Raw genomic sequence first — 182,026 nt, forward strand, 5'->3', positions numbered from 1 at the left:
GACACCCGACATCACCACCCGGCCCACTGACCCCAAGCAGAAGCCGGCCAAACCCGTCGACGGCCCGGGTCCGTCCGTCGACGGCACAGGTCCGTCCGGCGGCGTCCTGTCCAGCACGGGCAGCAGCACCGCCGTCATCCTGGCCACGGGAATCCTGACCCTGACCGCTGGAATCCTCATCCTGGCTGGCCTCCGCAAGAGCCGGGGAGCAGCACACCGCCCCCGCACCAGATAACGCCCGGAATCCTGACCCCACCGGGGGCCGGCGACCGGAGTGCACGCACAGCGCCGCCACTCCGCCGCCGGCCCCCATCCATCACTACAGGCACCGGCCATACGCGGGCCCCGCAAAACCCGATATACACTTAACGGCCCACCTCCCCTTGCCACAGGCAACAAACATCGGCATAAACCATCAGATGTCTGAAAGCACCATCGGCACAGGAAAATCCATCATCAGACAGGGAAGATCCCGGCCCGTATGGTCACAGGTCCCTTCCGAAGGTCGGGAAACGGCGCCGGTCCCGGATTGAGTCGGTCGCCGCTTGCGCGAACCGTTGTATTTTGTTGACCTTAAACCAACTCAAAGTCGTACAGTTAGACCGTGATAATGATCCCGCGAGGTGCCAATGACAAAAACGGTGTATGACAACCGATATTTCGAAGGAGAGCGGTCCCTGTTCGGCGAGTGCGATGCCACCCTGACCGGGACCACTTTCGGACCGGGCGAATCCCCCCTCAAACATGCACGGAACCTGACCCTGGACAGGGTGATCTTCCAGTGGAAGTACCCACTGTGGTATTGCAGGCACGTAGATGCGCGAAACATGGTTTTCGAGGAGATGTCACGCTCGGGCGTCTGGTACACCGATGACATCACGCTGACCGACAGCAGCATCCAGGCACCCAAGCTCTTCCGCCGTTGCAAGGGGGTCACTCTGGAGGACACACACTTCTCCGATGCCGCTGAAACCCTGTGGACCTGCCGGGAGGTGACCATGAACAGGGTCCAGGTCAACGGAGATTACTTTGGCAAGGACAGCAGCGGAATTAAGGCCGACCATCTGGATCTTGTCGGCAACTATGCATTCGACGGAGCCAGCGACGTGACCATCAGCCACTCGCGTCTGATAAGCAAGGACGCATTCTGGAATTGCCGGAACGTGACGATCACCGACTCCTTCATCGACGGCGAGTACCTGGGGTGGAACACCAGTAACCTGACCCTGGAGAACTGCACCGTGGAGAGCGACCAGGGCCTGTGCTACATCGACAAGCTGGTCATGAGGAAATGCAGGCTCATTCACACCGGTTTGGCCTTCGAATACTGCTCCGACATCGATGCCGAGATAGACTCGGAAGTGGACAGTATCAAGAACCCCATCAGCGGGGTCATCAGGGTCGGCGGTGTCGGCGATCTGATCATGGACCCAGCCAGGATCGACCCCTCGCGGACCGACATCCACGTGAGATCTTGAACAGCCTTGCATCAAGGCCGGAGCTGTGCATCCGATCCTGTTTTCATCGGGTGCCTGCGAGACGATGAAGACATGACAAAGACGGAAAGGGCTGAGATGGACGAATTTGATTTTGCCGATGCACCGGACCGGCGCCACTCCGATTCTGTCAAGTGGGACGTGGCCCCCGGTGAGCTGCCCATGTGGATAGCGGACATGGACCTGCGCACGGCGCCTGCGATCATCGAGGCCATGCAGGACAAAGTGGCAACCGGTGTCTTCGGCTACGAGGAACCGCATGAGGATTACTTTGATGCGGTCGCCGACTGGTACGTCCGAGAGCATCGGGCCCGGCCGCTGACCTCGTGGATGACCTTCTGCACCGGGGTGGTGCCGGCCATATCGTCCATTGTTCGAAGGGTCACGAACGTCGGCGACCAGGTGTTGGTCCAAGAACCGGTCTATAACATTTTCACTAATTCGATAGTCAACAACGGCAGGCACAAACTGTCCAGCGACCTGGTGTACGACCGGACCAGCCTCACCTATTCGGTTGATTGGGCTGATCTCGAGGCCAAACTGGCCCAACCTCTGACAACCCTCATGATCCTCTGCAACCCCCACAACCCGACGGGCCACGTCTGGTCACGGCAGGAGTTGGAACGGACGGCCGGTCTCTGTCTGAAACATCACGTGGTCCTCCTCAGCGATGAAATCCACGGGGACCTTGTCCTGCAAGGACCTGACTACACTCCGGCATTCAGCCTGGACGAATCGCTGAGGGGAGACACCATCACCTTGGTCTCACCCAGCAAGACCTTCAACCTGGCGGCCCTCCACGCCGCCACGGTCATCACCCCCGATCCGTATCTGCGGGCGCTGGTCGACCGGGGACTCAACACCGATGAACTCGCCGAACCCAACCTCCTGGCCATACCCGCCACCATCGCCGCCTATACCAAAGGCTCCGCCTGGCTGGAATCACTCAAGGCACAACTCCGCGCCAACCGTACCAGACTGGGCCAGGCCCTCGGGGAGTGCCGAACGGACGTCAAGCTGGTGCCTGCACAAGCCACCTATCTGGCCTGGCTGGACTGCACCGCCCTCACCTCCGACTCCGGGGAGATGTGCACGCAGCTGCGCAGACGTACGGGTTTATGCCTGTCTCCCGGGTCTATCTACGGAGGCAACGGCAACGGTTTCCTGCGGATGAACATAGCCTGCCCACCCTCCATGTTGGAAGACGGGCTGGCAAGGTTGACCTCTTTCCTCACGGTCTGACCCGCATAGGGAAAAGGGACCTGCAACCGGGTCAGACCGTCGGCAGCAGTGACCGGTTCCCCTGCTTATCGGGATGACAGGCCTCCATGTGGGTGGTCGGCGCGTTCGCCACGCAAGCGGATTGCGGGTGGACAACCCGATTTACTTCCCGCTGAATACCGGGAAGCGTTCGTCCTTGCCATAGCCTCCAAAGGACGTCATACACTTGAGCGCTTCCATGTCATCCGCGGAGATGTCGAAGTCCACGTCGACGTTTTCACGCATGTGGTCCGGGTTTTCCGCCTTTGGCAGGGGAAGGGCGCCGAGCTGCAGATCGTAGCGGATGCAGAGGCGGGCCGGAGTCACCCCATAGCGGGCCGCCATGGCAGAGACTTTGGGGTCGTCCAATATGGCTCCATGTGCCACCGGGGAGTATGCCTCCATGAGGATGCCCTCCCGATGGCAGTAGTCCATCAGATCAAGTGGGGTATGGCCTATGTGCATGAGGACCTGGTTGACCATGGGCCTGACCGTGCACGAGGAGAGGATGTTCTCGATGTCGGCCTGTGTGAAGTTGGAGACTCCTATGGCCCTGATCGAGCCTGATTCATAAGCCTCCTCCAGGGCCCTCCAGGCCTGGCGGTTGCCTTCGTCATAGTTCCCGCCCCGGAAGTCATCCCAGGGCTGAGGGCTGTGGATGATCATGAGGTCGATGTAGTCCAGGTCCAAATCCCGCAGCGAACCTTCTATTGCCTGTGCCGCCTGGTCATATGTCTTGGCCTCGGCAGCCAGCTTGGTGGTGACGAAGAGGGCGCTGCGGGGCAACCCGCTCTCACGGACCCCCCGTCCCACGCCTCGTTCGTTGCCGTAGGCCTCGGCCGTGTCTATATGCCGGTAGCCGATGTCAATGGCCTGGCGCACGGCTCCGGCCACCCTGTCCTCGTCGATGAGCCAGGTGCCCAGACCCAGTTTGGGGATTTCCACCCCATTGGACAGGTGGTAGTGCTCGTCAATGACCTTGTCACCCATGAAGCCCTCCTTGCAGCATGTCTCAGATCGGGATGGCCTCGTTCCGGCCGCCGTCACCAGGGAAACCGCAATGATTCTATAACCTCAAGCGGGCTTGAGGTCAAGCGACCGCCAAGGAGGCAAGCAGCCATCCCCGGTCCCGACGAGACGATTCCTCACAGCCGCTCACCCCACGTCCAGGAACACCCTCATCTCGTTCTCACCCCTGTTGGACCAAGCGAAATAGGGAATCAGAAGGGCCGTGGCCGGCTCGTGGACGACAGGACCCCACGGTTCATATAGGGGCCTGGTCTCCGCCTGCGAATCGGACTGCCTCCATGCCGGTACCCGGAGCCTGACCATGGGCCTGCTCACCTGGTCGACATGCCCTGCCGCACCAGGGTCGTCGGGGGCGGAACCGGCCATGAAGGTGAAGGGCTCCACCTCCACCTGTCCTCCATGGGCCTTGTCGATCCCCCTGCCGTCCGTCAGTAAAGCACGGCCATCAAGATGCAGGAGGTGGAGGTTGGCGCCGTTGTCGCGTTCCTCGGCGCAGAAGACGATCGGCCCCCTGACCAGTGCGACCCTGCCGGCATCCTGACTGACCAGGGGGTTGGCGGCCATGGCCCGTACGGGCATGTCGAAGTCGAAGTCGATGCCGTCGCCATCCCTCCAAGGTCCGGAAAGGTAAAGATACCCCTGGCTGACCCTTTTCGTGATGGGCGCATCGTCAGCGCAGGACCGGTGGACCTTTACGCAATCCGCTGCCGCTTCTCCCCCGGCCCAGGCCGGCAGGCGGAAGGCCAGGGTGCACTCCCGCGCGGTCAGGCTCCCGCCGCCACCACCGGCACCCAACCTGACGGTCGCGCAGGCTCCTCCGCTCCAGGGCAGGTCCGAATGCATGCAAAGGGTCAAAGGTCCCCCTGCAAGGTCAAGGCTGACCTGGCCGCCGATGTAGAGGTGGGTGAATACGGTGGCCCCGTCCTCGCCGACCGTGTAGGCATAATCCTGCACGGATTCCACCAACCTGGCCAGGTTTGGCGGGCAGCAGGCGCAACCGAACCACTTCTTGCGGACGATGGGGACGTAAGAGTACCTGGGGTCATGGTTCCGTCTGGTCTGCGGTCTGACCTCCAGGGGGTTGCCGTAGAAGAAGCTCTTGCCGTCCAGGGCCATCCCGTCCAGCACATTGTTGTAGAGGGCCAGCTCCATCACATCCCCATATTCGGCCCTGGGGTCGAGTTCCAACATCCGCCGTGCGAAGAAGACCAGGGCCACCGAGGCGCAGGTCTCGCAGTACCCGGTGTCATTGGGCAGGTCGTAGGCGTAGGAGTGGGACTCCGAATCGGCGTTTGCACCGACTCCCCCGGTGATGTAGAGCTTCCTGTCAACTATGTCCCGCCAGAGGGCATGGACCGCTTCATCAAGGGCGCCGTCACCGGTCAGCCGTGCCACATCGGCGGCACCGGCGTAGAGGTAGCCGGCCCTCACCGCATGGCCCACGGCCTGGCGCTGGTCCGCCACCGGCTCATGTGCCTGATAGTAGGCATATGGACGGGGCCAGTCCGTGTCGGGCTGGTATTCGACCCCGTCGTGCTCCGCCCGCTCCCGGTCCTCCTGCTCGAAGTAGAGGGGTTCGGTCCCGCGCTGATTGATGAAATAGGACGCGAGGTCCAGGTATCGGCGGACCCCAGTCGTCTCATAGAGGCGGACCAGGGCCATCTCGGCGATTTCATGCCCCGGGTACCCATGCAGCCTGCCGGGTTCCGGCCCGAAGACCGAGGCCACGTAGTCGGCGAAACGCTCCGCCGCGTGGAGCAGCCTGGTCTTGCCCGTCCCCTCGTAGTAGGCGATGGCCCCCTCGATCAGATGGCCCATGCAGTAGAGCTCGTGATGGTCCTTCAGGTCTGTGAAGTGGCGGTCCATCCCGTTGAGGATGTAGTAGGTGTCGAGGTAACCGTTCTCCAGCTGGGCGGCGCAGACCGTTTCTATGGCCTCGTCGGCGGTGCGTTCGAGTTCCTCGTCCGGGTGGTGGGCCAGTGAATATCCCACGGCCTCGACCCACTTGGAAAAGTCGGTGTCCTGGAATACATAGCCATAGAACTTGTCGGGATCAGGGTGGGAGGGGTCCTCGGGAAGGCAGTTGAACCCCCTGTTGGTGTAGGTGGGGGCATTCCCCCTGCCGTCTTTGCTGGCCTGGGCCGACAAACGTCTGTTCTGCGCGGCCGCCGCCCTGAAATTGTGCATGCAGTAGCTGGGTGCCGCTCCCGGAACCTGATCGTTCAGGGCCTTCCACTGGTAGGGCAAGACGGCCGTCCTCACCAGCTCCTGTTCGGCGGACCAGAAGGCGTCGTCCACACTGGCGGACCTGATGCCGATGGGCCTGCTGCACACCGACCCCACCGGCTCCGCGTCCCTGGCCGATGTCAGGTCCAACCCCTTTACTCTTTCTGTCCTTTCGCTTCCGGTCATGCCTTCATCTCCCCTTCAATGCGACGGCTGAAGACGACCAGGATCAGGCTGACCACGACCAGGGCGCCTGCGACGATCGGGAAGAGGTAGACCTGCTGGTCGGCCGTCTGGAAGAATTTGAAGAAGATGATGGCGATGGCGTTGCCGATGGCGGCCGTCTGGTTCCAGGCGGTCTGGAGCTGCGTCTCATAGGAGTCGGGCGACAGGCCCGAAACCAGGGAACTGCCGATGGGGCCCACCAACTGATCCGACAGGGCCATGAAGAAGTAGTAGACCAGCACCCACCAGAGGCTGTACCGGGCACCCGTACCGCCCCCCAGAATCAAGGCGGGGATTGTCAGGGTGAAGAAGGCCAGGGCTGTGACCAGGAGGCCTGCGCTGTACTTGTAGGTGGTCCTGATCTTCCCGGCCCTGGTCTTGGTCCACAGGAAGATGAAGACCGGCCCGGCTATCAGGTCCATGACCGTGTAGATCACCTGGACGGAACCGGGGGCGATGGTGAAGCCGAAGACCACCCGGTCGACCTTCTTATCGAGGAAGATGGCTATGGCGCTTGTCAGGAGGGTGCCGCTGAGGGCCATGACTATCTGCGCCATGAAGAACCAGAGGAAGGCCCGCAGATGGGTATGGTCCCGCTTGGTCAGGTCCTTCTTGTTGAAGAGGTTGACCAGGAAGCAGAGGGGGACGATGAAGGCGAAGGTTGTCACGGCGTTGATGACGCTGTTGAGGTTGAAATGGCCGCTGATGACCAGGACCGCGATGGCTGCGGCGACCACTGCCGCCACGATGCCGCCCCACTTGAGCACCCGCCTGCTCTCTTCCTTCGAGAGGGGCTTGATGGGGGCCTCGCCGAGGGGGCCGAAGAACTTGTACTGGGTGAAGAAGATGGAGGCCCCGTACAGGAGGGCGAAGACCCCGGCGACGGCGAACCCGATGTGGAAGTTCTTCAACCCTATCTGGGCGACGACGACGGGGGTGATGATGCCAGCCACCGTATTGGCGAATTGGTGGATGGTGAAGGCCGCATCCCGTCGGCGTGCGTCATCCTTGCGGTACATCTGCCCGGTGAGGGAGGCGTTCGACATGCCCATGATCGGCATGGACAGGAGGACCAGGGAGATGTAGGCCATGGTCTGCCCTATCATCTGGCTGGTCGCTGGTATCGCCAGTATGAAGAAGGCGAGGGCCTTCAGGAGGTTCCCCAAGACCAGGGCCTTGCGCATGCCCAGAACCCTGTCGGAAAGCCAGGAACCGACGATGTTGAGCAGGCCGTTGGCCGCCCCCATCCCCGCGATCATCAGCGCCGCATCCCCCTGCGAGAAGCCCAGCCCCTGGGAGAAGGGCGTGTAGAGGTAGTAGATCATCAAGGCGTAGAAGGCACCCCAGGCGGCCGAGTTGCAGAAGTTCCCCAGGGCCAGGGTGCCGACACCTCGTGGGTGTCCGAAGAAGCGGGTGTCGTCTCTGACTTCCTCGATGGTGCTCTCTATATGTTTCATGGTTCTACCGCTTTTCTGGAATGGTGGGCAATATATAGAAAAGGTGTATTATTTTGAGGTTTACTTTGTTTACTCACACGGGGTGCCATCTGCATGGTCAGCCTCGGTTGAAATAGACGGAGTACCTCTCGTGGTCCACGGCGAAGAGGGGGATCATCGTCATGCCGTCTACGTGGAAGACCAGGGTTCCCGGCTCCCTGGTGACCCTCTTCGCCAGTTCTTCGGCGTCGTGGGCGTGGAGGTCGGCCATGCCCCCCTCCTCCTGGTCGATGGCCGCGAGGATGTAAGGCCCGTATGCCACGCTCACAAGGGAGGGGACATCTGGAGTGGGAACGAAGCGGAGGGTAGGTTCGAAGGCCAGTTCCACGATGTCTCCGGCGGACAGGTCACGGTCCACCCTCATGTAACGGTCCTGTTCCGTCGTCTCCACCTCCGAGCCGTTGACCCGGACGCTCATACGACGGCTCCAGGCGGGATGGCGCAGGATCAAGGGCTCGGAGAGCCTGCCGACATGGATGGCCACCCGACCGGGGTCAGCCATGTCCGCTTCGATCGCCAGATCCGCCGTTTCGGTCTTCAGCCGTGACGGGACATACAGGGCGACCAGGAGGCCGGCGCCGCTTTCGTAATAGATGCTGTCTCCATACTGGAACTGGCTCTCAAGACCGGTGCCATGGCAGCAGGTGTTGTCGGTGTCGAAGGTCTTGGAAGCCCCCGCCTGTGTGCCCATGAAGTAGATGGTGCCGCCGATGCCCTCATGATCGCCCGTGCCCAGCACGTGGTTGACCATGGTGTTTTCGTAGTAATCCATCTTCTCCACGTCGGGCTCGTAGGGGAAGAGGTCCCGGGTGAGCTTGAGCATGTTGTATGAGGCGCAGGATTCGGCCGAGTTCTCATTGAGCCTGGTGCCGATCACATCCGGCTGTTGGAACATCTCGCCGTCCCCCGTGCCGCCGAACGAGTATATGTGGTGTTCCACCACGCTGTTCCAGAAAAAGCGGGCGATCTGGTAATACCGTTCCTCATGCCCTGCCTCATAGGTCTTGAGGGCTCCCACGATCTGCGGAATGTGTTGGTTGGCGTGGAGGGAGCCCAGGGCGTCTATGTGCCACTCCATGGGTACGAAGAGTTTGTCGTTGTCGAAGAAGCGCGCCGCCTCCAGGTAGGTGTCGTCACCGGTCAACCGGGCCAGGGTGGCCAGGGATTCGTTCATTCCCCCGAATTCCCCTGCTATATACAGGCCCCACATCTTTTTCCGGTGACTGGGATCGAGGCGCTTCAACCGGGCATGGGTCCAGTCGCCGATCCCCCTGGCTATTTCGAGGGCCTGGGGAAGGCCGGCGACCTGGTAGGCGTCCAGCAGACCGGCCAGTATCTTGTGCAGGGTGTAGTAGGGCGCCCATATCTTCGGGTAGGTCGTGAATTGTTCGAGCAGGTCGAACTGCCGCTCGTCATAGGCGCTGAGGAAGCCCGGATGGATTCCGGGCCGCGCGGCGAAGGCCTCCTGGACGGTGCCGAGTTCCGATACCATGTATCCGAGCTTTCCAAGGATCCCCTGATCGCCGGTGGCCCCATAGGCCTGGGCCAGGGCGCTCAGATAGTGGCCTGTGGTATGCCCTCTCAGGTTGGAATCAGGCGTATCCCAACCGACCATGTCCGGGGCCCCCTTGGTGTCCAGGCCAGCGGCCCGCCGGAAATTGACCAGCATCTGATCGTCGTCGACGCTCTTGAGGAACCGCAGGCGCAGCCCCTGGGCCCTTTCGAAGGGGCTGCCGGGGGTCAGACGGACGGCCTGCATGGGGAAGGGGCGGACCTTCATCTTCCTGTCACTTGTCTTCGCGGCCAGGTGCTCTTTGATGACCACCCTTCCGGCGACCTGATAATCCGTTGCGTCCACATGCCCCGTGACCCGGTGTTCTCCCACCTGGTCATACCGCCGCCGTTCACCCCCGTCCCAGACGACGACCTGGGGCAGCACCTCCCCCTTGTCCGTCTTCACAACGACGACCTGGGGCAGGTAGAAGGTCTCGCCGACCGCATGCTCCAGCTCTATCGGATGGATCGCGTCGATGACGATGTGGTTGCGCTCCTCCAGTACATTGACCTCGTACACGACCTCTTCATCGACGCCGTCCTTTGAGAAGGTGGCCGTCAGGTTCACCGTCCGGTCCCCGATGCCATACGCCGGACGGGTGACCTTCCCCGTATCGGTGACATATCGGTCGTCGCCGGACTTCCAAGTGATATGGGACCCGTTCTTCCCCGAGGAGGGAAGATCCAGGTCATATTCGACCGTCCGGAGATTGCCCAGGTAGAGGCTTTGAATGTCATCCTTGACCGTGCGTTCCGCTTCCGTGACCATCGGCGCATCTCTCCTTCGACCGTACGCTTGCTACCCTGCTGCCAATGGTTCCATCGTAACGGCTGCCCCGGTTCCGACCGGTGTAGTAGAATCCAGAATAAGTAGATTATTTTTACTGATTGCCACAAGGTCAGGGTCGATTATAATGACATACTTCTGCGATGAGGAACCCCACCCCCTGCCTGAACTCATTTCGGCGGGCACCTTCATCGGCGAAGCCGGATGGAAGCACGACAGGCGGGTCATCAACAGCTATGAGATAATCTGCCTGACCCAGGGGGTCCTTCCCATCCAAATCGGCGATGACCGGTATATGGCCGGCCCCGGCACCTTTCTCCTGGTCCCCCCTCTGGTCGAGCATCAGGGGTTCCGACCCATCGGCGGAGGGTTGAAGTTCGATTGGTTCCACTTCAGCCTGACCGGCCTGCACCCCGCGGACCAGCCCGGCTCGGGTGACGGGGCACCGGACCGTCCCTCCATCCTGCTGCCGGGATACAGCGAGGAGCTGGTCATGGACAGGATCCATGTCATCACCAACCAGCTCCTGGACGTCTATGAAATGGGAGGGGACCAGGAGTACCTCAATTGCATACTGGCCTGCATTCTGCATGAGGTGACCATGCAGACCAGGAGGACCTTCCGGGAGCAGCCCATGGACCCCCACGGGCTGCAACCGGTCCATGACTGGATAAGAATCCACGCCCTGGGGCCGATCAGTCTGGAGCAGATCGCCGATTACTTCAATTACAACAAGAGCTACCTGTCACGCATATACAAGAAAAGGTTCGGCATCAACATCTCCCGGGAGATCGAACGTTTCCGGATGGAGGCGGCCAAGTCCCTCCTGGTCGAAACGGACGACACCGTCGACGAAATCGGCTCGATCGTCGGGTACAACGATGCGAAGTACTTCATGAAGACCTTCAAGCGGAACACCGGCATCACCCCCACCCGTTACCGCAGGACCTTCAATCAGAGGCATTTCAACTCGCACTAGGTCCCCGGCCCCGGCAGGCGGCGGACCGCCGGCAGGGTGAAGCATCGGGAACAATCGGTGGCTTTTCTTGACGCAACCGCGCCCGGCGATGGCCCTCCACCGCCACCCGACATAGGATGGAAGGTGCATGGAGGTTCCGCAATGAAGGGAGATTCCGAAATGCCGCACGTCGAACAACCCAAGTTGATTTTCAGCCAGATGATAGATCCCCGCCGCATAGAACTCTATTGGGACCAGGAGGTCGAGGGCGCCGCCGATCCGGACAATTTCCGCGTGGCCCTGGACGCAAGCCCGGTCGACCTGATGAACGACGAGGATGTGGAGTGGAACCTTCTCAATGTATATGAGCCGATAAAAAAACGGACCACCCTGATAACGCGGCATCCGCTGGACCACCGTGCCCTGGGGCGGCTCACTGTGCACACCGGATCCGCCATTCGGAACCGGCACGGGCAGCAGGCCGACCCCGATCGTACCTACGTGGTCAACAACTGGAAGGACTACTACACGCAGTTCACCAACTGCCGTTGTGGCATCGCCATCAAGTCCTCCGACGATGTGAGCCACTACACCCGGCTCCTCGCCGCTTCTCTCATCGACACCATGCTTTCGAAGGCGCCCGACATCGCACGGGCCATGGTCGCACAGGGGGCTGAAGTCGCCATCTATGGATTCCACGAGGATGTCTATGACATCCCCGAGCACAGGGGAGGGGCACAGATCATGGACCGTCCGGTCGAGGGGTACGGCGGCATGGTGGAAGACCCGGTCACCTCGATATCGGCGAAGAACATCCAAAGGATCACGGAGGGGATCGACCAGACCCGCTACCTCAATGAATCGATACTGGCGCACGAGTTCGGACATGCCATACACCTGCTGGGGATCAACCAGCTGGAGGACCGGTCGCTCGCCCATGAACTCGAAGAAGCCTACCGGCATGCATCCCGGACCGGTCTGTGGCCCTGCACCTACCTGATGGGCAACATCGAGGAGTACTTCGCCACCCTGACCTCCATGTGGTTCAACGTCATGGCCGAATCCGCCACGGACACATGGGACGGGGTCCGCGGCCCCCTGAACACCCGCAGCGAGTTGCGGGAATACGACCCCCAGGCCTATGCCCTGCTGGACCGGATATATCCGGCTGTGAATCTGCCATACCCCTGGAACACCAATCCCGTCAACCACGACTACTCGGGCCATATGGACCAGGTCCCCAAGCCCCCGGCACAGAGCCCCGACCCGTCGCTGTGACCGGTGAAAGGGTCGGGGGCGGCAAGGTGGCTTTCCAGGATGCAGACCCCTTGGATGGGCGTCCCCACCGGTGTGGCGTCCCCTGTGAAGCGTAGACTGCAACCTGACGATTTTCATAGAGCAGTGAGCACCCGGCTTCGGCCCGGCTCCGTATTGCGGGCGACAGAGCCCGAACGGGGCCTTCTTGTCATGCCATTGACATGTTCCATCAAGCCGTATGCAAATGTGCCGCTGCGGCATCGTCCTCAGAACGATGCCACCTTCAAGGGAAAACCCATCCACCGAATCATAGGAAAGAACGAAACATGACCGACAGAACACATGCCCCTTCCAGCGACGTCAGCGACAACCGGGAGAACTGGAACGACCGGGCCGAGATCCATGCACAAGGAGGGTACGGCGACCTGGGAGCCTTCGCCGACGATCCGACCGCCCTCACCCCGGTGGTCATGAAAGACATGGCCGTGCTCAGGGACCACCTCCCCGACCACACGGTGCGGGGACGCCGCCTCCTCCACCTCCAGTGCCACATAGGCGATGACACCCTGACCTGGTGGAGGTTGGGGGCCAGGGAGGTCCACGGGCTGGACTTCTCCCCCGCCGCCCTCAACCACGCCCGTCGGCTGGCCGCCCGTGCCCACGCCCCCATCACCTACGTCGAAGGTGATGCCCGTTTCGCCTCCGAGGCCATGCCCGACAAGAAGGGTTTCTTCGACCTGATCGTCACATCGGTCGGCACCATCACCTGGCTGCCCGACCTCCGGGAGTGGGCACAATCCATCGCCTCCCTCCTGGCACCGGGAGGCATCTTCATGATCAGGGACACCCACCCCCTCCTTTTCGCCCTGGACGAGGACGGCCTGACCATCGTGCAAGGTTGGTTCAGCGGGACCGAAATCACCTACGAGACCGATCAGACCTACACGATGAGACAGGATGACGGCGAGGAGGAAAGGACAGGAGGCATCGTCGGGAAAGCCGACACCCCGGGCCCCAGAATCACACACACGACCAACCACAACTGGGCGCACGACTTCCAGGAGATGACCGGGGTCCTCATCGACGCAGGCCTGACCATCAGGGCCCTGGGAGAGCATGACATCAGCGACTGGAAGGCCCTCCCCATGCTGGAGTACGACAAGGGGCGCCAGGGTTGGGTCATGCCTGAGGGCCTTCCCAGGATCCCCCTGACCTTCTCGCTGGTGGCGCAGAAGCCGGAAACCCTATAAGGACGTCGGCCCGGATGCCGCAGACCGGGCATCCGGGCCGACACCGCCACGACCGGCAGGGCCAGCCGAAGCCAGCCGGGAATCCCCATCGGGGCCATGGCCATCGGGATGAAACGGCCCCGGCGTTCTCACATCCGGCAGTGACGACGTTCCATAGTCCCTCTTGTCTATACCCCGGAGATGATTCGTTAGGTAGCTAATGAATCATAAGGAAGAAGGTCGGACTTGTCAGAAGACAAAAAACAGGGGGACTACGGCAAACAAATCAAGCGGGCCGCCAATCTGATGGCCAGGTCAATGGATGCCTATGCAAGGGGGTATGGCCTGACCGGAAGCCAGATGTCGATCATCGACTTCCTTGGTGACGGGCGGGACCATACCCAGCGGGACATCGAGGCCGAATTCGACATCCGAGGGTCAACAGCCACGGTGATACTGCGACGGATGGAGGCGAAGGGACTGGTCGTCACCCGACGGTCACCCGACGACGGCCGCCAGAAAACCGTCAGCCTGACCGAAGGCTCCAAGCCCATCCGAGCTGCAGCAGGAGCTTACATCCAGGCCCAGAGGGAGGCCATGACCGACAACTTCAGCAGGCAGGAACTCGACACCTTCCTGCGGGTGCTCTCCTACTTCATCCACTTGAACTCACAACCGGGCGAAAAAGAGCGACAGGGGGCCGAGACGACGCAAAGACCCTCGGTCGTATCCGGAAACGACGACGAGGGACGGGAGGGAAGATGAGGGCCGTGGAGAGCATGCCATCCGGAAACGAAACCGGCATATCCAAGAGGGTCGTGGGAGCGGTCATGGCCACGGGGATCATGTCCTTCTGCGGGGTGATCGTCGAGACGGCCATGAACATCACCTTCCCCACCCTGATGGACCAGTTCCACGTGGGGACGGGCAGCGTCCAATGGATGACCACCCTTTACCTCCTGGTTGTGGCCTCCGTCACCCCGCTCTCGGCCACCCTCAAACGGCGGTTCAGCAGCCGAACCCTCTTCCTGTGCTCCAACCTCCTCTTCCTCGCCGGACTGGTCATCGACGGCCTGGCACCCTGGTTCTGGATGCTCCTGGCGGGACGGGCCGTCCAGGGTCTGGGCACCAGCATCGCCCTCCCCCTCATGTACAACATCATCCTGGAGGAGGTTCCGCCGCGTCGCATCGGCACGATGATGGGCGTGGGAACCCTGATCACGGCCATAGGGCCGGCGGTCGGCCCCACCTTCGGAGGGCTGGTGGCGACCACCATAGGGTGGAGATACGTCTTCGCCATCCTCGTCCCCCTCCTGATCATCTCCCTGGTGCTCGGCCTGACCTGCATCCCCTCCAGGCCCGTGACAGGCAGGACCGCTTCCGTGAACCCTCTCGACCTTGTCCTGATCGTCCTCGGATTCTGCGGCATGATCTTCGGCATCAGCAACGCCCCGGCCGGGCCGTCGTCCTGGCGGTTCACGGGTGCTCTGGCGGCGGGCCTGTCCTGCCTGGTCTGGTTCACCTGGCGAGCTGCCCATGAGACCGGAGCCGTGATAGATGTCAGGCTCTTCACCGACGGCAGGTTCACCATGCAGGTCTGCGCCTTCATCCTCTTTGAAATCAGCGCCCTGGCCCTTTCATTCATCCTGCCGAATCATCTGCAACTGGTCAACGGGCTCACCGCCCTGCAAGCCGGACTGGTCGTCCTGCCGGGGGCTGCGGTTGGGGCCGTTCTGGCTCCACTGTCAGGCAGGCTGTATGACCAGCTCGGACCCGTCGTCCCGATCGTCAGCGGAAGCCTGATCTCCCTGTGCGGTCTGTTCGGGTTCGCCCTCTGCGGCCGCCACCTGTCCGTGACGCTGATACTGTGCCTCTACATCCTCTTCATGCTGGGCATCGGGTTGAGCTTCGGCAACATCATGACCAACGGCCTCCGTCGATTGACCGATGACCAGCAGGCGGACGGGAACGCCATATTCAATACGGTCCAGCAGTTCGCGGCCGCCGTCGGCAGCAGTCTGGCAGCCACTCTGGTGGCCGCCGGCCAGGCCACGACGAGCGACCGTCGATTGGGCACCATCGCCGGTTCCCGCAATGCCCTGCTCCTCCTTCTGGTACTGGGAACCCTGGAAGCCATCCTGGCCGCATGGGCGATACGGCGACACAGGGTTGAAACGGCCGGATGAACCTGCGGGTCGACCGATTGCGGCGCACGGGGCTCCCAGCGGGGCGCCACATCCCGGCGGCCGGAGGCTGGACGGGGCCGTCGTGGACTTCTCGACTATGCCACATCCCGGCGGCCGGGAGGGAACGACGAATACGGCCTCCAGGCAGGGTTCCCGACAGGGGCGCCATGCAAGAGGTGACACGGCCCCGTTCGAGGGGGTTGATAACCCCCCCCGTCTTGCCACATCTTGACTGCCGCCAGCCGGCACCCTATAATCCGAACCACCATCTTTCAACATGGAAAGTGGCTTCCGTATACAAGGAGGTGACGGATCGAGAGGGCACAAGCACCAATCCGGAATACAACTGCGGACAGGGCGTGTATCCAAATGATGTCATGCTGTCCTTGCGGACCATCACATACATGAGATTCTGAATCACCGACTTCACGAGGAGGGGGCCCGCATCACTCCTGAGGAATGTCGCTGCCGACGGTGTCGAATCAACGGAGAGGACGAAACGCATGATGCATCGTATCAGTCAACGAGTCAGGGCTTCCGTTTACATTCTGCTATCACTTGTCCTGATTGCCTCCGGCGCGGGTTGTTCCCGCTTGGATGCTTCGAGGAAAACCGTTGCACTCGACCAGATAGACATCTCCAAGGTGTACGCAGCTGCCTATCTGGTCCCGCAACGGGCCAGCGCCACCATTCCGGAAAACACCTACATGGCCTTTATCTATGCCGACGGATCCTACAGACTGGTCAAAACCAAGGATATGGAATACGGCAAGGTGTCTTGGACGCCAAAAGGCCTGTTCTTCGCCGACAAAGACAACGATTACTGGCTGGCAGAGGGGCAAAAGCCAAAAGTCGTACCCAGCCCCAAAGTCGACACGCAGGACACGCTTGGTGTGTTGCAAGACAACATAACCCATGTCGGAGTCTATAACGGGGGCTTCACCGAGGACGGGAAGGGATACAACGAGGACATCGTCCTTTTCGACGGTCAGAAAGCCGAAAAGCATCGCTTCCTGACGGACCACCCTGTTCCAAGCATCAGTGTTTGCGGAAGCTCCGTCTACGCCTATCAGCTTACCGACGATGGCGTCAATCTCAGCAGAGAGTTGATCCGCTTCTCATCTTTGATAGTTGACAATCACTATCACCCGAGAACGATAAGAACACGTGACAATATCCTGTCATCCGATAATGGCATCGTTCATAATGCCCCTTGCAGTAATGACAGCATCGTCTTTATCTCCGGCCAAGGAGGCAATTCTTCGACAATAAAACAGAAGCACAATGATCTGGATTATGATCTTCGCCGCTTTCTCACTGCCGAAGATACCGAAGGCGACAACTTTTCCTATGCAACCATAGAACAGTGGGATGCAAAAACAGGAAATCGTCGTGTCCTGCCCCTCGTCGACGAGGAGGCCAGACCGGTGCATTTCCAGGAAAACCAGATAGGATATTCACAGTATGATTCCCACTCACTGCACGGCGACCAGTTCTACTGGTGGTATGGGGACGGCGGCCTTTTGAGGACTGACGTCAACTCAGGAAAGACCGTCAGACTGAACAGAACCCATTACCAAAAGGACAATTGGTCCAGATCATGTTTCTGGGCCTCTTTCTCCGACAAAACCGTGGACGTCTGGTATCACCACATCAATGAACCCAACCGGGTGACGATCACCCGCCAGGATCTTGACACCGGCAAGACCATCAACACCATCGAGGTCAAGGGTCTGGAGAAAATCATCCACGGGGCCGGTGATTCCAACACCATCGACAGGAGCTTCGCCGTCAACCCCCGTGCAGAAAAGCTCATTTCAGGCCAGAAGGTGTGACATGGCCTCCGGCCTGTACTAAACTGGAGCAAAGCGAAGAAGCAGCAGGGGCGCACAACCGCAAGAGCATGGCGCACGAAGCCAGAGAGGGCCGACGCACGATGAAGAGCAAGACGAGGACAGACGAAGAGGGTCATTCCGCGAATGGGCGGACACGAAGGAATCATCGCGTGCGTATCGCCGGTTTTGCGGGCCTGGTCCTGATGCTCCTGGTCGGCCTGGCCTGGGCCGCCCTGGATTCCCTGTATCCAACGGACCATGGCCTGGGCGTGGTCAAGATGGACAAAATTAACATAGACCAGGTCTACGCCGTCACTTACCTGCAGGCCGACACCTATTCCCTCCTGCCACCCAACAAGTCGGGATATCTGGCCTTCATCTACCCCGATGGCACTTACAATCTGGTCAAAACAGAAGGAATCGGCAACACACTTGTCTCCTGGACCGACAAGGGCCTTTTCATCTCCGACAACAGCACCGCCACCTGGTTCAAGCCGGATGGCACGACACAGGCCACGCGTAAACCGACACCCGGCACACGGTCGCAGTTCGGACAGTATGCCTATGCCCCCCTGTCCGACGGAATCAGACACGTCAGCTTGAACGGCGGCGACTCCACCGACAACGGCAGGAGAGAGCAGGACATCGTCTACCTGGACAAGACCGGTGGGATCGGACGGCAGACCATCGAACGGCAGACCTTCGTCGCCGCCTCCAGCGAGCCATCCCTCTCCGCCTGCGGGGATTCGGCCTACGTCTTCGACATGCCCGAGACCAACAGTGACGACTCCAGGACCCCGGACAGGACCCGGATCAGCTCACTGGTCAAAGCCGGGTCCTTTCAGGCTGCGACGATCAAGGAAGTCGAGAACCCCCTCTCTCAGACCTCCATCGCGACACAGTCACCTCTTCCATGCTCCGGCGGAAAGATAATCTTCCTCGCCAATGAGGGCGGAAACGCCGACCAGGTGGGGAAGATGTCCAAACTGGGGCTGTCGCAAAAGGCCATTCAAACCCTGACCAAAGGCAAGAAGGGCGATGACTATGTAAGCCTGGTCGCCCTTGAGCAGTGGGACCCGCGAACGGGGGAACGCAAGGTCATCCCCCTGACCACCGAAGACGGTCAACCGATAGCACCCCGCGAGGGAGAGCGCACCGTCATGGATTCCACAGGCCTCTCCCTTCAAGGCCGGACCATGTACTGGCGTTATAAGGACGGTTCCCTCATGGCCACCGGCACAGGTGACGGGAGGACCAGGACCATCACACGGGATCAGAAGCTGAACGATCTGAACTCCATTAACAGCCTGACAACTTTCAACGACGGTTATGCCCACACCTGGTGGCTGTCCCCCGACAAGTCGGGAGACAAGGCCGATGCCGGCCACGTCGAACTGGCGAGAATCAACCTGTCCACCGGTTGGAAAGACAAGGTTCTTCCGGTATCCGGCCTGGGCAGGAACGTGTCGGGAAGACAGGCCTTCTCCTTCTTCATCGCGAAGGACATGATCATGAACCCCAAGGCCGACTCGATGATAATCGGCCCTGACACAACCACTCAACATGAGGTGAACCCTATGAGAACGACCGATTGGATCTGCATAATCGGGGCCCTGGTGGCCCTGGCCCTGGGAATCTGGATAGCCTTCCAACCGGTGACGTCACGTCGCCTGGTTGGAGCACTCTCGGGCATCATCGGACTGATGGGTCTGCTGACCGCCTTCAGCATCATCCCGGTCTATGGGGGTGTTCTGGGCGCCGTTTCCGGACTGCTTGCCCTGGCGGCAGGCTTCATGCCGGACAGGTCACACCCCGACCGGGACAGAGTGGAGGTGACGGGAGGCGGGGCCGGGACCGGCCCTGCCGCTGCCGATACCCCCGGCTCAGCGCAGGAACAGCTGTGATGAGGACGTTGGCACCCGATGGAAGGCCAACAATGACTTCAAGGTTCAAGGAGTAAACAATGCCTGTAAATTCACCGATCATGGCCTGGGTGGCCTCACTCGCCATCGTCTTCGCCGCCTGCCTCCTCCTATGGGTGGCCATAAACCCCCGTCTTCCCCGCCGCCTGTTGGGTGTCGTAGCCCTGGTGGTGGGCCTCATCTCACTGGTCTCGGTCTTCTCCCCGGATCCGGTGGGATCGGGGATCCTGGCCCTGACGACGGGCGTGCTGGGACTGGCCGCCGGTTTCCGCAAGGAGTGACAAAGGCTCCACGCCACAGCCCGCTCCTCCCGGTCCCCCGCTTTTCCACCTCCGCCGTATAGACTGGCAACGGTGGCCTGGCCCGAAGTTGCGACCGGCCCCATAGACAGGAACCAACGAGGTTAGGAAGAGACAAATGAGCGATAACAAGGTAGCTGTCGTCACCGGTTCGGCCAGGGGAATCGGGAGGGGTATAGCCCTCCAGCTGGCCCAGGACGGCTTCGACATCGTCGTTGCCGATCTGGAGGGCCAGAGGGAGTCGGCCGAGCAGACCGTGGCCGAGGTGGAGAAGATCGGCCGCCGGTCCTTCTTCCACCCCACCGATGTGTCAGACAGGGACCAGGTGTTCAACCTGGTCGATGAGGCCGCATCCAGGCTGGGCTCCTTCGATGTGATGGTCAACAACGCCGGCATCTGCCAGATCGTCCCCTTCACCGAGATCACCCCCGACCAGCTCGAACAGATTTCGAAGGTCAACATCTTCAGCGTGGTCTACGGCATCCAGGCCGCAGCGGCCAAGTTCCAGGAGCTGGGCAAGGAGCACGGCCACATCATCTCCGCATCGTCAATCGCAGGTTTCGAGGGCTTCCCGATCCTGGCCGCCTACTCGGCCACGAAGTTCGCCATCAGGGGCCTCACCCAGACGGCAGCCCAGGAGCTCTCGCCAAGGGGAATCACCGTGAACGCCTACGCCCCCGGCGTGGTGGACACCCCCATGTGGGGCTACATCGATGAGGAGATGGGCAAGCTCAACGGCAAACCCAAGGGGCAGAACCTTCAGGACATGAAGGACAGCATCGACCTGGGCCGTTTGGAGACCCCCGCGGACGTGGCCGGCGCCGTCTCATTCCTGGCCAGCGACAGGGCCAACTACGTGACCGGACAGACCCTGATCGTCGATGGCGGCATGCAGTACCGCTGACCCGTCAGTCACCGGCCCCGCCCCCATTGCCCCCTTCTCGATGAAGCAGGGCACTGGGGGCGGTGCTTTACCCCTATTCATGCAGGAGGAAATCCCAACCGCCCTGCCTGCCGGCCTCCTTGCCGGCCGCCACGATCAGCCCGTGGAACTCACACAGATCATCAAGACCGAACGAATCCAGGTCGATGAACCCCTCCTCGTGGCGGCGGGCCTGTTCGTAATCGCCCAGGTGGTCGTAGCCAAGCTCCCCCAGAAGACGGCGGGCGTATGTGTCCCAGATGAAGCACTTCTGGTCGAAGGCGTACAGACGGATGACATCGGCTGTTTCGGGTCCTATGCCAGGCAGGGAGATCAGCTGGTCCCTGAGACCGGGGTCGTCGCTGGCCTCGACATCGGCACCGGCCGTCCCCCTTCCCACCAACCAGGCAGACAAACCCAACAGGGCCCGGGCCTTGGCCTTCATGAAGCCGCTGTGGCGGATCAGATGCTGCAGACGGTCCGGCTCCACGCCGGCCATGGCTCCGGGGTTGAGCAGGTCTTCGGCCCGGAGCCGGTCAAGGGAAAGGCTCACGTTGCCCCAGGCGGTGTGCTGCACCAGAATGGACCCGACCATCATTTCGAAGTCGCTCTCGGCCGGCCACCAATCCTGCCTTCCGTAACGGCCCAGAAGTCGGTCGAAGAGCTCAAGGGCCCCCATCCGGCGGTCATGGTCTTTCCGATGGACCCCTGACGGGTCCGGTGACGAGACGGCCCCCCACCTCCTCGATGTCGGCTTCGACACGGTCCGCCCGGAGGCTCCCGTTGCAGGCATGGCCCTTGCCACACTTCCCCCTGTCGAAATCAGGTGCTCCACGGTATTTCAGCCTTCTGACCGCAGACCACAGGACCGTCCCTCCCCTGCAGGAACGGAAGGGCAGGCCGGGGAACGGGCTGCGACACCCGTTCCACACTCAACCTGCCCTTTTTACAGTCCCTTTTCCAGAAGCGGTCATTCCTGGCTCACAGCCGACCAATCCGACCGGTTGCGGACCAGGCCTGAATCTAACCGCAACCGGTCAGATACCGAAGGTTTCCTTTGCGATTTTCTCTATCGTATCGCCGCTGAGTTCGGCGGCATCGTTCTTGGTCTGATTGATTCTGCCGAAGAGGCGGTCCGCTTTGTCGTAATCCAGGGGCTTGCCCAACTCCTTGCTCAGATCCACCAGCTGATCGATGGTCTCCAACTTGCCCAACCTGTCTACCAGGGTCTTCTCATCCATAGCAACACCTCTGTTTCCGTAGGGTCCTTGTTGACACATCCATTCTAGTGCGGTCGCCACGGTTGGGGACAATCCGGGTGGCGCGCACAGCGGCGACTGCCGTCAGATCAGGTCGTAGGAGAAGCGCCTGATCCGTTCGAGGGTCTCTTGGCTCTCCTCCAGCCAGCTCATGCAGACCGGGTAGACATGCCCCAGAGAGACCCCCTTCGCCGGTCTCACGTCGTGCAGCTCGAAGACCTTACCCTGCCTGCTCAGAGCGAGCGCCAGGGCCAGACTGTTGTCCTGGATGAAGTCGTCGCTGCTGGTGTTCAGGAAGAGCGGCGGGAAATCCACCTGGCCTGCCATCCTGTCCAGATCGACATACCGCCTGGCCCCGGTGGCACCGAAGGACCTGAAGAACCAGGGGGACATGAAGGCCAGCGTATCCACAGGGGAACCGGTCCTGTCGAAGTCACCCTCGGTCAGGTCCACGTAACCGGTCAGATCGAACAGGCCCGATATGAAGGCCCCACCCGTGAAGTGCAGTCCGGAGGGTACGATCCCGATGGCCTGGGCGAAGTCTTGGGAACACTCGACAGCAAGTGTGTACAGGCCCAGGGTTCCCCCGGCCGAATCACCGGTGAGGAAGACCTTCCCCGGGTCCACGGGGTACTCACCCATATGGTCCCTTATCCAGGCCAGGGCCAGATTCACGTCCCTGAGCTGGTCCATGAAGTCCTTCCTTGGCGCCAGGCCATAGTTCAGCGAGAACACGGCGAAACCTTCCTTGGCCAGGTGGGTGCAGAAGTTCCGGTTTAGCTCCTTGTATCCATAGACGAAACCACCCCCGTGGATGTCGATGTAGACCGGGGTGGTCCTGCCGGCTCGGACGACCGACTCGTGAGGCAGGTAGAGGTCTAGGAGGTGGGGCCGTGACCCGTCATCCACATAGGGTATGTCGTTGATGCAGTCTATTCCCTCGGGCACCGACCAGTAGGGGCGGCGGGTGTTGTCCAACCTGGCCGTCCCCACCCTGGAGGAGACCGCCATCCGCTCGATCGCCGTGGGTTCCGGACCGATGTCCCCATCCACCTCGGTCCACTGGGAGAAGAGCCTGCGTTCCTCATCGCTCATTGTCATGTCATCCATGCTTCCGCCTTCATATGTCTGCCGGGAGCCGCCCACATCGGTGCCGCCCTGGGTCTCCACCATGGAGATCTCGCCGGCTCAGCCACTACCAGTCTATGACAGGAACCCCCCTCAGCCTCTCCACGCCCTGGGATGGCCGGAACGCACACAGGACCGGTCTCCTACAATGGTAGGAATACACAAACCGCCGCAGGCGGTCACGACGAAGGGATGGGTGGTCGACGATGACAATAGCGAGCTGTCTGGGGGTATCAGCCACGACCTTGGACCTGCCTGTGGGATCCGCCATACCTGCCGACAAGAGCCTCCTGCCCCTGGCGGCCTTCTATACCCGGCCGCCGGTGTCCACCAGACTCAAGCAGCACTTCATCAACGGAATCGAGTCCGTGACCATGCTCTCCCTCCTCCGACCCTCCACCACAGGTTTGGATGAGGGCAAGAAGATAAAGGAAGTCCTGGTCCTCGGGGTCCAGCTGAAGACCGGGAGTCTGCCCATGGATGCCTTGGAGCACATGGCCATGCTCCGTCCGCCCGGAATCCTCTTCGTCTGCGTCCGCCAGGCCGCCCTGGCCGGTGACCCCCAGGCCGAGGTGGCTCCCGACGGGACAACCGGTGACGGTACGGCCGGGGGAACCTGCTGCCTGGTCGTCAGACGGCCCCTGCCCACCAAGGTGGGGCACGAGGCCCGTCATGCCATGTATTCCAGCCCCTGGTCCCCCTCCGACAAGACCAGGCTGACCATGTCCGGCAACGACATGGACGGACTGTGGGAGAGTCTGAACGCCCAGGTGATCCTTGGCAGCGATGACCCGGAGGACCTTGACGCCCGCGTGGCCAACCGCGACCACATAGCCGACCTGCAAGCCCAGGAGCGCAAGCTGGCGGGGGACCATGCCAGGGCCAGATCCACCGCTCAACGGAACGAGATATACGCCAAACTCCACAAGGTGAGAACAGAGCTGGAGGGTCTCGGGGGGCAGGCCGAATGACCCTGGCCGACGTTCACAAGGAGGCAGGAGGTGGCGTACCCCAGGGCGTCAGGCAGGGATGCCGCACGGGGTGGCAAAAGCAGACGGCAGACAGCAGATGGCCAGACAGCAGATAGCAGACGGCAGACAGCAGATGGCCAGACAGCAGACGGCAGACGGCAGACGGCAGACGGCTCGGTGAGGGCAGGACGGGGCCGCGAACGCCTTTCTGAGGACGACAGGTCCTGCGGCTTCGATTCTGGGCTGGACATGAAAGGGCCGGCCCCGTTCGGGGGCCGGCCCTGAATCCGGCTATCGGCCGTCAGGTCGTGGATCAGTCGAATTCGGTGATGACGGAGCGGATGACCTCGCCCCTGATCAGCTGCTGATAGGCCTCGTTGATCTGGCTCAGCTTGATGTGCTGGCTGACGATGTCATGCATGTTCAGCCTGCCGTCCACGGCGAAGTCCGCATACATGGGGATGTCATGCTTGATGTTGGTCGACCCCATCCAGACCCCCTTGAAGGCACGCTGATGGACGAGGAGGTCGGCCGGATTGATCTCGAGGCTGACCGTGGCATCCGGCTTGGCCAGTCCGATGCAGTAGGCGGTGCCGCCCACGCCCAGCATGTCCCAGGCCTGCTTCATGGTCGAGGTCAGCCCGATGGCCTCGAAGGCCTGGTCCACTCCCCCGTCGGTCAACTGCCTGACCTTGGCGACCGGATCCTCGTTCTTGGAGTTGATCACATCAGTGGCGCCGAACTTCTTCGCAAACTCAAGCTTGCTGTCGAACACATCGATGGCGATGATCCTCTTGGCCCCGCAGATCCTTGCCCCGGAGATGATGTTCAGACCGATGCCGCCGGTGCCGATGACCGCTACGGTGTCGCCGGGACGCACATGGGCCGTGTTGATGACAGCCCCGGCTCCGGTGATGGTGGCGCAGCCGATGCAGGCCGCCTCGGACCAGTCCACCTGATTGTTGACGACGGCCAGCTGGTTCTCATGGATCAGCGCCTTCTCGGCGAAACCGCCGGTGCCGAAGGCCTGGGTGATGGGACGGCCATCAGGGAAGGAGAGGCGGGGCTTCTGTCCCGGGGCACGCACGCACTCCTGCTGCTGCGTGCAGGATTGCGGCTGCCCCTTAAGGCAGTTGGCGCAATGCCCGCAGACCTGCTCCAGGGAGGCCACCACGTGGTCACCCACCTTGATCCCCGACACCTCGGGCCCCACGGCCTCTACTATGCCGGCCACCTCATGGCCTATGACAGCCGGGAAGGGGAAGAACTTATCGTCATCCTCAACCAGATGGAGGTCTGAATGGCACAGGCCGGAAGCCTGGACGTCGACAAGGACCTCCGCACCGATGGGGTCGTCGATGACGATCTCCTCAGGCTGGGCGAAGCCCTTGCCTATTCCATAAGCCACCGAGGCCTTGATTTTCTGAGGCATGCGCAGTCTCCTTCATACAGTCGCGTCGTCTTTGCACGCACACGCGAACAACCGTCGGATGAACAATATCTGCAACATCCGGTGGGCTGCGCCCAGGTGATCGGTGAAACCGCCGGCCCCTGCGCTGCAGCCCCTCACGAGAGTCAGTATAAGCGGCCCGAAAAGCCGGGAGGGGCAATGAAACCGATTTGTTAGCAAGCTCAGCGTTTCGCAATCATCAATGAACAGGAAATGTTAGGCAAATGCAAGGATGGTCACACGAACGTACAAAGATTCCTGCCTCCCCTCCCCGCCTGCCGCCTGCTGCATCCCGCTGGATACGGGGTCCCGACCCGCACGCCCGGCCGTTCAGACCCCGCCCTCGTCCCCTGGAGATAGAATCGTCGCCATGTGTGGAAGATTCGCCGCAGCCCTTGATTACAGCCAGTTGGCAGCCAGGTTCCACGCCCGGCCTGCCCAGGGGCTTCCGGCCGCCTCCTGGAACATATCCCCAGGCAGCCAGATCGCCATCATCGCCCAAGATGCGAGAGGGGTCCGCCACTTGAACCCGGCCACATGGAACCTGGTACCCACCTGGTCGCCGACCGACCGCATGGACTATCCGACCCACAACGCCCGTGTGGAAACGGCTACAGACAAACGGACTTACTCAGAGGCGGCCCGGTCCCACCGGGCCATCATCCCGGCCACCGGCTACTACGAGTGGGATGGGGATCACAGACCTTTTTACTTCTCATCACCCGAGGGCGGCCCCCTCCTCCTGGCCGGACTATACAGCTGGTGGAGGGCCGATGAGGGGTCAGCCTGGAAACTGACGGCGACCATACTGACCACCCGGGCCGAAGGAGGCGCCGCCCGGGTGCATGACCGGATGCCGGTCCTTTTGGATGACGACCTCTGCGACGATTGGTTGGACCCTCAAGTGGACGGCGGGACGATCCTCCCCCGGGCCGCCGGCGCGGGGGCCCGCTTGTCAACCCGCCTGTCCATGCGCCAGGTGGCCCCTGTCAAGGGCGACGGCCCCGATCTGATCGAACCGATCGCACTCAGATACTGAAGCCCAGCTCCTGAGAGGCTTCCGTCGGGACCGGGTCGAAGGCCCAGTACTCGCTCAGGTTCTCGTCGGAGGACAGGCTGCGGATTTCGGCCTTGTCGATGTAGACCTCCCCCGACAGGTGGTCCGTCTCATGCTGGAAGATGCGTGCAGGCCAGCCGTGCATGACCTCCTCGTGCCGCTTGCCGGAGACGTCCTGCCAGGTTGCCTTGATGTCCAGCCAACGCCTGCGGACCGCCTGATACCCCTCGAAGGAGAGGCAGCCCTCATAGAAGGAGGCCTGGGTCTGGCTCACGGGTTCATAGGAAGGGTTGATGATGGCCCTAAAGGGAAGCTCGGCTATCTCACGGGGGTCGTCCTCATCGTCCCTGATATGGTCCTCGATGACGGCCAGGCGCAGGCCCAGGCCGATCTGCGGGGCCGCCAGCCCCACCCCCGGGGCATCCAGCATGGTCCGGTGCATGCACTCGACCAAGCGGTTGAGGGTCTTCTTGGACAGCTGTCCCTTGTAGTCGGCCGCCGGCTGGCGCAGGACGGGCTCACCCATCTGGACGATGGGGAGGATGCCGTCCCCTCCCACCTCGGACAGCATCCGGTCGATCTCCCGGCTCAGCTCCACATCGACCTTGTCCTTGCTTGCAAACATCGCACACTCCTGAATTCTCCGTGGCCCCGAGGGGCCTGATTGATCAGCCGCCGGTACAAGGCGGCCGGGGGTCGGCCGGGCACCGTCGAAATCAGATGGACAACTCGTCCGCAACCACCTGGGCCAGGCGGCGGCAGACCTGGTCTGCCTCCTCCTGGGTTGCGGCCTCGACCATCACCCTGACCAGGGGTTCCGTTCCGGAGGGCCGCAGGAGGACCCTGCCCGTGTCTCCAAGGGCGGCCTCCTCCCGTTCCACCGCGGCCTGGATCTTGGCGTTGGTCCTGGCTGCTGCCTTGTCCACGTGGGGGACGTTGATCAACTGCTGCGGCAGCTGGGGGAAGTCCGCCGCCAGCTCCTTGAGGCTCTTGCCCGAACGGACCACCTCCTTGGACAGGGTGAGGGCGGTCAGGGTCCCGTCGCCGGTGGTGGCGAACTCACGATTGATCACGTGCCCGGACTGCTCCCCGCCTAGGGTGTAGCCCCCTCGCAGCATCTCCTCCAGGACGTACCGGTCGCCCACGGCGGTCTGGACCGTGGCTATGCCCATCTCCCTCAGGGCCAGTTTCAAGCCCAGGTTGCTCATGACGGTGACAACCAGTGTGTCGTTGGCCAGTTTGCCTTCTCGCTGCTTGGCCCGGGCCAGGATGCCCATGATCTGGTCCCCGTTGACCATGTTGCCCTCTTCATCCACGGCCAGGCAGCGGTCGGCGTCCCCGTCGAAGGCCACCCCCATGACCGCATCGGTGGCCCTGACCATGGCCTGAAGCTGTTCCGGGTGCGTGGATCCGGCTTTCTTGTTGATGTTGTAACCGTCAGGCGATGCATTGATGACCACCACGTCGGCCCCGGCCCTCCGCAGGGCCTCGGGAGCCACAACGGAGGTGGCCCCGTTGGCGCAGTCGGCCACGATCTTCAGGCCCTTGAGGGGCATGGGTTGGGTCTTGTCGGGAGCCACAGGGGCCACGGCCTCGACCAGGTGGTCTATGTACATGTTGGTGGCAGTGGCGGAATCCTGGGAGATCCGGCCCACGCCGTCACCGGTTGGCCGGTCCCAGTCCTGCCCGAGGACGTTCTCGATCTCGTCCTCCTTGCTGTCCTGGAGCTTGAAGCCGCCCCTGGCGAAGAACTTGATTCCGTTGTCTGGCATGGGGTTGTGGGAGGCGGAGATCACCGCCCCCATCTCCACGTTGAGGACCCCGGTCAGGTAGGCGATGCCGGGGGTGGGGATGATGCCTGCATCGATCACGTCGAATCCGCCCGCGCTCATGCCGGCGGCCAGGGCCGAGGCGAGGAAGTCGCCGGAAACCCTGGTGTCGCGACCGACCAGGGCCCTCCTGCGACCCTTGTCACCCTGGGATCCCTGCCCGAGCACGCGCACGGCCGCATCGCCCAGATCCAGGGCCAGCCGGGCGGTCAGATCCCTGTTGGCCAACCCACGCACACCATCGGTACCGAATAGTCTTGGCATTCCGCTCCTCAATCCAATTGGAAGGCCTGTACAACCCACCTGTGTCAATGAAACCAATGATACCCGCAGTCCGCCCGGAAGAAGGCCCGGACAAGACGGGAGCCCGGTGGGGCGGGGCCGCATGGACCCTGCCCGCCCGGGCTCCCGTTGCGGCCCTCAGTTCAGGCGTTCGTTGTAGGCCCGGACCTTGAGGGTCCGGCGGGAGTCCTCCACGTTCTGGATGATCATCCCGCGCAGGGCCTTGTCGGCTTCACCATGGGACTCCAGCCACTCGTCTCCCCCCTTGGCCAGGGCCACGGGGTCGGCCAGGTAGGGGTAGAGGCCCCCGGTCGACAGGGGGTTGATCAGGGTCTCGGCCATGTGGAAGGTCTTGTGCTCCCAGATCCAATCCACACTCTGGTAGAACTTCGACACATAGGGGGCGAAGAGGTCCGCGTCTCCGGACAGGGAGAACCCGTTGGCCACGGCCTGCATCTGGGAATTGGTCAGCCCCTCGTCGTGCAGGGCCTCGTCCCAGGCCCAGGCCTTGGCCTTCTGTGTGGGGAGGCTGGCAGAGGCGCCTGCGGCGAACTCCCGGTTCACGATGGTGTCGCGGGCTGCCAGCTCCCGGTCGATCTCCCCGTCGTCCAGGAGGTCATGGGAGGCCAGGGCGGTGATGATCCCCCAGCGGGCGTTGTTGTCGACCACGAACCCGTCCAGGCTCAGGTTCCCGCTGAGCAGACCCCGGGCATTGTCCTCGAAGTCCGCGTCCTCCCCATAGGAGAGGTAGGCGTTGACCAGCTGGAACTGCTCATCCGAACCGGGCTCGGCCTTACGGGCCAGATCCCATAGGCTGGATGCCACCAGCTGGCGGACCGGCCGGCGACGGCGTCCCGCCACGTAGTCCCGGGAGGCTTTGCCGATGGAGGCGATGATATAGCGGAAGCTGGTGGACTGATGCTCGGTGGAGAGTGCCTTCAGGGACACGCTGATGAAACGCTCGGCCGGGTAGTCGCCGTCACGGGTCATGTCCCAGAGGTTGAGGCTGAGCAGGGCCCTGGTCAGGGAGTCTTCGACCTGGTAGAGGTGGTCCTCGACAAACGCGAGGGAAACCGGGTCGAGACGGAGCTTGGCATAGGTCAGGTCATCATCGTTGACCAGGATGAGACCAGGGCGCTTCAGCCCCTTCACAGCTGCCACCTCGGTCTGCTCCCCGTCCACATCCAGCTCGAAACGATTGGTTCGGACCACCTGGCCCTGGTCATTCAGGTCGTAGAAGCCCACGGCCAGACGGTGGGGGCGGAGGACCGGGTGATCCTCCGGAGCGGACTGCCCGATGGTCATCGATGTGATGACCCCCTGGTCGTCTGTGGACACCTGGCTGGTCAGGGTGTTCATGCCCGACTCCTCCAACCAGAGCCTGGACCACTGTCTCAGGTCACGCCCGCTGGTCTTCTCCAGCTCTCTCAGGAGGTCGGCCAGAGTGGCGTTGGAGAAGGAATGGGCCACCAGGTAGTTGTGTATGCCCTGGAAGAAGCGGTCACGGCCCACGTAGGCGACCAGCTGCTTGAGGACGGATCCTCCCTTTGCGTAGGTGATTCCGTCGAAGTTGACCTCCGTGTCGTGCAGGTCGTTTATGGGCGCCACAACCGGGTGGGTGGTGGGAAGCTGGTCCTCATTCAGGGCCCAGCCCTTCTCCCCCATGCAGAAGGTGGTCCAGTCGTCGGACCACTCCGTGGCCTCGGCCGTGGCCAGGGTCGACATGAACTCCGCGAACGATTCGTTCAGCCACAGGTCGTTCCACCACTTCATGGTCACCAGGTCACCGAACCACATGTGGGCCAGCTCGTGCAGGACGGTCTCCACCCGCCGGTTGATCTGGGCGCCGGTGGCCTTCGACTCGAAGATGTAGCTGTCACGGATCGTGACCAGGCCTATGTTCTCCATGGCCCCGGCGTTGTATTCGGGCACGAAGATCTGATCGTACTTGGCCCAGGGGAAGGGGACGTCCCAGGTCTTGGCGTAGAAGGCGAAGCCCTTCTTGGTGATGTCGAAGAGGTAGTCGGCATCCTTGGCCAGGGCCTCCTTGAGGGACTGGCGGCAGTACAGGCCCATGGGTATGGTCCTGCCGTCCTCGTTGGCGTACTCGGTGGTCCAGGCGGCATAGGGGCCGGCCGCGAAGGCGGTCAGGTAGGAGCTCATGACCGGGGTCGTCTGGAAGGTCCAGCGCTTGGCCGTCTCCTTCCTGCCGCCCTCCAGCGTCCCTTCCGCGGTCTGGGCGTCCAGGTCCTGGACACGGTCGGCCGGCATGTTGGACAGGACCGTCCAGGAGGCGGGGGCGGTCACGGTGAAGTCGAAGGTGGCCTTGAGGTCGGGCTGGTCGAAGACGGCATAGACGCGACGGGCGTCCGGCACCTCGAACTGGCTGTAAAGGTAGACCTGGCCGTCGGCGGGATCGACACTGCGGTGGAGGCCTTCACCGGTGTGGGAGTATACGCACAGGGCACGCACCTTGACCGTGTTCCGGGCAGCCAGGTCCTTCAGGATGATCCTGCTGTCCTGATAGGCCTCTGACGGGTCGATCCGGCTCCCGTTGAACTCGATCAGGCTCACCTCGTCGGCGATCAGATCCAGGAAGGTGGACTCCCCCGGTTTGGCATCGAAGGCGATCTCCGCCTCGGAGGTGAAGGTCTTGGGCCCCTTGGTCAGATCGAGGTCCACGGTGTACTTGACATTGGAGACGACGATGGACCTCTCCTCGGCCTCGACTCGCGTCAGATTCGCTCCTGGCATGGTTTCCTTTCGTTCAAACAGATGCTTGTTCGCGCCCTCCCCGCCTGCCGGGGTTGCGGGGTGTGAGGGGATGGCCGCAATCATTACAAGTCTATCCGCACCTCTGCCTGACATCCGGCTGCAGGGGGCCCGTTTCATGGAGGGGGGCCGGCCCGGAAAGGAATCCGGACCGGCCCGCATATGCACCTTTCGCCCCTGCCCGGCCTCAGCTCTTGGGCTGGACGTCGGTGGCTATGTCGGCCACGACCGGGACGATCATCGGGCGGCGGTGGAGCTTGCGCGAAATCCAACCTCCCAGGGTCCTGCGCATGAGCTGCTGGAGCTGGTAGGTGCCGGTGGTCCCCTGGGCCATGGCCTCCTCCAACTGGTCCACGATCTGGGAGCTGATGGCCTTGAACTCGCTCTCGTCCTCGGCCACGGCGTTCAGATAGAACTTGGGCTGGGAGACCACCTGGCCGGATTCGGTGTCCACCACGGCGAAGGCGGAGACGAAGCCCTCCGTGCCCAGGATGCGGCGCTCTTCCAACTCGTCGTCGGTCAGCTCGCCCACGGAGTCCCCGTCGACGTAGACATACCCGCAGGGCACGGAACCCACCACGGCGGCCTGGCCGTGGTAGAGATCCACCACGTCGCCGTCCTCGGCCAGGACCACGTTCTGGGGGTCCACGCCGGTCTTGACGGCGATCAGGCCGTTGGCGACCAGGTGGCGGTTCTCCCCGTGGATGGGCATGGCGCACTTGGGCTGGATGATGTTGTAGAAGTGGAGGAGTTCACCCTCGTCGGAGTGGCCAGACACATGGATGGCCGCGTTGTCGCGGTTGACCACCTTGGCCCCCATGCGGACCAACTTGTTGATCACCTTGTAGACCTCGTGCTCGTTGCCGGGGATCAGGGAGCTGGCCAGGATGACCGTGTCGAACTCGTTGACGGTGATGTCGCGGTGGGTGCCGTCGGCGATCCTGCCCAGGGCCGCCATTGGCTCGCCCTGGGAACCGGTGCACATGTAGACCAGCTTCTCGTCGGGGATGTCATGGGCGTCCTTGAGGTCGACGATGGTGTTCTCGGGCAGGTGGAGGTAGCCCAGGTCCGACGCGATGGACATGTTGCGGACCATGGAGCGGCCGGCGAACACCACCTTGCGGCCGTACTTGTGGGCCACGTCGACCACCTGCTGGACGCGGTGGACATGGCTGGAGAAGGAGGCCACGATGATCTTGCGCTGGGCTTCGGCGAAGGCCTTGTCCAGGGCAGGGGCGATCGAGATCTCAGGCTTGACGAAGCCGGGGACCTCGGCGTTGGTGGAGTCCGCCATGAGCAGGTCCACGCCTGATTCGCCCAGCCTGGCGAACTCGCGCAGGTCGGTCAGCCGGTGGTCCAGCGGGAGCGGATCGATCTTCATGTCGCCCGTGTCGATGATGTGGCCGGCTGGGGTGCGCACGGAGACGGCCAGGGCATCGGGGATGGAATGGGTGACGGCCACGAACTCCAGGTTGAAGGGGCCGACCTTGAGCTTGTCGCGGCCGTTGACCTCGACCTCGGTGGGCTTGAGATGGTGCTCCTCGCACTTGGCGTTCACGAAGCCCAGGGTCAGCTTGGACCCGATCAGGGGGATGTCCGGACGCAGTTTGAGCAGGTAGGGCACCCCGCCGATGTGGTCCTCATGCCCGTGGGTCAGGACCAGGGCATCGACCTGGTCCAGCTTGTCCTTGATGTAGCTGAAATCGGGCAGGATCAGGTCCACGCCCGGCTGCTCCTCCTCGGGGAAGAGGACGCCGCAGTCAATCAGGAGAATGTGACCGTTGTACTCGATCACGTTCATGTTGCGGCCGATTTCACCCAGACCGCCCAGGGGGACTATGCGCATGGACCCCTTGCGGTACTTCGGTGGCGCCACCAGCCTGCCCTCGGTCTGCGTCCCCTTGCCGCGCTGAATGGCGCCTGAGGAGCGCCTGCGGGTCGCGGAACGGTCCTTGCCGGAACCGTTGCCGCGACCGTTGGCCGCCTTGGCGCCCTTGCGGTTACGGCTGCGGTTGCGGTCGCCCGCCTGCTGGGATTTGCGCTTGTTGGTCTGTTCTTCTGTTTTCTTTGCCATTTCCACTTGGATTTCTGTTATCTGTGCCCCCGCCTCTGCGGGGACGACGTTATTCCGGTCCCGCCCTTCCTGCGGACGGCACCACGGTTGTAAAGGTCACATCGGTCCTGATTGCCGGCCCAACCGGACCGGAGCCACCCTCCCCCTCCTGGGCGCAAGGCCCCGGCCCGGCACCGGACGGCCGGCATCCCCGGGGTTGTGGCCGCACATGCTCATAAGGCTCACGCTACCTTCATACGGGGACGCAGCCCCATCACGATCTCAGGGGGTCGGGTCAGGCACGGCCTGTCTGCGTCGGCTCAGAGCCCAGCCGGCCAGGGCCAGCGGTATGGCGCAGAAGGTCACGATGGCGGGGATGGTCATGCCGCCATGGGGGCCGAAGCGGTCCAGGGCCACACCGGCCAGGGTGGAGCCGAAGGAGGTTCCGATGGAGCCGCCGGTGGACAGCCAGGAAAGACCCTCGGTCAGGGTGCGGGAGTCCACGCTCTCACGGACGATCAGGTTGCCGGTCGCGAAGATGGGCGAGACGCATAGCCCGGTCACCACCTCCGCCAGACCCAGGTAGACCAGGTTGTCCATGACCAGGCGGAAGACCACGTACCCGGTCGTCAGCAGGCAGAGGAAGAGGACCAGGTAGCGCCAACGGGACCCCTTGAGCCTGACCGAGCCGAAGATGACGGCCCCGCACAGGGAGCCCAGGGCGAACAGGGCCAGCTGGAGGCCGACGGCCCCCTCCCTCCCCAAGGACTTGGTCAGGGCCGTCACCGAGACATCGACCGCGGAGAAGCTCATGTTGAAGACGATGAACACCACAACCAGGAGGGCGACTCCCGGGTAGAGGAGGGCGCTGCGGGCTCCTCCAAGCCTGTCACCCCTGCCCGGCAGGACCGCCCCCGACCCGTCGACCGGGGATTCGGCCCCCTCGTCAATCTGGCCAGGGACCACCTTGACGATGGCCGGGGGTTCCGTGGAACGCATGGAGAAGAAGGCCAGGCCGCCTGCCAGAAGGGCCGCGGCAGGAACGAAGAGCTGGGCGACCGGGTTGACCGAGGTGGCCAGGTAGGCCGAGAGGATCGGGCCCAGGATGAAGACGCACTCATCCAGGCCCGATTCCAGGGCGTATGCCGTGTTGAGCAGGTTGGTCCTGTCGTCACGCAGGACCCAGGCCCAGCGGGTGCGGACCAGGGCTCCGAAGGCGAACTGGGTCAGGCCCATCAGGGCGGCCAGCAGGAAGAGGAATCCCAAGGGCACCCTGTTCATGGCTCCGAAGGCGAAGGTGAGGATGGCGGCCGCCTGGACGAGGAGGGCCGCCAGACCGACCCGGCGCTGGCCGAACCTGTCGAAGAGGCGGGCGTAGACAGGGGTCACCACCGCCGCCGAAAGGGTGTAGACGGCGCTCATCATGCCGGCCGAGGTCCATTCGTCATAGATGTTGTTAAGGGCCAGGACGATGCCCAGTCCCATCATCCCCAGGGGGACGCGGGCCAGCACGGCCGCCAGGCAGAAGCCCCTGGCGCCCGGATAGGTGAAGAGTCTGACGAAGGGCGATCGCTCTGCCTCCATGGTCATCTCCCCCGCCTGATCTGGTCGCGTACGGAACCGGCGTAGATGAAGATGTCATCGACGCCCTCATAGAAGTCGCCCTCGGGGCGCAGATTGCCGCCGGCCGCTTCCTTGCCGGCAGCAGCCCCCATCCGCCTGGCGAAATCGGGGTAGTCACCGCTCTTCAGCTCCGCCAGGCGTTCCATCCCCTGATGGTCGTAGTAACCCACATCGCAGGAGGAATCGGTATGGAGATAGAAACGTTCCACGCGGTGGCCGGCCAGATAATCCAGAAGGTCGGACCAGAGGGTCCTGCCCACCCCATGTCCCCGGGCTTCCTTGGCCACCAGGAAGAGCTTGAGTTCGGCGCCCTCCGGACCGTCCAGGCCGACCTGGCCCTCCAGTGCCACCTCCGTGTCACGCCAGGCGACGGCATCGGCCAGGAACCTGGTGCCAAGCCCGGTCCGCCCAAGCTGCCGGTCCACCTGGGGCAGGAGGTCGGCGGCCCGGTCGAAGAGGACCGGGTCCCCCTTCACGCCCAGGAGGGTGACGCCCATGAAACGGCCGTCAAGTGTGGCGACCGCCCCCCTGGTCGTCTCAGTCAGGTACTGGAGGATGAAGTGGGCGGCGCTCAGCCGGGAGACCTCGCCCCCCTCAGGCTCGTCGACCTTCCATGTCCGGTCGAATTCACCGACAAGGCTGTCCACGTCATCCCACACCAGGGGGCGCACCGCCACCCTCCTGTCGGCCTTCGCGGTCCTTCCGGAATCCAGGTCCGTCATCTTTCCCACACCTATCCCCGGGCCAGGGCAGGAGGAAACCCCCGTCAGGGTCTTGTTCGCTCTCCTGCCATGCCCGGCATACATCGGGCACCCGTCGCCGACGATCGATCGGCGGGGTCTGCCCGGTCATCCCCAGGTCTCTTCGGCCGGGATGCGCCTTCCATGTACACGCCCTTCACAGGACGAGGACCGCCCGTCGATCCCTGATCGCACGGGCGGCCCTCACCGGTTCAGTCGTCGTCACTGGCGGGCGGGAGCCCGTCGCGGAGCTGACTTATGATTCCGTCCTCATCTCTGGGTAGGGCCCTGATGAGACGGTCATCCGGTTCTTGCTCACTTACATAGTAAAGGCAGGCATCGATGGAGGCCAGGTCGATTCCCTCCAGGCGAGAAAGCAGAAGGCGGTAGAGGTCAAGCTGCTCCAGTCTGATCTCCTCCTGGCCGGCCGAACGGGGCCTGCGCCCCGTCTTCCAATCCACGATGGTGTAGGCCTTGCCTTCTTCGCCATCCAGGCCTCCGAAGAAGACGGCATCCAGTTTGCCCTTGACAAGCCGGCCGTCCAGGAGTGCCACGATGGGGCGTTCCACCCATGCCGGGGTCCTTCCCGCCCAGGGGGAATGGACCAGCCTCTCCTCCCAGGTGACCAGGCTGTTCTCCACCTCATGGTCTGCGGACTGGACCCCGGCCCTGTCCGACCCTGTCCTGCGATCCGCAAGTTCGGCCTCCATCCTGGCCCGCTCAGCCATGACCTCGGGGGGCAGACCGGACAGGGGGGCCTGCCCGCCGCCGGCCCCTGCGCCAGGCTCGTCGGCCGAGTCCGACGTGGACGGCCCCTCTTCGGGAAGGTCAAGCAGGCCGGAAGAGGGCGGTATGTCAGGCAGGATGTAACGACGGGCCCAGTCGTGGAAGAGGGTGCCAGCCTGGGCCAGGGGGGAGGCGACCCTGGGAATCGGCCTGACCACACCCTGCCAGAAGGCCCGCTCCTCCTCCCCATCTTTGAGACCCGAGAGGGCCTGAAGGGAGGTGACGCTTTGGATTCCGCCGCTCACAAGGCCTCGTCCCACCCTTCGCAGGGCATCCATATCCCTCTCCAGAAGATCACCGCCAACCCCCAGGCGGCCCACCTGCTCCTGGGTGATGTAACGGGCATATTGGGACAACCCCCAGGTGGAGACGTCCACGCCCGCCCTGCGGCCGGCCGCTGAAGAGTCCTGCCCGGTCTGGTCCTGGACCCGGTTCCTTCCCCGGCCCGGGTCATCATCTTGGGGCCCGTCCACGGCCGGCGCCGGGAGCCGGCTCCCGGACTGGATTCCGGGTCGGGACCGGACCTGGGAAGCCCAGATGGCGCTCTGCCCCAGGGCCTGCCTGGCGCGCGGGCCCAAGGTCAGGGGCCAGACCAGGTCCTCCTCCTGTCCGCGATCGGCCAATTGTTCGGCTTCTGCCAGGGCCGAGCCGACCACCGCCTCCCGGTAGTCATGGGCATGTTCCCCGGCGAAGAAACCGATAGGAGGCAAGACGGAGGCATCTCCAGCCTCCAGGTAGGCCTCATAGCCCGTGGACTCCCTGTCGGGCAGGTCGCCAAGGGCCTGCTCCAGTTCGGTCCAGAAGTTGGAGGCCGATTGACGGACCCGCTCATAGAACGATTCCGGATCTTCCTGTCCGGCCCCCTCCCCTTCCTTGCCGACCTCCTTCAGGGAGGGTTCGAAATCCTTGGCCCTGTCGCTGTATGTGAGCAGGAGGTCGTGGCGGGCCCTGGTCATGGCCACATAGGCCAACCTGCGTTCGTCCCGGTGGAGGCGTTCCCCGTATTCCTCCATCTGGGTCATGTAACCCCCATCGGACTCTTCCAGGGGCCGCCCCTGGTCGTCCACCCCGGTCTGCCTGATGTCGCCGGCCGACTCGTCCTCCAGCGCAGCCAGGTCCATGGCCTCCAAGGCCTCTTCCGGGGTCAGATCGTCCGGGCTGTCGTGCGGGAAGCGCGGGAGGATGTCGGCATCGGCACGGACCGGTGCGGGGACTGCGGTGGGGTTGTCCAGCCAGGTCTTTGCCGTGCTCTCGTACCTGGGCAGCCCGCCCGGGTCCTCACCGAGGAAGCTGATCTTAAGATTGTCCCCCTGATTGCTGGGGAAGGTCTTCGTCTTGAGTCCAACGACCGCGACGGCCTCCCATTCCAGGCCCTTGGCCTGGTGGATGGTCATGAGCTCGACGTCGGTGCGCAGCCCCGATGTCTGGTCCGCCTGTTCCGGGCTGCGGTCCATGGCATCCACCCAGGCCATGAACCCGGTCAGGGTGGGTGCCGTCCCGGCAGGCAGCTCCGATATATACGTGTCGACCTGGTCCATGACGGCATCGATCGCGGCCTTGGCCGAACTGGGATGAAGGGGGGAACTTGGGTCCCTGACGGCCTCTCCCACGACCAGGTCCACGTCCAGCCCCAGGGCTTCGACAGCCCCCATGACCGCCTGACGCAGGGGGGCGGAGGCTTGTGCCTGGGCCTGCCTGACCACCTGGCGGGCATGCAGGAGGAGGCTGCGCCCTCTCGCGCTGATCGCGGCTCCCGGCCCATGGCCGAAGGAGGATTCCAGGTCGTCTTCCATGAGGGTGTCCACCAGGAAGACGGTGGAGGGCATGCGGTCCCGATACCGCCTGATGGCCGCCCGCCGCTGGTCCTGGTCCGCATCGGAATCGGCCAGGCCGGAGGCGACCAGGGCACGGAACTGCCGGTCCTCGTTGATCTGGGATGCGAGCGCGGCAAAGGCGTCCAGGTCGGAGGGGTCCATGTTGAAGCGGGCCGAGGCCAGCAGGCGCATCAGGGAGTCGGAATCGGTGTGATCGCAGACCAGGTGAAGGAGGGCGAGGAGGTCCATGACCTCGGGCCTGTCCAGAAGGGCCGAGTAACCGACCACCCGGCAGGTGAGTCCGGCCGCTTCTAGGGCATCACGGAAGCGGGGCATGTTGGCCTTGGAACGGAAGAGGACAGCCACCGTCGACTCCTGCCTGTCTTCCGCCTGCCGCCCGTAGAGGCGGCAGGCCAGGCGGGCGAAGCGGACCACCCCGTCGATCTCCTGGCCTGCCCTGTCATAACCCAGGAGTCCCACGGTCCCCCTGTCGGCACCGTCACGGGCCTGGAGGGGGTTGACCCGGACCTCCTCCATCCTGGCACTGGAGGGCCGCCCCCCCTCGTGCCCGGCCCTGAGAAGCCCGGTCAGGGAGTTGGCGGCCTGGAGGACCAGGTCGGAATTCCTGAAGGTCTGCGACAGGGAATGGAGGTGATCCTCCTCACGCGACCCGTATACCGGCACCGAGGCCGGAGCCTTTCCTGATGCCGCCGCCCGTCCGCCCGTCAGGCCGAACTGGGAGAGGAAGGTCATGAAGGCGCCCGGGCTGGCCCCCCTCCAGGCATAGATGGATTGGAAGGGGTCGCCCACGGCCGTCACGGCCGAACGTCCCGGCCGCGACAGACGGTCTGCGGCGCGGTCCGGCGGCAGGGCCCCGACCGGCCCCCGGCCGGCCGGGGCCGATTGTTCCTCCTCCTGCCCCCGGTCATCATCCCTCCGGTCCGGATGGAAGATGGCAGAGAGGAGGAGGGCCTGAGTAGTGGAAGTATCCTGGTATTCATCCAGGAAAACGTGTGTGTAGCGGCGCCGGTACTGGGCACCCACCGAGGGGAAACGGGTGACCAGTTGGAAGGCGGCAACCGTGAAGTCGCCGAACTGGGCCATGTTGGCCTCGCGCTTGGCGGCCTGGAAGTACTCGGCAAGGGTGAGGAGCTTCTCACGGGTCCTGGTCACCCTGCGCAGCCTGTCGGCCTGGACCAGCCTCACCTCCCTGCGGCTGTCGCGCATGTCCTCCATCCTCACGGCATAGGTCTGGTCGGTGTCCTTCTCGGTCCTCTTGGGGAGGTTGAATTTCCCCTTCGACGGCGACTTCGGCGGAATGGGGGCGTCACCTATAAGATCATCCAGATGGTCTATGAACGCCCGGTCCCAGGAACGCACCCGGTCCACGGCCCTCTCGAAGTCGGGGCAGTCCCGGCTGATCATGGCCGTCGTGCAGGCCTGGGTGATGTCCAGCACCTGCCTGACGGTGGTGGCAAAGGCCCCGGACCCGACATCGTCCAGATCCTGATCGTCCTGCGTGGCCCTCAGCGAGGCCAGGGATGATGCCCCGGGAGTGGCGGCCGAATACCCGGCAAGGGGGTCGTCCACGTCCAGGGGGGCCTGCGCGGAGCGCAACTGGGAGCGGCTGGCGGGGAAGACCAGGTCTATGTGGTCCGCCACGACCCCGGCGGCCAGCTGGTATGCCCCGGCATCGCTCAGGGGCTTGGTGTCCTGGCTCATTCCCACCAGGAGGCCGTACTGGCGGACTATGGATTGGAAGAAAGCGTCGTATGTGAAGACGGAGGGTTTGAGGAAACCGCTGTCAGGATCGATTGGTCCGCCGACCCCGGTCGAGGCACCCTCCTCGGCGACCGCTGCCGAGACCCTTGAAAGGAGTTCCGCCGCTGCCTTCCTGGTGAAGGTCAGTCCCAGGATCTGCTCGGCGGGTACCCCGCCGCGGATCAGGGCTATGATCCGGTTGGTCATCGTGGTCGTCTTGCCGGAACCGGCCCCGGCCACCACCAGGAGGTCGTCCTCCGGCGGGGCCTGGACCACCGCCATCTGATCGGGTGTCACCTTCATCGTCCATCCTCCATGATGTTGGGCAGGAGCCGTTTGTAGGCAGGGCAGAGACCGTCACTGTCGGGATCGTGGCAGCGCCCCTGTTCGAAGAGGGAATCGGGCCGTGCCGCGGAGAGTTTGACCCCGGCCGCGTAGAAGACCCTGGCGATCATGGTCAGGGCCCAGACGGCCTGGCTCCCCCTCTCCTTGAGGACCAGGTTCCAGGTCGGAGCGGACACGCCGTCCGGCGGCTCCTCCCCCAATGGGGGAAGGTCGGAGAACGTGCCTACCGTCTTTGCATGATAACGAGGTTGGAAGGCTGGGTTCAGCCCCAACCGCGTCCCCGGCCTCCGTCCGGCGAAGAGGGCGGGCTGGTAGGCGTTCTCAACTCCATAGAAACAGGACGGCCCCTCGTGTTCGGCCACGTAGAAGAGACCCGCCTGGTTGACGGGGGCGGCCGTGGTGGGCCGGGCGGCCATCTGCTCGTCTGTCAGCCAGCCTCCCCCCTCAGCCAGGCCCGCCGGCTCGGGGAACATGTATGCCAGACCCAACTGGTAGCAGACCAGCTGCAGGTCGTTGAAGGCGTAAGTTCCCGGCTTCACGTTCCCCGTCTTGTAATCGACCAGACGCGCGTGGACGCCATCCGAGAGGGAGCGGTACTCCAGCCGGTCGATCCGGCCGGTCAGACGGACCCGGACCTCCGGGGTCAGGGCAGGGGGGAAGCCGCCTGCCAGGGCGGACATGAGGGAGAAGAGTTCCTGGGAACCCAGGCGGTTGGAAGGGTAGGTGGCCGCCCAGAGGTCGACCATCTCATCCATGCCCAGGCTGGCATCGAAGGGGCGCTCGCTGTCCACCCCCACCAGGGTTCCGACCTCTATGGGGGCGCTCTTGTACTGGGCGTAGCCCGGCGAGGTGCTGAGCACGTAGTAGGAGGCCAGGTTGTGCAGGATTCCGGCAGCCTGGCTGTCCCGCCTGTGGATGTCATAGATGCGGGAGGGGTCGTTCTGGGCCTGCCACTGGGGCAGGAGCTCCCGATAGATGTCCATGAGGGCATCCGTGGTCCTGCCTATGCGCACCTCCGGGTCACCGCCGGACCCTTCAGGGTCGGGCCGGTCGAGCTGGCGGATGGTGGCCTCCTGGGCCACCTTGTGGATGAAGCTGCCGAAGGCGGTGGCCACGCCGCCAGGCGATGGGCCGGCAAATTCATTGTCGAGGACCCATTCCAAGGGGCAGAGCCAGATGCCGTCAACGGCGGAGGGCGACAGGGCCACCGTGCCGGCCTCGCCCGGTCCGGTCCGGGTTTCTGCCGGGGCCGGGTCAGATGGGCGGCCTGTCCCCCTGTCCTTTCCGGTGGCCGGCGGGGGGGCCTGGACGGTCGTCTGCCCGGTCGATGGAGCGTCACCCTCCCCACCTGTCTCCGCTGCCTTCAGGAAGTCGGGACCGGTCCCATCGGCATAGACAAAGGGCCAGTTGGCGCAGTCGGCCTCCGAAATCCCCTGGCCGGAAAGGATGGAGAGGGCCCTGGCGGCATCCTCGACCGCCAGGACGTCGCGGGTTCCATCATCGGCCAGGGCCTGCCGGACGAGGAGGGAACGGGCGGCGGCCGTCAGACCCCTGGCCCCCAGTTCCAGGCCCGCATATCTGCCCTGCCGGCCACCCTGGCCTCCGACAGGAGAGAAATCGACCTGACCTGGATCGGGCCTGCGCTCATACATCTCCGGGAGGAAACCGTAGAGGAAGTCCGAGGGGACCAGGTCGTCGTTCCAGACGGCGCTGACCCGGACCTGCTCGGTCGCCCTGGTCATGGCCACCAGAAGGCCCTTTTTCTCCGCGTAGAGGATGGACTGGAGCTGGGGGTCATGGACCAGGGAGCCTGAACCGGCCCTGCGGATGGCGTTGTGCAGGATGAGGTCGGCCAGGTCATCGGCCCCGAACATGGTGTCACGCGGGGCCAGGTTGGGCCAGACCCCCTCCTGGAGGGCTGGAATCCAGACCAGGGGCCAGACCTGGGCACCGGCCGAGGCGCCGGCCGGGGTCGTCAGGGTGACGGCGTGTTCCACCGGGCCTATGTGGGCCAGCGAGTCCGCCTCGATCTGCATGGAACGCACCTGGGCGATGAAGGGGCGGATCCCGTCGAATTGGCTGGAACCCTCCGCATACTGGAAAAGCCTCATCATGGCATCCAGGCGGTCGTTGGCCTCCTCCCCGGCCGCATCGGCCCTGAGAGCCTCCGTCTGCCAGTCATCGGCCACCCCGGCGGCCTGCCAGGCCTCCCAGAGGACGTACTGGGGTTCGGCCGTCGGCAGGGTCCGTATGCCCGCCGCCGTCCTGTCGACCATTCTCAGGACCCTGCGCAGGGCCTTGACATCTGCATCGGCCCCCCTGCCGGCCACTGCATCCAGGTCTGCCAACACCAGGTGGCGGGCCCCCTTGTCGGTTGCACCTGCCGAAACCGGGGGATCCAGGATGAGGAGCGCATAAAGGGAGTCGATGTCGGGCAGGTCCCCTCCCTCCCCCCTGTCAGCGGTCAGAAGGGAGTCATCCACACTGATTCCCCTTCCGGCATCTCGGGCGGCCTTCGCCTCCCTTTCCGCCTGGGCGTAGGTCCGCCAGGCTGAAGCCAGGGCCGTGATCCGGTCCGACCCCATCCCCCCGTCGGCGGCGGGCTGCCGGTCAGGAGATTGCCCGTCAGCTGGTTGACCATCCGCAGGTTGACCATCCGCAGGTTGACCATCGGACGGATGCACGCCGGCAGACGGCGACCCGACGGTCGGGCAGACATGGGCGGTCTGGGCGGAGTCAGACTGTTCTGCCTGTGGTTCAGGGCCTTCTTGGGCGCGGATGGAAACCAGGGAACAGATTGTATTGCACAAGTCATCCAGATGCTGGACCCTCACCGTCCTGGACCGGCCGTCTGCAGCAGTCTCGGCACGAATCAGGGGACTGGCCAGGAGGACCTTCACCTCCCGCCTGATCAGTGCGGCCCGCTCGGCCACCGTCATGTCGGCCAGGACGTCCGGGTCGCAAAGAACCTCCGCCAGGTCTATCAGGGAGAAGAGCCCCTGGATGGCCGGTTCCTCCTTGAGTGGGCGGGTGATGGTCGAATACCGTACGGGGACCCCCTGGAGGCGGAGCTTCCTGCCGATGGAACGGATGGTGGCGTTGTCATGGGCTATGACGGCCATGTCGTTCCAGTCCCGTTTTTCTGTCAGGGCCTCCTGCTTGACCTGCCAGACCAGGTCGTCCTCCTCCTCGGCCGGGGTGTGGAAGAGGCGGGCCGTCACGCTCCCGTCCCCCGGCAGGCCCTCCTCGTCATATTTCGCGATGGGCAGGGCCCCCTTCCAAGCGGGCATCTTCCCAGGGCGGGCAGGGACCCCTGTCTCCCCCTCCTCTTCGCTGTGGATGCCCAGGGAGATCCTGGCCACGGCCAGGTCCGCATAGGAGGCGGGCCCCTCGGCGAGCCGCCTGCCACCGATTGGGCGTCCGACGATGGGGCGGGCGGCCAGCGTGACCTGGACGCCCCCCAGGCAACCGAAGTCATCCGCCAGGAAGGGGGCGGCATCACCCTGGTCCTCAACCCGGTCCCTGGTGACCCTGTTGGACAGATATTCCGGGTAGGACCCACGGAAGGATTGGACGGACTCATCGCAGTTGCCGACCAGGACAAGACGGCAGCCCGCCCGGTTGAGCGCCTGCAGGAAGCCCATGCCGGCCAGTGTCACGTCCTGCCAGTCATCCAGGACCAGGAGTGAGGGGATGTCATCGACCTGGCCGACGGCCCGGCCACCCTCCACCATGAGCATGGACGGGTCCAGACGGTACTCACCCGGGTATGCGGAGACGATCCTGCCCCCGTACTCCTTGCGTAGGGCGAAGGCCAACCGCCACTGCAGGCCCAGTCGTTCCCGCTCGTCCCTGTCGACAGACTGCCAGGAAAGTGCATCCAGGACACGGTCCTCGTCCCCATCGGCCACGCCCAGTTCGGTCATCCTGGCGAACATGTCGCGCAACTGGCCGATGAAGCGGTCGTCCACATGCCCACCGTCATCGCCGGGGAGGTCCTCCCCCCTCACCAGGACCGAGGACCAACCCCCCTCGCTGGCGAAGTACCGTTCCAGGAGGGTGCAGACCTGGCAGGAGTCCCCGGCCTCGACATGGGCCACATGCTCAGCCATCACCTGGCGCAGAAGGGCATCCTGTTCGGCCCCGTTCAGAAGGCGGGGAAGGGGGTTCCCGACCGGTCCCTCCCCTGGGCCCGTCCCGACGGAGACCGCCTTCGCCCGGCAGACCATGCGGAAGGCCAGGGCCTGGAGGGTCCCCACGGGCCTGGTTCGCCCCGAAGACCCCCTGGCCCGGACCACCTCCCGGCTGACGGAATCGGCCGCCACCCTGCCGGAGACGGCCATGAAGGCCCGCTCGTCGCCGAAGACCCCCATTCCTTTGAGGAGGGTCCGTAGGGCCAGCCTGGTCTTCCCGCTGCGCGGGGGCCCCGCCACCACCAGGCAGGTGGACGGACGACCATCCGTGCGGCGTAGGCGATCGCCCAGGAGGTCGTCCACCGCCTGGAGGGTTTGACTGTCATCTGCCTGCCTGGACTCGTTCATACCTTCAGATTAGGTCCCGCCCTGGCCGTAGGGAAAACAGGAACCGGCGGAATCAGTCCTCGACCAGGACCCGACGCAGGGTGTCGATGTCGGCCTGGTCCGCCCCCATCTCCAGGAGGTAGCCGGCCACGGACCCGTAGGATTCATCCAGCCGGTCCAGTATCTGCGTGATCAGCTCGGGTGGGGTCAGGACGATCATCGGGCGCAGACGGGCGGGCATCTGGACGCCGGCCCGGCTGATCTGGTCCAGCATGGACCGCTCCCACGCCCCTGAAAGGTTGGCCTGGGAGGATGCATAGTCCGCGATGACCGCCCCCCTGTCGGCCCCCACCAGATCAAGGAGGAAGGCGATGGAGGTGCCTGTCCTGTCCTTTCCGGCGGAGCAATGGATCAAGGTCCCTGCCCCCTGGGCGGCCATGGCGGCGGTTCTGTGGAGGACCTGGACGTAGTCGGGCCCGTTGTTGGCGATCAGCGAGAGATAGGCCTGCCGGAGGAGGCCTGCGGCATCCAGGGACGACCTCTCCCTCCTTTGCTCGTCATCGGCATCCAGGGGCATGGACCCGTCCAGCATGGGGATGTTGACGTTGTCTATGCCGGCCAGGTCGGGGTCGGGCATGGCCTTGACCTCCTGCCCGGCCCTCAGGTCCAGGACCAGACGGACCGGGGAGGCCTCCATCTGCCGCTTCCCCTTTTCGGTCAGACCCGCCAGGGCCTCCGACCGGAAGAGGAGGCCCCGGCGGATCCGTCCGCCTGAGGTCGGCATGCCGCCCAGATCCCTGAAGTTGTACAGTCCGTCGATTGCGGTCTTGTCCTCTGTCATGCCTTGCCCCTCCTGGTCGGTACCCCTGCTGTCGCATGTTTGGCAGGCACATGCCTGGCCACGCTCCAGTTTAGGTTCCCGCATGACCGGGAGGCCCGGCGGCAGGTCCGGCTCCCCTGCCGCATAGCATCTGCGGCTTTCACATCATCCATGCGCCTGGGCCTGCGGGCCCTGGCCCGTACGGAAAACGAAAAGCCCCGCCCTCCGCAAGAAGCGGGGGCGGGGCTTTGGGTTACTCCAGTCACTGGGGGACCTCACACCGGTGGGGACCGCATCGGGCGGCCGCGGTCACCGGCCGTTGAGATCCTGTCCGCCGGCCCCGGCGGGCCTGGACCTCACCGGGGAGGGCGACCTCACTGGTTGGAACCGGAATCGGCCGAGGAGAAGGTGGCGCTGCTGTCGGGGCCGGCAGGCTTGTCCTGCCCGTCACCTGCGTCGTCACCCTCGGAGGCCTGGCCGTCCGCCTCCTTCGAGGTGCTATCGGAGGGGGCTGCACCTTCGGCGCCGTCCTGGCCGGATCCGGTGGTCGGGGCCAGGGGGTCGCCCAGGTTCATCCCGAAGGACTGGTCAGCGGAGTCAAGGTGGTCCTGCCCGCCCTGGTCGTTGAGGAAGTCATCCGGGTTGAAGTCGTCGCCCAGCTTCAGATCTCCGAAGTCGATGTTGGAGAAGTCCACATCGCTCAGGTCGGCGTCGCTCAGGTCCGTATCGTCCCCGTTCAGACCGAAGTTGGGGTAGATGGTGTCCCTGATGGCCTTGTCCGGCTCCACCGTCGCGTTGCGGTAGCGGGCCAGACCGGTGCCTGCCGGAATCAGCTTGCCGATGATCACGTTCTCCTTGAGACCCTTCAGATCGTCGACCTTCTGGTTGAGGGCGGCCTCGGTCAGGACCCTGGTGGTCTCCTGGAAGGAGGCTGCGGACAGCCAGGAGTCGGTTGCCAGGGAGGCCTTGGTGATGCCCATGAGCTCGGGACGGCCGGCCGCGGGCTTGCCGCCCTTCTTGACGACCTCTACGTTGGCCGCCTTGAACTTGGCCTGGTCGACCAGCTCGCCCGGCAGGAGGTCGGTGTCGCCAGAGTCGATGACCGTCACGCGGCGGAGCATCTGATGGACGATGACCTCGATGTGCTTGTCGTGGATGTCCACGCCCTGGGAGCGGTAGACCGTGTGCACCTCGTTGACGATGTTGACCTGGGCCGCACGCGGACCGAGGATGCGCAGGATCTTCTTGGGATCGACGGAGCCTTCGATCAGCTGGGTTCCGGCATCGACGTGCTGCCCGTCCTTGACCAACATGGGGGCACGACGGGTGACCGGGTAGGTCAGCGGGTCGATCGAGGAGTCGTCGGGGGTCAGGGTCACCTGGCGACCACGGTCGGTGTCCTCCACCTTGACGGTGCCAGGGAACTCTGCGATCGGGGCCTCGCCCTTAGGGGTACGGGCCTCGAAGAGCTCCGTGACACGGGGCAGACCCTGGGTGATGTCGGAGGCCGAAGCCACGCCACCGGAGTGGAAGGAACGCAGGGTCAGCTGGGTGCCGGGCTCGCCGATGGACTGGGCGGCCACGATGCCCACGGCCTCGCCCACGTCCACCAGTTTGTTGGTGGCCAGGGACCAGCCGTAGCACTTGGCGCACACCCCGCGGGAGGACTCGCAGGTCAGGACCGAGCGGGCCTTGACCTCCTCGACACCGTGGGCGACCATGTCTCGCAGGACATCCATGGACAGGGCGTCGCCGCGCTTGTAGAGCACGGTCTTGCCGTCCTTGGGGTCGATCACATCGGCTGCCAGGAGGCGGGAGTATGGACCGCCGTCGGCGGCCTTGACCAGGACCAGGTTGCCCTGTTCGTCGCGCTCTGCGACCTTCATGGTCAGGCCACGCATGGTCCCGCAGTCCTCCTCGCGGACGATCACGTCCTGGGAGACGTCGACCAGGCGGCGGGTCAGGTAGCCCGACTCCGCCGTACGCAGTGCCGTGTCGGCCAGACCCTTGCGGGCGCCGTGCTGGGAGATGAAGTACTCCAGGACCGACAGGCCGTCGTGGTAGTTGGACTTGACCGGTCGGGGGATGATCTCTCCCTTGGGGTTGGCCACCAGGCCTCGCATGCCTGCGATCTGGCGGATCTGCATCCAGTTGCCACGCGCTCCGGACTGCACCATGATGTTCACGTTGTTGTCCGGGGTGAAGTGCTCCTGCATGGCATCAGCCACCTTGTCGGTGCACTCGGTCCAGAGGTTGATCAGCTCCTGGCGGCGCTCCTCGTCGGTCAGCAGGCCCATGTCGTACTGGGAGTTGACCTTGGCGGCCTGGCCCTGGTAGTCGTTGACGATCTCGGAACGCTCGGGGGGCACCACGATGTCGGAGAAGGCCATGGTCACGCCCGACCACTGGGCCCTGGTGAAGCCCAGATCCTTCAGGGCGTCCAGGGTGGCGGCCACCTGGGCGGTGGAGTACCGGGTGGCGATGTCGTCGACGATCCCGGCCAGCTTGCCCTTGGGCACCTGCTCGTTGATGAAGGGGTAGTCCACAGGGAGGGTCCGGTTGAACAGGAACCTGCCGTAATTGGTGGCGAAGAGCCTGGAGCCGTCCTTGAAGACCTCCTCCTTGACCACGTCCGGGCAGCCGGGTTCGGGGTCGATGGCCTTGAACTCGCCCGGCTCCCAGTCCTTGGGCATGACGAAGTCGGCGGGGACCCTCATCAGGATCCGGGCCTGCATGTCGATCTCACCCAGGTCCAGGGCCATGCGGGCCTCGGCCAGGCTGGAGAAGATCCGCCCCTGGCCCTTGGCCCCCTCGCGGACGGTGGTCAGATAGTACAGACCCAGGATCATGTCCTGCGAGGGCATGGTCACCGTGTGGCCGTCCGCCGGCTTGAGGATGTTGTCCGAAGCCAGCATGAGGGAGCGGGCCTCGGCCTGGGCCTCGGCGGACAGGGGAAGATGGACTGCCATCTGGTCGCCGTCGAAGTCGGCGTTGAAGGCCGCGCAGGCCAGCGGGGGCAGGTGGATGGCCTTGCCCTCGACCAGGATGGGCTCGAAGGCCTGGATGCCCAGGCGGTGCAGGGTGGGTGCACGGTTGAGCAGGACGGGGTGCTCGGAGATGACCTCTTCCAGCACCCCCCAGACCTCGGGGTCGGCGCGGTCGACCAGGCGCTTGGCGCTCTTCATGTTCTGGGCGTAGTTCAGGTCGACCAGGCGCTTGATGACGAAGGGCTTGAAGAGCTCCAGGGCCATGGGCTTGGGCAGGCCGCACTGGTGCATGCGCAGGGAGGGGCCGACCACGATCACGGAACGGCCGGAATAGTCCACACGCTTGCCCAGCAGGTTCTGACGGAACCGCCCCTGCTTGCCCTTGAGCATGTCGGCCAGGGACTTCAGGGGCCTGTTGGAAGCTCCGGTGACAGGACGGCCACGACGGCCGTTGTCGAAGAGGGAGTCCACGGCCTCCTGGAGCATGCGCTTCTCATTGTTCAGCATGATCTCCGGTGCGCCCAGCTCGATCAGCCTCTTCAGCCTGTTGTTTCGGTTGATCACGCGGCGGTAGAGGTCATTCAGGTCGGAGGTGGCGAAGCGGCCGCCGTCCAGCTGGACCATGGGGCGCAGGTCGGGGGGGATCACGGGGATCACGTCCAGGACCATGGCCTCGGGTTTGTTGCCGGTGTTCAGGAAGGCGGAGACCACCTTCAGCCTCTTCAGGGCACGTGCCTTGCGCTGGCCGGAACCGGTGTCGATCTCATGGCGGAGTTCCTTGGCGGCCCCCTCCAGGTCGAAGTCCTGCAGGCGCTTCTTGATGGCCTCGGCTCCCATGCAGCCGTCGAAGTAGTCCCCGTAGCGGTCCTGCATCTCCCGCCAGAGGTCCACGTCACCTTCCATGTCACCGGGCTTGAGACCCTTGAACCGGTCGAAGACGGCTGTGATCCTCTGGATCTGGTCGTCGTAACGCTTGCGGATGGCTGCCATGTCGCGCTCGGCCCCGTTGCGCAGGCGGGTCTTCATGGAGCCCTTGGCCTCGTCGGACTTCTCGAGTTCGGCCAGGTCCTCCTCCATCTTCTTGGCGCGCTTGTCGATGTCCAGGTCCCTCTTCTTCTCCAGCTGGGAGACCTCGGTGTCGAACTCCTCCTGGAGGTCGGGCAGGTCGTCGTGGCGCTGCTTCTCATCCACGCTGGTGACCATGTAGGCCGCGAAGTAGATGACCTTCTCCAGGTCCTTGGGGGCTATGTCGAGCAGATATCCCAGGCGGGAGGGAACACCCTTGAAGAACCAGATGTGGGTGACGGGGGCGGCCAGCTCGATGTGGCCCATACGCTCGCGGCGGACCCGTGAACGGGTCACCTCGACCCCGCACCGCTCGCAGACGATCCCCTTGAAACGCACGCGCTTGTACTTGCCGCAGGCGCACTCCCAATCACGGGTGGGGCCGAAGATCTGCTCGCCGAAGAGACCGTCCTTCTCAGGCTTCAAGGTACGGTAGTTGATGGTCTCGGGCTTCTTGACCTCTCCATAGCTCCAACCGCGGATGTCGTCGGCCGTGGCCAGTCCGATTCTCAATTTGTCAAATGCATTGACGTCCAGCACTCTATGTCCTGTCTTTGATCTTGTAACTGCTGTGAAGTTCTCTGCCGGACCAGGACCCGGACCTGCCGACACCGACCGGTGGGGCGGGCGAGCTGATCCTGGCGGGTGAAGGCCGGGCGGTCACAGGGGCCGCCCGGCGGTCGGATCAACGGAATTCCGGCTCGGGCACGCTCTGATCGGCCTTGGCCGCCGCATCGGGACGGGCCCCGATGTTGAAGCCCAGGTCGTTGGAGGCGGCGTTGGGGTCGTCGTCCTCGTCCTTCATCTCGATGGCCTCGCCTTCGGCGTTGAGGACCTCGACGTTCAGGGCCAGGGACTGCATCTCCTTGAGGAGGACCTTGAAGGACTCCGGTATGCCTGCTGCCGGCAGGTTCTCCCCGCGCACTATGGCGCCATAGGCCCGGACACGGCCATCCACGTCGTCGGACTTCGTGGTCATCATCTCGTGCAGGGTGTATGCGGCACCGTAGGCTTCAAGGGCCCAGACCTCCATCTCGCCGAAGCGCTGGCCGCCGAACTGGGCCTTGCCGCCCAGGGGCTGCTGGGTGATCATGGAGTAGGGGCCGGTGGACCGGGCGTGGATCTTGTCGTCCACCAGGTGGTGGAGCTTGAGCATGTACATGTAACCCACGGAAATCGGCTTGGTGAAGGGCTCGCCGGTACGGCCGTCATAGAGGACGGCCTTCCCGTCGTCGCCCACCAGACGCTCCCCGTCCCTGTTGGGCAGGGTGGTGTGCAGGAGGCCGTTCAGGGCGTCCTGGCGCACACCGTCGAAGACGGGCGTTGCCACGGGCGTGCCGGGATCGGCCTTCTCGGCGCCGGCCGGGATGTGCTTCTTCCACTCGGCCTCCAGGTCGGGATCGAGGCTGATGTCCCAGCCGGAGTGGGCTATCCACCCCAGGTGGAGCTCCAGGACCTGCCCGAGGTTCATACGGGAGGGGACGCCCAGGGGGTTGAGCATGATGTCGATCGGGGTGCCGTCCGCCATGAAGGGCATGTCTTCCTCCGGCAGGATCCGGGAGATGACGCCCTTGTTGCCGTGGCGGCCGGAGAGCTTGTCTCCCTGGGTGATCTTGCGGTGCTGGGCGATGTAGACCCTGATCATCCTGTTGACGCCGTTGGGCAGCTCGTCGCCGTCCTCCTCGGCATCCTCACGGGTGATCTCCTTGACCTCGATCACGGTGCCGGTCTCCCCGTGGGGGACCCTGAGGCTGGTGTCACGCACCTCGCGGCTCTTCTCGCCGAAGATGGCCCGCAGGAGCCTCTCCTCGGGGGTCAGCTCGGTCTCGCCCTTGGGGGTGACCTTGCCGACCAGGATGTCGCCGGCCTCGACCTCGGCGCCGATGCGGATGATGCCGCGCTCGTCCAGGTTGGCCACGGCGTCCTCGCCCACGTTGGGCAGGTCGCGTGTGATCTCCTCGGCGCCCAGCTTGGTCTCACGGGCGTCCGTCTCGTACTCCTCGATGTGGATGGAGCTCAGGGTGTCGTCCTGGACCAGGCGCTGGGAGATGATGACCGCATCCTCGTAGTTGTAACCGTTCCAGGGCATGAAGGCCACCAGGAGGTTCTTGCCCAGGGCCATCTCGCCCTTCTCCGTGGCGGGGCCGTCGGCCAGGACCGTGCCGGCCTCGACCCGCTCCCCGTCCTTGATCAGGGGGACCTGGTTGTAGCAGGTGGTCTGGTTGGACCGCTGGAACTTGGCCAACTTGTAGGAGGACTGGGTCCCGTCGTCGTTCATGACCCGGATGATGTCGGCGGACACGTAGATGACCACGCCGGGCTTCTCGGCGAGGACCACGTCACCCGAGTCGATGGCGGAACGCCACTCGGACCCGGTGCCGACCAGGGGCCGCTCCGACTTGACCAGGGGGACGGCCTGACGCTGCATGTTGGTGCCCATCAGGGCTCGGTGGCCCTCGTCGTGCTCCAGGAAGGGGATCAGGGAGGCGCCGACGGAGACCATCTGCCTGGGGGAGACATCCATCAGGTCCACCTGGGAGACGGGCACATCCTTGGCCTCGGCCTCGGCGTCACGCACCAGGGCTTCGTCCTCGACGAAGTGTCCCGTATCGTCGATCTCCTGGTTGGCCTGGGCGATGGTGTGCTCGGACTCCTGGTCGGCGGTCATGTAGACCACGTCATCGGTCACCCGGCCGTCCACCACCTTGCGATAGGGGGTCTCGATGAAGCCGAAGGGGTTGACCCGGGCGAAGGTGGCCAGGGACCCGATCAGACCGATGTTCGGGCCTTCGGGGGACTCGATGGGGCACATGCGTCCGTAATGGGAGGGGTGCACGTCGCGCACCTCCATGGAGGCGCGGTCGCGGGAGAGGCCGCCGGGGCCCAGGGCCGACAGGCGGCGCTTGTTGGTCACGCCGGCCAGCGGGTTGTTCTGGTCCATGAACTGGCTCAGCTGGGAGGTCCCGAAGAACTCCTTGATGGTGGCGTTGACCGGGCGGATGTTGATCAGGGACTGGGGGGTGATGGCCTCGGCGTCCTGGGTGGTCATGCGCTCGCGGACCACACGCTCCATCCGGCTCAGGCCGGTGCGGAGCTGGTTCTGGATCAGCTCGCCCACCTGACGGATGCGGCGGTTGCCGAAGTGGTCGATATCGTCCACATCCACCCGCAGCTCGATCTCCTGGCCGTCCCGCCTGCCGGTGAAGGTCTGCCCGCCGGCGTGAAGGGTCACCAGGTACTTCAGGGTGGCCACGATGTCCTCCTTGTGGAGGCTGCGGTCGTTGTAATCGGCTTCCAGGCCCAGCTTGCGGTTGATCTTGTACCGGCCCACCCGGGCCAGGTCGTAACGCTTGGTGTTGAAGTAGAAGGAGTCGAGCAGGTTGCGGCCGGCCTCGGCGGAGGCGGTGTCGGCGGGCCTGATCTTCCGGTAGAGGTCGGTCAGGGCTTCGTCCTGGCTCTCTATGGTCTCCTTCTCCAGGGCATCCAGGACCAGGGGGTAACCCTTGAAGGCCTTGCGGATCTCGGACTTGGACATCCCGATGGCCATGAGGAAGACGATGGCGGACTGCTTGCGCTTGCGGTCCACGCGCACACCCAGGACGTCACGCTTGTCGATCTCGAACTCCAGCCAGGCTCCCCGGCTGGGGATGATTTTGGCGCCGAAGACCTCCTTGTCGGAGGTGCGGTCCGGCGTACGGTCGAAGTAGACGCCCGGAGAACGGACCAGCTGGGAGACGATGACACGCTCCGAGCCGCCGATGATGAAGGTCCCGTGGGGGGTCTGGAGGGGGAAGTCGCCCATGAAGACGGTCTGGGACTTGATCTCCCCGGTCTCGCCGTTCTCGAACTCGGCGTTCACGTAGAGGGGGGCGGAGTAGGTGTAGTCCTTCTCCTTGCACTCCTGGACCGTATGGCGGGGCTCCTCGAAGTATGGGTCCGAGAAGGTCAGGCTCATGGTCTGGGCGAAGTTCTCTATGGGTGAGATCTCCTGGAAGACCTCATCCAGACCGGAGACGGTGGGGACCGTGTGGGTCCCGTTCACCCGGTCATCCTCGACCCTCTGCTTCCATCGGTCGTTGCCGATCAACCAGTCGAAGCTGTCCGTCTGCACGCCGAGCAGGTAGGGCACTTCGATGGGTTCACGGATGGAACCGAAGTTGACACGGTCGGAGGCCTTGTGCGCCTTGATGTCGGCTTCGTCGGCGCGTGCATATGTGGTGGTGGTACTCTTTGCAGCTTTATTGGCAGCCAAAATGGACTTTCCTTATCGCTCGCCTTTTCGATGATTCCCGCTTCACCAGGAGACGCCGAACAGCCGCCATATGCCAATTCGCGGGCATCTCCTCGATGATGTATGCCCGCAATATGACATACCTCATGCAAAGATTCAAATATACCAGGCCAAGGACTGTGATGCAATCGGCGTGTCGCATCTGGCCCGGTCCCGGATCAACCGTCCCGGCGGTTCGGGACCGTCTTCATGACCGGAACCGACGGCAGGCGGTCATTGAATCATGATCGGCACCGGTTGGGACCTGACGGTGTCCTTGGTCTTCAACACCAGGAGGGCCGTATACGATCCGGCCTTCACCCTGGGCAGATCCCTGTCGGCCTGGCAGTCCTTCCCGCTGGCATCGGCGTTCCAGGTTATCTCCTGGCTGTCCTTGTCCTCCTTGGACATGAGGAGGGTTCGGGGCTGGACCTTGCAGGAGTCCGACCTCCAGATCGTCTCCTCCCCCCGCATGATCGTGAGCACCCGGTTGCCGTCGGACCCGTCGACCAGGCAATTGACGGACCCCTTGTGCTCCATGACCGCGGTGAAGGTGACCGCCCCTCCCACAGGAGCCGTGGGCTGGTCGGTCTTCAGGGAGAGGGCCAGGTCATCAGGCCCGCAGTCGGGCACCTTGGCGGGAGCCCTGTCTTCGCCGGACTTGGTCTTCGACTGGATGGAGGAGGCCATCCTGCCACCCGCCTGGTGGAGTTTGCCGCTGATGGCCCTGACCCCGACCACGGCCCCCCAGACCAGGCCGGCCAGGATGAGGGCAGCCAGGATGAGGGCGACGATCCGGCGACGCCGATAGATCCTGCGCTGCTTCTCACTGATTTTCCGCTTGGCCATACGACCAAAGTCTAGACCGGACCGGTGAGGAAGTCCCCGGGCATGCCGTCAACGGGTGGAGGGGTCGGCGGTCTGGGACCCCGAATCGGGCCGGGGCAATCAGATCGGCAGGCGGATGGAGCCCCCTGGCAGGATTTCAATCAGGCCGTCATCGTCCAGGGAGGCCAGGCAGGCCCCCAAGCGGGCCTGATCCGCCCACAGACCCTCAACCTTCCCCCTGTCCAGGACCCAACCGGCAGGATGACCACGCAGGGCGGCCAGGATCAGTCCGCGGACCTGACGGTCCGTCCCCTTGAAGCCCTGGCGGGGGCGCGTCCTCCCCTGGCCCAGGCCCGGCAGACCATCCTTGAGGAAGAGGCAGGACCCCCTGAGGGGGCACTGTTCGCAGCGGGGGGCCTTGGGCAGGCAGACCAGGGCGCCCACCTCCATGACAGCCTGGTTCCAGATCACGGACTCCTCTTCACCCACCGGCAGGACCTCCTGGGCCATCTTCCGCTCTGCCGGGGTGGCAGTCCCCCCGTGGGACTCGACCCCCAGGAAGACCCGGCTGAGCACACGGCGGATGTTGGTGTCGATGACGGCGACCCGCCGTCCGAAGGCGAAGGAAAGGACGGCGCTTGCCGTGTAGTCGCCCACCCCGGGCAGGTCGACCAGGGACTGGTAGTCATCGGGAAGGCGGTCATCATATTCCTGCGTCACCCTCCTTGCGCACTCCTGCAGGCGCAGGGCACGGCGTGGGTACCCCAGTCTCCCCCAGGCCGTGATCACCTCTGCGGAAGAGGCCCGGGCCAGGGCGGCGGCATCCGGCCAGACGGCCATCCACTCCGTCCAGTAAGGCACCACCCGGCTCATCTGGGTCTGCTGGCTCATGACCTCGGAGACCAGGATCCCCCAGGGGGTGGTCCTGCCGAACCGCCAGGGCAGGTCCCGGGCATTGGCCCGCCACCAGGCCGCCAGGAGCCTGTACGCCTCGGGTTCCGCAGGCTCTGGGACCGGGGGGGCCGTCCTCGTGAAGGTCTCGCTCATGTCTGCCAATTGTGAACGGGGACCACGACCGTGACCCCCGGTTGAGCCGGTGGCGGACCGATCGGGCGGCACATGTTGGAAGGTGAAGGTAGGCTATCTGCCGCCGGGGGCTTGGCAGGGCGCAAACCACGGCGGACATGTGAGTGAGGACGGGTTCAGATGCGACATGATGGTCAGACGGCCGGCGAGGCGGGAGGGTCCCCCGAGACCGGCCAGGGCGGTCAGGGGGCCGAGGACAGGGTCCAGGCCATGTATGAGTACGGCTACCGGAAATCGAACTACGGACCGGATGAACTGGTCACCGATGCCCACGGCAACCCGATCAGCGTGGTCGACGCGATGATGAAGGCCGAGGAGGCCGGGCGGACCCGGACCACCACGCCCCACCTCTGTTACTACTCACCGAGGATCCCGGGCAATACGGGGTCGGCCATCCGCCTGTGCGCGGTGACGGGAACCATCCTCCACCTGGTGGAACCTCTGGGCTTCAACCTCCACGACACCAAACTGAGGCGGGCCGGCCTGGACTACCATGACATGGCCCATGTGGTCCTCCACCCGGATTTCGACGACCTGGTGCAGACAATGCCGGACTCCAGAATCATCGCCTTCACGGCCCACGCCACAAAGCTCTACACCGAAGTGGACTACCGGCCGGACGACATCCTCCTGTTCGGGCCGGAGCCGGGCGACATCCCCGACCCCATGGAAATCATGGAAGGCCCCCATGTGGCCGAACAGGTGCGGCTCCCCATGCGGCCCAGCCTGCGCAGCCTCAACCTGACCAACTGCGCCTCCATAGCCATCTATGAGGCCTGGAGGCAGCTGGGCTTCAAGGGGGGACGCTGAGCGGGTCCCCTTGTCGCCTCGTCAGTTCTTGAAGCTGTGGATGGGTGCCGGTATGCGGCCGCCCCGGTTCACGAAATCCGCGCAGGACCTGGTGTTGACGGGGATGACCGGTCCCCCTCCCATAAGGCCTCCGAATTCCGCCCGCTCTCCCACCCCCTTGCCTGCGACAGGGATGACGCGGACGGCCGTGGTCTTCTGATTGACCATTCCGATGGCGGCCTCGTCGGCGATGATCCCCGCGATGGTTTCGCTGGGGGTGTCGCCCGGGATGGGAATCATGTCCAGGCCGACCGAGCAGACGCAGGTCATGGCTTCAAGCTTCTCTATGGTCAGGCCCCCCTGCGAGGTGGCCTCGATCATGGCCTGGTCCTCCGAAACCGGGATGAAGGCCCCGGACAGGCCGCCCACATAGCTGGAGGCCATCACCCCGCCCTTTTTGACCTGGTCGTTGAGTATGGCGAGCGCCGCCGTGGTCCCGGGCGCCCCCACCTCCTCCAGGCCCATCGCCCTGAGCACTTCGCCCACAGAGTCGCCCACAGCCGGGGTGGGGGCCAGGGAGAGGTCGACGATGCCGAAGGGGACCCCCAGCCGCCTGCTGGCCTCCTGGGCCACCAGCTGACCCATCCGCGTGATTTTGAAGGCGGTGCGCTTGATGGTCTCGCAGAGCTGGTCGAAGCTCATCCCCCGGGCCGTCTCGACGGCCGTGCGGACCACACCGGGACCGGAGACCCCCACGTTGATGACGGCGTCGCCCTCTGTGACCCCATGGAAGCCCCCCGCCATGAAGGGATTGTCGTCAGGGGCGTTGCAGAAGACGACCAGCTTGGTGCAGCCCGAGCTGTCGGTCTCGGCCGTGGCCTGGGCCAGGGATCTGATGACCCTGCCCATCAGGGCCACGGCGTCCATGTCGATGCCGGTCCTGGTGGACCCGACGTTGACGCTGGCGCAGACCCGTTCCGTCCGACTCAAGGCCTCGGGAAGGGATTGGATGAGGAGACGCTCCGCCGGGGTCATGGACTTGGAGACCAGGGCGCTGAAACCGCCTATGAAGTTGACGCCGACCTCCTGGGCCGTCCTGTCCAGGGCGCGGGCCACGGTCACATAGTCGCTGACGGTGTGGCAGGCCCCGGCGGCCACCAGTGATATGGGTGTGACGGTGATTCGTTTGTTGACGATCGGGATGCCGTACTCTTGGGAGATCTCCTCCCCCGTCCTCACCAGGTCGCCGGCCAGGGAGACCACCTTGCGGTGGATGTTCCGGCAGAGCATGTCGACATCCCCGCTGACGCAATCCAGCAGACTGATCCCCATGGTGATGGTGCGCACATCCAGGCGTTCCCGATCGATCATGTCGTTGGTCTGACCCACCTCGTCGATGCTGATCATGAGGCCCCCTTCAGATCCTGTGCATGCTGGTGAAGATCTCCTCGCGCTGGGCGCGGATCCTCACCCCTATGCCCTGGCCCAGGGTCTTCAGCCCGACCGAAAGGTCATCAAAGGGGATGTCGGGGTCCGAACAGTCCACGATCATCATCATGTTGAAGAAACCGTCGATGATGGTCTGCGATATGTCCAGCACGTTCACCTTGTGGTCCGACAGGTAGGTGGTGACTGCGGCGATGATGCCAACCCGGTCCCTGCCCACGACGGTGATGATTGCCTTATCCATGAGGCTCCTTCGATGTGAGGTTCCCGTCGGCAGGACCGGCCTGGGCGGGCAGCGCGTCCGCCCAGGCCGGCCAGGGCTGCCGGCAGGGTTGACACCTACTATACGGAAGGTGAGGGCCAAGTGGCTCCGGGCATCTCAGTGGCCGTCCCTCAGAAGGACCTCTTGGACGGCCGAGAGGAAGTCTGCAGACAGGACCTGCCTGTCCCCGTTGGGTCTGGTGTAGTCCAGGGTCTCCAGGGACCTCAGGCCTCCCGCCGGGCGCTGGAGGAAGCGACGGCCGACAGGGCCCTGGGCTCATGGAAGCCCTTGCGGCGGAACTCGTCCGCTATGTCCTGGGCCACCTGTGCCGCAAGTCCTGCATCGACCAGGGCGATGATGGAACCTCCGAAGCCTCCCCCGGTCATCCTGGCCCCATAGGCCCCATCGGCCCTGGCCACGTTGACCGCCGTGTCCAGCTCGGGCACGGTCACCTGGTAGTCGTCACGAAGGGAGTCGTGGGAGGCGTTGAAGAGCTCACCTGCACGGACCACATCGCGGGCGGCGAAGGCGCTGATGAAGTCGTCCACCCTGCCGATTTCGCTGATCACGTGCCGCACCCTCCGCCGGCTTACCTGATCGGGCAGGGCTTCCAGGACACGGGCCAGGGCGGTCTGCGGGTCACCCGATCCGTTCACCCGGTCGGCCACCACCCTCAGGTCGCTCACCCCCAGGGTCCGGGCGGCCTCCTCGCAGGTGCGGCGGCGCTGGGCGTACTGGCCGTCGTTGAGCTGGTGGGGGGCCTGCGTGTCGACCACAAGCAGCTCCAGCCCCATGGATTTGAGGTCGAACTCCTCCTGCCTGACGTTGTGCATGGCATCCAGGTCGCTGCGGCAGTCAAGGCGGAGGGCGTGACCGGGTTGACAGCGCATGGAGGCGTTCTGGTCCATGCCTCCGGTCGAGGCCCCGGCCATGTCGTTCTCCGCCATCATGGCGGCCTGAATCAGCCTGACCCTCCCCCGGTCGCTGCCGCCGAGGCCCAGTCCGAATACGTCGTCCAAGGCCAGGGCGCTGGAGCAGGTCATGGCTGCGGAGGAACTCAGCCCCCCGCCCACCGGAACGCTGGAGACGAAGGCTGCATCGAACCCGTGCACCCCGTCCATCCCCATGGAACGCAAGGCCCACGCCACACCGACGGGGTAGGCGGACCATCCCTGCACCCCTCCGGCCTCAAGACCGTCCAGGTGGACCTCCACGGTCTTTCCGTCACCCTTGGAGGAGACCAGGTGGACCAGGTCGTCCCGCCTGGGGCTCAGGGCGAGGAAGGTCCGATGGGGGAGGGCTATGGGCAGGCAGAGCCCCCCGTTGTAATCCGTGTGCTCACCGATCAGATTGACCCTGCCCGGTGCGCTCCAGACCCCTTCGGGATCGTGCCCGTAGGCCCTGATGAAAAGGGCTGAAGCCTGGTTGGTCCCGGTCCCGGCAGGACCCCCGTCCATGGCCTGTATGAACTGGACAGTATTCATGCTGTTTCCTCATCTTCGATGTCCACCGGTCCCAGCTGGCGGAAGCGGGCGGCGATTCTTTCGGGGGTCGTGTCGGAAACCCAGGCGGCCATGCCGGACTCCGACCCGGCCAAATACTTGATTTTATCCACTGCCCTGCGGAAGGAGAAGAACTGGAGGTTGAGCCTGTAGTCCTCCCGCCGACCGTCTCGGACCGGGGCCTGATGCCAGGCGGCTATGTAGGGCAGGTCCATCCCCCGCCCGTCCCCCCTGTCGAAGAAGGCATTCCCCCTCTTCAACAGTGTGGAATACATCTGTGCCAGGCCCCAGCGCTCGTCGTCGTCGAGCTGGTCAAGGGTAAGGATCCCGTCGCGGACCGGGGCCACGTGGACCTCCATGGGCCAGCGGGCTGCTGCAGGCACATAGGCCACCCAGGTGCGGTTGCGGAAGACCACCCTCTCCCCTGCCTCCAACTCCCCTTGGAGAATGTCATGCAGGAGGTTGCCTCCGGTGCGCTCGCGATAGGCCCTGCACTGGCGGAGCTCCTGCTCCATACGGGGGGCGATGAAGGGGTAGGAGTAAATCTGCCCGTGCGGATGGGCAAGGGAGACTCCGATCTCCTGGCCGTGGTTTTCGAAGGGGAAGATCTGCTCTATGCCGTCCATGGCCGAAATTTCCGCAGTCCTGAAGGCCCAGGCCTCGACCACCGTACGCAGACGGCTCACCGGGAGGTCGGCAGGCAGACCCTGCTCATTGGGATCGAAACAGACCACCTCGCAACGGCCGTTGGCCTCCCTCACCGGCCACAGAGGGTTCCCATCCACATGCCCCTCCTGCACGTCGGCACCAGGGACCTGCATCATCGAGGGAAAACGGTTTTCAAATACCACCACGTCATAATCGGTGTCGGGAATCTCCCCGTCCTGATAAGGGTCTCCCGGTTTCCTGGCCGCCAGGGGGTTCCCCTTGGCCGTTGCCCCTGGGCCTGCTGTGATCGGCCTGTTCATCCGGGCCGTCGCCATGGGAATCCAGTCGCCGGTCAGAGGGTCCCTCCTCATCTGCGGGGGTTGGAAGGGGACCTCCCTCCCCTCGGCATCGAGACGGGGGCCGAAACGATCTGTCAGGGGGCGCGGGTCGTCCAGTCGCCTGGTCTTGGCCCCGCTGACATAGGCGGGATCGTCATCCATGTAGAAGAAACGGCGACCGTCAGCCAGCCTGGTCGCGGTGATGCGGATATGGCGGGATGCATATTCACCCGGTACGTACCTGCGGGGAGTGTACCCTTCTGACAGCATGATCATGCGCCTTTCTCTGCTTGTCGATCCTGGCCGGCACCCGTCCCTCCCGGACCTGCGGTCGATGGGGAGGACCCGGAAGAACCCGCTGGACCCGCCGTCTTCCCCTCTGCACTCACGGCCGCCCGACCGTGAGGGGGGAGGGAGGCCTGGCCGGGTACGGATCCACCGGCGGGGAGGCCTGAGGTCTGCTCCTGGTTCCCCTCAGGGGCGGCATGGGCGAGGACCAGTTCCCTGACCAGGCCCTGGGTGGCTTCAATGGACCGGTCGTCCAGCCCATCGTCGGTGATGACGGTATCCACCTGGTCGAATCCGGCGAAAAGGGAGAGCGAGGTGCAGCTCCACTTGGTGTGGTCGGTCAGTATGATCGTCCGGTCGGCGATGTCCATCAAGGCCATATCCGTGGCGGCCTCAAGGGAGTTGGGCATGAGGAAGCCCCTGGGTATGGAGACCGAGTGGGTCCCCAGGAAGACGGTGTTCACCCTCAGCGAGGAGATCACCTTGTCGGCTATGGGTCCCACCAGGGAGTTGGACCGGGTGATGACGCCCCCCGTGACGATGACCTCCACATCCTTGCTCTCCATGGCCTGGACCAGTTCGGCCACGGGGATGGAATTCGTCAATATGGTCACCCCGGCGCACTGGCGGCTTTCGAGAAGATGCTGGGCGAAGACGTAGGCCGTGGTGCCTCCGCCTATCGCAATCACATCGCCGGGGGAAACGTAATCGATGGCCCTGCGGGCTATGGCATCCTTGAGCCCCATGTCCATCTGGGATTTGACCGAGAAAAGGGGCTCGGCCAGGAGGGAGGAGGTGGTGACCGCCCCCCCGTGCACACGTTTGAGCAGGCCCTTGTCCGCCAGGTCGGCAATGTCCCGGCGGATGGTCATGGCCGAGACACCCAGTTCCTTGGACAGGGCGGTGATACGGACGGCCCCACGCGTTCGTAGCCTATTGAGTATCAGGTGCTGTCGTTGTGAGGATATCATTCGAACATTATCGCACACATTCGCCCAGTCTGACAAACTCTTTCGGGGTTTCCTGGTCGCGGGGCGGTACTTGCCCATCGGGTTATCTCTTCAGGTGGGAGTCCGAAATGGTCGCTTTCGGAAATGAACACCGACCTGCTTTTGTGTTTGTTATATCGATGTAAGTGCACATTCAGCTGCCGTCGGGGCCTCGCCGGGCGCCCCTCCTAGCGGGCCCCGGGCTGGGAGGGGGTGCAATGCGAGCGGCGTGAATGGGCGGCCCGAACGGCTCCATGAGGGCACTGCGACCGGCCACCAGGGAATGCACCCGTTTGACGTTCAGCGGCCCGAATGACGGCATCCGGCCTTGCGGGGGACGGACCTCAATCCCTCTCGCAAGCGCTCCACCCCCCACCGGGTCACCTGGACCATGGCCTCCGCAACGATTGAGGAACTCATCTTGGAGCTTCCGACCTTCCGCTCCACGAAGACGATGGGAACTTCGGCCACATGGCCTCCCGAGGCCAGGACCCTGCGCAGCATGTCGATCTGGAAGACATACCCGTTCGACCTGACCTGGTCCAGCGGGATCCGCTTGAGAATGCGGGCCCGGTAGGCACGGAAGCCGGCCGTGACATCCCTTGCGGACAGGCCCAGCATGATGCGGGCGTACAGGGACCCTCCCCGGGAGATCAGGTCACGGTACCAAGGCCAGTTGGCCGTCCTTCCACCCTTCACCCTGCGCGAGCCGATCACGAGGTCCAGGCAGGGATCGGAGGCCAGGACGGCAAGGATCCTGACCAGGTCCGCAGGCCGATGCGAACCGTCCATGTCCATTTCGCAGATGGTGTCATACCCCTGGTCCAGGGCCCATCGGAACCCCTCCAGATACGCGGGGCCCAACCCCTGCTTGCCGGCCCTGTGGATGACCCGGATCCTCCTGTCGGACCGGGCCATCCCGTCAGCCAGCACACCCGTACCGTCCGGGGATCCGTCATCGACCACCAGGATGTCCACCTGGGGGCAGCGGGCCAGGACCCCCGACAGGGTCGAGCGGATGTTGCCACGCTCGTCGTATGTGGGCATGACCACAAGGGTCCTGCCGCTCACAGGCACGGCCTCTTCGCCCGCATCGTCCTGCATGTCATCAACCCCTCGTCAGTGCGCACGGCCGATTTTCAACGGAGAGACCCCGATCACCGGCTGATTCCGTAAGCCCCCCTGGCATAGGGTTCAGGATAGTGGATGTCCTCCCGGTCCATTCCCAGCTTATAGGCTGCCCGCAAGGGCCAGTACGGCTCCCTGAGGGCGGCTCTGCCTATTTCGACCGCGTCTGCCTGGTTCTTGCGCACTATCCTGTCCGCCTGCTTGGGCCTGGTGATCAGGCCCACGGCCGTGACAGGGACCAGGGCCTGGTTGCGCACCTGGGTGGCGAAGGGGACCTGGTAGCCGGGCTTGGCCGGTATGCTGACGCCGGGCACCAGACCGCCGGTCGACACATCGATCAGGTCCACCCCATGCAGTTTGAGCACCCTGGCCACCTCGACGGTCTCCTCCAACCCCCAGCCACCGGGGGCCCAGTCGGTTGCAGAAACCCTTACCAGAAGGGGCATGCCTACGGGCATCACGTCGCGCACCGCGTCGGTGACCTCCACCAGAAGGCGCATGCGGCCGGACAGGTCGCCCCCGTACTCGTCACCGCGCTTGTTGATCAGGGGATCCAGGAACTCGGAAAGAAGGTAACCATGGGCTGCATGGAGCTCTATTCCCGCGAACCCGGCCTGCACAGCCCTGCGGGCGGCGGAACGGAAATCATCCGTGACCTGGTGGATGTCACGGACACTCATCTCCCGTGGGGTGTCCATATGCCCGTACGGGATCGGGCTGGGCCCCGCCGGCTGCCAACCACCCTCCTGGACCGGCACTGTGGCGTTGATGTGTCCCATGGATGAGCACCCTGATGACCCCTTGCGGCCGGAATGGTTCAACTGGACCATGGGGGCCGTCCCCGAGGCCTTCATATCCTCGGCAATCCGCGCCCAGGCCCGGGCCTGCTCGTCGTTCCAGATGCCGACGTCGCATGGTGATATGCGGCCGTCGGGGCTGACGGCGGTGGCCTCGGTGATGATCACGCCGAAACCGCCCAGGGCACGGGAAACGTAGTGCTGGTAGTGGAACTGGGTGGGAATCCCGTCATGCCTGTAGACGGAGTACATGTCCATCGGGGGCATCCAGACCCTGTTCCGGACGGTCAGGTCGCGCAGGCGGAAAGGCCTGAAGAGGGCGGGCAGGGCACGGTCCTGTTCCGGCCGGTCCTTCCCCGGCCTCCCGGATGGGCCTCGCCCGCCTCCGGCACCTTCCCCGGCCGGCTTTTTTCCTTGATCAACCATGCCCATACCTCCCATTGCACATCGTGGGGACGGGTGGGGGAACCGACCCCTCGCACCGGACCCCCAGCGGGACGCCGAAGGCAGACAGTCATCTGCAACGGCAACGGTGCAGGCCGTGACAAGATGCCGGACCACCCGTCTTCCGCCTATTGTCTTTCGACCCATTGTAGGCCTTTCCCCATCTTCGCGGGAGGGGTCCATCGCGGGAGGGGCCGCTCTGGAAAAGGGACGATGAGGCAGGCCTGCGGGCAGGTCAGAAAGGGGGCTCCATCACTGGTCCACGTCCTCCTGTTCATCGTCCTGGTCTTCGCCCTGTCCCTGCTGCCGGGACCTGTCGTCGCCCCCGTCCCGGTCCTCTTCCCGGGGCTGTGGCTGGCCCTTGTCGGGCTGGCCCGTATCCGGTCCGCCCGTATACTTGGGGTCCGGGTTCCCGTAGTTGTTGTCAATCGGTATGTTGGCCTGGGCCAGGTAGGTGTTCATGAAATCCTTCCAGGCCGGGGTGGCTATGTACATGCCATACCAGGTGCGCATGGTCCGACCGTTGATGGTCCTGTTGGTGAAGGAATCCTTGTCCCTGTCCTGTCGTTCGGCATTGCCCACGGCCACGAAGGCCGCCACCTGGGGGACGAACCCCCCGGTCAGCATGTACATGTTCTCGTGGGTCCCTGTCTTGGCGAAGGTCTTGCGGCCCCCGTCCAACTGGGTCACCCTGGCCTCGCCTCCCGGTTGGACAACACCCTGGTTGAGGGCGTAGGCCACGGTCTGCGCGATGGCCGGATCGATGGCCTGGTGGCAGTTGGCCTTGGGGATGGGCATGGACTCGCCGTTGCGCTTGATCACCTTCTTCAGGGAGATCGGGGTGCAGGCCTTGCCGTTTGCCGCCAGGGTGGCATAGACGTTGGCCATGGTCAGCGGGGAGGCCTGGTCGGCTCCGATGATCATGGGGGGCTGGAGATTGGAATACACGTCCATGGCCGAGGAGATCGAATTGTGGTAGCCCATGTCCTTGGCTGTGTCCGCGATTGCACACAGGCCTATCTGCTGTGCCATGGAGGCCTGGGTGGTGTTGTGGGACTTGATCAGACCCTGGAGGGGGGTCTCCGTGCCGACGGTGCCGCCCCCGGAATTCTCCACATGCCAGTTGACGGATTTGAAATCATATTTGACCCCATCGGGACCCTGGCAGTTGAAGACGGACTCCGGGTAGTTGGTCGAGGTCCGCAGGGGTTCGTTTATGGAGTGGCCCTGTTTCATCCAGGCGGCCATGTTGATGGGCTTCCAGGTGGAGCCTACGGGGTTGCCCAGACCCCCTCCGTCGTTCTGATCGACGGCGTAGTTGATGGCCGTCCTTGTGCCTCCGGACTTGTCGGTGGCGTCGTAGATCCGGTTCAGCCCGAACCCGAGCACCTCGCCCGTCCCCGGCCTGATGGCTGCGATGGTCACCTCGAAACCGCTGGGGTCCTCGACCGGTATGGTGTTGCGGGCCGCGTTCATGGCGGCCTCGTTCGCCTTGACATCCATCGTGCTGTAGATCTGCAGGCCCCCCTCGTTCAGGAGGCGGACCCTGTCCTGCCTGGTCTTGCCGAACTCCGAGGAATTGATGATCTGCTTGGTCACATAGTCGCAGAAGAAGGCGGCATCTCCGGCGGCCTGGCATCCCGCGTCGACGCTCTTGACATGGAGCATGTCCTTGAGGGGTTTGGCCTTGGACTCCCGGTTCTGCTTGGCGGTGATGTAACCCTGCTGGTGCATGAGATCCAGCACGATGTCACGCTGCTCCTGGGATTCCTCAACGTTGACGGTGGGATCGAAGCGGGCGGGATTCTTGGTCACCGCCGCGATGGTGGCCGCCTCCCCGGGGTCCAGGTCCTTGGCCGACTTGCTGAAGTAGTGCTGCGCGGCGGTCTCCACCCCGTACACCTTGGTCCCGAACTGGGCTATGTTCAGATAGCCCTGGAGGATTTCGGCCTTGGTGTATTTCTTCTCCATCTGCACGGCTATCAGCATCTCGCGCATCTTGCGGGCAATGGTCTCCTCGCGGGCGTGGTATTCGCCGATGGGGTCGTTCTCCTCCTCGGCCTGGCTCATGAGGACGTTCTTGACATACTGCTGGGTCAGGGAGGATCCCCCCTGGGTGTCACCCTTCTTTATGTATGTCTGGATGAAGGCCCTGAGGACCCCCTGGGTGTCGACGCCCGCGTGCTCGAAGAACCTGCGGTCCTCCCTGGCCACCACGGCCTTCTGCATGTAGTCCGAGACCTCACCGATGGGGACGACGATGCGGTTCTGGGCATAGAAGGTGGCGATGACGGTCTTGCCGTCGGAAGCGTAGATGCGGGACTGCTGGGGCAGATCGGTCACGTCGAAATCGATGCTGTCGATGTTCATGGCCGGCATGAGCTTCTTGGCCGCCACATTGGCTGCAAAGACGCCGGGAAAAAGAAAACCGGACACAACCACGCCGCCCGCGACGCAGAACATGAGATAGGCCAATATGAGTGTGAAGAAACGGCGCACCGTCATGGATCTCTTTTTTCCAGGCATGGCTACCATTCTATGACCCCAGGCCTACCTGGCCGGACGGGGACGCAGGGCCTTCACATCCTGGAACGGCGGATGAGGGCACCTGGCCGGTAGATGACGATGGCCCTGCCCCTGCGCGAGATCCAGCCTCGGTTGGAGAAGTCCATCAGGGCCTTGTTGACGGTCTCCCTGGAAGCACCCACCAGCTGGGCCAGTTCCTCCTGGGTCAGATCGTGCGGGACCATGAGCCCCTGCTCGAAGGGCTCGCCGAAGCGGGTGGCCAGGTCCAGGAGGGTCTTGGCCAGGCGGGCCGGGACATCCATGAAGACCAGGTCGGAAATCCGCTCGTTGTTGGCTCGCAGCCGGTTGGCCAGGACCTGGAGCATGTCGACGGCCACGCGGGGATGCTGGTTGAGCCAGCTGAACAGGGCGTCATGTTCCAGGGCGGCCACCCTGGTCCGGTTGACCATGACCACCGCCGAGGCGGTACGCGGCCCCCCGTTGGGATCGAAGACAGGTATCTCGCCCAGGATCTCCCCCCGGCCGTTGATGCTGAGCAGCTGGACACGCCTGTCCGCAGCCTGCCTGATGAGCTTGACCCTGCCCTCTTCGATCACGTACATCCGGTGGTCCTTGTCACCCTGCCGGAAGATGGTCGACCCCTTGGTGAAGACATATTCCGTCAGGCTTCCCAGCAGTTGGTCGGCATCCTCCCGGGGCACCTGCTTGAACAGGGCGGTCTGTCGCAAAGCGTTCTCTTCGTCGGGACTTTCATTGGGCTTGCGCACCGCCATATCAGGAAAACCTCCTCACCTCTGGGAATCGTCCTTGACCCCTTGTCCTTGCGGGACCGTGCCGATCAATCAACTCACACGATTGTAGCCCAGCCTTCATACGATGACCGACGTCCAGGCCGGGTCGGAATAACGCCCTGCCGCAAGGGAACCGGCTCTTGCCATGGTGTCCGGGTCGACCGTCCCGGCAGACAGGCTCCTGACCAGACCGGGAAGGGTGTCCAGGAGGCCATCGACCAGGTCGGCCCGTGACAGACCGGTCTGGGAGCTGATCGGGTCCACCCTCCTCCTGGCCGAGGTCACCGCCTTGTCCGAGAGCTTCTCCTTGGACACCTTGAGCACATGTGACATCTTGGCTGCATCGACCGTGTAGGAGAGGGTGACGTGGTGGAGGATCCCACCCGGCCCCCTGCCGGCCGGCGGCAGACGGCGCTGGGAGGCGCCCCCCATTTTCCCCCTGGGTGAGGCTATGTCGTTCATCCCCTGCCAACCCGCCCTGACACCCAGCAGGTTCAACCCCCTGATCAGCCAGAGGTCGCACAGGCGGTATGAGGATGCCACGTCCAGCCCTTCCACGAAGGAGGCAGGCAAATAGAGGGAGTAAGTGATCACCCTGTCCGGCTCCACGAACATGGCCCCTCCCCCGGTCGTCCGTCTGACCACGGTGAACCCCAGCCGGCGGGCGGCATCCCGGTCCACCTCGTTGCCCAGGGATTGGAAGCGGCCGATGACGACCGCAGGGGCCGACCAGGACCACAACCGCAGGGTGGGGGGTTCTTGGCCCTCCGCCACCCCTTCCGCCAGTGCCTGGTCCACGGCCATCTGCATGACGGGATCCCGGGGCCGGTCCCTGATCAGGACCAGGTCCAGGTCGCCCCATCGTTTCACGAACCCATCCGGCCAGTCGGGACCCATCCACCGGCCCTCGTCTGCTGATGCCCTCCCACCAGCCGTAGCGCGCTCACCCCCCTGGGAGGAATCGGGGGCAGGAGCGGCGGGGCCCCTGGAACCGTCCACCGCCTGGGCCAGGGCCCTGGTCAGGGCCGTCACGATATCCCAAGCGGTGATGCCGAGGATGGCCGCTTCGGGATACCCGTCCATGACGGCCCGGAGGTCCCCTTCCAGCTTCGCCGGCTCCAGGGGCAGTGGTGTGGCCCTGACCGCCCCCTCCAGGTCCCGCAGGAGGTCCTGTCCCTCCCCGCCGTGCGCAAGGTCCCTCCTGGGGGTCCCGGAGGAAGGCCTCCGGGACCCTTCCGGTCCGGGACTTCGGCCGGGACCGGTCAGGTCCCTGGAGCCGTCGATGAAGAAGTCGCCGTCGATGCCGCAGGTCACGATGCGTCCCCGTCCGCTATTGCCTACGCGGCCGTCCCCGTCCAGGCACACCCCCACGGTGACCGCCACCAACTTCCCGCCTGACCGCTTGCACTCCCCCCGCCCCTTGTACAGGCGGAAACCCTCCCCCTGGACATCATTCGCCAGGGTCAATCGACCAGCTCCAGACCACGGGCGTCCCGATGCCAGAAGGAGCCCTTCTTGGAAGTGAGGATCAGGATCCCCTGGACGATTCCCCAGATGATGTTGACGGCAGGGCCGATGAAGAAGAAGAACGCCCCCACCACGGTTATCATCACCTGGGCGATTCCCCACCCGTACCGGCCCAGATAGAAGTTCTGCATGCCGAGGATGCCCAGAAAGATGCTGAGGAGGCCTGCGGTCAGCTTCGTGTGCGCGGCGGGCGGGGCCGCGTAGACATCACCGTAAAGGCCGTACGGGTTGTATGCCTTCTTCCCCTTGCGGCGCCCCCCTGGCCCATATGGGTAGGCGGGCGGATAGGGGCTGAAGGGCTGCGCGTAGTAAGCGGGATAAGGGGGATATGGGGGATAAGCCGGATAGGCATTGTAGGCGGGATACACAGGGTAGGCAGGAGGGTAGGAGGCCCCTTGGAAGGGCATGGACGGCTGTGTGCCGGGCTGCTGCAAGGGGACGGGGCCATACCCCATGGCCTGCGGAAGGGGGGCGGACCCACCTGCCGGAGGATAAGGGGCCGTCTGCTGCCAAGAGGCAGGATAAGGGGCTGTTGGCTGCCATCCAGGAGGGCAAGGGGCTGTTGGCTGCCCGGCCGGGGGGTAACCGGTCCGGGACTGCTGGGGCCGGGAGGGACCGCCGGGCTGCTGGCCCGTTCCCGTCCACTGGCCGGGAGCGGCTTGCGGTCCACGGCCATCTGCCTCGGGCCGTTTTACCCCCGCCCCTGTGGCAGACTCGGAGGAATCGGAACGGACCCCGGGGCCGGTCGGGCCGACCTGGTCCCGGCCGGGTCGGTCATCTTCTGGATTCATCGTCATACCCCCAGGTTACCGCCGGGATGGTGCATGGATTCAATGCGGCTCAGATCCTGTCCAGGATGTCCCGCCCGACCTGGTCGGTTCCCCTCCGGGTGGAACCCAGCTCGCGGATGTCCTCCTCGACGGCCCTGTCAATGCGCCCGGCCGCCTCTTCCAATCCCAGGTTCCGCAGGAGCATGCCCGCCGAGAGGATGGCGGCCGTGGGGTTGGCCACCCCCCTGCCGGCTATGTCCGGAGCGGACCCGTGGATGGGTTCGAACATGGAGGGGTATGTGCCGTCCGCATTGATGCAGCCGGAGGCCGAGTAGCCCACGCCGCCGACCACCGCCCCGGCCTCGTCGGTGAGTATGTCGCCGAAGAGGTTGTCCGTCACGATCACATCGAACCTGCCCGGGTCGGTCACCAGGAATATCGTGCAGGCGTCGATGTGGAGGTACTCCCTCTCGACCTGGGGGTACTCCTCCCCCACCTTGTCGACCAGGCGCTGCCACATGTCACCGGCATTGGTCAGTACGTTCTTCTTGTGGACCAGGGTCAGCCTGCGCCGCCGGGACATGGCCAGACGGAAGGCGTACCGAATCACCCGTTCCGCCCCATAGGCCGTGTTGATCGAGACCTCGGTGGCCACCTCCTGCGGGGTCCCCCTCCGGATGGATCCACCTGCCCCGGCATAAAGGCCCTCCGTGCCCTCGCGGACGACCACGAAGTCGATCCGGCCCGGGTCGGCCAGGGGGGAGGAGACCCCCTCATAGAGTCTGGTGGGGCGAAGGTTCACATACTGGTCCAGTTCGAACCGCATCCTGAGCAGGAGCCCCCTCTCGAGGACCCCCGCCTTGACCCTGGGGTCCCCGATGGCCCCCAGGAGGATGGCGTCCTCCCCCTTGAGCCTGTCCAGCTCGTCATCGGGCAGGATGGACCCGTCGCGCAGGTAGCGTTCGGCACCAAGGTCGAAGTCGTCGAAGATGAAGTCGGCCTGGCCGCCTGCCGCCTTCTGCAGGGCCGCCTGAGCCTGGGGGACTATCTCCCTGCCGATGCCGTCACCGGGCACGACGGCTATGTGGTAAGAGGTTCCGGTTTTTGCATCCATGACCACGAGCATAGGCGGGCCGGGCCTCACCTGCCCCCTGATGACCACATGTCAGACAGGGGGTTGGCAGGACTGGGCCTGGCCTGCCCGTTCAGCTGGCCGCCGCACCTCCGTCAGGCCGTAGGACCGAAAGGCAGAAGGCATTCTCATAGGCCAGCTCCTCCCACTGCCTGTAGCGTCCTGTGATGCCTGCATGGCCGGCCTCCGCCTCGATCTTGATCATGGCATCGGCCCCGACCGAGGGTTCCTGAAGCCTGGCCACCCACTTGAGCGGCTCCACATAGAGGACCCGGGTGTCATTCATGGAGGTGGTGACCAGCACCGTGGGGAAGTGGTCCGTTCCCAACCGCCTCCTGCGTTCCGAAGCGTCCTCCACGTTCTCGTAAGGACTGTATGACTTCATGTAGGCATATGCCTTGGGGTCATGGAGGGGGTCTCCCCATTCATCCCACTCGGTCACCGTCAGCGGAAGGTCCGGGTTCAGGATGCTGGTCAGGGCATCGACGAAGGGGACATCCGCCTCGATGCCGGCGTATAGCTGGGGGGCCATGTTGGCCACTGCCCCCATGAGCAGGCCCCCGGCTGACCCGCCGTTGGCCACCGTCCTCATCGGATCGGCCCATCCACGGGCCTGAAGGGCGGCGGTCACGTCGACGAAGTCCTCGAAGGTCCGCCTCTTGTGCAGACGCCGCCCCTGCTCGTACCAAGCCCTTCCCATCTCGCCGCCCCCGCGCACATGGGCCACCGCGTAGAGGACCCCCCTGTCCATCAGGCTGAGGCGGGCGATGGAGAAGGAGGGGTCTGAACTCACCTCATAAGCCCCGTAGCCGGTGATGAAGAGGGGGGAACCCTGGCGCCGCGTCTCCCCCTCCTCCCTGTTACCCGGCCAGCCCAGGGCCTCAAGGTCGGACGGCGAGGGGGAAGGGATGACGGTGTCGTCAAACCCGTACACGCCGTCGGCGTCCAATCCGGGGACCATCCCACGCCGCCAGACCAGGGAGACCGGGACCAGGGCCCCGTCGCGCACACGGACCCAGAGCCGTCGTTCCGCGTACCTTTCCGGGTCGAAGCCGCCAAGGACCTCAGCCTCCTTGAGGAGGACGTCCCGGCCTGTCGCCGGATCCAGTTCGTGCAGCTGGGAGGGATGGGTGTAAGAGGAGAAGGCGTAGCGGAGCCTGGGAGCCTGATAGGAGGGGTTGTCGACGGAACCGATCGAGTAGACCGCCCCCTGCTGCTGGCCGGGTTCGATCGGGCGGAACCTCCAGGGCCGTCCCTGGAGGAAGTCCTCGAGGGCCTCCTTTTTGGTCGTGACAGCCAGATGGGGAAGGCCTGAGGACCGGTAGCTGAGGAGGACGAAGTCCCGGTGGAAGCCCACCCCCTCTATGGCCAGCCCCCGGGCACCGCGCAGGATGGCGGGGTTGCCGGGGTCGTCATAGGGACGGTCAACGGGCTCCCCGACCTGTCCACCCCCTTCGCAGCCGTAGGGACTTCCCTGAGCCAGGCGGACCCCCTCCCCCAGGCGGTAGGGGGGTCGGTGGTCCCTCATGTCTATCAGGTCGACGCAGAAGTTGGGACAGCCCACGTTGTGGTAGACCACGGCCACCGGGATATCCCTGCCCCCCTGGCCCGCCCCTTCGAATCGGCTGAGGTTCACATCGTATTCGACCCCCTCCTTACGGGGGATGAAGGGGACGAACTCACCGGTGGGGTCGGTCAAAGGGAGGATGAGGATCTCGCTGGTGGTCTTGGAGGAGGTGGCTATCATGACCGAGCCCTCGTCATAGCTCAGCCCCACCCCAGCCCAGAAGTGTTCGTCCCCCTCCTCGAAGACACGGACGTCCTTCCCCGCATCGGTCCCCACCTGGTGCCTCCACACGGCACAGGGGCGCCAGGCCCGGTCCATCCTGGTGTAGAAGACCCAGCGGCCGTCCGGGGTGATGATCCCTCCTGAGCTGACCGATGAAATCAGGTCGGGCAGATCCCGGCCCTCATCCAGGTCGCGGATGTGCAGGTCGTAACGTTCGTCACCCCTGGTGTCCACCCCGTAGAGCATGTAACGGCCGTCACGGCTCAGGTCCAGGGTGCCCAGGGAGAAGAAGTCGTGCCCCTCGGCCTGGGCGTTGGCGTCGAAGACCACCTCCTCCCCGGGCAGGCCCTCCCCCGGCCCGGCGCTGATCTTCGGCGGTTCCCAGTCGTCCTCCCCCCTGACGGGGACCCTGCACTGCAGGCCGTACTGGGACCCCTCCCTGGTCCGTCCGTAGTACCAGTATCCGTGCAGGCGGGTGGGCACGGACACATCGTCCTGCTTGACCCGGTCGCGCAGCTCTTCGAAGAGGGTCTTCCTCAGACCCGACAGGTGGGCCATCCTCCTGTCGCAATAGTCGTTCTGGGCGGCCACATAGGCCTGCGTCCGGGGGTCCTCCTTCCCCCTCATCCACTCGTAGGGGTCGTTGAAGGTGTCCGAATGGAAGGTCCTGGCCTGCGGGTGCCGCTCCGCCACCGGGGGGACAGGACGATGGGATGCGCCGCGCAGGGGAAGCGAAGATGGAATCATGAGGCGATTATAAGCGCGGCCCGTGCACGTCCTGCATCCGATCCGGCGGCCGGCCGATCCCTGTCAGCCCTTCCGCCCCCGCCGGGCCCGGCCCCATCCCCTCTTGCGCCTTGAGGCGGGCAGGGGCTCCTCCTCCAGGACACCGGCCAGGTAGGGCAGCATGGTCCTCATCAGGTTGGCACCTGTGGTCCCGTAGAAGACGGGGACGTCGGTCACGGGGGCAGGCTGGCTGGAGGTCCTCTCTGTCAGGGCCCCCAGTTTGGACTCCCCGGGGCTCAGCTGACGGATCCCGATGGCCACGACCCTGCCCGGATACCTGCGGGCCACCTCGGCGAAGGTGGTCGGATCCCTCTGTCCGTCATCACCCAGAAGGATGAAGCGCATGTCGGGGAAGTCGGCCATGAGTTGGTGGATGAACTCCATCTTGTGTCTGACGATGGAGGGGACGAAGGTCTTGGGCCGGGGGTCCAGGTCGCGCAGGAGGAGGGGGCCGGGAGGGAAGCCATGGTCCTCGATGAACCCCCTGATCGACCCCTCCACGTTCCAGGGGGAGGCCGACAGGTAGAAGAAGGGCGCCTGGGGGGCCAGGTCCCGGATCTTGCTGTAGAAGACGCTCATGCCGGGAACGGAGGCCCTGGTATGGGGGTTGGACAGGAGGAAGTTGTATGCCGCCTTCCACATGCTGGGCACCTGGGTGATCATGATGGTGTCGTCCACATCCGAGATCACCCCCAGACGGGCCTTCCCGGAGACGATGTAGAGGGGGGCCGTGACCGGCGGACGGTTCTTGACCTGGTATGTGACCCTGTGGACCCCGGGGACCAGGTCGTGCTCGGCGACCAGGTCCAGGTAGCCCGACCAATCGGAAAAGGCGAATTCGCTGCTCAGGTTCCTTCCGCTGTCGAAGGCCTCGAAGCTGGTCGAGTCGGCCATCTGGACGGTTCCTATGGGGACCCCGTCTATGGCTATGGCCACCCGAGTGCGGGGGGAGGGGACGGTCAGAAGGGCCCTGATCCCCCTCATGGCCCGGGGGGTGTGGGGGTTGGAATCCGCCAGGACTGTCCGGCATATGAGTCTGGAGTAGGCTTCTGTGCCGTACCCCACATAGGGCTCGACCCTGGGATGCCACCCCAGACGCCCCGTCAGCCGGGTGGACAGCCTGACCCAGAGGTCGAAGACTCCGGTCAGCGCCCGCCTGAGCAGACGGATGGGGAAGGATTTGTTCTCGATGCGTTCGTCAGGGATGGCCGCATCGAAGGTGGTGACCACCGGCGTGACCTGGATGGGACGGCCCTTTGCGGGCCCCCGGCCCTTGAGGCCGACCCCCGGAATGGACCGGGACACCGTCCCCTGCCTCTTACGCTCCCTGTCCGCCGTCATGCTCCTCTTCCGTCCCCGGGCTCAAGACAGCCTTGCTATGAGAGCCCCGTACTCCTTTGCGGTCATCAGTTCAGGCTCCTCGTCCTCGAGTTCCAGCTTCATGATCCAGCCCTCCCCGTAAGGGTCGGAGTTGATCACGCCCGGATCATCCGAGGCATCCCTGTTCACATAGGTGATGGTCCCGGAAACCGGGGTCACCAGGGGCTCGACGGCCTTGGAGGACTCCAATTCGACCACCTCGTCGCCCGCCTGCACCCGGGTCCCCACCTCGGGCAGGTCCAGGAAGACCAGGTCTCCCAACTGTTCCTCGGCGTACTCGGTCACGCCCATCACAGCAGGGCTTGACGATGTGTCCACCCAGACATGGTCCTGCGAATAAAGCAGGTGGTCTGGTACCTCCAGGTTCGTGACCTGTTCGCTGTTTTCCTCATTCATACATACAAGCGTACCGCCAGGCCCCATCCAGGCGTCCAAAACACACGCCAAGTGAGACGGCCCAGGACCATCCTGCGGTCGAAGGTCCGGGCCGGGGCCTTCATCGGACCGGGCCTGCCGGCTCGTGCCCCTCCACCTTGACCATGGTCCCGACGGGGGCGTTGTCGTAGATCCACTTGGCATCCTGCTCATTCATGTTGATGCAGCCGTGGGAGCCATAGTGGGCCGGATCCCCCCGCGCTATCCCCGTGCCGTTCCAATTGGCCGTGTGGAAGCCCTCGCCCTTGTTGTAGTAGGAGACCCACTTCACGCCTGGAGTCACGTAATCCCTGCCGACCATGGTCTGGACCTCGTAACGGATGTTGATGAAGAAGGTGCCGGTGTCCGACTCCCGGCCGTCGACCGGCCGGCCGCTGCAGATTGGGAAGACCTTGACCTGGGTGGTCCCCCTGTATGCGGTGGCCGTCTGATCGGAGAGATTCACCCTGATCCACATGTCGCCGTCGGGTATGTCGTAGTTGACGGTCCTGGACTTCACATCGTGGGGGGTCACGTCGGCCGCGGCCTGGATGGTCGCCCCGTCTCCCGACTGGAGGGCCTTCACAACCTGCCCGACCGTCCCGTCGACCCCCTTGACCTGGACGCCGTCGACCCCCCTCACCGTGGTGACGATGACGTTGCCTTTGGAGTCCTTGATGTCGGTCTGGGTCACCATTTTCCTGTTGAGCTTGCCCGGAAGGGCGGTGGAGAGATAGTCGGCGACGGCCCCCCGGTCGTAATCCAGATTGATGGCACCCTGCTGAAGGTCCGACTCCGGCTTGATCCAGGCCGCCACCTTATCGGCGGGAATGGTCATCCTGTTGTCGTCGCCGGTCTGGATGACTATGGGGGAGACCAGACGCCGATTGGCCTCATCTGCCGCCTTATCCGCCTTCTCCTTGCTGATCGGCGTCTGTACGGAATCGTAGGTGACGCTTACGGAGGGTTGACCAGCGGGATCCTTGGAAAGGGAGTCTATGGCCTCCTTGACCGGGGCCAGACGGGGGGATTGGCCACCCCTGCCTGCGTGCACCCGGAACCGTCCCGACCGGCCGTCATATGCAATGGATGAGGGGAGGGCCCGGTCCTTTTCCCCTATGAACCTGTCGGTCAGGAAGTCGTCGAGCTTCCCTTCGTCCACCTTCGTGACCAGGGGGACGGAGGAGGGTAGGAAGGGGTTCAACCGATTGAAATCACTCCCCTGTTTGGCCGTCAGGAGGGCCTTGACCGTCCCGTCCGTGTCCACGGCCACACCCAGATCGGCCAGGCTGGCTTCGACCTTGGTCCCTTTCTGGTCCTGGATCTTCAGGGATGCCGACCCGGTCCGACTTGTGACAAGCTCCCTGAGCTGGGATGAATCCTTGCCGGCCACGCTCTGCCCTGCGAAGACCACACCGGGGGCGGCCCGCTGCTGGAAGTACTCCCGTGCGCCGAAGAAGGCGCCGACCAAGAAGGCCGCCAGGAGGGCAAGGACGCACAGGAGGACAAGGGGCCACCGCCGGTGTCTGACAGGGATGGCCTGATCGCCTTCCCCTCCTCCCCGGTCTGCGCCGACCTCCGAAAAGGCCTTCCATCCCTCCGTCTGGTCAAAGAGGTCCACCGGCTCCACCTGGGAGTCCCGGCCCCCCTCCATGGCATCGGAGGCGATGGGGGGCATGACCATGGTGGAGTCGTCATCTCCCCGCTCAGATCCAATCACCGGACCAGACCCGGCTGACGGCTCCTTCGGATCCCTTACCCCTTCGCTGGTCATCGTCCACCTTCCACGGCTCTCGTCTTACGCCGATATCTTACCGCCTGGGGGCGCCGTTCCCGGCACCGGGCGGATGCAGCCGCCAGCCGGGCATCCGCGGCGACGCTCGCCCATGCCCCCAACGGTCTCACAGGTCCGAACCGTACCACTCCTGGATCATGCTGCGGGCTATCGTCGCCCTTCCGGGAAGTTCCATATCCCCCCGGGCGATGAGCGCCACCAGGTCGTCACGGGAGACCCAACGGGCGCTGAGGGTCTCCTCCCCGTCCGTCCGGACGGCAGTGTCCAGGGCCCTCCCCTTGAAGGCCACCATCAGGGAGGCAGGAAAGGGCCAGGGCTGTGAACCCATGTAGCGGAGCTCACCCACAGGCACCCCCACCTCTTCCATGGCCTCCCTCCTGGCTGCGTGCTCCAGGTTCTCCCCGGCCTCCACGAAGCCGGCACATACCGAGACAAGACCTTCCTTCCAGGCCCTGTTGTGCTGGAGGAGGAGGCGGTCGTCGGCATCCACGATGGAGGTGATGACGGCCGGCTCGACCCTGGGGAAGAGGGTGTGGGACACCCCCCGGCCCACGCAGGTCTGCGCCCATCCGGCCTGGGCGGCCCTGACCGGAGAACCGCATAGGGGGCAGAATCTCTGGCCCGTCTGCCAGTTGCTCAGGCAGACCGCGCTGGTGGCCAGGCCCACCTGGCGGGGGGAGGCGTGGGGGGCGAACCCATCCAACCCCACCCAGTCGAAACCTTTGTCGACCAGCCTTCCGGCCTCCCCCGCCCCTGGCGGACAGGTACCTTCCAGGAGCCCCAGATCCAGGGCAAGATAATCCGCCCCCTGCCTGGAACCCAGATAATACAGGGCCTCGGGAGCCGGTCCGGATCGGTCCAGGCCCAGGGCATCCGCCAGGTAGGCGGCCGGGATGGTGGCCAGACGGATCCTCCCCGCCCGACGTGGGGCCAGGAGGCTCTGACCCCGGGGAACAGCCACCCGGCCCCTTCGGACCAGGATGACCACGGCCTTCCCCCGGGTCAGGAGGCCGGGCAGGAGGTCCGGGTCGGTCCTCCGGGCCACCTGATAGTCCACATCCCCCTGTGCCAGAGGGAGTGTGGTAAGAACACGTGTCAGGGCGAGAGGGGAGAAAAGGGAGGGCATCCGGCTCATCGCCCGGCCCCCCGGTCATCAGCCTGCCGGTCCGGCCCCATCGACCCTCCGACCCGGGCAGGATCCCCCGGCATCTCCCGATCGCGCTCCTTGACCGTCAGGACCAGGTCCATGAGGGCGCGGGCCACGGTGGAGGGGTGTTCGACCGCGCTGAAGTGGCCGCAGTCGGGGATGGCCGTGAACCTGACCAGGCAGGAATCCATGGCCTGCATGAGCGGGGCCATCCTGTCGGGGTTGGCCGAGGGATCGCACCGGCCCGAAACCATGGCCACCGGCACGTCGATCGTGCCGGCCAGGTGGGTCTGGTCTGGACGTCCCGCCGCCATACGCTCCCTCCATGCCACGCCGCCCGGGTCCTGCGAGCGGATCCACCCCCCCCAGCTCCCTGATGAACCAGGGCGAGCGCTTGACCGTGGAGTCCCCCTCCTGCACGTCGGCAAAGCCCATGACCGGGTCCACATGACCCTCCCGCAGGCACTCATCGGCTATGGCCAGCCGACGGCTGCGCGACTCGGGGGCATCCGCCTTCATCGCCGTGTCACACAGGGCGAGACCCGCCACGGTCTCCGGGTGCCTTCTCCAGATGGCTTCAACGGCGTATCCCCCCATCGACAGTCCCACCCATATGGCCCGGCTGGCCCCGGTCGACCTCAGCAGGTCCACAAGGGCGTCGGCCATGAGGTCCAAAGCCTGGGTATACGCGCCGTCGGCTGCAAGAGGTCCGCTCTGCGCCGCCGTGGGGACGGGGCTGCCGCCGGCTCCCGGCATGTCAGGTGCATAGACGGGAAAGGGATCCAACCCGGACCGGTCACACAGGTCGATCAGTTCCGCGGCGCAGCGGTCCCACATCCTGTGGTCCACGGGGAAGGCGTGGATGAGGACGACGGGCAGACCGCCCCCCGCCCTGTATATGGTGTTGTGCAGGTCCATTCTCGTCTGGTTCACAGCCATCTTCCCTTCCGTCAGACAAGCCTTCGCCGGCCATGCGCAGGTCTGTCCCTCCTCTCGGATCCAGGCTTCCGCCTGCCTGCCCCGGCCCTCACAGGGCACCAACCCTCACAGGGCACCGGCCCAGGAGAGGGCCTGGCGCAGGATCGAGCCGTGCCCGTTGGGCATCTGGCCGATGAAGGTCTCCAGCATATCGCCCCGGGGGTCCACCCATTCCACGTCCAAGGTCTCGTCCTGCGGCTTGCAGTCGCCGGCCACCGGGACCACATAGCACAGGGCTATGGCGTGCTGGCGGGGGTCATAGAACTCGCTGACCCCGGGGGTGGGGAAGAACTCGGCCACGGTGAAGGGCTGGGGGCTGGTGGGTAGCATGGGGAGGGCCAGCTCGCCCAGGTCCTTGGATATGTTGCGGGCCAGGGCCTCCCTTATGGTCTCGTGGTAGAGGACCCGGCCCGTGATCAGGGTGCGGCCTATGTTCCCGTCCTCCCCCACGCACAGGAGGGTGCCCGCCTGGCTGACGGCGCCCATCTCGTCCACCCTGACCGGGACCACCTCCACATAGGCGATGGGGAGCTGCCGGCGGGCCCGCTCGATATCCCCCCGGTCCAACCATCCGGGCGGGTTGCCCCCCTCGCCGCCCCGCATGAAGTCTTCGGGGGTCACCCCCGAAAACTCCCCACGCGAACGACCGGCGTCGAAGTCGTCGTCATCCGGTATCTCGTCATTCAGCACTGGCATGGCATCAATTATCGATTCCCCGTTCGACGGCCGCCGCGACATCCCGGACGGCTACACCAAGAGCATATTTCCAGCCTTGATGGAATGCTTGATGGGTGAGCATGGTTGCAGACCGGTGAGTGCCAGAGCGGGTGATGACCACCGGCACCCCGCCGGCACCCCATTCGCGGAGCAGACCCCCGGGGATGCGCCACATGCACGGAAGGGCACAGGGCAGGTCTGAAGAACCGGAACAAGGAGAGACACAATGGCAACAAGAGCACTCGACGCGAAGAACTTCGAAAAGACAATCACGGACAACGGCCTGGTCTTCATCGATTTCTGGGCCACCTGGTGCGGCCCCTGCAAGGCCTTCGGCCCCATCTTCGACAAGGCCTCGGACGCGAACACGGACATCGTCTTCGGCAAGGTCGACATAGACCAGAATCAGGACCTGGCTGCGGCGGCCGGGATTCAGGCCGTCCCCACACTGATGATCACCAAGAACGGGCAGATCATCTTCAAGCAGGCCGGGGCCCTGAGGGCCTCCGACCTGGACGACCTGATCCAGCAGGCCCGCCAGGCCGATGTGCCTGTCCAGAACAAGGCCTGAAGGGCGTATCCCCGGGTCGATGTCCGGAGTCCCGGGGTCGGTTTGTGTACTTCCGACCCCGGTTGTACTATGAAGGTTGTGTGTTTTCCGGTGGCGCTTCTCACATGTCAGGAGCCGCACGCCGGTGCCGTCATTTCGGCGCCGGGACAAGATCACCGAGGATCTGCAGGTCGGATATAGGAGCGACATGGCGAACCATGGCAGAAGGCGGATGGCCGCAGTCAGAGCACTGACCAAGCGTCAGTGGATACGTCTGGCGGCAGAGGTCACCGTCATCGGTATGGTCATCGGCGCTGGTTTCATCTCACGCGATTTTTACACTGCCAAGGACTCGACCCCCCACCCCGGGGTGACCGCCTTCTCGGCCACGGACACGCAGGACATGGAGGTCTCGCGCGGTTCGGCCAGGCAGGCCATAAGGAACGGGGCAGGAGGCGCCAACGCCGGAATATCCTATGTCACCGTGCAGATCAACGGACAGAACAAGGTGGTTCTGGGCAACGACTTCACGGATGTCAGATCGGTCCTTCAGACGGGCAACATCACCTTGCAGCCGGATGACATGGTCACACCGGCCCTGAACGAACCCGTCAGCGAGAAGACCGTCATCACGATCGAGCGTGCCGACGCCCAGGTCAAGACGGAGAACTCGGACATCCCCTTCAACACCATCGAGGAGAAGACCGACAGCCTGCCAACCGGGACGACCAGGGTGAAGACCGAGGGCAGGAACGGGGTCATGGAGACCACGAGCCTGATCACCGCAGCAGGCAGGAAGCACCTGACCAGCAACGTCTTCGCCTCCTTCGTCAAGCAGGCCCCGGTCGACAAGGTCGTCCTGGTGGGGACAGGACGCGCGGGTACGTCGGATTCCACCCCCGCCAACCCCACCATTTCGTCGAGCACCACGGCACCGGTGGGTGATTCCCAGGCCATAGCCCACGACCTGGTCCTGTCCCGGGGATGGGGCGAGGGCGAATTCACCTGCCTGGTCCAGCTTTGGAACCGTGAGTCCGGCTGGAGGACCAACGCATCCAACCCCTCAGGTGCCTATGGCATACCCCAGGCCCTTCCGGGCAGCAAGATGGGTTCCGCAGGGCCGGATTGGCAGAACAACCCCAGGACCCAGATCCTATGGGGGTTGGGCTACATCCAGGGACGATACGCCAGTCCCTGTGGTGCCTGGTCCCACTCCCAGTCCACCGGTTGGTATTAAACCGGCCTGCGCACAAAGGTCATCCAGGCCATGCACCCTCGGGATGCATGGCCTCTTTCATATGCAGCCATTACAGAAGGAGGGGGGCGGTGTCCGGCCCCGTGAGGAGGTCGGACACCGCCCCCTCTGTCGTCTCACCGCCACCTCCCCTTCATCAGGGGCGGGGGCGCTCATAAGGAGGACGGACCCCGTAGGGCGGGCGGGGTCCGATGTTCCCGCCCGCCCGTACGTTCACAGGACTGCCTGAAGAACGAAGTCCAGGATGAAGAGGGCTGCGACCCCCCAGATGATCGGGTGGACCTCCCTGGCCTTGCGCTTGCAGGTCATGGTCAGGCAGTAAGTGATGAAGCCTGCGGCCACACCGTATGAGATGGAGTAGGCGAAGCCCATGAAGATGGCCGTGAAGAAGGCGGGTATGGCCTCGGACAGGTCGCTCCACTCTATCTCCTTGAAGGAGCTCATCATCATGCAACCCACGATGACCAGGACCGGCGCCGTGGCCGCAGAGGGGACGGCGGAGATCAGGGGGGCGAAGAGGGCGCTCAGGCCAAAGCAGATGGCGATGACGACCGAGGTCAGGCCGGTGCGGCCACCCGCCGCTATGCCCGCTGCGGACTCCACGTAGGTCGTGGTGTTGGAAGTGCCGAAGAGGGCGCCGATGGAGGTGGCGGTGGCATCCGCGAAGAGGGCCTTGTCCATCTTGGAGCTGAATCCGGAACCGGACTCCAGGGCCTTCTCATCCTCTGCTGAGAAGATGCCGGAACGGCGGCCGGTGCCTACGAAGGTGCCGATCGTGTCGAAGGTGTCGGACAGGGAGAAGGCGAAGATGGTCACCAGGACCAGCGGGATCTTAGCGGGGTCGGAGAAGAGGGCGGGGAAGCCGTCCTTGGTGAAGATGGCCAGGAAGGTCTGCGGCAGCTGGGAGAAGGCCTGCCCCAGGTCGATCGAACCGGATTTCGCCGTCACCCCCATGGGGATGCCGATCAATGTGACGACAATGATCGAGATGACGAAGGCGGCCTTGTTGATGAAGCCGAGCCTGCCATTGAATTTGAAGACGAGGAGGAAGACGGTCAGGAGCAGACCGATCACGAAGAGGATGACCGAGGGGGTGTTGAAGACGGTCAGGCCGGGATTGGCACCGGCGGCCGAGCTCTTGTCCGGGCTGAACTTGATGATACCCACGTTCAGCAGTCCCACATAGGCGATGAAGACCCCGATGCCCCCGCCGATGGCGTGCTGCAGGAGGGGCGGGATGGCCCTGATGATCATCTTGCGCAGCTTGGTCGCCGTGATCAGTATGTTGAGGAGGCCGCAGATGAAGACCATGCTCAGGGTCTCCTGCCAGGTGAAGCCCAGACCCTTGACCACGGTGAAGGTGAAGAAGGCGTTGAGCCCCACGCCTGGCGCCACCCCATACGGGACATTGGCGACCAATGCCATGATCAGGGTGCCGATGATGGCGGCGATCAGGGTTGCAATGAAAACGGCCCCCCACGGCATGCCAGCCGTTGAGAGGACCGAGGGATTGACCACGATGATGTACGCCATCGCGAAGAAGGTCGTGACACCCGCAACCACTTCAGTGGAAACTGTGGTACCATTATCTGAAAGCCTGAATAGCTTTTGCATATTCTTCCTTTATGTTGTCTAATTTGGCGATCGGACAATTAGAAGAATAACATAAGCTACAGGCTTTTTTCGTTTCGTATTTGTGACGGCCGTCGACCTGCCAGGCAGTCAGACAGGCATCGGCATTCCCCCCTTTCGACCGGCCCTTCTTCATACTTCATGGCCTCATCCCCCAACTTCGCGGGACCCCTTTGCCCTCTCTGTCTTCTTCCGGGACACACCCGCCCCTCACCGGGTCCATGAGCCTGAAATGAGGGATCGCCACCATAGAATCTGAATCAGGACGACGCCCCTTGGAGGCAAGGGGCCATCCGCGGAACCTGACATGAGCGAAAACGAGCAGGGGGAGGCAGGACCATGCCCAACCAGCACTGGGAAGCAGAAGACGAGAAGCAGTACCGCCACGTATATGATAGTGAAATCGAACGCGGCCAGGACGAGAAGACCGCCGAACGCATAGCGGCCGCCACCGTCAACAAGGAGCGCAGACGGGAGGGGCGGACCATGGAGGAGGCCGGGACGGCCCGGCAAGACGGTGGGACCGCCGACGGGGACGGACCGGAAAGCCCGGGAAAACCGAAGGCGGCAAAGGGGGCTGGCCCTTCACCCAGCCGGGATTCCCGGAGGAATCGAAGCAGTCACTGAGGCAGGGGGCATGAGCCCTTCCGCCTGCGGCCCGGGATGCCCCCCGTCAGCCGAAGCGGCCCGAGATGTAGCGCTCGGTGTCCTCCTCATGGGGGTTGGAGAAGATGGTGGTGGTATCGTTCATCTCGACCAGGTGACCGGGTTGCCCCACGGCCTTGAGGTTGAAGAAGGCCGTGTAGTCGGAGACCCGGGCCGCCTGCTGCATGTTGTGGGTGACGATGACTATCGTATAGTCCTGTTTCAGCTCGTTGATGAGGTCCTCCACGGCCAGGGTGGAGATGGGGTCCAGGGCCGAGCAGGGTTCGTCCATGAGGAGGACCTGGGGGTGGACGGCCACGGCCCTGGCGATGCAGAGCCTCTGCTGCTGACCTCCTGAAAGACCGATGCCGGGCTTGTCCAGGCGGTCCTTCACCTCGTTCCAGAGGTTGGCCCCCCTCAGGGCCCATTCGACCAGGTCGTCGGCGTCGGACTTGGAGATATGCTTCTTGTTCAGCCGGATGCCCGCCAGGACGTTTTCCCGGATCGACATGGTCGGGAAGGGGTTGGCCCTCTGGAAGACCATCCCCACGTCCCTGCGGACGGCCACCGGGTCGACGTCCGGGGCGTAGAGGTCATGCCCCTCCAGGAGGACCTGGCCGGTGACATGGGCCCCGGGGGTGATCTCGTGCATCCTGTCGAGGGTCCTGAGGACCGTCGACTTCCCGCAGCCCGAGGGGCCGATGAAGGCCGTGACCTTGTTGGCCTGGATCTTCATGTTCACGTCCTCCACGGCCAGGAAGTCCCCGTAGTAGACGTTGAGGTGGTTGATGTCTATCCGCTGGCCCATGCTACTTTCCTCTTCCTTCCAAGTCTTTCATCTTGTGCGCCCCTCCCGGTCTCACTTCTTCGCCTCCACCGAGAAGAGACGGGATATCAACCTGCCCAGAAGGTTGAGCAGGAGGACGATGATGATGAGGACCAGGGCGGCCGCCCAGGCCCGTTGCATCCTGACATCGGCCAGGCAGGCGGGATCGGCCCCGGGGCCGCAGACGGCCAGACCCTGTGAATACTCGTTGTATACGTATACGGGCAGGGTGGTCATCCGGCCGGAGAAGAGATTGCCGTTGGTCGATGCTATGAAGCCCGAGGCTATGAGGAGGGGGGCGGTCTCACCGATGACCCTGGCGATGGCCAGGATGGTCCCCGAGACGATGCCCGGCAGGGCGGTGCGCAGGACGATCCTGGTTATGGTCCTCTGCCGGGTGACCCCCAGGGCGTAAGCGGCCTCCCTCAGATCCATGGGGACCACGGCCAGCATGTCCTCGGAGGTCTTGACCACGGTGGGGATCATCAGCAGGGAGAGGGCCACCGACCCGGAGAAGCCGTTGACCGTGCCCGGGCCCACCAGGGTGGCGAACATCGAGAAGGCGAAGAGGCCGGCCACCACCGAGGGTATCCCGCTCATGACGTCGACCAGGAGGGAGATCGCCTTGGACAGCCTGCCGCCATGGGCGTATTCGACCAGGTAGACCGCGCACATGATTCCTATCGGTATGGAGATGGCCATGGCACCGAAGGTGACCTCCAGGGTGCCGATGACGGCGTGGAGGATACCCCCATAACCGCCCGAGGCGGTCGGATTGCCACCCACCACCCCGCTCATGTTGTGCGTCAGGAAGTCCAGGTTCAGCCTCTGCACCCCCTTGACCAGGCTGACCCAGAGAACGGAGACCAGGGGGACCAGGGCCACCAGGAAGGAGAGGACGACCAGGGCCGTCATCAGGGCGTTCTTGCGCTTGCGGGCCCGGATGGAGGACCGGGTGGGCTTGAATCTGTCGAAGTCCGGGCTGGGCTTTTGCGAACGGACCTGACTCACTTGGCACCTACCTTCCCGGTGATCCTGCGGGCCGTGTAGTTGACGATGAAGGTGATGACGAAGAGGACCAGGCCGGTGGCGATCAGGGTGGCCACCCCGGGACCGTCCGCTTCGGGGAACTGGGAGGCTATGTTGGCGGCTATCGTCTGACTGGTCGACGGGCGCAGGAGGCGCAGGGAGTAGCTGAAGCCCGGGGAGAGGATCATGAGGACGGCCATGGTCTCCCCCAGGGCCCGGCCCAGACCAAGCATGGAGGCGGATATGATCCCCGAACGGCCGAATGGGATGACGGCCAGGCGGATCATCTCCCACTTGGTGGCTCCCAGGGCCAGGGCGGCCTCCTCCTGCAGGCGGGGGGTCTGGACGAAGATGTCACGGGTGACCGAGGTGATGATGGGGAGGATCATGACGGCCAGGACCACGGAGACCGTGGCCACCGACCTGGCAGGGGCCGCCACCGGACCCGCGAAGAGGGGGATCCACCCCAGGTGCCTGGACACCCATTTCCAGAAGCCGGTGATCCCCGGGACCAGGGTCAGGGCACCCCAAAGGCCGTAGACGACCGATGGGATGGCGGCCAGGAGGTCGACCACGTAGCTCAGGGCCGTGGACAACCTGGCCGGGGCGTAATGGGAGATGAAGAGGGCTATGCCGACCGCCACGGGGAAGGCCATGAGGAGGGCCAGGCCGGCTATGAGGACGGTGCCGAAGACCAGGGGACCCACATATTGCCAGAAACCGCCGGCCCTCCCCCCGCTCAGCGAGAGGATGGTCTCGTGGCGCACCCGGGGGTCGCCGGTGAAGGCGGGCAGGGCCCGTATGACCAGAAAGAGGGTCACGGCCGCCAGGAGGATGAGGATCAAGATGCCGGCCCCGTAAGCGCAGTATCTGAAGATGCGGTCGGCCAGTCTGCCCGAACGTCCGGTGTCGCCGTCACCTCCGGTCCCTGCCGGACCCGGGCGGCCCTTGGCCCCTTCGACCTTCCCGGTCCCCACGGGGACCGGTCCCCCATTCGACCCGGCCGAATAGCCTGCAGAGCTCATGTCAATCCACCTCCATCGCTTCCACCGAGGTCATGACCCTCTTCCTCAGGGAGGGGCCCAGCCGGACGCTGCCTGCATTCCTGGCGGCCGCCTCCTGCCCCTCCTCTCCGATGACGTAGGTCAGCCACTCCTTGGCGAACCGCGCTTTTTCATGGTCGGGATCGCGCCGGTAGACCTGGCAGGCCACGTCGTAGGAAACCAGAAGGATGGGATAGGTCCCCTCCCCTGCACCGGCATGGTCCACCTTCAGGACCAGGCGGCCGGCCCCCCTGGCGGCGGAATCGAACCCGGCCGCCTCCAGGGCCTTGCCGGCGGCCGCCGTGGTGGGAGGCGTGTAAGAGGATCCGGCCTTGACGGCGACGGTCCCCAGACCGGTGGTCTGTGCTGCGTCGGCGTACCCTATGGTCCCCTCCGCCTGGTTCAGGGTCATGACCACCCCGGCTGTCCCCTTGGCGGCCTGCCCCAGGTCGTTGGGCCAATTCTCCCCTGCCGGGTGGGGCCATGCGGACCCGGCCGTGTCATGCAGGTAACTCAGGAAGCTCTTGGTGGTGCCGGACTTGTCGGACCGGTGGACCACCGTGATGTCGAGGTCGGGCAGGTCGACGCCCGGGTTGAGCCGGGCTATGCGAGCGTCATTCCAGTTGGTTATGCCCCCGTCGAAGATCATCGCCATGGTTTGGGGGTCCAGTCTCAGGTGACGGTCCACGGCGTTCAGGCCGGCTGACCGGAGGTTGTAGGCCACGGCTATGGGGGTGGCGTATACGGGGATGTCAAAGGCCCTTCCGCCCTGGCAGGTTGATTCCGAGGATTTGAGCTGGGCCTGGGTGAGGGGGGCGTCGGTGCCCGCCCAGATGGTCGATCCGTTGAGGAAGGCGTTGACCCCTGCTCCCGAACCGGCCGGGTCATACGAAATCCTGGCCCCGGGGTGCAGGGCCCGGAAGCCGGCGATCCAGGCCTCGTTGGCGCTCTGCTGGGAGGAGGCGCCCGAGCCTGCGAACTCGCCGCTGAGCACCGGGTCCTCCGCCGTCGCCGTCTGGTCGGACGGGAGGGCGTTGTCCCCGCACCCGCCCAGACAGACCGCCAGGGACAGGGCCGCCAGCAGGGCTACAGGACGCGCGGGCACATGGTTGCGCATGCTTCCCTTCCTCAAAGTAGTAGGCCACAGGTCAAACGTCAGGACGGCCACGCCAGGGGTGGCCGGCCGCATCCACTCCCAGGATAACCGAGCGGACTCCCACAGCATACTTGAAACGCTCGGAGAGCTGAACCCAGGTTTGTCCACGCTGCGGGAAACAGCCGATCCGCCACGGAGGAGGGTGTATTATATGTTTCTTGTTGGACGCGCTTTCACATGTTCTCTCGCAGGGTATCGAGTGTCGATTTCCCTTGTTTATGTGCCTTCCGGCCGCGTAGGAGACGACGTACCGGAATGTGCCCGCCCCGTCTGGCATTGCACGGCGGGCGGTCTTTCAAGCCGCGTCCGGCACTCACTGGTTGGTCATCGCCCTGCGGATACATAGAGGAAGTGGTTTGTGCATGAGGAAGAAGCAGTTCGCCGGACAGGGACGGACGCTGACAGGCAACCGGGCATATGCGGACGGAAAACTCACCCATGAAGCATTCATCTCGCTGGCGATCCTCACGGTCATCACCTTCCTGGGGAACTTCACCCAGCTCCAGCTGGCCAGCGCCCTGCCCACCATCGTCAAGGAATTCCATATCAACCTGACCACGGGCCAGTGGCTGACCTCGGTCTTCCAATTGGTCATGGGGGTCATGGTCCCCCTGACAGGCTTCCTGACCAAGCGCTTTTCGACCCGTCAGATCGTCATCACTTCCATGACGGTCTTCACCCTGGGATCCCTGCTCAGCTGGCAGTCGACCTCATTCGCCATAGTCCTCCTGGGCCGCATCCTGGAAGCCATCGGCACGGGGACCATGTGGCCCGTCCTCCAGATCACCGTCTTCTCCATCTACCCCCTGTCCAAGAGGGGGATGGCCATGGGGACCGTGGGCCTGGCCATGAGCGTCGCCCCGGCCATCGGCCCGACTCTGGGCGGCTGGCAGACCGATGCCAACGGCTGGCGCTCCATCTTCCTGACGTTGAGCATCTGCGGGGCCCTGGCCCTGATCGTCTCCGCCATATGGCTGCGTAACTTCGGCGAGCGCGACAGCGGCATCAAGGCGGACTTCTTCTCGGTCGGCCTGTCCGTCGTCGGTTTCGGCGGGCTCATGTACGGCTTCACCAACATCGAGAACTATCCGATCACCTCCCTGATGACCTGGCCCTTCATGTTGGTGGGTCTGCTCGGCATCGTCTGGTTCGTCCTGCGCCAGCTGCACCGGACCAGCCCCCTGCTTGACCTGCGGGTCCTCAAGGTGAAGAACTTCACGGTCGGGACCATCATCGCCTCCATGTCCTTCTTCGCCTTCAGCTCCGTGACGGTGATCCTGCCCATGTACATACAGACCGACCGGGGCTACACGGCCACGATGAGCGGCCTGGTCATGCTGCCCGGGGCCATCGGCACGGCCATCGCCCAGTTCTTCGGCGGCCGCCTCCTGGACAGGTGGGGGGCCCGGCCCGTCGCCCTGACCGGTTGCACCATCCTCTGCCTGGGGACCGTCGCCTTGAGCATGATCGGCTCGGGGACATGGATCGGCCTGGTCTCCATCTGCCAGTTCATCCGGCAGATCGGCATGGGCTTCACCCTGATGCCCCTGACCACCTGGTCGTTGAACAACCTCGCCCCCCGGGATGTGTCCGCAGGGTCTGCCGTGACCAACACTGCCCGGCAGATCGCCGGTGCGGTCGGGGCGCCCATCCTGGTCATCATCATGGAATCCATCACCGGCATCAGGCACAGGTCCCTGGGCGGGTCACCCACCACCCAGATCGATGCCAACATCTTCGGCGTCCAGTGGGCCCTTCGCATTTCAGCGGTCATCTGCCTGGGAATGGTTCTCCTGGTCTACTTCGGGGTGCGTGGCCAGGGAGCCGGATCCGGCCGGCAGATGACCCGGATGCTTCTGCGCTATGTCCATGTGATTCACGCCCCGGCGGCCCGTCCCGCTTCCGGCCCTGCTGCAGGATCCGAAGACGGCGGGATCTCCGACCCCGACCGGCCCCTCAACGCCGAAGTGACAGGTCCGTCCGTGACGGAAGAGGGTGGATCCGGGACCGCCGACGGGCAGGAGCGGGAGGGGTGACCAAGGGCCTGTCCCTTTGCCCTGTCCCACCGGGGGGACTCATCTGGTGGTGTTCCTGGCGATGACCCTTGACTCGCTGACCAGGGTGCGGGCCTCCTGACCGGCCTGACCTATCCGCGACAGGATCCTGTTCACCGAGGTGCGTGATATCCATTCCAGACGGGAGTCCATGGTGGTCAGGGGGGTCTGCAGGTAGGCGGACTCCTCTATGTTGTCGAAGCCGATCAGCTGGACCTGGCCGGGCACGTCGATGTCGTTGGCGGTCAGGGCGGACAGGGCCCCTATGGCCAGCTGGTCGTTCAACGCCACCACCCCGTCGAAGCCGACACCGGAGTCGATGATGGACTGCATGGTCAGGTAGCCCCGTCCCAGGGACCAGTCGTACCCGGTGACCCCCATCAGACGGCGGTCTATCTCCACCCCCCGTCGTCTGCTCGCCTCGAGTATCCCCCTCATGCGCAGTTCCGCATTGCCCTCGCGGGCAGAGCCGAGACGGCCCTCATCCAAACGCTGGTGCAGGCCCACAACGGCAAGGGAACGGACCTGCCTTGCGAAGAGGTAGTCGGCGGCCATGGCCGCGCTGGCCCGGTCATCCACCATGACGTGGTCGGCCACCCCCCTGGTGTCCCGGGCGCCCACACAGACCAAGGGGTAGGAGACGTCAAGGTCGGACGTGGTGAAATCCTCCAGTTCCGACATGGACAGGATGATTCCGTCGCTGATGGTGTTGTTGAATGAGCGCAGTAGGTCCCTGGCCCCCTTGGCCGACCCCTCTGCATAGGTGCTCACGTAGACCGCATATCCCTTGAGGCGGGCGCTGTCTATGACCCGGTTGGCCAGCTCGGACAGGTAGGGGGGCGTCAGGGAGGGGACGGCCAAGGTGATGAAACCCGTCTTGTTCCTGTTGAGGTTGCGGGCCGCCGCATTCACCTTGTAGCCCGACTGGTCGATGACCTCCTGGACCCTCTTGCGGGTCGCCGCGGACATCCTGCCGGAACCGTTGACGACGTTGGATGCGGTCTTCAAGGAGACCCCGGCGCGCGAAGCGACATCGCGCAGGGTGATGCGTCTTGTTCTCTGACCGCCCTGTTCGTTCATGCCTTCTTGCCCCTTGTCGGTGCCGCCGGCCCGTTGGGATTCCGGTCATGGCACGAGGCCATGAACCGGCCGTCCCCCCTTACAGGCGGGTCACGACCAGGCCGTTGACCTTCATAGCATACGCCTTGGAAGCGTCCTGGCTGTCATGTGAGAGCGCCCGGCTGCGATAGAGGACGACCGCCTCCCCGGGCAGGGGGACTTCTGCGATGACCGCGTCGCCGCGGTTGAAGGCGAAGAGGAAATCACCATCCGCCCCGCGACGGGTGACCTGGAGAAGACGCGGATCGCGTGTGCCCCCCTCCTGCAGGTCTGCGTGGAAAAAGCCGGGAGGCAACAGCCGGCCAATCACCCTGGCGAGGTCGTCGAGTTCCAGGCCGCAGCCAAGGTAGGCCACGGATCCCGAGCCGCATCCTCGCAGGGTGATGGCAGGCAGGCCATCCAATCCCAAGGAACGCGCCCTGGTCCCCTTGTACCGGGCCAGGACGGTAACCTCATCCCCCCTTACATCCGCCTGGACCGCCCAGGTTCCCCCCAGGCCCCCGCAGGTCAGCTGCAGGGGTCCGCCTCCGGCCTCCTGCCTGCCCAGGGCCACGATCTCCTGCCCGCTGACCCCCGTCAGGTCCCGCAGGGCCGCAGGATATCCTCCAAGCCCCACGTGCATCTCCTCGTCCATTATCCCGCTGGCGAAGTCCACGACCAGGTGGCCTCCCCCGTCCACAAACCTGTGCAGTCGATCGGATTGGGCGTCGCTCACCGTCAGCAGGCCGGGGAGGACCACGGCGGCGTAGGAGGACCAATCCCCCTTGACGGGAACCACGTCGGCCCTGACCCCGCAGTCCAGGAGGGCTCTGAACCAGAGCAGGACCTGGTTCCAATGGTCGACGCCCCTGTCCGGCAGTGTCCTGCAACCGCAGGCCCACTCGGCTCCGGCATCGAAGAGGATGGCGACTTGCGCCCGATCCACACGGCTGCCCGTGACCCCCTCCGCCGAGAGGACCTGCAGGAGGCGGCCGAGCTGCCGTACCTGACGGAAGATGTCGGTCTGCGCACCGGCATGGGGGACCATGGCCGAATGGAAGGCTTCCGCCCCGGTGCGGGACTGTCTCCACTGGAAGAAGTCAACCCCGTCGGCACCCAGCGCAACATGGGCAAGGGCATCGCGCACCAGCTCGCCCGACCGCTTCGGGGGGTTGTAAGACCTCCAATTGACGGCCGAGGTGGAATGCTCCATGAGGTACCAGGGCTGTCTGCAGGCGAGGGCGCAGACCAGGGCATCGGAGCAGGCCAGCTCGTCCAAGTGACCGGGTCCGGAATGGAAGTAGTGGTCGTTCGACACGAAATCCACCTGACGGGACCAGGACTCGTAGTCCAGGGGGCACTGGTCCGTGGACACCATGAAATTGGTCGTCAGGGGTCTGTCGGGGGTGACGGCGGCCAACTCGTCCCTCTCGGCCTTGAAGAAGTCCAGGAGGCAGTCCGAGGAGAATCGTCTGAAGTCCAGCTCCAGGCCGGGATTGGTCATCGCGTCGTCTCCCCCCGCATGCCGGGGGATCAGGATCTGCGCGAAATCCTGCAGCCGCTGGGACCAGAAGTCCGTGCCCCAAGCCTCATTGACCCTTTCTATGGACCCGTATCGCTTGCGGCACCACACCCGGAAGGCCTCCTCAGCGTCGTCCGAATAGTCGGCCGCATTGTTCCAGCCATACTCATTGCCCACATGCCAGGCTACGACGTAGGGGTTGTCCCGGTAATGCAAGGCCAGGGCCCGGCAGAGCCGCAGGGCGTACCGTCTGAAGACCGGGGAGGCGGGCCGCCATGATTGGCGGGTCCCGGCATTCACAACGGTCCCGTCCCTCTCACGCGGGAGGACCTCCGGATGCTGCTCATAGAGCCAGAGTGGGGCCGTGGCCGTCGCGGAGGCCAGATCGACGGCTATGCCGGCCCGGCCCAGACGGCCGATGACGTCATCCAGCCAGGCGAAATCCCATACCCCGTCACTGGGCTCCAGCCTGGCCCAGGCGAAGATGCCCAGCGATACGATGTTGACCCCGGCCTCGACCATCAGATCGACATCCTCATCCCAGACCGACCGCGGCCACTGCTCGGGGTAGTAATCGCCCCCGTACCATATGGCGCTTCTATGACCGGGCAGGGGGGCAGGCCAGCGGTGGGGGCGACGCCCCCCCTCCCCATGCATCCCGCCGGCCCGGAGGGTTTCACCGTCTTCTTCCCAGCTCATCTCGACTCCTGCATCCCGTGGCCGAACTCATGGTTCGCCGGTTCGGCCGCCTTCACTCCCGGACAACCCGTCCGCACCCGCTCACTCCTTGACCGCTCCGGCGGCCAGGCCGGACTGCCAGTACTTCTGCAGGAGGAGGAAGGCCACGATGATGGGGATGATGGTCACCATGCTGCCGGTCACCACCAGATTCTGTATGGCGCTCTGGCCGGCGGTGGATGCCTGGTCCTTCCATTGGTTCAGGCCGATGGGCAGGGGGTACCAGTCCGAGTCCTTGAGCATGATCAGGGGGAGGAAGTAGTTGTTCCATGTGGCCACGATCGTGAACAGGGCCGTCGTCACGATGCCGGGCGCCAGAAGGGGAAGGCTGACCTGGACGAAGGTGCGCCACTCCCCTGCACCGTCCACCCTTGCGGCTTCCAGCAATTCCGTGGGCACGGCCTGATCGCTGAATATCCACATGAGGTAGAGGCCGAAGGGGGAAATCAGGCTGGGTATGATCACAGCCCAGGGGGTGTCCGTCAGTCCCACCTTGGCGAAGAGGAGGAATTGCGGTACCGCCAGGGCTATGCCGGGGACGCTGATGGCACCTATGACGACGGCGAAGACCGCCTTGCGCCCGGGGAAGCGGAACTTGGCAAGACCATAGCCACCGAGCACCGCCAAGACGGTGGCCCCTCCCGCTCCGAGTGCCACGTAGAGAAGGGTATTGAGCAGCCAGCGGCCGAAGATGCCGTCCTGATAGGTGAAGACGGCGACCAGGTTGTCCCAGAGGGCGAAACGATGCCCGAAGGCGAGGCCGAAGGTCGATATGAAATCGGGCTGGGTCTTCGTCGAATTGATGACCAGCCATACCAGGGGGAAAAGGCAGTAGGCCGCGAATATCCCTGCCACCAGGGTCAGGGGCCAGCTGCGGCGGGGGTTGGCCGGGCTGGAGAAGCCCGTCCTGGCGGCGCGCCTGCGTTCCGCCTTTTCATCCGCCGCAATCCTCCTGGCCTGCCTGCGCTCCCTCCGCCTGGCTCTCAGACTCGCGGCCAACCCCGAAGCGACCCGGTCTTCTTCGCTCATTTCATCTGCTCCTTCATTCCTCTGAGCTGCACAGCGTATGCGACCGCCATGGTGATGATGGCCATGACGATGGCCAGGGCGGCGGCGTAGTTGCTTTGGCCTCCCATGAAGCTCAGGTTGTATGCATACATGTTGGGCGTGTAATAGGTGGTGATGGCGTTGCCCGGGACCATGGATTGGAGGACAGAGGGTTCGTTGAACAGCTGGAAGGACCCGATGATGCTGAAAATAACGGTGATGACCAGAGACCCCCTCAGCTCTGGCATCTTGATCCTGCCGACGATCTGCCACTCGGAAGCCCCGTCGATGGCGGCGGCCTCATACAGGGAGTGGGGGATCGTGGACAGGGAGGAATAGAAGATCAGCATGTTGTAGCCGGTGAACTCCCAGGTGTTGATGTTCCCTATGGCCGCGAGCAGGACGCTCGGCTGGAGGACGTCGATGTGCGTTCCCAGCCAGGAGTTGAGGGAGCCGACCATGCCGTACTTGGCGCCGTAGATGAAACCCCACATGAGGGTGGCGACCACCGCCGGCACCGCGTAGGGCAGGAAGGTGGAGATGCGGAAGAACCTGGTCCCGTGGAGCCTGAGCGAGTCGATCGCAAGAGCCATCAGCGCCGCGAGAACCAGCATGACGGGAACCTGCACCACCGTGAAAAGGGCCACACGGCCCACCGATGACCAGAACTGCCTGTCGGCCAGCAGCCTCCGGTAGTTGTCCAAGCCGACGAAGGAGGTCCCGCCCACCATCTTCTTCTCGAACAGGCTCAACCATATGGCATACAGGACCGGAAGGATGAAGACGAAGGCGAAGACCAGGACGAAGGGTCCCATGAATTTCCACCCGCGCCAATCCTTCGCGGCCTTTCTTCCACCGCTCCCGCCGTCATCGACCGGCGCGCGCCGGTCGACCTCCTCCCGGGTGCCGTCCGCCCCTCTTGACCGTCCCATCGCTTCTTCCTCCTTCGTGGAAGACCGTTCCGCCTGCCGACCCGCCGGGGCCCCGCCCGACCAAGACCACCACCCGGCCCGGCGGCCAGGGATCTAAGCCTTCATCGCCGCCGGGCCCGTGACCTCTCCGTCTACTTGTTGACCTTGTAGCCCTGCTGGTTCCCATGGTCGACCAGCTGCTTCTGATAGTCCTCGAAGGCCTTCTCCAGGGTGGTCTGCTTGAGGTAGGCCCGGCCTATCGAATCCCCGTAGGTCGACTGGGCGAACGGGTTGTAGGGGAGGTATTGGAATTTGGTCACCTTGCGATTGGCGGCCTCCGTCAGGACCTTGTTGACTTCCTGCCCCCCGAAATACTCGTTCTTCTTGGAGGTGAAGTCATTTGAGTTGAGGATTTTCTTGAGCGAGGGGAAGGTGCCGTTGTCGGCCATGACCTGCGCCCCGTCGCCATGCGTCATGAAATCCACGAATTTCCATGCGCTGGCCTTGTTCTTCGACTGTTTGGGGATGACAAGGGCGGACCCACCGTCTTCAGCGGATACCGTCTGCCCCTCCTCCCACTGGGGGAGGGAGGCCACGCGCCAGTTGCCCTTCTGGGCGGGCGCACCGGACTCCAGGTTGGTCGGCATCCAGGCGCCTATGGTCAGCGAGGCGATCGACCCGTCATTGAGACCCCTGTTCCAATCATCCGACCAGTTCGCTATCTTGGTGTCCACCAGGTCCTCGTCGATGAGCTTCTGCTGGAAGTCGATGTACCGCTTCATGCCGGCGTCCTTGGTCATGTCGATGGTGATCTTCTCCCCCTCGACCTTCCAGGGTTTCGCGCCCGCCTGCCAGGCCTGGGCGGTGAAAGGCTGATAGCTGTTCTTGTCACCGGCGTTGTTGGTGATGTATGCGCCTGCCGCCCGGATCTTCTTGGCATCCTGGTAATACTCGTCCCAGGTCTTCGGGGGTTCCTTCACGCCCGCCTTGTCGAACACCGCCTTGTTGTAGAAGAAGACCTCCGGACCCGAATCGATGGGCAGGGCGAAGGGCTTTCCGTCGTATTGGACCTTGTTCCATGGACCCGGCGCGAAATCATCGACGTACTTGTCCGCCCCGAATTCGCTCAGATCGACAAGCCCATCCTCGATGGCGAATTGTTCCACCGTGGGATCCTCCAGCATGGTGACGTCAGGGGCTCCCTTACCCGCCGATATGGCGTTCGACAGGGCGACCTGGGTGTCGGCTGCCGATCCGAAGCTGTTGAATTTCACTTTCGCACCCGGATTGGCTTTTTCGAAGGCCGCGATAAGCTCCTTGATTCCATTTCCCCACCCCCAGAAAACCAGCTGTCCGCTGGCCTTGGAGGTTTCGCCCCCGGCACCGGCGGCCTGGCCTGCACCCTGATCCTTGCCGGACCCTCCGCAGGCGGAGACGGTGAGGACCGAGGTCACAAGTAAGCCCGCAGCCACCACTTTGTCAAGTTTGCGCATGATTCCTCCTTGAACGGCACTCTTCAACTGCACTTCGTCGTCTTCCCGTCGTATCGACTTCTTCCGACGTTGGTACAACTGTGACCAAAAATCAGTATAGGAGAAATCCTCCTGGTCTGTCAACCTGACCGGCGTTGGGGGTCTCCGGCGGACGCGCTTCGACACGTCCCTCCATTGATCTCACCGTGCAGGCACCGGTCGAGACATGGGAATGACTACGGCAGCAGGCCCAGGGGGATGCGGAAGGGTCCAGGAGCTGATACAGCTGTATATCATCCCGGCCTGGATGCATCTCTGCCAGTCGGCGGGAATCTCCGTTCAGCGGTCCTCCGGCAGGGACTGGCCCGGACAGCCATGGAGGACGCCGAGCATGGCCTGCTTCTCGGCGGTCGTGACACTGAGCGAGTACTTGTCCTTGACCCCGATCTGCCGTGCCACATACCGGCAGCGGTAGCCAACGTCTTCGGGCAGCCAATCGGCCGCCGAGGCACTCCCCTTCTCCTGGTTGGCCGGCCCGTCCACGGCCAGGAGGTTGTAAGGATCATTGCCGAACTCAAGCCGTCGTCCGGCCGGCCAATCCCAGGCCCCCGACCGCCAGGCGTTCTCCAGGGCCACCACATGGTCGATCTGCACGGCCGCACTGGTCCGGGCGCCCCGCACGAACTGCACGGTTTTCCCGGTGTATGGGTCATGGAGGACCCCGCCGGACACCTTGCAGCCGCCCGGTTTCGTATAGCGGACCCCCTCCAAGTCACGGGAGAGGACATCCTCGCGGATGTCGCACCCGTTCCCGTCGGCATCCGTCTCCTTGAATCCGAATGAATCCCGCCTGTACTGACGATGGGGGCGGGGGGCATCGTCGACCTTCAGCCCAGCCAGCGTCTGGGCAGCATCCCCAGTCGCCGAGTACATCCCCGTCAGCCGGCCCGCCTGACGGTCGACCCGGGGCAGGATGATCCCGATGGTCACACCCACCACCACCGCGATCACCAGGAACATGAGCAAGGCCTCCCAGGGTGAGGTGGACCGGAAGCCCTTCCTCCCGTAAGACGGCATGACGGGCGTGGGCTCCAGGCCCGCCTCCGTCCCGTTCGCCCTCCTGTCCGGCCGCCGCCGTCTGGCCATGTGAATCCTCCACCTCCATGTCTCCTCTGAGCAGCTCACTGTCCCGGAACGGAGGGGTGGCGAGACAGGGCACCCCTCCCCCGGGTCGTCCCTAACCCCTCAGGCGTACGCGTAAGTCATCGGGTCGTGGCCGGCCCGTGTCGGCCCGTCCAGGCCATCGATGGCCGCATGCTCCGCCTGGGACAGGCTGAAACCGAAGAGGTCGAGGTTCTCCCGCTGCCTGTCGGCATGGACCGACTTGGGTATGACTATGGTGCCATTCTCCACATGCCAACGGAGGATGACCTGCGCCGGGCTGACCCCATGTGCGGCGGCGATTGCGGTTATGACACCGTCACCGGCATCGAGATCGGCCCCCCTGGCGATGGGGGAATAGGCCTCGACCGCTATCCCCTTCCTCCTGCAGAAATCCGTGACATCCCTCTGCTGCCAGGTGGGATGGAGCTCGATCTGGTCCACTGCCGGATACTCACCCGTCTGCGCATGCAGGCGTTCCAGGTGCTCGGGGAGGAAATTGCAGACCCCCAGGGTCCGCACCCTCCCCTCATCCCTCAGGCGGGTGAAGGCCTTCCAGACCTGGTCGGCGCGCCAGTCAAATGGGGTCGGCCAATGAATCATGTACATGTCCACATAATCGGTGCCCAAAAGGCCGATCTGCCGGTCAAAAGCCCTGAGGGCCGAATCGTAGCCCTGCTCGGAATCCCGCAGTTTGGTGGTGAGCCAAAGGGACCTGCGCGCCGGGCCGGAATCATACCCACTTGCCTTCAGCCCCCTGCCGACACCGCCTTCGTTGCCATAACCGGCTGCGGTATCGATATGGCGGTATCCCAAGGCGATGGCCGACTCCACGACACCGCCGACCTCTCCGTCATCGACACGCAGCACCCCAAGACCCACCTGGGGAATCCGGGAACCGTCCGACAGCGATATATCCGGCACTCCTGCCATGATTGTCCTCCTTCATGCCGCTCGTCTGCGCCAACCACCATACCTGTCAGGGAAAACCAGGGCGCTGGTCGGCCCTGCCTCCTCCCCTCCGCCCCACCGGACACCGCCGGTCCGCCACAGACAGGCTGTACCGGCCGGGAGGAGCGACGGCGCGGATTCAAGGAAGGTCCGATTCACCCACGCCCGGCTCAACGATAAACCGCCCGGGGCCGAAATCTTCGGCAGGAGGGAAATGTGGACGGATGCGAAAGCAACCGACACCCCATCAGGTCTGGCCTGCCGGCGGAAAGGCGCGATTTCAATGGGCCGTGATGCCGAAGAAGTAGAAGATGTGGGTGTCGAACCAGGAGTAGCCGAGGTTGAAAACAGGGATGAACCCTATTCTCATCATCAGCCCCAATGTTGCCCAGGCGAAGACGATGACAAGGACGAGGAGGCTGTAATAAAGCACGTCGAGCTGTCTGCGCCGTCTGGCGAGCCGGGAGGGAGACCGATTCCCTCTCACCTCGGTCCGCGGACCCTCCTGCTGGGCTGCGGATCCGCCGTCCCGGGCCCTGCCCGGCCCCTCCTCGGGACCGCGCACATGCCTTCCCCACCCGTCATTCATCATCTGCGTCTCCCATCATCATCGGTTCACCCCGGATTGGCGCAAACCACCGGGAAGCATGGGCGGATGACCGGACCGGCCCAGGCTTCGACCTCTTACCAAGCGGCCCGAGGGCCGCCTTCCCCGCCTCGCCTGCACAGGCGCCTCCTGTCCTGGGCCGGGGGCACTCACCCGGGGGAATCCCGTGGCAGGGCGGGCCCCGGCGACGGAAAATCCCCGGAATCCCCGCTGTTTCGCGGCAGGGCTTGATCGGAACCGCCGTCTGCACCGTCGGCATCTCCTGCACCGTCGGCTTCCCCCGCCCGGTCATGGACCGGAGACCCTTCCACGGCGACCGCCGGGCCTGCACGGTATTCACGCCTCTTCTTGGAAACCTGCCAGAGCCCGACGGCGCTGAGGACGAAGAGGGCCAAAAGGACCCATAGCATCCATCTGGGGGCGCCGGTCGGCTGCGAAGAGGGTATGTTGTCTCCGATGTAACGCCCCCGGACGATCAGCCGGTGGGAGTTGATCCCGTATGGGTAACAGGTCAGGAGGGTCACGTAGTTTACGCCGTCGACCGGCTGAAGGCTGTCCACTTCGTTCGGGAGGATGATCTTGATCTGGTCCACCCGGTAGCTCATGTGATGGTCAAGGACCCTCATCTGGAAGACGTCACCCACCCGCATCTGCGTGAGGTTGTCGAAGATGATGTGCCCCACCTCGCCTGTATGCCCCGTGACGACCGAGTGGACCGTCCTGTTGTCGGTGGGCAGGTGGGTGGTCGGGATATGCCCGGTGGCGTTGGTGAGGACCTGGTCCGAGGTGCTGTGGTAGAGGGGGACCTTGACGGATATCTTGGGTATGTCGATGTAGGCCATCATCCCCTTGCCGTCCACGTTGAGCATCTTGTAATACCTGTTGAGAGGGGGGGCCACGGTCTTGTATTTGAACGGGTCACGCAGGGAGGGGATGCCCAGTTCCCTGTCGTACTGTTTGGCATCCTCCCACATCTTTTGCTTCTGTTGCGGGGTGAGCCCGGCGACGATGGCATCATAAGAGTCCACATGGGAGGAGGATTCCCGATAGTTCACGTACGATGCGATCAGGGGATAGAGGAAGATTCCCATCCCGATGAGGAACACCAGGAGGTCGACGGCATTGTGCGCCCACTGACGCCTCTGGACCCGGTTCGGGCTTGTGGACGCATGGGACCGTTCCCTGCGCGGACCCGATCGCACTCTCACCTCGTCCTCCTCGCATGCCTGCCCAAGCGGGCGGAAGGCCCTCTGCGGCAACGGTCCACATGGAACATTCCCATGATACCCCCGGCCAGGGGGATGGCCGTCACCAGAAGGATGTCGGGCGAGGGGTCATCCTCGCGGACGACCCGTGGCCCAGTCACCCCGGTCAATTCCCCGTTCACCAGGAGGCGGTGGTCATTGACCCCCTTGGGGGTGCAGGTCATCAGGGTGACCTGATTGACCCCATACTTCGTATCGAGCACTTCGATCTGTTCCGGACGCACGATCCTTATGTCGGTCACCTTGTAATGGAAGGTCTGGTCAAGCACGCGAACCGTGAAGTCCTCCCCCTTCTTGGTCAGTTCCAAATCGTCGAAGAGATGGTAGCCATCCAACCCCGAATGCCCGTATATGAACGGATGGATGCCATCGACATCGCTGGGGATCGCAGTGGCCGCCATGTGGACCGCCCCCTGGTCCATGGGGTCGTCACCGTCCGTGGACCTGTAATACACAGGCAGCGAGATACCGGCCGAGGGGACTTGGAGGTAGCCCATCATTGCCGGATCGACCTGGGAAAGAAGCCCTGCATAGCCTTTGGGAGCATTCAGGCTCCTGGGGGTGAAGGGATCGCCCGGGTCCGCAGCGCTCAGGGAGCGGTCGTACCGGCGGATCCGCTCCTTGACCCCATGCAGTCGTTCGGGCGACAGCCGCTTGACCGCAAGGTCATAGACCGTGGAATCCTCGAATGCGACATGGCTGTGCCAGCGGCTCTCCAAGATGTCCCGGCTGAGCAGGAGCCAACCGACGGCGAACAGGAGGACCACGACGAGGACCAGGAGGGAACGGGCCGGAAGACTCCGCCTATGGGCATGAAGGGACCCGGCATGTCGCATCCTGACATGCGGCAGACCGGGCCCTTCTGCTTCCACCGGCTCAGAACCTCCTGCGAACGATGTCACAACCCGCCAGGACCAGGGCGGCCAGACAGGCCGCCGACATGAACCCGACGCCCAGATGCCTGCCGAGGGCACGTCCGCCTGCCAGAGGGAGGCTGAAGGTGGCAGGGTGCCCGTAAATCAGATGACACGTTATATCCTGGTCGTTCGCGCTCTGCGCCAACCCCTTGAGGACGACCTGATTGATGATCCGGGTTCCTGCGGATGCGGCCAGCTGGGTGGTCATGCCGGCATTCGACCCCCCGTTCGTGGGGAAGCAGACCGCCGACATGAGATCATAGGTCCTCTTGCTGGCATCGGGATCGCTGTTCGTCTCATCCCTGATCGTGACCTTCGAATCAGGTCCGGTCAGCCCCTTGTATATGTGGATGGCCGACGAACCGACAGTGACGTCGTCACCGACCGGCAGGGTCAGCGAATCGCTGTCTGTTGACACGCTGCCATCCTCGCCGGACAGGACCGGATCTATGGAATACTGGAACTTGACCGGTTTGCCGTCCTTCGACTCGACCCGATCGACGGAGACCAGTATCCTGACCAGGGACTGGACAGTCGTAAGCCTGTAATCTTCGACCTCGCCAGGCACAGTCCACCAGGTGTGTCCCTCCTTGCCTTCCTTCCCATGCTGTGCATAGAAGCCGGTCGTGTCGTCGATGGGGAGCTCGAAAGCGCCCCCGCCGGGTTTTGCCGGTACTGCGATGAACCTGGTCCATGCCTGATTTTCTGACTTTTCACTGGTCCTGTCTGCGGGGATGGACAGTGTCATCTGGTTCTTCCTGCCGGCTTTCGCCTGGAGCAATTCACTGACAGCCACAGGATCGCCATTGTTGACATCGTTCTTCCTGTAGGCCCACATCTTCACCTGAGAACCTTCGGCCAGCGGGCCTTCGACATCGATGTCCAGCTTGTACTTCTGGCCCGCCACAAGACCTGTGCCCTGCAGAGGGATGGTCCCGACCGTCCCGTCCTTTGGGTCGACCGCCTTGATGCCCACGCCGTCATCGGTGCCATCGTGCGCAGATGCCGACCTGTCTTCAGACTCGGCACCATCCTGGTACAGTCCCCGCTTCGGGCCCAGATGCAGAGCATCCTCACCTGACTGCAGGACCGGTCCCAACTTGGCCCTGGTTGATTTCAGCGGGTCGAAGGCCGATGCCCCGGTTCCACTGTCACCGCCGTCTCCATAGCTGCCATCGGTGCTCAGCCCGAAATCAGCGACAGGCGCGGAACCGTCACCGCCCATGTGGACGGAGGCATAGATGCTCCATTCCTTTGGATCGGTAGACGAACTGTCCGGTTCCTGGAAGGGGGAAGGCCGGCTGCCGAAGCACTTCCCCTCCTTGTTGTTGGGCAGATCGCCCCCCTGGCAGTGCATGACGGAGGTGGAAGTGGCGGTGTCGCTGAAGAGTGCATTGCTTGTCGAACCCCACACCTGATGGGCCGCAACACCCCTGATGGCTGGCTGGACGACCCGCACATAGTAGTCGCCAGTGGAACTCAGAATGAAGCTGTAACCACCGGTGCCTCCGCTGAGGGTCGTTGCAAGCAGTTCGTTGGTCTTCGCGTCGTAGAGCGCGACGACGGCATTGGTCACCGTGTCGTTCCCGTCCCTGGCATATGGGGAGTCATCACCCTCCTGCTTGTCGTGCATGTGGTAGATGGTCCCCGAAATGACCTTGAGCTCCTGCGGGGACCCCAAATCCCGGATGTAGTTTGGAGCCTGATAGCTGTAATGGTCTATGGACCCTGACTGGTTCACCGTGCGGCCCGGTTCGTCCCCGATTGAATTCGCTATCTGGGCCTCTCCGGAGAGGGGGTCTATCTGCAGCATGCGCGTGATCAGACCCGACCTGCCATTGCTATGGTGGCCATTCCCATCATCGTACGTGCTGTTGTATATCAGGTTCCCCTTGTCATCCCTGTAACCAGGATCGTCGAAGATGTACCCTGGATCATCCTCCTGAACGGGATACTTTGCATTGACATGCGAATAGCAAGTGCGCAAGGTGGGGCCGAGGATGAACTTCCCGTTCATGATGCCCATGCCGCGGACCTGCGAATCCGTGGGCCATCCCACCGAGGGGCAGCCAGTCATCCTGTTGGCCCCCGGATCATTGGCATACCAATCCGACATACCCCAGTGCTGTCCCTCATACTTTGGCTTGATCTTCTTCACCACCGAATAGGTCCATGGGGTCCACGAGGTGCCGTCTTCGATGTTGCCCTTCTTGTCTTTCGCCACATTGATCTTGACGATCGAGGTGAAGTGGTCGGCCTGGGAGGCGTTGTCGCCCAGCATGACCGAATAGTAGGCGTTGCCCAGTGAGTCCATCCCCATGTCGGAGCTTACGTAGATTTTCTGGCTGCTGTAATTGCTGGACGTCGTGTCGACATTGCAATCCACCGAAGCGTCTCCCGTCACCAAGGGCGCATCGACCACATTCGAACGTCTGATGTTCAACCTCTCTGTGAAGCAGGGCGGCTGAACAACCGCATTCTTCGACGGCGAATCGTCGATCTTACCCGTCCCGCTGGGACTGGCAGCATCGAGGAGGTAGGGTCTCATCCCACCGGGCTGGATGCCGTTGGAAAAGGCATAGTCACCCGACACCGGGTCCCATATGACCACACCTGAGCTGGAGGAATTGGACCTATCTGTATAAATATTGTTCGTGAATGCCTCGGACCCGACTGCTCCTGCATCCAGGGTACCTGCCTGATCGGTCTGCAGATAGAGGTACCCAGTGGTCGGATTCACCTCACCACCCGTCAGTTCCTTATAGTCGACGAAGAACTTGTCCTTTGAATAAGAATAGGAGCACTTTGAACCCTTATTGCAGGTTTTCGTCATTTCCGGAAGACCTGCGCTGTGCCCCGGGGCCGGCATCGTGCCTACGTAGATGTCCGGGCTGCCGGCGGTCACCCTCACCACGGAGGCATAATTCACAGTACCGCCCGTGTCGTTGCGCCTGGTCGGGCAAGTTACGTAAGTCTGACCATCGCATCCGCCATCCCAGCTCCAGAAGTAGACGCTCAAGGGGGCGTCATTGCCCCTGTTGTTGTTCCTGTCATAGACGCCGACGGCCATGGATGAGAACTGTTTCACATTGGTGAAACGCCCTGTCGTCCCATCCTGTGTGCTGTCGTACTGGAATTCCATGACCGGGTGGGTCTTGTAATTGGTGTCGGCATCGCCATGCTCATTCTTGTCCCAATCATAAGTGGAATACAGCATGGTCATCGAAGTCGTATTGCTGTCGACGGCCCCTGTGGCGTTATCATCAGTGAAGTAGATGTCCCGCTTGGACAGAGCCGTCTTCTCGCCGTCTTCCATCTCCGTGGACAGCCAGTTGGCCTTGATGTTGGCCACCTTGGTCCAACGTGGCCTGGTGTCGCTGTAAGCGTCCGTCCCCTCTGTTGCCTTGTTGGGGAGACCAGGGTGCCACACCGCACCCGCGGCACCGCCGCTCCCGGCGGCATACACCTGCCTGCCCAGGTCCTCCTGGGCGGCAGCCACCGGTGCCCCCTGGGCCGCCGTGGCAAGCAGGGAGGCCGACAGCATGGCCAGACCGGCTATGAAGCCGACCAGGCGGAAACCCATCTTCCTTTCTTGTTCCTTACTCATTAATATTCAAACCCCCTGATACGCGCTGCGATTCGCGCGTCTTCGAACAGCCGGTCAGGCAGAGCCCGATGACCGCGGATACCGCTATGGCAAGAACCGGGCCTTCAAGCCCCAGCCCGCTGGCCGCCAGCTTCCCGCCGCCCCCGGGCCGGCGAGCAGGTACCACTGCACCTGTGCCGCCTTCCCGGTGTATGGTCATCTTCGGTGTGACATCCACGTCATACTGTGCCGGACGGCCTTCGAGACCGGGAATCGGCAACTCCACCAGAACGGGTTCCATACTGACCTGAACGCCCTTCGGTTTTCCGACGAGCGACAGAAGCCAGAAAGAGGGGTCCGAAGCACTGCCGTCGAAACGGGCCGCCTTCCCCCCGGACAGGAGGCCCTCAGCAGGGAGGTAATCAGCTCCCTCCAGCCAGACCCCGGTCGTCGAAGGGGTCGTCTTCGTGGCTACGATCCCCTCTGAATCCGTTGATCCGTAAAAGAACTTTCCACTGGAATCCCGGTAATCCGCGATGTGGTCGCTCACAGTTCTCGCCGCATGTTTGAAGGAAGACTTGTCCTTCCCTTCAAGCCCGGCCATGAACCGCTTGAATTTCACCCCATCCAGACGGGTGACCTTGAAAACGTATCCGCTCCCCGCAGGCTTCATGTGATCGGACTGGACATCCTGGTCGCTCAGATGACCCATCGAGTCATCCTGTCCGCCACCCGTGACCACGTGGACGGTCAACCGCGGGTCTGGCGCGGCATCATCTGCGTCAACGGCCGCAGCGGTCGTCATGGGCAACACGAGCAATGCAGACAGGGTCACTATGACCGCGCATACGAATGCCCCAATCGACTCCTTTACCCTTATGTTCCCCTTCATGTCGCCGCTCCTCTAAACTCTTCTCCTCCAACCGTGGTCACGGGCTCAATCCCTTCGATGAGGGAGGGCCACATGCGGCCACAAGAATCAAACGAATGGGAGATTCCACCGGCGGCGTCCCCTGCGATGGCCGGGGACGCCCCGATGAAAATCCGATCCGTCAAACAGGTGCCGGACCCTCAGGTCCTTCCCTCAGACCCGGCACCCTTCACAGACCCTGGAGTCCCGTCATTTTCACGGGACATTCCCAGGGGATCATGCAGCGTGGACGGCGCTGCCCCTCCTGTTGCGTGCATAGAGCACACCAACCATGATCAGAGCACCGACCACGAGAAGGAGGATGATGCCACGGCCACCTGTCAGAGGCAGGGTGATGGGCCTGCCGGGCTCACCGGGCTTGAAGTTGATCACAGCCTGGCTCACAGCAGTCCCCTGGTCATCGGTTATCCCGTCGAGGCTGCCCGTGTAGTTGTAGCCTTTGGGGATGGTCACATCAGCGCTGAGGGCATTCGAGTTCGTCTGCTTGATCAGCTGGTCGACCGTCTGGCCTCCGACCTTCTTGAAGCTGATTGCTTCCTTGAAGTAATCATCAGGGATGGTGAAGCCTGCCGGAGCCTTGACCTCGCTCAGGTTCCAGACCAGATCCGCCTGGACCGCGGTCTTCCCGTCCTTGGTCTCGAAGACAGGCAGGCCGACGAAGGTGACGATGCCGTTATGGGTCGATGTCGCCTCATAGAAGGAAACACCCGCAGGCAGGTTGCCTTCCGGATGGAACTTCCCATCCGTCGCCAGATAGGTGTTGTGCATATCTTTTCCGTCAACGATGCCCTGTGAAAGCCTGAAGACAGCACCTTCCAGGGGGGTACCACCCTTATCGACCTTGCCGAACTGGGCACCTGCGGTCATCGTCTTCGTATCGTTGTGGTCAGGATCGGTCGGCTTGCCGTCGTCCCCCTTGAGCCCGACGTGGTCGACCGCCACGGAGTTGGACAGGGTTCCCGGGGCGGCATTGGTGGAGTCACCGGAGCTGGTCACCGTCGTCGTGAAATCGATGACGATGTTGGCTTCGGTCACGCCATTCATGTAGCCCTTGAAGCTGGTCGGATTCTTGAAGAAGTCGAAGACGTAGTACATGGTGCCTGGACCTGCCTCATTGGCGTCGAACATGGTACCGCCGCCTGCCTGAATTCTCGCCGGGACGTCCGGAGAAGACGTGAACCAATAATCGGTGTCTTGTACCAGCTGCTGAATCTCGCTGCCGTCGGTCTTCTTGAGTGAAACCTTGACGTTGGTCATGTCCTTGAGCGCCGAAGACATGCGGTCCACGATCCTCAGCTGTGGAGTCGTGGTGTTGTCCGGGTCCAGGTCGCCCACATCAAGTTCGGGATCGTTGTCGTTCGTGTGGCTGGCACCCCCATACTTGTTGGTCACATGCTGGGTGATCTCATAGGAGATTTTGTCTCCGGCGACGGGCACCTCTTTCGGCTGTCCGTCCGACCCTGTGATTCCGGTGACCCGCTTGTTGATCTGCTTCGTGGAGATGTTCTTCGGGAACACATGCAGGTGGAAGACATTGACCACCGCGCTGTCCTTGGTACCGTCATCGTAAGAGGTGACGTTCACCGTCTGGTAGGGCAGGGTGATCAAGGAGTTCTCTGCCTTCTTGTAGCTGTTCTTATCGTAGACGCCCTTCTGGAAGGCGGGCGAATTGTCCGTGTCCTCTTTGAGGATGAAGTAGCTGGGAGAGTACCAGGTGTCGGGCGCAGTGCCCTCCTGGGTGATCTTGGGCAGATCGACGGGGTCTCCGGTGGGCAGCCTGTTCGCACCCGGCTTGCGCCAGTCCGTAATGGTACCGCTGTTGTCGGTCAAGCCGACCAGACTTCCCTCGACACCGAAGCCCGTATCGACTTTATAGCCCGTTCCTGCCTGCGCATCGACCGCGGAAATCGGTCCATCCGGTTTGATCTTCTGCAGTTCGAACAGGATTTCCTTGCCGGGCGTGTTGTCCTTTGCCAATTCCGCCCCCTGCTGCGAAGAGCCGGTAGGCGTGATGCCCTGCTTCAGGGAAAGGTACTTGACAACGGTCAGGTGGGGCGTGTGGTCGGCCATGTCCGCACCGAGCTCGCCAGTGACGTAGTCATCATCCTTGGTGAAGGTCGTGCCCGTCGGCTTCTTGGTGGCGTCGTCTGCCGAAGCCGCCGGCATCAGGGCCAGGCCGGCCGCGCAGGTGGCGAAGGCTATGACAACGCCGGTAACCCTGGCCACCTTCCCACCTATGGATTTACTGAGTTGCATGGTTGCAAACCCCTCTCTATTTGTGTTCGAGCCGGGGTTTACGAGCCAGGCACTCAAATGGCCCGACATCGTCACTCTGACAACGGTATCAGCTATGTGCGCGCTTAATCTGAAACCCCAAGCTCCTCAAATGGAGTATAACATTACATGATTAAAAACACAACTTTGTCCACTATAAAACATGACATCATACTTGATTTCATTAGGAGGTATCAGATATTTATACCTTCTTATCAACTCTTCGATGCACCCGGTCCACATTCCGTACCCTCGCCATGAGCCTGCCGCCCTGTCCAAGAGCGGAGCGGTGTGGATTCGCCCGGTATGCCCCCTGCTCCTTCCCCCACCCGAGAGCCGAACGGCGAGCCTCCTGGCCGGCACTGGGGGAATCCGGCTAAAGGGCCGACTTCCCCGGTGGGGCGGCCTCCGGGTCGCAGCAGATGCATATGACATGGCATGGGGCCGATGCCCCATTCAGGACATCGGCCCCATGCCATGGATTCGCCACCGTTCCGGCACCATGGCGGAACGGCTGCGAGAGGATCAGTGTTGGTTGTCCAACCTGTGCTTGATCTCAGCCAGTTCAAGGTCCTTCTCGAAACGATCGGGGGTTGTGCCCTCGTCGATCGTGGCCAGTTCGACGCCGGCTATCCTGGCGAAGTCCTCCCAGGCCTCACGACCCACGGTGGTGGTCATGCAGGTATGATGCGCGGCACCGGCCCTCAGCCAGCACTCGGCCGAGACCTTGAGGGAGGGGCGCGGCTTCCACAGGGCACGGGCCGTGGGCAGATTCTTCAGAGACCCGTCGGGCTCGACCACATCCACCACGTTCATGACCAGGCGGAAGCGCTCACGCACATCGGCCAGGGAGACCACGACGGCACCGGTGGCCGGGGTGGCGGTGAAGACCAGGCGGACCGGGTCCTCCCTGTCGCCGATGGACAGGGGGTGGATCTCCAGGCTGGCCTTGCCATCGGTCTTCAGGGTGGGAGATACCTCAAGCATGTGGGCGCCCATGATCTCCTCATGGCCGGGCACGAAGTTATAGGAGTAGTCCTCCATCAGCGAGCAGCCGCCCTTCAGGCCGTAACCCATGACGTTGCCGATTCTGATCAGGACGGAGGTCTTCCAGTCGCCTTCGGCCGAGAACCCGTACCCGTCGGCCATGAGGCGTTGGGCGCCTACACCCGGCAGCTGGCGCAGCCCACCCAGGTCCTGGAAATTATCCACGGCGGCATCGGCGCCGATGGCCTGGAGCATGTTGCGCATCCCGGCCTCCTCACGGGCCGCCACGACCAGGGAGTCATACCGGGAATCCAGGAGCTCGGGGGATACGACGTACTCACGCTTGTAATCCTCGATAAGGTCCTTGACCTGCCCCTCCTTCACATCCGAGACGTAGGAGACCAGCTCGTTGACCGGCCAGGTGTTGACGGAGACCCCGAAGACCCGTTCGGCCTCGGTCTTGTCGCCCTCGGTGACGGCCACGTCGCGCATGTTGTCGCCCCAACGGCAGACCTTCATGTGGTTGGCGGCATCCCAGCCGGCGCAGGCACGGGCCCAGGTCCCTATCTTCTCGGCCACCTCGGGGTCGGTGTAGTGACCGACCACGATCTTGCGGGGGATGCCCAGGCGGGTCAGGATGTAACCGAACTCACGGTCGCCGTGGGCGGACTGGTTCAGGTTCATGAAGTCCATGTCGATGGTCTCCCAGGGGATCTCGACATGGTGCTGGGTGTTGAGCTGGAGGAGGGGCTTGCGCAGCTGCTCCAACCCCCGGATCCACATCTTGGCCGGGCTGAAGGTGTGCATCCAGGCCACAATGCCGATGCAGGCGTCGTCCGAGGAGGCCTCGACCATGAAATTACGGATGGAGTCCGAGTCCTTGAGGGTGGGCTTGAGCACCAGCTTGACCGGGATCTTCCCCGAATCGTTCAGGGTCCGGGCTATGTCCGCCGCCTGGACGGCGACCTGGCGGAGGGTCTCCTCACCGTAGAGGTCCTGGGATCCTACGGCGAACCAGAGTTCCTTGCCTTCGAATGGGTTGGGCATTGTCATGTCTGCTTCCTTTTCTTGTTTGGTTTGCATTTGTTCTTCGGCGTTTTGGACGGCCACCCCGCCCTGTCGGCGGCTCAGCGCGGGCCGGCCGGCGATCGGGCCCCTTCACCGCGAGTCCGGCCGCCCATCCGGGTGCTCAATGGTCCCCCAGGTGCGGCGGCCGAACCGGTCAGTGCTGGCCGTAAACGTTCTGATAGCGGTCGTTGAGCTTGGCTATGTCCTCGGGGGCTATCTCGATGATGTCACCCAGCTGGCTGGCCGCCCACATGGTGTGGGCCACCTCCTCGGTCATGGCGGCGGCCTTGACGGCGGCCTCCGCATCCTTGCCGATGGTGAACGGACCGTGGTTCTGCATGAGGACGGCCGGGGAGTGCGGGTACTTCTTCAGGGTCTCCACCACCCCCCTGCCGATCTCCTCGGAGCCGATGAGGCGGAAGGGGCCCACCGGGACGGGGCCGCCGAATTCATCGCCCATCATGGTCAGGCCGCAGGGTATGTTCTTCCCGGTGGCCGCCCAGGCCGTGGCATAGGTGGAATGGGTGTGCACCACGCCGAAGACGTCAGGCATGTGCCTGTATATATAGGCGTGCGAGAGGGTGTCCGAACTGGGGGCCTCGGTGCCGTCCACCACGTTGCCATCCAGATCCGTGACCACCATGGAGGCCGGGGTCAGGTACTCATAACGGACCCCGGAGGGCTTGATCACCATGAGGTCGGCCGTTCTCAGGCGCTGGGACACGTTGCCCGCCGTCCAGACCACCAGATTCCACTTGATCAGCTGCTCGTGCAGTGTGGCCACCTGCTCGCGCACCTGCTTGACCTCGGCCCGTACCTGCGGGGGGAAATCATTCAATGTCGCCATATCTTCCGTGCTCCTTACCTTCTTCTTTGCGGCCAGACCGGCCGCGAGCGCCGCCATGGAGGGACGGCCTGGCATGCAATCGGGCTTCATCCCTCCAGGGGGATGGCCTCAACGGCCGCCTTCTCGATGGGCAGACCCTGGGTGAAACGTTCGAAGAAGGTCTCAAATCCCTTCACATCGGACGGGTCCGGTTCCTCGGTCACCGAACGGGCATCTGCGAAGACCCTCCCGTCCAGGTAATCGGCCAGGTCCTGATCCGCGTGTCCCAGGTAGTCGGCCAGGACCGCCATGCCCCAGGCGCCCCCCTCGGCCGCGGTCGACATGACCTTGATGGGGGTGTCGAAGGCGGCGGCCAGGATCTTCTGGGCCACCTTCGGAGTGGCGAAGATCCCGCCGTGACCCACCAGCGTGTCCACCTTGACCCCCTCGTCCTTGGTCATGACATCCATGCCGATCTTGACCGGCGAGAAGGCCGAGAAGAGCTGGGCCCTCATGAAGTTGGCCAGGCTCATCCTGCTTTCCGGCCCCCGTGCGAATACGGGCCGGCCCTCTTCCAGTCCCGCCAGGAACTCACCGGAATAGAAGCAGTAGTTGATCAGACCGCCGGCGTCGGGGTCGCCCTTCAGGGCCTGGTTGAAGAGGGTGGCATAGAGGTCGTCCGCGCCCATGTCCAGGCCGGCCGCCTCGGCGAACTCGCCGAAGACCTTGACCCAGGCGTTGAGGTCGGAGGTGAAGTTGTTGGCATGGCTCATCCCGGCCGGATCACCCGCCGGCGTGGTCACCGGGTCCACCTCGGGGTGGAGGCGTTCCATCCTGTGCTCAAGGACCACCATGGCGAAGATCGACGTGCCGGCGGATACGTTCCCTGTCCGCTTGCGCACCGAATTGGTGGCCACCATGCCCGTGCCGGCATCACCTTCCGGAGGTGCCACCGGGCTGCCCGCCTGAAGGGTCCCGGTCGGGTCGAGCAGCCTGGCCCCCTCTTCGGTCAACCTGCCGGCATCGCTGCCGGCAACCAGCGGGGTAGGCAGGAGGTCCTCGATCTTCCAGGGCTGGGCGGCCACCTCGGGCAGGGATGAGAACTGGGCCAGCATGTGGCGGTCGAACTCCATCCTGGAGGAGTCGATGGGGAACATCCCGGAGGCGTCACCGATGCCGATCACCTTGCGCCCGGTGAGCTTCCAATGGACGTACCCTGCCAGGGTGGTGAAGTAGGCCACACGGGGCACGTGCTCCTCCTTGTTGAGGATCGCCTGGTAGAGGTGGGCGATGGACCAACGCTCAGGGATGTTGTACTGGAAGAGGCGGGAAAGCTTTTCGTGGGCCTCGTGGGTGTTGCTGTTCCGCCAGGTACGGAAGGGAACCAAAAGCCCGCCCTGGGCATCGAAGGCCAGGTAGCCGTGCATCATGGCCGAGAAGCCCATGGATCCGATCCTGGTGAGTTTGACCCCATATTCATCCTCAACCTGGGCGGCCAGGGAGGCATAGGCTGATTGGAGCCCCTGCCAGACCTCATCCAGGGAGTATGTCCACAACCCGTCCTCCAGGTGGTTCTCCCAGTCGAAGTCCCCCATGGCCAGACTTCGGTAGGTTCCGTCTATGAGGACCGCCTTGATCCTGGTGGAGCCGAATTCGATTCCCAGGCAGGTCTTCCCCTGCCTGATCTCATCCGCCACCGTCGACCGGGACCTCTCCTGTCCCTCCCTGTCTGCATCCGCCATTGTCCTGCTCCTTCGCACTCGCCCCGTGACTCATCGACCCTGTCGAACCCGCTCACAAGGGGTGTTGTTAACGCTAACATGTTCCTGTGTACAAGTCTACCGGCAACCTGCTGAAGAGGCAAACGGGATGCCGGCTCACCTGCGGACGGCGTGCCCCAGCGACCGCCGCTGGACCACGTCCGCCGGAATCAGCCCCACGCCATGCTCGGTCTCCGGGAACACGACCTGCTGGCCCTGCCCCAGTAGGGCCAGGACCAGGCGCATGGTCACGGTCCCCAGATCCTCGAAACGTGGGCGGACCGTTGTCAATGGGGGGTACATGTTGTCCACGGTGGGGATGTCGTCGAAACCGACCAGACTCACGTCCTGGGGGATGCGGTACCCGTGTTCGTGGAGGGAACGCGCCACACCGACCGCCTGGTTGTCATTGGCGGTCACGATGGCGGTGGGAAGTGAGCGCCCGGCCATCCCCCTCTCGTCGATCAGATGATTCATCAGGGCGTAAGACTCGCGCGACTCCCACGATCCGGCGTGCACAATGGCCGTTCTTATCCTCAGCATGCCGCAGGCCGCCTGCCAGGAGGCCAGCCTGGTGGCGGCATCCCTCCATTCGGGCGGGCCGGCCAGGTAGAGGGCCGACCGGTGCCCCCTTGCCACCAGAAGCCGGGCCACCTTCTGCACGGCCCCCCACTGGTCTATCCCCGCCATGGCCACCGGGCCGGGGCCGTGCCCCTGGGCCAGGGCCTCGTCGGCCCGCAGGGCCCCATGGGTGGAGGTTACGATGACCCTGGGCTGTGCCACCTGCACCCTGCATGCGGCTTCGAACATGACGTCGGTGGGCGTCAGAAAGATGAAGGCGTCGACGTTCTGCTCCAGAAAGGTCCCGCAGAGCTCATTGAACCCCCTGGCCGTACAGGCGTTTTCATCCACCATCATGGCCGACATGAACAGGCCGTGGGAGCGGGCCACCTTCTCTATGGAGGTGATGGAGGAGACAGGACCGAACAGGCTGGTTCCACCCGCCACCAGGGCGATGGTCCTGCTCCGGTGGGAGGCCAGGGCCCGTGCGGAGTTGCTGGGCCGGTAACCCAGAGCGTCAATGGCCTCCTGAACCCGCAAGCGGGTGGATTCGGAGACGTCCTTAGAATGGTTGATCACCCGGGAGACGGTCTGATGGGAGACCCCTGCCAGACGGGCAACCTCGAACATGGACGGCCGTCCGGACCGCCCGCCCGCCTGTGAACTCCTGGTCATCTCCTACCTTCTTCCCTCCGGAGGACAGCCCCTGACATGTCCTCCGACTCATCCGATAGTAACCTGTCGCGGCAACAGACCATGGATCTCCCCTGCCGCCGGCAGGGGAACCCGGGTCACGGGGACAGGTGCCAGCTGGTCCTGTGAAGGGTCGTAGGGCCCAGGGCCGCTATGGCAGCCTTGTGCTCCCGTGAACCGTACCCCTTGTTCCTCTCCCACCCGTATGGGGCGAACCGGGGGTGGGCCCGGACCAGGTCGACCATGAGGGAGTCTCTGGTCACCTTGGCCATGACGGAGGCGGCCGAGACGCTGGCACAGGTGGAGTCCCCCTTGATCCTGCAGGTCACGGCCGGGTCCGAGAGGAGCGACGGGGCCCCGTATGACCCCAGTGCCGGTGTCACATAATCCACGGGACCGTCCAGGATGGCCGCCAGGACCGGCGGCACCCTGTCGGCCCCGGGCCGGGGCCCCGGGTGGCTGCTCCCTTCCGGATGGGCGTCCGGCCGATCCCCGTCACAGGGGTCCTCCCCAGCGCGGCCCTCCCCCAGGCGGCCCTCCAGATCGTCCAAGGCCCTCAGGGCGGCCAGGCCCAGGGCAGGGCCGATCCCCCACCTGTCTATCTCGGCGTTGCTGCAGGCCCCGACGGCCCACCCGGCCCCCCAGTCCAGGAGGATGTCATACATGATCCGCCGGCGGCGCGGGGTGAGGGCCTTGGAATCCGCCAACCCATCGGGAACGGCCAGATCGGCCAGCCCACAGACCGGAAGGGCGAAGGCCCCGACCATGACCGGGCCGGCCAGGGCCCCCCGGCCCACTTCATCCAGGCCGACGACATAATCCACCCCGGGGAGGGCCAGCTCCTTTTCCAGCTCAAGGGTGGGAACGACCCTCACTTCAGCGTCCGGTCCCGTACCCGGCCGCACCGGTCCCCGAGGCCGCTTCGCCCGCATCCGAGGGGGCCGGACCTGCGTAAGCCGCACCCGACCCGCCGGGCGCCGGAACCCCGTCGAAGGCCGAATGGCGGTTGTTGAGCATCTTCCAATGCGTCAGTGGCCAGTAGGTCACCAGGCCCGTCCCCTTTATGTTCTCCATGGGAACCAGGCCATTGTGGCCGTCCCCCTGGTGGTAGCGCGAATCGGCCGAATTGGAACGGTTGTCTCCCAGGACGAAGACATGGTCCTCACTCACCTTGACCTTGAAGGCGAAGGCGCTGGGATCGGAACCCGGCCTGATGTAGGACGTCTCGTCCAGGGCCACCCCGTTCACTTTGACCGGAGCCCCCGAACCGGCACACTCGACCGTGTCGCCCGGCATGCCGATCAGCCTCTTGATCAGAAAGTCGCTCTTCATGATGGACGGTCCGCCTGATGACCCCTCCTTGCTCAACCAACCGGCCGGATCGACGAAGACGACGATGTCGCCCCGCCGGGGTTTGACCAGCTTGCGGGTAAGCCCGTTCGTGGTGATCACCCTGTCCCCTATGCCCAGGGTGTCCTCCATCGAACCCGAGGGGATGACGTAGAGGCCCAGCAAAAAGACCCTGACCAGGACGAATGCCGCAATCAGGACCACCAGGTCGATGGCCAGCTCCTTGAGCCCGCCGCCTTCGTCCTCTCGTGCAGGGGCTGCATGGGCGGGACCCTTCCTCCTGACGGCACCTGCGCCCGCATGCGGGGGGACCTCCAGTGCCGTACCGGACGGGTCGGAATCGCCCGACCGCCCATGCCTCCCCTTCACCATGCTGCACTCCTCGAGTAACGTCAAGCCAGCCCGGTCCCGCCGATTGCCGGCTCAGGGCTGTCCGGCGGCCCTGGGACCGTCCGGTCTTGTTTTCTACACCTTACACAGACCCGTGCTCCGGCCCCGCAGGCGGATACACAAAACCCGGGGGCAGGTCAGTGCACCCGGGTCGTGTTCCGAAAGGAGGCAGGGGCCTTCGGCAGGAGGCCGTATTACTCGGCCTTGTCCGCCGCCGGCTTGTTGTCGCGGCGCTCCACGATTCTTGCCGCCTTGCCGTGCAGGTTGCGCAGGTAGTAAAGCTTGGCCCTGCGGACCCGGCCGCGGCGAAGGACCTTGATCGAATCGATCTGTGGGGAGTGCAGCGGGAAGCGGCGCTCCACGCCGACGCCGAAACTGACCTTGCGGACCAGGATGGTCTCGCGCACACCCGCGCCCGAACGGGCGATGACCACGCCGGTGAAGGCCTGGATACGGGTGTTGCTGCCTTCCTTGATGTTCACGTTGACCTCGATGGTGTCACCGGGGCGGAAATCAGGGATGGACTCGGCCGGCTTCATGTGCTTGGCGTCGAATTCGTCAATGACGTTCATGCTGTTCCTCCATCGCCGCCGCATATCAGCGCATGTCTCCAGGCACCGAAGGGGGTCGAAAATCCCATCCGGCGCACATCCTCGCCTGCCGGTCTGCCGACAGGCCGTGCCGATCCGCCGCCGTGAGCGGCTGGACCCTGGAATCGTGGACCTATGCGGCAGTCCCGATCCGGCACATCAACTTCGCCATTGTACTACACCCCGACGTCCGAGGTGCGACGACCATGAGTAGGCCTGTTTGAAGCCGGGCGCATGGCCCGCCCACTGCCGCCGCAACGGCGGAATAAGGCTTCCCGCCGGACCCCGGGTTCAGACGGGTCAGCCCGCTCAGCGGCGGTGGGCGCGGTAGAACTCGATCAGGGAACGGGTGGACTGGTCCTGCTCGGCAAGGGCCTGGTCATCCCTGGATATGGCCGGGGTGATCTCCTTGGCAAGCTTCTTGCCCAATTCGACACCCCACTGATCGAAGGAGTCGATCCCCCACACGGTCCCCTCGGTCAGGGTGATGTGCTCGTAGAGGGCGATCAGCTCGCCCAGGGCGTAGGGCGTCAGTTCATCGCCGAAGATGGAGGTGGTGGGCCGGTTGCCCGTGAATACACGCGCGGGGACGATCGCTTCGTCGGTCCCCTCGGCCCGCACCTCATCGGCCGTCTTCCCGAAGGCCAGAGCCTTTGTCTGGGCGAAGAAGTTGGCCAGGAAGAGCTCGTGCACGTCCTGGTCCCCGTCCTTGGCGGGGTTGGGAGTGTTGGCGAAGGCTATGAAGTCGGCCGGAATCAGACGGGTCCCCTGGTGGATCAGCTGGTAGAAGGCGTGCTGGCCGTTGGTCCCGGGCTCCCCCCAGAAGATCTCGCCGGTCAGGGAGGTCACGGGGGTGCCGTCCCAGCGCACCGACTTGCCGTTGGATTCCATGGTCAGCTGCTGGAGGTAGGCGGGGAAGCGGTGGAGGTACTGGTCATAGGGGAGGACGGCATGGGAGTGGGCGCCGAAGAAATTGACGTACCAGACGTTCAGCAGTCCCATCAGGGCGACCACGTTCCGCTCGAAGGGGGTCTTCCTGTAATACTCGTCGATTTCATGGAAGCCCTTGAGGAAGTCCTCGAAGCCTTCGGGGCCGATCGTGATGGCGAGGGAGATGCCCACGGCGGAATCCACCGAGTATCTTCCCCCCACCCAGTTCCAGAAGCCGAAGACGTTGGCCGGGTCGATGCCGAAGGCCTGGACCTTGTCAAGTGCCGTGGAGACGGCGATGAAGTGGCGGCGGATGGCCTCGGCACGCCCTGCCTCGGAGCCGTCCAGGACCCCCTTGGCCGACAGGCTCTCCAGGAGCCAGGTGCGGGCCTCGCGGGCGTTGGTCAGGGTCTCCAGGGTGGTGAAGGTCTTGGAGACGATGATGAAGAGGGTGGTCTCCGGATCCAGGTCCCGGGTCTTCTCGGCCAGGTCGTTGGGGTCGATGTTGGATATGTAGCGGGCGCTGATCCCGGCGTCCGCATATGGCTTCAGGGCCTCGTAGGCCATGACAGGGCCGAGGTCCGACCCGCCGATGCCTATGTTGACCACGGTCTGGATCTTCTTGCCGGTCACACCTGTCCACTGGCCGGAGCGGACCTTGTCGGCGAAGTCGTACATGCGGCCCAGGGTCTCACGCACGTCCTTGACCACATCCTGCCCGTCGACGATGAGGCTGCCCTCCTCCTGGGCGGGCCGGCGCAGGGCGGTGTGGAGGACGGCCCGGTCCTCGGTGTTGTTGATGTGGACCCCGTTGAACATCTGTTCGATCCGCTCGTCCAGTCTGACCTCCCTGCCCAGCTGGGCCAGCAGGCCCAGGGTCTCGGGGGTTATCAGATTCTTGGAAAGGTCGAAATGGAGGTCACCGGCCTCGAAACTGAGCTTTTCCGTACGTTCAGGGTCGTCGGCGAACCACTCGCGCAGGTCGATGCCCTTGTCCTGCAAATCGTTGAAATGATGTTGCAGGGCGGCCCAGGCCGGGGTCTTGGTCGCATCTACAGGGGGATTGATGGCCATTGGAATCAGGTCCTTTCATGACTTCGTCGGTATCCAGGGCCCCGTGCCGCGCTGGGGGCGGCACCACCCTGGATGACTCCAAAAGTACTCACAAAAGCGGACAGAAGAAAACAAAAGGCAACCCGATTCCCGGGCGACCCGGAGGCCGGGGTCCACCCGGACAGGTCATCCCCGCAGGTCGACCCGGCCAGGGCCAAGGGGCCAGGTGAAAGCCAGGGAGCCAGACGACGGGGTCCCGTCCGGCCTAGAGGATGTCGTCGCGGCCATACTCGGCCAACTTGGCCACAAGGTCCTTGACCTCCTGGCTGCGGGCACGGGGGGCCACGAGCAGGGCGTCAGGGGTGTCGATGACCACCATGTCGTCCACCCCCAGGAGGGCCACGGTCCTGCCCGCCGCCGGGGCCACCATGTCTCCAGCCGAGTCCAGGCAGACCAGATTGTCAGCATCGCCCAGGATCTTCATGTTCCGGCTGTCGGCGGATGGCAGGAGGGCGGCCACGGAATTGAAGTCACCTATGTCGTCCCAACCGAACCCGCCTGCCACCATGGCCACGCCGCCGGCCAGGGAGAGGGGCTCGGCCACGGCGTAATCGAAGGCGATCTTCTCGATGCCGGGCCAGTACTCCTCCATGGCCCTGCGCCGCTGGTCGCCACCCCGGTCCCAGACCTCGGCGATCGACATGACCGACCCGTAGAGGTCGGGGACGAAACGTTCCAGGCTTTCCATGAGGACATCGGCCCTCATGACGAACATGCCGGCATTCCATCTGTACTCCCCTGTGGACAGATAGGCCTGGGCCGTGGCCGCATCCGGCTTCTCCACGAATTCGCTGACCAGGCAGGCATCCGGTGCCTGGGGGATGTCGGCGGCCAGGGAGTCCCCCTGGTGGATGTAACCGAAGGCGGTCGAGGGGCGGGAGGCGGCCATGCCTATCGTGGTCACGTATCCGGCCCTGGCCACGGCCACGGCCTCCTCCACCGACCTTGTGAAGGCCCTGTCGTCACGGATGACATGGTCGGCGGCGAAGGAGCCCACTACGATGGAACCGCCGTGCCTTCTGGCCAGAACTGCCGTGGACAGGGCTATGGCGGCCGTGGAATCCCGAGGGACCGGTTCGGCGAAGATGGCGTCGTCGCTCAGGGCGCCAAGCTGCTGGCGGACCGCATCCACATGGGACTGACCCGTGCTGACCACCACGTGGTCGCCCCCGCAGATGCCGGCCAACCGGTCAAAGGTGGCCTGGATCATGGTCCTGCCCGAACCGAGCAGGTCGAAGAGGAATTTGGGGCGGGCCTGGCGGCTGAGGGGCCAGAGCCGGGTCCCGACGCCACCGGCGGGAATGATGGCATAGAAATCGTCGAGGGTCATGCCCCCATTCTGTCAACAAGCTTGTACACCCAGGCCGGCGTTCCGCAGGGTGGGCGACGGCCGCCGACACAACACGTTCCTGACCGGATGACCTTATCCCGGGCATCATGTATCATTTATCTTTGTCGCATTGAGCCGGAATCTGGCATGCAGGTCCTCGGAGCAAGGCGACAGGCCACTTTAGCTCAGTTGGCAGAGCGTCTCACTCGTAATGAGAAGGTCGACAGTTCGATTCTGTCAAGTGGCTCTCCCCCTTATCGCCTTCCTTCTAACCCGTAGCCCGGTTTCCGACCCTTCCACTCCTGCACTCCCCCGCTCCCCTAGCCGCTCCTTCAGCATGCCTCCACCACTCCGCCCCGCAGACCGTCCAAGAGCTGTTACCATGGGTGGCACCGGGTTCCTCACCTCCCGGCAGGGCGCGAGTGGCGTAATCGGTAGCCGCGCAGGATTTAGGTTCCTGTGTCTTCGGACGTGTGGGTTCAAGTCCCATCTCGCGCACCGGAGTCAACGCTCCCCCCCCCACCGGCCGGGAATATACGGCCTTACAGGGGCTGACGAAAGACTGGCCTCAGGTACAGACGCGGAAAAGGACAGGTGAAAAGAAGCCTGCCCCCTCAACCGGCGATCTGCCGGACAAGACAAGGAAGGGTGCACCCGCGCCGATGCGGATGCACCCTTGTTTCTTGCAATCGGACCCGGACCCCGGGAGTGGGGAAGTGCTCCCGCTGTTTCGGTCAGGGCCCAGCCCCCGCCCATGGCCGTCACACATCAACGGCACCCGGCCGGGGGCGGCTTTTCATCAGGCCCCCGCGGTCGCACGCCTGGACTTGACCACGACCAGCAGGCCTGCGGAAATCATGAGAAGCAGGGAGACGAGGAGGGCGAGCGCGATGCCGGCCCCTCCCGTCATGGGGAGCTGGGTGACGGTATGCACGTTGTTCACATTGATCAGGCTATTCTCCGTCAGGGGGGTGGCGACGGCAGCGGGGACCAGGTCCCAGTCGTCGGACGCATTGCCGATCAGGGGCTTGGAGGCGTCGACCACCTCCCGGCCTGCAACCTGGGTCCTGGTCGGGGCGATGGTCACCTCGAAGGAGGGTTTGAAAGCTTCCGAGTAACCGTCGGGGGCCTTGACCTCCGTGACGGTGTAGACGCCGGAGCCGAGTCCGGCAAGGTGGAGGAGCCCCTTGCTCCCGTCCGCGTCACTGACGGTCAGGACCGTGGTCCTGTCCTTCTCATCGGCCCTGATCTCGCCCTGGTCCACGCTCTTCTTATATGAGCCGGGCTGGGCTTCAAGGCTGCCCTCCTTGGTCTGCGGACGGAAGACGATCGGGGTCTGGTCCCCCTTCCGGGTGACGGTGAACCGGGCGCCGGTCAGGGAATGGCCCGTGGACTTGTCCTGCTTGTGCAGGGAGAAGGCGTATACATAAGCCCGGGCGTCGCCCTCCTGCCCATCCTCGCCGTCCGCCGTTATCTCACTGGTCGACATGGTCTCACCGGTGTCCGGGTCGATCCCGTCCTCGTTGGGGTCGTCTGAATACCTGAGTACGGCGACGTTGCTGAGGTTGTCGGGTCCTGCCTGGTCATTCACCTGCATGGAGTAGGTAATCCGGATCCTGGTCTGGTAGGTCATCTTCTGGATGCCTATGAAGTCGAAGACGGTCAGGGTCTGGCCGCGGTCCGCCTGGGAGGAGTTCGTGGTGACGGTATAGACGGTCTGCCCGGCCCCGTTCCGCAGGTCGGTCCATTCCTCGCCATCACGGGAGGTCTGCACCAGGTAGCCATGGGCGGGGTCTTCGCTCCTGGACCTGTTGATGAAGTCCAGGCCGCGCCCTGCGGTGTCGGTGATTTTGAATGTGAAGCCTTCGTATCCGGTGGTCAGGGGGACCTGGGTGTCGATCTGGTACTTGAGGTAGTCGCCGATCGAGGCGGAGGCCCCACGCTCCTGGTCCTTGACCAACCGCTTGCTCAGATTGACCGAGCTGCGCTTCACCCGGACCTCGCCCAGGGTGGGCATGGCGGAGTGTTCGTCGTTGTTGAGGAAACGGTTGTGGCGGGCACCCACCCAGGTGCCCACCAGCATGGGGATGGAATTCGAGGTTACATCAGTCCCCCTTTCCAGACCCGTGGTGTCCTCGACGATGTAGAGGCCTTCGGGCATGGGGATCTTCCCCTCGACAGGGGTGGCTCCATCAAGGGCGCCCCTGATGATGACCTTGTCCGTCTCCTTTTCCGATATGAAAGGGGATTTGACCACGAGATCCTGGAAATCGGCATCATGGGTCAACTCGGTGACGAAATCCCTCAGGGGGCCGGCAAACCCCGCGCTCTCCATGTTGGAGGTCTCATCACGGTTCGTTGTCACCTTGCCGTCATGAAAGCCCAGCCACTCTGTGGCGATCCGGCCTATGGGGTTGTCGGCGAAGGCGGCCTCCGCCACCGGATCATCGGGCAGGTCGTTCTTGGCCTTGGCGGCCGCGAAGGCCCTGTCCACGGCCTTCTTCACGACCTCGTCGTCAACGGTCCCGACCTCAAGGCTGGTCAGATTGCCCGGAGCGTCTACGGTGGCCCTCCCGTAAGTGCCGATGCGGACCGCCCTGTACTGGTGGTCCTCCTGGGCACCCGTGAGGACGATCCTTGCGTTTTTGTCCAAGGACTCGACCACCCCCTCCGGTGCCGCAGATGCCGGTGCGGCCCCCATGAGGGAGAGCCCGAAGGCCACCGTCATGGCGGCAACGGCGGCCAATCTGCCGGACTTGCATGCCTGCTTGTGCATCATTTTCCTTACCGTTCCAACGTCCGGGACCAATGCCAACCTGCGGGCAGGGTCCTCACCCATGACCCGCCGGACCGGTCTTGACGGCCGGCACCGCCCGAATCATCGGAACTTTCCTTATGTCGATACGATTCGACGCTTGCTGTCGCCGCCCTTCCTGGGCGACGGCCCTCTTGCCCCCGCCTGCGGTCTCACCCCCCTGTGACAGACCGTCGCGCAGGATTCCTTCATCTGCCGCCTGCCCGTTCATCCTGCCGGCCGGCGGTGGTGCCCACGAGCAGTCCGGAACCACAAGGCCGGAAATTTCGCCTTGCGATGCGTCCCTTGAACTGCTGATGACAAACATCATCGGTCACTATCGAGACATTTGTTAGTAAGCTTAATTAATTAAACATGATGTTTCGTTTCACTTTTGATGTCGACACGCCGCAGGAGTCCAACCGGCACAAGGGCATCGGCGGAAAAGGGAAGAATTCGGGCCACGACGGCGACAGATTCCGCCGACAGATGAAACCCGGACTCAGCACCCCTGTGGACCGCCGTGGACCGACCTGTGACGGACAGGCCCCTTCCTGCGGGCCAGGCCGACCAGGGGAAGACCCAGGAGGGAGAGGCCGAGCGCGACCAGACCTCCGACCAGTCTTCCATCACCCGGACCCCCCTCCGGATAGGGGGCTGGATGGGTCGTATCCCAGCGTTCCCCGGTCAGAACCAGACGTTGAGTATTGACCCCGTACGGTGTGCAGGTCATCAGGGTGACCAGATCACGTCCCGGCACGACCTTGTATAGGTGTATGTCATCCGGGTCTACCACTTCGATGGACCTTACCCGGTATGCCATGGTCTCATCCAAGGTCTCGACGTAGAAGACATCCCCCCGCCTGAGCTCGTCAAGCCGGGTGAACAGGAGCGAACCCGGCAGACCGCGGTGGCCCGAGATCACGGCGTTGGTGCCCTTCCCGCCGACGGGCAGGCTGGTCCCGTACAGGTGGCCCGCACCACGGGCCAGTTCCCTGTCCGCCGTGCCGTGGTAGATGGGCATCTTGACCGAAATGCCGGGGATGATGATCGTCCCCATGACCCCGTGCCCGTCATCCAGGAGGGCACGGTAGATCCGGTCCCTGCCGGAGAGGGAACCTCCCCCGCCGCCTTTGACGAAGGGGTCCGGGGCCTCTCCCAGAACGGTCTGTCCCGAGGCGGCAAGCCTGCGGTTGTACTCGTCGGCCCTGCGCCTGTGGGAGGATGCCTCCCCCTCGGGCCAGGCCGAGAACCTCCGGCGGGCCGCCTCGGCCTCATAGGTCTGTTGCCGGCCATGGATGCATTGGGCTATGGGTATCCAGGCCAGGCTGCCCACCGCCGCCAGGACGCAGAAGACGATCATGACCTGGAGGACGAGACCGACGGTATCGGTCCGACCCACGCCTCCGTTCGCCTGCGGGGCGACCAGGCGCTCGAAGTCGTCCCCGTCACCGGTGTTCCGGCTGGACCCTGCCGCACCGCCAGGACCGTCCCCCTCACCCTTACTGCGGACAGGCCCTGACATGATCAGGCCTCTTCCTGCCCCAAGGCGGCAAGAAGACAGGGGACGATGGCGCGCAAGGCCTTGCCCCTGTGAGACATGGCGTTCTTCTCGTCAGGTGTCAGTTGGGCGGATGTGAGTGGGGGGACACGACCGGCCAGGACAGAGGGCTGATCGTCCGGGATGAAGATGGGGTCGTAGCCGAAGCCGTTCTCCCCTGCCCGCTCCCGGGCGATCCTGCCCCGCATCCGCCCCAGGCGGACAACCTCATCCTTCCCCCCTGCCCCGGCTGGGCCCCCGTCGGGGTCCGCCCGGCCGGGTCGGGCATCAGCCGCACCGGCCCCTGCGGCAGCCCGGTTCCCAGGAAGGACCAGGGCCGCGGCGCACACGAATTCCGCCCCCCGGGCCCCATCGGGGATGTCCTCCAGTTGGGCGAGGAGGAGGTCCATGTTGGCCTGGTCATCACCGTGCCTGCCGCTCCACCGGGCCGAAAGGATGCCGGGTGCAGCCCCCATCACGTCCACCACGAGCCCCGAGTCGTCCGCAAGGGCGGGCAGACCTGTACGGCTGGAGGCGAAACGGGCCTTGAGGAGGGCGTTCTGTTCGAAGGTGACCCCGGTCTCCACCGGGTCGGGCAGACCCAACTCACCGGCAGTCACCAGCCGTATCCTGGCTGCCCCCTCCCCCACGGCCTCATCCAGGAGCCGCCTGATTTCAACCAGCTTGCCCCGATTGTGGGTGGAGACGACCACCTTCACGCCCCCTGGCAGCCCTGTTCCCGTCATCATGCACCTGCCTGTCCGCTCAGTCCCCCGCCAGGGCCCGACGCTGAGCCTCCTGGAGTTCCCTGTTCCCCTTGGCGGCCAGGGAAAGAAGGGAGGTCAGTTCGTCCGCACTGAAAGGCCTGCCCTCGGCTGTCCCCTGAATCTCGATGAAGTCACCCGAGCCGGTCATGGCCACGTTCATGTCCGTCATGGCCCGGCTGTCCTCGACATAGGGCAGGTCCAGCTCGGGCCTTCCGTCTATGATCCCCACCGACACCGCTGAAACCTGGTCCTTGAGGACCCTGTCCGCACTGGCGATGTGGTGGTTCTCCTGCGCCCAGGTGAGAGCATCAACCAGGGCCACGTAGGCACCGGTCACCGAGGCGGTCCTGGTGCCCCCATCGGCCTGGAGCACGTCGCAGTCGATCTGCACCTGGTTCTCGCCCAGGGCCCTCATGTCGACCACCCCCCTCAGGCAGCGCCCTATCAGCCGGCTTATCTCCTGGGTCCTGCCGCCCACCTTCCCACGTACGGATTCGCGGGCGGTGCGCTCACTGGTGGCCCGGGGCAGCATCGCGTATTCGGCAGTGACCCAGCCCAGGCCGGAATCCTTGCGCCAGCGGGGAAGGGTGGGGGTGAAGGTGGCCGTGCACATGACCCTGGTCTGGCCACACTGGATGAGGACGGAACCCTCGGGCGCATCGGTCCAGTGGCGGGTTATGGTCACCGGCCTCAACTGGTCCACGGCCCTGCCGTCCGACCTGGGTGTCACCTGTCCGTTTGATCTGTCATTGTTCTCCACCATGGAATCACACCTTTCCCTCCATGTTCGACCGCACACCGCCAGGACCCCTGAGACCAGGGTGACGGGCCAGGTGTCTCCTCCCATATCCGACCGCTCACCGCAGGAACCGTCCGCCCGGCACAAGGCCGCCCGTTCATTTCCTCACACGCTATAGGGGCAAGCAGACAAGGCCCGGCCGGCTGGGACCGTCAAACGGCAAAGGTCCGACCCCTGCCTACCGCCGGCCCCGGGCCGGACCGGCCGTCAAGGGTGTGGCTGCCGGCAGGATCCTGTCAACCAGGAAGAGGGCCAGGGCCAGGGCGAAGTAGCAGACCAGGCCCTCGGCCATGTTCACGGTCATTCTCCCCCATCCCAGATGGGAAAGGTCGAGCAGGGCCGAGGGATAGGGGCTCCCTCCCGCCCCCGGTCCGCCATGGGGGCTGACGGAAGCCCGTACCAGGACGAAGCCGATGTAGACGGGCAGGTAGGCCAGCCAGGTCAGCGTGTAGTGCCAGGCGAAGCGGCGGTGGGGATCGAAGAGAATGAAATCGACGAAGGCCATGATGGGGGTGACCACCTGGAGGAGGGTGGCGACGTCGATCCCGGGTAGGAGGGTCGGGCCGGCCGGCAGGATCCCCTGGGCCGACAGGCGGACCGTCAGCCCTATCAGGGCCATGTAAAAGGTGACGCAACCCTTGAGCCAGGCAGGCGGCTGAACCCCCTTGAGGAGGGTGGCCGCACCCGCCCAGAGCATGACCAGGGCCAGGGCAAGATTGCCCTGATAGGTCAGGTAGACCCACCTGCCGACCGCACCCAGGGGCCAGGCGTCACGCATGCCGACCAGGCAGAGGGCGGCCAGGGCGAACCGGTAGATGGAGGTCACGAATCTCATGTGGCCAGTCTATCCCCGCCCGCCTGCGATGAGGGGCCCCTGGCGCCCGTCACGCTGGGGCGATTGCAAGGGGAGGCACAATCCGGCGGACAATCGCATAGGACGGTTAGACTGGAAGCGCTATAAGGGCCGTGCACCAGCCCGCTTCTACCGCGAATGGGGTCCCATGAATCGAAATATAGAGGCGTCCACCGCCTTGATGACCGATATGTACGAATACACCATGCTTGACGCAGCCCTCAAGGACGGCACCGCCGACCGCAGGTGTGTCTTCGAGGTCTATACCCGTCACCTGCCGGAAGGCCGACGGTACGGGGTGGTCGCCGGGACGGGCCGGATCCTGGATGCCATCAGGGACTTCCACCCCACGCAGGACGAACTGCGCTTCCTCTCCGACAACCACATCGTCAGCGGACGGACCATCGACTGGCTGGAGGACTTCCGCTTCACGGGAGACATCAGGGGGTACAGGGAGGGCGAGCTCTTCTTCCCCGACTCCCCCATCCTCCAGGTGGAAGGCGGATTCGGGGAGTGCACCCTCCTGGAGACCATCATCCTGTCCATCCTCAATTACGATTCAGCCGTGGCCTCGGCGGCCTCCCGCATGGTCTCGGCCGCCAAGGGCCGGCCCTGCATGGACATGGGGGCCAGGCGGGCCAGCGAGGGGGCGGCGGTGGCAGCCGCCCGGGCCGCCGTGGTAGGCGGATTCCAGGGCACCTCCAACCTCCTGGCCGCCAGGTTGTATGGAATCAAGGCCATAGGGACGGCGGCCCACTCCTTCACCCTCCTGCATGACAGCGAGCGCGAGGCCTTCGTGGCCCAGATCGACGCCCTGGGCAGGAACACCACCCTCCTGACCGACACCTACTCCGTGGAGGATGCGGTCAAGACGGCCGTGGAGGTGGCCGGACCGGATCTGGGCGGTGTGCGCATAGACTCGGGCGACCTGGGTTCCCTGGCACAGCGGGTGCGCAACCAGCTGGACGCCCTGGGGGCCACGAAGGCGACCATCACGGTGACGAACGACCTGGATGAGTACGCCATCGCCTCCCTGCAGACGGCCCCGGTGGACTCCTACGGGGTCGGTACCATGCTGGTGACCGGGTCGGGGGCGCCGACCTGCGCCATGGTCTACAAGCTGACCGAGCGCGAAGGGGCCTCCGGGAGGATGGAGCCCGTGGCCAAGAAGTCGGTGGGCAAGGCCAACCTTCCTGGAAGGAAGCTGGCCTACCGCTCATATGAGTACAACCTGGCCGAGGCCGAACACGTGGTGGCCGGGGACGAGGAAGCCCTGGCCTCCTTCCGGCCCGACGAGGGGTGGCGGGACCTCCTGGTCGACTACATGGTCCACGGCCAGGCCGACACCTCCTACCAGGGTAGGGACGCCCTACCCCGGGCCAACGAACACCGGGCCCGTTCCCTGTCGGAAATGCCCATCAGCGCCCTCAGCCTGATGAAGGGCGAGCCCGTCATCCCCACATTGACCGAGGTGATCTGACATGACGACATTCCAAGAGGAAACCTACCTGCCGGCCGAGGACCGTTATTCCTCCATGCCGTACCGGCCCTGCGGGACCAGCGGGCTGAGGCTGCCTGCCATCAGCCTGGGCTTCTGGCACAACTTCGGCGACCTGTCGAGCATGGATACGATGCGGCGGATCTGTTTCACCGCCTTCGACCACGGGATCACCCACTTCGATCTGGCCAACAACTACGGACCCGATGAGGGGGCGGCCGAGCGCAATGCCGGACTGATACTGACGCGGTACTTCCGCGGTCACAGGGACGAGTTGATCGTCAGCACCAAGGCCGGCTATGGCATGTGGCCGGGCCCCTATGGCGACGGCGGCAGCCGCAAGTACCTCCTGTCCAGCCTGGATGCCAGCCTGAAGCGGCTGAATCTTGACTATGTGGACATCTTCTACCACCACAGGCCAGATCCTGACACCCCCCTGGAAGAGACCATGGGGGCCTTGAATCAGGCCGTTACCAGCGGACGGGCCCTCTACGCGGGCCTGTCCAATTACGATGGACCCACCCTGAAGAAGGCCTGCGCCATATTGGACGGACTCCACTGCCCCTTCGTCATCTGCCAGAACCGTTACTCGATTCTTGACAGGACCGTGGAGCGCAACGGGCTGAAGGAGGCGGCCGCAGCCACGGGAAAGGGCGTCATCACCTACAGTCCCCTGGCACAGGGGCTCCTGACCGACCGTTACCTGAACGGGGTGCCTGATGACAGCCGGATCGGCAGGGGCGGACGCTTCCTGAAGAGGTCGGACCTGACCCCCGCCCGCCTGGAAATCACCAGGAAGCTCAACGACCTTGCCAGGTCCAGGGGCCAATCCCTGGCACAGATGTCCCTGGCCTGGCTCCTCCGGGACAGGGCGGTCACCAGCGTCCTCGTCGGCGCCTCCCGACCCTCGCAGATCCTCGACGATCTGGGGGCCCTCGAGAACCTGGACTTCGCCGGGGAGGAGCTGGAAGAGATCGACAGGCTATCCGCGGCCTGGGCCTGAGTCACCGGCCGACGATCACTTCCCGCCCCGGGTCATCTCCTCATAAATCCTCTTGCAGTCCGGGCAGACCGGGTACTGGGAGGGGTCGTGCTTGGGGACCCAGACCTTGCCGCAGAGGGCGACGACCGGGCGACCGGTCAGACGGGATTCGGCTATGCGATCCTTGGAGACGTAGTGGGCGAACCTGTCGGCGTCGCCCTCATCGCTCCGTTCCGTCTCCTCCTTGGTCTCGGGCCGCTCCAGAACGGCCGTGCCGGTGGAGGAATCCGGGTCGGACAGGGGGGAGACGGGCTGGTCCGCATCCATGGCGGGCAGGGCGGATTCGCAGGGGAGACCTGATGGGGTCAACTGGGAAAATGAAGGAACCATGCCCCCCATGCTAGCCACCGGACGGGCCTCTGCCAAGCGGAAACGGCCGGGCGGGCGCTGACCCGCCGGGGACCGGCCGCGACCGCCGTCTCCAGGTGGCGCGGTAGTGTATAAGACATGACGATAGCTGTTTGCCCCGGGTCGTACGACCCGGTCACCTCCGGGCACATGGATGTCATCGAACGGTGTGCCTGCTTCTTTGAATCGGTCCACGTGGTGGTGGCCGTAAACGCGACGAAAACCCCCCTCTTCTCGGAGGGCGAGCGGGTGGCCATGATACGGCAGGCCCTTGATGCCGATGGATTCGGGTCGATCACGGTGAGCGCCACGGACGGACTGATCACGGACTACTGCAAGAAGGTGGGCGCAGGGGTCATCGTCAAGGGCCTGCGGCAGAACGGCGACTACGAGGCCGAACTGGGCATGGCCCTGGTGAACAGGAAACTGGCCGGGGTGGAGACCCTCTTCCTGCCGGCCGACCCGGTCAAGGAACATATATCCAGCACCATCGTCAAGGATGTGGCCCGCCACGGCGGCGACATCACCGGGATGGTGCCCGACAGCGTGGTGGACAAGCTCACCGGTGTACTGAACATGGAGAAGGGCCGATGATGGTGGAAAAGTCAGACGGGCAGACGGGGGAAGACCCCAAGGGCACGCAGGTTTCGGACGACACGGCGGGGGTGGATGTCCGCTTCCGGCGGGAGGCCACCGAACAGGACGGGGCCATGGCGGCCGACCGGACGGACGGATCGCAGGCCCCTGCGGACGGACAGGCTGAGGGACCGGCCCAGGCGGGAGGCGGGGTGCCCGGGTCCGGGTCCTCCCGGCCCGGCGCCGAACCGGTCATGGACCCCTCCGTCCCGGAGGACGACTCGACCGAATCATCCCAGATCAAAGCCTCACGGACCGGCGCCCCCATCGATCTGGCCTCCCTGCCCGACATGCGGGAAGACCACGCCCAGGAACAACCCTCCCGGGCCGACCTGGACGAATCCGGAGGGGACAAGTCCCGCGAGGAGTTCACCACCGTCTATGACATCATCGACAGGATCCAGTCCACCCTGGACGGTTCCAAGTCCCTCATCCTCAGCCCGGGCATGGTCAAGCTGGACCGGGAGGAGCTGACCGACGAGCTCAACGACCTCAAAAAGATGCTCCCCGTCCAATTGGAACGGGCGTCGGCACTGATGAGGGAGGCCCAGCGCAGACTGGATGCCGCCCAGACGCAGGCCAACGCCACCGTCACCGCGGCACAGAGCCGGGCGGCGGACATCGTCAAGGAGGCGGGCGACCAGGCCCAGTTCCTGGCAGGGCAGGAGAACGTGGTCGCCATCGCCCAGGACAAGGCCCGCACCATCATCGACCAGGCACAGGCGCAGGCCGACAAGCTGGTGCAGGGGGCCGACGGTTATGCCGCCCAGGTCATGCAGGCCCTGGATGGTCAGCTGGACAAGTTCAAGCAGGACGTGAACGCCGGCCTGGGGGTCCTCAAGACCCGGGAGCAGGAGGCGGCGCGAGCCATGAATGCAGGACATGAGGAGACGGGCAGATGAGTAGACCGGAGGACTCCCCCTGGGCGGTTTCAGTGGCCCAGGTGGCGGCCAGGGCAGGTCGGAGCAGGCAGGTGGATGCCGATTTCCCCGCACCCGACGGGATCGGCGACACGATCTGCGGGGTCAAGGAGGGGGCCCCGGTCCACGTCTCAGGCTCCTTCGACTCGATTGTGGACGGTCTGATCTTCAACGGCCATGTCAGGGCCCCCCTCCATGCCGAGTGCGTCCGCTGCCTGACCCCGATTTCACGGGACCTGGATCTGGATGTTGTCGCCTTCTTCCCTTACAAGCCCCCTGAAGAGAAGTACCACGGGAAGGAAGAGTTCGTGGTCGGCGAGGACGAGGAGGCCGAGGAGGAATACCCCCTGGCCGAGGGTGGCGCCTTCGCCGACCTCGAGGCCCTCCTGAGAGACGAACTGGTCGACGCCCTACCCGTCAAACCTCTCTGCCGACCCGATTGCAAGGGTCTGTGCCCTCAGTGCGGGATCAACCTGAACGAGCATCCGGACCACCATCATGAGGTGACCGACTTCAGGTGGTCTGCCCTGGAGGAAATCAAGCGCAAGCTTGAGGAATCCCCGGAGGAGCCCGGCCAGGAGGGTGGGAAACCCGGGCGCTGACACCGGGAGGCGACCCGCGCATATCGGTGCGGGGGATGACAAAGACCAGACCCCGCGTTAAACTGCTCTACGCTTAAGCTCAATCATTCGATCGAAACAGAGGAAAGTCATGGCACTGCCTAAGTACAAGACATCGCGCGCCAACACGCATTCGCGTCGCGCCAACTGGAAGACGCAAGCCGCCGCCACGGTGACCTGCCCCAACTGCGGAGCTCCGGCCTTGCCCCACATGGCATGCCCCAGCTGCGGGATGTATCACGGCCGCATGTACCGCGACGCCATCCGGCCGCAGTTCAGCAAGTGAGCTGAGGGCCGAGGCCGCGGGAGCGGCTGACGCCAGGGAACCCTGCCATCGACGGGTGGCGGGGTTCTTTTGTTTCCGCAGGACCCCCCCTCCCCGCAGGCGGGGCGGTCCCCAGGCGGGGGTTGACGGGCCACCGGGGGGTTCTGCCACGCCGATGGATCGATACAGGTGGATACTTGATGCACAGGAACGAAAGGTCAGGTGATGGCATGGTCGGCAGGACCGAAAACGACGAGCAGGAAAGGACGGGGACCGGCCGGCCCCCGCAGGATGACCAGGCCGGCACGCCGACGGGGGAACTCTTCGGGGCCCTGCAATCCACGATCAGCCCGGAACTCTTGATCCATGCGCTCACCCACCGTTCCTACGCCCATGAGCATCCAGGCATGCCCAACAACGAGCGTCTGGAGTTCCTGGGCGATGCCGTCCTGGAACTGGTGGCCACAGAGACCCTCTTCCGCATCCATCCCGACATGACCGAGGGCCAGCTGGCCAAGATGAGGGCGAAGGCCGTCTCGGAAGAGGCCCTGTCGGCCATAGCCAGGACCAAACTCCACCTGGGCGGTTACATCCTCCTGGGGAAGGGTGAGGCCGAGAACGGCGGCAGCGACAAGGATTCCATCCTCTGCGACACGGTCGAGTCCCTGATCGGCTCCGTCTTCCTGGAGCACGGGATAGAGGGGGCCAGGGTCACCGTCCATGCCCTGATCGACGACACCCTGGCCGAGGTGGCCACCGAGGGTCCTGCCCTGGACTGGAAGACATCCGTTACCGTCAAGGCCCACGAGATGGGCCTGGGGGACCCCCATTACGCCATGGCCGTCTCCGGACCCGAATACGCCCAGGAATTCACGGCCAGGCTGAGCCTGGGCGATGACGAGGAGGTCATCGGGACCGGGAGGGCCACCAGCAAGCGGAAGGCCCAGCTGGCAGCGGCGGAAATGGGGTGGAAGACCCTGGACGCCCGTCGGGAGGCCGCAAAGACCGGCCGGGACGCATAGAATGACTGACACGGGGTCCGCTGGACGGGCTCCCGGGTTGTCGGAAAGGATGACATGGTTCAACCCACCCCCCTGCAAGCGTTCAATTCGATTCATGACAGGTCGGACGACAAGGCCCGGCCGGTTGGCCATGGGGAGAGGATGACCGGGGCGCAGGCCCTGGTCCGCTCCCTGATGGACCTGGGTGTCACTCAGGTCTTCGGGGTTCCCGGCGGCCAGAACCTGGCCCTTCTTCAGGCCCTGGACGACTTGTCGGGACCACGCTTCACCCTGACCAGGCATGAGCAGGCGGCTGGCCATGCAGCCGAGGGCTATGCCCTGTCCACCGGTAAGGTCGGCGTCTGCATGGTGGCCTCCGGCCCGGCTGCCACCAACATGGTGACCCCGATCGCCGATGCCATGATGGACTCCGTCCCCCTGGTGGTCATCACCGGCCAGGTGGCTGCCTCCTCCATCGGCACCGATGCCTTCCAGGAGGCCGACATCGTGGGGATCACCTACCCTGTCGTCAAGCACTCCTACCTGGTCACCAGGGCGGATGATATCCCCTCCGTCATGACCCAGGCCTACCACATAGCCGCAAGCGGCCGGCCGGGCCCGGTCGTGGTCGACGTGACCACCAGCGCCCAGGAGGCGGAAACCCGCTACACCCGTCCGCTCAAGCCCTTCCTGCCCGGATACAACCCCGTCACCCGGGCCCATGGCCGGGTCCTGACCGAGGCCGCCGGGTTGATCGCCACCGCCCACCGCCCCCTCCTCTACGTGGGGGGCGGGGCGGTCCGGTCCGGCGCCGGCAGGCAGGTGGCCCGCCTGTCAAGGGTGGCAGGGGCGCCCCTGGTGACCACCCTGCCGGCCAGGGGAATCATCCCCGACTCAGACCCCGCCTATGTGGGGATGCCCGGCATCTACGGGAGCGTTGCGGCCAATGGGGCCATCCAGGCATGCGACCTCCTGGTGGCGATCGGCGCCCGGTTCGACGAGCACGTGACCGGCGACCCCGCCTCCTTCGCCCCGGGCGCCCGGGTGGTCCACATCGATGTGGACCCGGCCGAAATCGGCAAGAACAGGCGGGCCGACGTCCCCATCGTGGGTGACGCCGCCCTGGTCCTGGATGACCTGATCCCCAGGGTGGAAAAGGCGAAGGCTTCGGGCGGGCATCCGGACCTGACCTCCTGGTGGCGAGTAGTGGAGGGTTGGAAGACCACCTACCCGACCACCTTCGAAGAACCGGATGACGGATCCCTGGCACCACAGTGGGTGATCGGCCGTATCAGCTCCCAGGCCGGCCCGGATACGGTCTGGGTGACCGACGTGGGCCAGCATCAGATGTGGGCCAGCCAGTTCATCGACCTGGAGGCCGCCTCCTCCTGGGTCACCTCCTGCGGGCTTGGGACCAGCGGATACGGCCTGCCCGCAGCCATCGGGGCAGCCAGGGGGGTGAGCGACCTGAAGGACGGCCGGTCCGTCTGGCTGATAGCGGGCGACGGCGGTTTTCAGATGACTTCAGAGGAACTGGCCACGGCCCGACAAGAGGGCCTGCCCCTGAAAATCGCCATACTCGACAACGCCTCCTATGGGATGATCGACCAATGGGACGAGTACATGAAGGGCCGGCCGACCTCCTCCGACGCCGCCCCCGGCAGGACGACCGGCCTGGAGGTCGAAGCGCCCGACTTCGTCGCCCTGGCCCAGGCCTACGGCTGCATGGGGCTGAGGGCCACAACCCGGGAGGAGGCCCTCCAGGCGATCTCCCAGGCCCAGGCGAGCGATGACCGTCCTGTCCTGATCGACTTCCGCATCAGCCCCCAGGCCGCCGTTTGGCCCCTTGTGCCCCCCGGCGGTTCCCTGGACGACCTGATCTACCGCCCCGGGGTCCTTCCCCTGGCCCGCGTAGGCCTTGCAGGAGGCAGGCGTCTGGATGCCGGGACCGGGTCCGGGGCCGAATCGGCCGACGATGCCGCCGGCCCTTCAACCCCCATGCAGGATCGGGCCAGGGTGGATGCATCCCCGCAGGCCCCTGCGCAAGGACTCCCGCCTGCGGACGGAGGGGTGGCCCAGGTCAGGATCAGACGGCGGACCGGGCATGAGCGGAAGACTGGAAACGAGCGGAAGACCGGGGACGAGTGAAGCAGGAGGTCACGGATATGATCGAGAATCCCGAACAGGCCGGGGCATCGGAGCGCCACACCCTGTCCATCATGGTGGAGAACCGTCCTGGCGTCCTCGCACGGGTGACCGGGCTCTTCGCCCGGAGGGCCTTCAACATCAGCTCCCTGTCGGTCTCCTCGACCGAGCGCAGCGACATCTCCAGGATCACCGTGACGGCCGCCGTCGAAGCCGTCCCCCTGGAGCAGATCATCAAGCAGCTCAACAAGCTGGTCAACGTCCTCAAGATCGTCGACCTGTCGGGGGCCGACGCGGTGGAGCGCGAGCTGGTCCTGATCAAGGTGAAGGCCGATGAGAAGACCAGGTCCGACGTGCTGGAAATCGTCAACCTCTTCAGGGTCAGGGTGGTCGACGTCCATCCCCAGTCCCTGACGATCGAAGCCACCGGGGCCGAGGGCAAGCTGGAAGCCCTCCTGGGCCTGCTCAGGCCCTTCGGCATCGTCGAGTTGGTCCGTTCGGGGGCGGTCGCCGTCACCCGTGGTCCGAAGGCCCTGAGCGACAAGGTCCCGTCGGGACGTCCCGTGCGGCCCTGAGCCCGCAGAGGAAGGGGGCGGGGCAATCCAAGCCTGGCGGTAGATTAAGGAATCATGCCCGTTTACGATCTCGGTTTGGAACATGTATCCCTCTCCTTCGCCACGAAGACCATCTTCACCGATGTGACCCAGGGGGTCTTCGAAGGGGACAGGATCGGCATAGTCGGCCGGAACGGAGACGGGAAGTCCACCCTCCTCAAACTCCTGGCGGGCCGGCAGGAACCAGACCAGGGGCGGGTGACCAGGCGGGGCGGGCTGACCTTCGGCCTGCTGGAACAGAGGGACCCCCTCCACGATGAGGACACGGTCAGAAAGGCCGCCCTGGAAGACCGGGCCGACTACGAGTGGGCCGCCGACACCTCCTCCCGGGACATCGTCGAGGCCCTCCTGGGCGGTCTGGAGCTGGATGCCAGGGTGGGGACCCTGTCGGGCGGGCAGCGCCGACGGGTCGACCTGGCCCGCCTCCTGCTCAAGAACTGGGACATACTGGCCCTGGACGAGCCCACCAACCATCTGGACCTGGTCACAATCCACTGGCTGGCCGAACACCTGAAGAACCGCTGGTCCAAAAACTCCGGCGCCCTCCTCCTGGTCACCCACGACCGCTGGTTCCTGGACGAGGTCTGCTCATCCATGTGGGAGGTCCACGACGGGGTGATCGACCCCTTCGAGGGGGGCTACAGCGCCTATATCCTCCAGAGGGTGGAACGTGACCGACAGGCCGACCTGGCCGAGACCAAGCGGCGCAACCTGGCCCGCAAGGAGCTGGCCTGGCTGACCCGGGGGGCCCGGGCCAGGGCCACCAAGCAGAAGTTCCACGTGAAGGCCGCCAGGGAGCTCATAGCAGATGTCCCCCCCATGCGTGACACCCTGCAGCTCAGGCAGATGGCCACGGCCCGTCTGGGCAAGCAGGTGGTCGACCTGAACGGGGTCACCAAGATCTACGAGGATGAGCCCCTAGCCGGGCAGCCTTCCGCAGAGCATGCAGACGGGGCGGACGGGCGGACCGGACAGGTCGGGCTGGTCCCCTCCCTCCACCCTCAGACCCCGGTCACCGGGTCGGTCCGGGTCACTGAAGAGGTCGAGGGGGCGGACGGGACCAGGACGGCCCGGACCAGGACGGTCAGTGGACGCAAGGTCCTGGACGATGTCACCTGGCTGATCGGTCCCGGGGACCGCTTCGGCATCGTCGGGGCGAACGGGGCCGGCAAGTCCACCCTCCTGGGCGTCATCGACGGCCGGGTGGAACCCACCGCCGGGTATGTCAAGGTAGGCAAGACGGTCCGTTTCGCCGTCCTCACCCAGCGCCTGGACGAACTCGAGAAACTGGGCAGGTACCGGATCAAGGAGGTCCTCAGCCGCTACAAGCCCACCTATATGGTGGATGGCAAGGAGGTGTCGACCAGCCAGCTGATGGAGAGGCTGGGCTTCGCCAGCTCCCAGCTGATGACCCGGATCCAGGACCTATCAGGCGGCCAGAAGAGGCGGATGCAGCTCCTCCTGATCCTCCTGGACGAGCCCAATGTCCTGATCATGGACGAACCCGGCAACGACCTGGACACGGACATGCTGGCGGTCATGGAAGACCTCCTCGACTCCTGGCCGGGCACGCTGATCGTCGTCTCCCACGACCGTTACCTGCTGGAACGGGTGACCGACCAGCAGTTCGCCTTGATGAACGGCAAGGTGGTCCACCTGCCTGGCGGGGTGCAGGACTACCTGGACATGGTCGAAGGGGGCCAGGACGGTCGACCGGCCCCCGCGGGGACGGATGCATCCCGGCCCGCCGGGGCGGCCGGCGGTGGCGGGCCGGCACCCGAGGAACCCTCGATTCCTGCGGACAATCCGGCCGAGGCCAAGCGGGAGAGGGTGGAACGCAGGAACCTGGCCAAGCGGTCATCCGCCATCGAACGCAAGCTGTCCAAGTTGACGGACCAACGCGAGCAGGTCGAGGCCAGGATGGCCGAGCATGACCCCAGTGACTACGAGGGCCTGAACAAACTCAACAGCCGGCTCAAGGAGCTGGAGGGCCAGTCCGCCGACCTGGAGGAGGAGTGGCTGGCCATCGGAGAACAGCTGGAGTGAGCCTGTTCCGGGAGTGGGGCGGAGGTACGGGCCGATCCCGGAAGGATCCCGGCCTCTGCGACAGGATGGAGGTTCACCCGGCCTGTCCGGCGAAAGTGAGGCAGCGGGCCGCAAAGGCGGAAAAGATCGAATCGGCCAGCGGCTGCATCTGGGGCATGGTCTCAACCAGACCCTCCCTGATCTCCTCCAGCTTGGAACGATCCATGTCCGCAACCATCTCGGGCTGATCCATCCACTCGTCGAAGAGGGGGAGGGTCACCTCCAGATGGAACTGGAGGCCCAGGGCCGAACCGGCCCTGAAGGCCTGTACGCGTGTCCGGCGGGATCGGGCAAGAAGCTTGGCCCCGGCCGGCAGGCTCACCTCATCCGCGTGCCATTGGAGGACATCCGTGCTCTTGCTCCACATGGCGATGTCGTCGTCGTCCCCCACCCAGCGCACCGGGCTGATGCCGTATTCCGGCTGCCGGGCCCTGGTGACGGCCGCCCCCAGTGCCCGGGCAATAATCTGGTGGCCCAGGCAGACTCCGAGCAGGGGCAGATTCGCGGCAAGGGCGGCCTTGACCAACTTCGTTTCGGCCTTGAGCCCGGGATGGCGGTCATAGTCGGCGGCCCCCATGGGCCCTCCCATGAGGACCAGGCCGGCCAGGTCACCGGGGGCCGGCAGGTCCGGCTTCTTCCGGTCGACCACATTGACTATGTCCACGCCCAGACCGCAATCCTGAAGGCTCTCCAGAATCCGCCCCGGCCTCTCCCATTCCACATGCTGCACGACGAGCACACTTGGTTTAGCCATACCCCCATTCTTGCACAGGAGTGGCTAGGGGGTCATACGCCTGGCCCCGACCGGCCCCTCATGTCGTCTCGGCTGGATACCCTCGTCAGTATGGCTATGAGCTCAGAACCGCATGTTTCCAAGGGTGGTGTCAGCCGGGCCGCAGCCGGCCTGCACCTGTACGACACGGCCTGCCACCAGGTGACCCCCTTCCGACCCATCGTGCCCGGGCAGGTGGGGATTTACGTGTGCGGCGCCACCGTCCAAAGCTCCCCCCATGTGGGCCACATCAGGACGACCCTGGCCTTCGACGTCATCCGCCGCTGGCTGACCAGACTGGGCTATCAGGTCACCCTGATCAGGAACGTGACCGACATCGACGACAAGATACTGGCCAAGTCGGCGGCGGCGGGCCAGCGCTGGTGGGAACGGGCCTACATATACGAGCGGGAGTTCACACAGGCCTATGATGCCCTGGGCGCCCTCCCCCCGACCTACGAGCCAAGGGCCACAGGCCACATACCCGACATGATCGACCTGATAAGGCGGATCGTCGACAGGGGCCATGCCTATGTGGTTCCCGATGCCGACGGGGAGCCCTCGGGCAATGTCTACTTCGACGTGTCCTCCTGGCCCGATTACGGTGAGCTCACCCACCAGGGGGAGGGGAGCCGGGCCGCCGATGAGCAGGCCGCCGTCGCCGACAGGATGGGGCCCAGCGTGGATGCCCAGGCATCCGGGGCCGACGACCCCTACAACCCCTCGGAAGACGACCAGGAGCCCGGAAAGCGCGATCCCAGGGACTTCGCCCTGTGGAAGGCATCCAAGCCGACCGACCCCATGACGGCCCGTTGGCAGACCCCCTTCGGTACGGGCCGGCCGGGCTGGCACCTGGAGTGCTCGGCCATGAGCCACCGTTATCTGGGTGACGATTTCGACATACACGGGGGCGGGCTGGACCTGCGCTTCCCACACCACGAAAACGAAATGGCCCAATCCCGGGCCGCCGGCTGGGGGTTCGCCCACCGCTGGATGCACACCGCATGGGTGACCCAGAAGGGCGAGAAGATGAGCAAGTCCCTGGGCAACGGCCTGTCGGTGAAAAAGGTCCTGGAGGAGCATCCGGCCTGGGTCGTCCGTTACGCCCTGGTCAGCGTGCAGTACCGTTCCATGCTCGAGTGGTCGGACCAGACCCTGAGGGAGTCCCGAGCCGCCTACGAGAGGATCTGCGGCTTCATCGACAGAGCTGGTCAGGCCCTGGGCGGACAGCCCTCCCGGGAGCAGGTGACCGGCCTGGATGCCGACCGCCTCCCCCCCGCCTTTGTGGATGCCATGAACGATGACATCAATGTCTCCCAGGCTCTGGCCGCCGTCTTCGCCACCATCCGCAGGGACAACGCCGCCCTGTCCGGCCAGGAGGCGGAGGAGGGCCGGGAGGATGTCGACGTGAAGGATGACCTCCTGCAGGTCAGGGCCATGCTCGACGTCTTCGGTCTGGATCCCCTGGACCCGCAGTGGGAGTCCGGCGCGGCCCCCTCGGACGAGAGGGCCGCCGCAGCCCTGGAAGGTCTGGTCGGCTCCCAGCTGGAGGCCAGGGACCAGGCCAGGCGGGCCAAGGACTTCGCCCGAGCCGATGCCATCCGGGACCGGCTGGCCCAGGTCGGCGTCACCATCGAGGACACCGCCGAGGGGTCCGCCTGGCACCTGGAGGGATGATACCGGCATCCCCTCGGCGGGGCCGTCCCCGCCGGAAGGATCGCTGACCTCATAAGACAGGAAAAGGGCCCGTCCCTATGGACGGGCCCTCGATAAATCATGGGCGCACCAAACCGGCCTGGACCCCGGTCGAGGCCCGGCTATCGCCCTCTGCCCTCGACCGGGGCATGCCCCACGGGTGGGGTCACCCCTGGGAGCCCCCTGCCTGGGACAGGCGGATGGCCTTGTTCCGGGCCAGGTAGGCGACGAAGGCCAGGCTGTATGCGATCAGCGAGAGCCAGTCGGCCGTGGCCAGGGAGAAGACCATGCAGCAGAAGAGCCAGATCTCCACCCCCCTTACGATGCTGGAGGGCCTCAGGGCCCGGACGGCCACGACGAAGGTGACCACACCCATGACCAGGACCATGAGTCCATAGGTCTGGGCCACCGTGGCCACATTGTTCACCGCGGCCATGTCCGAGATCTTCCCCGCCTTGGACAGGATGTCGTACCCCTTGTCCTTGAACCAGGGCGAGTACATGAAGAGGGTGATCGAGGCCATGACCACGTTGATCGCGGCCGCAACCATCATCAGGGCCTTCTCGGCCCCCCTCCCGATGGGGGCCGGCGAACCGGTCCCCCGACCCGTCCGGGGACCGCCGGCTTTTCCGCCCGCGTCCATGGTCACCCCTTGAGTCCGGACGTGATGTTCAGCGACTGCAGGAAGTAGCGCTGGGCGAACACGAAGAGGAGGAGGGTGGGGATGATGGCCAGGCAGGTGGCCGCGCACAGGGTCCCCATCTGGTTGTACTGCATCATCTGGTTGCCGAGGAGCTGCAGTCCGGCGGTCACAGGGGTCTTGTTGATGTCGTTGAAGACCAGTGTGGGCCACAGGAAGTCGTTCCAGGCTCCGGTGAAGGCGAAGAGGAAGATGACGATCAGGATGGGTCGGATGGCCGGCAGCATGATGCTGCGGAAGATCCTGAAGTCACCGGCGCCGTCGATTTCGGCCGCCTCGTCGATCTCCTTGGGGATTCCCTTCATGAAGTTGCGGACCAGGAAGATGTTGGCCACATTGCCCAGTCCGGGGATGATGCAGGACCAGTAGGAGTTCACCCAGCCCAGGGTGGCGACGATCCTGTACGAGGGGATCATGTTGACCACGCCGGGGAACATGGAAATCAGGAGGAGGACGAAGAAGAGGGTGTCCCTCCCCTTGAAGTCGATGCGGGAGTATCCGTATCCGGCCAGGGCCACCACGCAGACGGCCAGGATCCCGTGGGAGAGTGAGATGACCAGGGAGTTGCCCAACCACCTGAAGACCGGGTAGGAGGCGGAGGCCTGCATGAGGGTCATGTAGTTCTCGGTCACCCAGTGGGCCGGCAGGAAGTTGTATGCGTTCTCCAGGAACTCCTGCGGTGACTTGAAGGAGGTGGTGACCGTGTAGACCACGGGAATCACCCAGATGACCGCCAGGACTATCAGGACCAGGTAGACTGCCGCCAGCGAGGGGGTGAAGATCCTGCTCTTGTTCTCGGGCGGCTCACGGTTGTCCGCCGCCACCGCGCTTGGCCCGGGGGGCATGAGTCTGCCTTCTGCCTGGGTCGGATCGAGGGTTGCTGAACTCATGTCAGTCCTCCTTGTTCATGAAGAAGATCTGGACCAGTGAGATGCACATCAGGATGATCCCCAGGAGGAGGGCCATGGCCGATGCCATGCCGGCGGCCGAAGGGCCGGACGGGAAGGCCAGATTACGGATGTCCATCAGGAGGACCTGCGAGGAATATGCAGGCCCGCCGCCTGTCAGCATGAGGGGTTGGCCCCAGACGTTGAAGGCCCCGCTGGTGGTCATGATGGTGGTGTAGAAGAGGGGGAGCTTGATGGCGGGCAGGGTGATGCTGAAGAACTTGCGCACCGGACCGGCCCCATCCACGGAGGCCGCCTCATAGAGGTCCTGGCTGACGCCGGAAAGGGCGGAGCGGTAGATGATCAGGTTGCCGCCGATCCCCGCCCACAGGCTCATGACGAAGATCGTGATCCAGGCCCAGGGCTGCTTGCCCAGCCAGTTGATGTCCCACCTGAAGGTGGTGTTGAGCAGGCCGAACTGGGAGTTGAAGACCAGCCTCCAGACCAGGGCGCCTGCGGCCACGGATATCAGGCCGGGCACGTAGAAGATGGCCTGGAAGAGGCCGACCCCCTTCAGCCCCTTCTTCTGCAGGGCGCAGGCCAGGAGGAGGGGGACCACGATGGTCAGCGGGACGCTGATCAGGACGAAGATCACCGTGTGCCAGAGGTCACGCCAGAAGATGGAATAGAAGTAGGTGGACGGGTCGAAGATCAGCTTGAAGTTCTCCAGGCCGACCCATTTGGGGCTGCCCACGAGGTTCCACCTGGTGAAGGCCAGGTAGATGCCGAAGAAGATGGGTATGACCCCGAAGACCGCGAACACCAGCATATGCGGTGCGATGTAGGGGAAGGCATGCCAGAAGGACTTCTGCCCCAGAGGCCTGTGCCTGCCGGGGTCCTTGGCTCCGGCCGTCGTGCTCTGTACGCTCATGCTTGCTCCTGAATCTGGATCTGTCCCTGGGTCATAAGGTCGAGGGTCTTCAAACCGTCTTCCAACGAGATGTTGCTGTAGACGATGTCGGTGAAGGACCCCCACCCGGCCGTTGCGTAGCCCCCGTACAGGTAGTTGGATGTCTTGATCCACTCACGTTCGCGTTTGCCGTTGGTGAAGGAGGCCTGGATCAACTTGCCGTACTCGGGGTTGTTCAGATCCCGGTAAGCCGGCGAGATGGAGCCCACGTCGGACCACATCATCCAGTTCCGGTAGACGAAGTCGATGAAGTCGGCAGCCGCCTTGACCCTTTCCTCGGGCCTGTTCTTGTCCTTGAGCTGGAGCCAGGACTGCTGGTAGAGGAAGTTGGAGGGGTGGTCGGTGCCGTACTGAAGGGTGTTGGCCTCCCCCACCTTGTCCTTGCCCAGGGTCTTGGACATGTTCCCCTGGGCCCAGGTGCCCAGCATCCCGAAGACGGAATGGCCGGAGGCGAAGACCTGCTCGCCGTCGGAATCTATCGGGGAGAGCATCCCCTGGTCGTTCAGGTCGCGCAGGGCCTTCAAGGGTTTGCGCCACTCGTCGGCGGTCATGTCCTTGACCCCGTCCTCGATGTTCCCGCCCGCGCTGTACAGGAGGGACATCATGGCCCAGGGGAGGTTGCCCAGGCAGAGCCCATAGACCCCCTTGGGGAGCTTGCCCTTCATGGAGGCTATCTCGTCGGTGGTGACCAGGCCGTCGTCCAGGATGGACTCCAGGCCGTACTTCTTGATCAGGTCCTTGTTGTAATAGATGGCCATCTGGAACATGTACAGGGGGATCCCATAGGACTTCCCGTTGTTGACCGTGTTCTGCCAGGCCTGGGGCAGGAAATTGGACTCCTTGAGCTCCGGCTGGTACTTGGTCCAGGTCTCCGAAGGATTCAGCAGACCCTGGCTCTGGAGGACGGACGCCGTGAAGGAGTCGTTGATGACCAGGTCGGGTATGTTCCGTCCCGTCTGCATGACGCTGTAGATCTTGGTGGTCAGGTCCCCGCCGTTCATCGGCTGGAAGACCACCTTGTATTCCGGATTGCGGTCGTTGTAGGCCTTGATAATCCTCTGCATGGCCGGACCGTCGTCACCGGTCAGGCCGTTCCAGAAGTAGAGGACCTTCTGGGATTGTGCACCGCCGCAGGCGCTGGTGGAGACCACCATGCCCAGGGCCGCGATCAGGCTCAAAAGCAACTTGAGCCATCTTCCCACCTGTTTCGGCAAACGCAATCCACCTCCCCAGCGTCCTTCTTCATTGAAGAAACCCATGATGCTGACATGACTCCTTTCCGAACAGGGCGCAGACTCGTATGCGGTCCCTGCATACCTCTCTCTGACTGGCTATTCAGCCGTTGCATCGGACATCGATGCCTGGCAAGGAGCGGCCGCAACGGCCGCCCTTGCAACGTTGCAAAAGTTACAATAGCACAGTTACATCGTTAGAAAAAGCCGGGGAAGGTCGGGGAGGGCGGCCTCAGCGGGGGCGCCGATCCCTTTCGGAGGACTCCAGGACCTGCGGGGGGAAGGGTTCATGCGGCTCGGTCTGGTACCAATAGGCCACGCTGGCGACATCGTCCTGGCGTTCGAAACATCCCTGCTCCTCCGACCCCATCTGCTGGATGGTCACCCTGAGATCCTCCCGGAAGCAGATCGGATCGGGAATGTGCCAGCGATAGAGCCCACGGGTCACCGGCGTGTCCGTGTCCCAGAAGTCGCTTTGGCGGCCGACCAGTTGACGGGAGTGGAAGGGGTAGCCCATGAAGGCCCCGCTGTAGGTCTCCTCGACGGTCCTGCCGGCATCATCCTTGCCACCGAAGCTCCAGGCGCCGCCGAAGTAGTCCTCGGTCCCGGTGCTGCACCAGGTGGGGTACTCCCCGTCTCCGTCTATGTACATCTTGACCTCGCCCTCGCCCCACCACCTGCTCTCCAGGGCGGTCAACGCCAGGTAGGTCCCCACGTAGAGCCCGGACCCCCTTATGCCATCCACGATGGTGTAGTCCTCGGCCAACCTGGTCTCCCTCTGCCGCCGCCACTGGGCGTGGAAGTAGGTCAGATTCCCGGGCAGGTCGTCCACCTCCGTGTAGTCGATCTGATAGAAGAAGGCGGGGATCGCCTCACCGTGCTCGTTGCGCAGGAGGATCCTGGCCTGGCGGAAGGGCATGGGGAAGAAGCAGTTGAACCCACGGGAGGGGTAGACGGCGATGGGCAGGGACTCCACCCGGCAGGGCTGTGCGTGGCCGCAGCAGAAGAAGTCGCCCAGCGGGGCGCAGACCGAAGGAGTCTCCTCCCCGTCCCAGTAGCACTCCAAAATCAGGTTGCGCAGAACGTTGGGGCCGGTCGGAGAGGTGGAGTCGAAGACCGTCATCCATATGTGGCGGATGATGCCCGGCCCCTCCAGGTCCGCCAGGACCACGCTGCTCCCCGGCTGTATGTCGTTCAGGCAGGGGGTCCCCTTGCGGGAGGGCCCCAAGGGGCCTGCCGTCATGGCCGCCCTGCCCTTGCCCCCGCGAGGGTTCTCGGCATTGACGCACATGGTCCTGCCCTGCGGCCTGTGCATGAGAAAATCCATACCCCCACCGGTACCGGCACCCCATTGAATGTCGTTCATCTTCTGCAATCCTTCTCTGTTCCGGCGTGGTTCTCGTCCACGCCGTCGGCTCATGTTCGTTCCGCCCGCCCCGCGCACCGACCGCACGGACCGCTGTCCGCGCCTTGAAATGTGCAGGCGCGACGGACGGCACTGTCCCCTCGCCACCATGCTATCGTGCCCCGTCACCCGGGCGGAGCCGCATGCCGCCGCCGGGGGCCAGGCCTGCACCCCGGCCGCACCTGGACCCCAACCGGCCACAGGTGGGCAGGATGTGAAATCTCCCCACTGACGGTTAGACTTGGAGCATTATGGCTGCATTTAGTTCTTTGACCGACAGGCTCTCCAAGGCCTTCACCCATCTGCGTTCCAAGGGGAAACTGACCGAGGCCGACATCGACGGGACCATCCGCGAGATCCGCCGCGCCCTGCTGGATGCCGATGTATCCCTGGACGTGGTGCGTTCCTTCACCGGCAGGATCAGGGAGCGGGCCCTGGGCGAGGAGGTCTCCCAGGCCCTGAACCCAGCCCAGCAGGTGGTTTCCATCGTCTATGACGAGCTGACCCGGATCCTGGGGGCGGGGGTGGACCGCCCCCTCAACTTCGCCAAGAACCCGCCGACGATCATCATGCTGGCCGGCCTTCAGGGCGCCGGCAAGACCACCCTGGCCGGCAAGCTGGGTTACTGGCTCAAGGACACGGGCCACACCCCCCTCCTGGTGGCGGCAGACCTGCAGAGGCCCAATGCGGTCACCCAGCTGCAGGTGGTCGGCGAACGGGCCGGGGTGCCCGTATACGCCCCCGAGCCCGGCGTGCAGACCGAAAGCTCCGATGTCGTCTCCCCTGGTCAGGCCACGGGCGACCCGGTGAAGGTGGCACGCGACTCGGTCCGGATCGCCACGGACAAGCTCTACGACGTGGTCATCATCGATACGGCCGGCCGCCTGGGTGTTGACCAGGAGCTGATGGAACAGGCCCGCGACATCCGCGATGCCGTCCGGCCCGACGAGATCCTCTTTGTGATCGACGCCATGATCGGCCAGGATGCCGTGGCCACGGCCGAAGCCTTCGACAAGGGCGTGGACTTCACCGGCGTCGTCCTCTCCAAGCTCGACGGCGACGCCCGGGGCGGCGCCGCCCTCTCCGTCGCATCCGTGACCGGCAAACCCATCCTCTTCGCCTCGAACGGCGAGGGCCTCAAGGACTTCGAGGTGTTCCACCCCGACCGGATGGCCTCCCGCATCCTTGACATGGGCGACATCCTCACCCTGATCGAGCAGGCCCAGAGGGAGTTCGACGAGGAGGAGGCCCGAAAGGCCGCCGGGAAGATGTCCGAGGGGAACTTCGGGCTGGACGACTTCCTGGACCAGCTCCAGCAGGTCCGCAAGCTGGGCTCCTTCAAGAGCATCCTGGGAATGATCCCGGGCATGGCCCAACACCGCAAGGAACTGGAACAGTTCGACGAGAAGGAGGTCGACCGGACCCAGGCGATCATCCAATCCATGACCCCCGAGGAGCGCCGCGACCCCAAGATCATAGACGGTTCCCGCAGGGCCCGGATCGCCTATGGGGCGGGGACCACCGTCTCCGCCGTCAACGGCCTTCTGCAGCGATTCGAACAGGCCGCCAAGATGATGAAGCGGATGACCAACGGCATGAGGTCATTCCCCGGCATGGGTCCGGGTGGATCGGCCGGCAAGAAGGGCGGCAAGAAGAGCAAGCGCAAGGGCAGGTCCAAGTCCGGCAATCCCATGAAACGGGAGGCCGAGGAGAAGGCCCTGAGGGAACGCCTGTCCGGCGGGAAGGGAAGGTCCGGCGGGTCCCCGGACGGGTCCGCCTTCGCGAAGCAGCCCCAGGCCCCTCAGATGCCCGACGGCATGCCCGAACTTCCCCCCTCCCTGGGTGGCCTCTTCGGTCGCTGAGGGCTGGAAGGAGAGCATGACCGGGCGCAAGGAGCTGCGGTAGGGTGAACACCACATTGACGGTCCTCCTGATTGTGACGGCGGTCTGGATAGGCCTTCGATACCTGCCGCCGGGGGCTGACCGTCACCGCCCCCTGATCGAACTGATCGCCTTGATCGACCTCCTGGCCCTCCCCCTCCTGATCCTCCTGGTCTGGTCGGTCCTGGCCCAGGACTGGGCCCAGTGCCTGCTGGCCCTTCTGGAAGTGACCCTGGTCACCCTTCTGGGATTCTCATACTCCCTGCGACTTCCCCTCCACCTGGACCATCTCCTGGTGGGGATGGAGGCGGGACCCCCGGCAGCCCGCAAGGGCGGCACCTTCACGGTCATGACCCTCAACTGCCGTTACGGTCGGGCAGACCCCAGGGCCGTCGTCAGGGCCGTGGAGCGTGACTCCGTCGACTTTCTGGCCCTCCAGGAGGTCAGCGACAGCCTGGTCGCCTCCCTGAAGGCGGCAGGTCTTGACCGGTCCCTCCCCTACCGGCAGGACGGCCTGCCGGGCCCTGATGACAACGGTGGCTACAACGTCCTCTACAGCCGCAGACGCCCGGCCTGCAGCAGCCCCGACTCCATCTCCATGCCCGGTTCCACCGTGCCCGTGATGGAGGTCCGGATGGACGGCCGGACGATCCTTCTGGCATCGGCCCACCCCAAATCCCCCCAGCGCGGGGCGGCGGATTGGGGGGCAGGCCTGTCCGGGCTGACCGGGCTGACCGGGCTGTCCAGTGCGGACGGCCCGACCCAAACGGTGGTCATGGGTGACCTCAACGCAGATTTCCACCACCCCTCCTTCCGCGCCCTCCTGGCAAGGGGAGGCTTCCGGGATGCCTCATTCAGCCTCCGGAGGGGGGAGCACAGGACCTTCCCTGCCGGCTGGGGACTTCCAGCCCTCATAGAGATCGACCACATCCTGCTCACGGGCGGGCTGTCCCCCACCTGCATGAAGACAGTCCGCATACCGGGCAGTGACCACCTGGGCCTGGTGGCAGGGATCGGCTCCAACCGCCCGGGAGGGGACTGAGCCCGCGCCGACCCGCCCCGCTCCGAGTCTCCTGGCGCACTGTATCCGTCTATCGTGGGGTTGACCTATACTGGTCCCTGTTATTCATGTCCGGAGGTGCCCTCTCAAGCCGCCGGCCGTGAGGAACATGCCCAGCGGGGCCGTATGCCCCACATATGGATGCCGTCGGGCGCACAAAGTACCAAGGAGAGCCATTTTGGCAACCAAGATTCGTCTGAAGAGACTGGGCAAGAAGTTCTATGCCTTCTATCGTGTGGTCGTGGTCGATTCCCGCAAGAAGCGCGACGGCAAGGTCATCGAGGAGATCGGCACCTACGATCCCAACACCCAGCCTTCTTCCATCAAGATCGACTCGGAGCGCGCGCAGTACTGGCTGGGCGTGGGCGCACAGCCCAGCGAGCCCGTGCTCAACCTCCTGAAGATCACCGGCGACTGGCAGAAGTTCAAGGACCTCCCCGGCAAGGAGGGCACCCTCAAGGTCCCCCAGTCCGAGATCGACGCCCAGGCCCGCATCGAGCAGGCCCAGAACGAGGCCCAGAAGTTGAAGGCCGCCAAGTCCGCCGCCGAAGCCAAGGCCGCGGCAGCGGCCGAGAAGGCGGCCCCCAAGGGTGACGAGGCAGCTGATGCCGACAAGGTGGAAGCCGCAGCGGAATCCGGCAACGAGGAGAACCCTGCAGCGGCCGAGTGACCGCATATCAAATGATTGGAAGGGCTGACTAACATGCTTGCACAGGCTGTCGAACACCTGATCAAGGACATCGTGGACTTCCCCGATGACGTGTCGGTGCGTTCACACGAGAACAACAGGGGCGAGCTCCTGCGCGTGCGGGTCAACCCTGAAGACATCGGCCGCGTGATCGGCAGGGGCGGCAGGACCGCCAACGCCATCCGCACCGTGGTGCAGGCCCTGGCCGACCACAAGGTCCGTGTGGACATCATGGATGTCCGCAAGTGAAGGCCGCCGTGTCTTCCAATCATATGAACCATGACGAGGACCCTCAGGAGCGTCAGCTTCTGAGGGTCTGTCGTATCGGCCGGGCCCAGGGGCTCAAAGGTGAGGTCAACGTGTTCGCCTTCACCGACGAACCCGAACGCCGCTTCTCCCCCGGCTCCCGTCTGGAAACCAAAGAGGGCCGGGCGTTCACCGTGGTCCGCTCCCGCCGCTACAAGCAACGCTGGATCGTCCTCTTCGAGGGGGTCGACGACCGCAACGCCTCCGAGGCCCTGAACGGAACCGAACTCTACGTGGAGGCCGACCCCGCTGAAGAACTTGCCGAGGAGGACATGTGGTACCCCTCCGACCTGATCGGCCTGGAGGTCCGCATGGCCGAAGGCAACGGCCTGGGTCTGCCGGCCGGCCAGGTGGTCGGCCGGGTCAGCGATGTCCTGGACGGCGTGGCCCAGGAGCAACTCGAAATCACGATGGGGACCCCGCAGGCGGGCACCGGTCATCCCGGGGATGAGGAAGGGCTCAAGGGACTGATTCCCTTCGTCGAGCCCCTGGTCCCCCAGGTCGACCTGGAAGCCGGCCACATCACCATCGACCCTCCAGGAGGCCTTCTGCCCGGCCTGTCCTGAGGTTTGCACCGGGCAGGGCCCCGGCACAAGACCCGGTGCGCCCCAAGGCAAAGGAGTCTGTGCCCGGGCCCGTCTCCTGCCCTGCCTGCTCCTGTGACCCTAGGACCCTGTGACCCTAGGACCCTGTGACCCTAGGACCCTGTGACTCCGGGACTCCGGGACCCCAGGACCCCAGGACCCGGGCGGTCGAGGGTCACAGGGTCACAGGGTCACAGGGAGGGGCGGCTTACATGTCTTCAACCACCAGGTAGGTCATATCCAGGGGGCCGTGCACCCCGACCACGATCACCATCTCGATGTCGCCGGTGTTGGACGGACCGGTGATGAAGTTGATGTTCGATGTCTTCAACTCGCCAGAGACCAGGGCGGGATCGTAGTAGTCCATGGCCTGGCGGGTGCGGGGCAGGATCCGGGACTTGCGGATGATGCTCAGATAGTGCACGGGCAGGAAGTGGAAGGCCCTCCCCTGCCCCGGCGTGGTGGCCACGGTTATGGTGCCGGACTCGGCCAGGAGGAAGTCCGCGAAGGCGATGGCCGTACCTGACTCGTCGGCGGTCTTGATGTTCTCCTCCCGGCTGGCGCCAGGCTTCCAGAAGGTGGGGGCGGGGTTCAGAGCGTCCCGCCAGCCCTCCAGTCCGAAGTCAGCGAAAAGGTCGGAGGTGGGCAGCATGACATGGTCGCTGTCCGCCCGTTTGGATGCGATGAAATCATCAAGGGCACCGGGCAGACCGGCCTTGGTGCAGGTCCGGAAGTCGACGTGGACGGCCTCGCTGTTCTTCCGCGCTATCTCGAGCAACTCATCCTGGCTGTGGCCGGACAGGGTCGATTCGGGCAGATCGTTGACCGGCACCAGGGGGTGGTCCTTGAGCTGGTGGCGGGGCCTGCCGCTCTTTGATGCCAGATAGTCCAGGAATACCTCTCGATCGGTCATGCCTGCGCTCCCTTCCCGGCCCTCTCGGCCGTCCTGTCGGGAAGGGTGCTCCCGTCGACGCCCTTTCCCTGCTCCTTCTTGTGCCTGATGAACCAACTCCTGAAGTTCTCACTGTGCTTGGGCGGGTCGGGCAGGTCACGCACCTGGGTCCAGCCCCCGAACACGAAGGGCATCCATTCCACGTGCTTCCCGTTGGAGAAGAGGTTCCTGGCCGTCTCGGGCTCCTTCTTGGCCAGGGGGGCCAACATGGTGTGGTCCACCCCAAGGGCCATGCGGAAGAGGGAGGAGTGGCCCGTTCCCAGCCCCACGACCCTCATGACCATGTCGTCGATCAGCCCGGCCTTGGACTCATCGTCCATCATCAGCTTGCGGTGTTTGATCATCAGCTGGTGGAGGGGGATCTTGACGGGGCAGGTGGCCGTGCAGGCCGCACAGAGGCTGCATGCGTAAGGGAGATCACCGAAGTCGTCGTATCCCCCATCCAGGACTGGCGACAGGACCGAGCCCACGGGGCCGGGATAGATGGACCCGTAGCCGTGCCCGCCGATGTGACGGTAGATGGGGCAGACGTTCAGGCAGGATGCGCAGCGGATGCACTGGAGGATGGGTTCGAAATCGGTTCCCAGGGCGTTGGAACGGCCGTTGTCCAGAATGACCACATAGAAGTCGTCCGGCCCGTCCGATTCCTGACCCGTGCGTGGCGAGGTGTAGGTCAGGTAGGAGGTGAGCTTCTGACCGACGGCGGACCGGGCCAGCATGTTGTCCATGGTCTCGGCCTCCTTCATGGTCGGCACCAGGCGCTCCATCCCCATGACCACCACCTGGGTCTTCGGGATGCACATGGCAAGGTCGGCGTTGCCCTCGTTGGTGACCAGGTTGATCATGCCCGTGTCGGCCACGGCGAAGTTGCAGCCGGTGATTCCCATGTCGGCCTCGAGGAAGTGCTTGCGCAGGACGGTGCGGGAAAAACGGGCCATGTGCTGGGGATCGTTGTCGCCCTTGTAGCCCAGCTTCTTCGCGAAGATCTGACGGACCTGTTCCCGGTTCTTGTGCAGGGCCGGGAAGACAAGGTGGGTGGGCTGGTCCCAGTCGTCCTCCTCCAGGATGAACTCAGCCAGGTCGGTCTCCAGGACCTCCAGGCCGGGCACAGTCATGAGGACCGGGTCGAGGTTGATCTCGCTGGTGACCATAGACTTGCTCTTGACGACGTGTTTGGCCTGCTTCTCGATGGCGATCCGCTTGATGTACTGGGCGGCCTCGTCGTCGGTCTGGGCGAAGAAGACGTGTCCCCCGCGCTTCTCCACGTTGTCGGAGAACTCCTCCAGATAATCGGGCAGGTAACGGATGACGTGCTGGCGTATCTGCTCCCCCAGGTTGCGCCACTCCTCCCAGTTGCCCAGCTCCTGGCGGGCGGCCTCCCTCTTGACCCACTGGGCGTCCTGTGCCTTGGCCACGGCCTGCTGGGCGAACTTGTCCTGTTCGCTCTCCTTGACCCTGGTCAGGAAGGGGGCATCGCTCGTCTTCAGATACTGCGCGGCCTTCTTTCCATTGACCATGCTGCTCATACCAGGGCCTCCTTCCTTTCAGACATCCGGGGCGACCCTGCGGCCTCTTGGACCCGGGACCCCCGGGACCCCTCCACGTACCTGACCCGGCTCATATCGACATTGTGGTTGAGGACCTCGGCCAGATGCATGATCGTGATCTTCTCCCCGCGCCGGTTGAAACGGCCGCCGATGTTCATCAGGCAGCCCGGGTCGCAGGAAATGAGGACCGAGGCATTGGTGGACAGGACGTCGTCGACCTTCTCATCGACCATCTGGCGGGAGATCTCGGGCTCCTTCATGGAGAACATCCCGCCGAAACCGCAGCAGTTCTCGATGTGGGGCAGGGGGATCATCTTCAGGTCCTTGACGTGGTCGAGGAGGACGAAGGGGCTGGTCCGCTCCCCCAGGAGACGGGTCATGTGGCAGGAGCGGTGGTAGGTGGCCACGGCATCCAGCTCGGCGCCCGCATCCAGCACCCCCAACACCCGGTAGAGGAACTGCGAGAACTCGTAGGTCTTGTCGGCCACCTGCCTGGCCTTGGCCACATAGGCCGGGTCGTCGTCCTTCATGTGGAAGGGGAGTTCCTTGAGCATGTTCACGCAGGAGCCGGCCGGTCCGACGATGTAGTCCGCGTCCACGCTCGTCAGCGCGTCGACCTCGTTGCGCATGACATGCCGGGTCTCCTTGACGTAGCCGCTGTTGTAGGTGGGCTGCCCGCAGCAGATCTGCCGCAGGGGCATATAGGTCTCACAGCCGAACCGCTCCAACACTTCCACCATGGATTTCCCGACGTTGGGAAACATGAGGTCCACCACGCAGGTGGAGAAAATGACCACTTTCATTCCAAACCCCAATTCATAATTCTCACCCCGCACTGCACTGAAAACAGAGACGGCACGACGTATCTGTCCTCCCCCTCGACCCGCATGGAAAAGATGATGCGTCCGTTCACTACGCTGGAACGGAGCAGTCAAGAGGTCCTAACTGAATCATCTCACCAAAACACCGTCTGACACACCCAAACCGGCGCAAGTGTGTCTAAAAGGTCCTGCCGGACGGATACATGGCGCATGGACTACTCTGGAAGCAGCCGTCGACCCGTTATGCGGACCGTCCGATGTAGGGGATGAAATATGTACCAATTTGCCCAGCTGCTCCTGCTCTATTCGCCGAGCATCGTATTCGGGCTCCTCTTTTTGTGGGACTTCCACAAGGAACCCCGGCAGTTCCGCAACGCGATATGGTTCCTCCTCTTCGCCATGACCCTGTCGGCCGTCCTCCTGCTGCAATTCGGCAGGCGGTGGTTCCTCCTGCCCGTGGTCGTCATCGTCATCCTGGCCCCGGTGGTTTCGGTGGTCTTCCTCGTCGTCAACGGCATCATCGTCATCCGCCACGAGGGGGCCTCCCTTTCCACCCTTCTCCCCCTCCTCCTGGCCCTGGCCATCATCGGCTATGTCCTCCTCTTCCCCGTCCTCAACACCTTCAAGGCCCCCGCTTGGGCCATCAGCCTGGCAGGCCTGATCACCCTGGAGGGCACCTGGTTCTTCTTCTCCTTCCTGGCCCTCCTCCTCTACTCCTGGCTCTACCGCAAGCTCCCCCGCCGCAGGCGGTACGACTACATCATCATCCACGGGGCCGGCCTCAAGGGAGACCAACCCACCCCCCTCCTCAGGGGGAGGCTGGACAGGGCCCTGGAACTCTGGGAGAGGCAGGGACGGCGGGCCATGCTCATCGTCTCCGGGGGGAAGGGACCCGACGAGGCCGTCAGCGAATCACAGGCCATGAAGCAGTACCTGGTGGAAGTCCGTCATGTCCCCGAGGATAAGATCCTGCAGGAGTCACGGTCCACCACGACCCTGGAGAACCTGCGGTACTCCAAGGAGATCATCGACGCCCGCACCCCCTTGACCGAGGAGGAGGTGGGCCCCAGGCGGTTCAAGTGGCGGCGGGAGTCCGAAACGGGCAGGGTGGCCCTGGTCACCAGCGATTATCACGTGTTCCGGGCAAGCGAATACGCCAGCAGGGTGGGGCTCAAGGCCGACGGGATCGGCTGCCACACCAAGGGCTACTACTGGCCCGCCGCCTTCATCCGGGAGTTCATCGCCGTCACCAGGTCACACCTCTGGCCCTACGCGGTAATTCTGGTTCTGTGGGCAATCGGCATGATTCCGCAGCTCCTGCACTGACCATCCGGAAGCGGGCCGTCGCCTCCCGCCTGGGCAGGGGCGCTCAATGTACCCGCGTCTGGTCAACTCTGCCGGGCCGTCGCCTCCCGCCTGGGCCGGTGGGTGGTGGATCTGCGGCCATAGACCCTCCCCTTTCGCCGGGTGGGAATCAGTTCAGCCTGGGCTCCTCTTCCTCCCCTGCAAGGCTCCTGTTCAAGGACCAGGCCACGACCACCATGACCAAGACGACGACGAAGATGAAGACGAAGGCCCAGGAGGCTCCGAATTGGAAGGCGGATGACGTAGAACCGCCCACATGGCCCATCCTGGGCAGACCCGAGATGATGGCCGCGAGGACGCCGGTGGAGGCGGCCCCGGAATACTGCTGGAGGGTGTTGAAGAGGGCGTTGCCGTCCTGCATCCTCGCCTCAGGCAGGTGTTGGAGACCCACAGTCAGAAGGTTGTTGAAGACACAGGCCACCCCAACCATGTAGCAGGCATATAGGACGACCATCAGCAGTACGGACAGGCGAGCGCGAAGGACCAGAAAGCCCGTGGCAGACAGAAGGAAGGCGACGGAACCGATGCCCAGCAGGCGGCCGCTCAAACCATGCCCGTCCAGGTAGCTCCCGGTGATGGGCTGACACAGGGCCGACAGCAGGCTGCCCGGCAGGAGGATCAGGCCGGCCACGGTGGATGGCTTTCCGAGGACGGACTGGGCCATGTTGGGAAGGACGAAGGTCAGCCCTATCTGGATGAACTGAATCAGGAAATAGAGGACCAGGCAGAGGGTGAAAGCACGATTGGAGAAAACATCCGTCTGAATAAGCCGCTCATGCTGATGGGTCAGCAGGTGGATGCCACCGGCCAACCCGGCCAGGCCGACCGCCAGTGAGCCCCAGGTCAACGGACCTGGCCGGTCCAGAGTGCTCAATGCCAGGGTCAGCCCGACCAGGAAGACGGCCAGGAGGGCGAACTGGCCGCCTGCGAAGGGCTGGACACGGGTTTCCTCCCTGTCGGCCATGGCCAGGGCCAGGATGCCAAAGGCCAGCTCGATGGGGAGGATGATCAGGAAAATAAATCTCCAGGAGGTCATTTGCACGACGGCTCCGCCGAAGGTGGGACCCAGGGAGGGAGCCAAGGCGACGGCCATACCTGCACTTCCCACATACCTTCCCTGGATGCTCAGCGGAATCTTCCGCATGATCAGCGAGAAGACCAAGGGCAGGATGATGCCGGTACTCACCCCTTGCAGGAGGCGGCCGACAAGAAGAACCTGGAAGTTCCCGGCCAGAATGCACATCACATCGCTGACCAGGAAGATGCCGACGCTGACCGCAGTCAGAGACCTGGTGGAAAAGGAATGCTGCAGCCAGGCCGCCCCGAGGACCGTCAACGCCACCACCAGGAGGTAGCCCGTGGTCAGCCATTGAACGGTGCTGAGTCCGGTGTGGAAGTAACCGGTCATTTCCGGGAAGGTCACATTGAGCGAGGTTTCCAGAAGGATGCCACAGAAGGCAAGGCCCGCTGTGCCGACGATGGATAGGTTGGTTCGTTTGTTCACATGGTTGACCATGGATTGTCCGCTCCTTGCATTCAGACTCTTCGCATAGTCATCTCCACGATCCGTACAGCATGGCATCATCGGATGCCGTCCATTGCTTTATCCGCAAAGACGAAGGCCCTCTGGCTGCTTTGATGACGTCCTCGGCACACTGCCGCACCGGGCCGGGGGCGAATACCGCCCAACCGAACGATTTTGCCGCTTTTCACAGGCCGAAGACGGGATTATTGTAGCACCGGCCAGGATGACCCTGCCAGACAGACGCCATCCATGCTCCCGGCTTCTTGGGTAGAGTTGTGGACATGCAGATCGATATCGTCTCCGTCTTCCCCGAATACTTCGACATAACCGGATTGAGCCTGCTGGGCAAGGCCCAGGAAAAGGGCCTGGTCACCATCAAGGCCTACAACCTGCGCGACTGGACCCATGACGTCCACCACTCCGTGGACGACACCCCGGTGGGCGGCGGGGCCGGGATGGTCATGAAACCCGAGGTCTGGGCCGAGTGCCTGGACGACCTGCTGGGGGCGGGAGGCACGGGCAGGGCGGGGGGACAGGCCACGGATCCGGTCCTCATCTTCCCCAACCCCTCGGCCCCCCTTTTCACCCAGGCCGATGCCACCGGGCTCTCCCAGGCATCCCGCCTGGTCTTCGGCTGCGGTCGCTACGAAGGCTATGATGCCCGCATTCCGGACTACTACCGGTCCAGGGGGGTTGACGTCAGGGAGTACTCCATCGGCGACTATGTCCTGAACGGGGGCGAGGTGGCGGTCTCCGTCATGCTGGAGGCCATAACCCGCCTCCTTCCGGGCTTCATGGGCAACCCCGATTCCATCGTCGAGGAATCATACACCGGGGAGGAACCCCTCCTGGAACACCGCCAATACACCAGGCCGACCACCTGGAGGGGGATGACGGTACCAGAGGTGTTGATCAGCGGGGACCATCAGAGGGTGGACCGTTTCAGGAGGGACGAGGCTCTGGAACGCACCTCCCGGATCCGTCCGGACCTGATTGGACGCCTGGACTGCGACAGGCTGGACAAAAAGGACAGGAAGACGTTGGAGGGGTTGGGATGGAGGGTGGGCCCAGGCCCGCACCCGGTCAAGGATGACGGCCCGGTCAGCCGGTGAAGCAGGTGGACGGAGGGGGGGGGGGGGGCGCAACCGCGTCAGCCCCCGACCGGGCCCGCTTAGTCCTGGCCCTCCTCACCGGCCTCAGGGCCCTTCCCGCCTTCCGCTTCCAGGTAGTGGACGGCCGTCTCCCCATAAGTCCTGGTTTCAGTGACGGACCAGCCTGCGGGAGGCCGGGGTGATGCGGAGCGCGCCGAGCGCTCCAGGACGATGACCGTCCCCGGCCCGGCAGATCCCGTCGAGACTAGGGATGCGAGAACGCTGTCACAGTCCCGGGAATCGACGGCATACGGGGGATCCATGAAAATCAGATCGAAGGTCTCGTCCGCTGCCGTGGAAAGGAAACGTTCGACCGTCATGGGAAAGACCCTGGCCTGGATCCCCTCCCCCCATGAGGGCGAGGACCGCATGAGGCCCAGGGTTTTGGAGACGAGCGAGGCGGCCCGCCTGGAGGACTCGACGGCAGTCAGACTCCCCGCCCCCCGGGAGAGGGACTCCAGCCCCAGGGCCCCGGTGCCTGCGTAGAGGTCCAGCACACTGGCCCCATCCAACATGTTCCAGGAGGACAGGTGGGAGAAGATGGCCTCCTTGGTCCGGTCGGTCGTGGGGCGGGTCCCCTTGAGGGCGGGCGGTATGGGCAGGCCTTTGAACCTGCCTGCGATGATGCGCATTGGCTTCCTTTCACGCTTTCATCCACGGTGGAGCAGTGGGTTGGGTGGGCGGCCGACGGCCGGGGGGTCATCCGTCAGGTGCTGGTAAGGAAGGTCTCGTTGCCCCGCATGAAGTCCAGAGCCGCTCCTGCCAGCTCCACCTCCCCCTTCAGGCCGGGGTCCTCTTTCAGGAGGGCGGCGGCCTGGTCACGGGCCCGGGCGATCATGTCGGAGTCCTTGACCACTCTGAGCAGCTTGAGGGATGACCGGCCCCCGGACTGGGCGTCACCCAGCACATCGCCGGCCCCCCTGATCTCAATGTCTGCCTGTGCTATTTCAAAGCCGTCGTTGGATCGGCGGATCACATCCAAACGGCGGGCCGCCGGTGAGTCCGGCTCGGCCCGTGAGACCAGGAAGGCCCAACTGGACCGGTGGCCTCGCCCTACCCGCCCTCTCAGCTGGTGGAGTTGGGACAGGCCGAACCGGTCGGCGTCGAAGATGACGATGCAGGTGGCCAGGGGTACGTCCACCCCGACCTCGATCACCGTGGTGGAGACCAGGACGGGGGTTTTGCCCGATTCGAAGTCGGCCATCACCCGGCCCTTGGTCGCATCGTCATCACGCCCGGTCAGGGTGGCCAGTCGTATCCCGTCGAACTGCGGGAGGGAGGCCAGACGGGAGCTGATCTCCTCCACGGAGTGGAGGGGGGGCCTGTCCCCCTCCCCATCGGCCTCCTGCGACACGTCGCCATATGGGTCGATGAGGTCCAGGGTCTCCTCTTCGACGTCCCCTCCACCTCCCACTGCGGGCGGTCGGGATCCGGTCCGGCGCCGGGGGGACGGTCCCTGCGGTCCGCCAGGCCCACCACCTTCGGCCGTCCCGGAAGCGTCATCCTGATCGATGCGGGGACAGACCACATAGGCCCGTTCCCCCGCCTCCACCCGTCGGCGCAGGTGGAGGAACATGGAGGCCATGGTCGAGGCGTCTGACTCGGGGATGACCACGGTCCGTATGGGCTTGCGACCACCCGGAAGCTCCGTGAGAAGGGAGATGTCGAGGTCGCCGAACCAGGTCATGGCGGCGGTCCGGGGAATCGGCGTGGCTGTCATGACCAGGAGGTGGGGCGACCGGTCGGACTTGCGTCGGAGAACCTCGCGCTGCTCCACCCCGAACCTGTGCTGCTCGTCGATGACGGCCAGGGCCAGGTTCGGCACCTGGAAGGTCTTGGAAAAAGCCGCATGAGTGGCGATGACGATGCAGGGCTCCCCGCTGGCGCCCACCGCCAGGGCCCGGCGACGCTCGCTCAGCCGCATCCCCCCGGTCAGGAGGACCAGGGGGACCGGACCCGACCGGTTGATGTTGGGCGTCTTATCCGATCCCGTACCTGCTTTGTCTGCTTCGCCCTGCGCACTGTCGGCCCCACCGGCCCCACCCATGGCGGACAGCATCCTGCCGATGGATTCGAAGTGCTGCTCGGCCAGGACCTGCGTGGGGGCCACCATCACCGCCTGGTAACCGTTTTCGACGGCCTGGAGCATGGCGGCCAGGGCGACCACGGTCTTGCCGGAACCCACCTCACCCTGCAGGAGCCTCTGCATGGGGCAGTCACGGGACATATCCTCGCCGATGGCCTCTATCACCTCGCTTTGCCCCCGGGTGAGGTCGAAGGGGAGGGAGGCTATGAAGCGGTCGCGCAGGGAATCAGCTCCCACATTCGGGCAGGCGTAGGTATCCGCCTTGCGGGCCTCCTGGCGGCTGCGCAGGAGGGCCGTCTGGGAAACGAAGGCCTCCTCGAAACGGAGGGTTTTCAGGGCGGCGGCGAAATCCTTGACGGAATCGGGGTCATGCATACCCAGAAAGGCTGCGGCCCTGTGCTCCAAACCGTTCCCGGCCCGGACCCCTTCAGGCAGGATGTCCGGCACGGCGGCGGCGAATGCCTCCCTTTCCTGACCGGAGATCCCCGCATCCTCCATACCGGAGCGGGGCCCGCCCCCGGTCCCACCGGCCGACGGCTCCGCGACACCGGTCCTCCCCACAGGGACCCCCTCCTCCTGCCCCGTCGCCTGGGCGGAATCCTCGATGCCGGATCCGTGCGAAGCGGACAGGAGGCGGATGAAGCCCAGGATGCTGTCGTGGATATGATCCGAGGAGATGCGGGAATTGGCATGATAGACCGGGCGGGGGCGGCAGACACGGGCCAGGGCGGCCTGGACGCTGTCGGCATCCGGTCTGACCGACCCGGACGCAGGGCCGGTCAGACCGGAGCCATCGGACCCCTCATCCCCGGCGACGACCAGGGTCTCCGGGTGAGTGAACTGCAGCTGGTCCATGTAAGTCGTCGGCTCCCCCGCGACCACCACCGTGACCCCTGTCCGCAGGCGCATTGCCATCCAGTCCACATAGGACTTCCTGTGGGAGAAGAAGACCAGGCGGGCAAGGGCGGCTGCCCCTCCATAGGCGCGGGCGGATTCCTCGTCGTTTACCGCCACATCCAGGCGGTATCCCCGCCTTCCGCTCAAGGGAACCACCCTGATCCCCTCAACCCTGCCCGCGAAGGCGCTGGGCTCGCCCAGCTTGGTCTGACGGATCGGACGGACCGGCACGGGGTCAGTGACACGGAAGGGATAGTAGGTCAGGGCATCGCGCAGGGTGACGACCCCCAAGGACTTCAGGGCGTTGGCCCGGCGCCTGTTGGTCATCTCACTGGCGACCAGGCTGTCCAAGGTGACACTCGCACCCTCCGTCATGGCATCCGACCTCCTCACCACAGGCTATATCGGGAGTTTACGCCCGAACTCCGCCTCCTGCGGATATGGGAGGACCCCCGGAGCGCCAGCCCCGGGGGTCCCCACCGACAATCACCGTCACCTGACAGCGTCAGGCAGCCACACGCTGCACCTTGCCGGCCTTCAGGCACTTCACGCAGACGCGGATGCGGACATTCTCCCCATCCACCGTGGTGTGCACGGACTGGAGATTGGGGCGGAAGACGCGCTTATTACGGATATGCGAATGAGAAACACTGTAACCGGTCTGCGGGCCCTTGCCGCACACCGCGCAACGAGCTGCCATGATGACTCCCTTACGTTGTTCTTCCAAGTCGTTCCAGGTGTTCATACCGGCGGCACAAAGCTACGGTCCAAACACACAACTTTTTTAAGATAGCACACCTCAACCACATTGGCAAGCCAAAAATCGGTCACAAACCGTTCACTCCCTTTCACTGAATCGTCAAACAACATGGACATATCCTTGTATCACAAGGAAGTGTCCCGACAGCCTGCTTGGAAATCGGGATTTGACCGCCGGGCCATCAACCTCCATGGTGAAGGGCGGCGGCCACCGAGAAAGGGATGTGCAATGCAGATAGACAAGCGTATCAGGAAATCGGTCATCGTCCTTCAGGCCCTCTTCATCCTGGGGATAATAATAGCGGCCTTCTACGCCTATAACGATGTGGACCTGGCCTACCAGGATTATGCGTATTCCGCAGCCGTCAGCTCCACCAAGCCCCTCTTCATCATCTCACTGGTCATAGGGGCCCTGACCGCCAGCCTGGTGGTGCTGGTGGCCGGCAACATCCTGGACGGACTGATCGTCTCGGCCCCGGCCCAGACCACCCGCAAGCGCCTGAGCGCGCTCAGAAACCTCTTCGGGTTCGCCATCGCCTACTCCCTCTTCGCCTACATCGCCTTCTCCGTCATGTCGGGTGAGGGCCACATCTCCCTGGTCCTGGCGGAGGTCATGATCGTGGCCATTTCGGCCGGCTGCATGACCCTCATCACCTTCTGGATGAACAGGATCCAGGAGGCCCCCAACACAGGGAAGGTCCCCGGGAAGGCTGCGGCGACCGCCTGAGAGGACAGGTCCGGGTCTTCACTTCCGAAGGGAGGTGAAGACCCGGCTGATTGCCCCGAGAAGCCCGCAGAAGATGCCTCCGATCACCCAGAGAGACCAGAAGGGGATGTCAAAGCCGAAGAGGTCATTCTCGTGCCCCGTGAAGAGCATGATCAAGGCGACCAGGGTGACCGCCGACATGACGGCTCCCTCTATGGCATTGATCAGACCCTGTGAAACATGGGAGTCATGGGCTTCTTCCTCCCTTTCACGGTCCCTGTTGTAGTTGTCGACATCGATCAGATGCAGGTTCATGGAAGGGTACTGGATCATGAATACGCCTGCGGCCAGCAAGAGGAGGAAGACCATGCCGACGGTTCCATCGGGCCACCGCCAGATTCCCCTTCCACAGGCCACGATGCCCAGATCCACCAGGATGGTTCCGATGCCGCAGACCAGTCCCCAGCTCCGCGCTTCATAGGCCCTGGCCCGCTCCTCATCCGTATGGAACTCCGCCACGAAGGGGTGGCGGCGGCGGAAGTCATGCCGTCGCATCCCGGCGGGGATCAGGAAGGCCAGGCCCACGGCGATTCCCATCATGAGGGCCAGGGAGGCGAGAGCACCCCGTGTGCCGTCCCCATGGCCGTCGCCGGCGAAGAAGGCGGAGAGGGCCAGGCCGACCAGCATGGCGGTGACGCCGGCCGATACGCGGAAGCTGTCCGAGCGGCGGAAATCATCATATCCGGTCACGTCCTCACCGCCGGCCGATGCCGTGACCGGCTGTGCCGCCTGACCGGATGAGGGGCCGTCCGGACCGGACAGAACGCCCCTGCTGGAACGTCCGGTCCCGACCGTCGTACCCGCCTGATTTTGACCTTCTTGCCAGCCCTCCCCTCCTTCGTGGCCGTGTGGGTCGACCGGCCGGACAGGCTGGCCATCCCCCCCGGCCTGCTCCGTCTGGCTTGACCCGCCGGGTCTGCCGGTCCGTTCCGGTCCGGCCTGCGGACCGCCATCGCCTGCCGGACCGCCCGATTCACCCGCGCCCGGCAGTCCCTTCTGCCCCTGGCCCGATCCCGGCCTGCTGACATCACCCAGGACCAGGTCATCCAGGGTGCAGCCGAACAGGTCGCATATGACCAGGAGCTTGTCCATCTCCGGGTAGGCCTTGTCGGACTCCCACTTGGAGACGGCCTGGCGGGAGACGCCCACCAGCATGGCCAACTGTTCCTGAGTCATGCTCCGCTGCGAACGCAGGTATTGCAGATTCGCTCTGAATGACACGGCCGATCCCTTCTCTCTTCAGGGTCCCGGAAGGGCCTCTGTCCGGTTCCGCCACCGGGACATCGGCATCAGCAGGTCCGATGGATCCGCCGGGCACCCGATACCACCCATGATGGTGGAAAAGGACGGAGGCCGCCACCAGCTTCGGGTTGCAGGGCTGAATGCAACCCGGTTTACCTGTCAACCTCCGGTTGCAACCCAGCCATGGCAGGGGTTCCGGGGGAGGACCCCACCCGGCTCAGAGGGGTCGGCAAGGTTCGGGCAGGTCCATCCTCTCCGCCTCGGTGATTGTTCTGAGGACCATGCAGGGGTTGCCGACGGCCAGGGAGTTCTCGGGGATGTCGTGTGTGACCACCGACCCGGCCCCGATGACGGACCCCTCTCCCACGGTGACCCCTCCGCAGATGACGACGTTGGATGCGATCCAGCAGTTGGCCCCGATGGTGATGGGGGCCCCGTACTCCCAGTCGTAGAGGGATCCGTCAGGCTTGCGGCGGAGGTTGCGCTCCTGCCACCGCATGGGGTGGAGGGGGGTGGCCAGGGTGACGTTGGGGCCGATCATCACGTCATCGCCGATCACCACCGGGCAGGTGTCCAGGACGGTGAAGTTGAAGTTGGCGAAGATTCGTGAACCCAGGGTGGTGAACACCCCGTAGTCGAAATAAATGGGTCCCATGAAGTCGCTGTCCTGGCCCCTGTCGGGAATCAATTGGCCGAGGAGGTCCTCACGGAGGTCACGGTCCTCCTCGCCGGATGCATTGAAGCGGCGGCACAGCTCGTGGGCCTTCACCCGCAGACCGGCCAGTTCCGGGTCGGAGGCGTCGTAGAGACGGCCAGACAGCATATGTTCCCGTTCACAGCGCGGTTCCTCCGCCCCCCGGTCATGGAGGGACGGATTGCTGTCCATGCGCCTCCCGACCGACCGGGCTCCGGCAGGCTGAATGCCGGCGTCCCGGCCCTGGTTTGCTCCTGTTGACGACCCCATGGTCCTCCCTCTGCAATCCACAGGATTGACTCCTGAGTGACTTCCGATTGACTTCCCCGGCAGGAATCTCCCTCCTGCAGACAGGTCCAGCCTACAGAAAAGCCGCTACAGAAGGTCCTTGGAAGCGTCGCGGAAACCCGCGGGAACGGCTGCCGGGAGGGACCGCAACCTCGGCCATCAGGCAGGGGTGGCGCGACCTGCCCGGGGCACTGTCGCAGACCGTGACTCCTTGCTACATTATTCCCTGGGCGGCGAGGGTCTCTCAGCTCGGGCGGATGAGTTGCCGCCTCCCCCTCCGTCATGCTCAAGGGAGGTAATCCATGCGCTACCAACTGTCTGACCACCTGACACAGGATGCTCGCTCGATCCGCAACCAGGTCTTCGTCGAGGAACAGGGCTTCCATGACGAATTCGACCACATGGATGACCGCAGCCTTCACCTGGTCGCCTATGACGGGCGGACCCCCGTGTGCGGGTGCCGCATTTTCCAAGATGATCTGGGCGAATGGACCATCGGACGGGTGGCCGTGGTCAAGGAATGGAGGGGCAGGCACCTGGGTGCCGGACTCCTGGCCCAGGCCGAGCTGGTGGCCAGGCAGAGGGGGGCCGACAGGATCAAACTCCACGCCAGGGAGGCCGTCGAGGATTTCTATCAGAAGCAGGGCTACGCCAGCACCGGGGTGCACGACGAGGACGAACGCTGCCCCCACGTCTGGATGGACAAGGTCTTGGCCCCCCTCCCCCGCCCGGCGCAGACCCCCGCCGGCGCGGGCGCCCCTGCCGGCGAAGCCGTCGCGAAACCTGCCGCCGGGGTGAAAATATGAGAGTATGAGGTCGTGAGAGCGGTGATGCAGACATGTCGAGCATAAGCGTGACCGGCCAGGCGGCGACCCTTGACGTCCGCCAGTCATCCCTGTCGGCCTGTTCCGGCAGGTGGGGGACGACCATGCAGGGTCCGGCCCGGCCGGCCGGGCCGGGCCAGTCGGCCGCAAGGGGCGGCGCAGACGCCATCCTGGCGGACACCCCCTTGGACACCCTGGAAAGGCCGCAACAGGAGGTCTCCGATTTCAGCCAGGCGGTCCTGACCTGGTTCCGCCAGAACTCAGGCCGCCTCCTCCTCCTGGTCATCGTGGCCATCTGCGCCGCCCTGGCCTCCAAGCTCGCAGCCGCCGCCCTGCGCAAGGCATTGGACCGTTCCAACGTCCCCTCAGCCTCCATCTTCATCAACATAGTCCGGGCCCTGATATGGATCTTCGCGGCGGCCACCGTCCTCCAGCCGGTCTTCGGCATCAATCCCTCCACCGTGGTCGCCGCCCTGGGCGTCAGCGGCCTTGCCCTCTCCTTCGGCTTGAAGGACACCATAGCCAATATCGTGGGAGGGTTCGGCCTCATGGCCAGCAAGGTGATCCAGCCCGGCGACATCATCACCATCTCGGGGACCACGGGCACCGTCAAGGACATCACCTGGAGGCACACCATCGTGGTGGACCGGGCCGGCAACCGCATGCTGATACCCAACTCCATCCTCAACACCACATCCCTGGAGAAGATACCCGAGGCCGGCGAGGCCGCCAACACCGTCCCCTTCACCCTCCGTGGCGACGCGGACATGACCCTGGCCGCCCAGTCCATCGCCAGGACCGTGGCCGCAGCCACCGAGGGGATGACCATGGCCGGGAACCCGCCGATCGTCCAGTTCCAGGGCTTCACCCCTTATGGCATCACGGGACAGGTGGTCATGTTCGCCAAGCAGGGGGTCGCCGCCGCCGACATGCAGGACGCGGCCACCAGGGCCCTGGCCGGCAAGGACTACCTGGTCCAGGATGCCGGCCTGGAAACGACGGCACCGGCCGCAGGCGGGGGCGCGTCCAAGGGCGGGACCGAGTGAAGTAAGGCGCCCCTTCGTCCAGGACCCGGCCCAGGCTCTGGACTCAGGCCAGGACCCCCTCGATCAGCTCGCTGATCAGGTCCGTGTAGGTCAGGCCGGTGGCCTGCCAGGCTTTGGGATACATGGAGATGGGAGTGAAACCGGGCATGGTGTTGATTTCGTTGACGATGACCCGGCCGTCCGGGGCCACGAAACAGTCCACCCGGCTCAGTCCGGCCCCGTCCACGGCCTGGAAGGCCCTGGCTGCGGTCCGGCGGACCTCTTGCAGGGTCTCGTCGGGCAGGTCGGCGGGAACCTCCACGTGGGAGGCCGAGGAGTCCATGTACTTGCTGTCGAAGTCGTAGAAGGCATCATCATCTTCGGGACGGTCCAGAACGACCTCGCCGGGCCAGGCCGTCCGGGGCTCCTGTCCCGCACGGGGGCAGAGGACGGCGCACTCGATCTCGCGGCCCTCCACACCCTCCTCGACCAGGACCCGCCAGTCGTGGCGGGCGGCCTCCTGGACGGCCGAAGCCAGGGAGGCGGCATCGGCCCCATCCACCTTGGTGACGCCGAAGCTGGAACCGGCCCTGGACGGCTTGACGAAGACCGGGTAGGCCAGCCCGGCGGCCTCCACCTGGGCCAGCAGGTCCTGTCCGGCCTCGGATACGCCGCCTGCACCCTCCCCCAGGAGGCGGGTGTCCACCGTGATTCCGGGGGCCACCGGGAGACCGGCCTCCTCGAGGAGGATCTTGGTGTAGTGCTTATCCATGCAGGCGGCCGAGGCGAAGACGCCGCAGCCCACGTAGGGGACCCCCATCATTTCCAGGAGCCCCTGGACGGTGCCGTCTTCCCCGTAAGGTCCATGGAGGACGGGGAAGACCGCGTCGATGTGGCCAAGGCTTTCAGGTCCGTCGGCCGGGCCGCCCAGGTACCAGCCGTCACAGCCGGCTGAGATGTCCAGGAGGACGGGCCTGCTCCCCTCCCCCATGCGGACCGAGGGAAGGTCGCCGCCCGACAGACCCCACTGGCGGGGGTCCTCGCCACCCGTCTCCCACCGCCCATCCCGGGTGATTCCCACCGGAATGGGCTCGTAGCGCTCCCGGTCTATGGCCTTGAGGACACCGGCCGCGGATACGCAGGAGATGGAGTGCTCATCGGCACGACCTCCATACAGCACGACAATGCGTTTTTTCTCCATGTTCTTTCTCTCCTGCTCCTGCCTGCGCCCTACCCGGCCGAGCCTGATGGCCGGGCCCCACACCTCCCGCCGGAACGGCAGGGGGGCGGGCCAGGCCGGCGGTTGGCGCACTTTGCGATCCGGGGCGGACCGATTGCAAGGGTCCGCCCTCCCATCCGAAACAGCACCGTAGCCCAGGCGGAGGGCACCTGGCTAAGAGGGAACCATCATCCACAAGCTCGGCACGAATGCAACACAAGGAGGAGATGGTCACAGGCGTGCAAGGGCCGACCCGCACCGGTCAGGTCCCGGTGCGGCCCCCACCTGTCCCCTGTCGGCAGGACCGGCTTCTTACCGGTACCGGCCCTGCCTGTGCCGGCTCACTCCTCGGTGATCGGACCGCCGAAAAGCTCCTCGATCATTCCCCGGCAGGACAGACCCTCCTTGAGCACGTGGCTCATGGCCGTGGCCAGTGGGGTGGAGACACCCAACTGCCGGCCCAGGCCCACAACGGCATCCGTGGTGGGAACGCCCTCCGCCACCCCCTTGCTCACCCGGGTGGCCTCTTCGATGGACCTGCCCTGGCCAAGGTTGAAGCCGAAGGTGTAGTTGCGGCTGAGGGGGGAGGCACAGGTGGCCACCAGGTCGCCCACCCCGGCCAGGCCGGCGAAGGTCTTGGGCTGAGCCCCGGCCGCCTCGCCAAGGGCGGTCAGCTCCGCCAGGCCCCGGGCCTGGATCATGGCCGCCGTGTTCTCCCCGTATCCGGCCCCCCGTGACATGCCCACGGCCAGGGCGGTCACGTTCTTGAGTGACCCGCACATCTCCAGGCCGACCACGTCGGTGGAGACGAAGGCCTTGAAATAGCAGGTCGTACAGGCCTGGGCCACCGTCATGGCCGTGGCCTCGTCCGGACTGGCCACCACCGTGGCGCCCGGCTGTCGGGTGGCCACCTCCTTGCTCAGGTTGGGTCCAGACACGGCTGCGAAGCGGGCCTGGTCAAGGTCAAGGGTCTCACAGACCACCTGGTCCATCCGCTTGCCGCTGCCGCGCTCGATTCCCTTCATCAGGGAGACGACCAGGGCATCCTCCTCCAGGAGGCCCCGGAAGCCCTCCAGTGCCTCCCTGGCATGCTGGGCCGCTATGGCCACGACCACGATGCCGGCGCCGGCGACGGCTTGGGCCCTGTCGGCGGTGGCGGTCACGCCGTCGGGCAGACGATCCACCACGGGCAGACGGGCGATGTTGCGATGGTTGTTCCCGATGTCTTCGACGACCTCGGGTTGGATGTCCCACATACACACCTGGTTGCCCGCGTCGGCCATCACCTGGCCGAAGGCGGTCCCCCAGGCACCGGCACCCAATACAGCGACCTTCGTCATCATCCTCCTTCAACGAATTTCGGGCCTGGCACGGTCTGCCGGCCCCGTGTGCACCACCATCCTATGGCATGCACGCCACCAAGGGCGGGTTGGCAGGCCGGAAGGGTCCGGGTTCACTGCTCGTCCCTGGGACGTCGGGTCATGGTCACGTAGTCGAAGTATCCCTCGGCCGGCGGCTCCTCCCCCCTGATTTCCGCCATGACCTCCTCCATCCTGTTCCGCAGACGCACGCAGAGGGCGTGGACGGCCTGATCGGGCGGGTCCTCCCCCCACCCGTCACAGCCTTCCAGGAGGTCGGAGTAATCCATCTGGTGGTCGTAGCACATGACCACGTTCTTGCGGGGCCAGGGCCACTTGTGGTTGATGGAGGCGGCCCCCCATGTGATGGCCGGGTACAGGGGGATCTGGCGGCCGGCCCTGCGGGAGGCCTCCAGGGCGATGAAGCCGACACCCGGCTTCAGGGACATGGGCCACTTGAGCGGGTCCCTGGTGACCGTCCCCTCGGGCCATATGGTCAGGGGCCGTTCCGAGGTCAGGATCCGTATGGACTCCTCCTCGATGGTCCGGGCCTTGCCCGAACGGCGATCCACCGGCTGCATCCCCACCATCTGGAACCACTTGCCCACCAGGGGCCAACGGCCCATCTCAGCCTTGGCCATGAATCTGGGGCGGCGGCCCAGGTGGAAGAGGGCCATCATGGGGATGAATACATCGAACTGGGTCACATGGGTGGCGGCCGTGATGAAGGGCCCGGTCTCGGGGACCTGCTCCAGGCCCCAGGCGTAGACCTTGCAGGAATCGCGGACCACGTCGGACACCCCTTTGAGAAGACGGGTGGTGCCTGCGGGATGCTGGCCGTCGATTTCGTCCAGCTGGGGAATCCTGTGCCCGGTCGGGTAGTACCGGGTGGGGTCGACCAGGTGATGGCGGCGACCCAGCCGGACCACCTGTTCGTCCGGAAGAGGTTTCACCGCTGAGCGTGGTGACGGTTTGCCTTTCGAAGCCATGCCTTCATTTTGCACCCGGGCGGGGAGATTCCGGCCGGCATTTCGGGGCATGTCTCGGTCCCCGGCCTCCGTGACCGGCCCCGAATCCGGATCCGGAGCTCAGTGCTCGGCCACCTCCATGGCCGTGAAGAGGTCCTCCTGGACGGCGGGCAGGAGAGGCGGGTTGCAGACCCTGACCCCGCAGGGGGCCTGACGGTCGGCCTTGTCGACGGCCTTGATGAAGGAATCATCCCAGGTGTAGACCACTTCGGCATGGGCGTATCGGGCGCTGGCCAGGACCGAGGCCTCGCCCGGGCTGAGCACCTGGAAGGGCGTGTCAGCGGCGAACCAGAGCGCGGCGTCGGCGGTCAGGTCGACCATGGACAGGCCGGACGCGCGGCACCAATCCACCACCCTCTTCCTCCTGTCCGCCTCGCGCTTGTTCAGGCGGGGACGGGTCCCGATGACCCCGTCGCACTGACTGGTCAGTTCCAGCAGGATGGAGGAGGGCAGGAGGAGTTCGAACTCCCCTTCAATGGCATCGTCCAGGAGTTTGCGGGACCTCTGGAAGCGGGCGGGAGCCTGGGCCCCTGCCCTGCCCAGGGCCACATCCAACAGGACAGAGGCGTCGACAAGGGCCCTGCGGGGGTATGGAGTCGGGATCGGATCTTCTGCCATCATGCACCACCTGTCTTCAGACCGTCATGGATACGGCAGGCCCCTCTGACCCGCCGGACGGACTCCACGGGTCCGGCCCCACCCATGAAGCCGGGATCCAGGAGGTCCTCCAGGTCGCCGGCATAGGCCCGGCGGCCGTCGCCCTGTTCAGCCGAGGAGACCTCCAGGGCCTCCACGTGGAGGAGCCGCCCCCTGCGGGAACGGATGAAACCGGCCACATCGACCAGGGTGCCCACGTGCAGCTCGACGACCCGCCTGTCCAGGAGGGGACCGAAACGTACGTTCACCCTGCTCTCTGTGACCTGGTCCACCAAGCCCAGGGTCCGATGGGTCCGCTGGAGGATCACCTTGTCGACGACCCCCCTCACATGCCCGAAGGAGCGCACCGTATTGAAGTCGAGGAGGCGGTCCACCCTGGACAGGGTCTCGGCCGTGCAGTAGCTGCGGCGGAACCTGACCGGTCCGACGGCATCAGGAAGGGCCAGGCGCGAGGAATCGTCGGCGGCGGCGTCACTGTCCTGTTGGGCTGCGTCCGATGCGCCCGATGGACCCGATGGACCCGATGCCTCCTGGCCCTGAGGCATCCCTGCGGAGACTGCGGTGTCAAGAGCCACGGCGGCCCCGGTCTCACGTATCAGGTTGCGCAGGGAGGAAAGAACCTCGGGCATGGCCACCGCCGCCTCGACGTCCTCCAGGCGGGCCGAAACCACCCCTGAGATCCGGTCAAGGGCCCGCCCTGCCCGGACGACGGCCCCCTCTTCCACCTCAGGGTCGGGACGGGCCTCCAAGCGGATGCCAGGGCCGGAAAGGATGCAGACCTCCCAATCGGAGGCCTCTGCGACGGCCAGGAGCTTCAGGAAGGCCTCGACGGCCATGCCCAGGCCGCGTGGGGAAACGGCCGCATCGCCGCACTCCAGTTCGAACCCGAACATCGGATCGCCTGTCTGGTCCTTCATCTCTCCGACCTTCCGCCGACCCTGCCCCGGTCCATCCGGGTCAGTCTATCTGGGCATCAAGGGCAACCAGCTTGTCCCTGAAGTCCTCATACCCCCTGTCAATCAGGGAGATGCCGTGGACGGTGGACTCCCCTGAGGCGGCCAGGGCCGCAATCAGGTGGCTGAAGCCCCCGCGCAGGTCGGGGACGTCGATGTCACGGCCGGTCAGGGGGGTGGGGCCGAAGATGACCGCCGAGTGGTTGAAGTTCTGCTGACGGAAGCGGCAGGGCAAGGAACCCAGGCACTCCCTGTAGAGCTGGATGGTGGCCCCCATCTGGATCAGGGGCTCGGTGAAGCCGAAACGGTTCTCATAGACGGTCTCATGGACGATCGACAGGCCCTTGGCCTGGGTCAGGGCCACCACCAGGGGCTGCTGCCAGTCGGTCATGAACCCGGGGTGCACATCGGTCTCGATGGCCACGGGCTTGAGGTCCCCGCCCGGATGCCAGAAACGGATCCCGTCGTCCTCGACGTCGAACTCACCGCCGATCTTGCGGAAGACGTTCAGGTAGGTCATCATGTCGGGCTGGTGGGCCCCCTTGACGAAGATGTCGCCATGGGTCGCCAGGGAGGCCGAAGCCCAGGAGGCCGCCTCGATCCGGTCGGGCAGGGCCGTGTGGGTGAAGCCCTTGAGGGATTTGACCCCCTCGATCCGGATGGTCCTGTCCACATCCACGGAGATCTGGGCGCCCATCTTCTGCAGGACAGCCACCAGGTCCATGATCTCGGGTTCCGTGGCCGCCCCCGAAAGCTCGGTCTTCCCCTCGGCCAGGACGGCCGCCAGGAGGGTCTGCTCGGTGGCCCCGACCGAGGGGTAGGGCAGGTGGATCTTGGCCCCGTGAAGCCCGTCCGGGGCGGTGATGTGGATGCCGGCTTCGTGCTCCTTGTCCACATCGGCCCCCAGCTTGCGCAGGGTCTCCAGGTGGAAGTCGATGGGGCGGCTGCCTATCCTGCAGCCGCCCAGGGCCGGGATGAAAGCCTCGCCCAGCCTGTGCAGGAGGGGCCCGGAGAAGAGGATGGGGATGCGGGAGGAACCCGACAGGGTGTCCACGTCCGCCACGTCGGCCAGCTCCACATGCCTGGCGTCGATGGTGACCACGCCCTCATGGGACTTGACGTCGACGTTCACCCCGTGCAGGCGAAGGAGGTCCGAGACCACGTGGACGTCGCGGATGGCCGGCACGTTCCTGAGCACAGACACGTCCGGTGCCAGAAGGGCGGCCACCATGGCCTTGCTGACGAAGTTCTTGGCGCCGCGCACCTCGATGCTCCCGTGGAGGGGCCTGCCCCCCACCACATGCAGGACATCATCCCGACGTTCCGTTTCAGTCATTGCCAGCTCCCTCATTCGACTTGCCGGGCCTCAGCCCGTCCAACCGACGCAACGGTCACGGTCGCCTATGGCCACCTGGTGTCCGCGGTGCCGTGCGCCGCCGCCCATTACTGCAAGTCTGCCACAGGTCGTGTGGTGACTCAGTGAAGTGTCACCGCTGGCGTAGCGGGGGGCGCCTCCACAGCGGGCTCCGCCGCCCCATCACGGCAGGACGGACAAGAGGGCGGTGCAGCCTTCGATGAGCAGGAGGACGATGAACCAGATGGACCGCCAGGAGGAGTAGATGGCCGAATCGGCCCGGTTGGCACGGATGAAGTCACGTATCCGGACGCGCGCAAGCGGCAGGACGATCAGACCGGCCAGGATGCCCACCACGGGTACGGCCAGCTGGACCGCCCCCAGCCAATTCCCGCTGAGGAAACCGGTCAGGTAATCCAGCCCCCCGGCGATGACGAAATTATTGCACATATGAAGGGCCATGGACCAGAAGATGGAGTACTCACAGGCTATGTAACCCAGGACCAGACCGACCATGAAGGCGAAGAAACCCTGGGTGAGGACCCCGTGGAAGAAGCCGAACATGGTGGCCGTGGTGATGATGGCGAACACCTTGCCATACGGCTTCAAAGCCCCCAGAACGGCCCCGCGGAAGACCAGCTCCTCCCCGATGGGGGCCAGGAAGGAGGCGTAGATGAAGAAGGCAAGGGACCCGGAGCCCGCTGCGTCCGCACCCGTTCCGGTGGATACGCCCAACCAGCCGAGGGTCTGGTCCATGCCGAACCCGTAGATGAAGGATATGGCCTGGGCGGTCAGTATCAGCCCCACCGCCCCGAAGAAGACCGCAGGGGTCATCTTTCTCCCGGTGCGGCGGAAGATGCCGTAGGGCCCGGGATCTTCCATCTGCCGACGGCGCATCAGGGCAAGGAAGGCCATGCCGGACAGGCTCATGGCGATGTAGGCGAAGCCCATCCACTGGTCCTGCCCCGAATGCAAGAGGTCGGTGCTTTTCAGGATCGGATTTCCGGGGTCGGTCATCTTCAGCCATATCCGGTACAGGATGATGCCGGAAAGTGCGGCCAGATTGCCGACAAGCAGGTAGAGCAGGAGGAAACCGGCCTGGCGGTTGACCATTGCCCTCGCAGATCCGAGGAAGAGCCGCCTGGTCACTTCGGACCGGTTCCTCTCGGCGATGTCCTCATAGGCCCGGGAGCCGCCATCCCCGTACAGGGGCGGTGCCGGTGCCCCCGGGAGGGGGCCGGCGCCCTCATGGGCCTGTGGACCATACATAGCCTGCCCCATTCGCACCGCCTCCCGAAACGACCCCTGCTCCACGCCCATCTTCATCCGACGGACCGCCGTCGTCGAAGGGGACCGTCCCAAGTCTACGCCGGGTCCGGGAGGACAGGGGCCAGCCGGAAGGCAGGCCTCAGCCCTCTCAGTGCAGACCGGGCAGGTACTCTCCTACTGCCAGGACCAGGCAGCCCAGGCAGAAGACCAGGAACCAGGGAGAGAGCCAGGAGGCGTAGACCCCCTTGACGGCCCGGTAGGTCCGGCAGTAGGTCAGGATGACCCGCCCATGGCCCACCAGGCCTGCCAGCCCGGTCAGAAAGACCAGGAAGGCGGCCAGGAGGAGGACCAGCCTCAAAGGGGCGGGGAGAAGGGGGAGGTAGGTGGATGGGAGGTCGGAGAAGACAAGGTTGTTGACCATATGCAGGGCCAGGGACCAGACCAGGCCGTGCTCCATGGCCACATACCCCATCATGAGGCCCGTGAGCATGCCGAACAGACCCTGGGCCAGGGATTCATGCATGAATCCGAAGAGGACCGCGGAGGTGACGATGGCGAAGACCCTGCCGTACCGCCTGAGCCGGTTCATGATCACCCCCCGGAAGACGACCTCTTCGACCAGGGGGCCCATGACCACCGCGTAGAAGAGCATGAGGAGGGAGGAGGGGCCGGTTCCGTCGGATGACGGGGAGGCGTGGAGCCCCAGCCTGCCCGCCAAGGAGTCCACCCCGTCCTGGAAGAAGGTTGCGGCCACCTGGGCCAGGACGAGAAAGGCCAGGCAGATGACGAAGACCAGGGGGGTCATCCGGCGGCCGGCCGACCAGCGTACATGGTCGTCCCCCTGCAGGTCCCGGCCGACGATGACCGGCCAGCGGACGATCAGGACCACCAGGAAGGAGATCAGAACCGCCCCGACGGTCAGCATGTCCCCGTAGCGGGCATCCAGTTCCACCTTCGACATGCCTGGAAAGAGGCGGGGGAGGAAGATTCTGGCCCCCAGAAAAGCGATCAGGGTCTCCAGACCGACGTAGAGGGAGGCCAGACCCGCCATCCCGTTCACCGCATGCCAGACACCGCCCGCAGACCCGCTCATCCGTGACGCCCTTCCCGCGGACCTCGGCTCTCCTGCGAGCGCAGGATCCTTGGCCCTCCGTCCCACCTTAAGCCGGGCGGGAGGGGTTGATCCGGAGCGACACCTCCCGGTCTTTCAGGCCTTCGCGGCCAACGGGCGACTCCGGCCTGCCCTGCCGGCCGGATCGCGGGGTCCGGCAGGACCGGGAACCCCGGCCCTGCCGCCTGGGTCCCGTCAGATGATGCCCCTGTCCGCCAGTGGGCCTGCCCAGGCGGGCTCCTGCTCACGGGCCGGGGTCACGACCTCCTCGGGCAGGTGCCTGGCCGGGATTGTCCTGGGTTTGAAGGGGAAGCGCTCACCCCTCATCTTCTCGTAGGCCTCGATGTCGTCCTCATGGCGGAGGGTCAGGTCGATGTCGTCATAGCCGTTCATCAGCCGCCATCGCACATAATCATCCACCTTGAAGGGAAGGGACCGGTCGGCGCAGGTCACCGTCCTGGCACCCAGGTCGACGGTCACCTCCCTTCCGGGTTCCTCCTCCAGGAGCCCCCAGAGCTCCTCCACCTGGTCCTGGGTCATGATGGCCGCCAGGACCCCGTTCTTGGCCGTGTTCCCATAGAAGATGTCCGCGAAACGGGGGGATATGACCACCCGGAAGCCATAGTCATGCAGGGCCCAGACCGCATGTTCACGTGAGGACCCGATCCCGAAATCCGGACCGGCGACCAGGACCCTGGCCCCCTGGTAGGCCGGCTGGTTGAGCACGAAGGCGGGGTCCCTCCGCCAGGCCCGGAAGAGGGCGTCGCCGAAGCCGGTCCGTGAGGTCCTCTTGAGGTAGACGGCCGGTATGATCTGGTCCGTGTCCACGTCGGACCGTCTCAGGGGGACCCCCCTGCCGGTCACCACGGTGAGTTTTTCCATGAGCCCTTTACCTTTTCAATCCTTGTCGATCCCTGGTTCCACGCCCTGCCGGCCCCGAAGCCTGCGGGCGGCCCGGTTCGGCAGCGCCGGTTCACAGGTCGGCCGGGGAGCAGATGGTCCCCTTCACCGCCGTGGCCGCCGCCACCTGGGGGGAGGCCAGGTGGGTCCTGCCGCCCCTCCCCTGCCGTCCCCGGAAATTGCGGTTGGAGGTCGAGATGGACCGTTCACCCGCCACCAGCTGGTCCTGGTTCATCCCCAGGCACATGGAACAGCCGGCGTTGCGCCATTCGGCTCCGAAGTCTTCGAAGATCCTGTCCAGCCCCTCTTTCTCGGCCTGGATGCGGATCCTTGACGAGGCGGGGACGACCAGGACCCTGTGGAGGTTGGAGGCCTTGTGCCTTCCCTTCATGATGGCCGCAGCCTGTCTGAGGTCGTCGATCCGCCCGTTGGTGCAGGAACCGATGAAGACCGTGTCCACGGCTATGCCCTTCATGGGCATGCCGGGTTTGAGCCCCATGTAGTCCAGGGCCTCCGAGGCGGCCTGCCTCTGCCCGGGGTCCTCCATCCCCTCCGGATCGGGCACCATCCCGTCGATGGGGACCCCCTGACCGGGGTTGGTCCCCCAGGTCACAAAGGGATCCAGTGTGGAGGCGTCCAGGGTGACCTCCCTGTCGAATACGGCGTCGTCGTCCGTCTTCAGGGTCCTCCAGTAATCCATGGCCCTGTCCCACATCTCCCCGGCCGGGGCGTGGGGGCGGCCCTTCAGGTAGTCGTAGGTGGTCTGGTCGGGGGCGATCATCCCGGCCCGCGCACCGGCCTCTATGGACATGTTGCAGATGGTCATCCTCTCGTCCATGGTCATGTCACGGATGGCCTGCCCCCTGTACTCGAAGATGTGTCCCTGCCCTCCGGCGGTGCCGATTTTGGCGATCAGGGCCAGGATCACGTCCTTGGCTCCCACCCCCGGCCTCAGCCTGCCCACGACGTTCACCGCCATGGTCTTGAAGGGCTTCAGGCTCAGGGTCTGGGTTGCCAGGACATGCTCCACCTCCGAGGTCCCGATGCCGAAGGCCAGGGCTCCGAAGGCCCCATGGGTGGAGGTGTGGGAGTCCCCGCAGACGATGGTCATGCCGGGCTGGGTAAGACCCAGGATGGGCGCGAAGGCATGGACGATCCCCTGATCGGCATCCCCAAGCGGGTGCAGACGGACGCCGAACTCCTGACAGTTGCGTTCCAGGGTGCTTATCTGCGCTGCGGAGACCCTGTCCGCAATCGGGCGGTCTATGTCCACCGTGGGGGTGTTGTGGTCCTCCGTGGCTATGACCTGGTCGACGTGACGCACCCCCCTCCCTGCCAGGCGGAGCCCTTCAAAGGCCTGGGGGCTGGTCACCTCGTGCATGAGCTGGAGGTCGATGTAAATGAGGTCGGGCTCGTCACCCTCCCCCCTCCTGACCAGGTGGTCCGCCCAGACCTTCTCCGCCAATGTCCTACCCATGGCCCCTCCTTGACTTCCCGGACAGGTCCCTCCGGCCGCATCCCCTATGAGTATGTCGCCACTCTGAAGCTTTGGACTTTTGCATTTCACATAGTGAGATGCAATAATGCTGACATGACCGCATCCGCCCATGTAATTCAAGAAAATCACGGGTGGCCGGAAGCGAAACCCCCGACCTCCCGATACACAGCCTTAGGTTCCGACGATTCCCGCCCCGGCGAGATCGACTCCGGCGTGGGCGTCCTGGACAAGATGGTGAAGATCCTGGACGGCCTGGAGGGGGGACCGAAGACACTGAGCCAACTGGTCACCTCCACCGGCCTGGCCCGTCCCACCATCCACAGGCTGGCCATCGCCCTGGAGTGCCACCGCCTGGTCATGCGCGACGGCAAGGGGAGGTTCGCCCTGGGCTCCAGGCTGTCCGAGCTGGCCACGGCCGCAGGGGAGGACCACCTGCTCACCGCCGCAGGGCCCATCCTGCGCACCCTGCTGGACCGCTCCGGCGAATCGGCCCAGATCTTCCGCAGGCAGGGCGATATGAGGGTCTGCATAGCGGCCGTGGAACGCGCCAGTGGCCTGCGCGACTCCATTCCCGTGGGCGCCCTCCTGTCCATGAGGGCCGGATCGGCCGCCCAGATCCTCCTGGCATGGGAGAACCCGGAACGCCTCCATCAGGGACTGCGCCACGCCAGGTTCTCCGCCTCCAAGCTGGCCACCGTCCGCAAGCGCGGATGGGCTGAGTCGATCAACGAGAGGGAGGAGGGGGTCTGCTCCATTTCCTCCCCGATCCGCAATGTCTCAGGCCAGGTGATTGCAGCCGTCTCCATATCCGGCCCGGTCAACCGCATGTCGACCACTCCGGGCCGCCACTACGCCCCCCTGGTCATGGCCGCCGGGAAGTACCTCACGGAGGCCATGCAGCGCACCAGCTGAATGGGCCGCCTCCCGGCAGTGCGGTCAATGCTTCCGGGAGGACCCCCAGGATGCGATGATCCCGGCCAGGGTGGCCAGCCCGCCGGCCAGGAATTTGGGTTTGCGCAGGAGGTTGACGGCGTCTCCTGTCGAAGTGGGCACGTAGCTCATTGCATAGGTATAGACCTTGTGGGTGCTGGGCCTGCCCACCAGATCGCCGAATTCAAGCAGCTGGGTACGCGGGTTGTGGGGGTGGCGGATGTCGAATTCGAAGAGGCGGGCGGCCCGTTTCTTCGGGACCGGCCCGTATGATCCGAACCCCCCGGTCGGGGTGGCGCCCAGGGTCAGCCCCTGGTCTTCGCCCACGAAGGCGTTGCGGTGGTCATGCCCGGCGAAGAGGGCGAAGTAGCCCCCGTCACGACGGAGTATCGAGAATTCGCCGCTGTCCTCATCCGGGCAGCTCACCCCCTCCCCCAGGTAGGAACCCGGCAGGGTGCGGGACTCATCGAGCAGGTAGCACTGGGAATCATAACGTCGGTAACCCTGAACGGCATAAGCCGTGGTCGAGGGGACCGCCTTGAGCAGGTCGTAGAACTGCGGGATCGGCATGTGCTGGAAGACCATGGACCGGTTGCCCACCAGGGCCGGGGCCTGGGCCAGGAAGTCCAGGGCCTGGGAGGATGGCCACCCGTAGCCGCCTGACCTGGCGTAGTCGCCGGAGTCCAGGAGGACGAGCCCCAGAACGGCCCCCTCCCCCTCGGTGTCGGCCACCGGCAGGGCGAAGGTCCCTGGCTCACAGGCATAGGCCACCTGGTCTGGCAGGCTGGCGGCCGGCAGGCGGCGGGGACGGTCCGGCCGGGCCGCCGTGGCCTCGGGGTTGAGGCATCCGGGGACCTCCCGGTAGATGGCGTCCAGGCTGTCCGTGTCGAGGCCGCACTGGAAGTCATGGTTCCCATAGGTGACGGCGAAGGGAATCCCCCTGTCCACCAGGGGGGCCGTTATCTGCTCCACCGTACGGCGGACCAGGTCCCCCGTGTGTTTGAGCTCCTGAAGCTGGGCGTCGGAATCCCCGGAAAGGGGCTGGGGATTCCGCGCTCCCCCGGAAGTACGGGAGGGGGGAAGGGTGCGGCGGGGGCCGGTCGACCCCGACGGCGCCGACGGCGGTGCCTGGACCGCCTCCTGCCCCTTTCGGCCCTCGCCCTCACCGAAACCAAGGGCGTTTCCAACCCAGTTGGTCATGCTCATGCCTGCCGAATAGACCCCGTCAAGGGGGGTGCTCCAGCGGCGCTTCCTGAAGGTCCGCTCATAGGCCGTGTCGTAACCGGCCACCTGGTTGCCCGTGAAGACCACCAGGTCGGGACGGGCCACGTCACAGGCGGCGGCGATCAGCCTGACCGTGTCAGGGGACACCTTGGGCCCCTCCTGGATGTCCGTGATCTGCAGGAGGCGGAACTTGCCCGAGTGGTGGAATTGCAGCCGTCCCAGCCGGGCCGAGATGGACAGGGGACGGCCATCGTCCTCCCTGCGCTCGCCGTGGAGGGTCGCTGGCTGCTTGTGGTTCTGACTCATACCACCAGCCTACTTCACTCCTCCCGGCCGTCACCACCCCGTGAACGGCTCTGAGGTTGATATATTGGATATATCGAAGAATCCGAGACAAGCAGGGAGCGGGGCCTTCATGACAGGACGGCAGGAAGACCTGCTCGGCAGGGACATGCACAGGGTCGTGGACAAACTCCACAGCGAACGGACCCATGTGACCCCGTACCAGGAGGATTACCGCCGCCTTCTGGACAACCAGGGGAAGATGATCCGTGCCTCCATGGTCCTCCTCTTCGCCCGGGCCGTCGACCCAACCCGCCGGCAGGCCCCCGAAGAGGTCATCACCGGGGCCGCAGCCATCGAGATGCTCCACCTGGCCACCCTCGTACACGACGACGTGCTGGACCAGGCCGACATGAGGCGCAACCGGCCGACCGTACACACGGTGCGCGGCAACAAGGCCGCCATCTACCTGGGTGACCTCATCCTCTCGCGTTACATGGAGATCATGGCCGGAATCGCCCCGGACACGGCCTTCATCAGGGAGCAGGCCGGAACGGTATGCGAAATCGTGGGCGGCGAACTCTACCAGGAGTCGGGCCGTCACAACACCGACATCACGGTGGAATACTACGACAGGGCCATCGGGGGCAAGACGGCCGCCCTCTTCCGTCTGGCCTGCCTGACCGGGACCCACCTGGGGGCGGCCTGCGCCGACCGGGAAGGGACCGCGCGGGTCCAGGCCCTGGAAGGGGTCGCGCGCACCTTCGGGGAGAACCTGGGCATGGCCTTCCAGATCATGGATGACATAGAGGATTTCGATGTGGCCCATGACACGGGCAAGCCCAAGCTTGAGGACATCAGGGACGGCATCTACACCCTTCCCGTCCTCCTGGGGCTGCAGGAGGACCCCTCCTTCAAGGACCTCCTCGAAAGGGACCGCCCCGGCGAGGTGTTGGGCTACCTGCAGGCCCATGCCACCCTGATCGGCCGGAGCAGGCAGGCGGCCGACTCCTACCTTGACAGGGCCGAGGGGGCCCTGGAGGATCCCGCGATGGACCCGGGAGTGACCGGGGTACTGAAAGACATGGTCTGCCTCCTGCATGCCCACAACCGGGGCGGGGAAGGGAATCGGCCGGACGGGGGCGGTTTCGGCGGCGGAAAGGCATGAAAAAGGGGCTGTGACGGACGGCTGTCCGCCACAGCCCTGAAATCAGACGGTGCCACGGGGGCACAGGACCAGGCGGTCTACAAGACCACGTGGCCTGCATTCACCCCGTCACCGCAGCCCTGCCGGCCTCCACGGGACCACCATCCAGTCCGTGGTCGGGGACCGACCTGACCTTGTTTGTTGGTTGTGGTCCGGTGGCGTCCCGGCCCTCCGGGGCAGGACCCCGGCGCAGATGACCGCCCACCGTG

139 protein-coding genes, 2 tRNA genes and 2 pseudogenes are annotated in these 182,026 nt (G+C 64.6%); 44 read left to right on the plus strand and 99 right to left on the minus strand.

The features are described from left to right. The 3 genes from V6584_RS05705 to V6584_RS05715 form a co-directional block, all read left to right on the plus strand. On the plus strand, positions 1-235 hold a 235-nt coding region (locus V6584_RS05705), incomplete at its 5' end, for a hypothetical protein (protein ID WP_340486255.1). 394 nt (positions 236-629) lie between these two features. Continuing rightward, positions 630-1,478, plus strand: coding sequence for a DUF3737 family protein (locus tag V6584_RS05710; RefSeq protein ID WP_340469517.1), 849 nt, complete (start codon positions 630-632; stop codon positions 1,476-1,478). 72 nt (positions 1,479-1,550) lie between these two features. Beyond that, positions 1,551-2,738: a MalY/PatB family protein gene (locus tag V6584_RS05715; protein ID WP_340486257.1), complete on the plus strand. Its 1,188-nt coding sequence runs from the start codon at positions 1,551-1,553 to the stop codon at positions 2,736-2,738. Positions 2,739-2,879: 141 nt separating this feature from the next. On the opposite strand, the gene V6584_RS05720 is transcribed toward V6584_RS05715, so the two are convergent. The 4 genes from V6584_RS05720 to V6584_RS05735 all read right to left on the minus strand — a co-directional run bounded on the left by V6584_RS05720 (position 2,880) and on the right by V6584_RS05735 (position 10,055). Next, complete coding sequence (locus V6584_RS05720; protein ID WP_340469519.1) at positions 2,880-3,746, minus strand: aldo/keto reductase; 867 nt, start codon at positions 3,744-3,746, stop codon at positions 2,880-2,882. Positions 3,747-3,911: 165 nt separating this feature from the next. Then, positions 3,912-6,128 carry a glycoside hydrolase family 127 protein gene (locus tag V6584_RS05725; RefSeq protein WP_340469784.1) on the minus strand — a complete coding sequence of 739 codons (2,217 nt, stop codon included), beginning with the start codon at positions 6,126-6,128 and terminating at the stop codon, positions 3,912-3,914. 65 nt (positions 6,129-6,193) lie between these two features. After that, positions 6,194-7,693, minus strand: a complete 1,500-nt coding sequence (locus tag V6584_RS05730) for an oligopeptide:H+ symporter (protein ID WP_340469520.1) — start codon at positions 7,691-7,693, stop codon at positions 6,194-6,196. Positions 7,694-7,790: 97 nt separating this feature from the next. Further along, positions 7,791-10,055: a beta-L-arabinofuranosidase domain-containing protein gene (locus V6584_RS05735; RefSeq protein WP_340469522.1), complete on the minus strand. Its 2,265-nt coding sequence runs from the start codon at positions 10,053-10,055 to the stop codon at positions 7,791-7,793. 145 nt (positions 10,056-10,200) lie between these two features. On the opposite strand from V6584_RS05735, the gene V6584_RS05740 reads away from it, so the two are divergent. The 9 genes from V6584_RS05740 (at position 10,201) to V6584_RS05780 (ending at position 20,663) form a co-directional block, all read left to right on the plus strand. Further along, positions 10,201-11,052: a helix-turn-helix domain-containing protein gene (locus V6584_RS05740; protein ID WP_340469523.1), complete on the plus strand. Its 852-nt coding sequence runs from the start codon at positions 10,201-10,203 to the stop codon at positions 11,050-11,052. 141 nt (positions 11,053-11,193) lie between these two features. Beyond that, entirely contained in the window at positions 11,194-12,309 is a 1,116-nt protein-coding gene (locus V6584_RS05745; protein WP_340469524.1) for a hypothetical protein, read from the plus strand. 305 nt (positions 12,310-12,614) lie between these two features. Continuing rightward, positions 12,615-13,538 (plus strand): class I SAM-dependent methyltransferase, encoded by a 924-nt coding sequence (locus V6584_RS05750; RefSeq protein WP_340469525.1) that lies wholly within the window; start codon positions 12,615-12,617, stop codon positions 13,536-13,538. A 225-nt stretch (positions 13,539-13,763) separates the two neighbouring features. Continuing rightward, positions 13,764-14,282 carry a MarR family winged helix-turn-helix transcriptional regulator gene (locus tag V6584_RS05755; RefSeq protein WP_340469526.1) on the plus strand — a complete coding sequence of 173 codons (519 nt, stop codon included), beginning with the start codon at positions 13,764-13,766 and terminating at the stop codon, positions 14,280-14,282. A gap of 14 nt (positions 14,283-14,296) precedes the next feature. Next, positions 14,297-15,703, plus strand: a complete 1,407-nt coding sequence (locus V6584_RS05760) for an MFS transporter (protein WP_340469527.1) — start codon at positions 14,297-14,299, stop codon at positions 15,701-15,703. Between the two features lie 503 nt (positions 15,704-16,206). Then, positions 16,207-17,538: a hypothetical protein gene (locus tag V6584_RS05765; protein WP_340469528.1), complete on the plus strand. Its 1,332-nt coding sequence runs from the start codon at positions 16,207-16,209 to the stop codon at positions 17,536-17,538. A gap of 170 nt (positions 17,539-17,708) precedes the next feature. After that, positions 17,709-19,442, plus strand: coding sequence for a DUF308 domain-containing protein (locus V6584_RS05770; RefSeq protein ID WP_340469529.1), 1,734 nt, complete (start codon positions 17,709-17,711; stop codon positions 19,440-19,442). A 59-nt stretch (positions 19,443-19,501) separates the two neighbouring features. Continuing rightward, positions 19,502-19,741 (plus strand): hypothetical protein, encoded by a 240-nt coding sequence (locus V6584_RS05775; protein ID WP_340469530.1) that lies wholly within the window; start codon positions 19,502-19,504, stop codon positions 19,739-19,741. 136 nt (positions 19,742-19,877) lie between these two features. Further along, positions 19,878-20,663: an acetoin reductase gene (locus tag V6584_RS05780; RefSeq protein ID WP_340469531.1), complete on the plus strand. Its 786-nt coding sequence runs from the start codon at positions 19,878-19,880 to the stop codon at positions 20,661-20,663. Between the two features lie 73 nt (positions 20,664-20,736). Here the strand turns inward: V6584_RS05780 and V6584_RS05785 are convergent, their stop codons facing one another. The 3 genes from V6584_RS05785 to V6584_RS05795 all read right to left on the minus strand — a co-directional run bounded on the left by V6584_RS05785 (position 20,737) and on the right by V6584_RS05795 (position 23,050). After that, positions 20,737-21,360: an endonuclease III domain-containing protein gene (locus V6584_RS05785; RefSeq protein ID WP_340486258.1), complete on the minus strand. Its 624-nt coding sequence runs from the start codon at positions 21,358-21,360 to the stop codon at positions 20,737-20,739. A gap of 358 nt (positions 21,361-21,718) precedes the next feature. Then, positions 21,719-21,922, minus strand: coding sequence for a hypothetical protein (locus V6584_RS05790; protein ID WP_340469533.1), 204 nt, complete (start codon positions 21,920-21,922; stop codon positions 21,719-21,721). A gap of 102 nt (positions 21,923-22,024) precedes the next feature. After that, positions 22,025-23,050: an alpha/beta hydrolase gene (locus V6584_RS05795; RefSeq protein WP_340469534.1), complete on the minus strand. Its 1,026-nt coding sequence runs from the start codon at positions 23,048-23,050 to the stop codon at positions 22,025-22,027. 224 nt (positions 23,051-23,274) lie between these two features. On the opposite strand from V6584_RS05795, the gene V6584_RS05800 reads away from it, so the two are divergent. Further along, positions 23,275-24,039 carry a DUF4391 domain-containing protein gene (locus V6584_RS05800; protein WP_340469535.1) on the plus strand — a complete coding sequence of 255 codons (765 nt, stop codon included), beginning with the start codon at positions 23,275-23,277 and terminating at the stop codon, positions 24,037-24,039. 313 nt (positions 24,040-24,352) lie between these two features. Here V6584_RS05800 and V6584_RS05805 read toward each other — a convergent pair whose 3' ends face one another. Then, positions 24,353-25,471, minus strand: coding sequence for a zinc-binding dehydrogenase (locus V6584_RS05805; protein WP_340469536.1), 1,119 nt, complete (start codon positions 25,469-25,471; stop codon positions 24,353-24,355). Positions 25,472-25,859: 388 nt separating this feature from the next. Here V6584_RS05805 and V6584_RS05810 point away from each other — a divergent pair, with 388 nt between their 5' ends. Beyond that, positions 25,860-26,528, plus strand: coding sequence for an SOS response-associated peptidase (locus tag V6584_RS05810; protein ID WP_340469537.1), 669 nt, complete (start codon positions 25,860-25,862; stop codon positions 26,526-26,528). Here V6584_RS05810 and V6584_RS05815 read toward each other — a convergent pair. From V6584_RS05815 to V6584_RS05875, 13 genes are all read right to left on the minus strand, one after another. Further along, complete coding sequence (locus V6584_RS05815; protein ID WP_340469538.1) at positions 26,518-27,171, minus strand: peptide deformylase; 654 nt, start codon at positions 27,169-27,171, stop codon at positions 26,518-26,520. The genes V6584_RS05810 and V6584_RS05815 overlap by 11 nt on opposite strands. A 91-nt stretch (positions 27,172-27,262) precedes the next feature. After that, complete coding sequence (gene glmM, locus V6584_RS05820) at positions 27,263-28,639, minus strand: phosphoglucosamine mutase (protein WP_340469539.1); 1,377 nt, start codon at positions 28,637-28,639, stop codon at positions 27,263-27,265. Positions 28,640-28,795: 156 nt separating this feature from the next. Beyond that, positions 28,796-31,411, minus strand: a complete 2,616-nt coding sequence (gene pepN, locus V6584_RS05825) for an aminopeptidase N (RefSeq protein ID WP_340469540.1) — start codon at positions 31,409-31,411, stop codon at positions 28,796-28,798. A gap of 205 nt (positions 31,412-31,616) precedes the next feature. Beyond that, a complete protein-coding gene (locus tag V6584_RS05830; protein ID WP_340469542.1) occupies positions 31,617-33,503 on the minus strand; it encodes a ribonuclease J in 1,887 nt (628 codons plus the stop codon). Between the two features lie 261 nt (positions 33,504-33,764). Next, complete coding sequence (locus V6584_RS05835) at positions 33,765-35,066, minus strand: MFS transporter (RefSeq protein ID WP_340469543.1); 1,302 nt, start codon at positions 35,064-35,066, stop codon at positions 33,765-33,767. 2 nt (positions 35,067-35,068) lie between these two features. Continuing rightward, positions 35,069-35,827, minus strand: a complete 759-nt coding sequence (locus V6584_RS05840) for a GNAT family N-acetyltransferase (RefSeq protein WP_340469544.1) — start codon at positions 35,825-35,827, stop codon at positions 35,069-35,071. A 230-nt stretch (positions 35,828-36,057) separates the two neighbouring features. Beyond that, positions 36,058-40,509, minus strand: coding sequence for an ATP-dependent helicase (locus V6584_RS05845; protein WP_340469546.1), 4,452 nt, complete (start codon positions 40,507-40,509; stop codon positions 36,058-36,060). Next, entirely contained in the window at positions 40,506-45,092 is a 4,587-nt protein-coding gene (locus V6584_RS05850) for a PD-(D/E)XK nuclease family protein (RefSeq protein ID WP_340469547.1), read from the minus strand. The genes V6584_RS05845 and V6584_RS05850 overlap by 4 nt, the downstream gene beginning before the upstream one ends. 52 nt (positions 45,093-45,144) lie before the next feature. Then, positions 45,145-45,912 (minus strand): tyrosine-protein phosphatase, encoded by a 768-nt coding sequence (locus V6584_RS05855; protein ID WP_340469548.1) that lies wholly within the window; start codon positions 45,910-45,912, stop codon positions 45,145-45,147. Positions 45,913-46,265: 353 nt separating this feature from the next. Continuing rightward, complete coding sequence (locus V6584_RS05860) at positions 46,266-50,483, minus strand: DNA-directed RNA polymerase subunit beta' (RefSeq protein ID WP_340469549.1); 4,218 nt, start codon at positions 50,481-50,483, stop codon at positions 46,266-46,268. 145 nt (positions 50,484-50,628) lie between these two features. After that, the gene (rpoB, locus tag V6584_RS05865; protein WP_340469551.1) at positions 50,629-54,195 is read right to left on the minus strand and encodes a DNA-directed RNA polymerase subunit beta; all 3,567 of its coding nucleotides are present in this window, start codon (positions 54,193-54,195) and stop codon (positions 50,629-50,631) included. A 252-nt stretch (positions 54,196-54,447) separates the two neighbouring features. After that, entirely contained in the window at positions 54,448-55,062 is a 615-nt protein-coding gene (locus V6584_RS05870; protein WP_340469553.1) for a hypothetical protein, read from the minus strand. 99 nt (positions 55,063-55,161) lie between these two features. Then, positions 55,162-56,088: an HhH-GPD family protein gene (locus V6584_RS05875; protein ID WP_340469554.1), complete on the minus strand. Its 927-nt coding sequence runs from the start codon at positions 56,086-56,088 to the stop codon at positions 55,162-55,164. Positions 56,089-56,337: 249 nt separating this feature from the next. Here V6584_RS05875 and V6584_RS05880 point away from each other — a divergent pair, with 249 nt between their 5' ends. Beyond that, positions 56,338-56,937 (plus strand): tRNA (cytidine(34)-2'-O)-methyltransferase, encoded by a 600-nt coding sequence (locus V6584_RS05880; RefSeq protein ID WP_340469785.1) that lies wholly within the window; start codon positions 56,338-56,340, stop codon positions 56,935-56,937. 21 nt (positions 56,938-56,958) lie between these two features. On the opposite strand, the gene V6584_RS05885 is transcribed toward V6584_RS05880, so the two are convergent. The 19 genes and pseudogenes from V6584_RS05885 to V6584_RS05975 form a co-directional block, all read right to left on the minus strand. Continuing rightward, entirely contained in the window at positions 56,959-58,323 is a 1,365-nt protein-coding gene (locus V6584_RS05885; RefSeq protein ID WP_340469555.1) for a PFL family protein, read from the minus strand. 10 nt (positions 58,324-58,333) lie between these two features. Next, the gene (locus V6584_RS05890) at positions 58,334-58,606 is read right to left on the minus strand and encodes an ACT domain-containing protein (protein ID WP_340469556.1); all 273 of its coding nucleotides are present in this window, start codon (positions 58,604-58,606) and stop codon (positions 58,334-58,336) included. Between the two features lie 242 nt (positions 58,607-58,848). After that, positions 58,849-60,108 carry a galactokinase gene (galK, locus tag V6584_RS05895; RefSeq protein ID WP_340469557.1) on the minus strand — a complete coding sequence of 420 codons (1,260 nt, stop codon included), beginning with the start codon at positions 60,106-60,108 and terminating at the stop codon, positions 58,849-58,851. Next, positions 60,105-61,382 (minus strand): galactose-1-phosphate uridylyltransferase, encoded by a 1,278-nt coding sequence (gene galT / locus V6584_RS05900; RefSeq protein WP_340469558.1) that lies wholly within the window; start codon positions 61,380-61,382, stop codon positions 60,105-60,107. The genes galK and galT overlap by 4 nt, the downstream gene beginning before the upstream one ends. Before the next feature lie 215 nt (positions 61,383-61,597). After that, positions 61,598-62,389: pseudogene (locus V6584_RS05905) on the minus strand (DeoR/GlpR family DNA-binding transcription regulator); the annotation flags it as partial. A gap of 300 nt (positions 62,390-62,689) precedes the next feature. Further along, positions 62,690-63,493, minus strand: coding sequence for a polyprenol monophosphomannose synthase (locus tag V6584_RS05910; RefSeq protein ID WP_340469559.1), 804 nt, complete (start codon positions 63,491-63,493; stop codon positions 62,690-62,692). A gap of 53 nt (positions 63,494-63,546) precedes the next feature. Further along, on the minus strand, positions 63,547-64,740 hold the full coding sequence (locus V6584_RS05915) for an NADH:flavin oxidoreductase/NADH oxidase (protein ID WP_340469560.1): 1,194 nt from the start codon (positions 64,738-64,740) through the stop codon (positions 63,547-63,549). Positions 64,741-65,010: 270 nt separating this feature from the next. Further along, positions 65,011-67,284, minus strand: a complete 2,274-nt coding sequence (locus tag V6584_RS05920; protein ID WP_340469561.1) for a transglycosylase domain-containing protein — start codon at positions 67,282-67,284, stop codon at positions 65,011-65,013. A 53-nt stretch (positions 67,285-67,337) separates the two neighbouring features. After that, positions 67,338-68,057, minus strand: coding sequence for a Crp/Fnr family transcriptional regulator (locus V6584_RS05925; protein ID WP_340469563.1), 720 nt, complete (start codon positions 68,055-68,057; stop codon positions 67,338-67,340). A gap of 96 nt (positions 68,058-68,153) precedes the next feature. Further along, a complete protein-coding gene (locus V6584_RS05930; RefSeq protein WP_340469564.1) occupies positions 68,154-69,542 on the minus strand; it encodes a lipoate--protein ligase family protein in 1,389 nt (462 codons plus the stop codon). Continuing rightward, positions 69,539-70,009: a TM2 domain-containing protein gene (locus V6584_RS05935; RefSeq protein WP_340469565.1), complete on the minus strand. Its 471-nt coding sequence runs from the start codon at positions 70,007-70,009 to the stop codon at positions 69,539-69,541. Before V6584_RS05935 ends, V6584_RS05930 begins: the two co-directional genes overlap by 4 nt. Positions 70,010-70,442: 433 nt before the next feature. Continuing rightward, complete coding sequence (locus V6584_RS05940; RefSeq protein ID WP_340486260.1) at positions 70,443-71,486, minus strand: 3-isopropylmalate dehydrogenase; 1,044 nt, start codon at positions 71,484-71,486, stop codon at positions 70,443-70,445. Between the two features lie 91 nt (positions 71,487-71,577). Continuing rightward, on the minus strand, positions 71,578-73,986 hold the full coding sequence (locus tag V6584_RS05945) for a S9 family peptidase (protein ID WP_404802606.1): 2,409 nt from the start codon (positions 73,984-73,986) through the stop codon (positions 71,578-71,580). 117 nt (positions 73,987-74,103) lie between these two features. Continuing rightward, positions 74,104-75,420, minus strand: coding sequence for an App1 family protein (locus tag V6584_RS05950; RefSeq protein ID WP_340469570.1), 1,317 nt, complete (start codon positions 75,418-75,420; stop codon positions 74,104-74,106). 21 nt (positions 75,421-75,441) lie between these two features. After that, positions 75,442-75,855: a glycine cleavage system protein GcvH gene (gene gcvH, locus V6584_RS05955; protein WP_340469571.1), complete on the minus strand. Its 414-nt coding sequence runs from the start codon at positions 75,853-75,855 to the stop codon at positions 75,442-75,444. A gap of 100 nt (positions 75,856-75,955) precedes the next feature. Then, complete coding sequence (locus V6584_RS05960; RefSeq protein ID WP_340469572.1) at positions 75,956-77,647, minus strand: L,D-transpeptidase; 1,692 nt, start codon at positions 77,645-77,647, stop codon at positions 75,956-75,958. A 127-nt stretch (positions 77,648-77,774) separates the two neighbouring features. Next, the gene (gene nudC, locus V6584_RS05965; protein WP_340469573.1) at positions 77,775-78,803 is read right to left on the minus strand and encodes an NAD(+) diphosphatase; all 1,029 of its coding nucleotides are present in this window, start codon (positions 78,801-78,803) and stop codon (positions 77,775-77,777) included. Between the two features lie 80 nt (positions 78,804-78,883). Beyond that, positions 78,884-79,733: pseudogene (locus V6584_RS05970) on the minus strand (alpha/beta fold hydrolase); the annotation flags it as partial. A 126-nt stretch (positions 79,734-79,859) separates the two neighbouring features. Next, positions 79,860-80,489 carry an NUDIX hydrolase family protein gene (locus V6584_RS05975; RefSeq protein WP_340469574.1) on the minus strand — a complete coding sequence of 210 codons (630 nt, stop codon included), beginning with the start codon at positions 80,487-80,489 and terminating at the stop codon, positions 79,860-79,862. 247 nt (positions 80,490-80,736) lie between these two features. Here V6584_RS05975 and trxA point away from each other — a divergent pair, with 247 nt between their 5' ends. Together trxA and V6584_RS05985 are read left to right on the plus strand one after the other, a co-directional pair. After that, the gene (gene trxA / locus V6584_RS05980) at positions 80,737-81,081 is read left to right on the plus strand and encodes a thioredoxin (protein ID WP_340469575.1); all 345 of its coding nucleotides are present in this window, start codon (positions 80,737-80,739) and stop codon (positions 81,079-81,081) included. 187 nt (positions 81,082-81,268) lie between these two features. Beyond that, positions 81,269-82,297, plus strand: coding sequence for an aggregation-promoting factor C-terminal-like domain-containing protein (locus V6584_RS05985; protein ID WP_340486261.1), 1,029 nt, complete (start codon positions 81,269-81,271; stop codon positions 82,295-82,297). A gap of 231 nt (positions 82,298-82,528) precedes the next feature. Here V6584_RS05985 and V6584_RS05990 read toward each other — a convergent pair whose 3' ends face one another. After that, positions 82,529-83,929, minus strand: coding sequence for an NCS2 family permease (locus V6584_RS05990; protein WP_340469577.1), 1,401 nt, complete (start codon positions 83,927-83,929; stop codon positions 82,529-82,531). A 357-nt stretch (positions 83,930-84,286) separates the two neighbouring features. Between V6584_RS05990 and V6584_RS05995 the strand changes: the two genes are divergently transcribed. Beyond that, positions 84,287-84,574, plus strand: coding sequence for a hypothetical protein (locus V6584_RS05995; RefSeq protein WP_340469578.1), 288 nt, complete (start codon positions 84,287-84,289; stop codon positions 84,572-84,574). Between the two features lie 46 nt (positions 84,575-84,620). Here the strand turns inward: V6584_RS05995 and pstB are convergent, their stop codons facing one another. The 4 genes from pstB to V6584_RS06015 are packed head-to-tail and all read right to left on the minus strand — an operon-like array spanning position 84,621 to position 88,607. Further along, positions 84,621-85,400, minus strand: a complete 780-nt coding sequence (gene pstB, locus V6584_RS06000; protein ID WP_340469579.1) for a phosphate ABC transporter ATP-binding protein PstB — start codon at positions 85,398-85,400, stop codon at positions 84,621-84,623. Between the two features lie 51 nt (positions 85,401-85,451). Then, positions 85,452-86,429: a phosphate ABC transporter permease PstA gene (pstA, locus tag V6584_RS06005; RefSeq protein WP_340469580.1), complete on the minus strand. Its 978-nt coding sequence runs from the start codon at positions 86,427-86,429 to the stop codon at positions 85,452-85,454. Next, positions 86,426-87,472, minus strand: coding sequence for a phosphate ABC transporter permease subunit PstC (pstC, locus tag V6584_RS06010; RefSeq protein WP_340469581.1), 1,047 nt, complete (start codon positions 87,470-87,472; stop codon positions 86,426-86,428). Before pstC ends, pstA begins: the two co-directional genes overlap by 4 nt. Before the next feature lies 1 nt (position 87,473). Further along, a complete protein-coding gene (locus V6584_RS06015) occupies positions 87,474-88,607 on the minus strand; it encodes a phosphate ABC transporter substrate-binding protein PstS (protein WP_340469582.1) in 1,134 nt (377 codons plus the stop codon). 401 nt (positions 88,608-89,008) lie between these two features. On the opposite strand from V6584_RS06015, the gene V6584_RS06020 reads away from it, so the two are divergent. After that, positions 89,009-90,682, plus strand: coding sequence for an MDR family MFS transporter (locus V6584_RS06020; RefSeq protein WP_340469584.1), 1,674 nt, complete (start codon positions 89,009-89,011; stop codon positions 90,680-90,682). A gap of 39 nt (positions 90,683-90,721) precedes the next feature. Here V6584_RS06020 and V6584_RS06025 read toward each other — a convergent pair whose 3' ends face one another. From V6584_RS06025 to V6584_RS06130, 22 genes are all read right to left on the minus strand, one after another. After that, on the minus strand, positions 90,722-91,780 hold the full coding sequence (locus tag V6584_RS06025) for a LacI family DNA-binding transcriptional regulator (RefSeq protein ID WP_340486263.1): 1,059 nt from the start codon (positions 91,778-91,780) through the stop codon (positions 90,722-90,724). 79 nt (positions 91,781-91,859) lie between these two features. Continuing rightward, entirely contained in the window at positions 91,860-94,019 is a 2,160-nt protein-coding gene (locus V6584_RS06030; protein ID WP_340469587.1) for a beta-galactosidase, read from the minus strand. Between the two features lie 81 nt (positions 94,020-94,100). After that, the gene (locus V6584_RS06035) at positions 94,101-95,087 is read right to left on the minus strand and encodes a carbohydrate ABC transporter permease (protein WP_340469588.1); all 987 of its coding nucleotides are present in this window, start codon (positions 95,085-95,087) and stop codon (positions 94,101-94,103) included. Beyond that, the gene (locus V6584_RS06040; RefSeq protein ID WP_340469787.1) at positions 95,084-95,920 is read right to left on the minus strand and encodes a carbohydrate ABC transporter permease; all 837 of its coding nucleotides are present in this window, start codon (positions 95,918-95,920) and stop codon (positions 95,084-95,086) included. The genes V6584_RS06035 and V6584_RS06040 overlap by 4 nt, the downstream gene beginning before the upstream one ends. 248 nt (positions 95,921-96,168) lie before the next feature. Continuing rightward, on the minus strand, positions 96,169-97,509 hold the full coding sequence (locus V6584_RS06045) for an ABC transporter substrate-binding protein (protein ID WP_340469589.1): 1,341 nt from the start codon (positions 97,507-97,509) through the stop codon (positions 96,169-96,171). 318 nt (positions 97,510-97,827) lie between these two features. Next, positions 97,828-98,565 (minus strand): HNH endonuclease family protein, encoded by a 738-nt coding sequence (locus V6584_RS06050; RefSeq protein WP_340469788.1) that lies wholly within the window; start codon positions 98,563-98,565, stop codon positions 97,828-97,830. Positions 98,566-98,733: 168 nt separating this feature from the next. After that, positions 98,734-99,582 (minus strand): aldo/keto reductase, encoded by an 849-nt coding sequence (locus V6584_RS06055; protein ID WP_340469590.1) that lies wholly within the window; start codon positions 99,580-99,582, stop codon positions 98,734-98,736. Positions 99,583-99,880: 298 nt separating this feature from the next. Further along, positions 99,881-100,192 carry a hypothetical protein gene (locus tag V6584_RS06060; RefSeq protein WP_340469591.1) on the minus strand — a complete coding sequence of 104 codons (312 nt, stop codon included), beginning with the start codon at positions 100,190-100,192 and terminating at the stop codon, positions 99,881-99,883. A 164-nt stretch (positions 100,193-100,356) separates the two neighbouring features. Then, on the minus strand, positions 100,357-101,415 hold the full coding sequence (locus V6584_RS06065; RefSeq protein WP_340469592.1) for a class C sortase: 1,059 nt from the start codon (positions 101,413-101,415) through the stop codon (positions 100,357-100,359). Further along, entirely contained in the window at positions 101,412-102,344 is a 933-nt protein-coding gene (locus tag V6584_RS06070) for a class C sortase (RefSeq protein ID WP_340469593.1), read from the minus strand. Before V6584_RS06070 ends, V6584_RS06065 begins: the two co-directional genes overlap by 4 nt. A 4-nt stretch (positions 102,345-102,348) precedes the next feature. Beyond that, the gene (locus V6584_RS06075) at positions 102,349-105,996 is read right to left on the minus strand and encodes a hypothetical protein (protein ID WP_340469594.1); all 3,648 of its coding nucleotides are present in this window, start codon (positions 105,994-105,996) and stop codon (positions 102,349-102,351) included. Then, positions 105,989-106,867: a hypothetical protein gene (locus V6584_RS06080; RefSeq protein ID WP_340469595.1), complete on the minus strand. Its 879-nt coding sequence runs from the start codon at positions 106,865-106,867 to the stop codon at positions 105,989-105,991. The genes V6584_RS06075 and V6584_RS06080 overlap by 8 nt, the downstream gene beginning before the upstream one ends. Before the next feature lie 255 nt (positions 106,868-107,122). Continuing rightward, positions 107,123-109,162 (minus strand): isopeptide-forming domain-containing protein, encoded by a 2,040-nt coding sequence (locus tag V6584_RS06085; RefSeq protein WP_340469596.1) that lies wholly within the window; start codon positions 109,160-109,162, stop codon positions 107,123-107,125. Between the two features lie 543 nt (positions 109,163-109,705). Further along, entirely contained in the window at positions 109,706-111,220 is a 1,515-nt protein-coding gene (gene araA, locus V6584_RS06090; protein WP_340469597.1) for an L-arabinose isomerase, read from the minus strand. 169 nt (positions 111,221-111,389) lie between these two features. After that, positions 111,390-112,082, minus strand: a complete 693-nt coding sequence (locus V6584_RS06095) for an L-ribulose-5-phosphate 4-epimerase (RefSeq protein ID WP_340469598.1) — start codon at positions 112,080-112,082, stop codon at positions 111,390-111,392. 86 nt (positions 112,083-112,168) lie between these two features. Further along, positions 112,169-113,803: a xylulokinase gene (locus V6584_RS06100; RefSeq protein WP_340469599.1), complete on the minus strand. Its 1,635-nt coding sequence runs from the start codon at positions 113,801-113,803 to the stop codon at positions 112,169-112,171. Positions 113,804-113,938: 135 nt separating this feature from the next. After that, positions 113,939-115,012, minus strand: coding sequence for a LacI family DNA-binding transcriptional regulator (locus tag V6584_RS06105; RefSeq protein WP_340469789.1), 1,074 nt, complete (start codon positions 115,010-115,012; stop codon positions 113,939-113,941). A 161-nt stretch (positions 115,013-115,173) separates the two neighbouring features. Continuing rightward, positions 115,174-115,950 carry a ribonuclease HII gene (locus V6584_RS06110; protein ID WP_340469600.1) on the minus strand — a complete coding sequence of 259 codons (777 nt, stop codon included), beginning with the start codon at positions 115,948-115,950 and terminating at the stop codon, positions 115,174-115,176. Position 115,951: 1 nt separating this feature from the next. Next, positions 115,952-116,797: a signal peptidase I gene (lepB, locus tag V6584_RS06115; RefSeq protein ID WP_340469601.1), complete on the minus strand. Its 846-nt coding sequence runs from the start codon at positions 116,795-116,797 to the stop codon at positions 115,952-115,954. 212 nt (positions 116,798-117,009) lie between these two features. Continuing rightward, positions 117,010-117,387 carry a 50S ribosomal protein L19 gene (gene rplS / locus V6584_RS06120; RefSeq protein WP_340469602.1) on the minus strand — a complete coding sequence of 126 codons (378 nt, stop codon included), beginning with the start codon at positions 117,385-117,387 and terminating at the stop codon, positions 117,010-117,012. Positions 117,388-117,714: 327 nt separating this feature from the next. Beyond that, the gene (gene pgi / locus V6584_RS06125; RefSeq protein WP_340469603.1) at positions 117,715-119,409 is read right to left on the minus strand and encodes a glucose-6-phosphate isomerase; all 1,695 of its coding nucleotides are present in this window, start codon (positions 119,407-119,409) and stop codon (positions 117,715-117,717) included. A gap of 244 nt (positions 119,410-119,653) precedes the next feature. Further along, positions 119,654-120,778: a mannose-1-phosphate guanylyltransferase gene (locus V6584_RS06130; protein WP_340469604.1), complete on the minus strand. Its 1,125-nt coding sequence runs from the start codon at positions 120,776-120,778 to the stop codon at positions 119,654-119,656. 174 nt (positions 120,779-120,952) lie between these two features. Between V6584_RS06130 and V6584_RS06135 the strand changes: the two genes are divergently transcribed. After that, positions 120,953-121,025 (plus strand) — tRNA-Thr (locus V6584_RS06135). Positions 121,026-121,194: 169 nt separating this feature from the next. Beyond that, positions 121,195-121,276: transfer RNA gene (locus V6584_RS06140), tRNA-Leu, on the plus strand. A gap of 301 nt (positions 121,277-121,577) precedes the next feature. On the opposite strand, the gene V6584_RS06145 is transcribed toward V6584_RS06140, so the two are convergent. From V6584_RS06145 to V6584_RS06165, 5 genes are all read right to left on the minus strand, one after another. Beyond that, positions 121,578-123,554, minus strand: a complete 1,977-nt coding sequence (locus V6584_RS06145) for an isopeptide-forming domain-containing fimbrial protein (protein WP_340486266.1) — start codon at positions 123,552-123,554, stop codon at positions 121,578-121,580. Positions 123,555-124,074: 520 nt separating this feature from the next. After that, positions 124,075-125,097 carry a class C sortase gene (locus V6584_RS06150; RefSeq protein ID WP_340469607.1) on the minus strand — a complete coding sequence of 341 codons (1,023 nt, stop codon included), beginning with the start codon at positions 125,095-125,097 and terminating at the stop codon, positions 124,075-124,077. Between the two features lie 2 nt (positions 125,098-125,099). Continuing rightward, positions 125,100-125,831 (minus strand): non-canonical purine NTP pyrophosphatase, encoded by a 732-nt coding sequence (locus tag V6584_RS06155; protein ID WP_340469790.1) that lies wholly within the window; start codon positions 125,829-125,831, stop codon positions 125,100-125,102. Positions 125,832-125,877: 46 nt separating this feature from the next. Next, on the minus strand, positions 125,878-126,642 hold the full coding sequence (gene rph / locus V6584_RS06160) for a ribonuclease PH (RefSeq protein ID WP_340469608.1): 765 nt from the start codon (positions 126,640-126,642) through the stop codon (positions 125,878-125,880). A gap of 214 nt (positions 126,643-126,856) precedes the next feature. Further along, a complete protein-coding gene (locus V6584_RS06165) occupies positions 126,857-127,513 on the minus strand; it encodes a Pr6Pr family membrane protein (protein WP_340469609.1) in 657 nt (218 codons plus the stop codon). Positions 127,514-127,679: 166 nt separating this feature from the next. On the opposite strand from V6584_RS06165, the gene V6584_RS06170 reads away from it, so the two are divergent. Together V6584_RS06170 and V6584_RS06175 are read left to right on the plus strand one after the other, a co-directional pair. Next, entirely contained in the window at positions 127,680-129,011 is a 1,332-nt protein-coding gene (locus V6584_RS06170; RefSeq protein ID WP_340469610.1) for a nicotinate phosphoribosyltransferase, read from the plus strand. 1 nt (position 129,012) lies between these two features. Beyond that, positions 129,013-130,032 carry an aldo/keto reductase gene (locus tag V6584_RS06175; RefSeq protein WP_340469611.1) on the plus strand — a complete coding sequence of 340 codons (1,020 nt, stop codon included), beginning with the start codon at positions 129,013-129,015 and terminating at the stop codon, positions 130,030-130,032. A 15-nt stretch (positions 130,033-130,047) separates the two neighbouring features. On the opposite strand, the gene V6584_RS06180 is transcribed toward V6584_RS06175, so the two are convergent. Next, entirely contained in the window at positions 130,048-130,338 is a 291-nt protein-coding gene (locus V6584_RS06180) for a DUF3039 domain-containing protein (RefSeq protein ID WP_340469791.1), read from the minus strand. A gap of 180 nt (positions 130,339-130,518) precedes the next feature. Between V6584_RS06180 and coaD the strand changes: the two genes are divergently transcribed. The 8 genes from coaD to V6584_RS06220 all read left to right on the plus strand — a co-directional run bounded on the left by coaD (position 130,519) and on the right by V6584_RS06220 (position 138,666). Then, complete coding sequence (gene coaD / locus V6584_RS06185) at positions 130,519-131,013, plus strand: pantetheine-phosphate adenylyltransferase (protein ID WP_340469612.1); 495 nt, start codon at positions 130,519-130,521, stop codon at positions 131,011-131,013. Further along, positions 131,010-131,957, plus strand: a complete 948-nt coding sequence (locus V6584_RS06190; RefSeq protein ID WP_340469613.1) for a cell division protein — start codon at positions 131,010-131,012, stop codon at positions 131,955-131,957. Before coaD ends, V6584_RS06190 begins: the two co-directional genes overlap by 4 nt. Continuing rightward, entirely contained in the window at positions 131,954-132,577 is a 624-nt protein-coding gene (locus V6584_RS06195) for a YceD family protein (protein WP_340469614.1), read from the plus strand. Before V6584_RS06190 ends, V6584_RS06195 begins: the two co-directional genes overlap by 4 nt. Positions 132,578-132,686: 109 nt before the next feature. Further along, positions 132,687-132,881 carry a 50S ribosomal protein L32 gene (rpmF, locus tag V6584_RS06200; RefSeq protein ID WP_340469616.1) on the plus strand — a complete coding sequence of 65 codons (195 nt, stop codon included), beginning with the start codon at positions 132,687-132,689 and terminating at the stop codon, positions 132,879-132,881. A gap of 209 nt (positions 132,882-133,090) precedes the next feature. Further along, positions 133,091-133,882 carry a ribonuclease III gene (gene rnc, locus V6584_RS06205; RefSeq protein WP_404802636.1) on the plus strand — a complete coding sequence of 264 codons (792 nt, stop codon included), beginning with the start codon at positions 133,091-133,093 and terminating at the stop codon, positions 133,880-133,882. A gap of 54 nt (positions 133,883-133,936) precedes the next feature. Then, entirely contained in the window at positions 133,937-136,009 is a 2,073-nt protein-coding gene (gene ilvB, locus V6584_RS06210; protein WP_340469618.1) for a biosynthetic-type acetolactate synthase large subunit, read from the plus strand. Positions 136,010-136,026: 17 nt separating this feature from the next. Next, positions 136,027-136,581, plus strand: coding sequence for an acetolactate synthase small subunit (gene ilvN / locus V6584_RS06215; protein WP_340469619.1), 555 nt, complete (start codon positions 136,027-136,029; stop codon positions 136,579-136,581). Between the two features lie 54 nt (positions 136,582-136,635). Next, complete coding sequence (locus V6584_RS06220; RefSeq protein ID WP_340469620.1) at positions 136,636-138,666, plus strand: ABC-F family ATP-binding cassette domain-containing protein; 2,031 nt, start codon at positions 136,636-136,638, stop codon at positions 138,664-138,666. 73 nt (positions 138,667-138,739) lie between these two features. Here the strand turns inward: V6584_RS06220 and V6584_RS06225 are convergent, their stop codons facing one another. Then, positions 138,740-139,459 (minus strand): type 1 glutamine amidotransferase, encoded by a 720-nt coding sequence (locus tag V6584_RS06225; protein ID WP_340469621.1) that lies wholly within the window; start codon positions 139,457-139,459, stop codon positions 138,740-138,742. A gap of 90 nt (positions 139,460-139,549) precedes the next feature. On the opposite strand from V6584_RS06225, the gene cysS reads away from it, so the two are divergent. Next, on the plus strand, positions 139,550-141,154 hold the full coding sequence (gene cysS, locus V6584_RS06230; protein ID WP_404802607.1) for a cysteine--tRNA ligase: 1,605 nt from the start codon (positions 139,550-139,552) through the stop codon (positions 141,152-141,154). Positions 141,155-141,338: 184 nt separating this feature from the next. On the opposite strand, the gene V6584_RS06235 is transcribed toward cysS, so the two are convergent. From V6584_RS06235 to V6584_RS06255, 5 genes are all read right to left on the minus strand, one after another. Then, complete coding sequence (locus V6584_RS06235; protein ID WP_340469624.1) at positions 141,339-141,815, minus strand: hypothetical protein; 477 nt, start codon at positions 141,813-141,815, stop codon at positions 141,339-141,341. A gap of 2 nt (positions 141,816-141,817) precedes the next feature. Next, a complete protein-coding gene (locus V6584_RS06240; RefSeq protein ID WP_340469625.1) occupies positions 141,818-142,762 on the minus strand; it encodes a carbohydrate ABC transporter permease in 945 nt (314 codons plus the stop codon). Between the two features lies 1 nt (position 142,763). Then, a complete protein-coding gene (locus tag V6584_RS06245; RefSeq protein ID WP_340469626.1) occupies positions 142,764-143,690 on the minus strand; it encodes a carbohydrate ABC transporter permease in 927 nt (308 codons plus the stop codon). Then, positions 143,687-144,988 (minus strand): ABC transporter substrate-binding protein, encoded by a 1,302-nt coding sequence (locus tag V6584_RS06250; protein ID WP_340486269.1) that lies wholly within the window; start codon positions 144,986-144,988, stop codon positions 143,687-143,689. Before V6584_RS06250 ends, V6584_RS06245 begins: the two co-directional genes overlap by 4 nt. Before the next feature lie 205 nt (positions 144,989-145,193). Further along, on the minus strand, positions 145,194-146,288 hold the full coding sequence (locus V6584_RS06255; RefSeq protein ID WP_340469792.1) for a glycoside hydrolase family 172 protein: 1,095 nt from the start codon (positions 146,286-146,288) through the stop codon (positions 145,194-145,196). A 329-nt stretch (positions 146,289-146,617) separates the two neighbouring features. On the opposite strand from V6584_RS06255, the gene ffh reads away from it, so the two are divergent. From ffh to rimM, 5 genes are all read left to right on the plus strand, one after another. After that, a complete protein-coding gene (gene ffh, locus V6584_RS06260) occupies positions 146,618-148,228 on the plus strand; it encodes a signal recognition particle protein (protein WP_340469629.1) in 1,611 nt (536 codons plus the stop codon). A 44-nt stretch (positions 148,229-148,272) separates the two neighbouring features. After that, complete coding sequence (locus V6584_RS06265; RefSeq protein WP_340469630.1) at positions 148,273-149,289, plus strand: endonuclease/exonuclease/phosphatase family protein; 1,017 nt, start codon at positions 148,273-148,275, stop codon at positions 149,287-149,289. Between the two features lie 196 nt (positions 149,290-149,485). Then, positions 149,486-149,977 (plus strand): 30S ribosomal protein S16, encoded by a 492-nt coding sequence (gene rpsP / locus V6584_RS06270; RefSeq protein WP_340469631.1) that lies wholly within the window; start codon positions 149,486-149,488, stop codon positions 149,975-149,977. Positions 149,978-150,010: 33 nt separating this feature from the next. Next, on the plus strand, positions 150,011-150,244 hold the full coding sequence (locus V6584_RS06275; RefSeq protein WP_340469632.1) for an RNA-binding protein: 234 nt from the start codon (positions 150,011-150,013) through the stop codon (positions 150,242-150,244). A 23-nt stretch (positions 150,245-150,267) separates the two neighbouring features. After that, entirely contained in the window at positions 150,268-150,867 is a 600-nt protein-coding gene (rimM, locus tag V6584_RS06280) for a ribosome maturation factor RimM (protein ID WP_340469793.1), read from the plus strand. A gap of 226 nt (positions 150,868-151,093) precedes the next feature. Here the strand turns inward: rimM and V6584_RS06285 are convergent, their stop codons facing one another. Genes V6584_RS06285 through V6584_RS06295 form a run of 3 tightly spaced genes read right to left on the minus strand, consistent with a single transcriptional unit; the run spans position 151,094 to position 154,187 of the window. After that, positions 151,094-151,798, minus strand: a complete 705-nt coding sequence (locus V6584_RS06285) for a LutC/YkgG family protein (RefSeq protein ID WP_340469633.1) — start codon at positions 151,796-151,798, stop codon at positions 151,094-151,096. Continuing rightward, positions 151,795-153,363: a LutB/LldF family L-lactate oxidation iron-sulfur protein gene (locus V6584_RS06290; protein WP_340469634.1), complete on the minus strand. Its 1,569-nt coding sequence runs from the start codon at positions 153,361-153,363 to the stop codon at positions 151,795-151,797. The genes V6584_RS06285 and V6584_RS06290 overlap by 4 nt, the downstream gene beginning before the upstream one ends. After that, positions 153,360-154,187 carry a (Fe-S)-binding protein gene (locus V6584_RS06295; RefSeq protein ID WP_340469635.1) on the minus strand — a complete coding sequence of 276 codons (828 nt, stop codon included), beginning with the start codon at positions 154,185-154,187 and terminating at the stop codon, positions 153,360-153,362. The genes V6584_RS06290 and V6584_RS06295 overlap by 4 nt, the downstream gene beginning before the upstream one ends. Before the next feature lie 291 nt (positions 154,188-154,478). Here V6584_RS06295 and V6584_RS06300 point away from each other — a divergent pair, with 291 nt between their 5' ends. Further along, positions 154,479-155,531, plus strand: a complete 1,053-nt coding sequence (locus V6584_RS06300; protein WP_340469636.1) for a YdcF family protein — start codon at positions 154,479-154,481, stop codon at positions 155,529-155,531. Positions 155,532-155,679: 148 nt separating this feature from the next. Here V6584_RS06300 and V6584_RS06305 read toward each other — a convergent pair whose 3' ends face one another. Further along, entirely contained in the window at positions 155,680-157,086 is a 1,407-nt protein-coding gene (locus V6584_RS06305; protein ID WP_340469637.1) for an MFS transporter, read from the minus strand. A gap of 290 nt (positions 157,087-157,376) precedes the next feature. Between V6584_RS06305 and trmD the strand changes: the two genes are divergently transcribed. Then, positions 157,377-158,207, plus strand: a complete 831-nt coding sequence (trmD, locus tag V6584_RS06310) for a tRNA (guanosine(37)-N1)-methyltransferase TrmD (RefSeq protein ID WP_340469639.1) — start codon at positions 157,377-157,379, stop codon at positions 158,205-158,207. Positions 158,208-158,266: 59 nt separating this feature from the next. Here the strand turns inward: trmD and rsmD are convergent, their stop codons facing one another. From rsmD to rpmB, 3 genes are all read right to left on the minus strand, one after another. Then, entirely contained in the window at positions 158,267-158,878 is a 612-nt protein-coding gene (gene rsmD, locus V6584_RS06315) for a 16S rRNA (guanine(966)-N(2))-methyltransferase RsmD (RefSeq protein ID WP_340469640.1), read from the minus strand. A gap of 74 nt (positions 158,879-158,952) precedes the next feature. After that, a complete protein-coding gene (locus V6584_RS06320; RefSeq protein ID WP_340469641.1) occupies positions 158,953-161,604 on the minus strand; it encodes an ATP-dependent DNA helicase RecG in 2,652 nt (883 codons plus the stop codon). Between the two features lie 130 nt (positions 161,605-161,734). Beyond that, complete coding sequence (rpmB, locus tag V6584_RS06325) at positions 161,735-161,929, minus strand: 50S ribosomal protein L28 (RefSeq protein WP_340469643.1); 195 nt, start codon at positions 161,927-161,929, stop codon at positions 161,735-161,737. 288 nt (positions 161,930-162,217) lie between these two features. Between rpmB and V6584_RS06330 the strand changes: the two genes are divergently transcribed. Continuing rightward, positions 162,218-162,715 (plus strand): hypothetical protein, encoded by a 498-nt coding sequence (locus V6584_RS06330; RefSeq protein WP_340469645.1) that lies wholly within the window; start codon positions 162,218-162,220, stop codon positions 162,713-162,715. Positions 162,716-162,733: 18 nt separating this feature from the next. Here the strand turns inward: V6584_RS06330 and V6584_RS07965 are convergent, their stop codons facing one another. Together V6584_RS07965 and V6584_RS06340 are read right to left on the minus strand one after the other, a co-directional pair. After that, the gene (locus V6584_RS07965; protein WP_404802608.1) at positions 162,734-163,975 is read right to left on the minus strand and encodes a helix-turn-helix domain-containing protein; all 1,242 of its coding nucleotides are present in this window, start codon (positions 163,973-163,975) and stop codon (positions 162,734-162,736) included. A gap of 238 nt (positions 163,976-164,213) precedes the next feature. Next, complete coding sequence (locus V6584_RS06340) at positions 164,214-164,882, minus strand: sugar O-acetyltransferase (protein WP_340486272.1); 669 nt, start codon at positions 164,880-164,882, stop codon at positions 164,214-164,216. A gap of 398 nt (positions 164,883-165,280) precedes the next feature. Between V6584_RS06340 and V6584_RS06345 the strand changes: the two genes are divergently transcribed. Then, positions 165,281-165,784 carry a GNAT family N-acetyltransferase gene (locus V6584_RS06345; RefSeq protein ID WP_340469647.1) on the plus strand — a complete coding sequence of 168 codons (504 nt, stop codon included), beginning with the start codon at positions 165,281-165,283 and terminating at the stop codon, positions 165,782-165,784. A 32-nt stretch (positions 165,785-165,816) separates the two neighbouring features. Next, a complete protein-coding gene (locus V6584_RS06350) occupies positions 165,817-166,848 on the plus strand; it encodes a mechanosensitive ion channel family protein (RefSeq protein WP_340469648.1) in 1,032 nt (343 codons plus the stop codon). Between the two features lie 43 nt (positions 166,849-166,891). On the opposite strand, the gene V6584_RS06355 is transcribed toward V6584_RS06350, so the two are convergent. From V6584_RS06355 to leuC, 10 genes are all read right to left on the minus strand, one after another. Further along, the gene (locus V6584_RS06355; protein WP_340469649.1) at positions 166,892-168,028 is read right to left on the minus strand and encodes a D-alanine--D-alanine ligase family protein; all 1,137 of its coding nucleotides are present in this window, start codon (positions 168,026-168,028) and stop codon (positions 166,892-166,894) included. A gap of 359 nt (positions 168,029-168,387) precedes the next feature. Then, on the minus strand, positions 168,388-169,386 hold the full coding sequence (locus V6584_RS06360) for an NAD(P)H-dependent glycerol-3-phosphate dehydrogenase (protein WP_340469650.1): 999 nt from the start codon (positions 169,384-169,386) through the stop codon (positions 168,388-168,390). 113 nt (positions 169,387-169,499) lie between these two features. Beyond that, entirely contained in the window at positions 169,500-170,393 is an 894-nt protein-coding gene (locus tag V6584_RS06365; protein ID WP_340469651.1) for a lysophospholipid acyltransferase family protein, read from the minus strand. A gap of 99 nt (positions 170,394-170,492) precedes the next feature. Continuing rightward, positions 170,493-171,053, minus strand: coding sequence for a type II toxin-antitoxin system VapC family toxin (locus tag V6584_RS06370; protein WP_340469652.1), 561 nt, complete (start codon positions 171,051-171,053; stop codon positions 170,493-170,495). After that, entirely contained in the window at positions 171,050-172,006 is a 957-nt protein-coding gene (locus V6584_RS06375; protein ID WP_340469653.1) for a hypothetical protein, read from the minus strand. The genes V6584_RS06370 and V6584_RS06375 overlap by 4 nt, the downstream gene beginning before the upstream one ends. Positions 172,007-172,046: 40 nt before the next feature. Next, positions 172,047-173,378 (minus strand): UDP-N-acetylglucosamine 1-carboxyvinyltransferase, encoded by a 1,332-nt coding sequence (gene murA, locus V6584_RS06380; protein WP_340469654.1) that lies wholly within the window; start codon positions 173,376-173,378, stop codon positions 172,047-172,049. Between the two features lie 201 nt (positions 173,379-173,579). Continuing rightward, positions 173,580-174,665: a CPBP family intramembrane glutamic endopeptidase gene (locus V6584_RS06385; RefSeq protein WP_340486275.1), complete on the minus strand. Its 1,086-nt coding sequence runs from the start codon at positions 174,663-174,665 to the stop codon at positions 173,580-173,582. Positions 174,666-174,813: 148 nt separating this feature from the next. Further along, positions 174,814-175,758 carry a CPBP family intramembrane glutamic endopeptidase gene (locus V6584_RS06390; protein ID WP_340469656.1) on the minus strand — a complete coding sequence of 315 codons (945 nt, stop codon included), beginning with the start codon at positions 175,756-175,758 and terminating at the stop codon, positions 174,814-174,816. 213 nt (positions 175,759-175,971) lie between these two features. Next, the gene (leuD, locus tag V6584_RS06395) at positions 175,972-176,658 is read right to left on the minus strand and encodes a 3-isopropylmalate dehydratase small subunit (RefSeq protein ID WP_340469657.1); all 687 of its coding nucleotides are present in this window, start codon (positions 176,656-176,658) and stop codon (positions 175,972-175,974) included. A gap of 91 nt (positions 176,659-176,749) precedes the next feature. Next, entirely contained in the window at positions 176,750-178,153 is a 1,404-nt protein-coding gene (gene leuC / locus V6584_RS06400) for a 3-isopropylmalate dehydratase large subunit (RefSeq protein WP_340469659.1), read from the minus strand. A 114-nt stretch (positions 178,154-178,267) separates the two neighbouring features. Between leuC and V6584_RS06405 the strand changes: the two genes are divergently transcribed. Beyond that, positions 178,268-179,086: an IclR family transcriptional regulator gene (locus V6584_RS06405; RefSeq protein WP_340469660.1), complete on the plus strand. Its 819-nt coding sequence runs from the start codon at positions 178,268-178,270 to the stop codon at positions 179,084-179,086. Positions 179,087-179,110: 24 nt separating this feature from the next. Here V6584_RS06405 and V6584_RS06410 read toward each other — a convergent pair whose 3' ends face one another. Continuing rightward, on the minus strand, positions 179,111-180,634 hold the full coding sequence (locus tag V6584_RS06410; RefSeq protein WP_340469662.1) for a metallophosphoesterase family protein: 1,524 nt from the start codon (positions 180,632-180,634) through the stop codon (positions 179,111-179,113). Between the two features lie 109 nt (positions 180,635-180,743). Between V6584_RS06410 and V6584_RS06415 the strand changes: the two genes are divergently transcribed. Next, positions 180,744-181,778, plus strand: a complete 1,035-nt coding sequence (locus V6584_RS06415; protein WP_340469663.1) for a polyprenyl synthetase family protein — start codon at positions 180,744-180,746, stop codon at positions 181,776-181,778. Positions 181,779-182,026 lie beyond the last annotated feature (248 nt).

It is taken from the genome of Bifidobacterium favimelis, assembly GCF_037963085.1.
GTDB lineage: Bacteria > Actinomycetota > Actinomycetes > Actinomycetales > Bifidobacteriaceae > Bombiscardovia > Bombiscardovia favimelis.

Bases quoted from the DNA above. Each gene is read 5' to 3' on its own strand.
- V6584_RS05710 (WP_340469517.1), top strand. From the start codon at position 630: ATGACAAAAACGGTGTATGACAACCGATATTTCGAAGGAGAGCGGTCC.
- V6584_RS05715 (WP_340486257.1), top strand. From the start codon at position 1,551: ATGACAAAGACGGAAAGGGCTGAGATGGACGAATTTGATTTTGCCGAT.
- V6584_RS05720 (WP_340469519.1), bottom strand. From the start codon at position 3,746: ATGGGTGACAAGGTCATTGACGAGCACTACCACCTGTCCAATGGGGTG.
- V6584_RS05730 (WP_340469520.1), bottom strand. From the start codon at position 7,693: ATGAAACATATAGAGAGCACCATCGAGGAAGTCAGAGACGACACCCGC.
- V6584_RS05735 (WP_340469522.1), bottom strand. From the start codon at position 10,055: ATGGTCACGGAAGCGGAACGCACGGTCAAGGATGACATTCAAAGCCTC.
- V6584_RS05740 (WP_340469523.1), top strand. From the start codon at position 10,201: ATGACATACTTCTGCGATGAGGAACCCCACCCCCTGCCTGAACTCATT.
- V6584_RS05745 (WP_340469524.1), top strand. From the start codon at position 11,194: ATGAAGGGAGATTCCGAAATGCCGCACGTCGAACAACCCAAGTTGATT.
- V6584_RS05750 (WP_340469525.1), top strand. From the start codon at position 12,615: ATGACCGACAGAACACATGCCCCTTCCAGCGACGTCAGCGACAACCGG.
- V6584_RS05760 (WP_340469527.1), top strand. From the start codon at position 14,297: ATGCCATCCGGAAACGAAACCGGCATATCCAAGAGGGTCGTGGGAGCG.
- V6584_RS05765 (WP_340469528.1), top strand. From the start codon at position 16,207: ATGATGCATCGTATCAGTCAACGAGTCAGGGCTTCCGTTTACATTCTG.
- V6584_RS05775 (WP_340469530.1), top strand. From the start codon at position 19,502: ATGCCTGTAAATTCACCGATCATGGCCTGGGTGGCCTCACTCGCCATC.
- V6584_RS05780 (WP_340469531.1), top strand. From the start codon at position 19,878: ATGAGCGATAACAAGGTAGCTGTCGTCACCGGTTCGGCCAGGGGAATC.
- V6584_RS05785 (WP_340486258.1), bottom strand. From the start codon at position 21,360: ATGGGGGCCCTTGAGCTCTTCGACCGACTTCTGGGCCGTTACGGAAGG.
- V6584_RS05790 (WP_340469533.1), bottom strand. From the start codon at position 21,922: ATGGATGAGAAGACCCTGGTAGACAGGTTGGGCAAGTTGGAGACCATC.
- V6584_RS05795 (WP_340469534.1), bottom strand. From the start codon at position 23,050: ATGGATGACATGACAATGAGCGATGAGGAACGCAGGCTCTTCTCCCAG.
- V6584_RS05800 (WP_340469535.1), top strand. From the start codon at position 23,275: ATGACAATAGCGAGCTGTCTGGGGGTATCAGCCACGACCTTGGACCTG.
- V6584_RS05805 (WP_340469536.1), bottom strand. From the start codon at position 25,471: ATGCCTCAGAAAATCAAGGCCTCGGTGGCTTATGGAATAGGCAAGGGC.
- V6584_RS05810 (WP_340469537.1), top strand. From the start codon at position 25,860: ATGTGTGGAAGATTCGCCGCAGCCCTTGATTACAGCCAGTTGGCAGCC.
- V6584_RS05815 (WP_340469538.1), bottom strand. From the start codon at position 27,171: ATGTTTGCAAGCAAGGACAAGGTCGATGTGGAGCTGAGCCGGGAGATC.
- glmM (WP_340469539.1), bottom strand. From the start codon at position 28,639: ATGCCAAGACTATTCGGTACCGATGGTGTGCGTGGGTTGGCCAACAGG.
- pepN (WP_340469540.1), bottom strand. From the start codon at position 31,411: ATGCCAGGAGCGAATCTGACGCGAGTCGAGGCCGAGGAGAGGTCCATC.
- V6584_RS05830 (WP_340469542.1), bottom strand. From the start codon at position 33,503: ATGGCAAAGAAAACAGAAGAACAGACCAACAAGCGCAAATCCCAGCAG.
- V6584_RS05835 (WP_340469543.1), bottom strand. From the start codon at position 35,066: ATGGAGGCAGAGCGATCGCCCTTCGTCAGACTCTTCACCTATCCGGGC.
- V6584_RS05840 (WP_340469544.1), bottom strand. From the start codon at position 35,827: ATGACGGACCTGGATTCCGGAAGGACCGCGAAGGCCGACAGGAGGGTG.
- V6584_RS05845 (WP_340469546.1), bottom strand. From the start codon at position 40,509: ATGAAGGTGACACCCGATCAGATGGCGGTGGTCCAGGCCCCGCCGGAG.
- V6584_RS05850 (WP_340469547.1), bottom strand. From the start codon at position 45,092: ATGAACGAGTCCAGGCAGGCAGATGACAGTCAAACCCTCCAGGCGGTG.
- V6584_RS05855 (WP_340469548.1), bottom strand. From the start codon at position 45,912: ATGACAGAGGACAAGACCGCAATCGACGGACTGTACAACTTCAGGGAT.
- V6584_RS05870 (WP_340469553.1), bottom strand. From the start codon at position 55,062: ATGGCCAAGCGGAAAATCAGTGAGAAGCAGCGCAGGATCTATCGGCGT.
- V6584_RS05875 (WP_340469554.1), bottom strand. From the start codon at position 56,088: ATGAGCGAGACCTTCACGAGGACGGCCCCCCCGGTCCCAGAGCCTGCG.
- V6584_RS05880 (WP_340469785.1), top strand. From the start codon at position 56,338: ATGTATGAGTACGGCTACCGGAAATCGAACTACGGACCGGATGAACTG.
- V6584_RS05885 (WP_340469555.1), bottom strand. From the start codon at position 58,323: ATGATCAGCATCGACGAGGTGGGTCAGACCAACGACATGATCGATCGG.
- V6584_RS05890 (WP_340469556.1), bottom strand. From the start codon at position 58,606: ATGGATAAGGCAATCATCACCGTCGTGGGCAGGGACCGGGTTGGCATC.
- galK (WP_340469557.1), bottom strand. From the start codon at position 60,108: ATGAATACTGTCCAGTTCATACAGGCCATGGACGGGGGTCCTGCCGGG.
- galT (WP_340469558.1), bottom strand. From the start codon at position 61,382: ATGCTGTCAGAAGGGTACACTCCCCGCAGGTACGTACCGGGTGAATAT.
- V6584_RS05910 (WP_340469559.1), bottom strand. From the start codon at position 63,493: ATGCAGGACGATGCGGGCGAAGAGGCCGTGCCTGTGAGCGGCAGGACC.
- V6584_RS05915 (WP_340469560.1), bottom strand. From the start codon at position 64,740: ATGGTTGATCAAGGAAAAAAGCCGGCCGGGGAAGGTGCCGGAGGCGGG.
- V6584_RS05920 (WP_340469561.1), bottom strand. From the start codon at position 67,284: ATGCCTGGAAAAAAGAGATCCATGACGGTGCGCCGTTTCTTCACACTC.
- V6584_RS05925 (WP_340469563.1), bottom strand. From the start codon at position 68,057: ATGGCGGTGCGCAAGCCCAATGAAAGTCCCGACGAAGAGAACGCTTTG.
- V6584_RS05935 (WP_340469565.1), bottom strand. From the start codon at position 70,009: ATGCCCTTCCAAGGGGCCTCCTACCCTCCTGCCTACCCTGTGTATCCC.
- V6584_RS05940 (WP_340486260.1), bottom strand. From the start codon at position 71,486: ATGGATGCAAAAACCGGAACCTCTTACCACATAGCCGTCGTGCCCGGT.
- V6584_RS05950 (WP_340469570.1), bottom strand. From the start codon at position 75,420: ATGACGGCGGACAGGGAGCGTAAGAGGCAGGGGACGGTGTCCCGGTCC.
- gcvH (WP_340469571.1), bottom strand. From the start codon at position 75,855: ATGAATGAGGAAAACAGCGAACAGGTCACGAACCTGGAGGTACCAGAC.
- V6584_RS05960 (WP_340469572.1), bottom strand. From the start codon at position 77,647: ATGACCAGCGAAGGGGTAAGGGATCCGAAGGAGCCGTCAGCCGGGTCT.
- nudC (WP_340469573.1), bottom strand. From the start codon at position 78,803: ATGAGCCGGATGCCCTCCCTTTTCTCCCCTCTCGCCCTGACACGTGTT.
- V6584_RS05975 (WP_340469574.1), bottom strand. From the start codon at position 80,489: ATGCCAGTGCTGAATGACGAGATACCGGATGACGACGACTTCGACGCC.
- trxA (WP_340469575.1), top strand. From the start codon at position 80,737: ATGGCAACAAGAGCACTCGACGCGAAGAACTTCGAAAAGACAATCACG.
- V6584_RS05985 (WP_340486261.1), top strand. From the start codon at position 81,269: ATGGCGAACCATGGCAGAAGGCGGATGGCCGCAGTCAGAGCACTGACC.
- V6584_RS05990 (WP_340469577.1), bottom strand. From the start codon at position 83,929: ATGCAAAAGCTATTCAGGCTTTCAGATAATGGTACCACAGTTTCCACT.
- V6584_RS05995 (WP_340469578.1), top strand. From the start codon at position 84,287: ATGCCCAACCAGCACTGGGAAGCAGAAGACGAGAAGCAGTACCGCCAC.
- pstB (WP_340469579.1), bottom strand. From the start codon at position 85,400: ATGGGCCAGCGGATAGACATCAACCACCTCAACGTCTACTACGGGGAC.
- pstC (WP_340469581.1), bottom strand. From the start codon at position 87,472: ATGAGCTCTGCAGGCTATTCGGCCGGGTCGAATGGGGGACCGGTCCCC.
- V6584_RS06015 (WP_340469582.1), bottom strand. From the start codon at position 88,607: ATGCGCAACCATGTGCCCGCGCGTCCTGTAGCCCTGCTGGCGGCCCTG.
- V6584_RS06020 (WP_340469584.1), top strand. From the start codon at position 89,009: ATGAGGAAGAAGCAGTTCGCCGGACAGGGACGGACGCTGACAGGCAAC.
- V6584_RS06025 (WP_340486263.1), bottom strand. From the start codon at position 91,780: ATGAACGAACAGGGCGGTCAGAGAACAAGACGCATCACCCTGCGCGAT.
- V6584_RS06030 (WP_340469587.1), bottom strand. From the start codon at position 94,019: ATGAGCTGGGAAGAAGACGGTGAAACCCTCCGGGCCGGCGGGATGCAT.
- V6584_RS06035 (WP_340469588.1), bottom strand. From the start codon at position 95,087: ATGAGCGAAGAAGACCGGGTCGCTTCGGGGTTGGCCGCGAGTCTGAGA.
- V6584_RS06040 (WP_340469787.1), bottom strand. From the start codon at position 95,920: ATGGGACCCTTCGTCCTGGTCTTCGCCTTCGTCTTCATCCTTCCGGTC.
- V6584_RS06045 (WP_340469589.1), bottom strand. From the start codon at position 97,509: ATGCGCAAACTTGACAAAGTGGTGGCTGCGGGCTTACTTGTGACCTCG.
- V6584_RS06050 (WP_340469788.1), bottom strand. From the start codon at position 98,565: ATGCCGTCTTACGGGAGGAAGGGCTTCCGGTCCACCTCACCCTGGGAG.
- V6584_RS06055 (WP_340469590.1), bottom strand. From the start codon at position 99,582: ATGGCAGGAGTGCCGGATATATCGCTGTCGGACGGTTCCCGGATTCCC.
- V6584_RS06060 (WP_340469591.1), bottom strand. From the start codon at position 100,192: ATGATGAATGACGGGTGGGGAAGGCATGTGCGCGGTCCCGAGGAGGGG.
- V6584_RS06075 (WP_340469594.1), bottom strand. From the start codon at position 105,996: ATGAGTAAGGAACAAGAAAGGAAGATGGGTTTCCGCCTGGTCGGCTTC.
- V6584_RS06080 (WP_340469595.1), bottom strand. From the start codon at position 106,867: ATGAAGGGGAACATAAGGGTAAAGGAGTCGATTGGGGCATTCGTATGC.
- V6584_RS06085 (WP_340469596.1), bottom strand. From the start codon at position 109,162: ATGCAACTCAGTAAATCCATAGGTGGGAAGGTGGCCAGGGTTACCGGC.
- araA (WP_340469597.1), bottom strand. From the start codon at position 111,220: ATGACAATGCCCAACCCATTCGAAGGCAAGGAACTCTGGTTCGCCGTA.
- V6584_RS06095 (WP_340469598.1), bottom strand. From the start codon at position 112,082: ATGGCGACATTGAATGATTTCCCCCCGCAGGTACGGGCCGAGGTCAAG.
- V6584_RS06100 (WP_340469599.1), bottom strand. From the start codon at position 113,803: ATGGCGGATGCAGACAGGGAGGGACAGGAGAGGTCCCGGTCGACGGTG.
- V6584_RS06105 (WP_340469789.1), bottom strand. From the start codon at position 115,012: ATGTTCGAGGTTGCCCGTCTGGCAGGGGTCTCCCATCAGACCGTCTCC.
- lepB (WP_340469601.1), bottom strand. From the start codon at position 116,797: ATGGTGAAGGGGAGGCATGGGCGGTCGGGCGATTCCGACCCGTCCGGT.
- rplS (WP_340469602.1), bottom strand. From the start codon at position 117,387: ATGAACGTCATTGACGAATTCGACGCCAAGCACATGAAGCCGGCCGAG.
- pgi (WP_340469603.1), bottom strand. From the start codon at position 119,409: ATGGCCATCAATCCCCCTGTAGATGCGACCAAGACCCCGGCCTGGGCC.
- V6584_RS06130 (WP_340469604.1), bottom strand. From the start codon at position 120,778: ATGACCCTCGACGATTTCTATGCCATCATTCCCGCCGGTGGCGTCGGG.
- V6584_RS06145 (WP_340486266.1), bottom strand. From the start codon at position 123,554: ATGCACAAGCAGGCATGCAAGTCCGGCAGATTGGCCGCCGTTGCCGCC.
- V6584_RS06150 (WP_340469607.1), bottom strand. From the start codon at position 125,097: ATGTCAGGGCCTGTCCGCAGTAAGGGTGAGGGGGACGGTCCTGGCGGT.
- rph (WP_340469608.1), bottom strand. From the start codon at position 126,642: ATGGTGGAGAACAATGACAGATCAAACGGACAGGTGACACCCAGGTCG.
- V6584_RS06165 (WP_340469609.1), bottom strand. From the start codon at position 127,513: ATGAGATTCGTGACCTCCATCTACCGGTTCGCCCTGGCCGCCCTCTGC.
- V6584_RS06170 (WP_340469610.1), top strand. From the start codon at position 127,680: ATGAATCGAAATATAGAGGCGTCCACCGCCTTGATGACCGATATGTAC.
- V6584_RS06175 (WP_340469611.1), top strand. From the start codon at position 129,013: ATGACGACATTCCAAGAGGAAACCTACCTGCCGGCCGAGGACCGTTAT.
- V6584_RS06180 (WP_340469791.1), bottom strand. From the start codon at position 130,338: ATGGATGCGGACCAGCCCGTCTCCCCCCTGTCCGACCCGGATTCCTCC.
- coaD (WP_340469612.1), top strand. From the start codon at position 130,519: ATGACGATAGCTGTTTGCCCCGGGTCGTACGACCCGGTCACCTCCGGG.
- V6584_RS06190 (WP_340469613.1), top strand. From the start codon at position 131,010: ATGATGGTGGAAAAGTCAGACGGGCAGACGGGGGAAGACCCCAAGGGC.
- V6584_RS06195 (WP_340469614.1), top strand. From the start codon at position 131,954: ATGAGTAGACCGGAGGACTCCCCCTGGGCGGTTTCAGTGGCCCAGGTG.
- rpmF (WP_340469616.1), top strand. From the start codon at position 132,687: ATGGCACTGCCTAAGTACAAGACATCGCGCGCCAACACGCATTCGCGT.
- rnc (WP_404802636.1), top strand. From the start codon at position 133,091: ATGGTCGGCAGGACCGAAAACGACGAGCAGGAAAGGACGGGGACCGGC.
- ilvB (WP_340469618.1), top strand. From the start codon at position 133,937: ATGGTTCAACCCACCCCCCTGCAAGCGTTCAATTCGATTCATGACAGG.
- ilvN (WP_340469619.1), top strand. From the start codon at position 136,027: ATGATCGAGAATCCCGAACAGGCCGGGGCATCGGAGCGCCACACCCTG.
- V6584_RS06220 (WP_340469620.1), top strand. From the start codon at position 136,636: ATGCCCGTTTACGATCTCGGTTTGGAACATGTATCCCTCTCCTTCGCC.
- V6584_RS06225 (WP_340469621.1), bottom strand. From the start codon at position 139,459: ATGGCTAAACCAAGTGTGCTCGTCGTGCAGCATGTGGAATGGGAGAGG.
- cysS (WP_404802607.1), top strand. From the start codon at position 139,550: ATGGCTATGAGCTCAGAACCGCATGTTTCCAAGGGTGGTGTCAGCCGG.
- V6584_RS06235 (WP_340469624.1), bottom strand. From the start codon at position 141,815: ATGGACGCGGGCGGAAAAGCCGGCGGTCCCCGGACGGGTCGGGGGACC.
- V6584_RS06240 (WP_340469625.1), bottom strand. From the start codon at position 142,762: ATGAGTTCAGCAACCCTCGATCCGACCCAGGCAGAAGGCAGACTCATG.
- V6584_RS06245 (WP_340469626.1), bottom strand. From the start codon at position 143,690: ATGAGCGTACAGAGCACGACGGCCGGAGCCAAGGACCCCGGCAGGCAC.
- V6584_RS06250 (WP_340486269.1), bottom strand. From the start codon at position 144,988: ATGGGTTTCTTCAATGAAGAAGGACGCTGGGGAGGTGGATTGCGTTTG.
- V6584_RS06255 (WP_340469792.1), bottom strand. From the start codon at position 146,288: ATGGATTTTCTCATGCACAGGCCGCAGGGCAGGACCATGTGCGTCAAT.
- ffh (WP_340469629.1), top strand. From the start codon at position 146,618: ATGGCTGCATTTAGTTCTTTGACCGACAGGCTCTCCAAGGCCTTCACC.
- V6584_RS06275 (WP_340469632.1), top strand. From the start codon at position 150,011: ATGCTTGCACAGGCTGTCGAACACCTGATCAAGGACATCGTGGACTTC.
- rimM (WP_340469793.1), top strand. From the start codon at position 150,268: ATGAACCATGACGAGGACCCTCAGGAGCGTCAGCTTCTGAGGGTCTGT.
- V6584_RS06285 (WP_340469633.1), bottom strand. From the start codon at position 151,798: ATGACCGATCGAGAGGTATTCCTGGACTATCTGGCATCAAAGAGCGGC.
- V6584_RS06290 (WP_340469634.1), bottom strand. From the start codon at position 153,363: ATGAGCAGCATGGTCAATGGAAAGAAGGCCGCGCAGTATCTGAAGACG.
- V6584_RS06295 (WP_340469635.1), bottom strand. From the start codon at position 154,187: ATGAAAGTGGTCATTTTCTCCACCTGCGTGGTGGACCTCATGTTTCCC.
- V6584_RS06300 (WP_340469636.1), top strand. From the start codon at position 154,479: ATGTACCAATTTGCCCAGCTGCTCCTGCTCTATTCGCCGAGCATCGTA.
- V6584_RS06305 (WP_340469637.1), bottom strand. From the start codon at position 157,086: ATGGTCAACCATGTGAACAAACGAACCAACCTATCCATCGTCGGCACA.
- trmD (WP_340469639.1), top strand. From the start codon at position 157,377: ATGCAGATCGATATCGTCTCCGTCTTCCCCGAATACTTCGACATAACC.
- rsmD (WP_340469640.1), bottom strand. From the start codon at position 158,878: ATGCGCATCATCGCAGGCAGGTTCAAAGGCCTGCCCATACCGCCCGCC.
- V6584_RS06320 (WP_340469641.1), bottom strand. From the start codon at position 161,604: ATGACGGAGGGTGCGAGTGTCACCTTGGACAGCCTGGTCGCCAGTGAG.
- rpmB (WP_340469643.1), bottom strand. From the start codon at position 161,929: ATGGCAGCTCGTTGCGCGGTGTGCGGCAAGGGCCCGCAGACCGGTTAC.
- V6584_RS06330 (WP_340469645.1), top strand. From the start codon at position 162,218: ATGCAGATAGACAAGCGTATCAGGAAATCGGTCATCGTCCTTCAGGCC.
- V6584_RS06340 (WP_340486272.1), bottom strand. From the start codon at position 164,882: ATGGACAGCAATCCGTCCCTCCATGACCGGGGGGCGGAGGAACCGCGC.
- V6584_RS06345 (WP_340469647.1), top strand. From the start codon at position 165,281: ATGCGCTACCAACTGTCTGACCACCTGACACAGGATGCTCGCTCGATC.
- V6584_RS06350 (WP_340469648.1), top strand. From the start codon at position 165,817: ATGTCGAGCATAAGCGTGACCGGCCAGGCGGCGACCCTTGACGTCCGC.
- V6584_RS06355 (WP_340469649.1), bottom strand. From the start codon at position 168,028: ATGGAGAAAAAACGCATTGTCGTGCTGTATGGAGGTCGTGCCGATGAG.
- V6584_RS06360 (WP_340469650.1), bottom strand. From the start codon at position 169,386: ATGACGAAGGTCGCTGTATTGGGTGCCGGTGCCTGGGGGACCGCCTTC.
- V6584_RS06365 (WP_340469651.1), bottom strand. From the start codon at position 170,393: ATGGCTTCGAAAGGCAAACCGTCACCACGCTCAGCGGTGAAACCTCTT.
- V6584_RS06370 (WP_340469652.1), bottom strand. From the start codon at position 171,053: ATGATGGCAGAAGATCCGATCCCGACTCCATACCCCCGCAGGGCCCTT.
- V6584_RS06375 (WP_340469653.1), bottom strand. From the start codon at position 172,006: ATGAAGGACCAGACAGGCGATCCGATGTTCGGGTTCGAACTGGAGTGC.
- murA (WP_340469654.1), bottom strand. From the start codon at position 173,378: ATGACTGAAACGGAACGTCGGGATGATGTCCTGCATGTGGTGGGGGGC.
- V6584_RS06385 (WP_340486275.1), bottom strand. From the start codon at position 174,665: ATGTATGGTCCACAGGCCCATGAGGGCGCCGGCCCCCTCCCGGGGGCA.
- V6584_RS06390 (WP_340469656.1), bottom strand. From the start codon at position 175,758: ATGAGCGGGTCTGCGGGCGGTGTCTGGCATGCGGTGAACGGGATGGCG.
- leuD (WP_340469657.1), bottom strand. From the start codon at position 176,658: ATGGAAAAACTCACCGTGGTGACCGGCAGGGGGGTCCCCCTGAGACGG.
- leuC (WP_340469659.1), bottom strand. From the start codon at position 178,153: ATGGGTAGGACATTGGCGGAGAAGGTCTGGGCGGACCACCTGGTCAGG.
- V6584_RS06405 (WP_340469660.1), top strand. From the start codon at position 178,268: ATGACCGCATCCGCCCATGTAATTCAAGAAAATCACGGGTGGCCGGAA.
- V6584_RS06410 (WP_340469662.1), bottom strand. From the start codon at position 180,634: ATGAGTCAGAACCACAAGCAGCCAGCGACCCTCCACGGCGAGCGCAGG.
- V6584_RS06415 (WP_340469663.1), top strand. From the start codon at position 180,744: ATGACAGGACGGCAGGAAGACCTGCTCGGCAGGGACATGCACAGGGTC.